Below are 220,867 nucleotides of genomic sequence, written 5' to 3'. Positions count from 1 at the left end.
GCGACGGCGGCGCCCAGGTCACCGGTGTCGGCCACCACCCGGGTGCTGATCCGCTGGCGGAACAGCGGGTCGGCCGCGAGCTGGGCGGCGATCTCCCGGCCACCGAGCCGGGCCCGGCGGTTGGGGGCGAAACGGGCGACCTTGCGCATCGGCACGGGGATCTCGTCGGCCGGCAGCGCCGGCAGCGCGGCCGCGGCCAGCGTCATGATCCGCTGACGCACCGGCTCGGGCAGGGTGGGTTCGGGCGCGAAGTCCGCATCCTGAACGACCGCCTCCGTGTCGGAGCGGTCATCAGGGGCAAGTGGCGCGGACATCTACCCATTCTCACACCGCTGGCTGCGGAAAAGCTTGTCGAAGCAAGTGATCTTTTATAAGGGCCGGGACGGAACATGTCGTACCCCCTCTTTAAAGTCCCCGGCGTGGCACAACCGGCTTACGTCCAGGGCACTCTGGACACGCTCCTCAGCGCCGACGGCTCGGTCGAGCCGGCGGCGCTCTCACTGGCCGACACGACCTTCGTCGTGCTCGACCTGGAAACGACCGGGGGCGCGGCCGACGGCGCCGGCATCACCGAGATCGGCGCGGTCAAGGTGCGCGGCGGCGCCGAGCTCGGCGAGTTCCAGACCCTGGTCAACCCGGGTGAGAAACTGCCGCCGTTCATCACCGTGCTGACCGGCATCACCGAGGCCATGCTGGCGCCGGCCCCGCCGATCGAGTCGGTGCTGCCCAGCCTGCTCGAGTTCCTGCGCGGCGCCGTCCTGGTGGCGCACAACGCGCCGTACGACGTGGGGTTCCTTAAAGCCGCCTGTGCCCGCCACGGCTACCCCTGGCCCAACCCCCGGGTGCTCGACACCGCCGCGATCGCCCGGCGGGCGCTGACCCGCGACGAGGTGCCCAACCGCAAGCTCGGCACGCTGGCCCAGTTCTTCCGCTCGGCGGTCCAGCCCAGTCACCGCGCCCTCGACGACGCCCGGGCCACGGTCGACGTGCTGCACGGCCTGATCGAGCGGATGGGCAGCTTCCGGGTGCAGACGCTCGGCGACGCCATCGACTTCGCCCGCGCGGTCACCCCCACCCAGCGCCGCCAGCGCCACCTGGCCGACGGCCTGCCGCACGTGCCGGGGGTCTACGTGTTCCGGGCGGCCGACGACCGGCCGCTCTATGTGGGCACGTCGAAGGACATCGCGACCCGGGTACGCAGTTACTTCACCGCCAGTGAGAAGCGGGCCCGGATGTCCGAGATGATCGGCGCGGCCACCCGGATCGAGGCGGTGGAGTGCGCCCACTCGCTGGAAGCCGAGGTCAGGGAACTGCGGTTGATCGCGGCGCACGCACCGCCGTACAACCGCAGGTCCAAATATCCCGATCGAGTGGTCTGGCTCAAGTTGACCGATGAGCCCTACCCGCGCCTGTCGGTGGTGCGCTCGCTGGCCGACGACAACGCGGCCTACCTGGGCCCGTTCTCGTCGCGGCGGACGGCCGAGCTGGCCGCGGCCGGGGTCTACGACGCCGTGCCGCTGCGCCAGTGCACCCACAAGCTCTCCCTGCGGACGCCGATCGCCGCCTGCGCCCTGGCCGAACTGGGCAAATGCCCCGCGCCGTGCGAACACAAGATCACCCCTGAGGAGTACGCGGCGAGCGCCGCCCTGCCCTTTCGCACGGCTACCCACGGTGATCCCGAGCCGGTGATCCGGGCCCTGGTCGACCGGATGGAATCGCTCTCCGAGCGACGGCGGTACGAGGAGGCGGCCACCCTCCGATCGCGGCTGATCGCGTTACTGAGAGCGACCGTCCGCATGCAACGACTGGCCGGGGTGACCCGGATCGCCGAAATGGTCGCGGCCCGGCGCAACGACGTCGGCGGCTGGGAGATCGTCGTCGTGCGGCACGGCCGGCTCGCCGCGGCCGCGACCTCCCCGCCGTACGAACATCCTCGCCCGACCCTCGACGCGGCCCGGATGACCGCCGAGACGGTCCTACCCGGACCGGGTCCGGTGCCGGCCGCGTCGGCCGAGGAGACCGAGCGGATCCTGGCGTGGCTCGAGCGGCCCGACACCCGGTTGGTGGAAACTTCCGGCGACTGGGTGTCACCGGTTCGTGGCGCCGCGCGCTTCACTGACCTGCTCAACCGGGCAGAAGCGGCAGCTTCGGGCAAAGACTCGTCCGTTCGCTCATCCGTAACTGACCGTTCGGATGACGCTCGCTCGCTTAGGCTGTAAGGCAAGTGAAATCTCGAGTCTGGTTCGCCGGGCTTCATGACGATTTGGCTTCACTGGTTCGCGGCCGCGCGAGCCACTGCGGTGAGGGGGTGTCCAGGTGGACGTCGACGCCGGCCACGGCGCCGCCCTTGGACGTGCCCTCCCGAAGCCTGCCTCCGAGTTGACGATCGGTCGTCGCCTGCGGTCCTTCCTGAGCTTTCAGGGCAACGACGACGACCCGGTGACCGTCCTCACGCGCACCCACCGTGCGATCCACCCGTCGGCCGACGCCGGCGTGCTGCGCCGCAGCTACGCGATCGCGGAGAACATGCACCGCGGTCAGATGCGCAAGTCCGGCGATCCGTACATCACGCATCCGCTCGCCGTCGCGCAGATCTGCGCCGACCTCGGCATGGACACGACCACGCTGGTCGCCGCGCTGCTGCACGACACGGTCGAGGACACGAGCTACACGCTCGAGGCGCTGCACGGCGACTTCGGCCCCGAGGTGGCCCATCTCGTCGACGGCGTGACCAAGTTCGACAAGGCGTTCTACGGCAAGGCGGCCGAGGCCGAGACGATCCGCAAGATGATCGTGGCGGCCGGCAAGGACGTCCGCGTCCTGGTGATCAAGCTGGCCGACCGGCTGCACAACATGCGCACCCTCGACGCGCGCTCCCCGGCCAGCCGGGCCCGCATCGCGACGGCCACCCTCGACGTGCTGGTACCGCTCTGTGACCGCCTCGGCATCCAGGCTCTCAAGCGCGACCTCGACGACGTGGTGCTCTACCACTTGGAGCCCGACTCGTACGCGCGGATCGACGAGCACGTGCGCAACCGCCCGGGCTGGGACGACTACCTGTCCGAGGTGAAAGCCAAGGCGCAGACGGCGTTGCGCCGCTCCCGAGTGTCGGCCGAGGTCACGCCCCGGCCGAGGCACTACTACTCGATCTGGAAGGACACGGTCGCCGGCGGCCACAAGGTCCCGTTCGACCTGCCCCGCATCGCGGTGGTGGTCGACGGCCCCGAAACGGACTGTTACGCGGCGCTCGGCGCCATCCACGGTCAGTGGCGACCGGTGGCCGGCCGGTTCAAGGACTTCATCGCGTCACCGAAGAACAACCTGTACCGCTCGCTGCACACGACGGTCACCGGCCCGGACGGCCGACTGGTCGAGGTGCTGATCCGCACCGAGACGATGCACGACTATTCGGAGTACGGGGTGGCCACCACCTACCGCTATCCGAAGTACGCGCAGGACGCCGAGGCCTCCGGGGCCGACCAGCTGACCTGGCTCAAACGGGTCCTCGACTGGCAGCAGGACACCACCGACGCCGCCCAGTTCCTCGCCTCGCTGCGATGCGACCTGGCCGAGGCCCAGATCACCGTCTTCGCCCACGGGCACGCGTTCGAGCTGCCCGGTGGCTCCACCCCGGTCGACCTGGCCTACGAGCTCGGCCCGCAAAAGGGCGACCAGTGCCTGGCCGCGACCATCAACGGCCGGCTGGCCCCGTTGAGCTCCCAGCTCCGGGACGGCGACGTGGTCGAGATCTTCTCCGAGACCGACGGCCACGTCGAGGTCGAACCCAACGCTCCCCGCGGCCCCCGCAAGGAATGGCTCGGCTTCGTCAAGTCCAGCCAGGCCCAGTTGCAGATCAACCGCTACTTCGACGAGAAGAACGAGCCCGGCATCAGCATCGCCGACAAGGTCCGGCTGGGCCGCGCGACGATCGGCCTGACCCTGCGCAAACACGACCGGGGCCTGGCCAGCGAGGTGCCGCTGCGCCGCCTGGCCGAGGAACTGGGCTACCCCGACCTCGAGACCATGCTGGTCGCGGTCTGCGAGCGCAACCTCGAGCCGGACGCGGTCGTCGAACAGCTCATCGCCCTCGTCGACCATCCGGATTAAAGCCACAGTAGCCTTGCGCGTGTGAGTTTCCCTCGGGTCGTACGGGCGTACGCGTATCAGGCTTTCTACCGGTTGCCGAGCGCCGCCCGCCGCCGCATCGCCGGGCTGGTCGCCCCGCGGTATCTGGTCGGCGCGGTCGCCGTGATCCGCGACGCCGAGTCGAGCGCCCCCGACCGGATCCTGCTGCTGCGCCAGCCGCCGAACCGGGGCTGGAGCCTCCCGGCCGGCCTGCTCAAGAAGAACGAGCGGCCCGAGGTGGGCGCGGCCCGCGAACTGTTCGAGGAGACCGGCGTCCGGCTCGCCCCGGCCGACCTGACCCCCGGCAACCCGAACGCGATCATCCACCCGGTCGGCGTGGTCGACACGGTCTTCTTCGGCTCGGTTCCCGCGTCCACGACGAAGCTGGCCGTCGACGGCGGCGAAATCCTCGAGGCGGCCTGGTTCCCGGTCGACGACCTCCCCCGCGTGACCGTCAACACGGGCCACCTGCTCGCCCGCTACGGCATCGGCGGCAAGAAGACCGCCGCCCTGGCCGCCAAGAAGGCCAAAGCCGAGGCCGCCGTCACCCAGGAAAGCGACGACGCCGCCGCTCGCCAGGATGGGGACAACGAGGCTGGGGACAAGTGACCGAGGTCTGCGGTGTTGTGCTGGCCGCGGGTGAGGGGCAGCGGCTGCGGCCGTTGACGGAGATTCTGCCCAAGGCGCTGTGCCCGGTCGGGAATGTCGCGCTGCTCGATCGGGCGCTGGGGCGGCTGGCCGCGCTCGGACTGGCCGGGCCCGGGAACGCCGCCGTCAACGCGGCCTACCTCGGTGAGCAGGTCGTCGCGCACGTCGGTGACCGGGCTCACCTGTCGGTCGAGCCGGACGGGCCGGTCGGCACCTCGGGTGGGGTGGGGCGGCTCAAGGGCTGGATCGACGGGCGGGGCGCGCTGGTCGGCAACGCCGACGCGTACCTCTCGGATCCCGGTCGTGAGCCGGGTAAGGACATCGCCGCGCTGCTCGACGGCTGGTCGGGCGAGACCGTGCGAATGCTGACCAAGACCAATCCGCCGGGCGCGACCGGCGGGTTCAGCGGCCGCCGGTTCGCCGGTTTCTCGCTGCTGCCGTGGCGCTACGTGCGGGACCTCTCGACCGAGATGAGCAACCTCGTTCGTACGGTCTGGCGCCCGGCCGAGGCCGAAGGCGCGCTCGAGCTGATCGACTACGAGGGTTCCTACATCGACACCGGGACGCCCGGCGACTACCTCACGGCCAATCTGCACGCCGCGAAGGCCCGCGCCCTCATCGACCCCTCGGCGACGATCACCGGAACCGTCACCGACGCCGTGGTGGGCGCCGGGGCCACCGTCCACGGCGAGATCACCCGCTGCGTGGTGTGGCCCGGGGCCGAAGTCACGGCCGACGAGAAGCTCGTCGACGTCATCCGCGCGCCCGGCCCGGTGACGGTAAGGGTCCCCGCCGCGTAGAAGGCGCCGAGCGGAGGCGTGCGAGCGGGTCAGTCGGCGTCGGGGAGGCCGATGGCGAAGGCGTCCTCGAGGTCGTGCTTGGAGTAGGCGCGGAACGCGATGTGCGACTCCGTGTTCACCACGCCCGGGGTCTTGGAGATCTTGCCGGCGATGACCTCGGCGATGTCGTCGAAGCGGGCCACCCGGACGATGGCGATCAGGTCGACGTTGCCGGCCACCGAGTAGACCTCGCTGACGCCGTCCAGAGCCGCGAGCGCCTCGGCGACCTCGGGAATCGAGTCGGTGGCGCAGTCGATGTGCACGATCGCGGTGTTCACCAGCGGGCTCCTCGCCTCTGAGGGAGTGGACCGATCAATCTTAGATACGGGAAGGGGCCCGCCGAAGCGGGCCCCTTCCTCGTTTTACGTGACAGCGTGCCGGGTCAGCGACCGGAGCCGATCTCCTCGCGGTCCTTGCCGGAGACCGGCGGCATACCGGGCGAGACCGGAGCCTCGGACGGCTTCTCGACCGGGAAGAAGAAGCCCTTGATCGCCGGCGCGAGGGCGCCGACCCGGTTCATCTTCTTCGGGACGACCCAGCCCCCGTACTCCAGCGGCTCCGGGTGTCCGTGGTCGTCCACCGGGCCGAGCGGCTGGTGGACCTCGACGAACTGGCCGTTCGGCAGGCGGCGGATGATGCCCGTCTCCACGCCGTGCGCCAGCACCTCGCGGTCGTGCTGCTGCAGGCCGAGGCAGATGCGGACGGCCAGCCAGTACATCAGCGGCGGCCCGATGATCAGGCCGAGACGTCCGGCCCAGGTCATCGCGTTGAGGCTGATGTGGAACTTGTCGGCGATCACGTCGTTGGCGCCGGAGATCGTGGCGACCAGGAAGAACGTGAACGCCATGACGCCGATGCCGACCCGCTCCGGGTTGTCGCGGGGACGCTCGAGCAGGTTGTGGATCCGCTTGTCACCGGACTTGCGGGCCTCCAGCCACGGCCAGAGCATCGGCAGCGTGAAGATCACGCCGAGGCCGACGCCGGCCGGCCAGAACAGCGGCGGGATGCTGTAGTCGCCGATGTAGATCTGCCAGTTCGGCATGAGACGGACCAGGCCGTCCATGAACATGACGTACCAGTCGGGCTGCGAGGCCGAGGAGACCTCGGACGCCCGGTACGGGCCGAACAGCCAGATCGGGTTGATCTGGAAGAGACCGGCGAGCAGCGCGATCGTGCCGAAGCAGGCCATGAAGAAGCCGCCCTGCTTGAGCGCGTACCGCGGGAACATGCGCTCGCCGACCACGTTGGTGTTGGTCCGCATCGGGCCCGGCCACTGGGTGTGCTTCTGCTTGAACACCAGGGCCAGGTGGATGCTGATCAGCGCCAGCAGACCGCCCGGGATGAGCAGCACGTGGGCGATGTAGAACCGGCCGATGATCAGGTGGCCCGGGAACTCGCCGCCGAAGACGGCGGCCGAGAGCCAGGTGCCGATGATCGGGAAGGACAGCATGATCGCCGACGCGATGCGGAGACCGGTGCCCGACAGGCCGTCGTCCGGCAGCGAGTAGCCGGTGAAGCCGGCGAAGAAGCCGAGGAGGAACAGGATGATGCCGATCACCCAGTTGATCTCGCGCGGCTTCCGGTATGCGCCGGTGAAGAAGATGCGCGCCATGTGCACGACGATCGACGCCATGAACAGCAGCGCCGCCCAGTGGTGCATCTGCCGCATGAACAGACCACCGCGAACCTCGAACGACAGCCGCAGCGACGACTCGTAGGCGGCCGACATCTCGGTGCCGCGCAGAGCCGAGTACGGGCCGTCGTACGCGACCTCCTTCATCGACGGGTCGAAGAAGAGGGTCAGGAAGACGCCGGTCAGCAGCAGGACGATGAACGAGAAGAGCGCGATCTCGCCCAGCAGGAACGACCAGTGGTCAGGGAAGACCTTGTTGAGCAGGGCCCGTAGCGGGGTCGCCGCTTGGAACCGCTCGTCGGTGCCTCGCGCGACGGCCACGGGGGCCTGCGCGAGGTCTACTTTGCGCCGCTTCACGGCCGCTCCCAGAAGTCAGGTCCGACAGTGTCCTTGAAGTCGGACTTTGCCACGAAGTAGCCCTCGTCGTCCACGTCCAGCGGCAACATCGGCAGACGGCGGCTGGCCGGGCCGAAGACGGGCTGGGCGTTGCGGGTGATGAGGAACTGCGACTGGTGGCACGGGCAGAGCAGGCGGTTGGTCTGCTGCTCGTACAGGCTCGCCGGGCAACCGGCGTGCGTGCAGATCTTCGAGTACGCGACGTAGTCGCCGTACATCGAGCCGGCGTTGCGCCGGTCGGCCTCGGCGTTGCGCCGGGTCTCCTCGGCGTCGTCGGCCCGCAGGTGGATCAGCAGGGTCGGCGAGTCGGCGTACTCGTTCGTCGCTCCGCCGGGGATGCCGGGGAAGACCGTCGCCTGGCCACCGGTGCTGATGTCCTCGGGCCGGATCGGGGTGCCGTCCTCGCGGGCCAGCCGGACCGGCTGGCCGTTGTTGTGCACCGGGTTGAAGCCGGTCGAGAACAGCGGCGGCGGGGAACCCTTGTGCGGGTTCTCGATGAGGCCACCGAGCAGCGGGGCCGCGGCCACGATGCCCAGCGGCGCGGCGGCGAGGCCGATCGCACCCTTGAGCAGCGGCCGGCGCTGCACGCCGCCGGCCAGCTCGTCACCCACGAAGAGCGCGGTCTGCCCGGTGATCAGCTGCTCGTCGCTGGGCGACGCGCCGTCGTGCCGCTTCTGGATCGAGACCTCGTGCGGCAGCAGCTTCTTGGCCCAGGCCAGGATCGCGAAGCCGAGGGCGAACAGCGAGATGCCGAGGCTGATGCCGAGGATCGGCGTGTAGAAGTCGCTCATGGTCTCGCCGAGCTCGAACCGCCACGGCCACCAGATGTAGGCGACCAGGAAGACGAGCGCGGCCAGGCCGGACACGATGAACAGCAGCGCGATGTTGCGGACGACCCGCTTCTCGGCCTTGGAGTCGCGGCCCTGGAACTGCGACTCGTACGTGACGATCTCGATCTCGTCGCGCCGCAGGCCCTCTTTGACGATGTCGAAACGCGTCAGTTTCGGGTCGTGGACATCGACCGGCTGGGCCGGCTCGGTGTCGTGGTGCACAGTCGTCATGACTTCCCCGCAATCCACAGCGACGTGAAGACCAGGAGGGTGATGCCGACCAGGAAGACGGCCATGCCCTCCGTCGACGGGCCGTAACGGCCGAGGTTGAACAGGCCACCCGGGTCACGGTCGTCCTGCAGCTGCATCGTGATGTAGGTGATGATCTCGCGCTTCTCGTCCGGCGTGAGCTGGTTGTCGCCGAACACCGGCATGTTCTGCGGGCCGGTCAGCATGGCCGCGTAGATCTGCTCGGGCGTGGCGTCGTGCAGGCTCGGGGCGTACTTGCCGGACGACAGGGCGCCACCGCCACCGCCGAAGCCGTGGCACGAGGTGCAGTTGACCCGGAAGAGCTCGCCACCGCGGGCCAGCGCCTCGGGGTTGGACTTGAGGCTCTCGGTCAGCTCACCCTGGGGGATCTGGGGGCCTCCACCCAGCTCCTGGATGTACTGCGCGAGCTGCTTGGTCTGCGTCTCGTCGAACTGCGGCTTCTTCTGCTCCGCCTGGGCTTCCTGCCGGGTCATCGGCATGCGGCCGGTACCCACCTGGAACTCGACCGAGGCGGCGCCGACGCCGATCAGGCTCGGGCCACGGTCGTCGACACCCTGCGCGTCCTTGCCGTGGCAGCTGATGCAGCTGTTGTCGAACAGCTGCTTGCCCTCGAGCGCGGCGGCCGACAGTTGCCGGTTGTCCTCGGCGAAGGCTCCCGGGGCGAAAGCGGTGTAGATGCCGCCGGCGAGCGCGAGGGCGGCGAGCATACGCACCGCCGCGCCGAACCGCCGGCGCGCCCGGCTCGGCGCCTTGCGCCCCCGGGAGAACACCCTGAGACGCCGCTTGGCGGGGGTGTCTGAAGTCATGGGCTGAGTCCCTCTGGGTTTTGACCTGAAGCTCATGGACGGATGCGGGCTACTGAAGCCAATAGATCATGGCGAACAGCGCGATCCACACGATGTCCACGAAGTGCCAGTAGTACGACACGACGATCGCCGAGGTGGCCTGCGCCGGGGTGAACCTACCCATGGTCGTACGGATCATGTAGACGATGAACGCGATCAGACCGCCGGTCACGTGCAGGCCGTGGAACCCGGTGGTCAGATAGAACATCGAGCCGTAGCCGTCGCCGTTGAGCTTGATGCCCTCGTGGACGAGGTTGCGGTACTCGTTCGCCTGCCCGAGCACGAAGATCAGGCCCATCACGAAGGTGATGGTGAACCAGCGACGGAGCGCGAACACATCGCCCTTCTCCGCCGCGAACACGCCGAGCTGGCAGGTGACCGAGGAGAGAACCAGGATCACCGTGAACGTCGTCGCGTACGGAATCTTGAGCGCTTCCGTGTGTTCTTCCCACATCTCCGGCGCTGCCGCCCGGATCGAGAAGTACATGGCGAACAACGCCGCGAAGAACATGAGTTCGCTGGAGAGCCACACGATCGTGCCGACGCTCACCATGTTCGGTCGCGTCAGCGAGTGGATCCTGCTCTTGTCGATGGCTGAGGCCGCTGTCACGAGGCTCATTATTGCCCCGCGATCAGTCCAAGGTGATGCGGGGGGTCGAATCCGTCATGAGATTCCAGCCCGGGAGAAGTGGCCGCGACCGGATGGGCCTAGCCTCGAATGGTGCACCTAGCCGAAACGCCCACACTCGCCGCGTCCAGCGGGGATACTGTTCTTCCGCCGTTCACGCCGGCCGCGATCTTCACCGAGATCCACATCGGGAGCCTGGTCGCGCTGTTCCTCGTGGTGGCGGCGGCGCTGTACGGATACGGCGTCTACCGGTTACGCCTGCGCGGCGACCACTGGCCCACGGGCCGCACGGTGGCCTTCGTCGCTGGTGGACTGGGTTCCATCGCGTTCGTCACGGTGACCGGCATCGAGAAGTACGACACGGCGCTGCTCTCGGTGCACATGATCCAGCACATGACGCTGTCCATGGTCGGGCCGATCTTCCTGGCCCTGGGCGCGCCGGTGACGCTCGCGCTGCGCGTGCTGCCCGCGAGTCCCCGTAAGACGCTGCTGGCCGTGCTGCACAGCCGGGTCGCCCGGGTCCTGACGTTCCCGCTGGTCGCGTTCGGCATCTTCGTGGCCAACCCGTTCATCCTCTACTTCACCGACCTGTACCGGCAGACGCTGCTGCACCCCTGGCTGCACGAGTTCATCCACATCCACTTCATCGTCACCGGCTGCCTGTTCTTCTGGCCGCTGCTGGGCCTCGACCCGCTGCCCAACCGCTGGCCCTACCCGGGCCGCGCGCTGCTGATGGTGCTGTCGGTGCCGTTCCACACCGTGCTCGGGCTGACGATCATGCAGGCCAGCACGCTGCTGGCCGGCGACTACTACCCGAGCCTGGGCCTGAGCTGGGCCGACCCGAAATCCGACCAGGTCACGGCGGGCGGCATCCTCTGGGCCGGCGGCGAGATCGTCAGCGTCACGATGCTGGGCATCCTGGTGATGCAGTGGATCCGCCAGTCCGAGCGCGAGGCCCGCCGGATCGACCGGGCCCTCGACCGCCAGGAGGCGGAGGAGCTGAAAGCTGCCGCCAAGATCACAAATACGGGGAACGCGGGGCTACCGGGGTCCGCCATCGAGTAACCGGGTCCGTTACGATCTGTCGGCACCTACGACGTGAACCGGGCCGTCCGACCACCCCGCCCGCCACCCGTTACCGGACTGAAGGCTGCCGATCATGAGCGACGAGTACACGGTTTTGCTTTACAGCGACGATCCCGCGGTGCGCGACCGGATCCGGCTCGCCATCGGCGAGCGTCCGGCGGCCGACCTCAAGGTCGAGTTCGCGGACGCCGCCACCTGGGAAGACTGCCGCAACCTGCTCGACAAGTACGAGATCGACCTGATGGTGCTCGACGGCGAGGCCGCGCCCGCCGGCGGCCTGGGCATCGCCCGGCAGACCAAGGACGAGTACGCGACGCCCCCGCCGGTCTGCGTCGTCATCGCCCGCGCGGCCGACCGCTGGCTCGCGGCGTACTCGCAGGTCGACCAGACCCTGGTCGCCCCGCTCGACCCGGTGACCACCGGTCAGACCGTGGCCGCGATGCTCCGGGCCCGCCGTGACGGCGCGATCCCGCTGGGCACGCTCGGCAAGCTCGCCTGAGACATGGGCGCACGCACCTGGCCCAACCTCACCATGGCCCTGCTCCGCGGCGAGGAGCTGGCGACCGCCGACACGGCCTGGGCGATGGGCGAGATCATGGGCGGCAACGTCACGCCGGCCCAGATCGCCGGTTTCGCGATCGCCCTGCGCGCCAAGGGTGAGACGCCGGGTGAGCTGGCCGGCCTTGTCGAGGCCATGCTGGACAACGCCACCCTGGTGCCGCTGCCCGAGGACGTCCGCACCTCGGCGGTCGACGTCGTCGGCACCGGCGGCGACCGGGCCAACACGGTGAACATCTCCACCATGGCGGCGATCATCACGGCCGCCTCGGGTGTGACGGTGGTCAAGCACGGCAACCGCTCCGCGTCGTCCACGACCGGCACGGCCGACCTGCTCGAGCGTTTCGGCATCCCGCTCGACCTGGGCCCGGCCGGCGTGGGCCGCACGGTGTCCGAGGCCGGCATCGGCTTCTGCTTCGCCGCCCGCTACCACCCCGGCATGCGCCACGCGTCGGTGCCGCGGCGTGAGCTGGGCGTGCCCACGTTCTTCAACGTGCTCGGCCCGCTGACCAACCCCGCCCGCCCGACCGCCGGCGCCGTGGGCTGCTTCGACATCCGGATGGCGCCGGTGATGGCCGAGGTCTTCGCCCGGCGCGGCGACTCGGTGATCGTGATGCGCGGCGAGGACGGCCTCGACGAGTTCACCACGGCGGCGCCGACCCGAGTGTGGACGGCGAACGGCGGCAAGGTCGAGGAACTGGTGATCGACGCCGTCGAACTCGGACTTCCCCGCTCGGAGCCGGCCGCGCTGCGCGGTGGCGACTCGGCGTACAACGCCGACGTGGCCCACCGCACCTTCGCCGGCGAGCCCGGCCCGGTCCGCGACGCCGTGGTGGTCAACGTGGCGGCCGCCCTGGCCGCTCAGGGAGGCTTCCCCGGCGACCTCAGGGACACGCTGCGGGCCGGAATAGCGCGAGCCCAGGAGACGATCGACTCCGGGGCCGCCACGGCCCTCCTGGAGCGCTGGGTGGCCGCCGCGCAGGCGGCCAAGGCCGCCGAGTAAAAGGATTCACAGGTAACACGCCGTCGCTAATCCGCCACAATGCCCTATTTCCGTGGCAGCGTCGGCATCGAATTCGGGTAAATCCACCTTCCGGCGAAGAGACGGCGAAGAGAGGAGCCCACCCGTGTCGGAACGCGAGATGCGCTGCGTCATCTGTGACGGCGACATGATGTTCGAGGTGCCGCCCTGCTCGGACGGCCACGACGACTGCCCCGAGATGGTCTGCACGCGCTGCGGCGCGGCCGAGGTCGTCGCACCGATCGTCGTCCACTGGTACGGCGCCACCAGGCCCCGCAAGATAGCTCCAAGGCAACGCCAGGCGGCATGAAGAAAGGCCCCGCGGTCTCCCAAGACCCGGGGCCCCTCTTTTGCCCGCGAACGCCGCCGGTGAGATGGCAGGTGGTTTTTCGACGTCCGCGGGGTTTGCGGACGGCGGAAAACCGCCTGCCATCTCACCGGTTACAAGGCGTTCGCCCGCGGAGCGAAGCGAAGCCAGCCAGTTCAGTGCTCGGCGGGGTGCCTCGTGCCGGTGTAGTACTCGAAGATCATGGCGCTCGACGCGATGATCACGAGGATCAGGCCGACCACCACCAGCCACCACATCCAGAACGCCAGGCCGATGCCGGCGATCGTGGCCGACAGCGCGATGCCGAACGGCCAGTAGCTGCCCGGGCTGAAGAAGCCGATCTCGCCGGCGCCCTCGGCGATCTCGCCGTCCTCCCGGTCCTCCGGGCGCAGGTCGATGCGCCGCGAGACGAACCAGAAGAAGCCGCCGCACATCGAGCAGAGGAGTCCGGAGAGGATCAGCGCGACCGTGCCGATCCACTCGACGTGGCCCTCGTAGCTCTGCGAGTAGAAGCCGTAGACGATCGCCGCGCCGAAGAGGAAGGCCGCGACCCCGACGAAGATCTTGTATTCGGTCTTCACGAGCCGCTCACTTCCCCGCGGTTACGGCGCCGGCGCCGGAGGCGACGGAGTTGGTCTGGTTCCAGCTGTGGTCCTGCCGGCGCGTGTCGAACGGCTTGGTGGTCGTCGCGTACGCCTTGTCGCCGGTGAAGCCGATGGCCGCCATGCCCTCCTGGGTGGTGGCGCCGTTCTTGCGGGCGGCGAGGTACTGGTCGAACTTGTCGGGCGAGACCACTACCAGCTCGAACTGCATGAAGGCGTGGTACGTGCCGCAGAGCTCGGCGCAGCGCCCGACGTAGCGCCCCTCACGGTCGAGGGTCACCTCGAACTGGTTGCGCACGTTGCCCGGGAAGACGTCGCGCTTGAACAGCATCTCGGGCACCCAGAACGAGTGGATGACGTCCTTGCTGGTCTCCTCGAACCGGATCTTCTCACCGGTCGGCAGCACCAGCAGCGGAATGACCTCGGAGGAGCCGACCGTCGAGGCCACCGTCTTGGCGTCCTCGCCGAGCCCGTCGCGGTAGTTGAACTGCCAGTTCCACTTGAACGCGACGACCTCGACCACCTGGTCCGGGTTCTTCGACAGCTTGTCCACGTCGGTCTGCACGATGGCCGTGTAGTAGAACAGCACCGCCACGATCAGCACCGGGGTGACCGTGTACAGAACCTCCATCGGCATGTTGAACCGGGTCTGCACGGGCAGCTCGTCGCCGCGCTTGCGGTACCGGATGATGCACCAGAAGATCAGGCCCCACACGAAGATGCCGACGACGAGAGCCGCGATCACCGAGGCGATCCACAGGTCGTACATCCGGTGTGCCTGCAGGCTGATGCCGTTGCTCGGCCATCCGAAGTGGCTGAACGCGTCGCCGATGCCGTTCACCGAACAGCCCGAGAGCAGCAACAGCAGGGTCGCCCCACCGAGGCCGAGCCCGGCGAACCGGACTGCCGATCGCGGCCGTGCGGCCGAACTCTTTGCGCCCACCTGCTTTTGCCTCCCTTAGCAGCGCCGCCCCGCCCGAAACCGGACACCGAGCGGCAAGGCGTCACCGTCGGTCGCAGATTACTCGACCTGGCCCTAACGTCCGGGCCGGGGGGTCGGATCTTCGACGGTGCACGGTTACCCTCAACAACCGGACGATACCGTTCCCGAGTGGAATACATGGGCGTTCCCGGTGGTCCGGCGGCATACATGGACGTCGCGACCGCCTCTCCCCTGCATCCGGTGGCCCGGGAAGCCCTGCTGGCGGCGCTCGACGACGGCTGGGCCGACCCGGCCCGGCTCTATGCCGCGGGCCGGCGGGCACAACAGCTTTCCGAGGCGGCGACGGGTGCGTTCGCCGAGGCATTGGGGGTACGGCCGGACGAGCTCTCGCTCTGGCCCTCGGGCACCGCGGCCGCGCAGGCGGCGGTGCTGGGCGCCCTGGCGGGACGGGCCCGGCAGGGTGACACATTGGTCCATTCCGCGATCGAGCACTCGGCCGTGCTGCACGCGGCCCGCCGCGGAAAGGCCGTCGAGGTGGGAGTGGACCGTCTGGGCCGGCTCGACCTCGACGCGTGGGACAGCGCGGTGTCCACACCGGGCGTGGCGGTGGCCGCGCTGATCAGCGCGAGTCACGAGGTGGGCACGGAGCAGCCGGTGGCGGCGGCCGCCGGGTACTGCGACGAGGCCGGCGTGCCGTTGTTCGTGGACGCCGCCCAGTCGATCGGGCGCGCGCCGGTGGCGCCGGGGTGGTCCCTGCTGAGCGCGAGCGCGCACAAGTGGGGCGGCCCGCCCGGGGTCGGCGTCCTCATCGTACGCAAGGGTGTGCGCTGGATCTCGCCGTTCCCGCAAGATGATCTTTATCGCCCGGGCGTGTCGGGCGCCCTCGACCTGCCGGCGGTGGTGGCCGCGGCGGCGAGCCTGCGGGCCGTGCTGTCCGAGGCGCAGGCCGAGGCCGTGCGGCTGTCGGCGCTCATCGACCGGATCCGCGAGCGGGTGGCGGCGACAGTGCCCGACGTCGAGGTGGTGGGCGACCCGGTGAACCGGCTGCCGCACCTGGTCACCTTCTCCTGCCTCTACGTCGACGGCGAGGCGCTGCTGCACGCGCTGGACCGGGCCGGGTTCGCGGTCTCGTCCGGCTCGTCGTGCACGGCGTCGACGCTGCGGCCGAGCCACGTGCTGGAGGCGATGGGCGTGCTCAGCCACGGCAACGTGCGGGTCTCGCTGCATCGCGGCACGACCGAGGACGAGGTGGAGCGGTTGTTGGCCGTACTCCCGGGAATCGTCGAAAGCATCCGGAAGGAGGCGGGAATGTGATCGAGCTCGACTGCCGGGGCGAGAAATGTCCCCTGCCGGTGATCCACCTCGCTCAGAGGATCAAAGACCTCGAGATCGGCCAGACCGTACGGGTCCTGGCCGACGACCCGGCCGCGGCCAACGACATCCCGGCCTGGTGCCGGATGAAGGAACAGGAGTACCTGGGCTCCCCTTCGCCGGGCGCCTTCGAAGTCAGACGTCTCAGCTGAGGTATTCGAGGATCGGGCTGACCGGGTCCTTGGCGAAGAAGGTGTCGACGACCAGGCGCGGGCCGAGGTAGGGCTCGTACTCTTTCTGGCGCTCGAGGACCCGTACCCAATCGGGAATTCCCTCGTGATCGCGTGCTTCGTAGCGCTTCTCCACCCGGCGGCGATGCTCGGCGTCGTCGCCGCAGACCACCTCGACCACCCGCAGCGGCACGGCCAGGCGCTCGGCCAGGTCGACCCAGAGCTGGCGGGCCGCCTTCACCGGGTTCACCGCGTCGATGATCACGTGCTGGCCGTTGGCCAGCTGCACCTCGGCCAGCGCGGCCACCACCCCGTAGGCCGCGTAGCCGGGACGGGGCTCGCTCACCTCGTACCGCTGCAGGGTGAAGTCGACGGTGTCGACGGCGAGCACGCACGCCGGCAGCTCAGTGGCCACCCTCGCGGCGAGCGTGCTCTTCCCCACGCCGGGCAGACCGGCAAAGACCGCCAACACCATGGTTTTCCCTTTAGACGGCCGGCAGGAACGGCTTGATCTCGGCGGCGGCGTCCTCGCCGTACGAGTCGGCGAAGCGCTTGACGAAGTCGCCCGGGCGCACGTCGTACTCCTGGGCGCCGTCCGACTCGAGCACCAGCGCGGCCACCAGCGAGCCGACCTGGGCCGCCCGCTCGAGGCCCAGGCCCCACGAGATGGCGGCGAAGAAGCCGCCCCGGAAGCCGTCGCCGACGCCGGTCGGGTCGGCCGGGATGACGTCGCGGGCGACCGGCACGTGGATCCGCTCGATGCCCCGGCCGGTGATCTCGACACCGTCCTTGCCGAGCGTGGTCACCCGGATCTTGACCTGGTCGAGGACCGCTTCCGAGGTCAGGCCGGCCTTGGTCTCCAGCAGCGAGCGCTCGTACTCGTTGGTCAGCAGGTACTCGGCGCCGCTGATCAGGGTCAGCACGTCACTGCCGTCCATGCGGGCGAGCTGCTGCGACGGGTCGGCCGCGAACTTGAAGCCCCGGGCGCGGCACTCCTGGGAGTGGCGCACCATGGCCGCCGGGTCGTTGGCGGCGATGATCACCAGGTCGAGGCCGCCGGCCCGGGCGTCGACCGGGGCCAGCTCGATGTTGCGGGCCTCGGCCATGGCGCCGGCGTAGAACGAGGCGATCTGGTTGAGGTCCTCGTCGGTGGTGCAGACGAAGCGGGCCGTGTGGGCGACGTCGCTGACGTGCACCGAGTCGCAGTCGACGCCGTGCCGCTCGAGCCACGAGCGGTAGTCGGCGAAGTCGGCGCCGACCGCGCCCACCAGGATCGGGTGCAGACCGAGCTTGCCCATCCCGTACGCGATGTTCGGGGCCACGCCGCCGCGCCGGACCACCAGGTCGTCGACGAGGAAGCTGAGCGACACCTTGTGCAGCTGGTCGGCGATGAGCTGGTCGGCGAACCGTCCCGGGAAGTGCATCAGGTGGTCGGTGGCGATCGAGCCGGTCACGGCGATCTTCATGGTGGGCCCTTGGGTCGGAAGAACAGGGGGGCTTACGTACGCAGCCTACCGGCTGGGTAACGCACAGCAGGCCGCCCCGTGAACGGGACGGCCTGCTGTTTACGCCAACGATCAGTGGAACGAGTCACCACAGGCGCAGGAGTTCTGCGCGTTCGGGTTGTCGATCGTGAAGCCCTGGGCGTCGATGCGGTCCGCGAAGTCGATGGTCGCGCCGGCCAGGTACGGCGAGGACATCCGGTCGACGACCACCTCGACGCCACCGAAGTCGGTGACGACGTCGCCGTCGAGCGAGCGCTCGTCGAAGAAGAGCTGGTAGCGCAGGCCGGAGCAGCCACCGGGCTGCACGGCGATACGCAGGCGCAGGTCGTCGCGGCCTTCCTGCTCGATCAGGGCCTTGACCTTCACCGCGGCGACGTCGGTCAGGATGACGCCGGTCGGGGCGGCGGTCGCCTCGGTCGACGGGGTGTGCGCTTCAGCAGTCACTGCGTATCTCCCTGCAGGGTCCTGGAACGATTTGGCCTGGGTTTTCCGCTGCGGGAAAACTCAGTCAGGTGCAGTACTTGCCAACGCTAACCCCATTCCCCGAGATTCCCAATTGGGGTGGCTTAGTTCACCGGCTCCACTGGGAAGCGAGGCGGGCGGAGAGTTCTCGCAGGCCACGGGCGGGCTCGCGCATGGCGGTTTCCTCGCTGCCGAAATGTTCGGTCAGGGAATACGTCTCGGTCACGCCTGCTGCGGCGGCTTCCCGGAAGCCCGTTTCGTTCCGGCCGCAGAGCACGACGCAGGGCAGACCACGGTCCCTGGCTCCCCCGGCGATGCCCGCCACGACCTTCCCGCGCAGCGACTGATGGTCGAAAGATCCTTCTCCGGTGATCACCAGGTCGGCCGCGTCGAGCTCCTTCTCCAGGCCGATGGCGGTCGAGACCAGCCCGATTCCGGACACCACCCGCCCGCCGAGGGCGATCAGCGCGGCCCCGATGCCACCGGCCGCTCCCCCACCGGGAGCCACCTCGAGATCGGTCAGATCAAAGGCCCGTTCCAGTACGCCGGCGAACTGCTCCAGCGCGGCGTCGAGCCGATACACGTCCTCCTCGCTGGCGCCCTTCTGCGGCCCGAAGATCTTGCTGGCCCCGTGCAGGCCGGTCAACGGGTTGTCGACGTCGGTGGCGGCGATCAGGCTCACCTGGCGCAGCATGGGCACCCCGCCGAGCGAGGCGGCCGCGTTCAGATAGGCGCCGCCGTACGGAAGCGCGTACCCGGCCACGTCGACCGGCGGGGCGCCGAGCGCGGCCAGCATCCCGGCCCCGGCGTCGTTGGTGGCCGACCCGCCGAGCCCGATCACGACCTCGGCCGCGCCGGCCTCGACCGCCGCCAGCAGGAGCAGTCCCAGCCCGTACGAGCTGGTGGTGTTGGGGTCCCGCTCCTCGCGGGTCAGAAGGTGGAGGCCGCAGGCTTGGGCGCTCTCGACATAAGCCGTGGAACCGACCAGAAGCACCTCACCGGGCACGGGACGGCCCAGCGGATCGACCGTGTCGACCGGGATCCGGCGGCCGCCGAGCGAGCCGGCCAGAACCTCGATGAAGCCCGGCCCGCCGTCGGCGATCGGCCGGCTGATCAGCTCATCCGCGCCGGACCAGCCCTCGGCCACCGCCTCGGCGACCTCGGGAGCGGAAAGTGTGCCGGCGAACTTGTCAGGACAGATCAATACGCGCACGTGACGAGTGTGGCAGCCATCCGACCACCCCGCCCGCCACCCTTGAGCGGACTGAGGCTGTGCTGGACGGAACAGCGATGACCGTCTTGCGCTGTGCGACGATGACCAACGTGACGTCGACCTGGACCGAACCCTCGAACACCGCCACCGCACTGCTGCTGCTCGGCCGCGGCACCGACCCCGCCTCCGAGCGGGGCGTCGACTGCCCGGGCGACCTGCCCGCACCCAGCGACCCCGACCTGGTCGCCCGCGCCACGGCGGCCAAGGCCGCCCTCGGCGACCGCGTCTTCGTGCTCGGCCACCACTACCAGCGCGACGAGGTCATCCAGTTCGCCGATGTCACCGGCGACTCGTTCAAGCTCGCCCAGCAGGCCGCGGCCCGGCCCGACGCCGAGTTCATCGTCTTCTGCGGCGTGCACTTCATGGCCGAGAGCGCCGACATCCTCACTCGTAAAGAGCAGCGGGTGATCTTGCCGGACCTCGCGGCCGGCTGCTCGATGGCCGACATGGCCGTGCTGGGCCAGGTCGAGACCGCGTGGGAGCGCTTCGAGGACCTGGGCATCACCGGCGACATCGTCCCGGTCACGTACATGAACTCGTCGGCCGACATCAAGGGCTTCGTCGGGCGCAACAAGGGCGCGGTCTGCACGTCCTCGAACGCCAAGCGCGCCCTGGACTGGTCGTTCGAGCAGGGCAGCAAGGTGTTCTTCCTGCCGGATCAGCACCTGGGGCGCAACACCGCCGTACTGGAAATGGGCTTCGATCTTGATGATTGCGTCCTCTACGACCCGCACAAGCCGGGCGGCGGGCTGACCGACGAGCAGCTGCGGAACGCGCGCATGATCCTGTGGCGGGGGCACTGCTCGGTGCACGGGCGCTTCACCCTCGACAGCGTGCGCGAGGTCCGCGAGCGGGTGCCCGGCGTCAACGTGCTGGTCCACCCCGAGTGCCGGCACGACGTGGTGCGGGCGGCGGACTACGTCGGCTCGACCGAGTACATCATCAAGGCCCTCGACGCGGCGCCGGCCGGGTCGGCCTGGGCGGTCGGCACCGAGCTCAACCTCGTACGGCGTCTCGCCCTCGCCCACCCCGACAAGCAGATCATGTTCCTCGACCGGACGGTCTGCTACTGCTCGACGATGAACCGCATCGACCTGCCGCACCTCGTGTGGGCGCTGGAGGAACTCGTCGCCGGCCGGGTGCCGAACGTGATCACCGTCGACGACGAGACGGCGCACAACGCGCGTGTCGCGCTGGACCAGATGCTCGCGTTGCCGTAGTGACGCTGTGTAGCGAACAAGATCCGCAGCGCGTCCGGGATTTTTAACTCTGTCCTATTTAACGTCCGCTGGGCGTTGTGATGACTTCCTAATTTGTCACTCAGCGCTATGCTTCCCCGGTTGCGGAAGCGGGTACCCCCATCCGGCTTCCGCCCCCTCGATCATTTCGGGCGCCCCAACGCCCGCCAGCTGGAGGTTACGTTGACCGACGACGTCCTGGTCGTGCACGGCGGTACGCCGCTGCAGGGTCAGATCCGGGTCCGTGGCGCCAAGAACCTCGTCTCCAAGGCGATGGTCGCCGCCCTGCTGGGCGAGTCACCGAGCCACCTGTACGACGTGCCCGCCATCCGCGACGTCGAAGTCGTCCGCGGGCTGCTCGCCCTGCACGGGGTCAAGGTCAGCGACGGCGCCGACGACGGCGAGATCGTCATGGACCCGACGAACGTCGAAAGCGCCAGCACCGACGAGATCAACGTGCACGCCGGCTCCAGCCGGATCCCGATCCTGCTCTGCGGCCCCCTGCTGCACCGCCTCGGACACGCGTTCATCCCCGACCTCGGCGGCTGCCACATCGGCCCCCGGCCCATCGACTTCCACATCCAGGCGCTGCGCGAATTCGGCGCGGTCGTCGACAAGGCCCCCGAGGGCATGCACCTGAGCGCGCCCAACGGCCTGCACGGGGCCAAGCTGGAACTGCCGTACCCGAGCGTGGGCGCGACCGAGCAGGTGCTGCTCACCGCCGTGCGGGCCGAAGGAGTCACCGAACTCCGCAACGCGGCCATCGAGCCCGAGATCATCGACCTGATCTGCGTCCTGCAGAAAATGGGCGCGATCATCACGGTGCACACCGACCGGGTCATCGAGATCCAGGGCGTGCGCAAGCTCCACGGCTACAAGCACAAGCCGATCCCCGACCGGATCGAGGCGGCCAGCTGGGCCGCGGCCGCCCTGGCGACCAAGGGCGAGATCGAAGTCCTCGGCGCCCGCCAGGCCGACATGATGACGTTCCTGAACGTCTTCCGCTCCATCGGCGGCGAATGCGAGATCACCGACGACCGCGTGGCCCGCCCCGGCGTGACCCCGGTCGAAGGCGGCATCAAGTTCTGGCACCCCGGCCACGAACTCCAGGCGGTGGCCCTCGAAACGGACGTCCACCCCGGCTTCATGACCGACTGGCAGCAGCCCCTGGTGGTGGCCCTGACCCAGGCCCGCGGCATCTCGATCATGCACGAGACGGTGTACGAGCAGCGGCTCGGCTACACCGACGCGCTCAACCAGATGGGCGCCACCATCCAGGTCTACCGCGACTGCCTCGGCGGCACCCCCTGCCGCTTCGGCCGGCGCAACTTCATGCACTCGGCGGTCATCGCCGGCCCGTCCAAGCTCCACGCGGCCGACCTGGTCATCCCCGACCTGCGGGCGGGCTTCGCCCACCTGATCGCGGCGCTGGCGGCCGAGGGAACCTCCCGGGTGTACGGGGTGGACCTGATCAACCGGGGCTACGAGGACTTCGAAGGCAAGCTGGCGGCGCTGGGCGCGCACGTCGAACGGCTGTAACAGGCTCCGGTTTCATCACTATCAGCGGCGCGGTGTGAAACACACCGCGCCGCTTGGCTACTCTCTGAGCGTGCCCTCGCTTTTCCGCCGCAAGCAAGACGACGCCCCCACGACCGAGGTTGTGGAGGAGGTGACGCCTGAAACGACGCGCCCGAAGAGCTACACGCCCAGCAAAAAAGAACTGGGAGTGGCCACCCCGAAAAGGACCAGCACGGGACGCCGCGTGGCGGAGCCGACGCCGACCAACCGCAAAGAGCAGCTCAAGCAGATGCGCGAGCGGCAGCGCGAGGAGCGGGCGGAAGCCACGGCGGGAATGAAGGCGGGCGACGAGCGCTACCTGCTGGCCCGCGACCGGGGGCCGGAGCGCAGCCTGGTCCGCGACATCGTCGACGCGCGGCGGACGGTGGGTACGTGGTTCTTCGGTGGGGCGCTGATCGTGCTGATCGGGTCCACCGTGCAGGTGGCGGCGGTGCAGCTGGCCAGCAACATTCTCTGGCTGCTGTTGGCGCTGGGGGTGATCGTGGACAGCGTTCTGATCTCGCGGAAGGTCAAGCGGCTGGTTAACGAGCGCTTTCCCAAGCACACTCAGCGGATGGGGTCGCTGCAGCTTTACGGGGTGATGCGGGGGCTTACGTTTCGGCGGATGCGGGTTCCTAAGCCGAAGGTTTCTCTCGGTCAGGCTGTTTGAGGCTTTCTTGCGCTGGGACGGCCGAGGGCCGGGTATGGCCGATCCTGGCTGGCTGAGGAGCGCTTTACGCCTGGATCGGCCATACCCGGCCCTCGGTCTTGCATGGGGGCCTGGTTGACGCCAGGAGCTTGGTTGCGCGGTTCTGGGTGGGTGGCTCGGTAAGGGAGCGCCTCGCGGCTTGAGACTGGGTGCTGTTCGCTGCCGCGCTGCGGTTCGGGTGAGGGAATCGGTCACCCGGGCTCGGCTGGGTGGTGGGCTGGGCGGCAATTCCAGGCCGGTTGCGCGGGTTGGTGGGCAATCTTCTGGGCTTGCGTCTGGGTCTGCTCTCCGGGCTGCATCTTCAGCTGACCTCCGGCTGTATCTCCGTCTCCCCTTCCGCTCGCAACTCCGGCTGGGCTCTGTGCTCGCACCTCCGGCTGCCCTCCCGCCCGCACCTCCGGCTGGGCTCTGGGCTCGCACCTCTATCCGCCCTTCCGCCCGCGGCTCCGTCTCCGTCCCTGCCTAGACGTCCATCTGCCCTTCCAGGCTGCGCTTTGGGCTTGCGTTTCCATCTGCCCTTCCCCGCTGGGTGCCGGGTGGGTTTTGGGGTTGCGTCTCCATCTGGTGGAGGGTGGAAGGTGGGTGGCGTGGATGGCGGGGTGCTGTATTCGATTGGGGAACTGGCTCGGCGGACCGGGATGGCGGTGCGCACGATTCGGTTCTATTCGGATGCCGGTGTTCTGCCGCCTCACCACCGCAGTTCTGCTAACCACCGGCGGTACGACCCAGACGCGATCACTCGGCTCGAGATGATTCGCACGTTGCGTGAGTTGGGGCTTGACCTGGTCACCATCCAGCGGGTGCTTGCCTCGGAGATCAGCATGTCGCAGGCGGCGGCTGTCCATGCCGAGGCGATCGACATGCAGATTCAGGTGCTCAGGGCGCGACGGACGGTTCTGCGCCTGGTGGCGAAGCGGGACTCCAGCACCGAGGAGATGGAGCTCATGCACCGCGTCCTTCGACTGTCCGAAGCTGAACGTCACCGGATCATCCACGACTTCATCGACAGCGCGTTCGGTGACGTCAACGCCAATCCTGAGCTGGTCGGCCTTCTGCACTCGGCCATGCCGAACCTGCCCGACGAACCGGACGCCGAGCAGGTGGAGGCGTGGATCGAACTCGCTGAGCTCGTTCAGGACACCGATTTCCGAGCAGGCGTACGGCGGATGGCCGAGCACCAAGCGTCCGAGCGCGCCGGCGGCGATCGGACCGGACTTCACCACGAACTGACCGGGTACGTCCGCGACCGTGTGACGGCGGCGGTGACGGCCGGGATCTCCCCCGCGTCGGAGGCGGCCGGTGTCATCGTCGCTGAGCTCGCGGGCCGCTATGCCGACACGTTCGGAAGAACTGACAGCCCGGAATACCGCGCCGAGCTGCTGAGGCGACTGGAGATCGCGAACGAACCACGCGTCGAGCAGTACTGGCGACTCATCTCCACCATCAACGGGTGGCCGGCCGTGCCTTCGCTCGCACCGGTCTTCGACTGGTTCATCGAGTCACTTCACCTTCACGCCCCGGCGGGATCAGGGAAGGCCGGCCAGGCGTAGTAGAGCCGCGGAAGCGGCGGCGGCGACCACGACGACGACGAAGGGCGCTCGGCGCCAGGCGAGGAGGGCGCCCACGGCTACGCCGGTGGGGCGGGCCAGGCCGGCGAAGTGACTGCCGGCCATGATCGTGGAGGTGGCGGCCAGGGCGGCCAGCAGGGCCGCGGCGGCCATGGGGAGCAGGCGCTGGACGGTGTCGGAGAGGTGCAGCCGTTCGCGGAGCAGGACGCCGCCCAGGCGCATGGTGTAGGTGCCCAGGCCCAGAACGAGGACAGCGGCGATCAGCATCGGACCTCTTTCGCGGAGTGAGAGTGGCCGGCGAGGCGAGCCGAGGCGCCGTCAGGGTCGGATGCAACGTCCGGCGCGGAGACAACGCCCGGCGCGAAGGCTACGTCCGGCTCGACGTCCGGCGCGGAGGCTACGTCCGGCTCGACGTCCGGCGCGGAGGCTACGTCCGGCTCGACGTCCGGCGCGGAGGCTACGTCCGGCGCGGACGCAAGGTCCGGCGGCGAGACAAGGTCCGGCTCAACGTCTGGCGCGGAGACAACGCCCGGCGCGAAGGCTACGTCCGACTTGACGTCCGGCGCGGACGCAAGATCTGACCCGGAGGCTACGTCAGGCGCGGGCGCGGAGGCGGCGTCTGGCGCGGGCGCGGAGGCGGCGTCTGGCGCGGGCGCGGAGGCGGCGTCTGGCGCGGGCGCGGAGGCAGGGTCCGGCGCGGGCGCGGAGGCAGGGTCCGGCGCGGGCGCGGAGGCAGGGTCCGGCGCGGAGGCGGCCTTGCGGGCTGTGGTCTTCGAGGCGGACGCGGCCCTCGAGGGCGGCGCGACGTTGGGTAGCGGAGCGGGCGGAGCAGCTGGGCTGCTGGGGCCGCTGGGGTGGCGGAGCAGGGTGAGTAAGCCCAGCAAGGCGCAGAGGATTGGTAGGCCGACTGGGAGCAGTGGGGTCAAGGCTATGGCTGCTACGGCGCCGGTTAGGGCTACCAGGCGGGTTTGGCGGTCTTTCAAGGACGGCAGGATCAGGGCTATCAAGGCGGCGGGGAAAGCAGCGTCCAAGCCCAACGCGTCGGTGTCGGAGACGGCGCCGCCCAGGAGGACGCCTAGGGCGGTGCCTGTGTTCCATGAAGTGAACAGCGTTGTGCCGATCAGCCAGTACGTGTGGCGGCGGCGGGGTGGGGTCTTCTCGGCCAGGGTGAAGGCGACCACCTCGTCGGTCATCAGGTGGCTGCCGATGACGCGGTCGCGGAGGCGGGGGCCCATGGCCGTGCCCAGGGCCATGCCGAACGGGAGGTGGCGGGCGTTCAGGAGAAGGCCGGCCAGGACGGCGGCTATGGGGTTGCCGGCGGCGAACAAGCCGACCGCCAGGAACTGGGAACCGCCGGCGAAGACGATGGTGGACATGGCGAACGGGAGCCAGGTGGGCAGGCCGTAGGCGATGGTGATGGCGCCGAAGGAGGCGCCTACGGCGATCATCGCCAGGCCGATGGCGGCGGCGTCGCGGAGCAGCGCACGGTCGGCGGGGGCGCGCGAGGGCGTTCGCTGTAACGTACGCATGGTTCAGGATATTGAACGATGTCTGCTGCGTTCGTCAAACCGAACGACTCGATCGATGGAGCGAACATGCACGAATCGGCGCCTCCGCTGGCCACGATTGCCGCGGCTCTGCGGCGGGAGCGGGAGCGGGCGGGGATCTCGCTGGCCGAGCTGGCGCGGCGGGCGGGGCTGGCCAAGTCGACGCTGTCGCAGCTGGAGGCCGGCACCGGGAACCCGAGCATCGAGACGCTGTGGTCGCTCGGGGTGGCGCTGGGGGTGCCGTTCAGCCGGCTGGTCGAGCCGCCGCCGACGCGGGTGCGGGTGATCCGGGCCGGTGAGGGGCCGCGGGTCCAGTCCGACCGGGCCGACGTGGTGGCCACGCTGCTCGCCGCCGGGTCGGCGCACGCGCGGCGGGATCTCTACGTCATGGAGCTGGCGCCGGGTGAGCCGCGCGAGGCGGCCGCGCACATCCCGGACAGCGTCGAGCATCTGGTGGTGGCGGCCGGCCGGATCCTGGCCGGACCGGCCGGCGAGCAGGTGGAGCTGGGACCCGGCGACTACGTGTCATTCCCGGGCGACGTGCCGCACTCCTACGAGGCGCTGGAGCCCGCCTGGGCCGTTCTCGTCATGGAGCATCGCTAGCCACGGGTGGAGATCTGCTGGACGGCCCAGCCGTTGCCGTCGGGGTCGCTGAAGAAGACGAAGCCGACGTTGTCCAGCGGGTCCGCCACGGGGTACGGATTCTGGCCGAGGGTCTGCACCTCGCTGCACTCGACGCCGCGTTCGACCAGTTCCGCGTGCGCCTTGCGGATGTCCGGCACGACCAGTTGGAGGCCCCGCAGCGAGCCCGGCGGCATATCGGGCACCGCGCCCTTGCCGATCACCACCGAGCAGCCGGAGCCGGGCGGGGTGAGCTGGATGATGCGGACGTCGTCGCCGAAGCTGGTGTCGTGGTCGACGTGGAAGCCGAGCCGGTCGGCGTAGAACTGTTTCGCACGGTCGAGGTCGGTGACGGGGACGACGACGACTTCCAGGGTCCAGTTCACGATGTTCCTCCTTCAGAGCAGGGCGTCGAGACGTTCGAATCCTTCACCGAGCCCGCGCTCCATGGGGTAGGAAAGCGCACGCTCGCGGCCGAGCGGAGTGGCGTAGCGGATGACGGTGGTCAGCACGGTTCCGGCGCCCTCGGCGCGGAACTCGTGGCTGATCAGGGTGTCGCCGGGGTACGACTGGTCGTCGAAGCGCTCGGTGTGCAGCAGCCGGTGGGGCGGGTCGACCACGCGGTAGGTGCCACGCTGGGTCATCCGGTCGCCGCCGGGGCCCTCGCTGACGAACCGGTAGGCGCCGCCCACCCGCAGGTCGATCTCGCATTCGACCAGATGCCAGCCCCGGGCGCCGTACCAGCGGGTCAGCAGGGCGGGCCGGGTCCACGCGGCGAAGACCCGGGAGGGCGCCGCCGCGAAAGCCCGGGTGAGGACGATGTCGCGGTCGCCGGGCGCGGCCACGCTCAGGCCGCTCACGGTTCCTCGTCGATCGGAAGGGAGGCCAGCACCTCGTCGAGTCGCCGGAAGGACTCCTCCCAGTACGAGCGGTAGTCCTGCAACCAGTCGACGGCCTCGCGCAGCGGCCGCGCCTCCAGGCGGCAGGGCGCGCGCCGGTTGCCCGGCCCACGCGAGATCAGGCCGGCCCGCTCGAGGACCTTCAGGTGCTTGGTGATCGCCGGCTGGGTCATCGCGAACGGCTCGGCCAGCTCGGTGACGGTGGCCGAGCCGTGGGCGAGGCGGGCCAGCAGGGCCCGCCTCGTGGGGTCGGCCAGCGCGGCGAAGGTGGCGTCCAAATCAGTTTTCATAACCGATTGGTAATCTACGACGCGCCCCACCGGCCGTCAAGCGGGTACGCCACCACGCCAGATGGAGATGGGGCCGACCGTCATCGTGCGAGCGTCGAAGGTCGGTGTCGCGTCGCCCGCGACGGCCACGTTGAGCAGCATGAACTGCGGCTTGGCGAACGGCCACGTACGCCCCGCGGCGGTGACGTCGGAGGCCCACAGGACCATCGTCGGCTTCCGGTCGACATAGAAACGCACGGTGGTGGCGTCGAAATACACGCCGAAGCGGTGGCTGCCCGCGTCCAGCGGCACACCCAGGTCGGTGGTGCCCTCGCTCCAGTCGTACGACCGGCCGGCCAGGTGCACGGCCGACTTGGCCAGGGTCGGCTCGCTGCCGGTGCCCTCGAAGATGTCGAGCTCGCCGCAGGCCGGCCAGCCGACGCTCGGCATGTTCGCGCCGAGCAGCCAGAACGCGGGCCAGACGGCCTCGCCGGTGGGTGCGGTGATCGCGGCTTCGACGTACGAGCCGGGCGCGACCGTCACCTTGCCCTGCGTGGTGAGCCGGGCGCTCGTGTAGCCGCCGTCCTCCGTCCGCAACGCGGTGATCTTCAAGTTTCCCGAGCCGTCGACCTGGGCGTTCGCCGTACTGCTGGTGTAGGTCTGCCGTTCGCCGTTCCCCCAGCCGCCGGCCCCGGTCTGCCGGTTCCAGACCGTGGCGTCGGGCTCGGTGCCTTCGGCGCCGGCGAAACCGATGGTCCGGGTTGGTGCGCTTCGCACGCTTCTTGGGGTGTACGCCGTGACAGGCTGCACAGAAGCACCGGTGATCTGCACCGTGAAGGCGCCCGAGGCCGGCAGCGCGAAATACAGCGAGGTGTCGGCCGCGCCGGAAGCCGTGGCCATGAAGGTACGGGTGATCCGCTGCCACTTGGCGGTCGCCGGGCTCACGTACTCGGAGACCTTCGTGGGCCGGTTCTGCCAGGCCCCGTTGGCCAGCAGCATCCCGTACCGCCGGCCGGCCCCGCCGAGGTCACGCACGTACGCCGTCATCCGATAGGTCCGCCCCACCTCGAATGCCGGGATCTTGAGCGTGCTCAACGCGTACGCCCAAGAACCGGAACCCCCCTCGCTCCGCACCTCGACCCCGGTCGTGGCGGGCCCGCCCTTCAGGGCGGTGACCCGCCGCAGGGTGACCGAGCCGGACTCCGAGGCCACCGACCAGCCCGCAAGATCGGCCTTGGCCGAGCCGTTGAGCAGCCTCTCGGGCGACGGCGCCGCGGCCGCCGGCACCGGAGCGCCCAGCAGGAGAGCCGCGGCGGTGGCGGCGGCGATCAACGACCTCATGGTGTGACGTGATCGGCCGGGCGCCGGAGATCCTTAGCGGGACGCGGTGTAGAGCTTCGCGACGACGTCCTCGATGTCCGGCTCGACCACCGACAGGTCACGCACGGCGGCCGCGCCGGCCAGCCCGGCCACCGCGGCGCCGGCGGCGATCGAGTCGAGCGTGAAGGTCACCCGGTGCCCGTCCGCCTCGGTGCCGGTCAGGGTCGCCCCGGGCAGCACGAAGCCGGGCGGCAGCGGCGTGTCCAGGTCGACGACCAGGCGCCGCCGGGAACCGTACCGGGAATGAAGCTCCTCGATCGTGCCGTCGTGCACGACGTGACCGTGGTCGATGACCACCAGGCGGCGGCACAGCCGCTCGATGTCGGCCAGGTCGTGCGTGGTCAGCACCAGCGTCACGTCACCACCGCGGCCGAGATCGCCCAGGAACGAGCGGACCGCCTGCTTGCTCACCACGTCCAGGCCGATCGTCGGCTCGTCCAGGAACAGCACCTGGGGACCGTGCAGCAGGGCGGCGGTGAGCTCGCCCCGCATGCGCTGGCCGAGCGAGAGCTGCCGCACCGGGGTGTCCATGAACTCGTCGAGGTCGAGCAGCACGCGGCACCTTTTCAGCCGCTCCCGGTGGGCCGCCGGGTCGACCCGGTAGATGTGCCGGAGCAGCCGGAACGACTCGCCCAGGGGCAGGTCCCACCAGAGTTGCGAGCGCTGCCCGAAGACGACACCGATCTCCAGGGCCAACTTCGTTCTCTGGGGTACGGGTTCCAGGCCGCACACGCGCACGTCACCGCTGGTCGGGGCGAGCACGCCGGTGAGCATCTTCAGCGTCGTCGACTTGCCGGCGCCGTTCGGGCCGATGTAGCCGACCATCTCGCCCCGCTCGATGGCCAGGCTCACCCCGTCGACCGCGCTCACGGTGCGCTTCTCGCGTCTCAGGCGGCCGGCCTTCACGCGTACGGTGAAATCTTTCCGCAGGTCTTCCATGTGAATCATGAGCCGGTGCTCCGGTAGTGACGGACGCCGGTACGCCACACCAGCCCGGCGATCGCCGCCGCGGCCAGCGCGACCAGCGGCGCGGTGTATCCCGCCCAGGCCGGCAGGCCCAGCGGATCGGATCGGCCCAGGATCACCAGGGCCGGCTGATAGGCGACGAAGGCGAAGCCCAGGGCGTACGCGAAAACCGCCCGGAACCACCCGCCGTACACGGTGACCGGGTACGACGCGAAGTCGCGGCCACCGTACGTGAAACCGTTGCCGACCTCGCCCGACTCCACCCACCAGAACGCGAAGCTGCCGGCGATCACGAAGAGCGACCCGAAGAAGACGCCGGCCGAGACGGGTGAGACGGCCAGCAACAGCACCCGGGCCGGAGACCAGTCGATGTCGTTCATGGCGACCGCGGCGACCAGCACACTGAGTCCCACGAACAGGCGCATGATCTTGCGGACCGGCAGATCCATGCAGACCAGCTGGGGCAGGACCCCGAGCGGGCGGACCAGGACCGCGTCGAGGGCGCCGCTACGGACGTACCTCTTCAGGTCGTCGATGTTGCCGACCGTCATGTCGGCCAGGACGAAACCGGCGCTCGTGATGCCGGTCATCATCAGCGCCCCGGCCAGGTCGAACCCGCCGATCGTGGTGGCCGCGCCGAACAGGACGAAGATGGTGGCGACGTCGATGACCGTACCGGCCGCGTTGGTGATCAGCTCCATGGCGAAGCTGGCCCGGTAGCTGGCCATCGAGCGGAATTTGGCGCCCAGGAGGGCCGCATACGGGTTACCCACCCTGGATCACCAACTTCCTCTCCGCCTTCTTCTGGACAAGATGGGCAGCCGCCAGCATGACGGCGGCCCACACCGCCTGCAGCGCGACCAAGCTCGCCTGGGTCGCGGGGCCGTCGCGCTCGATCAGCACATCCAGGGGAGTCTGGAGCAGGCCGGGCAGCGGGGTGCACACCCAGAGGGTGACGGTCAGCCAGTCCGGGAGCAGGCGCAGCGGGAAGTAGAGGCCGGCCAGCACGCCGCTGGCCAAGGTCCAGAAGCCGATGGGGCCACGGGCGTCGTGCAGCCAATAGGCGGTGGCGTTGACCAGATAGCGGCACCCGAAACAGCCGACCACCGCGAGTACGACGGAGACCGCGAACAGAGGCACGGTCTGCCAGCGCTCAGGCTCCCGAAGGCCGAAGAAGACCGCCCCCGCGATCACCGGCGGAACGAACCGGGTGAGCAGGGCGTGCAGGCCCCGGCCCAGATCGGCGGCGAGATAGGCGGTCACGGGCGAGAGCGGCCGTAACAAGTCGGCCGCGACATCACCCGTACGGATCCGGTCGGAAAGGTCGGTCCATCCCCAGATGCTCACCACGGCGAGTAACCCTTGGCCCACCCAGACGAACGTGGCGAGCTGCTCGGTGTCATATCCGCCGGGCCGGCCGCCCGGCGCGCCCGCCGCCACGGCCAGGAGCACGTAGCAGCGGAGAAAGCCAAAGACTATGTTGGTGAACGCTCCGGCGGCGGTGGCCTGGCGATAGGTCGCATACCGCCGGAAACCCGACCAGACCAGAGCACCGAACGTAGAGACAGTCAGCACCCTGGCGTCAGTCCCGCTCACGCCGTTAACCTCCTAGTGCCTTTTTCCTTCTCCCACCCAGCGGAGCCGGGTGACCTTATCCGGGTCTCCGAACGGCTGCATCACAATTACGACCAGAAGTGGATTTCGCCGTGACGGAGCGTCGCCAATGAAGGGCTGGGGCTCTTCGGACCCCTCCTCCTCGAACGGCGGCGCCAGCAGCTGGGGCGCCTGGGCCGACGAGCCCGCGTGGGTCTACGAGATCACCTGGGAGTGGGAGCCCGTACCCGGCCAGCGCTACCCCGGCGACCCCGGCCGCCGCAAGGCAGTGCACACCCCGGTCTACGAGGCGTCGGACGGCGCCTCACCCGCTTCATGGTCCAGCCCGGAAGATCAGCCCCCGACGAGGTACGCACACAGGCCCGTGCAGAACGACGATCCGCAGTTCCGCGCTCCCCAGCTCCGTGAGCCGCAGCTCCGGGACCCTCAGTCCCGTGAACCCCAGCCTCGCGAGCCCCAACCTCGCGATCCCCAGCTCCGCGAGCCGCAGTCTCGTGAGCCGCAGTCTCGTGAGCCGCAGTCTCGTGAGCCGCAGTCTCGTGAGCCGCAGTCTCGTGAGACTCAGCCTCGCGAGACTCAGTTCCGCGAACCTCAGCACCGGGAGACCACGCCTTACCAGAGCCCGCAGCCCGGATCGCCGGGCGGCGCCCGGCCGGCGTGGGAGGGCGCCGCCCCTTCCTATTCCGGCGCCCAAGGCTCTCCTTACCCCGGCGCGCCCTACCCCGGCGCGCAGGGTGGCGGCTCGCAGTACTCCGGCTCGTACGGCACACCGCCGCAGGACCCGTCCGGGCGCACCCAGCCCCTGTGGAACCGCCCGGCCCAGAGCCACCCCATGCCCCCGCGCGACCAGACTCCCGACCCTTCCCGCCCGGCGGACGCACGCCCCACCCCCGACCAGCGCCGAGGCACGGCCCCGGTCTACGGCCGCCCCCAGTCCCCCGCCGGCGGCGAGGGCTGGAACATCCCCCACCAGCCGGACCTACCCCACCGCGACCCCCGAACCTCGTCCCCCACCGAGCTTCCGCAGCGCCACACCCAGCGCCCCCAGCCCGACTCTTCCCAGCGCCCCCATCCCGATCCTTCCCAGCGCGACGCCCGCGACTTCCCCTCGCGCGACGCCCGCGACTTCCCCTCGCGCGACGCCCGCGACTTCCCCTCGCGCGACGCCCGCGACTTTCCCTCGCGCGACGCCCGCGATCTGCCCTCGCGCGACACGCACGGCCTCCCCTCGCGCGACGCCCGTGACCTACCTCCGCGCGACGCCCACGACCTGCCGCAGCGCGACGTCCACGACCTGCCCCAGCGCGGCTCCCAGCCCGCCGCTCAGCAGCGCGACCTGCCCCAGCGGGACCAAGCTCACCGCGACGCCCGGGACCTTTCCCAGCGCGGCGCCGCCCAGCCGGCTCCTCAGCAGTACGACGTGCCGTCGCGCGACCTCCCACAGCGCGGCGTCTCCACGCAGCGCGACCTGCCCCCGCGCGATCTCCCTCAGCGCGGCTCCCAGCCCGCCGCCCAACAGCGCGACGTCCCTCAGCGCGACGTCCCTCAGCGCGACGTCCCTCAGCGCGACGTCCCTCAGCGCGACGTCCCTCAGCGCGACGTCCCTCAGCGCGACGCTTTCCGCGCCGCCGTGGTGCCGCAGCCGCCCTACCCGCCCGGCATGCAGCCCCCCGGCGACCCTCGCTCGTCGTCCGATCCGCAAACCCCCCAGCCGTACCAGGCTCCGAACTCCCCCGCGCCGACGCAGGCCTCCGGCCGCGCCACCTCACCCGGCGTGTACGGCGCCGCACGCCCACCGGCCGCCACCCCCAGCGCGCACTACGGCCGCCGCCACACCCCCGAAGAGCAGCAACAGGACACCATGCGCCCGGTTTCCCCGGCCACTTCCGGCGCCTACGGCAACGCCCTCCCGGCCCCCGCCGACGCTTTCCCGCTTCGCCCGGGCCAGCGTCCGGCCCCCGGCCAGCGCGACGGCCGCAACTCGGAGGCACCTTTCGACCTGCGCCCCGCCCCCCAAGAGCGCGGCACCCCCGTCGAGTCCCGTCCGGCCCCACAGCCCACCCGCGTCACCCCGCAGCGCCCCGCCGACCCGGCGCCGCTGTACCCCACGGCCCCAGGCTCAGCCGTCCCTTCCCCCACCCCGGTCCGCCCGGTCTCCGCACCGGCCCCGGCCCACCAGGTCTCGGCCCCGGCCCACCAGGTCTCGGCCCCAGCCCACCAGGTCTCGGCCCCAGCCCACCAGGTCTCGGCCCCGGCCCACCAGGTCTCAGCCCCAGCCCACCAGGTCTCAGCCCCAGCCCACCAGGTGTCGGCCCCGATCCATCCGGTCGCGGCCCAGACCCCCGTGGTCCCGGCCCAGCCCGCCGCTTCCGCCCCTCAGCCACCCTCGATCCCGGCACAACCGGCGCACGCAGGCCCTGGCCGCCCCATGTCCACGCCACCCCAGCCACCGCAGGCGGCCCGGAGCTACTCCGCCCCCGGCACCACCTACCCCGCCGCCGAACCGACCCGCCCGGTCTCCAGTCCCGCCCACCCGGTTCCAGAACTCACGCAGCCCATCCCCCGACCCACACACCAGGGCTCCGGACCCGTGCCGCCCGTATCCGGACCCGCACAGCCCGTCTCCGGACCCGTGCCGCTCACGTCCGGACCCGTGCCGCCCACCTCAGAGCCGGTGCCGCCCGTCTCCGCACCCGTGCCGCCCGTCTCCGGGCCGGTGCCGCCCATCTCCGCACCCGTGCCGCCCTACTCCGGACCGGTGCCGCCCATCTCCGCACCTGCGCATCCGGTCTCCAGGCCCGTTTCCGCCGCGGCAGATCCCGGCGCATCGGCTTGGCCGCCGTCGGCCCCGGCTTATCCGCCCACCGCCCCGGCACCATCGGCATACGCGGGACCGAACGTCCCCGTCTCATCGCCTACCTACGCGGAAGAACCGGCCTGGCCGACAGCGGGTACGACGCCGCCCCCAGTCATTCCCGGCCAATTTGGCCCGACCGACCAGGCTCATCCCGTTCCTGGACCGGTCCACCCGGCCTCTGGACCTGCTCGCCCCACGTCGGGACCCGCACGGCCCGACTCCGGCCCCACGTGGCCCGTATCCGGTCCCACGCAGTCCGCGCCCGACATCACCCGGCCCATGGCTGGACCCGCTTCAGGCCCTGCCCAGCCGGTATCGGGACCGACACACCCCACCTCCGGCCCCGCCCAGCCCACATCCGGACCCACGCACCCCACCTCCGGCCCCGCCCAGCCCACATCCGGACCCACGCACCCCACCTCCGGCCCCGCCCAGCCCACATCCGGACCTACGCATCCGACCTCCGGCGCTGTCCGGCCCTTCTCCGGGATTGCGCAGCCCGGGGAACCGGTGTGGCCGGCTTCGGGCGGCGTGCAGGCCGGTTCGGCCTGGGGCGACCACCCGCACGCTGGGCAGTCGCAGGTTCCCGCTTCTCCCGTACGGCCTCAAGACCCGGCGCATCCGGTCTCCGGGGCGGCGGTTCCCGGTCAGCCGATCCTGGGAGCGCATGGTTCCCCGGTGCAGCCGGTGTCCGCCCCGGGCGACTTCGACGCGAACGCCTCGCGGCACGGGACGGTGCCCGCCGAGTTCCGGCAGGACGAGTACTACGAGCCGGAGCCCGCCTACCAACCGCACGCGGACCTGACGATCGCGCCCGGCCGGGACGCCGCCGAGTTCGACCGTCCGGAGCCCGTCACCGCGCCGCCGTACCTGGTCGCCGACGCCGACAGCGCACCCGCCGACCACTACGACCCGTCGGTCAGCCCGGTCTCGTCACTGCCCACCGATCGCCCCCTGCCGACCGGCCCGGTCGCCGGTCCTCTCACCGTCGACGCATCCGCCACAGCGACGCCCGCCGCCGAGGCACCGGTCACCGAGACGCCGATCGAACGTCCCGCCGGCGAGACGTCCAGCTCCGCGACGCCCACCATCGCCACGCCCGCAGCCGAGGAACCTCGCGGCCTCGGCTGGCTCCTGTCCCAGAGCGGTCTCGGCGCGGTGACCCCTCTCCCTCCGCCGGAGCCGCTGCTGGCAATGCTCGAGCAGCAGCCGGTCGTAGCGGAGCCCGAGCCCGAAGAGATCCGCCCGGTCAGCGCCATCCCCGAGAAGCAGAACTGGTTCGTCCCACCCGCCGACGACGAGCTCGCCGCGGACGAGGACGCCCACGAGGCTGACCCCGAGGAGCCCGAGGCCGACCAGTACGCCGTCGCGCCTCCCACCACAGCAGACTTCCCAGCGGACGAGTCCGTCCCCGCTGACCTGGTCCCGGATCCGGAGGCGCTCCCGCCCACCACCGAGCTGCTGGCCGAGCCCGAGGCCTATTCGCACGCACCCGAGCCCGCGGCGGGGAATCTCGGCACCCACCCGGCCACCGAACCCGAGGCCTACCCGCAAGCGCCCGAGCACACAGCGGAGGATCTCGCCCCGGCCGCGGAGCCCGAGGCCGACCAGCCTGTCGATCACCCGGCCGAGATGCCGCCGGCAGACCAGCCGACCGTCGACCACCGCACCGTAGACGCCGAGACTCCCCAGCTCGCACCGGACGTAGCCGCCACAGACCCGGAGAACCCCCAGCTCGAGACCGACGTTCTCGCCACAGAGCTGGAGGACCCGCAGCTCACCACCGACCTCCCCGCGGCAGAATCAAAAGCCGAATTGCTCAGCGCCGATAGTGCCGACAGTGAGGTCGTTGAAGCGCAGGGGGATCAACCCGCAGATGAGCTTGCCGTCGAGGAACCGCAGGCAGCACCGCCTACGACCGACAGCGAGACCACACCTGCGTGGACGGACGAGCCGTCCGCCATCGACGGTGAAGCCGTAGAGGTAGACACCGCCTCGGCCGCTGAGGCGGTCACCGATGCTGAGGGCTATGGAGCCGCAAAGCCTGAACCGGAGGACTTCCGGCCTTCCGTGACCGAGCCCGAGCGAGTCGAGGACGTCGATGCGGCCTTCGCTGCGTCGGTGGAGCAGGAGGCCGACGAGTCTGCGGACGTAGCGGAGAGCGGCGAAGGCGAGCCTGAAATCGACGAGGTTTCGCCGGGCGTGCCTGACCGCGTCGACGAGGCTGTGGCTGCTGAGCCGGGTGACGCTGACGAGTCCGCCGCCCGTGGCGAGGACTCAGCCGAATCTCTTGAGATCGAGCTGGGACCGGAATGGGCTCCTGCCGATGACGCTGAGGTGGAGCAGGCGGTCGAGGAGCTGCTGGAGGTGGCTGAGGCGCCTTCGGCCGAGTTCGGTGTGGCGGAACCCGAAGAGGACGGGGACGCGGTCGATGTCGAGCTGCTGGAACCGGTGGCCGAGGATGCGGTCGAAGAGCCCGCTGACGAGATCGTTGACGCTGAGCTGGTCGACGACTCGATGCCGGAGCTGGTAGCCGCGGAACCCACGGAACAGACGGAGGAGCCCGCGCCGGAGACAGCGGCCGAGCCTGAGCCGGCAGAAACCGCCGTCGAGCCCACTGAGGTCGAAGAAACCGCAGCCGAGCCCGCTGAGGTGGAAGAAACCGCCGCTGAGCCCGCCGCGACGGAGAGCGCGGTGGCGGCCGCGCCCAGTGTGGTGGCGGTGCCTCGGGTGCCGGCGGTGCCCATTCGGCAGCGTGGGGACACCGTGAGGGCGCTGGATCGGCGGGCCGATCCGGAGCAGGTTCTTTCGGCGTACCCGTGGGTCTTCGATCCGGCGACGCTTCGGGAGCGGATCGAGGAGGCCGACCCCATGGGGGTGGTCATCGACCGGCTCACCGACAAGCTGGAGTATGCCGAGCGTGACACCGTCCGGGCCCGGCTGCTGAGCTTGCGGGCCGTCGCCGAGCGGCTGCTCGACGAGCTTGACCCGGCCCTGGAGGACGCCCAGGCGGGGCTTGAGCATGCCCGGCGGGCCGATGATCCGGTGCTGCTGGCCACCGTGCTGGGGCGGCTTGCTCACGTTCGGCACTGGCGGGGTGAGTACGCCGAGGCGGACCGGCTCTACGCCGAGGCCTCGTCGCCCGAGCTTCCGACGCGGCTTCAGGCCGAGCTGCATGAGCTGGCCGGGCGGTCGGCGTTCGAGCAGGGGCGCTACCTGGAGGCCGTCAACCACTTCGAGACCGCTCTCGACCTGCGTAAGGGCACCGACCCGGATCTGGTCGAGCGGATCGAGCTCGCCCTCGACACGATCACCGGGTTGACGACTGAGGGATGGGGGCCCTATCCCCGTACCGAAGCCGAGATCTTGGGGGGTGAACCGGGCGAGCGTCCGGGGCCGGTCCTCTTCGAGGACGAGAACGGCTGGGGTGCTGTCGACGCGGACGGGCTGGTCGTGGTCGAGCCGAAGTACGACCGGTTCGCCACCGCGCTCGCCACCGGCGGCGTGATCGACGGGTTCACGGTCGACGGGCTGGCCGTCGTGGAGAGCGACGGCAGGCAGGGCGTCATCGACCGTACGGGCCAGGTTGTGCTTCCTCTCGAGCATGCCGAGGTTCGCATTCACCCGGCCGCTTTCCTCGTCGCCGACAAGTTCGGGCTGTGGGGTGCGCTCGGGCGGGACGGCGCGCCGATGGTCGAGCTGACGCACGCCGATCGGGCCGATGTGATCGAGGAGATCGAGCGGCGTCTGCCCGCCACCCGGCCAGTTCTGTGAGAAGGCAATAGTGTCGGGGCATGGAGTTTCGTCATCTGGGCCGTTCCGGCCTGCTCATCAGTGAGATCGCCTACGGCAACTGGATCACCCACGGTTCGCAGGTCGAGGAGGACGCCGCGCGCGAGTGCGTACGGGCCGCCCTCGACGTCGGCATCACCACGTTCGACACCGCCGACGCGTACGCGGGTGGGCGCGCCGAGGAGGTTCTCGGCCGCGCGCTGAAGGGTGAGCGCCGCGCCGGGCTGGAGATTTTCACCAAGGTGTTCTGGCCGACCGGGCCGGGACCGAACGACCGCAGCCTGTCCCGCAAGCACATCATGGAGTCGATCGACGCGTCGCTGGGCCGGCTCCAGACCGACTACGTCGACCTCTACCAGGCGCACCGCTACGACTACTCGACGCCGCTCGAGGAGACCATGCAGGCGTTCGCCGACGTCGTACGGTCCGGTAAGGCCCTCTACATCGGCGTGTCCGAGTGGACCGCGTCGGAGATCCGGGCCGGCTGGGAACTCGCGCAGGACCTGAAGATCCCGCTGGTGTCGAACCAGCCGCAGTACTCGGCGTTGTGGCGGGTCATCGAGGCCGAGGTGGTGCCCACCTCGATCGAGCTGGGCATCGGCCAGGTCGTGTTCTCGCCCATCGCGCAGGGCGTGCTGACCGGCAAGTACAAGGTCGGCCAGCAGCCGCCGGAGGGTTCCCGGGCCACCGACCAGCAGGGCGGCGCCGGCTTCATCCAGCGCTACCTGAATGACGAGGTGCTGGGCGCGGTCGCCAAGTTGCAGCCGCTGGCCGAGCAGGCCGGCCTGTCGCTGGCCCAGCTGGCCGTGGCGTGGGTGCTGCAGAACGCGAACGTCTCGGCCGCCATCATCGGCGCGTCCCGCCCGGAGCAGGTGCGTGACAACGCGGCCGCGGCGGGCGTCAAACTCGACGCCGACCTGATGAAGGCGATCGACGCCGCTCTGGACGAGGTGGTCGAGCGGGACCCGGCGAAGACGCAGAGCCCCGCCCGCCGTCCGTAGCGGTCAGGACCCCGACCAGAAACGCATGAGCTCGAGGCCGACGCGGATCAGGGCTTCCGACAGCCCGATCCGCTCGGCCAGCCAGAACACCACGTCGTAGAACCACTGCCCCACCTTCGTCTGCCAGAGCAGCAGGAAGAGGAGGATGAAGCCGTACGGGGCGAAGAGGTTCCACGCCCGCTGGTAGGCCGGGCTCATCCAGGGCGCGATGATCCCGCCACCGTCGAGCCCGGGGATGGGCAGAAAGTTGAGCACGCTGGCCGTGATCTGCAGGAATGCGAGCGCGGCCAGCGCCGCCCAGAACTCCAGGTGGTCGGCCGAGCCGGTCAGGGCGTACCCGCCCAGCGACGGCACCAGCTCGGGCCCCACGCCGATCAGGAACGGGATCGACACCACCAGCGCCAGGATCACGTTGGTGAACGGGCCCGCGAAGCTGATCAGCGAGTCCTTGACCTTGCTGCGGATGTACCGGTGGTCGACCCACACGGCGCCACCGGGCAGGCCGATGCCGCCGAGGATCACCACGACGACCGGCAGCACGATGGACAGCAGCGGGCTCGTGTATTTCAGCGGGTTGAGCCGCAGGTAGCCGCGTTCGGCCACGGTGTGGTCACCGGAGAAGTATCCGATCAGCGCGTGCGCGTACTCGTGCAGGCAGAGCGAGACCAGCCAGCCCGAGACGATGAACAGGAAGACGTCGACCCGTACGTTGCCGAAACCCGTCCAGGTCATCCAGCCGCTCACCGCGAAGATCGCGACGATGCCGACGAAGACCGGGCTCGGGATGAAGGCGTTGCGCGGCGTCCGCGTGTAGACCGGTTCGTATGTCACGTCACTCCGCCGGCAACAGGCTCATCCGGTAGTCCACCCGGTCGTCCTCGACCAGCACGACACCCGCCACGCCGGACTCGGCCAGCTGCCGCCACTCCTGGCCGATCCACGACTCGGCGTCGGACTGGCTGCTGAACGTCTCCGGCGGACCGGCAACCGGTTGCCCGTCGACGTTCTCGTACCGCCAACTCCACGGCATTCGCCGCCCCCTCACGTCCTCGGTCGGTGCGTCTCCACCCTACGGCGTCACGCTGTGCGCCCCGGCCTTAAGGTACGGGGCATGTCCGATGATCGGTGGCACACCGTCCTGGTACTCGGCGGGATCCGCTCCGGGAAATCCGAGTTCGCGGAATCGCTCGTGGCCGACGCCCCCGCAGTCCGATATGTCGCCACCGCCGTGGGCGGCGAGGACGACCCGGAGTGGCTGGAGCGGATCGAGACGCATCAGCGGCGCCGCCCGCAGGCGTGGTCGACCGAGGAGACCGGCGCCGACCCGGCCCGGCTGACCGAGCTGCTGACCGAGGCCAAGCCGGACGACACGCTGCTGGTCGACGATCTGGGCGGCTGGGTGGCCGCGCTGCTCGACCCGGCCCGCCAGCCCAACGACGACCAGGCCGATGTGGCCGCTCTGGCCGCCGCGGTCCGCGACTGTGAGGCGCGTGTCGTGCTGGTCAGTCCCGAGGTGGGCCTGGCCCTCGTGCCGACGACGCCGGTGGGCCGGGCTTTCGCCGACGCTCTCGGCACGACGAATCAGGCCCTGGCGCAAGCTTGCGACCGGGTTGCGCTGGTCGTCGCGGGCCAGGCCGTCTGGCTGAAGACGGAAGAGGTACGGAATTACACGGCCACCCGGCCGCAGCCGGCGGAGCCGACGGTCCACGGGCCGGTGTCCGCGCCGCCGGCCACGCCGGCCCCTTCCGCGTCGCCGGTCGCGGCGACGCCGGCCGGCTCGCCGCCGGCTACGTCACCGGTCACCCCGCCGGTCGTCGAGCCGCCCACGATCCAGCCCGCCCCCGTCGTGGCCGCCACCGACACGACCCCGCTGGCCCGGGTCCTGGACGAGCCCACGATGAGCCTGCCGGCCGTCGGCGCCCGCCCCGTCTTCGAGCCCGGCATGGACCTGCCCCTGCCCGACACCGAGGCCGGCCCCGAGGCCCGCGACCGCCTCGCCACCGTCGACTTCCCCGGCTCCGGCCTGGGCGCCCTCGCCGGCGCGGTCGAGTTCGCCGCCGCCACCCAGGGCACCGTCACCCCGCGGCCGTGGTCGTCCCCGCGCGTCCTGCTGCTCTCGGCCCGGCACGCGGGCGGGGCCGGCGCCGGCGACGACCTCGTCGACGTCGAGCGCCGCGTGGCCCAGGTCGAGAACGGCGAGGGCGTCCTGAGCCGCCTGGCCGGCGCCGCCGGCGCGGACATCGCCGTCCTGCGCACCGGCGAGTCGACGGCCATGGCGGACGGCCCGGTCCTGACCGCCGACGAGGTCGAGCACCACCTGCAGACCGGCTGGCAGCTGGCCGAGGCGGCCGCCGACGCCGGCAAGGACCTGCTCGTGCTCGCCTCGATCGGTGTCGGCACCGACGCCGTGGCGGCCGCGGTCACCGCCGCCACCACCGGCGCCGAGGCCGTGGCCATCCTGCCCCGGGTGCTGCTGCCCGGCGGCACGTACGACGACGAGTCGTGGATGCGCCGCGCCTCCGCCGTCCGCGACGCCCTGCACCGCATCCGCCGCGAGCCTCGCGGCGCCAAGGACCTGCTCCGCGAGCTGGGCGGCGCCGACATGGCCATCGCGGTGGGCGCCCTGCTCGGCGCCACCGCCCGCAAACTGCCGGTGCTCATCGACGGCCCGCTCGGCGTCGCCGCCAGCCTGATCGCCCGCGACCTGGGCAGCCAGGCCAAACACTGGTGCCTGCTGGCCGACTCGGGTGGCCTCCAGCTGGTCAAGGAGGGCGGCGACTTCCTGGGCCTGACCCCGGTGCTCGACCTGGGCCTCGGCCTCGGCGAGGGCGCCAACGCGCTGGCGACGCTGCCCTTGCTGCGTACGGCAATCGGATTGGCCCAGACCGTCGCCGTGCACCCGGCGATGTTGTCGGAGCTGGGCGACGGCGGCGCCACCGACCTGATCGTCCCCAACGACGACGACGTGGACTTCGCCGAGCCGGAGCCCGACGGCCCCGGCCCCGCCTCGACCACCGAGTGACACTGCTCGACGGCCTCCGGCTGAGCATCACCACCCTGACCGTCCTGCCCGTCCGCGGCGGCCGCGTGGACCGCGCGACCGCCGCCGTGGCCATGGCCGCGGCCCCCTTGGTGGGCGCCCTGCTGGGCCTGATCCTGGCCACCTTGCTGTGGCTGCTCCGCGAGGCACAGGCTCCCGCCCTGGTCGCCGCCGCCGTAACGGTCACCGCCGCGGCCCTGCTCACCCGCGGCATGCACCTGGACGGCCTGGCCGACACCATCGACGCCCTGGGCTCCTACCGCCGAGGCGAGGCAGCCCTAGAAATCATGAAAAAGTCAGACATCGGCCCCTTCGGCGTAGCCGCCATCACGGCCACGATGCTGATCCAGACAGCCGCCGCCAGCACCGTCTCCCCACCAGCACTGATCATCGCCTGGACCGCAGGCCGCCTGGCCATCCCCCTCGCCTGCCGCCGCGGCATCCCCGCCGCCCGCCCCGAGGGCTTGGGCGCCCTGGTAGCCGAGACGGTCCCACCCGCCATCGCCGCCACCGCCGCCATCCTGGTCGCCGCGTCAGCGACCCTCCACAGTCCCCCATGGCAGGGCCCACTAGCCGTAGCCCTGGCCGTAGCCGCAGCGCTCTTCCTGCTGCGCCATTCCGTACGTCGCTTCGGCGGCATCACAGGCGACGTCTTAGGAGCCGCAACCGAAGTGGCAACAACCGTAGCTTTGGTGGCGCTGTCACTCGGCTAACCCACTCGCACCTTCGTCCTGGTCAAGCCCAGGCCGAGGCGGAAAACAACGTGTCAGCACTGCACCGGGCATCAAGGACTGGCTTCAACCGGCCTGGCCCCATCCCACAATCCCGCGCAACCGGCCTGGAATTGCCGCCCAGCCCCCACCCAGCCGGGCCTGCCCGACAGACCCGCCCAGCCAAACCCCAGCGCGGCAGCGAACCTCGACCCGCACCGCCGCGAGGTGACCGCTCAGCCCTCGTACCCGCAAGCAGCGAGTGACCCACGCCTGGCCGGCGCCGAGCCCCCACCCGAGGTTGAGGGCCGGGTGTGGCCGACCCAGACGTAAAGCGCTCCTCAGCCAGTCAGGGTCGGCCACACCCGGCCCTCAACCGTCCCAGCGCAACCACTTCACCGCACAGACGGCTGCACGAACGGCGGCTTGACCACCCGGGCCTCGATCCGCTTCCCCCGGATGTCGATCTGAACCAGATCCCCGTCGGCCACCCCCGCCGCCGTGTCGATCAGGGCCAGAGCGATCCCCACCTTCTTGGTGGGCGAGAACGTCCCGCTGGTCGTCTCACCGATGCGCTGCTCCCCCGCGTACACCTCCATGTGCCCCCGCGGAATGCCACGCCCCGTCAGCTCGAGCCCGCGCAGCGTCCGCCGCGCCCCCTCGGCTTTCTCCGCCGTCAGCGCCGCACGCCCCCAGAACGCCGGCTTGTTCCAGCCGACCGCCCACCCCGAGCGGGCCTGCACCGGCGAGATGTCCAGCGACAGCTCCTGCCCGTGCAGCGGGTAGCCCATCTCCGTGCGCAGCGTGTCCCGCGCTCCCAGCCCGCACGGCCGTACCCCCGCCGCGATCAGCGCGTCCCACACCGCCGCCGCGTCGTCCCAGGGCACCACCAGCTCGTAGCCGTGCTCGCCCGTGTAACCCGTCCGGCAGTCGATCAGGGAGACCCCGCCCAGCGTCGCCGTGGCGAACGACATGTACCCGTGGTCCGTCGGCAGGCCCAGCTTCTGCAGGACCGACGCCGACTGCGGGCCTTGAACGGCCAGGACCGCGTACGCCTGGTGCTCGTCCACGACCTCGATGCCGGCCGGCGCCGCCGCCGCGAGCCGCCGGACCACCTCGGCCGTGTTCGCCGCGTTCGGGATCAGGAAGACCTCGTCGTCGGAGATCAGGTACGCGATGAGGTCGTCCACCACGCCGCCGCCGTCGTCGCAGCAGAGCGTGTACTGCGCCTTGCCCGGCTCGATGCGCCCGAGGTCGTTGGTGAGGCAGGAGTTGACGAAGGCCGCCGCCCCCTCGCCCCGCACCCGGGCCTTGCCCAGGTGGGAGACGTCGAACACGCCGACTCCCTCGCGGACCGCCGCGTGCTCCTTCAGGACGCCGCCACCCGCGTACTCCAAGGGCATCTCCCATCCGCCGAAGGCGGCGAACTTGGCGCCCAGCGCGACGTGGCGCTCGTGCAGCGGGGAGCGGAAAAGGGCATCGGTGACCTCGGCAGACATGAGACTCAACTTACCCGTGACCTTGCATGTGGTTAGAGTCGCGGGGACACCCCACCACCCGAACCAGCCGGTGCGCCCATGAGGAGCCCGGCCCCGAACGTCCGCGGAGAGCCCGAGTGAGCCAGCCCAGCCTCAGCCTGGTCGACACCGACCCGGCCGAATTGGCCGTCGACGCCATCGTCATCGGCCTGCACAGCCAACCCGACGAGGGCGGTGCCCTGCTGCCGGCCGCCGGCGCCGAGAGCATCGCCGCCGCCTTCGACGGCAAGCTGACCTCGACGCTGGCCCTGCTGGGCGCGAGCGGCGCCCCCGGCGAGGTGACCAAGCTCGCCACCCTCGGCACCATCAGCGCGCCGCTGGTCGTCGCGGTGGGTCTCGGTGACGAGCCGTCCGGCTCGGCGCCGAACCTGGAGACGCTGCGCCGGGGCACCGGCGCCGCCGTGCGCGCGCTGGCCGGCAGCGGCACTGTCGCGCTGGCCCTGCCGCTGCCCGACGACGCGGACGCGCCCGGTGTGCTGCGCGCGATCCTCGAGGGTGCGCTGATCGGCTCGTACCGGTTCGCCGGCTACAAGACCAAGCCGCAGCCGAACCGCCGCGAGCCGGTCACCGCTGTCCAGGTGCACGTGCCGGACGCGGCCGACGCCGCCGCCGCGGCCGAGGTGGCGCGGGCCGAGACCGTGGCCCGGGCCGTGCGCCTGACCCGGGACTGGGTGAACACCCCGCCGAACTCGCTGCGCCCGCCGGAGTTCGCGGACGCCGTGGTGGCCGCCGCCGAGGGCACCGGCCTGCAGGTCGAGGTGCTCGGCTTCGACGAGCTCAAGGCCGGCGGGTACGGCGGCATCGTGGCCGTGGGCCAGGGTTCGGAGGCCAAGCCGCGCCTGGTCAAGCTGACCTACGTGCCCGAGGGCGTCGAGAACCCGACGCGGGTGGCGCTGGTCGGCAAGGGCATCACGTTCGACACCGGCGGCATCAGCATCAAGCCGGCCGCCGGCATGTGGGAGATGAAGTCGGACATGGCCGGCGCGGCCGCGGTCGGCGCCACCATGCTGGCGATCGCCGCGCTCAAGCCTCAGGTCGCGGTCAGCGGCTACCTGGCGATCGCCGAGAACATGCCGTCGGGTTCGGCCTACCGGCCGGGCGACGTGCTCACCATGTTCAACGGCAAGCGGGTCGAGATCTTCAACACCGACGCCGAGGGCCGTCTGGTGCTGGCCGACGCGATCGCGCGGGCCTGCGCGGACGGTACGGACTACGTGCTCGAGGCGTCGACGCTCACCGGCGGTCAGGTGATCTCGCTGGGTAAGCGGATCTCCGGCCTGATGGGTTCGGAGGGCGCCATCGACCTGGTGAAGGCGGCCGGCGACGCGGTCGGCGAGCCGGTGTGGCCGATGCCGCTGCCGGAGGAGGTCCGCAAGGGCATGGAGTCGGACATCGCCGACATCTGCCAGACGAACGCGAACCTGGACCGGGCCGGGCACATGCTGCAGGGTGGCGTCTTCCTGCGCGAGTTCGTCGCCGACGGCGTCGAGTGGGCGCACATCGACATCGCCGGCCCGAGCTACCACACCGGTGAGCCCACCGGGTACTGGGCGAAGGGCGGCACGGGCGTGCCGGTCCGTACCTTCCTGGCCGCGATCGACAGCCTGGCCTAGGGCCTAACGGGGGCTTTCGGGGCGGTACGCTCCGGAGCCCCCGGGGTCGCGGCCCAGTTTCTTCTGCCGGGAGATGTAATCGCGCATGCGCTGCGGATAACCGAGCAGCCGGATGTCGTAGATCGGTAGGCTCAGCTGGTGTGCCCAGCGCCGGGCGATCTCGGGCGATTCGATCCGTCGGCGGGTCCACTCGCCGTCGTGTGCCACAAGCAATACGGTGGTCTCGGTCACCGTGGTGCGCGGCTCGATGAAGGCCTCGACTCCACGGCGACTGCGGACGAACTCCGCGAGATACTCAAGATCGGCACGGTCAACCGGCCGGCCGGCCGCCCGACGCGGCTCCCGGCTCCGCCGAAACCAGGCCACACCCGCTCCTCCCGCTCATCGGTGCCGCAAGAGTACGTCGAGTGGGCACGACTGTGGGGAACCTGGCTGCATCGACCGGTTCCACAAGTGACAAGATGGCCTGGACATACTGTGACCGTTTCCATTGTGTGACCCGCATGGCAACGACGCGAACACTGGAGTCAACGTGAGCCAGCCGAACGGCGGAAACTTCGACATCGTCATTCTCGGCGCCGGTAGCGGCGGGTATGCTGCCGCCCTGCGCGCGGCCGAGCTCAACCTTTCCGTCGCGCTGATCGACAAGGCCGAGCTGGGCGGCACGTGCCTGCACCGCGGCTGCATCCCGACCAAGGCGCTGCTGCACGCCGCCGAGATCGCCGACCAGACCCGCGAGAGCGAGCAGTTCGGCGTCAAGGCCGATCTGGTCGGCATCGACATGGCCGGGGTGAACGCGTACAAGGACGGTGTCGTCTCCCGCCTGTACAAGGGCCTGACCGGTCTGCTCAAGCAGGACAAGATCACGATCGTGTCCGGTGCGGGCAAGCTCGTGGGCAAGGACACCGTCGAGGTCAACGGCCAGCGCTACACCGGCCGCAACGTCATCCTGGCCACCGGCTCCTACTCGCGCTCGATCCCGGGTCTCGAGATCGACGGCAAGCGGGTCATCGCCAGCGAGCACGCGCTGAAGCTCGACCGCGTGCCCTCCTCCGCGATCGTGCTGGGCGGCGGCGTCATCGGCGTCGAGTTCGCCAGCGTCTGGAAGTCGTTCGGCGCCGACGTCACCATCATCGAGGCGCTGCCCCGCCTGGTCGCGGCCGAGGACGAGGAAATCTCGAAGGCCGTCGAGCGCGCGTTCCGCAAGCGCAAGATCAACTTCAAGGTCGGCAAGCCGTTCGAGAAGGTCGAGCACACCGAGAACGGCGTGCGCGCGACCATCGCCGGCGGCGAGACCGTCGAGGCCGAGGTGCTGCTGGTCGCGGTCGGGCGCGGCCCGACGACCGCCAACCTCGGCTACGAGCAGCAGGGCATCACGATCGACCGGGGCTTCGTGATCACGAACGACCGCCTGCACACCGGCGTCGGCAACATCTACGCCGTCGGCGACATCGTCCCCGGCCTCCAGCTCGCGCACCGCGGCTTCCAGCAGGGCATCTTCGTCGCCGAGGAGATCGCCGGGCGCAACCCGGCCGCGATCGACGAGGCCGGCATCCCGCGGGTGACCTACTGCGACCCCGAGGTCGCCTCGATGGGCCTCACCGAGGCCAAGGCCAAGGAGAAGTACGGCGCTGACAAGGTCACGTCGTACAACTACAACCTCGGCGGCAACGGCAAGAGCCAGATCCTCAAGACCGCGGGCTTCGTCAAGCTGGTCCGTCTCAACGACGGCCCGGTCCTCGGCGTGCACATGGTCGGCGCCCGCATGGGCGAGCTGGTCGGCGAGGCCCAGCTGATCTACAACTGGGAGGCCTTCCCCGAGGAGGTCGCGCAGCTGGTCCACGCCCACCCCACGCAGAACGAGGCGCTGGGTGAGGCGTTCCTCGCGCTCGCCGGCAAGCCCCTGCACGCACACAGCTGATCGTCGTCAAAGACGTGGTTAAGGAGTACTGAGACATGCCGGTATCGGTCACCATGCCGCGGCTGGGTGAGAGCGTCACCGAGGGCACCGTCACGCGCTGGCTCAAGCAGGAGGGCGAGCGCGTCGAGGCGGACGAGCCGCTCCTCGAGGTCTCGACCGACAAGGTCGACACCGAGATCCCCTCGCCGGCGGCCGGGGTGCTCACCCGGATCGTCGTGGGCGAGGACGAGACGGCCGACGTCGGCAGCGAGCTCGCGGTCATCGCCGGTGACGGCGAGGACGCCGGCTCGGCCCCCGCCCCGGAGCAGAAGCAGCAGGAGCAGGCCCCCGAGCCCGAGCCCGCCGCGCCGACCACCCCGTCGACCGAGAAGCCGGTCGAGCAGGAGCAGCCCGCGCCGCAGACGGCCTCGTCGTCGTCCGGCGGCACGGCGGTCAAGATGCCCGCGCTGGGCGAGAGCGTCACCGAGGGCACCGTCACGCGCTGGCTCAAGCAGGTGGGCGACACGATCGAGGTCGACGAGCCGCTGCTCGAGGTCTCCACCGACAAGGTGGACACCGAGATCCCGTCGCCGGTCGCCGGCACGGTCCTCGAGATCAAGGTCCAGGAGGACGAGACCGCCGACGTCGGCGCCGACCTCGCGATCATCGGCTCGGCTGACGCGAAGCCCTCCGCTCCCGCCCCGGCGCCCGAGGCGCCGAAGCAGGAGCAGGCCCCGGCTCCGCAGCAGCCGGCCGCGCCCAAGATCGAGTCGAAGCCGGCTCCGGACTTCGGTTCCGGTGGCGAGTCGTACGCCGACCCGGCCCCCGAGGCCGAGGTGGCCAAGGACCCGGTCGCGGCCGAGCGTAACGCCGAGCCGCCCGCGCCGTCCTCGTCGCCGTCCCGCGAGACGGTCCAGGCGAACGGCGCCGGCGACGCCGGTTACGTGACCCCGCTGGTGCGCAAGCTGGCCGCCGAGAAGGGCGTCGACCTGTCGACCCTGTCCGGCACCGGCGTCGGCGGCCGCATCCGCAAGCAGGACGTCATCGACGCCGCCGAGAAGGCGGCCGCCGCGAAGGCGGCCCCGGCTCCGGCTCCCGCCCAGGCCGCCGCGCCGCAGAAGGCCGCGCCGGCGAAGCCCGCGCCGAGCCCGCTGCGTGGCCGCACCGAGAAGCTGACCCGCACCCGCGCGACGATCGCCCGTCGCATGGTCGAGTCGCTGCAGATCTCGGCGCAGCTCACCACCGTCGTCGAGGTCGATGTCACCAAGATCGCCCAGCTGCGGAACAAGGCCAAGGCCGACTTCCTGGCCAAGAACGGCGTCAAGCTCAGCTTCCTGCCGTTCTTCGCCCTGGCCGCGGTCGAGGCGCTGCGCCAGCACCCGGTGGTCAACTCCTCGATCGACCTCGAGGCGGGCACGGTCACGTACCACGACACCGAGCACCTCGGCATCGCGGTCGACACCCCCAAGGGCCTGATCGTTCCGGTGATCAAGGACGCCGGCGACCTGAACCTGGCCGGCCTGGCCAAGCGGATCGCCGACGTCGCCGACCGCACCCGGAACAACAAGATCGGCCCGGACGAGATCTCGGGTGGCACGTTCACGCTGACCAACACGGGCAGCCGGGGCGCGCTCTTCGACACCCCGATCATCAACCAGCCGCAGGTGGGCATCCTGGGCACCGGTTCGGTGGTCAAGCGGGCCGTGGTCGTCAGCGACCCCGAGCTCGGCGAGATCATCGTCCCGCGCTCGATGGTCTACCTGGCCCTGAGCTACGACCACCGGATCGTGGACGGCGCCGACGCCGCCCGCTTCCTGGTCACGCTGAAGGAGCGCTTGGAAGGCGGCCACTTCGAGGGTGACCTCGGCCTCGCCTGATTTTTGAAACGCTGACGGCCCGCTCGGTTCACCGAGCGGGCCGTCAGCGTTTTGAACGGGTTCGAGACGGGGCATGATTGAACCCATGCGGATCCTCATGGCCGGTGCGTCCGGTTATCTCGGCACGCCGCTCGCGCAGCGCCTGCGCGACGCCGGGCACGACGTCACCCGACTGGTCCGCCGGCCCGCCGAGAAGCCCGACGAGGCGACCTGGCAGCCATCGCAGGGTCAGCTCGACCCCTCGGTGGTGGCCGGCCACGACGTGGTGATCAACCTGGCCGGCGCGAACATCGGCGACAAGCGCTGGACCGCCCGCTACAAGAGCGTGCTGCGCTCGAGCCGGGTCGACACCACCGGCACCATCGCCCGGGTGATCCGCCTGCTCCCCGAGGCCGATCGGCCCCGCACGCTGCTTCAGGCCTCCGGCGCCGGCTGGTACGGCGACACCGGCGACACCCCGGTCACCGAGGAGGCGCCCGCCGGCACCACCTTCCTGGCCGACCTGTGCCGGGTCTGGGAGGCCGCCGCCCGCCCGGCCGAGGACGCCGGCACCCGCGTCGTGCTGCTGCGCACCGCGCCCGCCCTCGACAAGGAGGGCAGCATCCTCAAGCCGCTGCTGCCGCTGTTCAAGCTGGGCGCCGGCGCGAAGCTCGGCAGCGGCAAGCAGTGGATGCCGTGGATCGGGCTGGCCGACTGGTTCGGCGCGGTCGAGTTCCTGATGGAGCGCGACGACATCGCCGGCCCGGTCAACCTGGTCGGCCCCGAGCTGGTCACCAACGGCGAGTTCACCCGCATCCTGGCCGGCATCCTGCACCGGCCGGCGCTGTTCTTCGTGCCCGGGCCGGCGATGGACCTCGCGGTCGGCGAGCTGGGCGGCGAGGCCCGCCGCAACCAGCGGGTCGTTCCCGCGGTGCTGGAAAGAGCCGGATTCCAATGGACATATCCGACAGTGGCGTCGGCCCTGCAGGCGGCCCTGGGTAAGGAAGCAGCGGCATCACACTGAACTACCAGGAGCCCTTGCTAACCTGCGGCTGATGTCCGTCGCCGCCCCCACCACCCCAGCCGCAGCAGATCGGCCGGCCGCGCCCGGCGCCCGAGCGGCGACCAAGCGCCTCCGCGCCCATCTGCCGGTGGCCCTGGCCGCCCTCGCCCTGGCGCTCTACGTCACCTCCGGCCTCTGGAGCAATCCGTACCGGCACGCCGTCGCCGCCAACCCCGGCGATCAGGCCTTCTTCGAGTGGGTTCTGGCGTACGGCGTCCACCTGCTCCACCACGGCGGTGATCCGTTCTTCACCGACCTGCTGAACGCTCCGGACGGCGTCAACCTGGCCGCCAACACGTCCATCACGGTGTACGCGATCCTGTTCGCGCCGCTGACCATGCTGGCCGGGCCGCAGGTCACCTTCGTCACGATCCTCACGCTCAACCTGGCCGCCTCCGGCTTCGTCTGGTACCTGTTCCTGCTCCGCTGGGTCACCCGCAACCGGGTCGCGGCCGCCGTCGGCGGGCTGTTCGCAGGGTTCGCGCCGGGTTTCATCTCGCACGCCAACGGCCACCTCAACTGGACCTCGGGCTGGATCGCGCCGCTGGTGCTCTGGCAGCTGCTGCGCATGCGCGATCAGCGCCACTGGGTGCGCGGCGGGCTGATCCTGGGCGTGCTGCTCGGGGTCAGCTTCTCGATCGCCGCCGAGGGGCTGTTCTTCACCGCGCTGGCCGGCGGCGTCTTCGTCATCGCGTGGGCGCTGGCCGGACCGAACCGGGCCGAGGCGCGCCGGCTGCTGCCGCGGTTCCTCGGCGCGCTCGGGCTCACCGCCGTGGTGGCCGGGGCGCTGCTCGCGTATCCCCTCTACATGCATTTCGCCGGTCCGCAGACGTTCAAGGGCACCGGGTTCAACCAGCGCCACTTCGCCGAGGACCTGTTCGCGTTCTTCGCGTTCGCCGACCGCAGCGTGGCGGCCGGGCTGGGCCTGCGCAGCGATCTGGCGCCCAATCCGACCGAGGAGACGTCGTTCTTCGGCGTACCCCTCGTGGTCCTGATCATCGGGTCCTTGATCGTGCTGTGGCGACGGGCCGACGAGGCCCGGCGCGCGACGCTGCGAGCCCTGATCGTGGTCGCTGTGGTGTTCTTCGTGATGGCGCTCGGGCCGCGGCTGCGGGTGCTCGACATGGAGACGTCGATCCCGCTGCCGTACGCGCTGCTGCAGAGACTGCCGCTGTTCGACTCGGCGCTGCCGCTGCGGTTCTCGCTGGTTCTGGCCGGGGTGTTCGCCGTGGTGCTGGCGCTGATCACCGAGCGCCTGCTCGACTCGTCGTACCGGAAAGCTTTGATCGCGGCCCTCGCCCTGGCGCTGGTGCCGATCTTCCCGCTGCCGCTGCTGTACCGGGAGCGGGCGGCGGAGCCGAAGTTCATCAGCAACGGGGCCTGGAAGGACTACACGACCGACGGCGGCGTGATCAGCGCCTTGCCGTTCGGGGTCAACGTGGCCGCCGACGGACAGCGCTGGCAGGCGTACACGATGGCCCGCGGCGGCAAGGAGTTCCGGATTCCCGACGGCTACTTCCTGGGGCCGGACGAGCTGGGCGCCGAGGGCAAGGGCCGGATCGGGGCGCTGCCGCGCGCGACGGACTGGCTGTTCCTGCGGGCCGCGCTGTACGGCTACATCGCCGACCTGGACAACTGGGACCGCGCCTCGGCCCGCGCCGACTTCCAGCGCTGGGGCGTCACCGCGGTCTTCCTGCCCGACGGTGAGATCACCGGCTCCGAGGGGCCGCTGTTCCGCCAGGCGGTGGAGGTGACGGCAACCGACCTGCTGGGCGAGCCCGAGCGGGTCGACGACGCCCTGGTGTGGCGCATCCGCCCAGGAGTGGATCCCATTGATAGGTAAGGACGGCAGTACGGTGGAGTCGTGACAACACCTACGCTCACCGTGCTGCGCCGGGGGCTCGTCGACTACCGCGAGGCCTGGGACGAGCAGCGCCGCCTGCACGACGCCGTGGTGGAGGGCAGCCAGCCCGACACCGTCCTGCTGCTGGAGCACCCCAGCGTCCTCACGGCCGGCAAGCGCACCGAGCCCGCCGACCTTCCGATCGACGGCACGCCGGTGGTCGAGGTCGACCGCGGCGGCAAGATCACCTGGCACGGCCCGGGCCAGCTCGTCGGCTACCCGATCCTCAAGCTGGCCGACCCGATCGACGTGGTGGCGTACGTACGCCGTACCGAACAGTTGTTGATCGACGTGTGCGCCGAGTTCGGCGTCGTCGCCGCCCGCTCCGAGATCCCCGGCCGCAGCGGCGCCTGGGTCCTGGCCGACGAGCGCGGGCCCGACCGCAAGATCGCCGCCATCGGCATCCGGGTCGCCCGGGGCGTGACGCAGCACGGCTTCGCCATCAACTGCGACTGCGACCTGACCAACTTCGACCGCTTCACCCCGTGCGGCATCCGCGACGCGGGCGTCACCTCGCTCAGCGCCGAACTCGGCCGCGACGTGCCGGTGGCCGAGGTGCTGCCCGTGGTGGAGAAGCACTTGCGTACCCTGCTCTGATGCCGCTCTACCGCAATCCGCAGGACAAACGGGTCTTCGTACCCAAGAAGGGCGGCGGGGTGGTCCTGAACTTCGGCCACCCCATCGCCTGGACGATCCTCGTCTGCATGACGATCGTCCCCCTCGTGATCGTCGTCGCGGTGACGATCGCGTACTTCGTCTGAGCCCGGGTCAGGGCGTGATCCGGTGCAGGTCCCGCGGGAACGCGGCGACCTCCCGGACGTTCTTGATGCTCATGAGCCGGGCCACGAACCGTTCCAGGCCGATCGCCCAGCCACCGTGCGGCGGCATCCCGTACCGGAAACCGTCCAGGTAGCCCTCGTACGGCCCGGTGTTGCCCTCGAGCGCCCGCACATAGTCCTCGTACCGATGCAGCCGCTGGCCCCCGGTGACGATCTCCAAGCCCTTGAAGAGCAGGTCGAAACCGTTCGAGTACGCCGGGTCGGCCGGGTCCGGGTGTGTGTAGAACGGCCGCTTGCGCATCGGATAACCCGTCACGTACACGAATTCCGAACCGTGCTCCCGCCGCGCCCACTCCCCCAGCGCCCGTTCGTGCGCCGGCGCCAGGTCGGGTTCGTCCTCCGGCGCTCCGGCAATCTTCAGCGCCTCGCGAAAGTGCACAGCCGGGATCTCGGCAGGCACCTCTACGGCCAGGCCCGCACGCGTCGTGACGGCCTCCGCCATCACCGTCAGTGTTCGCGTCAGGGCCGCCATCACGTCCCGGTGGTCCTCGATGAAACCCATCTCGGCGTCGAGCGACGTGTACTGCGACAGGTGCCGCGCGGTGTCGCTCGGCTCGGCCCGGAACACCGGCCCGACCTCGAAGACCCGCTCGAAGACGCCGACCATCAGCTGCTTGTAGAACTGCGGCGACTGGGCCAGGTAGCCCGGCCGTCCGAAGTAGTCGATGGCGAACACGTTGGCGCCGGACTCGGTGGCCGACCCCACGATCTTCGGCGTCTGGATCTCGACGAACCGCTGCTCGCTCAGCGCGGCCCGGAAACCCTCGGTGGCCGCGGCCGCGACCCGCAGCGCGGCCCGGCGGGCCGGATGCCGCAGCGCCAGCGCCGCGTGGTCGAGCTGGGTGGGCAGGCTCGCGGTCAGCTCGGGCCGGTGCAGTTCGAACGGCAGGGGCGCGCTCACGGCACTGAGGACCCGGATCGCCGGCCCGGTGAGCTCCACTTTGCCCGGCGCCTGCTCGTTGGGGGTGACCGTGGCGGTCACCTGGACGACGCTCTCCTCGGTCAGCCCCTCGAGGATCTTCTGGTCGGTGACGACGACCTGGCTGAGGCCTTCGGCGTCACGGACGATCAGGAACGCCACCGACTTGAGCAGGCGGCGGCGGTGGACCCAGCCGGCGATCGTCACGGTCTCGTGCACGTGGGACGCCAACTGGGTGGAGAGGATGCGTTGCATGGCGGGGACCTCCTCTGGTGACTGCAACGCGGCCCCAGACAGGTGTGGGCGAGCGGGATCCTCGCGGTGCCACCACACCTTCGCGCTTGCGGACAAGCGCCTCTTGGTCGTGCAGCGGCTCGGGAGTGTCTTCACGCCCCGGCGAACGGGCCACCTTCACAGCTGCCGGTGGCTCTCTCGGCCGTCGGATCGGGGCGGTACTCGGTTCCGTCTTCGCCGTCGGCCGGACGTTAACAGCAGGCGACCAGCACACGAAACCGCATTTACACGTGTTACGTGACCGCCGTCACACGGGCCGTCCAGTGAGCCTCGTCGCCCCTGTCTAGGCAGCCGTCTCAACAGGCGTAATCTCGGGGCTGTGACTATTGCTCCCGAGGGCCGCCGCATGCTTCGCATCGAAGCGCGCAACGCCGAAACTCCCATCGAGCGGAAGCCGCCGTGGATCAAGGTCAAGGCCAAGATGGGCCCGGAATACACGCAGATGCGCGGCCTGGTGCAGAAAGAAGGCCTGCACACGGTCTGCCAGGAGGCGGGCTGCCCGAACATCTACGAGTGCTGGGAGGATCGCGAGGCGACCTTCCTGATCGGCGGCGACCAGTGCACCCGCCGGTGCGACTTCTGCCAGATCGACACGGGTAAGCCGGCCGAGTTCGACGCCGACGAGCCCCGTCGCGTCGGCGAGTCGGTCGCCACCATGGGCCTGCGCTACGCCACCGTCACCGGCGTCGCCCGCGACGACCTGCCCGACGGCGGCGCCTGGCTCTACGCCGAGACCGTCCGCCAGATCCACAAACTTCAGCCCGGCTGCGGCGTCGAGCTGCTCATCCCCGACTTCAACGCCGACCCGGCCCAGCTGGCCGAGGTCTTCGGCGCCACCCCCGAGGTGCTCGCGCACAACGTCGAGACGGTCCCGCGCATCTTCAAGCGGATCCGCCCCGGTTTCCGGTACGAGCGCTCGCTCGACGTCATCACCCAGGCCCGCGCGGCCGGCCTGGTGACCAAGAGCAACCTGATCCTCGGCATGGGCGAGGACCGCTCGGAGATCTCCCAGGCCCTGCGCGACCTGCACGCGGCCGGCTGTGAGCTGATCACCATCACGCAGTACCTGCGCCCCACCCCGCGCCACCACCCCGTGGAGCGCTGGGTCAAGCCCGAGGAGTTCGTCGAGCTCCGCGAGGAAGCCGAGCAGATCGGCTTCTCGGGCGTGATGAGCGGCCCGCTGGTCCGCTCGTCGTACCGCGCGGGCCGGCTCTACCAGCAGGCCCTCGACGCCCGGAAGTAAGAAGCGTCGGCCGGGGCTTCCCCTTTCTTAGGGAAGCCCCGTGTGTTGTTTCCCGCCGCCCCCAGCTCTGGCTCGTCCGGGCAAATCCCCCTAATCTCATTTTTCGGGGATTTCGCCATGACCGACTGGGGGGCTCGGCCGTGCTGCGTCGCTTCATCTTCTTGCTGGCTGCGTCAACCGTCGCGGTGACGCCCGGTGCCGCGCTCGCCGCCTCACCGATGGCCGACCAGGCGTGCGTATCGACGGCCGTCGCCACGTACCGTCACACCTTCGACGGCCCGTCCGGCTCGGTGACGGTCACGGCCGCGAAGCCGCTCTGCTCGGGCCAAAGCCAGACCTTCGCCCTGGCCTCCTACACGACCGGTTCGGCCACGTCGAACGCCCGCCCCTTCGTGTACTCCACCGACCGCGGCTCGATCACCGCGTCGAAGCGCAGCCTGTCCCTCAAGGTCACCGTGCCCCGCTGCTACACCCAGGTCGAGGCGATCAAAGGCACAGGCTTGACGTACGAGGGTACGAACGTCCCCGCCGCGCTGCTGCCGGACGCCTCCTACCGCGGCGGCACGAAGGAATGCGCTCCCGCCCCCACGGTCACCTTCGACAACGACTGCGACGGCACGCTCACCGGCACCCTGGCCAACAGCGACCGGGCCACCACCGACGCCGTCTTCCTGACGGGCGACCGTCTGCTCCGCCTAGGTCCCGGCGAGTCCCGGAAGCTGACCGCCCGCAGCCTCACCATTCGCACAAACACCTTCGTGACGTACGCCGGTACGTGGCGCCAGCCCACCGACTGCGCCACCGCCGAAACCCCCACAGCCACCCCGACCACACCATCCGCAACCCCCACGCCGACCACCGGCGGGGAGGGCGCCGGCGCCCCGGTCTCCAGCCCCACGTCTTCACTCCCGGCGGCCACGGCGACCACCGAGGACCTTACGGACTCCGGCGCCTGGTATCCGGCCACGCCGACCACCCCCGCCGCCGCGGCGGCCCCCAAATCCGACTCCACCATGAGCACCGGCAGCGTGCTGGCCATCGCCTTCGGCCTGCTGCTCATCACCGGCGGCGGCTTCCTCCTGGTCCGCGTCCTGCGAACGCTGCGCGAGGAACCCTGACGTGGTGACGTGGACTACCGACAGTTGCCATGAGGACGCGCTGTTGGCATGCTGGAGATGATGCCGCATTGGCGGACATCCCGGACGAGTGTGTGTCGTACCCGGCCTGACAAGACGACCACCGAAGAAGGTGTGTCAGCCATGGCCTGGCTCGTTCTCGTCGTCTCCGGCATGCTCGAATCCGTCTGGGCGATCGCCCTGGACCGCAGCGCCGGCTTCACCCGCCCCATCCCCAGCATCGTCTTCGGCGCAGGCCTGCTCCTGAGCATGGCCGGCCTCGGTTACGCCCTGCGCACCATCCCGGTCGGCACCGGCTACGCCGTCTGGGTAGGCATCGGCGCCGTCCTCACGGCCGTGGTCGGGATTGTCGCCCTGGGCGAGAGCGCCAGCCTCCCCCGCGTGCTCTCCCTGTTGCTGGTGATCGCCGGCATCATCGGCCTGAAGGTCTTCCACTAACCCCCACGGCAAAGAGCCCACTCAAGGCCAGCTGGCGCAGCCCTCAAAGCCGGCGTCGGTCCCGGCTCCGGCGTCTCGGTTCCAGGGTCGGCGTCCGCATCGGTCTCGGCGTCGGCGGCTCAGGCGTCGGCATCGGTGTCGGCGCCATCGGCATCGGCATCGGCATCGGTCGGTGTCGGCGGCGGCTCAGGCGTCAGCGGCGGCATCGGCGTCGGCGGCATCGGCGTCGGCGGCATCGGCGTCAGCATCGGCATCGGCATCGGTCGGTGTCGGCGGCTCAGGCGTCAGCGTCGGCGGCTCAAGCGGCGGCGTCGGCGGCTCGGGCGTCAGCATCGGCATCGGCATCGGTCGGTGTCGGCGGCTCAGGCGTCAGCGTCGGCGGCTCGAGCGGCGGCGTCGGCGGGTTGGGCGGATGGTCAATCGGCCAGCAGGCCCAGGCGGTGGGCGACGGCGGCGGCCTCGACGCGGTTGGCCACCTCGAGCTTGGCGATGATGCGGGAGACGTGGACGCTCGCCGTCTTGGGCGAGATGTAGAGGTCGGCGGCGATCCGGCTGTTGCTGTGACCCTCGGCCACCAGACGCAGAACCTCCCGCTCCCGGGCCGTCAGAATTTCGGTCCCGGCGGTCGCCGGCGCGGTGCCGGCACGGATCCCCAGGCGGCGGGCCAACGTCTCGGCCGCCTCGACCAACGGGACGGCCCCCAGCGCGCCGGCAATCGCAGCAGCCTCAGCGATCACCTCCGCCGGCCCGGGAAGGGCAATCCGAGAAGTTGCCCGCCGGGGAGCAACAACGGACGAAGCCCCCGAGCCAAGCGGCACCGCAGACGACGCCCTCGCGCCGAGAGACGTCCCCGAAGAACTCACCACACCCGTCCCCGAAGAACCCACCACACCCGTGCCCGAAGAACTCGCCACATCAACGGGCGCCGCCGAAGGAGCCAAGCCGCCGAAGGGCGCCGCCGAAGAACTCAGCGCATCAAGAGGCGCGGCCGAAGAACCCCCCGAGTCGAGGGTCGGCGCCGGAGAGGGCACCGGATCGAGCGACGTCGCCGAAGAAACCGCCGGGGCGCCGGGCACCGCAAAAGCGGGCGCAGCGGAAGGGGGTGCTGCGGAGGGGGGCAATGCGGAAGGAGGCGATGCGGAAGGAGGCGATGCGGAAGGCGGCACCGCAGAAGGAGGCGCCACGGAAGGCGGCACCGCAGAAGGAGGCGCCACGGAAGGCGGCGCCACGGAAGGCGGCGCCACGGAAGGCGGCGCCACGGAAGGCGGCGCCACGGAAGGCGGCGCCACGGAAGGCGGCGCCACGGAAGGCAGCACCGCAGAAGAGGGCGCCACGGAAGGCAGCACCACCGAAGAGGGCGCCACGGAAGGCGGCGCTGAGACGGGGGCGGCTGCGCGTGGGGAGGGGATGAGGGCTGGTGGGCGGGCGCTCGTGCGGTCGGCGGCCAGGGTTTCGGCCAGGGAGAGCAGGGCCTCGGCCAGCTCGTAGGGGTGGCCGTCGGTGCGCCAGGCGGCCACGGCCGCGCGCCAGGACGGCTCGTCGCCGTGGAGGAGGGCTTCCACCTGGGCGGCGTAGGCGTGTTCGGCGGGGAAGCGGCGGGGCAGCGCCGCCGCCCGGGTGGCTATCTCCTCGGCCAAGGCTCTGTCGGCGGCGGTGTGGGCCGCCCGGGCCGCGGCGGCCAGGATGGGCCAGGTGTAGCGCGGGAGGCTGCCCGTCGCCGTCTCGGGCAGGGAGGCTCGGGCCAGGTCGGCGGCGGCCGCCGGCTCGTGGGTGGACAGGGCCGACAGCAGGCGCAGCTCGTGGACGGCCAGGCGGACCTCGGTGGCCAGGAACGGGCGGGACAGGAAGCTCAGCGCGCGGGTGACCAGGGCCTCGGCGTCGTCGCGGCCGCGGGCCAGGCGGAGGCGGGCGCGCAGGCGCAGCCAGTGCAGGGCCAGGGTGTTCGGCGGGTCCAGGCGGGCCGCCTCGGCCAGGCGGGCGTCGGCCTCGTCCCAGCGGCCCAGGGCGATCAGCGCCTCGGCGTGGTTGGCCAGCAGGAAGGCGCCGACCGTGCGGCTCACGCCCACCCGGCGGGCGTCGGGGAGGCCGGCCGCCGCGGCCGTCGCCGACGCCTCGTAGTCGCCCGTCTCGTACAGCTGGTCGGAGAGGTTGACCAGGCCGCGGGTGAGGCTGGACAGGTCGCCGGCCTCGCGGGCGCGGGCGATCGCGGTGCGGATGACGGGCAGGGCCTCGGCCGGCGGGATGCGACCGGCGCAGGCCAGGCCGTACGCCATCTCGGCCATCACCAGCGCGTCCACGTCGCCCATCTCGGTGGCGTCGGCCTTGGCCACTTCGGCCACCTCGACCGCCCGGTCGGGGTCGATGCCGGCCAGGATGTGGGTGAGGTCGGCCAGCAGGCGGACCCGGTCGGTGCTGTGCGGGGCGCCGCGCAGCAGGCGGAACGCCTCGTCGCACTCGGCGCGGCCGTCGGCCTTGCCGGCCGAGCGCAGCAGTTTGGCCCGGCGGACCAGCAGGCGGCCGGCGCGCAGCGGCTCCGCCTCGGCGTCGAGGTCGCCCAGGGCGGCCCGGGTCAGGCTGAAGGCGCGCATGTGGTCGCCGGACTCGATGGCGGCCAGCGCCGCCTCCTCCAGCAGGTCGAGGTGGTCGAGGCCGAGCTGGGTGGCGGCGTCGGGCACGTCCTCCCACAGTTCGAGCACCCGGTCGAGCAGGCGAACCTGCTCGCCCCAGGCGAAGCGGCGGCCGGCCTCGTCGGCCGCGACCTTGGCCGTGACCAGGGCGCGGGGGTGGTCGCGGGCCGCGTGCCAGTGGTGGGCGATCTCGGCCGCGGCCCGGCCGATGCCGACCAGGTGGGGTTCGGCCTCGACGGCCCGGGCGTAGCGGGCGTGCAGCCGGGCGTGTTCGCCGGGGAGCAGGTCGTCGTGGACGGCCTCGCGCACGAGGGCGTGGCGGAACTCGTAGCCGCCGTCGGCGTGGTCGTCGAGGACCACCACGAGCTGGGCCGCGACCACGGCGCGCAGCGACGACTCGAGGTCGGCCTCGTCCATGCCGGCGACCCGGGAAAGCAGTTCGTGGCCGAATCTGGTGCCGCCCACGGCGGCCATCCGCAGCACCCGCTGGGCCGGCTCGGGCAGCTGGTCGACGCGGGACAGCAGCAGGTCGCGCAGGCTGCCGGGCAGGTCGCCGCAGGCCGGGTCGGCCGTGGCCGCGAACTGCTCGATGAAGAACGGGATGCCCTGGGCGCGCTCGTTGACCGTGTCGACGACGACCGGGTCGGGTTCGGCGCCGAGCAGGTGGGTGAGCATCTCGGCCGTGCCGTCGCGGTCGAGCCGGTCGAGTTCGTGGCGCCGCACGCCGCGGACCCGGTCGAGCTCGGCCAGGAACGGGCGCAGCGGATGGCCGCGGTGCAATTCGTCCGTACGGTAGGTGGCGATCAGCAGCAGCCGGGGCAGCCGGGCCGAGCGGACCAGGAAGCCGATGAGGTCGCGGGTGGACCGGTCGGCCCAGTGCAGGTCTTCCAGGACCAGCACCAGCGGCTGCTCGGCGCTGAGCCGGCCGAGCAGGGCGGCGACGGCCTCGAAGAGGATGCCCCGCTGCTCGGCCGGCGGGCCGAGCTCGGGCAGCAGCTGGGCCAGTTCGCGCTGGTGACCGTCGAGCACGCCGGTGCCCTCGGCGCGCACCAGATCGCGGACGGCGCCGGCGAAGGGCGCGAAGGGCAGGCCCTCCTCACCCAGCTCGAGGCACTGCCCGGTGAGCACCCGGACCGTCTCGCCGGCCAGGCCCCGGCGGAACTCCTCGACCAGGCGGGTCTTGCCCACCCCGGCCTCGCCGCCGACCAGTACTGTCGACGGCTCGGCGGAGCGGGTGCTTTTCAGGGCGTCGCGCAGCGCGGCGAGGTCGGGCTCGCGCCCGACCAGCACCTCGCTGTAAGCCGTCACGAGGTCGAGCATCCCACGGGGGTGCGACATCAGGGAGCCGCCGCCCGCCGCCACCGCCGGCGGGGCCGGGCGGTCCGCACCCGGCGCCGGGCCGAGGCCTGGTCGATCAGTGACGCGACGCGCTGGTGGTGCATGTCGAGCTGGATGTGCGGATCGGCGTACGGGAACATCGGTGCCCTCCAACGAACGAAGCGGTTGACACCGAGAACACTTCGCGCGAAGGCACCCCGCGGGCATGGGGAGGGAGCCTTATTTACACCCGTCGCAGCGGCCGCGGGAGACGTAAGACCGCCCACCCCACGTAAGGCGTACGCACACCACTACACTTCCGGGTTATGGCAAAACCCCAGGAGAAGGTGTCGTTCGGCACGCGCCTGAAGCAGATCGGGCAGGTGTTCTCGTTCACCGCGAAGCAGGACAAGTGGTTCACGCCGCTGCTCATCGCGGCCGTGGCCATCCCGATCGCGCTCACCGTGCTTGTCGTGCTCCTGGGCGCCGGCTGGATCTACATCCCGATCGGTGTTCTGGTCACCCTGCTGGCCGCCGTGATCGTGCTCAACCTGCGGTCGAACGCGGCGATGATGAACGCGGCCGAGGGCCAGCCCGGCGCCGCCGCCTCCCTGGTCGAGAACATGCGCGGCGACTGGCGGGTCCGGCCCGCGGCGTCGTCGACGACGCAGTTCGACATGGTGCACATCGTGATCGGCAAGCCCGGCGTGATCCTGCTGGCCGAGGGCCAGCCGCAGCGCGTGCGCGGCCTGCTCGGCCAGGAGAAGAAGCGCCTGTCCAAGGTCATCGGCAACGCGCCGCTGTACGACTACATCATCGGCAACGGTGAGGGCGAGCTGCCGATCAAGAAGCTGCGGACCACGCTGATGCGTATGCCGCGAAATCTGACCGGCAAGGACGTCAACTCGCTCGACAAGCGCCTCGGCGCTCTGATGGCCCGCCCGCAGATGCCGAAGGGCGCCATCCCGAAGAACATGCGCCCGAGCAAGGGCGCGTTCAGGCAGCAGCGCCCCCGCTGAAGACGCAGGTAGTCAAGGGCCGGTACCGCACACGCGGTGCCGGCCCTTGACATATGTCGATACGCCTCCTAACGTCCCGGCCAACTGTTAAAGAGTTTGCCAATAAAGGGGGCGACGAAGCGTGACCCGTCCGGCCGGCTCGTCGAGGCTGCTGCGCACGATGAACGCGAGCGCGGCACTGGCCCACCTGCTGGACCCCGGCATGCTCACCCGGGCCGACCTGCGCAGGCTGACGGCGCTGTCCACCCCCACGATCTCCGAGGTGCTGCGCCGGCTCACCGAGGCCGGCCTGGTCGTCGTGGCCGGGCACGACAGCGGCCGCCCGGGCCCGTCGGCCGAGATCTACAACGTCAACCCCGAGGCGGCGTACGCGGCCGCGGTCTCCGTGCGCGACGTCGGCCCCGGCGGCGCCCCGTCGGTCGTGGCCGCCCTGTGCGACCTCACCGGCCGGGTGCGCGGGCGCGCCGAGTCCGCCGTCGACTTCGCGGCCGAGGACCCGCTGACCGCCCTGACCGGCGTCCTCGAGAACCTCCGCGACGAGGCCGGCATCCCGGCCGACCGCGTCCGGCACGTGCAGTTCGGCGTGCCCGGCTCCTACGACCCGCGGACCGAGACGATCCGCCACGTCGACGTTCCCGGGCTCGGCCGTACGGGTCTGGTGCCGGAGCTCGCCGCCGCCCTCAAGACCGAGATCGGCGTCGACAACGACGTCAACCTGGCCGCGATCGCCGAACGCCGGCGCGGCGTCGGCCGCGACGCCGAGGGCTTCGCCCTGCTCTGGCTGGGCGAGGACGGCCTGGGCCTGGCCATCGACCTGGCCGAAACGCTGATGCGCGGCGCCCGGGGCGGCGCGGGCGAGATCGGCTACATGCCGCTGTACACGAACGGCGACCGCCGGGACCTGCACGACCTGATCGCCGGCCCCGCCCTGCTCGAACTCGCCGGCGACGAGAACACGAACGGGAACCGGACCCCCGCCGACGTCGTCCGCGACGCCGGCGGCGACCTGCTCACCGAGATCGCCGACCGGATCGCGGTCGGCGTGGCCGCGGTGATCGCCGTGCTCGACCCTCACCTGGTAGTGCTGGCCGGCCCGATCGCTCAGGCCGGCGGCGGCACGCTCCTCTCCGCGGTGCGGGCGGCCCTGCGCCGCGCCGCCCCGCTGGAGAGCGAGATCGCCGTGACCGCCATCGACGACGACGCGGTGCTGCTCGGCGCGCTGGACGCCGGCCTCACCGCGGTCCACAACGCCCTTCTAGCCGACATCCGCAACAGCTGACCCCCTCATGAATCGGAAGGCCACTGTGAACAAACGGATCCCCCATGCCCTTTTTGCCCTGACAACAGCGGTTATCGTGGCGGCCGGCTGCACTCCGGCCCCGAAGGAAAACAAGATCGCCGATCCCGGTACGGAGGTCTCCGGCACCGTCGAGCTCTGGCACTTCTTCACCGAGCGCGAGGCCGACGCGATCGCCCAGGTGGTCAAGGACTTCGCGAACAGCCACCCGAAGATCAAGGTGACGGTCAAACCGGGCCAGGACGACTCCAAGGTCACCCAGGCCATCGGCGCCGGCAACGGACCGGACGTCGGCCTGTCCTACTCCACCGACATCGTCGGCAAGTTCTGCTCCTCCGGCGCCTGGGTCGATCTCAAGCAGTACATCGACCGCGACAAAGTGGACCTGGCGAAGCTGAACGCGACCACCCGCTCGTACACCGAATTCCAGGGCAAGCGCTGCGCCATGCCGTTCCTGGCCGACGCGTACGGCATGTTCTACAACAAGGACCTGTTCGCCAAGGCGGGACTCGACGGGCCCCCGAAGACCCTCGACGAACTCACGGCGTACGCCAAGAAATTGACCGTCAAGAATCCCGACGGGTCACTGAAGACGGTCGGGTTCCTGCCGCTGTACGACTTCTACGAGAACGCGGCCGCGCATCTCGCTCCGGCCGTGGGCGCCAAATGGCTGACCGACGACGGCAAGTCCGCGGTCGGCACCGACCCCGCGTGGAAGACGCTGCTCACCTGGCAGAAGAGCCTGGTTGATTGGTACGGGTACGACAAACTCACGAAGTTCCGGGCCGGCCTGGGCGACGAGTACAGCGCCGACAACGCCTTCCAGAAGGGCCAGGTCGCGATCAACATCGACGCCGAGTACCGCCTCGCCTTCGTCAAGGACCAGGCACCGAATCTGAAGTACGGCGTCGCGCCCATCCCGGCCGCCGATCCCGCCAAATACGGCGGCGGTTACGTCACCGGCAACATTCTCGGCATCAGCAAGAACGCCAAGAACCCCGAGGCCGCGTGGGAGCTCATCAAATATCTGACCACCGACGACCAGGCCGTCATCAAACTGGCCGGGCTGCTGAAGAACATCCCGACCACGACCGCCGCCATCGCCGATCCGGGACTGCAGTCGGACGCCAATTACAAGACGTTCATCGACATCTTCAGCAACCCGAACTCGTCGACCACGCCGCCGTCCGCCTCCGGACCGGCCTATCAGGAGACCTTCGGCCAGTTCCTCAACAGCTACCAGTCGGGCAAGGTCAAGGACCTCGACGCCGGCCTGGCCGACGCCGACAAGCAGATCAACAGCGTCATGACGCTGGGCGGATAGCCGATGTCGGCCAAAGTGCGGAGAAGCCTGACGACCTTCTCCTTCCTGGCGCCGGCGCTGATCGGCATCGCCGTCTTCTTCCTCTATCCCCTGGGTTCGGCGGTCTACTTCTCCTTCACGAAGTTCGACCTGCTGTCGGTGCCGGAATGGGTCGGCCTGGACAACTACCGCCGGATGGCGGACGACCCGTTCCTGCTCCAGTCGATCCGCAACACCCTGTGGATGGTGGTCGTCTTCGTCCCGGTGCGGATCATCGGGGCGATCGGCCTGTCGATGCTGCTGACCCAGCTCAAGCGGGGCGCCGGCTTCTTCCGGACGCTGTTCTACCTGCCCGCCCTGGTGCCGCCGGTGGCCGCCACCATCGCCTTCGTCTACCTGCTCAAGCCGGGCACCGGCCCGGTCAACCATTTCCTGTCCACGATCGGCATCGAGGGCCCGCTCTGGTTCAACTCGCCGGCGTGGGCCAAGCCGTCGCTGGTCCTGCTCGGCCTGTGGGCGATCGGCGACCTCATGGTGATCTTCCTGGCCGCCGTGCTCGGCGTGCCGGCCAGCCTGTACGAGGCGGCGTCGCTGGACGGCGCCAACGCCTGGCAGCGCTTCCGGGCGATCACACTGCCGACGATTCGCCCGGTGGTCCTGTTCGCCGCGGTCACCGGCGTGATCTACACGTTGCAGTACTTCGACCAGGCGGCGGTGGCCGGCTCGATCGCCAGCGGGCAGGCCACGGTCGGCGGCGGGATCTCGAGCAACTTCGGCTTTCCCGAGGGTTCGACGTTCACCTATCCGCTGTGGCTTTACACCGTGGGCTTCCGCTACAGCGCCCTCGGATACGCGAACGCGCTCGCCATCGGCCTTTTCGTGGTGGCGCTGGCCGTCACTCTCATCCTGCTACGCCGGGCCAAGGCCTTCTCCGGGGAGGAATCATGACCGCCGTCCTGGAAAGGCCCGTGCGCGTCGAGCCGGCCGCTTCCGTCAAACGCCAGCGGCGGCTGGCCTGGATCGCCCGGCACAGCATCGCGATCGTGCTCGGCATCATGTTCCTGACCCCGGTCGTCTACCTCGTGCTGCTCTCGCTGATGACCAGCGACCAGGCTCTGACCGCCGACTACTGGCCCAACTCGTGGCACCCGGAGAATTACATCCGGGTCTTCGAGGTGACGCCTCTCCCCCGCTATCTGCTCAACACCGTCATCTACGCGGTGACGTCGACGGTCCTGGTGCTGCTGTCGAGCGTTCCCGCCGCGTACGCGCTGGCGAAACTGAGGTTCCGCGGCAGCAACGCGCTGTTCCTGCTCGTGATCTGCGTGATGATGCTGCCGCCGCAGGTCGTGACGGTGCCGCTCTATCTGATGTGGGCCCGGTACGGCCTCACCGGCTCGCTGTGGCCGCTCATCATCCCGGCGCTGTTCGGCGACGCGTTCTGCATCTTCCTGCTGCGGCAGTTCCTGCTCACGATTCCCACCGAATATCTGGACGCGGCCCGGGTCGACGGCTGCGGTGAATGGCGCACGCTGCTGCGGGTGGTGCTGCCGATGGCCCGCCCGGGCATCGCGGCGGCCGGGCTGTTCCAGTTCTTCTACTGCTGGAACGACTATTACGGCCCGCTGCTCTACACCAGTGAGAACGAGAAGTCGTGGACGTTGTCGCTCGGGCTGGCGTCGTTCCACAGCGTCCATCACGTCGACTGGAATCTGGTCACGGCGGCCACCGTGCTGGCCATGGCCCCGCTCATCGTCATCTTCTTCTTCGCTCAGCGCGCGTTCGTGCAGGGCATTACCTTGACGGGCTTCAAAGGATGAAAATCGCTGTCGTCGGCGGCGGGTCGACGTACACACCGGAATTGGTCGATGGTTTCGCCCGTCTCGGGCCGATGGTCACCGAGCTGGTCCTGATCGATCCGGCGGCCGAGAGGCTGGAGATCGTGGGGGCGTTCGCCGCTCGCATACTCTCGCATCACGGGCACCCGGCGAAGATCTGGTGGACCTCCGATCTGGACGCGGGAGTGACCGACGCCGATGTCGTGCTGATCCAGCTCCGCGTCGGCGGCCAGAACGCGCGCATTCAGGACGAGACGTTCCCGCTCGACTGCGGCTGCGTCGGCCAGGAGACGACCGGCGCCGGCGGGCTGGCCAAGGCGCTGCGGACCGTGCCGATCGTGCTCGACGTGGCCTCGGTGATCCGGCGCCGGGCCCGGCCGGGCGCGTGGATCATCGACTTCACCAACCCGGTCGGCATCGTCACCCGCGCGCTGCTGGACGAGGGCCACCGCGCCGTCGGGCTCTGCAACGTCGCCATCGGCTTCCAGCGGCGATTCGCCGGATTCCTCGGCGTCGAGCCGTCGCAGGTCACCCTCGAACACGTCGGTCTCAACCACCTGACCTGGGAACGCGCGGCCTATGTGGACGGCGTCGATCGTCTGCCCGATCTTCTCGAAGCCCATTTGCCGGAATTGGCGGCTCAGGTCCATCTGCCCGAGCCTCTGCTGACGACCCTGGGCAACGTCCCGTCGTACTACCTCTCCTATTTCTACGAGCACGACCGTCACGTACGGGAATCGCTCGGAGCTCCGACGCGGGGCCAACAGGTCGCCGAGATGGAGGCGACGCTGCTCGAAATGTACCGCGACGTCGGCCTCGTCGAGAAACCGGCGCTGCTCGGCCAGCGCGGCGGCGCGTACTACTCGGAGGCGGCGGTCGGGTTGATCGCTTCACTGCACGGCTATGACGACAACGCGGTCCACTCGGTCAATGTGCGCAACAAGGGCACGCTGCCGTTCCTGCCGGACGACGCGGTCATCGAGGTCTCGGCCCGGGCCGGCGCCGACGGCCCCTCGGTGCTGCCGGTCAACCCCCTGCCGCCCGATCTGAGCGGCCTGGTCACGCACGTTTGGGGGTACGAGGAACTGGCGCTCGACGCGGCACTGCGGGGCGGCCGGGAACGGGTGTACCGGGCGCTGCTCGCCCACCCGCTGGTCGGGCAGCACACGCCGGCCTCCGCCCTGGCCGACCGGCTGATCGCCAGCGGGCGCGACCACCTCGCGTGGGCTCGATGAGCGGGCTCTACCTGGCCATCGACGGCGGCAACTCCAAGACGGACGTGGTGCTCGGCACGGCCTCCGGCGAGGTGCTGGGCCACGTCCGCGGCGGCACGTCCTCGCCGCACAACGTCGGGCTGGACGGGGCGATCGCCGTCCTGGACGATCTCGTCCGCTCGGTGGTGCCGGACGGGACGGCGGTCGACGTGGTCGCGGCGTACATGGCCGGGGCCGACCTGCCGATCGAGGTGAGCCGGCTGCACTCGGCGATCACGGCCAGGGGGTGGGCCCGGCGGGCGCTGGTCGACAACGACTGCTTCGCGCTGCTGCGCTCGGGCACCTCGATGCCGGACGCGGTCACCGTGGTCTGCGGCGCCGGAACCAACTGCGTGGGGCGGGCGGCCGACGGCCGTACGTCCCGGTTCGTCGCCCTGGGCCCGATCTCCGGTGACTGGGGTGGCGGCCACGACCTGGCCGATCAGGCGCTGCGGCTGGCGGCCCGGGGCGAGGACGGGCGAGGGCGACCGACCGCGCTGAGCAGGGCCGTCGCCGCGCACTTCGGGCGGCCCACGGTCGAGGCGGTGTCCATCGCGCTGCACCTGGGCGAGATCTCCCGCGACGAGATCCCGTCACTGAGCGAGCTGCTGTTCGAGGTGGCGGCGGCCGGCGACGTGGTGGCGGCCGGGCTGGTCAGCCGGCAGGCGACCGAGATCCTGGCCCAGCATCGGGTGGCCGCCGGGCGGCTGGACCTGCTGTGGCGACCGCACGCGCTGGTCCTGGGCGGGTCCGTGCTGCGCGCGCGGCACCCGCTGCTGCACGACGAGGTGGTGGCCGGCGCACGACGACAGGCCCCGCACGTGGAGATCTCGGTACCTGACGTGCCACCGATCACCGGGGCGGCGTTGCTGGCGATGGACGCCCTGGGCGCACCGTCCTCGGCCGAACCCCGGCTGCGGGCGGCCCTTGCGGTTGGGGCGCCCCGCTCCGTACGTACCGCAGCCTAAGCGTCTTTTGTCGTTTTTGTGACGACGGACTTGGCGGCGCGGTCGTGCAGGCCGCGGCCGTCACCGTCGTTGATCAAGGCGGGGATGACCAGCGCGAGGAGAACGGCCCGGATCAGGGCCCGGACGATGCCGATGGCGCCGCCGTCGACGACCGAGACGATGCGGACCCGGGCCAGCATCATGCCGAGCGTCTGTCCGAACAGGCCGACGAAGAGGGCGTGCACCACGACGAAGACGCCGAGCTGAGCCCACGGGTTCGTCCGCAGGTCGTCGACGAAGAACGTGGCGACCAGGGTGGCCAGCCCCCAGTCGATCGCCAGGGCGACCAGCCGGCGGCCGAAGCCCGCGAGCTCCACCTGTCTGAGGTCGATCGCGTCCGCCATGGGGGAAAGGGTACGCGGGGCGGTTTCGGTGACCCGGCACACGCCCCGGCCACCACGCGATAGATTCACTCACGGTGTTCGTAACACGGCAGAAACATTTGGGATACGCCGGGGCAACTCCCACCCCATAGCGTCGCTGCCAGCCTAGCCACGCGGCGGAACCACGCCGCCCCGGTCTCGATTTTTCGCGCCAGGAGGACGTGTTGTTCGCCAATCCCGAGGAACTCCTGCGATACCTCAAGGACGAGGACGTCAAATTCGTCGACGTGCGGTTCTGTGACCTGCCCGGCGTGATGCAGCACTTCAACATGCCGGTCGAGTCGTTCGACGACAGCGTGGTGACCGACGGCCTCGCCTTCGACGGATCCTCGATCCGCGGGTTCCAGGCCATCCACGAGTCCGACATGATGCTGCTGCCGGACGTCACCACGGCCTTCATCGACCCGTTCCGCATCCAGAAGACGCTGGCGCTGAACTTCTTCATCCACGACCCGTTCACCCGCGAGGCCTACTCGCGTGACCCGCGCAACGTGGCGAAGAAGGCCGAGACGTACCTGGCCTCCAGCGGCATCGCCGACACCGCGTACTTCGGCGCCGAGGCCGAGTTCTACATCTTCGACTCGATCCGCCACGAGACGAGCGCCCACCAGTCCTTCTACTACATCGACTCGATCGAGGGCGCCTGGAACTCGGGTCGCGTCGAAGAGGGCGGCAACCGGGGCTACAAGACCGCCTACAAGGGTGGTTACTTCCCCGTCGCGCCGGTCGACCACTACTCCGACCTGCGCGACTCCATGGTCCGCCGCCTCATCGACGTCGGCTTCACCGTCGAGCGCTCGCACCACGAGGTCGGCACCGCCGGCCAGGCCGAGATCAACTACAAGTTCTCGACCCTGCTGCACGCCGGCGACCAGATGCAGATGTTCAAGTACATCATCAAGAACACCGCCTGGGAGCACGGCAAGACGGCCACGTTCATGCCGAAGCCCCTGTTCGGCGACAACGGCTCGGGCATGCACACCCACCAGAGCCTGTGGCTGAACGGCGAGCCGCTGTTCTACGACGAGACCGGCTACGCCGGCCTGTCCGACACGGCCCGCTGGTACATCGGCGGCCTGCTGGCGCACGCGCCCAGCCTGCTGGCGTTCACCAACCCGACGGTCAACTCGTACCGTCGCCTGGTCCCCGGCTACGAGGCCCCGGTCAACCTGGTCTACTCGCAGCGCAACCGCTCGGCCTGCACCCGCATCCCGGTGACGGGCAGCAACCCGAAGGCCAAGCGCGTCGAGTTCCGCGTCCCGGACCCGTCGGGCAACCCGTACCTGAGCTTCTCGGCCCAGATGATGGCCGGCCTCGACGGCATCAAGAACAAGATCGAGCCCCCGGCCCCGATCGACAAGGACCTCTACGACCTCCCGCCGGAGGAGTGGGGCACCGTCAAGCAGGTCCCCGGCTCCCTCGACGCGGTCCTGAACAGCCTCGAGAACGACCACGAGTTCCTGACTGCCGGCGGCGTCTTCACCGACGACCTGATCAGCACCTGGATCGACTGGAAGCGCGCCAACGAGATCGACCCGGTCCGCCTCCGCCCGACCCCCCACGAGTTCGAGATGTACTACAACGTCTGATCCACCTGACGCCCGAAACGGCGGTCACCTCGGCTCCCCGCCGACGTGGCCGCCGTTTCGCGTGCGACCTCGAACACCGCCGAGGCGCGCTGCCACTGTCGAGGACTTGGCGAAGCAGTGGCGGCGGCAGCTCGTGAACCCCGACGCCGACCGGCTCGGGGCGGCCCTCGAGAAAATCGTTCTTCGCCTGGAAGGCTGTCTGATCGGCTAGCAGGCCTTCATCACCCTTCGAGCGGCTGACGGTGGACGGCCTTGGCGAGGATCTGGCCGGCGGCCCTGGTCCAGCGGAACGGCTGGCAGCGTTCGTTGTAGCCGTCGATGAACGCGCGGATCGCGCCGATCAGATCCGGCACGCTGGTGAAGCTACCCCGGTGGATGGCCGTGCGTGCGCCGTTCCGCAACGTCGAACCGCGTCGGCAGCAGCGGCGCGGTCCGGTCACGCCCGGCCGGCCCGAGCGGGGCAAGTCGGCCAGCGCGGCGATCCACCGGGCCAAGAACCGGCGCAGCCGCGACAGACATGTCTCAGGCGTCGCCCACCTATCATCCGTACGACACCGAAACGATCGACATCAATGGAATTGGTACCGGCGGCGCCGACCGGCTTAACGTCGTTAAGAGGCCTGAAGGAATAGGACACCAGGACCGCTCCATGTGAGCGTCGAAAAATATCCAAAGTCGCACACAAAGTCCGATCGCGAGGCGTCGGCGATGTGCATTCTTGCCCAGACCTCAACAAGGCTGAGGCGAGGGCGACGTTCTTTGGGAGGAACACCATGGATTCCAGCGATCCGGACGACGGCAAGATAGCGCAGGACCATCAGATCGGGTCGTTGACCCTCGGGGCACCTCCCGGCTCTAGGCAGCCCTCCGCGGAATGTTGTGCAATGTGGACTTTTGCTGATCTCCTCGAGGGATAGGATTGTGTGGGTCACGGTTCTTAATTTGCGGCGGCCGAGCATGTACGACGTTGTGCGCCAGAAGCTGTCGGGCGAAGTTTGTGACAAGACGTCGATCGAGTTCTCTGATGGCGGCGACATCGCGATCACCTTCGAGACCGCCGCTTCTGGTGCGGCGGAGGCCACCAGACTGGCGCTGGAGAGGTTCACGCGGCTCATGCTCTCGGCCGGACTCGTCCTCGAGCCCTACGCGATCCGCACCTACCCCTCCGGCAACGAGGTCGGCCCCTCCTTGGTCGGGACCAGTGAGATAGCCGAGATTCTGGACGTCACGAAGGCCCGCGTGAGTCAACTAATCAGGTCCGACACGTTTCCCGCACCCGTCGCGCGGTTGGCGATGGGGCCGGTGTATCTGGATTCGGCTGTCAGATCCTACGTTCGGAACCTGGGGCGGGCACGTCGTCCAAGCCGGCCGCGTCGGCAGCCGTTGCTGCCGTGATGCCGGAGGCTCGGGCGTAGGCCTCGTTGAAGGCCTTGTCTCCCAGAGCTGCCCGCGCCTCGGCGGTTATCCGGTCGACGTCGGGGACTGCTCTGTCCTTCGAGCCTCGTACGGCGTCGGCGGCGCCCAGGAGGAACGCCGCCTTTTCCGGGTTGCCCTCTCGGAGGACCAAGTCGGCTATTCCTACCAGGACCACCGCTATCACCGGGGAGTCTCGGGAGTGGGCGGCCGCCTCCATCGCCTCCACGTGGCAGGTTCGGGCGGCTGACAGGTCGCCTGAGGCGGCGTCCACCAAGCCCTGGGTGCTCATCGTTATCGCTCGGAACTGGGGTACTGCGGCTGGGTGGCGCATCATGCGTACGGCCGCCTCCATGCTTCGGCGGGCCTCCGGTAGGTCGCCCTCCATGCGGGCGAATGTCGCGCTTCCGTACGCCACCGAGGCGTTCACCTCGGGGAGGTTGATTTCCTCCGCCGCCGCCTTCGCCTTTTTCAGGACCGTGCGGGCTTCCACCGCCTCGCCGGCCAGCCACAGCTGGTGGGCCAGTTTCACCTCCATCTGGGGCCGGTCCTCGCGTACGCCCACCTCGCGGACCAGGGCTATCGCCTCGCGCTGCCAGGTCACCGCCTGGGCGAAGTCGCCCCTGGACGCCGCCATGTCGCCCAGGGAGCTCAGGGTGAAGCCGATGCCCCAGCGTTCGCCGATCGCGCGGAAGCCGGCCAGGGCCTCGCGCATCTCGCGTTCGGCCACCTCGGGGCTCTGGCCGAAGTTGAGGCGCAGCTGGGACACCATCATTTTGGCCACCGCGCGCAGCCACGGGTCGGGGTCGTCGAACAGCGGCTCCGTCATGCGGAAACCGAGCTCCGGGTCGTTGCGGTCGTCGAACATGGCCGAGAGCGGGGCGATCATGCGGAGGGCCGGGTGCCGGGCGCGGCTGTCAGCGCCGGTGTCGCGGGCCGCGCGGAACTCCTGCTCGACCTGTTCGAGCGGCAGCGCGCCCTCCAGGCCGTTGATCGCCGCGTACGTGTGCACCAGCGCCAGGTCGTCGGTGTCCGCCTCGCCGGGCGGCATCGCGGACACGTCGGCCGCCAGCACCGCGCCCTCCGAGCGGTGGCCGCTCAGCCACCAGTACCAGCCCAGGCGGGCGACCAGCGCGGCCGCTGTCACCGTGTCGCCGGCCTCGATCGCCGCCCGTACGGCCGCGTGCAGGTTGTCGTGTTCGGCGGCCAGGCGGCGCAGCCACAGCAGCTGGTCGGCGGCGCGCAGTTGCGGGTCGGCCTCGGCGGTCAGCTCGATCAGCCAGGCGGCCAGGGCGAGCCGCTGGGACTCGGTCTCGCCGGCCAGGGCCAGCTGTTCCCGGCCGTACTCGCGGATCGTCTCCAGCATCCGGTAGCGGCCGTCCGGGCCGAGCACCAGCAGCGACTTGTCGACCAGGCCGCCCAGCACGTCCAGGCCGGTGCCGCAGACCCGTTCGGCCGCCTCCGCGTCGGCGCCGCCGGAGAACAGCGCGAACCGGCGCCACAGTTGTCGCGACGGCTCGTCGATCAGGTCCCAGCTCCAGTCGACCACCGCCCGCAACGTCTGGTGCCGGGGCAGGACGACGCTGCCGCCGGTGAGCAGGCGGAAACGGTCGGCCAGGCGGTCGGCCAGGACCGAGACCGGGAGCGTACGCAGGCGGGCCGCGGCCAGTTCGATGGCGAGCGGCATGCCGTCGAGCGCGCGGCAGATCCGTACCACCGCTTCGACGTTCTCCTCGGTGAGGGCGAAGCCCGCGGCGCGGTCGAGCAGAAGACGTACGGCCGGGAAAGCGGAAGCAATCGACGCGGCCGCACCCACCGGCGGGAGAGCCAGCGGCTCGACCGGGCGGAGCCGTTCACCCGGAATGCCCAGCGGCTCACGGCTCGTGGTGAGCAGGCGGACGCCCGGCGCCGCGCGGAGCAGCGCGTCGGCCACCTGGGCGGCCGCGGTGATCAGGTGTTCGCAGTTGTCCAGGATGATCAGCATGTCGCGGCCGGCGACCGCGCTGATCAGCCGGTCGAGCGTCTCGCCGAGCGGCACCCGGCCCGGCACGTCGAGAACGGGGTGACCGCGCGGCACCAGCGTGTTCAGCACGGCCTGCGGCACCTCGGCCGGGTCGGTGACCGGGGCCAGCTCCACCCGCCACACCTCGCCCGGCACCTTCGAGCCGACCTCGATCGACAGGCGGGTCTTCCCGCTGCCGCCCGGCCCGAGCAGAGTGACCAGGCGATGCGCCCGAATTTCCGTCAGCAGGTACGTGATCTCCTGCTCCCGGCCGACGAAGCTGCTCACCTCGGCCGGCAGGTTGCCCCGCGCCCGGGTGGGCTCCTCGCGCAGCAGATCGAGGTGGAGTGCCGTGAGCTCGGCCGAAGGATCGGCGCCGAGCGTGTCGGCCAGCGCACGCCGGATCGTCTCGTAGACCTCCAGGGCGCGCGCCGGATTGCCGCCGGCCCGCAACGCCCGCATGAGCAGGGCCGCCAGCCGCTCGTCGAGCGGATGAGCGGCGAGAAGACCTTCCAGTTCGGGTACGGTGTCACGGATGCCGATCTCGGCGGCGAGCCGTTCCCGTCGCGCGGTGTCCCGCAACTGCTCCAGCCGTACGGCCTCGGCCCGCGCCACGTCGGGGAAGTCGAGCTCGCCCCGCCACAGCCGCAGCGCGGCCGCCGGATCGACCGGCGCGAGCCGGGTGAACAGGTGAGCGTCGACCCGGTCGGCGTCGATGACCAGCCGGTATCCGCCGGGCGCGGCCTCGACGGTCAGGCCCGCTCTGCGCAGCCGCGACACGAGCGCCTGAAGCGCGTTCCCGGCCGCGGCCGGCGGATCATCGGCCCAGACGCCGTCGATCAGCCGGTCGGCCGGAACCACCCGGCCGGCGTCGAGGGCGAGGAGCAGCAGGAGGGTACGCAGTCGCGCGCCCGCCACCGGCACGCTTCCGCCACCGTCGGCGCGCAGCTCCAACGGCCCGAGAACCGCGATCTCCACCCGTACGATTCTGCCCGCCCTGGCAAATCGGTCCGCCTCAGGTGAGGCTCGACCAGGGGAAGTTGATCCACTTGTCGGTGCGCTTCCACACGTACTCGCAATTGACGATGGTGTGTGGTTTTTCGTAGATGACGGCGGTGCGGACCTCGGCCGCGTGGGCCGAGCAGAAGTCGCGGACCAGTTTGATGGTCTCGCCGGTGTCGGCGACGTCGTCCACGATCAGCACGTTCGCGCCGGTCAGGTCGGTGACGCTCGGCTCCGGGCCCAGCATGACCGGGGTGTCCAGACGCTCGTCGACGCCCGTGTAGAACTCGACGTTGACCACGTGCAGGTTCTTCACGTCGAGCGCGTAGCTGATCGAGCCGGCCGCGAAGAGGCCACCGCGGGCCACGGCCAGGATGAGGCCGGGACGCCAGCCGTCATCGGCGATCTGCTGGGCCAGGACGCGCCCCGCCCGCCCGAAGTCGTCCCAGGTCAGGATCTCCCGCTCGGTCACGCCACTTCCTTTCGATCTTGGTGGTTCAACCTACCCGGCGGTGGCCGGCCACACGTACGGGAGATCGTCGGGAAGGTCCGGGCCGAACAGCGGACGGTAGAAGTCCGGATCCTTGCGCAGCAGCGCCGAGCGGTGGCTGCGGTGCACAGCCTCGTCCCCGAGCCACGGGGGAAGTTCCTTCACCGACGCCAATTCCGATTGGGTACGGATGGGACGGCCCAAGCCGAGGTCGGCCACCAGGGTCGCCGCGCAGGTGTCGGAGCGACCGGAGGCGGTCCAGACGGCGCACATGTCGAGGCCGTACCGGACCAGCCCTTCGGCGTACCCCTGCCACATCTTCACCGCCGGGTGGTGGCGCCAGCCGTACCCCTCGACCGTCAGCCCCCGCAGAACCTGGATGGTCTCCACGCGCTGCTTGCCGAGCCGCTTCTGATCGAGCGCCTCGGCCGACGCGATGAAGTCCGGGTACGGCAGGAATGTCTGCATCCCCCGATTCTTCCCTGGTGGGGTGGCGCTACTCGGCGATCAAGCAAGAGAATCCTCGGGTGATACGCGACCTCTTTCCCCGCCGGTGACCGGCACCCGGCACGTCTCCCTCGACCCGGACGGCCTGGCCGGCCTGTGTGTCCTGGTCGCCGCCCCGACCGGAGTCGTCTACCACCACCAGTACGGCGGCACGGCCTGCCGCCAGGGCCGCCAGGAGGGCTTCCTCGTCCCCTTGGCGGCGTTCAGCGCCCTCGACGAGCTCCGCGAGATCTTCGAGGTCCACCTCGACAGCGTCGGCACGTGGAACTACCGCTGGCCCGACGAGGAACTGGACCACCTGCGCCGCGTCATCGGCGAGGTCTCCTACTGGGCTTCCGACGACGGCCGCAGCGAGGAGCCGAAGCCCCTGACCCTCGACGAGTCCCGCCTCGCCGATGTCGACGAGGCCTGGATCCCGGTCGAGACCCCCGACGGCCCCGGCATCCTCATCTGGCCCAACTCCGACTGACCGGACCGCCGAGCAGGACCGGAAGCCACTCTTGGGCGGCAGGCTCCGCGTCGGCGGCGAGCAGAATCATCCCGAGCAGCGGCGCGAAGGCGAGAAAGAGCGGCCCGAGCCGGATCAAGCTGTCCGAGGTGGACCGGAACTTGGCGGAGCTGTACGCCGTCGGGCTGGCAAAGGTCGCCGGCTGGCAACCGTCCTAGCCCACGAAAGTCTGGAGGAGCAGTAGGCATCCAAGTACGAAGATGGTCGCCGGCACGATGATCCAGAACAGGTGCGACGAGACGGTGACCCGGTTGATCAGGCGGAAGGTCTTGTCGTACTCACCGGCGGCGGCGTCGGCCTCGTGTTTGATACCGCGCAGGCGGGCTGCCTCCGGCTGGTTCCCGAAGAAGCGCCGGTCGATCTCGGCCATGACGAATTCGGCGCGCCGCTTGTTCTTCACGTACCGCTCGGCGTAGGCGAACGAGTAGAAGGTGGCGAACAGGCTGACGACGACCAGGACGAGGCACAGGGCGCGGTCGTTCGCGTCGACCACCTTGTCGAGGGCCACGACCGCGATCAGCGCCGACGCCACCAGCATCGCGTAGTTGGTGGCGCTGGACCGCGTCGTCTCGATCTGCCGGGCGGTGGCCCGCAGCTCGGCGTAGTAGTCCCAGAGCAGATCCTTCTGAACCTTGTCCCGCTCGGACAGTTCCTCCATCGGCACGCCCCGCTCGTCTCGGGCTGACGGATCCCGGCCCCCGCAACGTATCGAGCCGCGCCCGTCATCGGCGTCGGCTCGGCGACATCCGCGCGTGACCCATGGCAGCTGGACAGCGTGTCGACCGCATTTGCTGGGGAAGAGCGCTCGCCCGGTCCTGGACAGCCGGAGCGCGTGGGGCGCCACGGGTGAACTCGGTGCCGGCCGCGCCGGCCTCTGCGTGATCGGGTCGGGCGGGTGCGGGTCAGAGGTGGTCGCCGGCTCGGACCAGGTCGGGGATTTCGGTCAGTTCGATGGGCTCGGCTCGGGCTCGGAACTGGCGGTGGGCTCGCTGGCGGGGCTCCGGTGCCGTGCGGCGGGTGGGGCTGGCCAGGTCGATCAGGCGGCCGGCCAGCAGGACAAGGAGGCCGGGGATCGAGCTGCGGAACAGGTTGGCCGAGCTGGTGGCCCACAGGGAGTTCAGGTACTGCTGGAGGCGGGGGGCGTCGGCCTCGCGGACGCCGGCCCGTCTGATCTCCTCCTGGATGGGGGTGACGGGCTGGCCCCGGTAGACGGCCATGGCCAGGATCAGGTCGGACAGGGAATGGCGGCCGGCGACCCTGATGTGTGTTTCCACGGTTTTCAGGGCCAGGTCGATGCCGGGCGTGCGGGAGATTCTGTTCTCCAGGACGTCGTCGACCAGGGAATCGCGGATTCGCCACAGTTCGTTGCGGTGCCGGCTGTGTACGACGTGCATCCAGAGAATCATCAGGACGGTCGGCATGGTGGCGGTCATGACGAATACGGCGAAGAGGAGCGCCGTTGTCAATGTCATCACTCAACCTTCTGGGTCGGCCCGCTGCTGGAAGATTTTCACTTCGAGTCGGTCGTGTCGTACCCGCAATTCCTGGATTTTCTTCTTTCGTTCCCGGCTCTGTTTTCCGGTGATCGCCCAGCCGGTCGTCAGGCCGAGGCACAACAGGAGCAGCACGATGTTCAGCGCGTCGAACCGGATGTCCTTTCCGGCCAGGTCGTGCGCGATCGGCTGCAGCGCCGTGAGCGGCAGCCACACGCAGACGATCCACAATGCCACCCGCGCGCCCTGGAGCAGGTGATGGGTGAACTGGAAGACGAGCCGCGGCCGGCCCGGCCGGTCCCGCAACTGGGCGAGCTCACGCTCCGTTCGCTCGAGGCGTTCGCGCAATCGTGCGAGTTCCAACTCGTACCCGTCGTTCGGGCCGGACTGGTCTTCGATCGTTGAAGACATGCGCGGGATCTTAGCGTTGACACGCCAATTCTCCGCGAACCACGACGCGTTCGAAAATGCGAAATGAAATCACCTTCCCGTCTATTTCGGCGGCCGGCTTCTGCATCGTTACCGTTCCATTCGCGCGCCACTGTCAGCGATGCGACAGTCCCTTTCGTGTTACCATCTTAAAGCGGTGCAAAACGGGTCAGCGGCAGCGTACCCCTTTCGCGTGACGCCTCTGTGCCGCCACTTTCTTGATGTACGAGTATCTGCGGTCCGTAGTTCGAACGAGGCCGTGCCGGAGTGTGATCGACAGGTGAGGTATTTCGTCCGCGCCGGCTATCTCGGCTCGGCCGCGCTCATGGGTGCCGCCCTGGCGGTTCTGCTGCGGCCATGGCGGCACTGGGGGCCGGTCGACGCCTTCCTGGGGCGGCACTGGCTTCCGCTCCTCCTCATCACGAGCGCCCTGACGCTGTTCGCCGTGACGCTGGTCAGGCAATGGGGCCGCCCAAGGGTGATCGCCCCGCCGGCCACCGAGCCGATCAAGCCGCTGCGGCCCGTGCCGACGTGGGTCGTGCCGGCCGGTGCCCTGCTGGTCAGCGGGGCCACGGCGCTGGCGATCCTGTGGCTGCTGCACATCGCCAACCACGCGCAGGGCAACGCGGCGCAGGTCGCCCAGCTCAAGGTCACCGCTTTCCGTACCGGCCTGACCGTGGGCGCCGGCATGGCCGCGGGGCTGGGACTGCTGCTGGCGTTGCGCCGGCATCAGCTCGCGGAGCGGACCCAGCAGGCCACCGAGTACGACGCGGCGGAACGACGGGTCACCGAGCTGTACGCGAAGGCCGCCGAACATCTGGGCTCGGACAAGGCGCCCGTACGGCTCGCCTGCCTGTTCGCTCTGGAACGGCTCGCGCAGGAGAACCCGAGCCAGCGGCAGACGGTCGTGGAGGTGGTCTGCGCCTACCTGCGGATGCCGTGCGACGGCAGCGAGGCGCCGATGCCGGAGCCGGCGAGCGCGGTGGATCCGCGAGAGGAACGACAGGTCCGCCTGGCGGCTCAGGAGATCCTCACCCGCCACCTGCGGCCGCGGCAGAAGGGCCCGAACCGGACGCTCACCGAGGACCCGAAGTACTGGCCGGGCATCGAGCTCGACCTGAGCGGCGCCGTGCTCCACAACTTCAACCTGGGCGTCGGCAACGTCAAGTCGGCGAAGTTCACCGGCACCCATTTCGCCGGGGTGGCGCATTTCAACTCGACCGAGTTCGCCGATTTCGCCGCGTTCGGCGGCGCGACCTTCGACGGCAACGCGTTTTTCCGGGAGGCGGTGTTCGGCGGCAAGGCCTGGTTTCAGAACGCCGCTTTCCACGGGAAGGTCAGCTTTGAGGACGCGGTCTTCCAGGCCTCGGTCATGTTCCACTCCTGCGTGACCAAGGGCGAGGTCACGTTCACCAACGCCGAGGTGGTGCCGGACGCCTGGGCCGAATACATCCTGCCGGCCGGTTTCCGGCACGACCCGGACGAGGGCCGCATCGTCGCGGTGGCCGAGGCGCCACCGGCCGTCACGAAGCCCCGAGCCCGAAAGACTCGAAGGCCCGTGACGACCGATGGCGACGCTGGGCACGAGACCACTGTACCCGCGACTAGGCCGGGTTCCTAGTCAGAAGATGCGGCCCAGGCGCAGGAAGACGGTTTCGCCGGTGGCGTCGTCGAGGGCGTCGTTGTCGGTGACCGCGTACGCCTGGCCGTTGCCGGCGATCGCCAGCCCCTCGACCTTGTCCTGCACCCAGCCGTGGCCGGCCTTCAGGGCCGGCAGCAGGTCCTTGACCAGCTTCTTCCGCACGGCCGGGACGCCGGTCCAGGTGGCCGGGACGTCGAACTCGTAGACCTTCTTGATCGAGGCCTGGGGGCCGCACGCCGCCCGACTCGGCCACGCCTTCGAAACCGTTCGTGGTGACGACGGCGGCGATGTCGGCCGGCAGCGGGATCTCCTGCTGGACGGCGCCGCGCGCGTCGAAGCGTACGAGCAAGTTGGGTTTGGCCGCGGAACCCTCGACGCCCAGCCAGTAGCCGCCGTTCTTGCGCGCGGCGATGCCCTCGGCGTCGTACCCCATCGGCTTGTTGTTCCTGGTGACCGTGAGCTGGCGGGTGATCTCGGCCGGGCCGCGGGAGACGGAGACGGTGAGGATGCCGGGTCGGGGTGTAGGCCGAGTCGGTCACCGAGACCAGCTTGTCGCGGGTGCCGGGGACCGCCGACAGGGCCGACAGCGTGCCGAACGGGATCTCGTCGCGGGAGACGATCGACGGGAAACCGGCTCGGCCCACGCCGTAGATGGTGAGCGAGCCGCGGATGTTCGCGTCCGGGATCTCCTCTTCGCTGGAGACGATCACCAGACCGCGCGACGGCACCACGACGACGCCCACGGGGCCGTTCGAGGTCGGCAGGAGCTGCCGGAACTTCGGCCGGCGCGGGTTCGACACGTCGTAGACGGCGGTGAAGTTGCCGCGCTCGGCGTTGACGACCAGGTACGGCGTGCCGTTGACGCGCGCGAAGGCCACGTTCTCGGGCTCGATGCCCTTGGCGTCCGAGCGCTTGTCCGGGTAGAGGCCGTGCTCGACGGCGATGTGCTCGAGCGTGTTGCCGGCGTCCCAGACGACCCGGCCGTCGCGGGAGAAGATCGTCCAGCCGCGGCTGCCGCCCTCGTAGTCGCCCTCGTCGGCCGAAGTCGTACGGCGTCTAGGCACGCTCTCTGGCTACAGAAGGATCTTGTCCTCCTGGTGGACGTCAGAAGAACGACGGGTGCCGATGGGTGTCCAGATCAGCAGGGCCAGGCTGAACCAGACATAGAAGTTGCCGCCGATCAGTTCCAGCGGCGGGCGCGGCCGCTTCTCCCACCACCAGGTCAACCGCGAGGTCATGATGACGTACGCGGCCGCGCCGAGCCACAGGGGCCGCCGGTCCCGCCCCGACAGGCCGACGTCGACGCAGCGCACGATGGCCGGGATGAGCCAGACGCAGTGGTGGATCCAGGTGACCGGGCTGATCAGGCACCCGAGGACGCCGGTCAGGGCCAGGCCGCCCATGATGTCGTCCGGCTGGGCTCGCACCCGCCAAGCCCAGAAGACCAGGGTCAGGAGTACGCAGGCGAGCCAGACCTTCGACTCGACCTGGTCGATGTGCAGCCGCGCCAGGAAGCCCCGCTCCGACTGGTTCGACAGGAACGAGAGCACGCCGACCCGGTTGGTGTCCCACAGGGCGGAGGTCCAGAACTCGCGCGACTCGTCCGGGAAGACCGCGGCGGCCACCAGGCTCACCCCGGCCGCGGTGCCGGAGGCGGTGATCGCGGCCCGCCAGCGCCGGGTGACGAGCAGGTAGAGGATGAACACGCCCGGGGTCAGCTTGATCGCGGTGGCCAGGCCGATGCCGACGCCGGCCCACTTGCGCCCCTTGGCCAGGCCGAGCAGCAGGTCACCGGCGACCAGCGTGAGCAGGAGCGTGTTTACCTGCCCGAAGGTGATCGTCTCGCGGACCGGCTCGAAGGCGATGGCCAGGCAGCACGCGACCGCGAAGGCGAACCAGACGGTCCAGCCCTTCCGCTTGATCAGCGGCGAGACGAACCACCAGGTGAGCAGCGCGGTGGTCAGCACGGTGGCGACGATGGCGATGACGACGACCACGCCGAACGGCAGGAACGCCATCGGCGCCATCACCAGCCCGGCGAAGGGCGGATAGGTGAAGCCGTACGGCGTGCCGGGGCGCAGCCAGTCGTAGACCATGCCGCCGTCGCCGCGGAACCAGTACTGGATCGCGCCGTAGTAGACCTTCGAGTCGAAGTACTCGTTACGCGTCTCAGCCAGGTAGACGACGAACAGCGCGATCAGCGCCAAGACCGCGACTATTCCGATTTTTCGCTTCATGTAGTGCTTTCCACGCTAAATAGATTACGAAGGCCGTCATGAGGATGGCGCCTTGGGACTTCACGGCCAGCGCCACGTTGTAGCCGTCGGGGAGACAGAGAGCGGCGGCGACGGCGCACGGGACGACCAGCCGGCGCAGATGGTGGTGCAGGGTGGCGGCCAGGACGGGCAGGGCCCAGACGGCGTACCAGGGGTGGAAGACGGGGGCGAGCAGAACGGTCGCGGCGAGGGCGTAGCCGGTGTGCAGGAGGGGGTCGCGGAGGCGGGCGCGCCACCAGAGGAGCACGAGGACCACGGCCAGCAGGCCGATGCCGATCAGGCGGGTGACCGGTACGGCGTCCGGGCCGAAGAGGCTGACGGTCATGCCGATCGCGGTGGGCGGGGAGGTCCACTGGACGGAGGCGCCGCTGCCGGCCAACCCGGTGATCCAGCCGAAGCCGCGCCCGGAGAACAGGGACGCCGCGGCCAGGGCCACCAGAACGCCGGCCGCAAGCTCGCCCCCGGCCCGCACGTAACCGGCTGTCCTTCCCGCCGAGGCGGCCCGCGACCGCAGCGCCAACCAGAAAGCGAACGGCACCACCACGACCGCCGTCGCCTTCACGCCGATCGCCAGGCCGAGCAGCAGGCCCGCGGCCCACGTCCGGCGGCTGCCCATGGCCACGGCCAGGCCCGCCACCAGGAACCCGACCATCACCGCGTCGTTGTGGGTGCCCGAGATCAGGTGGATCGGGATCAGCGGACAAGCCAGGGTCAGCCAGACCGCACGGCCCAGCGGCACCTCCGAGCGCCTCGCCAGCGCCGGCAGGCACACCGCGATCAGGGCCACGCCGAGCACGGCGATGACCCGCAACGCCGCCAGGGTGCCGGCCAGCGAGCCGCCCACCTTGACCGCCAGGGCCGCCAGCAGCAGGAACACCGGCCCGTAGGGGGCCGGCGACGACAACCACGTCGGCGCCACGGCGGACGCCCACGGGCAACCCAGGTCGGTCACCCCACCCGCGTACGGGTCCAGGCCCGCCGCCTGCTGCCAGCCCTGACAGGCGTACGAGTAAGCGTCGTAACTTCCCAGCGGAAGGAACGGCAGCAGCGGCACCGCCCACAGCGCCGCCGTCGTGTACGCCCACCGGGCCGTCGGCGCCGCGCGGACGCCGGCCACCCACGCGCCGATGATCAGGAGCGTGCCGAGCAGCCAGGCGAGCGGGAGGGCGACACCGTTCTCACCGGCGAAAATCGTGCGCGGCGTCACTGTGGGCTCCCACGGGCTGCTCGCGCCGCCGAGCCAGGCGGCCACCGCCAGCAGCAGACTCCCTGCCAGGCCCACATATCGGACGGCGGTGGAGCGGGGCATGGCGAGCACCCTACCGTGACACGCCGCGACGCCGGGTAGGGTCTGGCGCGTGTGGGCTCGGCACCGGCTGGAGTGGGTCACCGCCGTGGTCGCGGCGGTGCTCGGCGCCGTGTACCTGCTGCTCCCCCCGATGGGCTCCGACCTGGCCGCTCAGGTCGCCCGGGCCGAGTTCTTCGCCGCGCACGGCTACACCCCGATCGACCTGCGGTGGTACGCCGGGGTCGACCAACTGGGCTACAGCCTGGTCTCCCAGCCGGTCATGGCGATTCTGGGGGTACGCCTGACCGGCGCCCTGTCTCTCGTCGGCGCCTCGGTCCTGTTCGCGGTCCTGCTGCGCGCCACGTCGGCGAAGCGGCCGTGGCTGGGTGCCCTGGCCGGCACGGCGTGCATCGCCGGCAACCTGGTGAGCGGCCGGGTCACGTACGGCCTCGGGGTGTTCTTCGGTCTTGCCGCCCTGGTTCTGGTGACCCGCCGCCGGGCCTGGCTCGCCGCCATCCCCGCCCTGCTCGCCGGCGCCACCAGCCCGGTGGCCGGCCTGTTCCTGGGCCTGGCCGGCGTGGCCCTGGCCGTCGCCGGGCCCCTCTCGCGAGGTCTTCTCATCGCCGTGCCGGCCGCGCTTCCCCTGGCGGCGCTGTCCCTGCTGTTCGGGGACGGGGGCTGGATGAACATCAGCCGGACCGACACCGTGCGGGCCGTGGTGGCGAGCCTGGCCGTGGCCGTCTTCGTTCCGCGCCGGCCGGTACGCGTGGCGGCCCTCCTGTCGGCCGCCGGCGTCCTCGCGTCCGCGCTGATCCACACCCCGGTGGGGCTCAACGCGACCCGCCTCGCCGTGATGTTCACGCTGCCGGTGCTGGCCGCGTACGCGACCTGGCCCTCGTGGCGTGGCCGCGAACGGCCCATGCCGCTGTGGGCGGTGGCGATCCTGCTGGTGGCGGCCTGTTGGTGGCAGCCGCCCGTCGTGACCGGCGACCTTCGGGACATCGGCGATCCGGCCGCCGAGCGGAGCTACTTCACTCCCCTGCTCGACCGGCTCGCCCAGGAGAAACTGACCGGCCGGGTCGAGATCCCGCCGACGCGGGACTACTGGGAGGCCGCCCACATGGGCGACGTCCCGCTGGCCCGCGGCTGGCTCCGCCAGGCCGACATCGACCGCAATCCGCTCTTTTTCACGACCATTCCCGGTACGACGGGTACGGGCGCCCCCCTCACCGCCGGCACCTACCGCGCCTGGCTCGACGAGCTGGCCGTGCAGTTCGTGGCCGTCCCCGACGCCGAGCCGACCTGGTCCGGCCGTCCCGAGGCGGAGCTGATCGCCGGCGGCCTGCCCTACCTGAACCCGGTGTGGAGCGGAGAGCATTGGCGGCTGTACGCGGTGACCGGCCCCCGCCCGCTGGTCGGCACCCCCGCGACCCTGGTCACCCAGACCGCGAACACGATCACCTTCGACGCCCCCTTCACCGGCGACGTGGTCCTGCGCGTGCGCTTCTCCCGCTGGCTGACCGCCTCGAACGGCGCCCGGGTGGACCGCGACGGCGACTGGGTACGCGTCCACGTCCGCACCCCCGGCCGCTACACGCTGACCAGCTGACTTAATTCGGATGCTCCGGGTCTTGGCGCCCGATAGCCTGGCCGCCATGTACACAGGCATCGCGTTCATGAGGTTGCGCACCCGCCGCTGACGGCGGCGCCTCCTCGTCTTCCTGTCGCCGCCGTCTCGGTGTCCCGCCGGAGCGGCCGTTCGACGCTGCCCCGGCTCCATTCCGAGCTGCGGAGCTTCCTGTGCCTGTTCGTACCTTCACACCGTCCCCCTCCGGCGATCACCTCGCCGGTGACCACGCGCACCTACGCGCCCTCGCCGGTGACCACGCGCACCTGCGCGCCGAGAACGTCAGCGTCACCCTCGGCGCCCGCCGAGTGCTCACCGAGGTCTCCGTCACCGTCTCGCAACGGTCCCGCCTGGCCATCGTCGGCGAGAACGGCTGCGGCAAGACGACCCTTCTGCGGGTCCTGGCGGGCCTCCTGACACCGGACCAGGGCCGCGTCCACCGCGTAGGCAGCTTCGGCCTGGCCGATCAGGCCCTCCCCGCCGATCCGGGCCTGACCGTGGGCACCCTCACCGGCGAAGCCCTGCGCGACGCCCACACTGCCCTGGCCGCGCTGGACCAGGCCACCCGTGATCTGGCCGACGGCGACCGCGTGGAGGTCCGCTACCCGGCCGGGCCGGACCAGGCCACCCGCGATCTGGCCGACAGCGACAGCCCGGAGGACCGCTACCCCGCCGCGCCCGACCAGGCCAGCCACGCTCTGGCCGACGGCGACAGCGCGGAGGACCGCTACGCCGCCGCGCTGGAGCTGGCCACGCGGCTGGACGCGTGGGATGCCGAGCGGCGGGTCGATGTCGCGCTCGAAGCGCTCGGGGCCTGCGCCGACCGGGAACGGGAGCTGCGCACCCTCTCCGTGGGGCAGCGCTATCGGGTGCGGCTCGCCTGTCTGCTCGGGGCGCGCTACGACCTTCTGCTCCTCGACGAGCCGACCAACCACCTGGACGCCGGTGGGCTCGACTTCCTCACCGCGCGGCTGCGCGAGCACGGAAGCGGGTTCGCGCTGGTCAGCCACGACCGGGCGCTGCTGCGGGACGTGGCCGGGGAGTTCCTCGACCTCGACCCCACCTCCGACGGGCGGCCCCGCGTGTACGCCGGCGGCTACGACGGGTGGCAGGAGGGGCGCCGGCGGGATCGGCGGCGCTGGGAGCAGGACTTCGAGGAGCAGCAGGCCGAGCGTCAACGGCTCACCACCGCGGTCGGCAAGGCCCGCGATCGGCTCAGTACGGGCTGGCGCCCGCCCAAGGGCACCGGCCGGCATCAGCGCCAGACCCGCGCGCCCGGTGTCGTGCAGGCCCTCAACCGGGAGCGGGAAGCCCTCGACGCGCACCGGGTCACGGCTCCCGCGCCGCCGCCGGCCCTGCGGTTCCCCGAGCTTGCGGTCCGGGCCGGCCTGCCCCTGGTGCGGGCTCACGGCGTACACCTGGAAGGCCGGCTGGACCACCCGATCAGCGTGAGTGTCGACGGGGGTGACCGGCTCCTGGTGACCGGGCCGAACGGCGCCGGGAAGTCGACGCTGCTGGCGCTGCTCGCCGGAAAGCTCGAACCCACGGGTGGCACCGTGCGGCGTTTCCACCGGATCGCGTTCGTCGAGCAGGAGGTCTCGGCCCACCAGGCCCCGCGGGAGCATTTCGGCCTGCTCGACGCGGAGGCGCTGCGCACCCCGGCCGACCGGCTGTCACTGGGTCAGCGGCGCCGGCTCGACCTCGCCGCCCACCTGGCCACCCGGCCCGACCTGCTGATCTTCGACGAGCCCACCAACCACCTGTCGGCGGCGCTGGTGGACGAGCTGACCGAGGCGATCCGCACGACGCCGGCGGCGGTGATCGTGGCGACGCACGACCGGCAGCTGCTGTCCGACCTGTCCGACTGGAGGAGGCTGGTTCTATAGCGGCCCGAGCACCCGGTTCCGCGTGTGCTGATAGATCACCGAGCTTCGGAAGCCGACGATCTCGCGGCGCTGGCTGAACTTGTCCATCAGGAAGGAGTGGAGGGCGTCGACGCTCGGCACCGCCACGTGCACGAGGAGATCGTCGCCGCCCGCCACCACGAAAACCGACAAAACCTCGGGCAACCCGGTCACGTACGCCTTGACGCCCTCGATCACGTCGCGGCTCATCGGGCGCACCTGCAGGTGGAGGAAGGCCTGGACGTGCCGGTTGAGCGCGGCCAGATCGACCTCGGCGTGATAGCCGGTCAGCACACCCCGGTCGCGCAGCAGCCGCACGCGCTCCAGGCAGGTCGAGGGCGCGACGCCGACCAGCCGGGCCAGGTCGCGGTTGGTCAGCCGGGCATTGTGCTGCAACTCCCGCACGATCGCCGAATCAATGTCGTCCACCGTCCCCCACTTCCCGGCTCTCGCCGAACTTCGTTCGGCAAGTCTGCGCCGGGCCCGGGCAGGCGTCTAGCTTTCGCAGCAAGGACCGATTTAGTTGTACGGAGGAAGCGATGTTCCCGCACGAGCGAGTGGTGATCCGCCGCGGCGCGGAGTCCGGCCTGCCGATCATCGTCGCCGTCCACTCGACGGCCCTGGGGCAGGCTCTGGGCGGGTGCCGGATGAAGGCGTACCCGCAGTGGCGCGACGGCCTCGAGGACGCCCTGCGCCTGTCCGCCGCGATGTCCGAGAAATGCGCCCTGGCCGGCATGCCCCACGGCGGCGGCAAGACCGTGATCGTCACGCCCGCCCACGACTTCGACCGAACGGCCGCCCTGCACGACGCCGGCACAGTGATCGAGGAACTGGCCGGCCTCTACGCCACGGGCCCCGACGTCGGCACGGGCCCCGCCGACATGGTCACCATCGCCGACCGAACCAGCCACGTCTTCTGCCGCCCCACCACCCACGGCGGCAGCGGCGATTCCTCGCCGGCCACCGCTTTCGGAACCGTGGCCGCTCTCAAAGCCGTCTGCGCCAAGCTGTCCGGCCAAAGCCCCGCCGCCCCGCTGACCAGCAACCCGGCGGCCGCCCCTTCGAGCGGGCGCAACGCGTGGGCCGCCCCTTCGAGCGGGCACGCGGCAAGCGGCCCTTCGAGCGGGCACGCGGCAAGCGGCCCTTCGAGCGGGCACGCGGCAAGCGGCCCTTCGAGTGGGCACCACACGGCGAGCGCCCCTTCGAGCGGGCGGAACGCCGGGGGCCGCGTGCTCAGCGGGCCCAACGCCACCGGCGGCACAATCGATGTCGGGGATGTCGGGGATGTCCGGGATGTCAGGGATGACGGGCTGGCCGGGCGTAGCTTCGCGGTGCTGGGGCTCGGGCATGTCGGGGAGCGCGTCGCCCGGCTGCTCGCCGAGGCGGGCGCCAAGCTGGTGGTCAGCGACATCGACCCGGCCCGGCGCGAGGTGGCCGCCGAGCTCGGCGCGACGTGGGCGACCCCGGAGGAATGCCTGACCGCGGAGGTGGACGTGCTGGTCCCGGCCGCGCTGGGCGGCCTGCTGACCCCCGCGGTGGTTCCCGCCCTGCGTTGCCGAGCCATCGCCGGCCCGGCCAACAACCAGCTGGACGCCCCGGCCACCGCCGGCCTGCTGCACGAGCGGGGCATTCTCTGGGCGCCCGACTACGTCGTCAGCGCCGGCGGCGTCCTGCGCGCCACGGCCGTCGAACTGCACCACGAGACGCCGGCCCAGGTGACCGCCCGCCTGAACGGCATAGCGTCCACCCTGACCGGCATCTTCACCGCCGCCGAGCGCGACGGCGTCACCCCGGCGGCCGCGGCGGCGAACGAAGCCCGGCGCCGGATGAATCCGCGGGGGTGAGTTACCAGGCGAAGCGGCGGCGCTTCTTCTGGGGCTGGCGGCCGAAGCCGGCCAGCAGGTCAGCGCCTTGGCGCATGTAGCGGGTGGTGCGGGTCGGGCCCTTGCGCGCCTCGAGCCGATCGCTCAGCTTGCGGAAGCCGGCGGCGGCGAGGGGGATCGCGACGGCCATGATGACGAAACGGCGAACCAGGCTGAAAATCATGGAAGGTACATACCCCTAGGAACCGGATGGAACACTCTCCGCCACTAATCGGGTGGCCAGTTCCGCGTTGCGGTTCGCGAAGTCGCGCCACTGCGGCGGGGTCCGCGCCACGTGCGGCTCCGCCGCCCGCTGGGAACATCCGCGCTGTTCCCAGCCGCTCAGGCGCCCGGCTCGGATCTGGAAACGTACCAATACCCCGCCGGACCAGCCGTACGCCTCGGCGTCGTCGCCCGGGGTCAGCGTTGTCACCTTCTGCTCGGCCACCACCCAGTCGACCGCCTCGATCTCCTGCTGGATGCGGGCCGCCAGTTCGAAGCCGAGCCGCTCCGAGGCCCGGTCCCGCAGCTCGGCCAGCCGGGCCCGCACCGCGGACACCGCGGCCGGCTCCCGGCGCAGGACCGCCGTGATCAGCGTGACGAAGTGGTCCCGGTCGCCCGCGCCGACGCCGAGGATCGCCGCCATGTCGCGCTGTGAACCGCCGAGCCGGTCGGCCGTGTAGCGCAGCGGCAACACCCGTTCCAGGGCCGAAACGGCCAGCCGGGCCTGCGTACCCCCTAGATAGGGTCCGAAGATCAGGCCACCGGAAGCCACCGGCGGCCAGTGCACCGCCTGGAGGGTGAAGTCCGCGAGCCGGATGCAGAACGGCACCTCCTGGCCACCGCGGGTCCGGTTCCAGCGCGGCTTGGATCGTTCCAGCAGGTTGCGTTCGAGCCAGGCCGCCTCGTGCACGGAGTCGCAGGTCAGCGCCTCGATCCGGGTGATCTGGGGAACCATCCGGGCCAGGTGGCGGCGCTTGCCGAGATCGGTCCAGTACGAACCGACGCGGTAGCGCAGCTCGGTGGCCCGGCCGATGTAGAGCACCCGCCCGCGTACGTCCCGAAAGCGGTACACGCCGGGCGCGACCGGCAGCCGGGGCACGAGCGAGCGGCTCAAGAGTCGAGGACCCGTTCCATCGCGGCCCGGGAGCGGCGGGTCAGGCGCAGGTAGCGGTCGACGAACTCGCCCGGGTCGCCGCCGCCGAGCAGTTGCACCGTGCCGGCCAGCTCGACGCCGTGCCGGGGCAGCTGGTCGGTCGGGCGGCCGCGGACCAGGGTCAGCGCGTTGCGCACCTGGGCGGCCAGCGTCCATCCGGCCGTCATCGCCGCCGCGTCGACCTTGTCGACCAGCTTGGCCTTCACCGCCGCGTCGAGAGCTTCCAGGGTGCGCGTTTTCTGCAAACCGGTGATGGCGTACGCGTGAAGCAGTTGAAGTAGTTGCACAGCCCACTCCACGTCGGACAGGCCGCCGCGCCCGAGCTTGGTGTGTGTATGCGGGTCGGCGTTGCGGGGCAGCCGCTCGACCTCGACCCGGGCCTTGATCCGGCGGATCTCCACCACCTGCTCGCGGGTGAGGCCGCCCTCCGGGTAGCGGATCGGGTCGGCCAGTCTTTCGAACTCGCGGCCCAGCGACTCGTCGCCGCAGACGAAGCGGGCCCGCAGCAGCGCCTGCGCCTCCCACACCTTCGACCAGCGGGCGTAGTACTGCTGGTAGGCGGCCAGGCTCCGGACCAGCGGGCCCTGCCGTCCCTCGGGCCGCAGATCAGCGTCGATGCCCAGCTCGGGGTCGGGCGCGGGCGCGCTCAGCGACCGGCGCAGTTCCTCGGCGATGGCCAGCGCGGCCGAGCCGGTGTCGGCGCCGTCGTAGACGAAGAGCACGTCGGCGTCGGAGGGGTAACTCATCTCGTAGCCGCCGAGCCGGCCCATCCCGATGATCGCGAAGCGCATGCCGTCCGGGGCCGGCTTGGCCCGGCGGGCCACGGCCAGGGCCGCGTTCAGGGTGGCGTCGGTGACGTCGGAGAGGGCGATGCCTATCGCGTCGACGTCCAGCGGCTGGGCCGGGGCCAGCTCCTCGGCCCGGCTCAGGATGTCGGCGCAGGCCAGCCGGAACAGTTCGCGCCGGCGCAGGGCCCGGATGGCGGCGATCGCCTTGACCGGGTTGTCGGCGTGCCGCTCGGCCGCCGCGACGAAGCCGTCGATCAGCGACTCGCGCTTGCGGGGCTGAAGCTCGGCGTCGTCGGCCAGCAGCCGCAGCGCCTCGGGGTCGCGGGTGAGCAGGTCGGTGGCGTAGCGGGACAGGCCGAGCACCCGGGCCAGCCGCAGCGCGACCGGGCCACCGTCGCGCAGCAGCCGCAGATACCACGGGGTGCTGCCGAGCTTGTCGGAGACGGTCCGGTAGTTGAGCAGGCCGCGGTCGGGTTCGGGGGCGTCGGCGAACTCCTGGAGCAGCATCGGCAGCAGGTGCCGCTGGATGGCCGAGGTGCGGGTGACGCCGCCGGTGAGCGCCTGGAGGTGGCGCAGTGCGCCGGCCGGGTCAGCGAAGCCGAGCGTCTTGAGCCGGCGGCCGGCCGACTCGGTGGTCATCCGCAGCGCCTCGGCCGGCACCCGGGCCACCGCCTCGAGCAACGGCTGGTAGAGCAGCTTGATGTGCAGGCGGCGCACCTGGGCGGCGTGGCCGACCCAGTCCGAGCGGAACGCGCCGACCGCGTCGCGGCCGGGCATCGCCGTGTAGCCGAGGGCCGCCGCCAGCCAGCGGAGTCCGTCCGGGTCGTCGGGCACGGTGTGCGTACGCCGCAATTGTTGCAGTTGAAGCCGGTGTTCGACGCCGCGCAGGAAGCGGTAGCCGCGCAGCAGGGTCTCGCCGTCCTCACGGCCGACGTAACCGCCGGCGACCAGCGCGCGCAGGGCCGGCAGGGTGCCGCCGGAGCGCAGCGTCTCATCGACGCGGCCGTGCACCAACTGCAGCAGCTGGACGGCGAACTCGATGTCGCGCAGCCCGCCCGGACCGCGCTTGATCTCGCGGTCGACCTGGTTGGCCGGCACATTCTCGATGATCTTGCGGCGCATGTCGCGGACGTCGGCCACCGCCTCGGGCCGCTCGGCCGCCTGCCACACCAGCGGGGCCAGGTCGTCGATCCATTGCTGGCCGAGCGCCCGGTCGCCGGCCGCGGGCCGCGCCTTGAGCAGGGCCTGGAACTCCCACGTGCGGGCCCAGCGCCGGTAGTACGCCTGGTGGCTGGCGAGCGTGCGGACCAGCGGGCCGCGACTGCCCTCGGGCCGCAGCGCGGCGTCGACCGGCCACGCGACCTGCCCGCAGATCTCGATGAGCCGGGCCGCGACCGCCGTACCGGCGCTCAGGTCCTCGTCGCTGTCGGCGACGAAGATGACGTCCACATCGGAGACGTAGTTGAGCTCGTTGCCGCCGCACTTGCCCATGGCGACCACGGCCAGGCTGGGCTCCTTGGGCAGGCCGGCGACCGCTATCGCGTACGCCGCACCCAGCGTCTCGTCGGCCAGCCGGGACAGCGCCGCCATGGTCGGCTCGAGGCCGCGCCCGCCGGTCAGGTCGGCCGCCGCGATCCGCAGCAGCGACACCCGGTAGGCCCGGCGCAGCTCGGGGATGCTGGGCACGCCGTCGACCTCGAGGCCGCCCTCGGCGTTCGGCGGCAGGCCGGTCTTGCCGGTGACCAGCACCCGCCAGTCGTCCGGGTTGGCCACCAGGTGGTCGCCGAGCGCGGACGACGCGCCCAGCACGGCGATCAGGCGCCGGCGCAGGCCCGCGTCCTGGGCCAGCGCCGCCACAATCTCGTCGGTGGCGGCGTTCGTGGTGATATCCCCGCCGGGACCGGTGACCGGGCCGCCGTTGTCCCGGGCCTCGGCCCGGCCGGCCGCGTCGACCAGCCGGTGCAGCTGGCGCAGGGCCAGGGTCGGATCGGCCGCGCGGGACAGCGCGGTGAGCAGTTCCGCGGCTTCGGCACCGGCCGGCGCCTGGGCCTCGGTGTCCCACAGGCGCAGGCCGCTCGGGCCGACCAGGTCGGCGGCGCGCACCCCGTCGTCGGCGAAGCCGTACCGGGCGAGCCGGCTGGGCCTGGTCACGGCTTACTGCCCCAACAGCGGGAGGGTACGGCCGGTGCCCGGATTCGGTATGTCGGCGTCGGGCAGGGTGCCCAGGGCGAGGGAGGCGAACCGGGCCGCGAACGGCTGCCACACCTCCTCGACGTCGGCCAGCTGCTCGACCGTGGCGAACAGGACCGCCTCGGGGTCGTAGCCCAGCTCGTCGATGGTGGCCCGGTCACCGGCCACCCACTCCTCGATCATCGGAGCGTCGCACTCGATGTGGAACTGCAGGCCCCAGGCCCGGTCGCCGAGGCGGAACGCCTGGTGCGGGTAGCGGCTGGAGGCGGCCAGCAGGACGGCCCGGAGCGGCAGCTCGGTGATCTCGTCGCGGTGCCACTGGATCACGTCGGGCAGCAGCGGCACCCACTTGAACAGCGGGTCGGTGTCGGCGGCGTCGCGCTTGCCGACCAGGCCGGGCCCGATCTCGGGGCCGGAGGTGCTGCGCTCGACCAGGCCGCCGTGAGCCGAGGCGAGCAGCTGGCCGCCCAGGCAGACGCCGAGGGTGGGCACGCGGTGGCGCACGGCCTTGCGCAGCAGCCCCTCCAGGGCCGGGAACCAGGGCGCTCCGGGCGCGCCGGCGGCGTCGGGGTACGCGTCCTGGTCGCCGCCCAGGACGATCAGCGCCAGATATCCGTCGAGCTCGCCGGGGAGCTGGTCACCGGCGTGCGGGCGCAGCACGGTCAGCTCGAGGCCGGCCTCGGTCAGCCACTCCCCCAGCCGCCCCGGGCCGTCGGTCGGATCGTTCTCGATGACAAGTGCGGTGGCCACGCCCACGAGGCTAACGTGTGCACCCACGGCAGCGCCGCAGCGTCTACGAGTCTCGACGCTCGCTGCCTTCTGCCTCTTGGTTCCTGAGCGACGCGGAGTTCCCCGATCCCGCCCTCGCCGTCGTGGATCTGCGCTCGGTGGTGTGCCGTGCCCTGTGCGCCGTCACCTGTGCCGTGTGCTGGGCATGCGATGTGTGCCGGGGAGTCGAACCCCCGCGCCTGCCCCCGGCGCGCCAGGAGTGAGCCGGATTGCCCGCCGGCTCTCGGGTTTGCGCACGCCTCCACGTCGGTTACCTGCTCCGCGTCGATCAGTCGAGCAGATCGACCTCCCAGTTGACCCGTTGAATCAGCGTGTCCACCTCTCGGATCTGCCGGGCGAGGTCATCGGCCTGGCGGCGCAGCTCGGCCACCGGTAGCGCCGGGATCATCTTCAGCTCGGAACGCAGCTGCCGGTATCCGCGCTGGCCCTCACCGGCCGCGGCGTCCGCCGCGGACGTGACCACGCTGTGGCGCAGGCGCAAGACGTCTCGCCGGGCGAGCGCGTCGGTCAGCGTGCCGCCCTCGACCCGCGTCGCGGCATTGGTGCGGTTGATCCGCCTGACCAGCGACTCAAGCTCGGTGAGCACTTCGCCCGCCTCGGCGAGCAGCGCCACCGCGTCCTCAGCGGGGGCCTCGCCCTCCTGGTAGCGGGCGCTGCCGGTGATGCGGGAGCGGAGCTGTTCCGCACGGCGCGACGCATCCGCGCGCAGCGCGAGAGCTTCGGCAAGTTTCATCGGAGCAGTATGGCCATCCGAGATCGGTTCCGCATGGTGTCAGTGCCTCAGGATCCGCAGCTCGTCGCCCCAGCTCTCGATGACAGGCGTGAGGACGGGGACCGTGAGCCGGCTGTCGAAGGCCGCGCAGGACTCTTCGACGCGCTGGAATGCCGCCCGGATCGCTGCGGGGTCGCCGGCCAGGGTGGCTGTCAACAGGGGGAGCAGTTTCTCGCCGGGCCAGCGGGTCAGGGGGTGCCGGCGGAGTTCCCAGGGCAGGTACTTGTTATAGGGGCGTACCCGTCCTTCCAGTGTGAATATGACGTCCAGGAGCCATGGCATCGACTCGGCGGCGTCCAGTCGTCGTTCCAGCGATCGTCCGTCGCGATCGTTCTTGAGCGCGCGGTAGGCGAAGTTGAGCCAGCCGTCGAACCGGTCGTGCTCGACGAGGATCGAGATCACCCCTGCGGCCGACAGAACCTAATCGACGAAGTACTTCTGCAACATGTGCCAGTCCTCGGGGTGGGCGGCGATGCCCTCCGCGTAGGCGTCGGCCAGCGCCTGTGTCATCGCGGCGATCTTCTGCTGGCGGGTGCCGTCGGCCGGTACCGGGATCTCGGGGTGGACTCTGATGCCCATCCGGCCCGGGGCCGGGTACCACAGGTTCACCGGGTGCAGCGCGCAGCCGGTCAGCACCGCGAGCGCCGCCGGGCCGGCGGCCATCCGGGTGGTCTCGCCGAAGAAGTCGACGCGGACGCCGGAGGCGCTGAGGTCGCGGTCCGCGACCAGGCAGACCGTGCCGCCCGACCGCAGCCGCCGGGCCAGGGTCCCGACGACCGAGGGGCCGCCGTCGTGCGGCAGCACCTCCATCCCGAGCTTGCGACGGTAGTCCCAGAACTGTTCGGCCACCGCCTCGGGCTTGAGGTTCTCGGCGACCGTGGTGAACTCGATCCCGTACGCCGCGGTCAGCCAGGCGCCGGCGTGGTCGTAGTTTCCGGTGTGGCCGAGCGCCAGCATCGCGCCGCGTCCCGAGCGGATCACGCCGTCGAGGCGCGCCCGGTCCTCGTCGGCGATGTCGACGCTGTCCAGCACACGGCTCCGGTCCCACCGGTTCAGCCGGAACGCCTCGCAGTAGTAGCGCAGCGCCGATCGCATGCCCGCGCGGGACGTGGCGGCGAGAACTTCCGGCGTCGCGTCCGGGCCCAGGACCCGGCGCAGGTTCGCCTCCAACCGCAGCACCGGTCCGCTCCGCCGCTTCCACAGCTGATCGGCGACGCGCTCGAACAGGCGGTAGGCCGCTCTCTCCGGCATGGCCCCGATCAGGGACCAGGCGGCCCGATAGCCCCAGACGACGGCCCGATCCTGGACGGTCATGCGGGGACGGACGGGGTCCAGCGGGCGACCGGGACCGGACCGGCCTCAAGATCGATGAGCATCGGCCCATTGTGCCGGTTGTCGATGGCCGTCCGGCGTGTGCCCTCGCCGGGCGGCCACCCTCCCCCCGGGTCAGGCTTTTACAGCCGGTCGGCGTCCACCACGGCCTGGGCGAACTCGCGCGGGGCCTCCTGCGGGACGTTGTGACCGACGTTGAAGGTGCGGTGCCGGTACTTGCCGGTGAAGTGCGACCGGTAGGAGCTGCCGTTGCCCTCGGGCGTGAACGGGTCGTACTTGCCGTCGATTGTGATCGTCGGCACGGAGATCGGCGGCGGGGGCACGACCTGCAGCTTCTTCTCGATGTCGGCGTACTCCGGCTCGGCCGGGGCCAGGCTCAGCCGCCACCGGTAGTTGCCGATCACGATGGGCACGTAGTCGGGGTTCTTGAACGCGGCGGCCGTACGGTCGTAGACGGCCTGCGAGAACTTCCAGGTCGGCGAGTTGAACTTCCAGATGAACTGACCGAGTTCCGAGGTGTACGTGGTCAGGCCCTTCACGCCGCGCTCGGTGGCGAAGTAGTACTGGTACCACCAGTCGTTCTCGGCCGCCGGCGGCAGCGGCGACAGGTTCGCCTCGAGGTTGGTGATCAGATATCCGGTCACCGAGACGAGCGCCTTGACCCGCTCCGGCCACAGGGCGGCGATGATGTCGGCGGTGCGCGAACCCCAGTCGTACCCGGCGAAGACGGCCCGCCGGATCTTCAGCTTGTCCAGCAGGGCGAGGATGTCGAGGGCGAACGCGGCCTGGTCGACGTTGCGCGGCGTGGAGGCCGACCGGAACCGGGTGCTGCCGTGCCCGCGGAAGTACGGGACGATGACGCGGTAGCCGCGGGCGGCGAGCAGCGGGGCCACGTCGACGTAGCTGTGGATGTCGTACGGGAAGCCGTGCAGCAGGATGACCGGGGTGCCCTTGGCCGGCCCGAGGTCGACGTAGCCGACGTTCAGGACGCCGGCGTCGATCTGCCGCACCGGCCCGAAGTGCCCGGCCTTGACGCTGGTGCTGGTGACGGGGGCCGCGGCCTCGGCCGCCCCGCCCATGACGAGCGGTGCGACGCCGGCGGCCAGCGCGGCCGAGCCGGCCGCTTGCAGGAACTGACGACGGGGATTGCTGGTGACCATGAGAAGACTCCCTGGCGAGATCGACTGTGGACGCGCACCTCACGGTCACACGCCGCCCACCGGCCCCAACCCAGGGAAACCCCCTGGTGCCGCCCCCGGCACGGGTCCTAGGTGACCCAGCCCACCGGCTACCGGGGGCGGGAACCCAGCAGCGCGCGGGCGAAGCCGGCCTCGAGGCGGGCGGCGGCGCGGACCACCAGGGGCAGGGTCGCGCCGAAGACGACGGCGGTCACGAGATAGAAGACGACCGAGGTGCCGTACGACTCGCCGAGCCCCAGCCAGTACGTCACGTCGTGGTCGTCCGGACCGTTCGGGAGCGCCCAGCCCCACGCCGCCCAGGTCAGGCCGCCGAGCAGGCCGGCCCACCAGGCCACGACGAAGGAGAACGCGATCGTGTTCGGGATGAACCGCACCATGGCGTGGGCCAGGTCGCGCCAGGCCCGCGGGTCGGCCAGGCGGTGCAGTGCCGGCCCCGTACGGTAAACCGGGTCTTCGAGGTCTTGACCCAGAACCGCGCCGGCGCGCCGGCGCTCCGCGGCGGCGAAACCGCGGGCGGCCACGAGGGCGGCGACGAGAATGGGCACTCCGACCCAGACCACCGCGAGGCCGAGGCCGAGCGAGAAGGCCGTCACGGAGACGGTGAGGGCGGCGATCCCGATCGGGAATCCGGTGAGGACATAGCGGGTGTCGGCGCCGATCCGCGCGAACAGGCGGACGGTCATGACCGGGGCTTCGAGCTGCGTCGTCGTCATGGGAATGACGCTAGGCAGCAGGCTGCCCCGAACCGATCCGGTGAGCTGGCCGATCGATGGTAGGGCCAGCCCTACCTGTCCTTCGCGTGAACCGCCACGGGTTGCCCGTGCCCCGGAACGACGGTGTCGAACTCGTGCCGCAAGCCCAGCTTCTCCATGACCCGCCGCGACCGGTCATTGTGGACATGCCGGATGCTGACGACCCGGTCGAGCCCACCGTCCTCGAACCCGAACCGCAGGGCCTCGGCCGCCGCCTCGGTCGCATAACCCCGTCCCCAGTACGGCCGGGCCAGCCGCCACCCGATCTCCACGGCCGGCATGACCTCGGGCAGGAAATCGGGAACGGAAAGACCGGCCCACCCCAGCAGTACGCCGTCGGCCCGCCCCTCGACCGCGAACAGGCCGAATCCGTGCCGCTCCCAGACCTCCCGGATCCGCCGCAGCCGGGCCGCACTCTGCTCCCGGTCGAGCACCGACCCGTCGAGGATGTACCGCATCACCTCGGGATCGGCGTTCATGGCCGCGAGCGCGTCGAGATCGTCATCCCGCCATTCCCGCAGCACCAGCCGTTCCGTTTCCAGCGTGACCATCCACCCACCGTCCGCGATCTCGCGGGACCGCGCAACTAGGATTTCGGCGTGCGGTCGACGAGAGTGATGGTCATGCTGGGGCTCGTGTCCCTGGGAGCCTGCACCGACGATCCGGCCCCGGTCGTCGCGCCCTCGCCGTCGCCGCCGGCCACCACCGTGTCCGTCGCGCCCTCGCCCTCGACGCCGGCCGCTCTTCCGCCGGTGGAGGGCGGCCGCACCATCGCCCGCCGGGAAGACATGACGGGACCGTGGAAGGCCACCGTCGGGGCGAAGAAGGACAGCGGCGCTCTCGATGTCGTCGTCACCTGCGCCGGCGGCGGATTCGTGACCGTCGGCTATGGGCCGGCCACGTTCGAGACCCCTTGCGACGGTACGACGGTGAACAGCACCCGGGACGAGGCCATCGGGCCGGGCACGGTGACCGTCGCCGTCACGCCGGACGGCGACCAGCCGTGGTCTCTCCTCGTGACGCGCGGTGGCTGACGTCCTCGGCTCGGTGCTGGCCCGGGCCACCGCCGACCCCAACGTCCGCGGGGTGATCCTGACCGGGTCGCGGGCCCGGGGCACCGAGACCACCCACTCCGACTACGACGTGACGATCGTCGTGGCCGAGCAGGAGCAGCCGTGGCGGCACGACATCCGCACCCACGTGCTCGACGAGGTGGTCGGGACCGTGGCCGCGCTCACCGACACCTCCGTGCACTGGAACCGGTACTCCTATCGCGGCGCGAAAGTGCTGCTGGACCGGCTCGACGGGGGCATCGCCGAGCTGGTCGAGCGGCAGGCCACGTTCACCGAGGCGGAGGCGGCCGGGCACGCGCGGACAACCTGGACTCGTACATCAATCAGCTCTACCGGTGTGTGAAAAGCCGCCGGGACGGGTTCGCCGAGGCCGCGCTGCTCGACCAGATGGAGAGTCTGCCGTGGATGCTGGAGACCGTGTTCGCTCTGCACGGGCGGCTGCGGCCCTACAACAAATACCTGGCGTGGGAGCTGGCGAACTTTCCGCTGCCCGAGCCGTGGAACACCGCGCTCCGGCCGGACCGGGTCGGCCTGGCCGCGCTGAGCTTGTTCCCCGAGGTCGAGGCTCTGGCCCGGGACCACGGGCTCGATGCGGAGCTCGGCAGCTGGGGTGACGACATCGATCTCATTCGGCGAGCCGGGCGCGGCGACGGGTGAGATAGGCCCGCTCGGCCGGGTTGCCGGTGAGGGCGACGGCCCGGTCGTACGCCGTACGCGCGTCGCCGTCGCGGCCGAGGCGCCGGAGCAGGTCGGCCCGGGCGGCGTGGAAGGCGTGGTAGCCGGCCAGCGGCTCGGTCAGCCGGTCGATCTCGGCCAGGGCGGCGGCCGGGCCGTCCACCTCGGCCACCGCCACCGCGCGGTTGAGCCGGACGATCGGCGACGGGTCGAGCCGGGCCAGGGTGTCGTAGAGGGCGACGATCGTGGCCCAGTCGGTCTCCCCCGGCTCGGCGTGCACCGAGTTGATCGCGGCCAGCAGCTGGTAGCGGCCCGGCCGGTCGCCGCCGGCGGCCACGGCCGCGACGCGTTCCCCGATCAGGGCCGTGGCCTCGGCGATGAGGGCGCGGTCCCACCGGGCGCGGTCCTGCTCGCCCAGGGGCACCAGCTCGCCGTCGCCGGAGACGCGGGCCGGGCGGCGGGCGTCGATCAGCAGCAGCAGGGCCAGCAGGCCGGCCACCTCGCCGTGGTCCGGGATCAGGCCCCGGAGCAGGCGGCCCAGCCGGATCGCCTCGTCGGTGAGGTCGGCGCGCACCGGGTCGTCGCCCGCGCCGGCCAGGTAGCCCTCGTTGAAGATCAGGAAGACGACCGCGAGGACGCCGGCCAGCCGTTCGCTGATGTCGGCGGCCGAGGGCACCCGGTACGGGATCCGGGCCGCCCTGATCTTCGTCTTGGCCCGGGTGAGCCGCTTCGCCATCGTCGCCTCCGGCACCAGGAAGGCGCGGGCGATCTCGGCGGCGGTGAGGCCGCCGAGCAGGCGCAGGGTCAGGGCCACCCGAGCCTGGACGGCCAGGGCGGGATGGCAGCAGGTGAAGATCAGCCGGAGCCGGTCGTCCTCGATGGGGCCGGCCGGCTCGGGCGGGGTGTCGTCGTGCACCATCCGGGCCGCCTCGTGCTTGGCGTCGCGCTGCGACTCGCGACGCAGCCGGTCGATCGCCCGCCGGGTCGCGGTGGTGACGAGCCAACCCCCGGGATTAGGGGGTACGCCGTCGCGCGGCCACCGCTCGGCCGCGGCCGCGAAGGCGTCGGCGGCCGACTCCTCGGCGAGGTCGAGGTCGCCGAAGCGGCGGGCCAGGCCGGCGACCACCCGCGCCCACTGTTCGCGGTGGGCGCGGACGATCGCCTGCTCGGCGGTCACTTCCAGCGGAAGCCGGGGCCCCGGAACCGGTGCACCTCCTGCGGCCAGTCGAGCACGACCGCGAGCCGTCCGGCCCAGTAGCGGGCCGTCTCGTCGTCGGGGACGTCCACGACACAGAAGCCGCCGAGGTGCTCCTTGGTCTCGGTGTACGGGCCGTCGGTGAAGACCGGCTCGCCGTCGACCGCCACGACGCCGCACAGCGCGGTGGACCGGTCCAGGCCCCCGTTGGTGAAGATGAGAACGCCCTGGTCCCGCATCTCATCGACCACGGCCCGCGCTGCCTTGCCCTTGTCGCTCAACTCCTCGGGCGTGTGCTCCCGGACCCACTCGTCGTTGAAGGTGATCAGGTATTCGGTCATGGTCGCTCCTCTGGAGTGCTAGCCGGACACTAGTTCCACGAACGGCTCGGCCTCCAGAGGACAGGGGGCTTTCAGAAGGTGTGTTCGGCCGAAGGGAATTCGCCGCCGCGGACCTCGGCCGCGAACTGGCGTGTGGCCTCGGACAGGATGCCCGACATGTCGGCGTACTTCTTGACGAAGCGGGGGGCCTTGCCCGTCCGCAGGCCGACCATGTCCTGCCAGACCAGCACCTGGGCGTCGGTGTCGGGGCCGGCGCCGATGCCCACGGTCGGGATGTCGAGCTCCTTGGTGATGGTCTTGGCGACCTCGCCCGGGACCATCTCGAGCACGACGGAGAAGGCGCCGGCGTCGGCGACCGCGCGGGCGTCGGCCACCACCAGGGCGGCCGACTCGTCGCGGCCCTGGACCCGGTAGCCGCCCAGCGTGTGCTCGCTCTGCGGGGTGAAGCCGACGTGGCCCATGACGGGGATGCCGGCGCCGGTCAGGGCCTCGATCTGGGCGGCGACGCGGCGGCCGCCCTCGAGCTTGACGGCGTGGGCGCCGCCCTCCTTCATGAACCGGACGGCGGTGCGCAGGGCCTGCGTGGGGCCCTCCTCGTAGCTGCCGAAGGGCAGGTCGGCCACGATGAGCGCGGTCTTGGTGGCGCGGACGACCGCGCGCACCAGCGGCAGCAGCTCGTCGACGGTGACCGGCAGGGTGGTCTCGTAGCCGTAGACGTTGTTGGCGGCCGAGTCACCGACGAGCAGGACGGGTACGCCGTTCTGGTCGAAGATCGCGGCCGTGTACTGGTCGTACGAGGTCAGCATGGGCCAGCGGTCGCCGCGGGCTTTCGCGGCCTGAAGGTCGCGGGTCCGCACGCGGCGGGTGGCCGGGCCCCCGTACAGCGCAGAAATTTCCGACATTTCCGACTCCTTCCCTCGAGGCCGCGCGGTTGCGGTCCCCGGGTGCCCCGAAATCGTCGCACCTCGCGCCGCCGCGAGGTCAGAGGTCAGTGGAGGTTGTCACACCCGTCCAACCACCCCACCGCCGCCCTTGAACTGACTAAAGGCCTTTCCCGGGGCCTTCCCGGAACCTGTTCGTGATCGGGAGGCGACGGTCGCGGCCGAACGCCTTGCCCGAGATCTTCGTGCCCGGGGCGGACTGGCGGCGCTTGTACTCGGCGATGTCGACCAGGCGCAGCACCTTGTCCACCAGGGCCTGGTCGTGGCCGGCGGCGATGAGGTCGTCGCGGCCCAGGTCGTGGTCGACGTAGCCGGCCAGGATCGGGTCGAGCAGGTCGTAGTCGGGCAGCGAGTCGGAGTCCTTCTGGTCCGGCCGCAACTCGGCGCTGGGCGGCTTGGTGATCGAGCTGTCCGGGATGGGCGGCGTGCCGGGCCGGCTGTTGCGCCAGCGGGCCAGCTTCCACACCATCGTCTTGGGCACGTCCTTGAGCGGGTTGAAGCCGCCCACCGAGTCGCCGTAGAGCGTGGAGTACCCGACAGCCAGCTCACTCTTGTTACCCGTGGTGAGCACCAGGTGCCCGTCCTGGTTCGACAGGGCCATCAGGATGACGCCGCGGACGCGAGCCTGAAGGTTCTCCACGGCCAGCCCGGAGAGCGACATGGTGGCCAGGAACGCGTCGACCATCGGCTGGATCGGCTCGGTCCGGTACTCGAGCCCGGTGCGCTTGGCCAGGTCGGCCGCGTCGTCCTTGGAGTGCTCGGAGGAGTAGCCGCTGGGCATGGAGACGCCGGTGACCCGGTCGGCGCCCAGCGCGTCGACGGCGATCGCGGCCACCACGGCCGAGTCGATACCGCCCGAGAGGCCGAGCACCACCGACCGGAAGCCGTTCTTGTTCACGTAGTCGCGCAGGCCGAGCACCAGCGCCGACCAGATCTCCTCCTCGTCGGCGACGCGGTCGGCGATCCCGCCGTCCCGTTTGTCGCCCGGGTGTGGCCGCAGATCGCTCAGAGCGCCCACCCGATTGATCGCCATGTCGTCGTCGATGTGCTGCTCGCCGTGCGGCGCGGGCGTTTCATCGGTTTTGCCGGACACGTTGGGAGTGGGATCGGCCGCCGGCAGGGACAGATCGTGCACCAGCAGCTCTTCGGTGAACTGACGGGCTCGCGCCAACAGCTCCCCACCGGCGGTCACGATCAGCGAGTCGCCGTCGAAGACCAGCTCGTCCTGCCCGCCGACCATGTTCACGTAGGCGACGGTCGCCCCGGCCTCGGCCGCCCGGCGCTTGACCAGCGGCAGCCGTACGTCGTCCTTGTTCAGCTCGTACGGCGACGCGTTGATGTTGACGACCAGCCCCACGCCGGCCTCGCGGGCCGCCGTGAACGGCCCCCCGGCCTGCCAGATGTCCTCGCACACGGTGAGTGCGACGTCGACCCCGCCCAGCCGCACCACGGTCAGCGCCGTGCCCGGCTCGAAGTACCGGTCCTCGTCGAAGACGCCGTAGTTGGGCAGGTGGTGCTTGTAGTACGTGGCCACGACCTCGCCGCCCAGCAGCAGCGCCGAGGCGTCCCGCCGCCCGCGCCCCGGCACCGCGTCCGCGCTGGTGTGCGGCGGCCCGTCCGAGTCGACATATCCGACAACGACCGCGATATCACCCAGGCCGTCCGCGGCCAGGTCGCCGGCCAGCCGCGAGAGCGCCGCCCGGGAAGCGGCGACGAACGAGTTCCGGAAGACCAGGTCCTCGATGGGATACCCGGTCAGCATCATCTCGGGGAAGGCGACGAGCTGGGCACCCTCGTCGGCGGCGGCGCGCGTCCACGACCGTACCGAAGCGGCGTTTCCGGCGATGTCGCCGACCGTGGAGTTGACCTGGGCCAGGGCGATCCGCAGCGTGGGCATGACCTTTATTCTTCCCCAAGACGCGGTGCGCCTATCGCCACCCGGGACATCCTCACAGCCTCGGGTCAGCGTAATGTCGGCGTAACCGGACCAGGGAAGACTGGCCTGCTAGGCCACCACGGACGATGGAGTGAACGTTGGACCGACAGCAGGAGTTCGTGCTTCGCACTCTCGAGGAGCGCGACATCCGTTTTGTCCGGCTCTGGTTCACCGACGTGCTGGGCACCCTGAAAAGCGTGTCCGTCGCCCCGGCCGAGCTCGAGTCCGCCTTCGAGGAGGGCATGGGCATCGACGGCTCGGCCATCGAGGGCTTCGCCCGGGTCTACGAGTCCGACATGGTGGCCATGCCCGACCCGACGACCTTCCAGGTCTTCCCGTTCGAGGGCGGCGCCAGCGGCGAGTCCGCGCGCATGTTCTGCGACATCCTGCTGCCCGACGGCAGCGCCGCCTGGGCCGACCCGCGCCACGTGCTGCGCCGGGGCCTGGCCAAGGCGGCCGAGAAGGGCTTCACCTTCTACACCCACCCCGAGGTCGAGTTCTTCCTGGTGCAGGACGGCCCGCTCGACGGCTCGGTGCCGATCCCGGTCGACTCGGGCGGCTACTTCGACCACACCACCCACGCGATCGCCCGCGACTTCCGCCGCCAGGCCGTGCTCGCGCTGGAGCGGATCGGCATCTCGGTCGAGTTCAGCCACCACGAGGTCGCGCCCGGCCAGCAGGAGATCGACCTGCGGTACGCGGACGCGCTGACCACGGCCGACAACATCATGACGTTCCGGCACGTGGTCAAGGAGGTGGCGCTCTCGCAGGGCGTGCGCGCAACCTTCATGCCGAAGCCGTACACCGACCAGCCCGGCAGCGGCATGCACACCCACCTGTCGCTGATGGAGGGCGAGCGCAACGCCTTCTACGACGCCGACGACCCGATGAAGCTGTCCAAGACGGCCCGCTCGTTCATCGCCGGCCTGCTGGTGCACGCCCGGGAGTACACGGCCGTCACCAACCAGTGGGTGAACTCGTACAAGCGGCTCTTCCCGCTCCAGCTGCCCAACGCGATCACCGAGTCCCCCGCCTTCGTCAGCTGGGGTCACCTCAACCGCTCGGCCCTGGTCCGGGTGCCCGCGTTCGGCAAGCCCAGCTCGGCCCGCGTCGAGGTCCGCTCGATCGACTCGGCCACGAACCCCTACCTGGCCTTCGCCGTCATGCTCGGCGCCGGCCTCAAGGGCATCGAGGAGGGCTACGAGCTGCCGCCGGGCGCCGAGGACGACGTCTGGTCGCTCTCGCCGGCCGAGCGCAAGGCCGCCGGCTACGAGGCGCTGCCGGAAAACCTGTCCGAGGCCATCGACGTGATGGAGAAGTCCGAGCTGATCGCCGAGGTCCTGGGCGAGCACGTGTACGACTTCTTCCTGCGCAACAAGCGGGCCGAGTGGGAGCAGTACCGCCGCGAGGTCACCCCTTACGAGCGGCAGCGTTACCTGGGCGCGCTGTAGTTATGTAGACGCCTTCTTGTACGGTCTCTCCTGACCACATGTGAAGGAGAGGCCGTGCTCGAGGATCTGTTGGAAGGTGCTGGACGCAGCATCGTTTTCGGTATCGTCGGCATCGGCCTGATGGCCCTCGGCTACTTGCTGATCGACGTGCTCACCCCGGGCAAGCTGCGCGACCTCATCTTCGTGGAGCGCAACCCGAACGCGTCGCTGCTGCTGGCGGCCAACCAGCTCGGCATCGCCGCCATCGTCACCACCGCCATCTTCACCAGCTACTCCGACTTCGGCCAGGGCCTGGCCTCCACGGTCCTGTTCGGCATCATCGGCATCGGCATCATGGCCCTGGCCTTCCTGGTCCTCGACTGGATGACCCCCGGCAAGCTGGGCGAGGTCATCTGCACCCCCGAGCGCCACGGCGGCGCCCTGGTCAGCGCCGCCTCGCATTTCGGTGCGGCTCTGATCGTCTGCGCCTGCATTTCTTAGAGGTACGGATCCACGGACCCGCGCCCGCTTCGACGGGCCCGGGTCTGTACGTCCCGGCCTCTCTGCCGCGGCTGCCGGGCTGTCCTGCAACGAAAGCTTCAGGCATTCCGCAGGAGCAGCGCACCGCCGTACACCAAAGCCCCGATCGTGCCCGCCAGGAAGAGCACCGCCCAGATCTCGCTGGGCACCAGGGTCAGCCGCCGCAGAACCCCGGCGTCGTTGCCGTCGATCAGGTAGTTCCGCCGGGTCACGAAGACCAGCATCCGCTGCACCGCCCCGATCAGCAGCAGCCACACCCACACGTGCGCGTAGAGCGTCTGCGTCGCCCCGTCGGCCTTGGTCGCCATCATCCAGACCAGCACGATCAGGCCCGGCACGAGCAGCCACCCGAGCAGCCCGCGCACCGCGATCAGCATGACCACGAGAAAGACCAGGCTGGCCCAGAGCACCCCGTCGGTGTGCCCGTGCAGCAGCATCCAGGCCCCGGCCAGCCCGAACAGCGACGGCCCGAGATAGCCGGCCATGGTCACGAAGATGTCGGCCAGCCACGGCAGCTCCGCCTTGGGCTCGGTGGCGCCCCCGCCACTCCGCTCGAACCGGATCGACTTGATCGACCGGAACAGCAGCACAGCCAGCAGCGCGTGCCCACCCTCATGCGCCACCACCACGAAGAACTTGCTCAGATACCAGAGCGGCACGGCCAGCACCCACGCCAGCAGAGCCGCCGTCCAGGCTATGTTCGACCCCGCCCCCACCCCCGCAAGCTAGCGAGCCGCACCGCCCACCCACCACGGCCCGATCAGCCGACCCGTTCTGCGACCGGCTCCCGCCCCGCCCGCCGCCCGGCCCCGTCGACCAGCCCTTTGCCCAGTCCGGCAGCAGCCGGCGCAGCGCCCGCCGGGCCGCGTCCCGCCGCTCGGCCTTCCGGGAGTACCTGGCCACCAGCCACGCACAGACGATGGCCGTACCCCGGCCCAGCACGGGCAGCGTGACGGCCGCGACAGTGAGAAGAGAAGCCCAGAAGTTCAGGTCCACCAGCGGTTCCTTCGCCACTCGGGCGATCGTGCCGCGGTCCCGGAGCCCTGAACGAGCGCAGGAGGGATTCCTCGGCTCGACCGCAACCTGTCAGTCGAGAACCCCCCGCACAGGGCAAGCCCCGCGCGACGCGCCTCACCAGAAGCGATCAAAGCCGGAGGACTTTCCTCCCGCACCACACACCATACGACCCCGTGGCTACCACTCGCCCAACTTGAACGTCGTCACCCGCACGTGCCGGGACTCCTCCTCGTCGAGCCAGCGCACCGTGTAGGTCTCACCCCCGTACTCGAAGCGGCCGTCGCGCCAGTCGTCGAGCTCATCGGCCACGGCGTCCAGGTCTTCCACGAAGTCGTCGAACCCACCGTGCGAAAACTCGAGGTAGCCGTACACCGTCTCGCCCGGTCCCGACCATCGGCGCCACCAGAGGTGACCGCCGACCTGCCACCAGAAGCTCTCCACCCGCAGGAACAGAAGGCCGACCTGCTCCCCCTCGTCGAACAGCACGCCGGCCCGCTCCCGAAACGGGTCGAGACGCGGATCGGGCGGGGCATCGCCGGGCGGCGGTCGGAACGGCACCTCACCATGATCCACCGGCCCGGAAGTAGGCGGCGCTCCGATCGTCGGCCGGGTAGTAGGACTCGATGGCCACCTCGTCCAGGGTGATGTCGAGCGGGGTGCCGAACGTGGTGATGGTCGAGAACAGGCGCAGTTCCCGGCCGTCGACGCGCAGAACCATGGGGATCACGACGTCGGCGTCGACCCGCGGGCCTGTGATGTCGCCCGCCAGCAACTCCTCGTAGAGCGCGGTCAGCTCCTCGTCGGGCGCGGCCGCGAGCTGCCGTCCGACGCGGGTGCGGAAGACCGCCCGTACGTCACCCAGGTTGACGATCATGGGGGCGAAGCCCCGGGGGTCGAGGGCCAGCCGCACCAGGTTGACCGGCGGGCGCCGCAGCTCGGGCGCCACCGACGCCAGGAACGGGTCGACCGCCCGGTTGGTCTCGACGATGTTCCAGCCGCGGTCGAAGACCAGGGCCGGGTAGGGCTCGTGCGCGCGCAGCACCCGCCGCACGGCGTCGCGGGCCGCCGAGAGCGCCGCGTCGCCGAGTGGGCGCCGCTGGTACCGGGGCGCGAAGCCGCCCGCGAGCAGCAGCCGATTGCGGTCACGCAGCGGCACGTGGAGCTGCTCGGCGAGCCGCAGAATCATGTCGGCGCTGGGCCGCGACTTCCCCGTCTCGACCAGGCTGACGTGCCGCGCCGACACGCCGGCCGCGATCGCCAGGTCGAGCTGGCTGAGCGCCCGGCGCTGCCGCCACCGCCGTAGGAGCTCCCCCACCGTGTCCACGTCCATGCAGCGTACGCATCCTGATCCCGTACGCCATGACATGCCGTTTCATCGACAACCACCGCGGCCGCCGCGACACTGCCCGGCATGAACAAGACCATCGTGCTGGACACACTGGCCGCTTTCGTCGAGACCGGCGACGTCGACGTCGTGGCCCGGGCCCTCGGCGACGACTTCGTCCACCACCGTCCCGGACCGGTCACCTTGAGCAAGCAGGAGTGGCTGGCCGCCGTCCGGGCCGCCCGGGAGCCGCTGAAGGGCATGGAAGTCACCGTCGACCAGGTGCTGGCCGACGGTGACCATGTCGTCGTCCACTCGCTCCGCCGCCTGCCGGGCACCGGGGCCGCGATCGCCGTCGTCGAGATCTGGCGGCTGGCCGGCGGCCTCATCGTCGAGGGCTGGGAGATCATCGAGCCGTTGGACCAGGTGGGCGCCCACCTCGAATGGTGGGCTCAGCCGGCTATGTGACGGAGGACGGCCAGGACGCGGCGGTTGTCGGTGTCGGAGGGTGGCAGGTCGAGCTTCATGAAAATGCCGGCCACATGTTTCTCGACGACGCCGGGGGTGATGGCCAGGGCCGCCGCGATGCCGGCGTTGGAGCGGCCCTCGGCCATCAGGCTGAGCACCGAACGTTCGCGTGGGGTCAGGGTGGCCATGCCGGTCGTGTCGCGGCCGGAGCGCATCAGGTGGCCGACCACCTCCGGGTCGAGGGCGGTCCCGCCGGAGGCCACCCGGGTCAGGGCGTCCACGAAGTCGGCCACGTCGGCCACCCGGTCCTTGAGCAGGTAGCCCACGCCGGTCGGGCGGTCGGCCAGCAGGCGGGTCGCGTAGCGGGTCTCCACGTACTGGGAGAAGAGCAGCACCCCGACGCCGGGATGGTCGCGGCGGATGTCGATGGCCGCGCGCAGGCCCTCGTCCGTGTGCGCCGGCGGCATGCGGATGTCGACGACGGCCACGTCCGGCACCGAGGCGGCGACCGCCGACCGCAGCTTCTCGGCGTCGGCCACCGCCGCGCACACCTCGAAGCCGCGGTCGGTGAGCAGCCGGACCAGGCCCTCCCGCATCATCGCGGCGTCCTCCGCGATCACCACCCGCATGCCGTCGCCTCCTTCTCACACCTGCGTGGGCAGTTCGATCTCGATCCGGGTCGGGCCGCCGGGCGGGCTGTCCACCCGCATCCGGCCGTCGACGACCGCGATGCGGCGGGTCAGGCCGGACAGCCCGGGACCGTCCGGGTCGGCCCCGCCGGCCCCGTCGTCCTCGACGGTCAGCGTCAGGCGGTGGCGGGTCCCGGCCACGCCCAGCGCGACGTGTGCCGCTCGGCTGTGTTTGGCCGCGTTCGCCAGCAGCTCGGCCGCGCAGAAGTAGGCGATGGTCTCGATCGCGGGCGCGGGCCGGACCGGCAGCTCGACCGTCACCGTCACCGGAAGCGCGACCGGAAGGGGGCTGCTCGTCACCAGCGTGGCCAGCGCGTCGCCGAGGCCGTTGTCGAGGACCGGTGGGTGGATGCCGCGCACCAGGTCGCGTAGGTCGGCCAGGGCCTGCTTGGCCTCGCCGTGGGCGAGGGCGACCAGTTCGCGGGCCTGGGCCAGGTCGGGCGGCGGCCCGTCGGCGCCCAGCTTCTCGCTCGCCATGCCCAGGTTCATGGCCAGGGTGGCCAGCCGGATCTGGGCGCCGTCGTGCAGGTCCCGTTCGATCCGGCGCATCATGGCGGCCGCGTCGTCGATCGCGCGGGCCCGGCTGACCCGCAGCTCGGCGAGCCGGCCCGGGCCGAGCAGCCGGCGCATGGCGGCCAGGTCGAGGGCCACCCCGGCCCGCATCAGCCACGGCGCGGCCAGCAGCATGGCCAGGCCGGCCGCCGCGATCAGGAACGTCCCGGCGAACGTCCGCGTGCCGATCGTGCCGAACGGGGTCAGCGCGTACACCGTTCCGAGGGTGGTACCCGGCGGGTGGTTGCGGAACAGCGGCCACCACACCGGATAGCTGAGGTTGACGATGCCGAACACGTAGCAGAAGGCGCCGTAGCCCTCGGGGACGGCCAGGGGCACTTTCAGCACGCCGTAGCCGAGGGCGCGCCAGCCCGGCCCGTCGGAGATCCCCCTCGTCCGGCGGGGCGGCGGGGCGTCCACGTGCTCACCGAGCAGCCGGCGGGCGAGGAGGCGGTGCAGGTTTCCCGTCGTACGGCCGAAAGGGGTTGCCGTGAGAACCAGAAGCGCGACGGTGAGTGGGAACAGGATCAGGAACACCGGCGCGACCACCGGCGCCGGCTGTTCGGCCAGGGTGCCGGTCGCCCACAGGATCAGCACGGCCGTGCCCGGCAGGATCGCCGGCACGGCCAGGATCACGGCCGCGCTGATCACGCCGGCGACGCAGAACATCACTCGGCGCGGGCTCATCGCCCCATTGTGGCCGTTCACGCGTCCCGGTGGCGCAGCAGCACACCGCCGGCGACGATCGCCACCGCCGCGTACCCGCACATCAGCAGCACGCTGACCCAGCCGGAGAACAGCCCGGGTACGGGCGAGGTGACGGCGATCGAGTTGAGCAGCATCAGCAGCGGCACGAAGCGGCCGACCGCGATGCCGTCCTCGCCGAACAACCCGATCACGATCATCGGGACGAACAGCAGCCCGAACAGGGTCCCGATGGCCGCCCCCGAATGCCGCACGATCGCGCCGGCGCCGAGCCCGATCAGCGCCGTGACGCCCAGGTAGACGCCGGTCAGCACGACCGGCCGCAGGACCGACGGGTCGCCGAGGGACGCGGCCGGGATCGCCGTACCCCGAATCGCCAGTTGCCCGCCCAGATAGCCGGCGAAGCTGGCGATCAGTCCCACCCCGAGGGCCGCGCCCCCGGCCACGACGACCTTCGCGGCCAGCACGATCCGGCGCCGTGGCACGGCCGCGAACGTCGAGCGGATCATCCCGGTCCCGTACTCGCCGGTCATCACCAGCACGCCGAGCGCGCCGAGCAGCAGCTGGGCCAGGATCGCCCCGCCCAGGCTGTTGTTGAGGATCTGGGCGGCGGTGGCGACCGGGGTGTGCGACCGGTAGCCCAGCCCCACTCCGGTACCGGCCGCGGCCATCGCGACCACCGCCGCGATCGCCAGCCACCACGTGGACCGGACGCTGCCCAGCTTGATCCGCTCCATCCGGGCCGCCTGCCGCATTCCGTACCCACTCATGGCTTCTCCGCTCCGCGATAGTCGGTGACCTGCGAGGTGAGCCGGAAGAACGCGTCCTCCAGGCTGTCGCCGCCGGCGGCGAGCTCGGCCACCGTCGTCTCGGCCAGCAGCCGTCCCCGCCCGATGACCACCAGCCGTTCCGCGGTCAGGGCCATCTCGGCGATCAGGTGGCTGGACACGAAGACCGTCCGCCCCTCGGCCGCGAGCCCGCGCAGCAGCTCCCGGATCCAGCGGATGCCCTCCGGGTCGAGCCCGTTGACCGGCTCGTCGAGCAGCAGCACACCCGGGTCGCCGAGCAGCGCCACCGCGACGCCGAGCCGCTGCCGCATGCCGAGCGAGTACGTCCCGGCCCGCCGCCCGGCCACACCGGTCAGCCCGACGATCCCCAGAACCTCCTCCACCCGCGCGCCCGGAATGTCGTTGCTGGCGGCGAGCGCGGCCAGGTGCGCCCGCGCGCTGCGCCCGGGGTGGAAGGCGCCCGCGTCCAGCAGCGCCCCCACGGTCTTCAAGGGCCAGGCCAACTGGGTGTACGGAACCCCGCCCACCAAGGCTTCACCCCGATCCGGGGCGTCGAGCCCCAGGATCATCCGCATCGTCGTCGACTTCCCGGACCCGTTCGGCCCGAGAAAGCCGGTCACCGCGCCCGGCCGCACCCGGACACTCAGCCCGTCGACGGCAACCCGCCCGCCGTAGCGTTTGCTCAGTTCACGTAGTTCGATCACCTCTTCGACGCTAGGCATCCCGCCGGTCCCCGATAAGCCGGTAACCACCCGCGCTCACCTGGGGGTTTTCCACCCCCAGGACAATGGCGGGATGACGCAGCCGCTCCCCCACACGACCGGCACCCTGGCCGCCGACCTGCGCGAGCTGGGCTTGGCCACCGGCGACACGGTGCTCGTGCACTCGTCGATGCGGGCGGTGGGCTCGGTCGCCGGGGGCGTCCAGGCCGTCGTACAGGCCCTGCTCGATGTTCTGGGCCCGGACGGGACCCTCGTGGTGCCGACCCACACGCCATCCAACTCCGACCCGGCGGGCTGGGAGAATCCGCCCGTCCCACCCGCGTGGTGGCCGGTGATCCGCGAGCGGAGTCCCGGCTTCGACCCGGAGCGCACGCCCAGCCAGTGGATGGGCGTTCTTCCCGAGGTCGTACGCGCGTGGCCGGGCGCCCGCCGCAGCGCCCATCCCCAGGTGTCGTTCGCCGCGCTGGGCGCGCGGGCCGCCGCGATCACCGGCGACCATCCACTTGAGGACGGCCTCGGCGAGCGTTCACCGCTGGGCGCCGTCTACCGGGCGGACGGCAAGGTCCTGCTGCTCGGCTGCGGCCATGACCGCAACACGTCGTTGCACCTGGCCGAGTGCCGCCAGGCCCGGCCCACGATCACCGACCACGGCGCCGCCGTCCGCGATGCCGCCGGCCACGGCCGCTGGGTCACCTGGCGGGCTCCCGTGGCCGATGTCTCGGACTTCGCCGAGCTGGGCGCCGCGTACGAGGCGACGGCCGCCGTGCACGCCGGTCCGGTCGGCAACGCCGGGTCCCGGCTGATGGCCCAGCGTCCGCTGGTCGACTTCGCCACCGCGTGGCTGGCACGGCACCGGGCTACTTGACCTCGAGCTTTCCGTGGTCGTCCGCCTCGACCGGCCAGGCTTCGGGCGCGATGTCCAGGGCCGCGCGCAGGTACGCCGTACTCACCCGCTGGATCAGAGCCACCCGCTCCGGGCTCTCGTCGGTCGTCTCGGTGACGTTGTAGCCGGTGACGCCGCCCAGCGAGTGCTCGCCACCGAAGACCGTGAGCAGGGCCTTCGGGGACGGGCTCTGGAAGTACGCGTCGGTGAACCAGTCGGGGCCGCGGGTGGTCAGCGCCGACTGGTCGTTGTCGCCGGCGACGATCAGGGCCGGTGTGGTCATCGTGGAGAAGTCCGGATTCATGAAGGCGAAGTGCTCCGCGGCGAACGGCACCAGGCCGCCCTTGCCGGCCGGGGCCAGCAGGACGCCGGCCCGGACCCGGGCGTCCGCCGCGGTGAAGTCGTCGCCGTCGACCCGGGCGCCGAGCAGCATGCCGGCGCTCTGCGCGCCCCACGAGTGGCCGGCGACGGCGATCCGGTCGCGGTCGATGGTGCCGGGGATGACGCTCTCGATCAGGTCGAGCGCGTCCAGGACCCGGGTCAGGTCCTCGATCCGGATCTTCCAGATCGTCGGAGTACGGGGGTCGGCCGGCGGCAGGGCCAGCCGGCGCGAGTCGAGGTGGGTCGGCTGGACGACGACGAAGCCGTTGGCGGCCCAGTGGTCGGCCAGCGGGGCGTAACCGTCGAGGGATTCGCCGAAACCGTGCGAGAAGACCACAACCGGCAGGTCGTCGCCGGTGGCCGGCGCGGTCACCCGTACCTCCAGATCGGTACCGCGGCCCGGGGCCGGAACGACGACAGGTTTGACCGAGACGATGGTGTTCACAGGAGCTCCGTTTCTGACATCATGAACAAGCGGAACCATGTTCCGCTAGAAACGTAGCGGAACCATGTTCCGGTTAGCAAGGGGAGTGACTGTGACGAAGCGCGCCGACGCCCGGCGGAACGAGAAGGCACTGCTCGACGCGGCCGCGGCCGCGTTCGTGGAATCGGGCGTGGACGCACCCGTGCGCGACATCGCCGCCAGGGCCGGGGTGGGCGTGGGGACGATCTACCGCCACTTCCCGGCCCGGAACGACCTGATCGTCGCGGTCTTCCGGCACCAGGTCGAGGAGTGCGCGGCGGCCGGACCCGAGCTGCTGGCCACCAGCGCGTCACCGCACGCGGCGCTCGGCCGGTGGATCGAGATCTTCGCCGACTTCCTGGTCACCAAGCACGGGCTGCCCGAGGCGCTGAACGCGGGCGACCTGCACGCGTACTTCCTGGAACGGCTCGTGCCCGTCTGCGCCGAGATCCTGGGCGCCGCCACCGCGGCCGGCCAGATCGTGCCCGGCGTCAACCCGGTGGGCCTGCTGCGCGGCGTCGGCAACCTCTGCATCGGCGCCGGCCGCGACGACGGCTACGACGCGCGCCAGATGATCGGCTTCCTGGTCGAGGGCCTGCGGAGGGCCTGAGGTCAGGCCGGCTCGAACTGGACCTTGCGGGCGGCGGGGTCGGCCAGGGTCAGGCGCACCCGGGCGCGGGTGCCGACCGGCAGCCCGCCCTTGCAGCGCGCCCGTACGGCCGGGTCGTCGATCGCGATGGTCCCGTCGGCGTCGAGCACACCGGCCGAGAAGACCTCACCCACCCGGCCCTGCAGCAGCACGGCCTCGGCCAGATCGATCGCACCCCGGTCGGCCGCGCCGGCCACCCGGTCGGAGTCGGCCATCACCTTCGGCAGCTTCGGCAGCGCCTCCCGCGCCCAGTCCGGCACCGGCTGACCGGCGGCCAGGGCCAGGCAGACCTCGGTGGCGTAGCGGTCGGCCAGCCGCCGCAGCGGGGCGGTGACATGGGCGTACGGCGCGCCGACCCCGCCGTGCCCGGTCAGAGCCGGCGCCGAACCGTCGAAGGCCGTGTACGCGGCCCCGCGCAGCAGGTCGGCCGCCTGCTCGAGAAAGGCGGCACCCCGCGGGGTGGCCGGATCGGCGGTGGCCACCACCTCACCCACCGGCGCGCCACCCGGCCACAGCACGCCGAGCGACTTGGCCGCGGCCTGCAGCTTGGCGACCGCCTCGGGCTTCGGCGGCGGCATGGTCCGCAGCAGCCCGAGACCACCGCGCAGCATCAGATCGGCCGCGGCCATGCCGGTCAGCAGCGAGATCTGCGCGTTGTGCTCCTCGACCGGCAGCGGCGCCCGCAGCACCAGCCGCCAGCCGTCGCCGTCGCGCTCCAGCTCCTGCTCGGGCAGGGGCAGGTTGACGGCGCCGCGCTCACCGGCCCGCTTGGCCAGCAGCGCCCCCAGCTCGGGCAGCAGCGCGTAGGGCTCGGCGGCGGTGCCCGCGTCCACCTCGCGCTGCACGCTCGCGTAGTCGAGCTTGGCCCGGCTGCGCACCCGGGCCCGCCGAACGTCGACGGCCGTGGTGGCACCGTCGGCGTCGAGGTCGATCGTCCAGACGACGGCAAGCCGCTCCACGTCGGCGAACAGGCTGACGGCCCCCTCGCTCAGCACGGGCGGGTGCAGCGGGATCCGGCCGTCCGGCAGGTAGATCGTCTGCCCGCGTACCCAGGTCTCGGCCTCGAGCGCCCCACCCGGCGCGACGAAGGAGGCGACATCGGCGATCGCGTAGAGCACCCGATAGCCACCGCCGTCGCGGCGGCTCAGATGCATCGCCTGATCGAGATCTCGCGACGAGGCCGGATCAATCGTCACGAAAGCCACATCGGTGAGATCGACCGCCGCCTCGACGGACCGCCCGGCCGCCGCTTCCGCCTCAGCCAGCGCCTCGGCCGGAAACTCCCCCGGCAGCTTCAACTCCCGCCGCAGCCCGGCGAAGTCGATTTCCGGAGCCCACACGCGTCTGATCGGCACGGCTCCATTCCTACCAGCCCACCCACGAGAGGAGGACCGCGCCATCCGGCACGGCCCTCCTCTTCTTCACTTCGGTTTCCGCCCGTCCGCCCGTTCCGGGGCGGCGACCCGCGGTCAGCGGGCCCGCTTGGCCGCCTTCCGGGGCGTCGCCGGACGGGCGTCGAGCATGTCGGCCGCCGGCGTGTTGCCGGCCGCGGCTCGCCGCGCCGCCGCACCCGTGGTCGCCTTGGCCACCCGGGACGCGTTGGTGGACGAGTTCTTCGCGGTAGGACCGGCCTGGCGGGTGTTCGTCGCCTTGGCCGCCCGGGTCCGCCCGGCGGTCGTCTCGTTGGCCGCCGACCGCTTCGCGTTGCCACCCTTGGCCACCACCGGGCTGAGACCGGCCACCTTGGCCACGGCCGACGCGGCCGCCCTCTTGTTCGCCGTAGCCACGGCCGCCGTACCGACCGCCTTCTTCGCGGGCGCCTTGGCCGCCGCCTTCTTGGCCGTAGCCGCGGTCTTGGCCGCCGTAGCCTTCGTGGCCTTGGCCGCGGTCGCCGTCGTGGCCTTGGCCGCCTTCGTCGCCTTGGTAGCCGTCGCCGTACTGGCCGCGGCCGCCTTGGCCGCCGTGGCCGCCTTGGTCGCGCGGGCGTTGGCCGCAGCACCACCGGCCCTGTCTCCGGCCCGCGTCGCCGCTCCCCCAGCCGCACCACCGCTCCGGGCCGCCGCGCCACCGCTCCGGCTCACCGCCGCGCCGCTGCCTCGGGTTGCCGCGCCGCTGCCTCGGGTTGCCGCCGTGCCGGCCTTGCCGCCCGCGCCGGCGGCGGCCTTGCGCGCCGTGGCCGTTCCGGTCCGCGCGCTCTTCGCCGCCGCGGTGTTGGCGGCCGCGGTCTCCTCCACCGAGGTGGAACGCCCGGCGACCTTTCGTGCCGACGCCGCCCGGCGCGAGGCCGCGCTCTGGGCCGCCGCCGTGTTCGCCACGGCCGTGTCGTCGATCGCGCTCGCCCGCCCCGCGACCTTGCGCGCCGACCGCGCGGCCGCGCTCTTGGCCGCCGCGGCGTTGGCCGTAGCCGTCTGCGCCGTCTCCGCCGCCCGCCCGGCCGTCTTCCGAGCCGTGCCGGCACTCCTCGACGCGGCACTCCTGGCCGCACCCGCGTTGGCACTGGCCGTCTTGGCCACCTCGGACGACCGCCCCGCCATCTTCCGCGACGACTCAGCCGCCTTCTTGGCCGCACTCCTGGCCGCCGCCGTGTTGGCCGCCGCGGTCTGAGCCGTAGCCGCCTTCTTGGCCGCCGCCCCGGTAGCCTTCGCCCCGGTCGCCTTGACCCGGCCACCGGCCACCTTGGCCGCGCCAGTCGCCTTGGCCGCGCCGGTTGCCTTGGCCGCGCCGGTTGCCTTGGCCGCGCCGGTTGCCTTGGCCGCGCCAATCGCCTTGCTCGCGCCGGTTGCCCTGGCCGCGCCAGTCGCCTTGCTCGCGCCGGTCGCCTTGCTCGCGCCGGTCGCCTTGGCCGCGCCAGTTGCCTTGGCCGCCGTCGCCTTAGCGGCAGCCGCCTTGGCCCCGGTCGCCTTTGTGGCAGTCGCCTTCGCTCCGGTGGGCCTCGCACCCGCCGCCGTCGCCGTGGCCCTCGCACCCGCCGCCGTCGCCCTCGCACCCGTCCCCGCGCCGGTGGCCTTCGTAGCCGTCGCCTTCGCCGCGGTGGCCCTCGCGCCGGTCGCCTTCGCCGCTGTCGCTCCCGCTGCCTTCGCCCTCGCGCCGGTCGCCTTTGCTCCGGTGGCCTTCGCGGCAGTCGCCTTGGTCGCGGCGGCGCCGGACGTGGTGGCCTTTGCGGCTGCCTTCTCGGCGGCCGCGGTGGTGGCCTTGGCGATCTCCGCCTTCTTCGCCGCGCCCGTTGTCGCCTTGGTGGCGGCCTTCGCCGCCTTGTTCGCGGGGGCGGTGTTCGCCGCGGCCTTGTTCGCCGGAGCCGTGCCGCCGGCGGCCTTACGGGCGCTCGGCCGGGCCGATCCGGCGGGAGCCGCGCCCTTGCCCGTGGTCCGCGCCCGCTTCGGCGTACCCCTCTTGGAGGGCCTGATCCCCGACTCCGTGGCCGTCTCGATGTCAGGCGCCGCCGCGAGGTCGTCTTCCATGTCCGCCGCCGGCGCCGATCCCATGTCGTCGATCGACGCGGTCGTCATGTTCGGCCCGGACGCCATGGCCGCCGCCGTCCGTCGCGGCGTCACCGGCCGCTTACCGCCACGGGCCCCGGCCGCGCGCGCCGGCCGTACGGCCTCACCCGCCGCGGCACCACGCACGGACCCGGTCAGCGCCGCCCGCCCGGACACCCGCGCCGGCGCCTTGCTGGCGACCGGCTTGACCGCACCCGTCTTGGCCGCCGCCGACTTCCCGGCCGTCTTCGCCGTGCCCTTCGCCGTGCCCTTCGCCCCAGCCTGCTTAGGCGCCACCGCCGTGGCCCCGTTCAGAGCCGCGCCCTTCACCGCCCCTGCCTTCGCAGCCCTCGGCGTGGCGGCCTTGGCGCTGTTGACGGCCGCGCTCTTCGCGCTTGCCGCCTTCGTGGCTGTCGCCTTCGCGCCCGTCGCCTTTGCAGCCGTCGCCTTGGTTTCCGTCGCCTTCGTACCGGTCGCCTTCGTACCGGTCGCCTTCGTACCGGCGCCCTTCGACGTGGCCCTCACGGCGGCCGGCTTGGACGCGCCCGGCTTCGGCGCCGTCGGCTTCGGGGCGGCCGGCTTGGCCGCGGCCGTCCTCGAGGTCTTGCCGGCGGACGTCACCTTGGCCGTGGCCACCTTCGGACCGGCGCTCGTAGCGGCGAGCGATCGCGCGGCCACCGGCTTGGCGGCCGCACTCTTCGCCGCGCTGCGCGGCTTCGGCGCCACAGTCCTACCGGCGGCAATCGTCTTCACGGCGGCGCTCTTCGAGGCGCCGGCCTTCGCAGTGGCAGCCTTCGCAGTGGTGGGCTTCGCAGTAGTGGGCTTCGCAGTAGTGGGCTTCGCAGTGGTGGGCTTCGCAGTAGTGGCCTTCGAGCCAGCCGTCTTGGCGGCACTCTTCGCGCCCGCGACCGACTTCACGGCCTTCACCGCGGCCGATTTGCCCGCCGCGGACCGGGCCGACCCGGGCTTCGCCGCGGACGCCGCCTTCCCGCCAGCGGTCCGGGCGGTCGACGCCGCAGCGGTCCGGGCCGTCGACGCCGCGGTCCGGGCCGTTGACGCCGCGGTCCGGGCCGTTGACGCCGCCGCGGTCCGGGCCGTTGACGCCGCCGCCGTGGTCCGGGTGGTCGCCGCCGCGGCGGTCCGAGCCGTCGACGCCGCAGTGGAGCGGGGCGATCTGGTGGTTACGGTGTTTTTGCCCGCTCTTGTGGCGAGATTGGTCGGGGCCTTTTTGGCAGCGGCCATCAGGGTGTTCCTCCTTGCGAATGACTGCGGGCTCGTCTCCGCCTGGAGACTGCGAAGATCCGGCTTGGACTCAGGGACGTCGGAGCCGGCTGTTAGCTGACCTCCCCGGTCCAGCGGGCATCCTCGGCATCCCAATCGGCATTGCGCTTCTCGACCGTCTCGAGAGCCCGCGTCGCTTCGTCAGCCGTGGCGTAGGGGCCGAGCCGGTACTGGGCGGGACAGAGGCCCTCGCCGGTCTCGACTCGACTGTCGCGAAGGCACCAGAAGTAGCCGCCTCCGCCGGGCCCACTGTCGTTCATGCAATCACTCTGCACCTCAAACCGACCATCCGCCACCGATTCGGGCAAAAAGTCCTAGATTTCCACAATGGAGGATGAGGCGTACGCAACAAAAACCGCCCCGGCCGTAACCCGGCCGGGGCGGTGACTGCAAGCGCTGATCAGAGTGAAGCGGCGACCAGCTCGGCGACCTGGACGGCGTTGAGGGCCGCCCCCTTGCGCAGGTTGTCGTTCGAGACGAACAGCGCCAGGCCGTTCTCCACCGTCTCGTCGGCGCGGATACGGCCCACGTACGACGGGTCGCGACCGGCCGCCTCGAGCGGCGTCGGCACCTCGGAGAGCTCGACGCCGGGGGCCGAGGCGAGCAGCTCACGAGCCCGTGCGGGATCCAGAGGCCGCTCGAAGCGCGCGTTGAGCTGCAGCGAGTGACCGGTGAAGACCGGGACGCGTACGCATGTGCCGGAGACCAGCAGGCCCGGCAGATCGAGGATTTTGCGGCTTTCGTTGCGGAGCTTCTGCTCCTCGTCGGTCTCGTTACGGCCGTCGTCGACGATCGAGCCGGCCAGCGGCAGGACGTTGAAGGCGATCGGCTTGGCGAACGAGCGCGGCGCCGGGAACTCCACGGCGGACCCGTCGAAGGTCAGCTCGGTGGCCCGGTCGGCGACCTTCTTGATCTGCTCGTCGAGCTCGGCCACGCCGGCCAGCCCGGCCCCGCCGACGGCCTGGTAGGTGGTGGCGACCAGCGCGACCAGCCCGGCCTCGTCGTGCAGCGGCCGCAGCACCGGCATAGCGGCCATGGTGGTGCAGTTCGGGTTGGCGATGATGCCCTTGGGCCGGTTGCGGACCGCGTCCGGGTTGACCTCGGAGACGACGAGCGGCACGTCGGGGTCCATCCGCCAGGCCGACGAGTTGTCGACGACCACCGCTCCGGCCTCGGCGACGCGTGGCGCGTACTCCTTGGAGGAGCCCTTGCCCGCCGAGAACAGGACGATGTCGAGACCGCGGTAGTCGGCGGTCGCCGCGTCCTCGACGGTCACCTCGCCGTCGCCCCACGGGAGTGTGCGGCCCGCGCTGCGCGCCGACGCGAAAAGACGAAGCTGCTCAACGGGGAAGGCGCGCTCGGCCAGGATGCGCCGCATGACGCCGCCCACCTGTCCCGTCGCGCCCACAATGCCGATCCTCATGGCGACAAAAGTACGGCCTGACGTGCGTACGGAGAAATCACTTACCCGCCCGAGTTCCACATGTCGAGATTTTTGTCCCACATCCAGGGACAGCGGGCATACCGTCGGTGGCATGGCGACGTACACACACGGTCATCACGAATCGGTCTTGCGCTCACACCGCTGGCGCACCGCAGAGAATTCGGCGGCCTACCTGCTGCCGCGTCTTTCCTCCGGTGTCACCGTCCTGGACATCGGTTGCGGTCCCGGCACCATCACGGCGGATTTCGCGGCCCTCGTCACTCCAGCCCGGGTGACCGCGCTGGAGGTCAAGCAGGAGGCGCTCGACCTGGCCCGCGCCGAGATCGCCCGGCGCGGCCTGGCCAACGTCGACTTCGCCGTCGGCGATGTGCACGCGCTCGACTTTCCCGACGCCTCGTTCGACGTGGTGCACGCCCACCAGGTGCTGCAGCACGTCACCGACCCGGTGGCCGCCCTGCGCGAGATGCGCCGGGTGACCAAGCCCGGTGGCGTCGTCGCCGTACGTGACAGCGACTACAAGGCCTTCGCCTGGTATCCGGAACTGCCGGAGCTGGACGAGTGGATGGCGCTCTACCAGCGGGTGGCCCGGGGCAACGGCGGCGAGCCCGACGCCGGCCGCCGCCTGCTGGCCTGGGCCCGGGCGGCCGGGCTGACGGATGTCACGGTCACGTCGAGCACATGGTGCTTCGCCACCCAGGAGGACCGCGACTGGTGGGGTCACATGTGGGCCGACCGCATCCTCAAATCGGACATGGCGTCCACTGCTCTGCGGACCGGCGCCGCCGACGAGGCCGGCCTGAACCGAGTCTCAACGGCGTGGCGGGCCTGGGCCGCCGATCCGGACGGCTGGATGTCCCTGCTCCACGGTGAGCTGATCGCCCGCGTCTGACGTCAGGCCGACTTCGGCTTGTAGGCCCAGTGCCAGGGCTCGCGGGGGACGTTCTCCACGAAGCCGTACTTGTCGGCGTTCTTGCGCATCCAGGCCTGGGCCTTCGCGTCGAGGTCCAGGTCGGTGGCCATGCCCCAGCCGTGTTCGCTGGTGCCGGGCTTGGCGGCCAGGCCGCCCTGTGAGTACAGGCCCTTGCGGCGGGCCAGGTCGACCTGTTCCTCGTACGGGCGGTACGAGTCGGTGATGCCGATGGTCACGCCTTCGCGCTTGGCGTCGGCGATCATCTGGTTCAGGCCCTGCGCGGCCGGCGCCCACAGCTTGTGGCGCGTGCTGCCGACCTGCTCCAGGGCGTTGGCCGGGATCTTGCCGTTGCCGTAGGCGGCCAGTTCGGTCGGGATGCCCTTGCTGTTCAGGCTGTAGGAGCGGGCGGCCGTGTTCGTCGTACCGGCCATCGCCTCCTGCAGTTTGGCCGCGAAGTCGTCGCCGGCGCCGCCGCCCTGGACCGTTGTCGGCTGGGCCTGGGCGGTCTTGCCGGCCTGCTGGGTCTGGAGCGCGATCATCCGGCTCTGGATGTCGGCGATGCGCGAGTTCACTCTCTCGATCCCCACGCACTCCTGTTCGGCACCCGCGCGGAAACCTGAGGGCGAAAACTCAAAGTCGGATCGTGTGCCGCGTGTGATCGACCTTCGCCTGCAGGTAGCGCATATTGGCCGGGTTCGCGTGTACGCCGGTGGGCAGCACCCGCCGTACCGCAATCTCGTGAAGTCGAAGTTGACGGGCTTTGTCGGGATTGTTGGTCAGCAGGTCGATGGTGGGAACGCCGAGGTCGGCCAGCATCTGGGCCGCCGCCGTGTAGTCGCGTTCGTCGTCGCCGTGCCCGAGCGCGCGGTTCGCCTCGTACGTGTCGAGGCCCTGGTCCTGCAGCGCGTACGCGTCGAGCTTGGCGTAGAGGCCGATGCCGCGGCCCTCCTGGCGCAGGTAGAGCAGGTAGCCGCCGGCCGCGCTGAGCCGTTCGGCGGCCTCGCGCAGCTGGGGGCCGCAGTCGCAGCGCTCGGAGCCGAAGACGTCACCGGTGAGGCATTCGGAGTGCAACCGCACCAGCGGGATCTCCGACGGAGCGGTCCCTTCGAAGAAGAGCGCCAGGTGCTCCTTGCCGTCGGCCAGGCCGGTGAAGGTGATCACCTCAGCGGTGGCGGCGAAGCCGTCGGGGAAGCGGAGCGGGACGCGGACCCGGGTGCGTACGGACATGCCGCCTTTGATCGGACACGGCGGCGCCCGGATTAGATGTTGACCGACTCCCGGCGCTCCGAGCCTTCGAGGCGTTCGACCAGTTCGAGTTCGACCTCGGAGGTACGGTTCTTCCGGTTCGGCAGCATGTTGGTGACCAGCACGATCACCGAGCCGATGCCCGCGTAGAGACCGAGAACGATCAGGTGGGAGCGGATCTCCGCGTTCGGGAAGTAGAGGTTGTCGCGGACCGCCTGCACGCCGGCGCCGGTCGGCAGGTTCTCGCCGAGGACCCGGCCGAACGCGGGCAGGAACTCGGGCAGGATGCTGGCGCCGGAGATCACCGTGCCCAGCGTGAAGTACATGGCGCCGATCAGCGCGCCGGGCGGGCCGAGCAGCGCGACCGCGCCCGCGGTGGAGGCGGTGATGGCCAGCGAGATGAGCGAGAAGATGGCCAGCATCTCGCCGCGGTCGGCGGTCGTACCGACCCCGAACCAGCCCATCGACCACAGGACCACCGCGGCCGACGCCACGGCGTAGACGGCCAGGATGCTGACGTGGGCGATGCCACGGCGCCATGACCTTCTCGTACGCGGGATCAGGCGGCCGAGACCCACCGACGCCACCGTGCCGCCGAGGGCCAAGGCCTGGGTGAGGTAGCCCAGCGACACGCCGTTGACGTCGTCGTCGGGCAGCGGCACCACGTCGGTGACCGGCGGCGGCGAGTTGAGCTCCTGCGCCTGCGCGACCGGCATGGTCTTGCCCTTGGTGGCCAGTTCGGCCAGGGCGGCGGCGGTCTGCTGCTGCACGACCGTGGTGAAGGTGGTCTTGAGCAGCGTGGAGGCGGACACCCCGGCCGCGCTGGCCACGTAGAGGTGCGGCTCGTTGCCGGTGATGTCGACGCCGCCGTACACGTCCCGGCGTTTGATCGCGATCTCCAGGTCGTCCGCCGTCGCGTAGTCGGTGACCTTGAAGTAGCCGTTCTCGGTCAGCAGGCTGACCACCGGGGCCCGCTCGTTCGCGGACGCGACCAGCCCGACCGGCACGTGGTGGGGCTGGGCCTTGTGGCCCATGCCGAGGTAGTACGCGGTCAGGCCGAGCTGGACCAGCACGCCGATGAGGCAGACGGCCAGCGCGAACCGCCGGAACTGCAGCACCGACTCGGCTTGGGGTTCTTCCGCCATTTCCTCATGTTTACGGACGAACCGCCTTCGTGGGACCGTTTCGGTCGATCAGGGCGAGCAACGCTCGCGTTGCCGCGCTGGGCTGCCGGAGCCCCGGGATGGCGATGCCGAACGGCCAGACCAGGCCCACGCCCGGTATCCGCTTGATGATCAGGCCGCTTTTGTCGTCCACGGCGAACTGGGGAACGATCGCCACCCCGAGGCCTTCCCGGACGAAGTCGACGGCGCTGCTGATGTCGGTCACCTCGATGGCCACCTGCCGCTGCACTCCGGCCGCCGCGAACACCTGGTCGACCACGATCCGGTTGCCGTAACCGGCCGGGAAGTCGACGAACGGCTGCCCGTCGAGGTCGTGGACGCCCACCTCGCCGGCGGTGGCCAGCCGGTGCTCGAGGGGCAGGACGAGGTCGAGCGGACGGTCGTCGATCTGGGTCAGCCGTACGCCGGCGGGCGGCCGCCCCGGCCAGGAGACGAAGGCGAGGTCGAGGCCGCCGTCGACGAGCATGTCCATGAGCCCGCGGGAACCGCGCGGCGAGACACTGAGCCGCAGGGTGACGCCGGGGTGCCGGCGGTGATATTCGCCGAGCAGGCCGGGCATGTCGATCAGCGGGATGGACGTGAGGGTGCCCACCCGGACCGTTCCGCGCAGGCCACCGCGAACCTCGTCGACCGCGTCGCGGGCGGCCTGCGCCGCCTCCAGGGCGGCTCGCGCGCGCGGCAGGAGCGCCTGGCCGGCGTCGGTCAGCTCGACCCGCTTCGAGGTGCGTTCCAGCAGCTTGACGCCGAGTTCGTGCTCGAGCGCCTTGATCACCGCGGAGACGCCGGACTGGACGACGTGCAGCCGGGCGGCGGCCCGGGTGAAGTTGCGCTCCTCGGCGACGGCCACGAAGTACTCGAAGTGGCGGAGTTCCATCACGAACGCAGATGGTACTCAGCATGGATCATCGTTGGCGCTGATGTTCGGGACGGCGCACTCTCACCTCATGACCGTGATGACCAAGCCTGCCCCCACCGGTGCTCCCACCGGGTCGGCCCGTCACGGCGCCGCCTTCTGGCTGGTCGCCGTCGTCTACCTCGTGGCGCTCGCCTTCTCGACGATTCCGGCGCCGCTCTACCCGCTCTACCAGGCCGCCGACGGCTTCTCCTCGTTCACCGTCACGGTCATCTTCGCCGTGTACGCGGTGGGCGTGATCGTGGCCCTGCTGCTGGCCGGGCACGTCTCCGACTGGGTCGGCCGCCGCCGCGTCCTGCTGCCGGCCCTGGCCCTGGAGATCGTGGCCGGAGTGCTCTTCCTGGCCTGGCCGTCGCTGACCGGCCTGATCGTGGCCCGGTTGCTGACCGGCCTCGGCGTCGGCCTCCTGACCGCCACGGCCACCGCCTACCTGCTCGAACTGCACACCGCGCACCGGCCGCAGGCGAGCGGCACCCGCTTCGAGGTCGTCTCGGCGGCGGCCAATCTCGGCGGCCTCGGGACCGGCACGCTCGTCGCGGGCTTCCTGGCCCAGTTCGTCACGGCGCCGCTGCGTACGCCGTACGTCGTCTTCCTGGTCCTGCTGGTCCTGAGCGTCGTCGCCGTCGCCGCCGTGCCCGAGACGGTGACCGCGCCCTCGGTGAAGCCGAAGTACCGCCCGCAGCGGGTCCGGATGAGCGGGAAGTCGCTGGTGGCGGCGGCCGGAGCGTTCACCGCGTTCGCCGTCTTCGGCCTGTTCACCTCGCTGGCGCCGGGCTTCGTGGCGGCCGGGCTGCACCACCCGAGCCGGCTGCTGGCCGGGTTCACCGCCTTCCTGGTGTTCGGCGCGGGCGCGGCCGCCCAGTCGGCGGCGGGCCTGCTGCCGGCCGCCCGGCGGTTCACGATCGGGCTGGTCGCGCAGGCCGCGGGCCTGGTCGTGCTGGCCGCCGGGATGCTCGCCACCTCGCTGCCGCTGTTCCTGATCGGCGGGGCGATCGCCGGCGCCGGGGCCGGAATCCTCTTCAAGTCGGCGGTCGGCCGGATCGCCGCGGCGGCGCCGGCCGACGAGCGCGGTGCCGCCCTGGCCGGGCTGTTCCTGGTCGGCTACGCCGGGTTGACCGTCCCGGTGCTGGGACTGGGCGTGGCGACCCTGTTCGTCGCCTCGACGACCGCGATGCTGTGGTTCAGCGGCATCCTGCTGGCCGCCCTCGCGGTGATCTTCGCGCGGCGCTGATCCTTTCCCCGGTGACGCTTGGGGCGCAAATGATTGCCGCCCCAAGCGTTACGCTTTACCGGTGTCCGACGACCCTCTGGAGCTGGAACGCCAGGTCTGCTTCGCGCTGGCGGTGGCGTCGCGCAGCGTGATCGGGCTCTACCGGCCGCTGCTCGAGCCGATGAACCTGACCCACCCGCAGTACCTGGTGATGCTCGCCCTGTGGCAGCACGCGCCACTCTCCGTACGGGACATCAGCCGTCTCCTGCAGCTCGACCCGGGCACGCTCTCGCCGCTGCTGAAGCGGCTCGAGGCGGTCGGGTACCTCACCCGCAAGCGTGACCCCACCGACGAGCGCAGCCTCGCCGTCGACCTGACCGAGCGGGGCCGCGAACTGCGCGCCGAGGCGGAGAAAATCCCACCCGCGATCATCGCCCGTTTGGGTATGCCGATCTCGGAACTCGAGTCGTTGCACGCGGCACTCACGCGGGTGATTGCGGCCACTCACTGATCGATTTCGGAATACCGTGGGAGCTTCGTTCGGGTTGAAATTCTCGGAACGAATTAGCAACGCCCATCGAGCGCCGATGGCCGGAATGCGCACCGTTCATCCGGATGGCGCACTGGGCATCGCCAGTGACCATTAGGAGGTTCGCAGCGCCATGGCCCTGCCCCACCAGGTCTTATGTGGATCAAGAACACTGTGTGACGCGTCCTCCGTTGACGTGCAAGTTGCACGACTCTTAGTGTCGAGGGCGTGACGGCGAGTGGAAATCGGGTACGCACGGACCCTCGCCGGCACGGCACAGCGAGATTCAGAGCGGCCGAGGAGCCTTCGATGACTGTCACGATCGGCATCAATGGATTCGGTCGTATCGGCCGCAGCATCACCCGGATAGTCGCGGCATCACCCGATCCGGGAATATCAATTGCGGCGGTAAATGACCTTGCCTCGACCGAGAAAATGGCCTACGGGCTGCGCCGGGACAGCATTCGCGGCGCATTTCCGGGCACCGTCACCGCCCGCGCCGATCATCTCGTCGTCAATGACCATGCGATCCGCGCGTTCCATCACGAACGACCCGAGCGCATTCCGTGGGCCGACGCCGGCGTCGATGTCGTCATCGAGGCCACCGGGCGCTTCCGGGCCGGCACCACGGCCCGCACGCACATCACCCACGGCGGCGCCCGCAAGGTCGTGATCAGCGCCTCGGCCGACGACCCGGACGCGTTCCTGGTCTTCGGGGCCAACCAGGACACGTACGACTCGGACCAGCACGACGTGGTCTCCCCCGGCTCCTGCGGCGTGAACGCGCTGACCATCATGGCCAAGGTCCTGCTCGACCGGTTCGGGTTACGCGGAGTGAACTCGACGGTGGTGCTGGCCACCCAGGGCTGGCAGAAACCGCAGGACTCGGTGATCGGCACGTCGCGTGACGATCCGCGCCTGGGCCGGGCCACCGGCGACAGCATCATCCCGCACAACTTCGTGGTCGGCGACCTCGTCCGGGTGGTGCTGCCGGAGATCGGCGAGATGCGCTACAGCTACTACGTGGTGCCGACGCCGATCGGATCGCTGGCCGAGCTGTCCGGGCAGACCGGGCGCGCGGTCAGCGTCGAGGAGATCAACCGGGCCATGGCCGAGGCGGCGGCGGGACCCCTGAGGGGCATTTTGGCGTACGACCCGGATCCCACCGTCTCCATCGACGTGAAGAACAATCCGGCGTCGTGCCTGTTCGACCCGTCGGGCACCCAGACCACGGCGGACGGCGGCGTGAAGGTACGCGGCTGGTTCGACAACGAGTGGGGCTTCTCCAACCGATTACTCGACCTCGCGCGTCTCGTGGGTGAACGATCACCCGTCGCGACCCGGCGGGTGAGCTGGAGCATCGCTTAGGGTTCAACAGTGATCGACATTCAGGATGTACGGGCGGCGGCCACCCGGATCGGCTCCCGGGTGCGCAGTACACCGGTGCTCCAGGTGGGCCCTTCGCTGTGGTTCAAGCTGGAGCAGACGCAGTACGCCGGATCGTTCAAAACCCGTGGCATGATCAACCAGGTCCTCGCCGCGGGCCCGCTGCCCCCGGCCGGCATCGTGGCCGCGTCCGGCGGCAACGCGGGCCTGGCGGCGGCGTACGCGGCTCGCGAGCTCGGCATCGCGGCCACGGTCTTCGTACCGGTCACGGCCCCGCCGGTGAAGGTCGCGAAGCTCGGCAAACTGGGCGCCCAGGTCACCCAGATCGGCAGCGAATACGCGGAGGCGTACACGGCGGCGGTCGAACACGCGGCGTCCACGGGCGCCCTGTTCTGCCACGCCTACGACGACCCTCACATGGTCGCCGGGAACGGCACGATCGCCCTGGAGCTCCTGGACCAGATCCCGTCCGGCTTCGACACGGTCCTGGTCGCCGTCGGCGGCGGCGGCCTGATCGCCGGCATGATCGCGGCCCTGTCCCCCACGGTCAAGGTCGTGGCGGTGGAGCCGGAGACCTCCTCGGCCCTGCACGCCGCCCTGGCCGCCGGCACCCCGGTCGACGTCCCGGTCTCAGGCGTGGCAGCCGACTCGCTGGGCGCCCGCCGGGCCGGCCAGATCGCCTTCGACCTGGCCCGAACCTTCGACATCCCGTCGGTGCTGGTCGGCAACCAGGCCATCATCGACGCCCGCCGAGCCTTGTGGGACGACTACCGCCTGGCCGTCGAACACGGCACCGCGGCGGCTTACGCGGCCCTGACCTCAGGCGCCTACATACCCGCCCCCAACGAGCGCGTCGTAGTCCTCATCTGCGGCGCCAACACAAACCCGGCCGACCTGGCTTAGCCCGCCGGCCACCTTCCCCCGCCTCAACTCACCTCATCGCGCCCACCTCACCCCGCCGCGCCCTGCCTCATTCCGCCCCACCTCATCCGGTCGCGCCTCATCCGGCTCACCCACCCCGTAACGCCCCGGCCCTCACCTACGCTCCATCCCACCTCGTAACGCCCTGGCAGCCACCTCGCCGCACCCCCTCGTAGCGCCCCGGCCTCCGCCTCGCCCCGCCTCACCTCACCCTCCACACCCCGCCTCGCCACGCCTCACCCATCCACACTCCGCGCCGCGCCGCGCCGCGCCCCGCACCGCCGCGCCCCGCCCCGTCACGCCGTGCCCCGCCACGCCACGCACCTCCACACCCCGCCCCGCCGCGCCGCGCCCCACACCCCGTCACGCCACACCGCGCCCCGCCACGCCGCGCACCTCCACACCCCGCGCCGCGCCCCACACCCCGTCACGCCACACCGCGCCCCGCCACGCCGCGCACCTCCACACCCCGCGCCACGCCCCACACCCCGCGCCACGCCCCACACCCCGCGCCGCCGCGCCGCACCCTGTCACGCCCGCTTTCGCGCACAAATCCGACATTTCCGTTTTGGGGATTTCCTCGACGCTGGCCCGATACTGGGCCGATGACTGTTACGGCGCAGCTCGACCAGACCACCTGGACCGAGGCGGACTACCCCCGGATGGGCTGGCACGACAGCCGGGTCCACGCGTTCAGCCTGACCGGGGAGCCACAGGTCAGGCTGCTTCTCGACCTCGACTACGTGACGGGCGGCGGCCCCGCCGAGGGCTTCCTCGTGGCACCCGCGACCCTCGTCTTCGACGAACCGTGGGGCCTCGCCGGCGGCTTCGGCCCGCTCGCCGAGCCCCTCGACATCGCCGACATCCACCGGCTGCCCTCCCCCGACCAGCATCCCGCCCCGGTCTGGCACATCGAGGGGCACAACTTCGCTTTCGAGGTACGGGCGACCGGCTACCGCCAGTTCCTGCGCTGCCCGCCGCTGCGCGTGCCGGTGCCCGCCCTCACCTGGGACGAGCGCGGCGGAGTCAGCTTCTGAGTAGATTTCTCCCATCATGGATGTCGCGCACATTTTGCTGCTGGTCGCCGCCGGCCTGGCCGCCGGCGCGGTGAACGCCATAGCCGGCGGCGGCTCGCTCATCACGTTCCCGACGCTGATCGCCACCGGCCTGCCCTCGGTCGCCGCGAACGTCACCAACTCCATCTCGGTCTTCCCCGGCTACGTGTCGAGCGTCGCCGGAAGCCGCGCCGACCTGGCCGGCCAGTCCCGCCGCCTGCGCGCCGTGGTGCCCGCCGCCGTCCTCGGCTCGGCGGCCGGCTGCGCGCTGCTCCTGCTGACCCCCGCCCGAGCGTTCGAACTGATCGTGCCTTTCCTGGTCCTGGCGGCCGCCGCCACGCTCGCCTTCCAGCAGCGCCTGCGCGGCCTGGTCGGCCACCCCCGCCACCTCTCCCCACGCCGCGCCGCCCTCACCTTGCAGGCCGTGGTTTTCATCGGCGCCGTCTACGGCGGCTACTTCGGTGCGGCCCTGGGCGTGATGTATGTGGCGGCCCTGGCCCTGATCCTCGACGAGTCCCTGAACCGCATCAACGCCCTCAAGAACGTCCTCTCGGCGGTCGTCGGCCTGATCACCTTGCTGGTCTTCGCCTTCTTCGCCCCCGTCAACTGGGCCGCCGTCCTGGCCTTGGCCCCCGCCACCGTCATCGGCGGCTACCTGGGCGCCCGACTGGCCCGCCGCCTCCCGGCCCGGGTCCTCCGAGCCCTGATCGTCACCTTCGGCACAGCAATAGGCCTGCTCCTGCTGTACCGGGCCCTCACCTGATCCACCACACCCACCACCCCGCTCACCAAGCCGCCCTCGCGAAGCCTCCCGCCGCCGGGCCCGCCCCTCCTCCGTCCCCGCCACACCGGCCCGCGCAGGAACCCCATCCCGCCACGAGCCCCGCCCCGCCAAGCGACGCACCGCTCCACGAAGCGAACCGCCGCCTCCGCGAAACCTGCCCGCGAATCGAAGCTCCGCCCCCGCGCAGCCCGCCCCGCGAATCGAAGCTCCGCCCCCGCGCAGCCCGCCCCGCGAATCGAAGCTCCGCCCCCGCGCAGCCCGCCCTGCGGTGGCCGCCCGTAGGATGAAGGTGCGACGGACGAGTCGGCTGGGCGGTCGCGTCGGTGCCTTCGGGTGCCGCCGAGGAACGTCCGGACTCCGCAGAGCAGGGTGGTTGTTAACGGCAACCCGGGGCGACCCGCGGGACAGTGCCACAGAGAACAGACCGCCGGCCCCACCAGGCCGGTAAGGGTGAAACGGTGAGGTAAGAGCTCACCAGCACCCCGGGCGACCGGGGTGGCTAGGTAAACCCCACCCGGAGCAAGGCCAAGCAAGGCCGGAGCCGCAGGGCCCCGACCGGCGCAGGCGTTCGAGGGCTGCTCGCCCGAGCCTGCGGGTAGGCCGCAAGAGCCTGCCGGCAACGGCAGGCCGAGATGGATGGCCGCCCCCAGCTTCCGCTGGGACAGAATCCGGCGTACAGGCCGACTCGTCCGTCGCCCTTATCGCCGTACGGCGCGGAAGCGGCCCGAAGCTCCGAGACGAACAGTTCGGGGCTTCTGAAGCCGTCGGTGGCAAATCTGGTGACGGTGCCCCTGGCCGTGCGCTCCTGGTCGGCGCCGGCAAACCGGGCGATCGGGACCCATCGCCCCGGCGCCGGCGCGACCAGGGTGATGAAACCATTGCTTCCGCGCAGTGAGACCTCTAACTTCCTCGATTAGGAAACTTTCTTTCCTGGAGGACTCATGCGCGGTTTGAAACGCCGTCTTGTCGCTGTGGCCGCCGTGGCCGCGGTGGGGGCGACGGTTGCGGCTACACCTGCTCAAGCGACCGGTAAGTCATACGTCAAGGTCGGGTACTTCACGCAGTGGGGTATCTATGGCCGCGATTTCCCACTCAGCAAGGTGCAGAACTCCGGCGCGGCCGGGAAGCTCACGCACCTCAACTACGCGTTCGGGCCGGTGACGGCCGATGGGGTCTGTGCGAGCGCCGACCCGTGGGCCGACTGGCAGACCAGCTTCGACGACGCGCACAGTGTGGACGGTGTAGGCGATGTGGCGGGGCAGCCGATCGCCGGCAACCTCAACCAGCTGGCCGAGCTCAAGAAGAAGAACCCCAAGCTGCGGGTGCTGATCTCGCTCGGCGGGTGGACCGGGTCGGCGCACTTCTCGGACGCCGTTCTGACCGATGCGTCGCGGAAGAAGCTCGTCAGCTCCTGCCTCGATCTGTGGATCAAGGGCAACCTGCCGGGGCTGCCGGCGGGCACCGCCGCCGGGATCTTCGACGGTGTCGATCTGGACTGGGAGTGGCCCGGGTCCGAGGGCAATGCCGGCAATGTCGTCCGGCCCGAGGACAAGCGGAACTTCACGCTGCTCACGGCCGAGTTCCGGGCCCAGCTCGACCGGCTCAGCCGGACCACGAAGCACCGGTACGACCTGACCGCCTTCCTGCCGGCGGCGCCGGCCAAGATCGCGGCCGGCTTCGAGGGTGACAAGATCTTCAAATACCTGGATTTCGGTACGGTCCAGGGGTACGACTTCCACGGCTCCTGGGAGACTCGCGCCAACCAGCAGTCCGCCCTTTTCGTCCCGCGCAACGCTCCTGACAACCCGGACTTCTCCGTGGATGTCGCGATCAACGCGTGGATCAAGGCCGGAGCACCCAGGAAGGAACTCGTCCTGGGACTGCCGTACTACAGCCAGGGCTGGACCGGCATCACCCAACCCGGGAACGGCCTGTTCGCCCAGGCCACCGGCCCCGCCCCGGGCATCTTCGCCGCCGGCAGCGAGGACTACAAGACGGTGAAGAACCTGCCCGGCTTCAAGCTCTACCGCGACTGGCGCGGCGGGCACGCCTGGCTGTTCGACGGCACCACGTTCTGGACCTACGACGACCCGGCCCAGATGATCCAGAAGGCCGTCTACATCAGGGCCAAGGGCCTGGGCGGCGCCATGATGTGGTCGCTCGACGGCGACGACGACAAGGCGTCCCTCACCAAGGCCGTCGCCGCCGGACTGAAGTAGTAAACGTACGCCGTTCGGCGCATTTCGTGGACCGCTCGGCGCACGATGATCGCCCGATTTGACCCCTCCTCGTTAGCGTGACGTACAGCACCAGCGCTGACGAGGAGGTACGGGCCATGGCGGAGCCTGAGACCAGAGAGCCCGACGCAAGACGCCGTACGGACCGCAGCCCCTGGAACTGGCTGCTGCTCATCCCGATCGTCGTGCCGGTCCTGACGTTCATCTACAACCGTGACGAACCGCGGCTGTTCGGCTTCCCGGCCTTCTACTGGATCCAGTTCCTGTTCATCCTGCTCGGCGTCGGCACCACGACGATCGTCTACCAGATGACGAAGCGGGGACGCCGGCCATGAGGGACCACATCACCGAGATCGTCGTCTTCACGCTGCTGTTCCTGCTGGTCAGCGGCATGGGTTTCGTGGCCGCCCGCTGGCGCGCCCCCAAAGACATGGCACACCTGGACGAGTGGGGCCTGGGCGGGCGCAACTTCGGCGGCTGGATCACCTGGTTCCTGGTCGGCGGTGACCTCTACACGGCGTACACCTTCGTCGCCGTACCCGCGCTGATCTTCGGCGCCGGCGCGGCCGGGTTCTTCGCCGTCCCGTACACCATCATCATCTATCCGATGTTCTTCCTGATCCTGATCAGGCTCTGGTCGGTGTCGCACCGACACGGCTTCGTGACCCCGGCCGACTTCGTACGCAGCCGGTTCGACTCGCCCACGCTGGCCCTCGTCGTGGCCATCACCGGCATCGTGGCCACCATGCCGTACATCGCCCTGCAACTCGTCGGCATCGAAGCGGTGCTCAAGACGATGGGCGTGACCGGCGACAGCCTGCTCGCCCGGCATGCGCCGATCATCATCGCGTTCGCGATCCTGGCCGCGTACACCTATCAATCGGGTCTTCGCGCCCCCGCGCTGATCGCCTTCGTCAAAGACGCGCTGATCTACATCGTGATCCTGGTGGCGGTCATCTACCTGCCGACCAAGCTGGGCGGCTGGGGCAGCATCTTCGACGCCGCCGAGGCCAAGTTCACGGCCAGCCCGAACGCCAACGACGGCATCACCCTGAACGCCAACAACCAGATCCAGTACGTGACGCTCGCGCTCGGCTCGGCGCTGGCCCTGTTTCTCTATCCGCACAGCATCACCGGGGTGCTGGCCAGCAAGAACCGCACCGTGATCAAGCGGAACATGTCGGCTCTGCCGGCCTACAGCTTCCTGCTCGGCCTGCTCGCGCTTCTGGGGTACGCGGCCATCGCGTCCAACGTGAAGCCGCTGCCCGGCGCCACCCAGGGCACCGTCGACAGCAACACCGTCGTACCGCTGCTGTTCGACATGCAGTTCCCGGCCTGGTTCGCCGGCGTCGCCTTCGCCGCGATCGGCATCGGCGCTCTCGTCCCGGCCGCCATCATGTCGATCGCCGCGGCCAACCTGTTCACCCGCAACATCTACAAGGAATACCTGCGCAAAAACGCCTCACACGCCGACGAAGCCCGCGTCTCCAAGATCACCTCGCTGGTCGTCAAAATCGGCGCGGTCGCCTGCATCGTCTTCCTCGACCCGCAGTTCTCCATCGACCTGCAGCTGATCGGCGGCGTGATCATCCTGCAGACGGCTCCCGCGGTCGCCCTGGGCCTGTTCACCCGGTGGCTGCACCGGGGCGCGCTGATCGCGGGCTGGGTGGCCGGCATGGGCCTGTCGATGTGGATGCTGTGGCAGATCCCGAACCCGGCCACGAAGCGCGCCCACTTCGGCGGGTCGGCGTTCCCGCTGTCCGAGTTCGGCTTCGACACCAAACGCACCATCTACGTCGGCTTCGTGACCGTGCTGGTCAACCTGCTGATCGCGGTCATCGTCACGCTTATCCTGCGGGCGGCCAAGACGCCGGCCGGCGTCGACGGCACGCGGCAGGACGACTACTTCGCCGACGAGGGCGACCCGCGCGTCGACCGCGACCTCACGGCCGTGGAGACACCCTCGTCCACTTGAGATGGTGAGTGGCACGAGAAGTACCGGTTCCATTCGTCGGCGATTGTTTCGCCGAATCGGAAGGGGCACGCACCGGTTCCCGGCGCGCGCCCCTTCCGTTTCGTGAACTAGTCGTCCGTGTACAGGCAGAACGGATGCCCGGCCGGATCGAGCATCACCCGTACCGTCTCCTGCGGTTGATAGGAGGCCTGTTCGGCGCCGACCGAAATGGCGTGCGCGACGGCCTCCTCCAGATTGTCGACCTCGATCTCCAGGTGCATCGACATCTGCGGCTTACCCGCCTCGGCCGGCCACACCGGCCGTACGTAGTGCTTCTCGGTCTGGAATCCGAGGTTGTAACCCGCGTTCTCGGAGGGCGCCACCGCCCCGCCCAGCCCGTTGTCCGCCGGATAGAAATTCCAGCCGAGCAGCCGCGAATAGAAGCGCCCCAACTCCATCCCGTCCGGCGCGTCCAGCGTCACACCCCACCACTGCTTACGGCTCCTGAGCGGCACCAGCGACTCCTATCTACCGTTTTGCGTTCCCCAGATCTTTATTCAATCCAGAAACGAGCATCCTGGCGAGCCGTTCCGCTGTGACAGTCATCAATTCCTCTCGGGGCGTAAACGCAGCCTTCCCCGCCGTCGTTAGGGTCGGTTCATGATCGAGCGGAAGGCGCGGGTCGCGACGTCGGCGATCTTCGCGGCGCACGGGGCCGTCACCGGCACGTTCGCGGCGCGAGTGCCGTGGGTGGCCGACCACGTCGGGGTGGGGCCGGGTGGGCTCGGGCTGGCTCTGCTCATGCCCGGGCTCGGTGCGCTGATCGCGATGCCGCTGTCGGGGCGGCTCGTGCATCGGTTCGACCTGCGTTCCCTCGTACGCGTCCTGATGCTCTGCTGGTGTGCCGCTCTTCTGCTCCCGGCGCTGCCGACCTCGTTGTGGGCGCTCGGCCTCGGCCTGATCGTCTACGGGGCGGCGGCCGGCGTGGCCGACGTCGCCATGAACGCGCACGCCGTGCTCGTGGAGGAACGCTACGGCCGGTCGGTGATGTCCGGCTTCCACGGCTGGTGGAGCCTCGGCGGGCTGGCCGGCTCGGCGGTGGCCGTGCTCGCGACCCGGGCCGGCCTGTCCGCGCCCACGCACTTCCTGCTCACCGTGGCCGCCCTGTTCGCGGTCGTGCTGACCGCGTCGCGGTGGCTCATCCCGCACCGGCCCGCGGCCGGCCTGGAGGAACCGCCGGCGTTCGCGTTGCCCACCGGCCGGGTGTTGACGATCGGCCTGATCGGCCTGTGCGCGGTCTTCGCCGAGGGGGCCAGCCTCGACTGGGCCGCCGTGTACGTCCGCGACCTGCTGCACCATCCCGCCGCCACCGCCGCGGCCACCGTCTCGATCTTCTCGGTCTGCATGGCCGTGGCCCGCTTCGGCGGCGACCGGGTCGTCCGGCGGTTCGGCCCGGTGACCACCGTCCGCTTCTCCGGGGTGTGCGCCACGGCCGGCGCCCTGACGATCGTTCTGGCCGAGCCGGTCGCGCTGGTGATCGCCGGGTTCGGCCTGCTCGGCATCGGCATCGCGGTGGTCGTGCCGCTGGTGTTCGCGGCCGCCGCCCGTACCGAAAGCAGCCCGGGCAAAGGCATCGCCGGGGTGGCCGGCATCGCGTACGGCAGCGGTCTCATCGCCCCCGGCATCATCGGCGGCATCGCCCACGTGTCGTCGCTGACCGTCTCGTTCGGCGTCATCGTGGCGCTGATGATCGTCATGACGCTGGGCGCACAGGTTCTGCGAGTGCGGTCAGCGCAGCCGCGGCTCCAGTAGGGCGGCCACCTCGATCGCCCGGCTCCGCGCCTGGCCGGACGCCTCGACCGTCCACAACTCGGACAGCACGCCCATGACAAATCCCCAGGCCACGACGCGGTCCACCGGCTCAAGCCGGGACAGCTGCTCGATCCGGGCCGGCACCAGCGCGAGCAGCGCCGGGTCGTGCCGCTCCGGATCGGGGTTGTAGAGCATCGCCCCGCAGTCGAAGCCCGGGTCCCCGATCAGCGGCGACGGGTCGATCGCCAGCCACGGCGCCCGCTCGGCCCGCAGCACATTGCCGTGGTGCAGGTCCCCGTGCAGCACGGTCTCGCGCGGCGCGTCCGCACAGAGGTCGTCGAACAGCTCCGCCGCCCGCTCCACCATCCGCCGTGGAATCGGCCCGTCCCGGTCATAGCGCTCGAAAGCCCCACGCAGGGTGCGCAGATGAGGCAGAGAGCAATTGATGGGGGGTACGCGGTGAAGCAGCTCCGCGGCGTCGACAAGAACCGCGGTGGCGGCCGCGTCGTCGTCGAGCTCGGCCACCGGCGTACCGGGAAAGGCTTGCTCGATCAGCAACGCACCGCGAGCCGCGTCCTCGGCCCGAAGCCGCACAGCGCCGCGCCCATCGAAGATCCGCAGGGCCTCGGCCTCGGCGCCGAGATGCCCATCCGGGACGCCGAGCTTGAGGACGCCGCCACCCTTCACCGTGGCGACCCAATGGAAGGTCATGGCCTGCGGCTCATCGATTTCCAGGCCCCATTCGCCGGCCATGTCATCGATCAGCTTCGGGAGGTCGGCGAGCCACTGCTCGCCCTCGGCCCCCCAGTTCTCGACGATGTTGCGCCGAAAATTCACTGCTGGCCCGCGGAAATCTCGCGCGCTTCCTGCGCCGTACGCCGAAGACCCACCCACCCCTGCGTCTCGGACAGCTCGATCTCCTTCACAGCCTGCACGAAAACGAGCCGGTGCCGGAAACGCGCCCACTCCGCCTCCAACTGCACCACCATCCCCGTCCCCTTGCGTCATGCGTGTCAGTATCCAACGTCGATCCGACCCCGAATCTCCCGAGCCAGCGCCGCCTGACTTCCATCGGTCACAGCAAGCGTCCCGTTCTCCGACATGACCGCGTGAAACTGCTGCTCCCGATACGGAACCCCGGGCGGCAGCGGCGCCAGATGCCAATGCAGATGAGCGTTCCCCTGCCGGCTACCCAGGCTCATCGAGTACATCCGCTCGGTCGGCAAGGTCGCCTCCAATGCCCGAGCGACCCGGTGCACAGTCCCTTGAAAGCGCAGAAACTCGTCCACCTCCATGTCGGTCACCCAGCTCTCAAGGTGCCGCCGAGGGCATACGACGGTGTAACCGAGCAGAGTCGGATACCGGGTCAGAAAGGCAACAGTCTCCTCATCCTCATAGACCAGGTGATGCCGGTAGTCGGGATGGCCACCAAGAAACGCACACACGAAGCACGGCCCTTCGGTGGACCGCTTGATGTACGCCTCAAGGTCGTACTCAGGCCTGACACTCATGGCACGTATCTTGCCTCGCCGAGCACTATAGGGCGGTAAGCCGAGACGACCTTCGGCTCTTGCCCGGCCGCGGTGGCAGTCCTAAGGCGCCGGGTACTCCAGCGCGACGCCGTCCATGTAGCTTGATCGTCGCCAACCGATCCAGCGGGGGAAGCGGCGCCATGAAAATCAGGTCCTTGGGGGCCGCGGCACTGTCCATTGTGCTGCTCGCCGGATGCGCGGCCGCGAACGACGACGAGGCCGTTACATCGTCCGCGTCGGCCTCTGACGCTGCCGGCAACGGCGTCGCCGCGTTGCCGCCGGCCGAAATCGTCGGCAAGGCGCTGGCCGCTATCCGGCAGACGACATCGGTCCACGTCAAGGGTCGCCTCGTCGACGACTACCGCAATGTCAGCCTGGATATCACAGTCGCAGGCGCGGACGAGACGGGCGTTCTCAAGACCAGTAAAACGACCGTCGAGCTGATCACGGTCGGTGGGCAGCGCTACCTTCGCCTCGACACGGCGTCCTGGATCGCGATGCTCGGCGCGACGAAGGGTGAGCTGACCGCCCAGCGTGCGAGCGGCCGCTGGATCAAGTTGTCCGCGGCGGACCGGAACTTCGAGGATCTGTACTCCGTCGCCGACGTCGAGGAGCTCCTGCGCTACTACGACGGCTTCAACAAAGGTCCCGTCGGCGCCCTCGACGGCCAGCCGATGATCAGCCTGACCAGCCCCGACGTCGGGGGCGACACCGTCTACATCGCCACTACCGGCGAGCCGTACCCGATAAAGATCACCTCGCCGAAATCCGGCGGCACCGACATCGCGTTCACCGAGTACGGCGCGACAGTCGCTGAGATCAAGGCCCCGCCGAATGCCGTCGACTTGGCGAAAGTGGTCAGCTAGCACAACGATCGCCCCGCGGCTGAGTCAGTCAGTCTTCGTCGGTGAGTTCGGCCAGCAGTTCGGCCGCGTCGCTGTTGCCGGTGTCGGCCAGGCGGCGTAGCTCGTCGGTGTCGCCTCGCTCGCTGGCCAGCTGGACGAGTTCGTCGGTGGCGTCGCGGCTGCCCGCGTCGGCGAGGCGGCGCAGTTCCGCCATGTCACCTCGTTCGCCGGCCAGTTCGACGAGCTGGTCCACCGCGTCCCGGTCTCCGCCGGCGGCCCGCGCGCGTAACTCCGACAGCTCAGAATCCGTCATGGTTGTTCAGCCTAGGCCGGTCGTCGGCGGGCGTCCGGCCGCTGGACGTGAATGAAGGAAACCCTCAGGCGAACCCGCCGTTGCTCATCAGCAGCTGGCCGTTGATCCAACCACCCCGCGGCGAGCACAGGAAGTCGACCAGGTGGGCCGTGTCCTGCGGAGTTCCCAGGCGGCCCATCGGGGTCTCGCGGACGACCATCTCCTGGAGGTCGCCGGACATCCAACCGGTGTCGATCGGGCCCGGATTGATGACGTTCGCGGTGATGCGCAGGTGGGACAGCTCCCGCGCGGCGGCCAGGGTGATCCGGTCGAGGGCGCCCTTGCTCGCGCCGTACGGCAGATTGCCCGCAGTGGCGTCACTGGTCAGGGCGATGATCCGGCCCGTGCCGGGCGCACCTTGGAAGCGCCGCGCGTGTTCCCGGATGAGGAGCCAGGTGGCGCGGGCGTTGACCGCGAAGTGACGGTCGAAGCTTTCCACGGTGGTGTCGAGCAGGCCGGAGTTGACCGACTCGCAGTGGCACATGACCAGGGCCGTCACCGGTCCGAGGCGCTGCTCGGCCTCGTCGTAGATCGCGGCCGGCGCCGCCACCTCGGTCAGGTCGGCCTCGATGGCGGCGCTGCGGCCGGCCAGCCCGTCGGCGATGGCTTTCGTCGCGCCGGCTTCGGGACCCCAGGGCATGCGGTCGTCGTACGCGTGCCAGTACGTGAAGGCGACATCCCACCCCGAGGAGGCGAGCTGCCGGGCGATGCCGGCGCCGATCCCGACCGTACGGCCGACGCCGGTGACCAGAGCAACCGGTCGAGATTCGTTCATACCCGTGATTCCAGCACAGCCAGGTCGCGTTCCGCGAAGCGGCGGTGCTCCCACTCCTCGTTCAGCACGGTGAGCAGGCAATCCCGTACGGGAAAGGTCTTCGCCGGCGGCGGCCAGCCTAGGCCGTCGACGGGTTTGGTGTCGGCGGCCAGCAGCTCGTCGGTCAGGCCGTCGAGGACCCGCCGCACGGTGGCCATCCGGTCGAGCCGGAGGGCGAGCGCCTCGTCGAGGGCGGGCCGGGCCGCCCGATCACGCGGAACACCGGGCGTGTCGTCCATGCCGTCCCACGGCAGCGAAAGCGGATGCCACGGCGAGGGCTCACCCAGGATGGCCCGCGACACCCACGACTCCTCGGCGAAGGCCAGATGCCGCAACGTCTCGATGAACGACCATTCCCCGTCCACGGACTCGTGCAGCATCGCCTCGGGCAGCCGCCGCGCCCGCTCCACCGTCTCAGCCCACCGCGCCTCGACAAGATCCCAGGCCTCCCGAAATCCGGCCGGCTCCGTCGGCCGCATCTTGACCCGCTCGGGGTCACGACGATCCATTTCGGCCTGTACGTACGGAACAACGTCCACCCCGTTGATCCGCAGACTCTCGATCTCCCCGTCGATGTCGACCCGGCCGAGATACACACCTCGCATCACGACGTCATGGAAGTTCACGTCCCGAAAGCGACTGCCGGCCAGATCGGCCCGCTCGAACCGGGAGCCGCGCAGGTCCCCCTCAAATTCCGCCATGCCCGCACGCTAGCCCCGGTTCCGGACGAAACCCTTCCTGAACAACTACCGTGGATCAGCCGTGTCCCACGCGTAGCGAAAAACGCCGGCCTTGAGTCCCCACCGATCGATCAGCGCCGAGAGCGCGGCTTCGCCTTCCACTTCGCGGTGGGCGCCGACGTCGTAGTCCCAGCCCTCGAGCATGTCGGCCGCGTAGTCCCAGTGCGCCACCCGAAATCGCCGCTCACGGTCAGCCCGCGTCCACCCCTCCCGCCGGGCGACCAGGTCCGCCTCAGCGGCCAGGGGGATGACGGTGACGAATGCCCGCCGCCCCGGCCCCGACCCCGGTACGTCCGCGGCAGGCCGCCTTCCGAGCCGCAGCGCGGTCAACTTGTCGATCGGCCAGGCGCTCATCGGTGCAGCGTACGCACCATGAGCGCCAGTCCCGGGCGACGCCGCCACGTCACGCCGGGAGGCGTCAGCGGAGGTGGGCCGTCTCGTTGACCGAGCGGACCGCGATGTTGCCGTCGGGCCAGATGTCCATGGTGGAGACGCCGGCGGCGTCGAGGAACAGGCGGTGGAGGAAGGCGTCCGAGGCGGCCAGGGCGTCGCGCAGGATCAGTTTGATCGGGGTGACGTGGGAGACCAGGACGACCACGCCGCCGGGGTACGAGTCGAGGACGGTCTGGAGGGCTCCCCGTACCCGCTTGGCCACCGCCTGGAAGGACTCGCCTCCGGGTGGGGCCACGCTCGTCTTCTCCAGCCACGCGGCCATCTCGGCCGGCCAGCGCTCGTTGACCTCGGCGAAGGTCAGGCCCTCCCAGTCGCCGAAGTCGCACTCGATCAGGTCGGGGACCACCGTCACGGGGACGCCGCCCACCTCGGCCGCGATGAGTTCGGCCGTACGCACGCAGCGGCTCAGCGGTGAGCTGACGATGGCCGTGACGTCGCGGGAGATGCCGGCCACCCGGCCGCCGGCGGCCATGGCCTGGGCCTCGCCCTCGTCGGAGAGGGGCACGTCGCCCCGGCCGGAGTAGCGACCCTGCTTGGTCAGGGCCGTCTCGCCGTGGCGGACCAGGATGAGCCGGGTCGCGTTGTCCAGCGACGGCGGCGCCCACGAGCGAGGACCCGGCGCGCCGGAAAAGGGAGAAGAATCGGAAATGTCCGGCTCGACGACGGGCGCGGTGGGGGCGACCAGATCCTCGGCCAGGACCTCGCGGACCGGCTTGCCGGCGGCCTCGTCCATGGCCCGGTTGGCCAGGGCGTCGGCCGCCTTGTTGCGCTCGCGCGGGATCCACTCGAAGGTCACCCGGTCGAACTCGGTGACCAGGGCCGCCGCGGCGGCGGCCAGGGGGCGCAGGCCCGCGTTCTTGATCTGCCAGCGGCCGGACATCTGCTCGACCACCAGTTTCGAGTCCATCCGGACGTCGACCTCGGTGGCGTTCAGCTCGCGGGCCGCCTTCAGCCCCTCGATCAGGCCCGTGTACTCGGCCACGTTGTTCGTGGTCACGCCCAGCGCGCCGTACCGCTCGACCAGCACCTCGCCCGTCGGGTGGGCGCGGACCACCGAGCCGTACCCGGCCGGGCCGGGGTTGCCCCGGGAGCCGCCGTCGGCCTCGATCGCGACGCGCAGGCTCACAGGCCGGACTCCTTGGTGCGGACCATGATGCGGCGGCACTCCTCGCAACGGACGACCTCGTCGGGCGCCGCCGCCTTGACCCGGGCCAGGTCGGCGCCGTACAGCTCGATGCGGCAGCCGCCGCAGCGGCCCGACTGGAACAGGGCCGCGCCGAGACCCGAGTCGAGGCGGATCTTGTCGTAGAGGGTGACCAGGTCGGCCGGCAGGTCGGCGGCGAGCGGGGCCCGCGACGACTGCTTGAACTCCTGCTCCTTGGTGATGTCGGCCAGCGTCTCGTCGCGGCGGGCCTCGGCCTCGGAGCGGCGGGCCAGGGCGGCGTCGAGACGTTCGCGGACCGCCGTCAGCGCGGACTCGGCCGACTCCTTCTGCTCCATCAGCTCGAGCTCGGCGTCCTCGAGCTCGGACTGGCGCCGGTTGAGGGTGGCCAGTTCGTGCTGAAGGCCCTCGATCTCCTTGAGGGCGCCCCCGGCGTCGAGCCTCTTCTGGTCGCGGTCCTTGCGGATGCGTACCTGCTCGATGTCTTTCTCGAAGCGGCTGATGTCGCGCTCGAGGTCGTCCACGGCGACCTGGGCGCGGACCCGCTCGTCCTCCAGCGCGGAGAGCTCCCGCGACACCGCGTCGATCTCGGCGAGCTCGGGCAGCGTCTTGCGCCGGTGGGCGAGCTGGGCCAGGGCGGTGTCGACGGCCTGCAGGTCGAGCAGGCGGCGCTGGGCATCCGGGGAGGCCTTCACGGCAGGGGCTCCTTCTTTCGGAAAAGGGTCCAGGGGTCGGTGTCCAGGTCGGACACGACGACGTCGAAGCCGAACTCGCCGCGCAGCCACGCCGCGACGTCGTCGAGCCAGGGACGTTCCGTCGCCCAGTGGGCGACGTCGATCAGCGCCGGGCCTTCCCCGGCGACGTGTTCGCTCGCCGGGTGGTGACGAAGATCAGCGCAAAGGTACGCGTCCACGCCGGCCCGTGCGGCGTCGGCCAGGAAGGTGTCACCCGCGCCACCGCAGACGGCCAGGGTCCGTACGACCAATGAAGGATCTCCGGCCGACCGCACGCCCGCCGCCGTCGCCGGAAGCCGTGACGCGACAAATCCCGTTAGTTCCGACAAATCCATCGGTGGGTCCAGCACGCCGATCCGGCCCAGGCCGCGGCCGTCATCGCCAGGAACCAACGGTCTGAGATCCCGCAAACCGAGAAGTGAAGCCAGCGCGTCCGAAACACCCGGATTGGCCACGTCGGCGTTCGTGTGCGCGACGTAGAGGGCCACGTCCGACCGGATCAGCCGGTGGATGATGCGGCCCTTGTACGTGTCCGGCGCGAGCGTCGACACCGGCTTGAGCAGCAGCGGATGGTGGGCGACGATCAGATCGGCTCCCACCGAGATCGCCTCTTCCACCGTCTCGGGCACGCAGTCGACGACGCAGAGGACCCGCCGGACCGGGTGGGCGAAGTCGCCCAGCACCATGCCGACCCGGTCCCAGGACTCCGCCCACTCGCGGGGATAACGCCGGTCGAGCGCGTCGATGACGTCCCGGACGGTGGGTATGGCGGCAGTGTCGGTCACGGCCGACAACTCTATCGGGCCGGAGGGGCCGAGGGAGCCGGTAGCTCAGCCCACCGCGCCGGGCTCGGCCCGGCTGCTGCTCATCGTCACCGGATTGCTGACCGCCTGGAGCGCCCGCCGCCACGGGAACTGCCCACGGTAACGATCGGTCTGGCCGGGTCCGCCGAGCCGGCACACGTCCTCGCCGTACAGCACGTGCACGCCCCAGTCACGGAGTTTCGCCAGGCTCTCGTGCAGGGCGGGATGAAGGGCCATGACCTTATTGGTGTACGGAACGACGGCCGTCGGCACGCCATAGCCGTAGCCCTCGACGAGCAGGCCGAGAACGAGCGTGTCGGTGATGCCGACGGCCCACTTGTTGACGGTGTTGACCGTGGCGGGCGCGACGATCATCGCGTCCGCCTCAGGCAGCACGTCCGGGTCGCCGGGACTCTTGTAGTAGGTGCGCACGGGGTGGCCGGTCTGTGCCTGGAGCGCTTCCACGTCGACGAACTTGCGGCCGTCGGGCGTGGTGATCACGCAGACCTCCCAGCCTTCCTGCTGGGCCAGGGTGACCAAGATGCCGACGTCGCGCGCCATGGGAGAACCACAGACCAGGACGTACAGCACGCCGGGTGCGGGGTTGCCGATCGTCACCTGCGGACCGCCCTCATACGCCGACTCCCATCTGCTCGGCCAGCTCCGCGATCGGAGCCGGTGGCGTGCCCCGCGTCCGGCGGAGCACGTCGGAAAGGACCTCGTGGGCGAGCGGACGGCAGCGGATCTCCGACGGGGCGAGCCGGTCGCCCTCCAGGAGCATCTCGCTGGCCTTGTCGATGTTGCCGATCTGGGTGTAGCCGCGCGCGATGTCCAGGAAGTGGTGCGCGCGGCGCTCCGGCAACATGGCGTTGAAGCCGACGATGTCCAGCTTTTCATGGGCCTCGACCGCGGTACGGCCGTCGCCCAGCTCGACCGCCGTGGCGCAGCGGTGCAGCTGCACGTTGGTCGGCCCGAAGCTCGTCCAGTAGTGGTTGAAGTCGCCGCCCAGCTCGAGCGACGCCTGCTCGGCGCCGCAGAGCAGGTCGCGCACGGTCGCGCTGTCGCCGATCCGCGCGGCCGCCATCGCGCCGTTGAGCAGCAACATCCCGTACACCGAAAGCCTCTCGCCCTGCCCTTGCGGACGGTCGAAGCTCGGCGCCAGGCGGTTCGCGATGTTGACGTTGACCTCGAGCGCGGGACGGACCCGGCCGAGCGCCAGCAGCGCGCTGCCCACCCGGTACGACGCCAGCCCGGCCAGGAGCTGGTCGCCGGCCCGCTGGGACACCGCGATCGACCGGTCGGCCGCCAGCCAGGAGAGCTCGTGCTCCCCCACCTTGCGCAGCGCCGACGAGGCGATCTGGTAGACCTGCCCGAGCAGGTGGGCCGCGTCCTTGGCCTCCGTGCCGGTGGCGTAGGCGCTGTCCGCCGCCTGGGCGTCGCGCAGCAGCTTGGGCAGCATCCTGGCCAGGACGCCGTACTTCGCGTGCTGATAGGTGAGCCAGGCGTGGCTGACCGCCTTGCGCATCTCGACCAGGGGCGGCGAGTGGGGCACCGCCTGGAAGAACGCGCTCATCTGGTCGTAACGCTCCAGGGCGGCGCGGATCTCCTCCACTTCGACCTGGTCGATGCAGTTCTGGGTCTCCGGGCGCCGTTCCACGTCCTTGCCCAGCAGCAGCTGGACGTCCACCTGCAGAACGTCGGCGATCTCGTAGACGACGGAGAACTTGTCGAGCCGGCGGACGCCTCGTTCCACCTTGTCGACCCAGCTCTTGGACTTGCCCAACCGGTCAGCGAAGACCTGTTGGGACATCTTGCGCCGGCCGCGCCAATAGGCGACGCGGCGGCCGATCGGCAGCTCGTCCACGGTGCCTCCCCCGGCTCACCCGGCGACCCCCGCCGGCGAGCCCTTGTGTCATCTGCAGTGTGGACCCCCCACGTGTGCTCATGTCGCACAGCGTGTGTGATCGCCTGCTCACCGATGCTCGTAGTTTTCGTTGCAACTTGCAAAGGGTGGATCTGCCGGAAACAACGATGCGTGTCGCGCTTGGATACGGCAGACGGAGCTGATATGGCGCCGGCCCACCCAGATCGGGGGTTATCGAGCCATGCAGTGGACCGTCAGTCGGCCGTTCGTACCACCGGCGTTGCTCGATCTCGTCGATCGGGGACGCCTGCGGCGGGCCGCTCTGCGGTACGCCGAGCACGGCTGGGCGGTCACCCCCGGCGCCCGCCTCGTCGGGCACCGGTTCACCTGTGGACGCCCCGGATGCCCGATCATGGCCGGCCATCCCGCGCTGGAGTCGTGGGAGGACAGCGCGAGCGCCGACCCGGCCCAGGTGCGGGCGTGGTGGCGGCATCGGCCGCACAGCGTGCTGCTGGCGACCGGGCGGCTGTTCGACGTGCTGGAAGTGCCGGCGGCGCTCGGACTGCGGGTGCTGGGCACGGCGCGGCTGCACACCGGGGTGCTGGGAGTGGAGCGGGCGGACGCTCGCGGCCCGGTCGCGGTGACGGCGGCCGGGCGGTGGATGTTCCTCGTGCGGGCCGGGGTGCCTCTGCGGGCCGAACTGGAGCATCGGCTGGACGTCGTCCGCCACGGGACCGGGTCGTGGGTGCCGGCCGCGCCGAGCCGGATGAGCGAAGGGCCGGTGCGGTGGGCCGTGCCGCCGGAGCAGGCACAGTGGTGGCTGCCCGACGCCGAGGTCGTGCAGAACCTGCTGGTGGACGCGCTCGGCACGCTCCCCGAGCGGCACGTCACGGTCCCCAGACAACTGTCCACCACCCGTCGCAGCACATGAACACGATGGCTAACCACCCTAGTCCCGTGACGAGGGCGGAGAAAGTCACTCGTGGGGGTGGTTTCGGGATTTGGCACGAACGTGGATCCGGGCGCCCTGCCGATCGAAGATCGTCAGGAACTCGACGGCCTGGCCGTCGGCGCTGCCGAACCAGTGCGGCACCCGGGTGTCGAACTCGGCCGCCTCACCCGGCGGCAGGACGAGGTCGTGCTCGCCGAGGATCAGCCGCAGCCGGCCGCTGAGGATGTAGAGCCATTCGTACCCCTCGTGGGTCTTGGGGTCCGGATCCTGCCGGGCGCCGGCCGGGATGAGGTGCTTGAACGCCTGCGGGCCGCCGGGCTGCCGGGAGAGCGGCACGATCGTCTGGCCGAACGCGCTGATCGGCCGCGCGTAGACCCGGGGATCGCCGGTGGGCGGCGCGCCGACCATCTCGTCGAGGGGCACCCGGTAGGCGCGGGCCAGCGGCAGCAGCAGTTCGAGGGTGGCCTTGCGCTGACCCGACTCGAGGCGCGACAGGGTGCTGACCGAGATGCCGGTGGTCTCGGCGAGCGCGGTCAGCGTGATCCCGGCCTTCCGGCGCAGCTGCCGCAGCCGGGGGCCGACCTCCTTGAGGACGTCGTCGTTTGCCGTCATGGCAAAGATGTTTCCGCATTTCGGCATGGTGGGGCCACCATCGGGCCATGACTTACGACGTGATTGTTATCGGCGGCGGGCCGGCCGGCCTGAGCGGCGCGGTGGCCCTGGGACGGGCGTTGCGCTCGGTACTGGTGATCGACTCGGGCGAGCCGCGGAACGCGCCGGCCGACGGCATCCACAACTTCCTGACCCGCGACGGGATGACCCCGGCCGAGTTCCACGCGGCGGGCCGGGCCGAGGTCCGCAAATACGGCGGCGAGGTGATCGAGGGGTCGGTGACCTCGGTCCGGCCGGGCTTCGAGGTTCGCCTCGCCGACGGCGCGACCTTCCGGGCGAAGCGGCTGCTGATCACCACCGGGCTCGCCGACCGGCTGCCCGGCATTCCGGGCCTGGCCGAGCGCTGGGGCTCGATGGTCTTGCACTGCCCTTACTGCCACGGCTACGAAGTCCGTGGTCAGGCCATCGGCGTGTTCGGCGACGCGGAGAAGGTACGCCTCTGGCAGCAGTGGAGCAAGGACGTCGTCCCGCTGGCTGTGGACGACGTGGCCGCTGTGGAGGACGGTGGCGTCCGGCTCAAGGACGGTAGCTTCGTGGCACGTGACTACCTGGTCGTGACGACCCGGATGGAGGCGCGAGGTGGATTCCTGGAAGAGCTCGGGCTCGAGCCCGTGGAGCACCCCATGGGCATCGGCACCTACGTTCCCGCGATCGACCCCTCGGGGCGCACCGCGGTTCCCGGAGTCTGGGTAGCGGGCAACGTGGCCGACCCGATGGCCCAGGTGATCTCCGCGGCCGCGGCCGGGCTGACCGCGGGCGCGATGATCAATTTCGACCTGCTGCCAGCTCTCGATACGCCGTGATCACGGCGTCCGTGCGGTCGGCGAGCTCCGAGTGGTCCGCCGGGGCGGCCGGGGCGAGACCGGCCAGCGCCAGCTCGGCGTGCCGGGCGGTCTCGCCGATGTGCCGCTCGCGCAGCAGCGACTCCTGGGCCAGGGCGGTCCGGTCGAGGCCGCGCAGGATCCGGTTGACCTGCCGGCCGGCCTCGCGCCACAGCCGCTCGGCCTGGTCGCGCTGCTCGGACAGGGCGGACAGGGCGGGGCTGCCCGCGGGGACGTCCCGATCGGGTACGGCGGCGAGCCCGGCCCGCAGGCGGCGCAGCTCCTGACGGCGTACGAGAAGCGTGGCCAGGTCGTCGAGGGCAGCGGTCAGCGAGTGGTCGGCCGTCTCGTCGACCATGCCCGGCAGGGCCGGCCAGGCCCGGCGGACGCGGCGCGCGACCCGGACGGCCCGCTGGAAGACGGCCCGCTCCTCGGCGGCCAGCAACACCCGGGCCCCCGGGTCGCGGGGCAGCTCGAATTCGGTCTCGGCGGCGGCGCGGGCCTGGCGGCGCCAGACGGTGGCGAGGGTCGCGACCGAGGCGACGGCGGGCAGCCACCACGGCGCGCCGGCCGCGGCGGCCAGCGCGGTCAGGAAGGCCAGCGGGAGGCTCAGGCGGCAGGCGAACGCGGTGCGCTCCTCGCGGGTGGCCCCGCTCGGCGCCACCGGCAGCATCTCCGTCACCGATCCGGCGCGGTGCCGGGCGACCCGGCCCGTGCGGACCTTGAGAGGGTGCGCGCTGACGACGATCTTGGTGGCGTCGATGCCGACGTAGAGCTCGCGGTCCATCGACGCTCCTTCTGCTCGAGTTGTCCGGGCGGGCCCGATCGCCAGGGGGAAACCGGTCGGGGCCCGCCCGCCGGTGGGTTCTCCCCGCCGGCACCCTCAGCAATCGGTGGCGAGGGTGGCGGCATGAGAAAGCGCTCGGGTGCGAGTCGGTTATTCGAACAGGCGGAAGATGAAGCGCTCGTCCCAGGGCTTGCGCTCGTCGGCCACCTCGATCGCCTGAAAGACCGTCAGGTACGCCCGGAAGGCGGCGCCGCCCAGCGCCAGCCGGATGGCGTCGGCGTGGATCCAGGTGAGCTCGAGCGGGCGCGGATCGCCGGCGGTCAGCCGGTCCCGGAGGGCGGCCAGATCACGTCCGTAGAAGGGTCCGTAGCCGAACGCTCCGGCCAGGCGCGTCTGCAGATCCGCCTCGTCGAGCACGAACCTGCCGTCGATGACGACCTTCACGGCCTTGAAACGAATCACGCGGCGTGCCGGAGCGGGACGGCCGGGCATGTCCCCCGATGGGGATCGATGTAGCCTCGCCGGGTGGATGCGGTCGATCTGGTGCTGCGCAAGTTCGACGGGCGACCGCATCGGCAGGTGACCGGGCGGCTGCTCGGCGAGGACGAGTTCGGCACGTGGCTGTCCACCCCCCGCGGCACCGTCGTCACCTACCACTACGGCCGCCGCCCGACCGGCGTGACCAGGGTCGACGCGGTCCGGCTGATCCCGGCCGAGGCCTGGTGGATGGCGATGTTCCTGGCCGCGCCGGACAGGCGCGAGCTCTACTGCGACATCATCACGCCGGCCCGCTGGACCGGCCCCGCCGAGATCACCGTGATCGACCTCGACATCGACCTGGTTCGCTACCGCCGGGGCCGGCGGGTCGAGGTGGAGGACGAGGACGAGTTCGAGCAGCACCGCCACGAGCTGGGCTACCCACCGGAGATCGTGGCGGGCGCGCGGGCCGGTGCGGCCGCCCTGCACGAGGCGCTGGTGCTCGACCGGGAGCCGTTCGCGTCGCACTACCGCAAATGGCTTGGGGCGTCTTCCTAGAGTGGTCGGCATGCAGCGGATCACGACGCACGACGAGCTTCGCGAGATCATCGGAACGCCGATCCCCCGGGTGGCGGCCAAGGTGCGGCGTGCGCTGCACGACCTCGACCGCGACTGGCTCGCGGCGTCACCGTTCTGCCTGGTGGCCACATCGGACTCCGACGGCAACCTGGACGTGTCCCCCAAGGGCGATCCGCCCGGTTTCACCCTCGTGCTCGATCCGGCGACGATCGCCATCCCCGAGCGGTCCGGCAACCGGCGCGCCGACGGATTCCACAACATCGTCGACAACCCGCACGTCGGGCTCATCTACATGATCCCCGGCCGGGGCGACACCTTGAGGATCAACGGGCGGGCTTGCCTCGTACGCGATGACGACCTCTTCGACCGCATGGTGGTGCACCGGCATCGTCCCGAGATGGCGCTGCTCGTGGAGATCGAAGAGGTCTTCTACCACTGCTCGAAGGCGTTCCTGCGCTCCCGTCTGTGGGAGCCGGCCTCGTGGTCGCCGTCGGACGCGCCGTCCCGTCCCGTGATCGCCAAGACGATCGAGCAGCCGCAGGCGTCGATGGCGGCGCTGGAGGAGTACTACGGGCCCGCGTACGCCGCGAAGCTGTACGAATGATGCCGGTCCGCCAGGCGATAGCGCAGGAAAGACGCCGCACGGCCGACCTGCTCGAGTCGCTGACCCCGTCCCAGCTGGCGGTGCGCAGCCTCTGCGGCGACTGGACGGTCCGCGAGGTGGCGGCCCACCTGCTGGCCGCGGTGGAGGCGCCACGCGGGGCGACCGTGTCGGCGATGGTGCGCTCCGGTTTCCGGCTGCACCGGGCCAACGCGCTGCTGGCCCAGTCGCTCGGCCGGCTGCCGGTCGAGGAGATCGCCGAGGGCCTGCGCCGCAACGCCGAGAACGACTTCAAACCGCCCCTGGTCGGCTACCCCGGCCAGCTCACCGACCTGCTGGTGCACGGACAGGACATCCGGCGCCCCCTGGGCCTGCCGCACCGCCTGCCGCTGGACTCGCTGCGGATCGCCCTGGACTTCCTGACCACCGGCCGCCCGGTCGGCTTCACCCGCAGGTCCTGGCTCGCCGGCCTGCTCTTCGCGGCGTCCGACCTGGACTGGACCTTCGGCGCCGGTCACCTGGTGGCCGGTCCGGCCGAGGCCCTGATGATGGCGATGACCGGCCGGCGGACCGTCCTGGGCGAGCTGGACGGCCCCGGCGTACAGGTCCTGGCGTCCCGCCTGGAGTGATCACCCGAAACTGTCAGGGGGTGGGTCTAACTTCGCGGCCATGAATGACACCGCGTTCCGAACCGCACCGATCACCCTCGACCGCCGCCTCGTCCTGGGCGACACCGAGTACCAGGTCACCTCGTTCCCCGCCGAGCACGATCGCCTCGACCTCTGCATCGTCAGCAGCGACACCGACGGCAACGTGGTGAGCGAGCTCAGCGCCGGCATAGCCTCGTCCGACCTGCCCGGCCTGACCGACGTGCTCACCTCCACCCTGGCCGGCCTGCTGGCCATGACCCGGCCCTCACCCTCGGCCCGCGACGCCCCACCGCCCGAGCGCCGCCACCCCAACCAGGGCACCCGCTGGACCCCGGACGACGACGACCGCCTCCTGACCCGCTACCGCGAGGGCGCCCGCCCCCGCGACCTGATGTCCGAGTTCGGCCGCAGCAACGGCGGCATCCGCGCCCGCCTGGAACACCTGGGCGAGCTCTCCCCCGGCGCCCGCTGGCACTCCCCGGCCCCCACCCCAGCCGCCCCAGCCACACCGGCCACCCCAGCCGCCCCAGCCACACCGGCCACCCGAGCCGCCCCAGCCACACCGGCTGCCCCGGTCACCCCAGCCACACCGGCCGTCCAGGCCGCCCCGGTCACCCCGGCCGCCGCGGCGGCCCTGGTCACCCCGGCCGCCCCGGCGACCGCCCGGAGCGCGCCGCCTGCCGTGCCCACCGCCACGGCCGTTTCCGACGCGCCGCTCGGCGGCCCGGCTGAGGGCGAGACCGCCATGTGACGGGTGAAGGCCGGGCGCGCCGTTGCGCCCGGCCCTCCCCTTCGCGGCAGCCACTGTCGAGCCCGGCCGCCGTGCCGAGTGCGGCGGCCGGTCGACGTGCGGCGGCCGGGGTCGTCACGTCGTGGGCGGGGTGGCCTTCAGGCTCTGGCGGGGGCCGGCCAGGCAGGCGTCGATGCGCTCGAGTTGCCCCTTGGTGAACATGAACATGGCGGCGTCGTCGACGTAGTCCATGTAGTTCATGAACATGTCCCCGTTGGGACCGTTGCCGCAGGTGATGCGCGGGAACTTGGGCCGGCCGACGTTCTGGTCGGACTGGTTGGGTGTGTCGGCCACCAGGTCGGTGCCGCCGCAGCCGGTGCCGTCGTCGCCGCCGATGTGGAACAGGTTGAGCCAGTGGCCGATCTCGTGGGTGGCGGTGCGGCCCATCTCGAACGGCGCCCGGGCCGTGCCGGTCTTGCCGAAGCCGGTGTGGGTGATCACGACGCCGTCGGTCTCGGCCGGGCCGCCCGGGAACTGGGCGTACCCGAGCAGGCCGGCGCTGAGCTGGCAGACCCACATGTTGAGGTAGCGGTCGCTCGGCCAGGCGTCCGTGCCACCGGTCGCCGCGAACTTGACCGTGTCGTTGCCGCCGAAGGAGGTGCGCGTCGTCTGCCGGCGGGTCACGCCGTCCGTCGGGTTGCCCTGGGGGTCCACGGTGGCCAGGTGGAACTCGATCTTCAGGTCGGCGACGAGGCCCTGCCAGATCGGTGGTACGTCCTTGACGTCCGGGTTCAGCGCCCGGTAGTCCTCGTTGAGGACGGCGATCTGGCTGTCGATCTGCTCCTTGGAGACGTTCTGCTCCTCGGTGTTGTAGACGACGTGCACCACGACCGGGATGTTCACGACCTCGGTGCGGTCGTCGCGTTTCTCGCCGCTCGCGTAGGCGAAGGCGAGGTTCTCGATGTCGGTCCGGGCCACCCGGTAACTGATGCTCTCGTTCAGCAGCCGTCGGTGGACGTCCTCGGTGGCGCAGCGGCGTCGTTCGGGAGCTTCGATGATCTCGTCGGCGTCCACGGAAACTCATCTCCTGTCGGTCACTTGCGGATCTTCAGCACCTGCCCGTCGTGCGCCGTGATGTGCAGCAGGCGCGACCCCGCGCCGGCACGCACCCGTACCGCGTCCGCCCGCTCCGCCTCCCAGCTCCCCCGGCTCGGCGCCGACCGGTCGGCCGGCCCCGGCCCGTACTCGATGTAGCCGCCACCGGGCCGGAACTCGAGGCTTTCCCGGGGCGCCCGCCGCGGCGGGAACGGAAAATCCGCGGGCCGGTAGACGGCCTCGTCGTCGGTGTCCTCCTCATCGGAGTGATACCAACGCTGAAAAAGATCAGCAGACAGATCTGACATATGACCGCCCGTCGATCGAGGAGATGCCTCCAGGCTTCGGCGCACGATGGCTTGATGCCGTACGAACGCCAGACTCCCAGCCCCGAGCAGCCGCAAGACCCTTACGGTCCGTGATCCGACAAGCCGTCACCCCCGTTTGAGCTGGGCATCCAGCACACGCAACAGATCCCAGATCTCCGACCCACTCACCCCGATGCCGTGCTCATGGCTCTCGGTGTCGGCCGCCGCCGCCCGATGAGCCAGCGAGTCCGCCACAAGCTGACACTCGACCCCCGACAGCTCGACACTGACCACCCGATCATCAGGAAGCGGCCGCAGATCCGCCCCGTACACCCCCGCCCGAACCGCATGCGCAGCACTCCTATCAACCAGAAGGTCCCCTTCCACGCTCTCGTAGTCATCAAGCACTTTCTCCACCAGCAGCCACCGCCGCACCGGCAAAATCACCGAGTACCGCCGGTCCCCCTCAACCCCAAGCTCATGCCGAGCGCGCACAAATCCCCCATCCCCCACCAAAGACCCTTTCCCCCACGCAACCACACCCCGCCACCCCTTCAGGCCCAATCCCGAAACCCCCAGCCCACCTCCCACCGCAACCCAGAACCCCACCCCACCCAACCGTCGAAAGACGACAACCCAAGTCGACGCGACGACCCCACCAAGGGCGACAGCAGAGCCCACCCCAAGGCGATGGAAAGAGGCCCCGCCCACGCCAAGGCAAGTGCCGCCCCGAAGAAGAAAGAAGAACCGAGCCATCCCCGCCGCCCTGAAGGGATGAAAGGCGAGAAGGACGACCCCAAAGCGGAGGCCGTGCCCGCCCGCCCAAGGGGCCGGCCCGACCAGACGAAGGGCAGGACCCCGCCGAAAGCAAAGAAACAGCCCCCGCCGAACAAAGGGCTAGATGTTCTACCAAAAGCAGAGCGGCAGCCCCAGCCGAAGGCGAGGGGATGGGGCCGCGCCGACACCGAAGCAAAGGCCGCCCGAAGGCGAAGCGACGCGCCCCGCCAGCCCGGCCGAGGGAACGGCCAGCCGAAGCGAAGCGACGGCCAAGCCAGGCCGGGCCCAGGAAACGACCAAGCCGAAGGCGAAGCGACGGGCCACGCCCGGCCCGGTCTAGGGAAAGTCAAAGCGAAGGCGAGGAAAACGTAACCAAGGCAAAGGGCCGATCCGGCCGAAGGCAACAAACGGTCAAGCCGGAAGCCCACGTCCGATCCCAGGGCAGGCCGAACGCCGTACCCAAAAACTGAAGGCCGAAGGCCGAAGAACCCCCACCCACCCAGCCGCAGCCGGACGGAACGTGGGGTCTCCGGGGCTCGGCCCCGGAGCAGATATGACGGGTCGGCCCGGTCCGCGCTTTCCGCGGACAGGGGGATGCCCGACTCGTGGGCGCGGTAGGTTTCGAACCTACGACCCCTCGCTTGTAAGGCGAGTGCTCTCCCACTGAGCTACGCGCCCGGTGTTCACCGGAGCCGTCATCGTACCTGGGCCGGTTTCAGCTATCGAGTGCGGCCAGCCAGGCTTTCACGTCGCGGGACTCGCCGGGGCCGATCATCTCGGCGAACTGGATGATGCCGTCCTGGTCGATGACGAAGGTGCCGCGGTTGGCCATGCCTCCGCCGTCGTTGAAGACGTCGTAGGCGCGGGCCACCTCGCCGTGGGGCCAGAAGTCGGCCAGGAGCGGGAAGTCGAAGCCTTCCTGGCCGGCCCAGACCTTGTGGCTGTAGACCGAGTCGACGCTGACGGCCAGGACCTGGACCTGCTCGTTCTGGAAGGCGGGCAGGTTGTCCCGTACGGCGGCCAGTTCGCGCCGGCAGCCGCCGGTGAAGGTGAAGGGGTAGAACACCAGCAGGACCGCTTTGCGACCGCGGAAGTCCCGTAGGCGTACCTCCTGGTTGTTCTGGTCCTTCAGGGTGAAGTCGGGCGCTTCGGCGCCGACGGGAAGTGGCATGGGCACAACCCTAGCTGGACCGGCGTCGCGAGGACGCCGGTCGGGCTGGGGAATCCAGTGAGCTACTTCTTCTTCGCACCCCTGGGTGAGACCAGGCGGGCCCCGGTCCAGTCCTTGCCGGCGTTGACCGTCGACGTCTGCTGCAAGCCTGCCGTGGGGGCGGACTCGCTGATGTCGCTCGGTTCGACGTGGCCGTCACGGCCGGCCTTGGGGGTCAGCAGCCACACCACGCCGTTGTCGGCGAGGGGGCCCAGGGCGTCGGTCAGAAGTTCGAAGAGGTCTCCGTCGCCGTCGCGGTACCACAACAGCACCGCGTCGACGACCTCGTCGGTGTCCTCGTCGACCAAATCGCCGACGCGTTCGGTCAGGGCGTCACGGAGGTCCTCGTCGACATCGTCGTCGTAGCCCATCTCCATGACCACCATGTTCGGCTCGAAGCCGAACCGGTCCGCCAGGCTGCGTACGCCGTCGGCCTGACCAGCGGTCGCGCTCACTGTCTAAGTCCTCCTAGCCAAGAAAGTCGGTGCGTGAACTTGGGGGTAGTCCACACACTTGCGCGCCCGGGCGCAAGTGGCGCACCGAGTGTGAGGCAATTTACCGTGCCAGCAGGGTGTGGGCACCCTGTGTGATGGCATCCTCTCCCACCAGCACCTGTTGTGCGGCCGGACCCAGCGGAATCAGCGAATCCGCCGACGCGATCCGGCGTGCCGAGCCTACGAAACCGCCGTCCACCAGGGCCGCGAGGACTCCCTCGCCGACGCCGCCGGAGCGGCGGGTCTCGTCCACGATCAGCACGCGGCCGGTCGCGGCGGCCTCTCTCACCAGGTCGTTCACCGGCAGTGGGGAAATCCAGCGCAGGTCCACCACTCGGGATCCGTAGCCCTGCTCGGCCAGCCGGGCCGCGACCCGCAGTGACATGCGCAGCCCGTTGCCGTACGTGATGATGGTCAGATCCGCCGCGTCGCCGACCGGGTAGGTGCGGGCGCGGCCGATTGGCACGTGTTCGGACGACCAGGCGTGCGGGCCCACGTAGGGGGCCAGCCACTCGTTGTCGCCCTGCTCGTACAGGTCGCGGGTGTGGTAGAGCGCGATCGGCTCGAGGAAGACGCAGACGCTGCCGTCCGCCCTGGCCGAGGCCAGGCAGGAGCGCAGCATCGGGGCCGCGTCACCGGGCCGGGCCGGCACGGCCAGGACGAGGCCGGGCACGTCACGCAGGACGGCGACCGAGTTGTCGTTGTGGAAGTGGCCGCCGAACGTCTGCTGATAGGCGAGCCCGGGTACCCGTACGACCATGGGGTTTTTGTAGGCGCCGGACGAGAAGAACGACATCGTGGCCGCCTCGCCGCGCAGTTGGTCCTCGGCGTTGTGCAGGTAGGCCAGGTATTGGATCTCGGGGATGGGCAGCATCCCGTCGAGGCCGGCGCCGAGCGCGAGGCCCAGGATCGTCGTCTCGTCGAGCAGGGTGTCGAAGACCCGCTCGGCCCCGAACCGCTCCTGTAGGTGCTTCGTGACGCCGTAGACGCCGCCTTTACGCCCGACGTCCTCCCCGAACACCAACACGCCCGGGTCGGCCGTCAGCGCGTCGGTGAGGGCGGCGTTGACGGTCTGCGCGAGGGTGAGCGGCCCGGCGTTCTCCGGCAGCTTGCCGCCGAAGGCCCGGGAGCGGGCGGCGGCCCCCGGCCCGAGCGCCCGGGACGCCGCCTCGGTGATCGCGTGGGCGGCCCGCAGCGGCCGGCGTGGGGCGAGCGGGGCGACGATCTCGGCCACCGTGGTCAGTTTCGGTTCGCCGAGCACCTCCTCGGCGACCTTGCGGACCTGCCAGCCGACCTCGTCGTAGCGGGTGATGGCCTCGTCGGGCGTCAGCAGGCCGCCGGCGACCAGCATGCGGGCGGTGACGACCAGCGGATCGCGCTCGAGGTCGCGCCTGATGTCCTCGGCGGAGCGGTAGCCCACCTCGGCGTCGGCGCCGGCGTGACCCATCAGGCGCACGGTGGACAGGTGCAGGATCGCCGGCCGCCGTTCGCGGCGCACGTAGCCGGCGGCGTCGGTGGCGGCGTCGTACGTGGCGGCCAGGTCGCAGCCGTCGGCCGCGGTGTAGCGCAGGCCCGGCCGTGATCCGAGCATCGCGGCCACCCAGCCGTCCGGCGACGGCACGCTGATGCCCAGGCCGTTGTCCTCGCAGATCAGGAGCAGGGGCAGGGGTACGGCGGTGTGTTCGAACCAGCCCGCGGAGTTGAGCGCGGCCGTGGCCGCGGCGTGGTTGATCGAGGCGTCGCCGAAGGAGGCGGCGGCGATGGCGTCGCGTGCGGAGCGGCCCAGCGAGAACGCCAGGCCGACGGCCCGCGGCAGGTGCGAGGCGACCGTCGAGGTGGTCGGGATGATGTTCAGCTCGGCGCTGCCGAAGACCTTGTGCCGCCCGCCGGCGATGGGCTCGCGGGCCGAGGCGACCACGCCGCGCAGCACGTCGCGCGCGGCGTCGGCCAGGCTTTTGGCGCGGGCGCTGAAGAACGCGGCGGAGCGGTAGTGCAGCAGGGCCGGGTCGGTCGGCAGCAGCGCGGCCGCGACCGCCGCGTTTCCCTCGTGGCCGGACGATCCGATCGTGTAGAAGCCCTCGTTGAAGCTGCGCAGCCAGCGGGCCGCGAGGTCGAGATGCCGGCTGGCGAGCTGGGCGTCGAACAGTTCGAGCGCGCGGGCGCCGGTGAGGGTGGAGCCGTCGCGGACGGGGTCGCCGGGCGCGCGACGGTCGCCGGGCGGCGCCAGGGCCGACACCGCGTCGCGGAAACGCTCGTCGAGGTTCTGCGGGGTGGTCACACGACCAGCATCGCGCAGGCGCGCGAGCCCTGCCATGCCGGAAACCGTGCCGGGCGAGATCTCCGCAGGTAGAAGTGGAGCGAATTCCACCACGGATTGGACCGGCCGGGTGCTGTACTCGCCGGATGATCGTGCCGCCCGGCGAGGCCTTGGCCTCGTACTTCGTCACTGCGGTGATCGACGCCGGAGCGGTCCAGGAGACCGCGATCTGCCGGTCGCCCGCCGCCACGGCGACGTCGGACGGCTTGCCCGGCGCGGCCGGGGCGATCTCCTCGGAGGCGGGGCTGAAGGCGGAGTCGCCGCTGTCGTTCGCGCCGTTCGCCTGCACCCGGAACCGGTACTTCGTCTTGGCGTCGAGGCCCTTCACCGTGCAGGAGGTGTCGGCGGTCGTGCAGCCGGCCGGGCCCGGCACGGCGATCACGGTGTAGCCGGCGATCTCGACGCCGGAGGTCGGCGCCGTCCAGCTCACCGAAACCTCGGTGTTCGAAGAGCCCGGGGCGACCGTCGGCCGCTCGGGCGTGTCCGGCGGGCCGGCGACGATCGGCAGCGACGACTCGCTGGAGACCGTACGGTCGGCGGTGCCCCGCGCGGTGATCTTGAAGGTGTACGTCGTACCGCTGATCAGATGGTCGACGTAGCAGGTCATCAGTCCGATCTCGTCGGTGTCCTCGACCGCGCCGACGACGCCGGAGCAGTTGGAGGGGCCGAGGACGTTGGGAGTCGGGTCCACCCAGAAGCCCTCGACCGGACCACCCTTGTCGTTCGGCATCCACGTCACCCGGACGGCGTTCGGACCGGCCCACTCCACGGTCGGCGTGCCCGGCTTGCCGGGCGGGGCCGTGGTGATGGGCCCGGCCGCGATGCTGTTCTCGGACACTCCGCCGCCGGGACCGTTCGCCACGACGTAGAGCTGGTAGGTCTTGGTGGGATCCAGTCCGCCGAAGACGCACTCCAGCTTCGTGACGTTGGTGCAGCCGTTCGAGTGGATCTCCGTCTCCGGATCGTCCATCGCATAGGCGTTGACGGTGTACGACGCCACCGGGCCGCCCGGGTCCGGCTCGCTCCAGGTGATTCTGACCTCGGTGGCCGAGACCACTCGGGAATCCGGCTCACCCGGCGGGTTCGGCCGGTTCGGGATGAACGGCGCACTCGTCTTGGCCGACGTGCCGGCGGTGTTGCTCGCCGTGATCGTGAACGTGTACTGGTTCTCCTGGTTCAGGTCAGGGAAATGGCATTCGAGTGGATGATTCGGCTCCGCCACGAGGTCGACGGTGCAGGCCCCAGGCAGCTCTTCGCCCTCCTGGTTCGAGACGATCGACACCACGTACTTCGTCGCGGCCCCGCCGGTCGACGCGGGCCAGGTCACCACCGCGGTGCCCGGCAGGGGCAGCGTCACGTTCACCGAGGCCGGCGCGGCCGGCTTGTCCGGCACGAAGCTGGTGGGTGCGGCCTTCACCGTGGAGCCGGCGACGTTGACGGCGGCGACCTGGAAGGTGTAGCGCTTGGCCAGGTTGAGGCCGCTGTCGATCGGGCATTCCAGCGATTCCGCGTCCTTGGCCACGTTCGCGCAGCCGGTCACCGAGTTGCCGTCGGTGTCGACGGCGGTCACCTCGTAGTGGTCCACAGCGCCGCCGGTGTCCGGGACCGGGGCGGCCCAGGTCACCTTCACGTGACCGGGCTGGTTGGGGACCTGCACCGCCGTGACGTCAACCGGAATGCCGGGCTTGTCCGGCCGGATGGAGGCGCTGGAACTCGACGGCACAGTGCTGACGTCGTTCACGGCGCTCACGACGAACGTGTAGGACGTGCCTTCCCGCAGGTCATCCAGAGTGCAGGAGGTGGCGGTCGACGCCACGGAGGTGCACTTGGTGGAGCCACTGCCATTGTCGGCCGGGGTAGCGGTCACCATGTAGTGGTCGACCCCGCCGCCGGCGCCCTGGGACCAGGAGACGATGACCGTCCCCGGGTCGTTGGCGCCCAGCGCCACGCCGGTGATGGTCGGCGTCCCGGGTGCCGCGGCCAGCACGGCCTGGGTGGTCGCGGACGGCGTCCGGCCGGCCTTGTTGACCGCCTCGACCTTGAACTTGTAGGCGATCGACGAACCGATGTTCGCCGAGCACTTGAGCTGGCCGCCAGTGGCGACGTTCGGACAGACGACCGAGGGCATCTCGTCGGGGTCGATGCTCAAGACGTCGTAGGTGTCGACCGCGCCGCCGGTGTTCTCGAGCGGCGGTGACCAGGTGACGTCGACCGTGCCATCACCGGTCACCTTGACCGCGACCGCGGTCGGCGCGCCCGGCTGGTTGGCCACCAGCGCGGCCGAGGCGGCCGCGTCCGCATAGCCGAGCGGGTTGGAGGCCCGTACGACGAACGTGTACGGCTTCGACGCCGAGAGACCGGGCACGTCACAGGTCAGCTCGGTCGTGGCGCAGGTCAGCGCGGTCGCGACACCGGCGTCGTAGGCCGTCACCACGTACTGCGTGGCCTTGTCGGTGACCGGCGCGGTCCACTCGACCTTGACCGTTCCGGGAGTTCCGGCCTTCAGACTCGGCTTGACATCCCGCGGTGCGGACGGGACGTCGCCCACCACCGGCGCGGCCGTCAGGACGCTGCCACCGACCGGGTTGTCGGCCGAGACCTGGAACGTGTACGACTTGGCGACGTTCAGACCGGTGAACAGGCACTCCCTGAGGTCCGCGCTGACCTTGTCGCACTTGACGACGGGGTTCTCACCGGGTGCGGTGGCGGTCACCGTGTAGCTCGCGACCGCGCCGCCCGTGGCCGGCGGCGTCCAGCTCACCTTCGCCTCGCCCGCGTTGCCGGTCAGGGCCGTCTGCGCGGTGGCGACGGCGCCGGGCTTGGCCGGCTTGACGGCGGCTGTCGGTTCCGACGCCTTGACGCCGAGGTCACCGACCGCGGTCACGGTGAACGTGTAAGCCGAGGCCGGGTCCAGGTTGGTGATCTCGCAGGACGGCTTGTCCAGGTTGAACCCGCAGTCCGTGGACAGCGTCCCGGCCGTGCCGCCCGACGACGCCACCGTGTAGTAGTTGACCGGTCCACCGGCGACCGGCGCGTCCCAGGTGGGCACCACCTTGCCGGCCGTGGTGCCCAGCTGGGTCTTCACGTTGGCCGGCTGGCCCGGCAGCTGCGACATGATCGGGTCGCTCGGGTCGGATGTCTGCGATCCGGTCGCGTTGGTGGCCGTCACCGTGAAGGTGTAGGCCTTGCCGTCCTGCAGCCCGCTGAAGTCGGCCCGGGTCACCGTCGCAAGGACCGTCTGCGGGGTCAGCGCGGCGCCGTCGCTGGTCGCCTTCACCGTGTAGCTGGTGACCGCGGCGCCGCCGGTCGACGGGCTCCACCGCACCGTCACCTTGCCGGGTGCGTCGCCCAGTTCCACGACCGGGACGCCGGGCTTGGCCGGCACACCGGGAATGATCGGGTTGGACGGCGAGCTGGGACCGGAGGTGCCGCCGCCGGTCTCCCCCACGGCCTCGACCGTGAAGGTGTACTCCTGGGTGGCGGTCAGGCTCGTGATCCGGCACAGCGTGTCCGCCGCGCCGGGCTTGCAGGGGGCCGTCACCGCCGCGCCGCCCTTCGGCAGGATCCGCACGGTGTAGCCGGTGATGGCCGCGCCGCCGACCGGCTTGGTCCACGACACCGTGGCCGCCGTGTCGGAGTCTCGCGTGACGGTCGGTGTGTCCACCGGGTTCGGCACGGCGGCGATCTTCGGCGCGGAGGCCGCGCCCACCGCCGAGCTGCCGAGCGGGCCGATGGCCGTCAGTTTGAACGTGTACGACAGCCCATCGCCCAGGCCGGCGTAGTCGCACGTGGTCCCCGACACCAGGCCCGTGCAGGAGCCCGTGAGGTTGTCCGACAGCGACGGCGTCACCCGGTACGACGTGATGGGCACCGACGGCGTCGGAGCGGTCCACGTCAGCGTCACCTTGTGCGGGTCGCCGTTGTAGGTGACCGTCGGCGCGGCCGGAGCCGCCGGTGGGCCGGGCATGACCGCGGCGGCGGCTGTCGCCTTGGTCGAACAGTCGGTCAGATTGGTGGCGTTCGGGCAGGCGACCACACCCACCACGTACGACACGTTCGCTGCAGCGAGCCGATCGTGCAGGTGAGTGTCCCAGCCGGCGCCTCACAGCTCTCACCGCTGGCGGTGGAGGCGATGTAGCGGTTGATCGTTCCGTTCGGCGTCTGCGGGGCGCTCCAGGCGACGGTGATCGCCCGGCGTCCCGCGGTGGCCGTCACGTTGCCCGGCGCGCCGAGCGCGGCCAGGGCCGGCGCCGGATTGGCCAGCACCGACCCCGCGGCGAGCAGCACGGTCGCACCGGCCAGCGCCCATCTGGTTGTTCTCCGCCGCCCTTGCCGCGGCACCTCTTCTCGCACTGCCTACACCCCCGCGTTGGATCCCGGGCGGCACCGCCCGGGCAAGCTTTGAACTCCCCACAAGGTAGCTATTTCAGGGGTAAATAAGGGTGAAACAGGTTTATAGGGCTAATGCATCGGCGGACGACCTGATACGAGGGCTGGCAGACTCCACCCATGCGCACTGAAGTGATCACGGTGAGGACGGGTCACCGGCCCACGGTCCTGGACATCACGGCCGAGGCGGCCGAGTTCGTCGAGTCCGAGGGGGACGGCATCCTCAACGTCTTCGTCCCGCACGCCACGGCCGGGATCGCGATCATCGAGACCGGCGCCGGCTCCGATGAGGATCTGCTGACCGCTATCGACGATCTTCTGCCTGCTCAGGACAAGTGGCGGCACCGGCACGGGTCGCGCGGGCACGGGCGCGACCACGTTCTCCCGGCCTGGATCCCGCCGTACGCGTCATTGCCTGTCATCAATGGCCGGATCGCGCTGGGAACCTGGCAGTCGGTCTGCCTGGTGGACACCAACGGAGACAATCCGGAGCGCCAGGTACGGTTCAGTTTCCTGCCCGCCTGACGTTAAGAGGATGTTACTGACCAGTACCTGTGTCGCGCATCGCGTACCCGCACGGTAGGCGTGACGACGCACACTGCGAAGGGGCAGGATGGAGTTATTACCGCGCGACTCACACAATGGGCCGTTCGGTCCGACACCCGACCAAGAGGAATGCCTGTGGCCACGGAGCGCAAGCGCCCGGTGATCAGCGACGGCCTGCCGAGCCAGCTTCCGGACATCGACCCCGAGGAAACTAACGAGTGGGTCGAGTCCCTCGACGGAGTCATCGACGAGCGGGGCGCCAAGAGAGCCCGTTACGTTATGTTGCGCCTGCTCGAGCGGGCGCGGGAGCGACAGGTGGGCATCCCGCCCCTGACCTCCACCGACTACGTCAACACGATCACGCCCGAGCGCGAGCCGTGGTTCCCCGGTGACGAGTTCGTCGAGCGGCGCATCCGCGCCTACATCCGGTGGAACGCCGCGATGCTGGTGCACCGCGCGCAGCGCCCCGAGATCGGCGTCGGCGGCCACATCTCGACGTACGCGTCGAGCGCCAGCCTCTACGAGGTCGGCATGAACCACTTCTTCCGCGGCAAGGACCACCCGGGCGGCGGCGACCACATCTTCTTCCAGGGCCACGCCTCCCCCGGCATGTACGCCCGGGCCTTCATGGAGGGCCGGCTCTCCGAGAACGACCTGGACGGCTTCCGGCAGGAGCTGTCGCACCCGGGCGGCGGCCTGCCGTCGTACCCGCACCCGCGCCTGATGCCGAACTTCTGGGAGTTCCCGACGGTCAGCATGGGCCTCGGCCCGCTGAACGCGATCTACCAGGCGCGGTACAACCGGTACCTGCACAACCGCGGCATCAAGGACACCAGTCAGCAGCACACCTGGGCGTTCCTGGGCGACGGCGAGATGGACGAGGTCGAGTCGCTCGGCGCGATCGGCCTGGCCGCCCGCGAGGAGCTCGACAACCTCACCTTCGTCATCAACTGCAACCTGCAGCGCCTGGACGGCCCGGTCCGCGGCAACGGCAAGATCATCCAGCAGCTGGAGTCGTTCTTCCGGGGCGCCGGCTGGAACGTCATCAAGGTCGTCTGGGGCCGCGAGTGGGACCCGCTGCTGGCCGCCGACAGCGACGGCGCGCTGGTCAACCTGATGAACGTGACGCCCGACGGTGACTACCAGACCTACAAGGGCGAGTCCGGCGCGTACGTGCGTGAGCACTTCTTCGGCCGTGACCCGCGCACCCGCAAGCTGGTCGAGCACCTGTCGGACGACGAGATCTGGAACCTCAAGCGCGGCGGGCACGACTACCGCAAGCTGTACGCGGCGTACAAGGCGGCCATGGAGCACACCGGCCAGCCGACCGTGATCCTCGCCAAGACGATCAAGGGCTGGACGCTGGGCTCGCACTTCGAGGCCCGCAACGCGACCCACCAGATGAAGAAGCTGACCCTGGACGACCTCAAGGGCTTCCGGGACCGGCTCTACCTCGACATCAGCGACAAGCAGCTCGAGGAGAACCCGTACCTCCCGCCGTACTACCACCCCGGCGAGAAGTCCGACGAAATGCAGTACATGCTGGAGCGCCGGCGCGAGCTCGGCGGTTCGATCCCGAGTCGCCGTACGAAGGGAAAGATCCTCCAGATCCCCGACTCGAAGGCGTTCGGCGACGTCAAGCGGGGCAGCGGCAAGCAGAAGATCGCCACCACCATGGCCTTCGTCCGCCTGCTCAAGGACCTCATGAAGGACAAGGAGTTCGGCGCCCGGTGGGTGCCGATCATCCCGGACGAGGCCCGCACGTTCGGCATGGACTCGCTCTTCCCGACCAAGAAGATCTACAACCCGCACGGCCAGACCTACACGTCGGTCGACCGGGAGCTCTTCCTGTCGTACAAGGAGGCGACGAACGGCCAGATCCTGCACGAGGGGATCAACGAGGCCGGGTCGACCGCGAGCTTCATCGCCGCCGGTACGTCGTACGCGACGCACGACGAGCCGATGATCCCGCTGTACATCTTCTACTCGATGTTCGGCTTCCAGCGGACGGCGGACGAGTTCTGGGCAGCCGCCGACCAGATGACCCGCGGTTTCCTGCTCGGCGCCACCGCCGGGCGGACCACGCTCAACGGTGAGGGCCTGCAGCACGAGGACGGTCACTCGCTGCTGATCGCGGCGACGAACCCGGCCGTCGTGGCCTACGACCCGGCGTTCGCGTTCGAGATCGCGCACATCGTCGAGGACGGCCTGCACCGCATGTACGGCGAGAAGCAGGAGAACGTCTTCTACTACCTCACCGTCTACAACGAGCCGGCCGTCCAGCCGGCCGAGCCGGCCGACCTCGACCGGGAAGGCCTGCTCAAGGGCATCTACCGGTACGCGGCGGCGCCCGAAGGGGCGACCGGCGCCAAGGCACAGCTGCTCGCCTCCGGCACCGGCCTGCCGTGGGCTCTCAAGGCTCAGCAGCTGCTGGCCGAGGACTGGGGCGTGTCGGCCGACGTCTGGTCGGTGACCTCGTGGACCGAGCTGCGCCGCGACGCCATCGAGGCCGAGGAGCACAACCTCCTCAACCCCGGTGACCAGCCGCGCAAGCCGTACATCGAGCAGAAGCTGGAGGGCACCGAGGGCCCGGTCGTCGCGGTCAGCGACTACATGCGGGCGGTGCCCGACCTGATCTCGCGCTGGGTGCCGAACGACTACACGTCGCTGGGCACCGACGGTTTCGGCATGAGCGACACGCGGCACGCGCTGCGCCGCCACTTCCACGTGGACGGCGAGTCGGTCACGGTGGCCACGCTGCGCCAGCTCGCGCTGCGGGGCAAGGTGCCGTCGCACGTTCCGGCCGAGGCGGCCAAGAAGTACGCGATCGACGACGTCAACGCGGCGCCGGTCGGCGAGACCGGCGGCGACAGCTGAGTTTCACCATCTGAGCCGGACCATCCCGTACGGGGTGGTCCGGCTCAGTCGTCTCCGAAGCATGCCGATAGGTACGGAGTGGGACGCGGCATGCAGATCAGTCACAAGCTCCTCGCTCTGGGCCTGGGCGGGGTGATCGGCACCGCCGGTGTCCTCGTGCTGGTGGGCGCCTGGAAGAGCGGCGACTTCGCCGAGAGCACCGAGACTCAGGTGGTCGCCCAGAACGAGGCGAACCTGAAACAGATCACCAGCGACGTCACCACCCTGGTGTCGTCGGTGGGCGACGAGGTGCAGCACAGCGTCGACGTCTCGATGAACGCCGCCAACAAGCTGCTGGCCCTGCGCGGCGGCGTCTCCTTCTCGGACCGGACCGCGACGTGGACCGCCACCAACCAGGTCACGAGCGCCAAGACGACGGTCACCCTGCCCCGGATGACGGTCGGCGGCACGTGGCTCGGGCAGAACAAGAACCTCAAGGTCACCACGCCCTTCGTGGACGACGCGGCGTCGGTCTCGGGCGCCGTGGTCACCGTCTTCCAGCGCATGAACACCGCCGGCGACCTGCTGCGGGTCGGCACGACCGTCAAGGCCGCGACCGGCAACCGGGCGATCGGCACGTACATCCCGGCCACCTCGGACGGCAAGGCGAACGCCGTGGCCGCCGCGATCAAGGCCGGCAAGTCGTACCGGGGCGTGGCCAAGGTGGTCGACACCTGGTACATCACGGCCTACGACCCGATCAAGGACGCCTCCGGCGCGGTGGTCGGCTCGCTGTTCGCCGGCGTTCCGCAGTCGGCGGCCCTGGAGAACCTGACCGCGGCCGTCACGGCCGGCTCGTTCGGCCAGAACGGCTGGGCGACCGTCTTCAGCACCTCGGCGGCCGACGCGGGCCGGGTCGTGGCGTCCAGCATCGACGGGGCCACTGACGGCGTCGACATCGACTCGGCCGACGCGAACGGCGTCAAGTACGTCTCGGAGATCGTGGGCAAGGCGCCGACCCTGGAGAACGGCGCGACCTGGACCACGTCCTACAAGCTGCCGGGGTCGTCGGGGGCCGAGGCCGGGCCGACCACCACGACGGTCGCCTTCTACAAGCCGTACTCGTGGGCCATCGCGATCGGCGGCTACGACGCCGATTCGGCCGGGCCGATCACCGCGGTCCGCGACGGCCGCAAGACCATGCTGGTCGCCTTCGTCATCGCGGCGGTGCTGCTCGCGGTGGTCGGCGGCCTGGTCGCGGCGACCCTGGCCCGGCGCATCGCGGGCCGGCTGGCCGGCCTCACCGGCGGGCTGTCCCGGCTGGCCAAGCGTGACCTGACCGTGGTCGTTCCGGTCGACGGCACGGACGAGATCGCCGTCGCCTCGGCCGAGCTGAACAGCGCCGTGGACGAGCTGAGAACGGTGATGGTCGAGGTCACCGCCGCCTCGCACGAGGTGGCCGGCACGGCCCGGCAGGTGGCCGCGACCGGCGGCGAGCTGGCCGGTTCGGCCGACGAGGCGGCCGCCCGGGCCGGGCACGTGAACGTGGCCGCCGAGAGCGTCTCGCACGTCGTGCAGACGGTCGCGGCCGGCGCCGAGGAGATGGGCGCGTCGATCTCCGAGATCTCGAACAACGCGCAGGACGCGGCCCAGGCCGGCCGGGACGGCGTCGGGCTGACCGCGGCCGCGGCCGGCGTGATCGGCGAGCTGCGCACCTCGACCGCGGCGATCGCCGACGTGGTGCGGCTGATCGCCAGCATCGCCGAGCAGACCAACCTGCTGGCGCTGAACGCGACGATCGAGGCGGCCCGGGCCGGCGAGACCGGCAAGGGTTTCGCGGTGGTCGCGGGCGAGGTCAAGGAGCTGGCCCAGGAGACCGCGCGGGCCACCGAGGACGTGACCTCGCGGGTGCAGGCGATCGAGAGCGACACCAGCCGGGCGGTCGACGCGATCGAGGCCATCACGGCCCGGATCGCCCAGGTCAACGACTATCAGACGGCGATCGCGGCGGCGGTCGAGGAGCAGGCCGCGACCACCGCCGAGATGGCGCGCAACATCTCCGAGGTCGCCTCCGGAAGCCGGGACATCGCCGAGGGCATCGGCGTGGTCAGCGGCGCCGTCGACGGCACCCGGGCCTCGGTGGCCGTCTCCCACCGGGCCGCCGACGAGCTGGACGCGACGGCCCGGAAGCTGACCGGCCTGGTCGACCGGTTCACGGTGTGAGGATCAGGCCGGCACGTACGTGACCACGTCGACGCCGGTCTTGGTCTGCCAGGTGCCGGTGAGCGACAGGGCGATCTTCGTACCGGGCTCCCAGAGTTTGCGGCCCTCGCCCTGCACCACCGGATAAATCATGATCCGGTACTCGTCGATCAGGTTGTGCCGGGTCAGGTAGTTGACCAGGTCGGCGCTGCCGTTGATGAGAAGATTCACCGGCCCGGCCTTGAGCGCCCGCACCGCCTCGGCCACGTCGCCGCGCAGGAACGTCGCGTTCCACTCGGGCTCGGTCAGCGTGGTGGTGGCGACGTGCTTGGGCATCGAGTTCATCCGGACGCCGAAGTCGCCGGTCGCCTCCTCCATCTGGGGCCAGGCGGCCTTGAAGCCCTCGTACGTCTTGCGGCCGAGCAACAGCGCGTCCGCCTCGCCCAGGTTGGCGGCCTGCCAGCCACCGAGTTCGTCGTTGAAGTACGGCCCGCTCCAGGACGGCTCCTCGAAGACGCCGTCGAGGGTCACGTACTCCACCGCCACGATCGTGCCCATCAGAACACCCCAATCTCGTATTGCAACCGGTTGACCACTTTCCGTAGGCTCTCTTCCCAGGGGATCGGTGATCCTCTAACCTCCGAGGAACTTTCACCTTTCGAGGAGGCCGGATGGCCGTCGCGCACGAAGCCACGGCCCTCGCCGAGCCTACGGTTCCGGTCCGCCGATCCTGGATCGGCCTGCTCTTCGCGGCCAACCTCGGCCTCTGGATGGCCTGCTACACCCCCATCCAGGTGCTGCTGCCGGAACAGGTCGCCGAGCTCACCCAGGACAACAAGGAGCTATGGCTCGGCCTGGTCACCGGCATCGGCGCCCTGGTCGCGGTGATCATCGCCCCGCTGGCCGGCGCTCTCTCCGACCGCACCCGGCTCCGGCTGTTCGGCCGCCGCTACGGCCGCCGGCACGTCTGGACCCTCGGCGGCGTCATCGTCACCGTGCTCTCCCTGTCGGTGCTGGCCGAAGCACCCAACCTGCTCACCGTCACCCTGGCCTGGGCCGCCGCGCAGGTCGGCATCAACGTCATGCTGGCCTCACTCACCGCCTCGGTACCCGACCGGGTGCCGGTGATCCAGCGCGGACTGGTCTCGGGCTGGATCGGCATGCCGCAGGCGCTCGGCCTGGTGCTCGGCGCCATCCTGGTCACCGCGGTCGTCACCGACATCGGGCTCGGCTACATCGTGCTGGCGCTCGGGCTGGTCCTGCTCGCCGCCCCGTTCGCCCTGCTCACACAAGACGAGCCGCTGCCCGACGGCCATCGGGTCAAGGCGAGCTGGCGGCTCGACCTGCGGGGCAATCCCGACTTCATGTGGGCCTTCGGCACCCGCTTCCTGGTGCAGCTCGGCAACGCGCTCGGCACGCTCTACCTGCTGTACTTCCTGACCGACGCGGTGAAGCTCGACGATCCGGACACCGGCCTGCTGATCATGATCCTGCTCTACACGGTCGGCATGATCGCGACGGCCATGGTCGGCGGCCACCTCTCCGACAAACTCGGCCGCCGCAAGATCTTCGTGATCTGGTCGGGCGTGCTGATCGCCGTCGCGGCCACGCTGCTGGCCATCTGGCCGACCTGGGGAGTCTCGATGGTCGCGGCCCTGCTGTTCGGCGCCGGCTACGGCGTCTACCTGGCCGTCGACACCGCCCTGATCACCCAGGTGCTGCCGGCCGCCACCGACCGCGCCAAGGACCTGGGCGTCATCAACATCGCCAGCGCCGCGCCGCAGGCCATCGGCCCGGCCATCTCGGCCCCGATCGTGACCCATCTGGGCGGTTACCCGGCGCTGTTCGCGCTGACCGCCCTCGTCACCATTCTGGGTGCCGTGGCGGTGGTGAAAATCCGCTCGGTGCCATAGGTACCCTTGACTCGTGACTGTACGAGTACGCTTCGCCCCCTCTCCGACCGGCATGTTCCACGTCGGTGGCGCGCGCTCCGCGCTGCAGAACTGGATCTACGCCAAGCAGCACGACGGTGTCTTCGTGCTGCGGATCGAGGACACCGACGCCGCCCGCAACCGTCCCGAGTGGACCGAGGGCATCATCTCGGCGCTCGACTGGATCGGCATCGAGCGCGGCACGTACGAAGGCCCGTACTTCCAGTCCTCCTACGCGCAGGACCACACCGCCGCCGCCACCCGCCTCTACGGCGAGGCCAAGGCGTACTACTGCGACTGCAAGCGTGAGGACGTCATCGCCCGCACCGGCAATCAGCACACCGGCTACGACGGCTTCTGCCGCGACCGGGGGCTCGGGCCGGGCGAGGGCCGCGCGCTGCGCTTCCGCACCCCCGACGAGGGCGAGACCGTCGTCGAGGACCTGGTGCGCGGCAAGCCCACCTTCGAGAACAAGCTGATGGAGGACTTCGTCATCGCGCGCAGCGACGGCTCCGCGGTCTTCCTGCTGGCCAACGTCGTCGACGACATGACCATGAACATCACCCACGTGATCCGGGCCGAGGAGCACCTGCCCAACACGCCCAAGCAGCAGCTGCTGTGGGAGGCGCTCGGGCACACCCCGCCGATCTGGGCCCACGTGCCGGTCATCGTCAACGAGAAGCGGCAGAAACTGTCCAAGCGCCGCGACAAGGTGGCCCTGGAAAGCTACCGCGACGAGGGCTACCTGGCCGCCGCCATGAAGAACTACCTGATGCTGCTCGGCTGGGCGCCCTCGGGCGACCGCGAGATCGTGCCGTGGCAGGTGATCGAGGACGAGTACCGCCTCGAGGAGGTCAACCACGCCCCCGCTTTCTTCGACGTCAAGAAGCTGCGGGCCTTCAACGGCGACTACATCCGGGCGCTCGACGTGCAGGAGTTCATCCAGTGCTGCACGCCCTGGCTGAGCGGCACCGACACGATCCCGGCCCCGCCGTGGGAGCCGTCGGCCTTCGACGCCGAGGTCTTCACCGCCGTCGCCCCGCTGGCGCAGACCCGCATCGCCGTGCTGTCCGAGATCGTGGACTACGTCGACTTCTTCTTCCTGGCCGAGCCGGCCATCGACGAGGCGTCGTGGGCCAAGGCGATGAAGGAGGGCGCGGCCGACATCCTCGACGCCACCGCGGCCGCCTTCGAGGCGCTCGAGGAGTGGTCGGCCGAGCCGCTGAAGGCCGCCCTCGAGGAGGTCGGGCTGGCCCGGGAGCTCAAGCTGGGCAAGACCCAGGCGCCGGTACGGGTGGCGGTCACCGGCCGGTCGGTCGGCCTGCCGCTCTTCGAGTCGATCGAGGTTCTGGGCCGCGAGCGGACTCTCGCCCGGCTGCGCGCGGCACGCGCCCGCTTGTAACACATTTTGCTGTATCACAGTTTGATGGCAAAGGGGGCCCGTTCGGATGACCGGGCCCCCTTCGTGTTGCGCGGACTAGGTACTATTTCGCCGCTGATCAACGGTCGTCGTCGTATCTCGGTCATCCCCAGATGGCTTCAAATTCGTCGGACTGGAGATGCGCCCGGGCGCGGTTCCGGGAAGGCTTGGCAACAAGCCATGTCCACCACGGGGCGGGGAGGCCGGACGATGGTTGGTAAGACGATCACCAGGTTGCTGGCTGTGACGGCGGCGCTCGCGGTCGGGCTCGCGCCCGCGGCCGCGCAGGCCGCGCCCAAGCCGGCGGCCAAGCCGAACATCGTGCAGATCGCCGGCAAGGACGTGGACGGCCAGATCGTCGTCGATCAGAAGACCCAGAAGCGGCTCTTCGAGAGCCTGCTCAGCGAGGTCAGCTGGATGGGCTCGGCCACGTCGCAGACGACCGCCCTCCCGGGCGACAAGCTCGGCGTCAAATACACGGTCACCCTGCTCAACAACAAGCAGGCCCTGCAGGTGTACGAACTGTTCCCGCTGGCCGCCGGAGGCCCGCGGGCCCACCGGACCGCCAAGCAGCCGACCGGCGCCAAGGCCGAGGGCTGGTTCTACGGCCGGCTCACCATGCCCGAGGCGCTGCGGGTGGCCGGCGTGCCGCTCAAGTCGAAGCCCGACGTGGTCACCGGCGGCATCGGCGGCGGCATCGGCCAGGGTCTCGAGGTCGACGCGGCCAAGGAGCCGGCCGGCGTGCAGGAGTACGTGGGCGAGGTGCGCCGCCTGTTCCTGCTCAACGGCGCCGTCCTCGCGGCCATCCTGGTCGGCCTGGCGGGCATCGCCTTCCTGATCCGCCGCAAGGTCTAATCGACCGGCGTCCGGAACGACGGGCAGCCCTTCCGGCACGTCTCGGCGCCGAACGCGTCGAACACCCGGTCGTCGGTCGCCACCTGCTCGACCTGCGCGCCGGTGAGCCCGGGCTTGCCGCGGGCGGCGCCCACGTCGCGTTTGCCGGTGGCCATCACGGCGATCGTGCGGCCGTCGGCCGGGCGGCGCGCGATCGTCTGGCGCACCTGCCAGTCCTCGTCGCTGACGTCGTCGTACCGGACGAACTCCAGGTCACCGGCCTTGTCGACCCGGGCGCAGGCCTTCTTGTCGGCCTTTACCGGGAAGCAGTAGCCGTCCGGTTCGTGGTAGACGGCGACGTCGATCGCGCCGCGCGGCTCGTCCCCCTCGACCACGTGATAGCGCCGCCAGCCGTCACCCCTCTCGACCGACTTGATCCCGAGGCCACGACCGACGATCAACGGCTCGACCATTTCCCGTACGCCGTCGGAAGCCTCCGAGACGGCGGGCGCCGGCCGGACGGTCGCCGGAACCGACACGACCGGAGCCACGGCGGACGGCGCGCCCGGCAGCAGGGTGGTGGTGAGTAGGTAGCCGGCGGCCACGATCGCCACCGCGCCCAGCAGGCCCGAGCCCAGCAACAGCTGCGTGCGGCGCCGGCGCAGCCGGTCGGCCCGGCGGAAGACCGCGTCGACCTCGTCGCCGACCGACGGCTCCCCCTCGAGGACGTGCTCCAGCAGCTCGCGCAGCGGCCCGCTCGGCGCGCTCATCCGGCCATCGCCGCCTCCGACTCGGTGAGCAGCCTCTCCAGGGCGGCCAGGCCGGCCCGCTCATAGGCGCCTACCCGCTCGTCGTCCAGGTCGAGCATGGCGCCGGTGGCGTCCACGTCGAAGCCGTCCCAGTAGCGCAGCACCAGCACCGCCCGGCAGCGCGGGGCGAGCTTGTGCAGGGCGTCGAGCAGCAGGATCGACTCGGCGGCGACACCTTCGGCGCCGGCCGAGGCCACGAAGACGTGCTCGCGGCGGCGGTTGCGCTTGCGGCAGGACTCCATGAGGTCGGCGTACGCGTAGACGTCGGCGTCGGCCACGGCGCCGCGCCGGCTGTCTACGACCAGGCGCGCCAGGGTGGCGCGGGTCAGCTCGGCCGCGAGCTGCCAGTCGCCGCACATCAGGAAGGCCGAGCGGCGCAGGTGCGGCAGGCGGGCCGCGACGAACGTGCGCAGGTCTTCCTCACCCTCGTTTCCGGACATATGCCCTTTATAGGCGCGGAATGGGGTGTGGGGGCGCGGAACGCCGATCACGCGACCTGAACGGCGACCTCCACGAGGCGTACGAGATCGTCCAGGTCCTCGTCGAACTCGTCCGGGGCCGCGGCCGGCGGCAGCCCACCGGTGACCTCGCCGGTGGCATAACCCAGCAGAAAGGCGAGGATCATGCGAGCCAGCCGGGGTACGGATCTCTCGGGCACCCCCGCGTCGTGCAGGATCCCGCGCAGCGCGGCGGTCAGCCAGGAGGCCGAGGCGCCCGCCACCGGCCGGTTCAGCAGCAGCGGGAAGGCGCCCGGGTGTTTCTGGGCGAGCGCCCGTACGGACCGGCTCAGCGCCCGCAGGCGCCGTTGCCAGCCGTCGCCCTCGTCGCGGCCCTCGTTCTCCAGCTCGATGGTGAGCAGGTCCACCAGACCGTCGAGCAGCGCGTCCTTGCCACCCACATACGGGTAGAGGGCCATCGAGGTCAGCCCGACCCGCTCGGCCACCGCCCGCATGGACATCGCGGCCAGGCCGCGCTCGTCGACGAGAGCGAGGGCCTGGTTCAGAATCAGCCGTCTCTTGTCGTCCACCAAACAACCGTGTCCGGCATTTCGCCTAAGTCAACCGGGGCGCGCCGCACGCCTCACCCGGTCGGGGTGCGCTTTCCCGCTTCCGCCCCGCCACCTTGCCCGCCGGCCCGGATGACTTGCCCCATTTGCGAGTTTCACTGAATGGCGCGGCGTCGCTTCGCGAGCCTTCGTCCTTCGCGACCGCAGACCTTCACCTTCAATGCGGATTCATGCCCTTATTCCGATTTGTGACGTGGAAGGAGTGCTCCGCGAGCTCAGCACCAGCGGCCCGGGGGGCGGCCTCGGCCGGCGGCGCGGCGACGAGGGCGTACCGCGCCGTGCAGGTGGGCGCCCGCCCAGCCGTGCAGTTCGGTGCGGCAGCCGCCCCGGCTCGGCACCGGCACGATCTCCGCGTCCGCCTCGTCGGCGGTCGCCATCGGCAGCGAGCCCTCCGGCGCGGGCTCACCCTCGCCGAGCGGCCAGTTCTCCCGTTCCGTCATCTCGCCTCCTCACCCTCTCGCGGTCTTTCATCGGCAACCCACCGCCCCCGCTTTACCGGGAGCGGACGCGAATCCGCCGACGCTAGGACGACACCTTGCCAGGTCACCGACCGAAATCGCGGGAGAGGCGCACCGCTACACCGGACAAATAGCCCAAATTGCCACTTTTTCGACTGGGGCCCGCACGTGGCACTCTGTTGGCGTGTCAGAGACCGCGCTACCCCGGGGCTCGGCGAAACCCCCACCGGCCGAGACCCTGCGCCGGATCGAACGGCACGCCGGTGCCCTCGCCACCTCGGCCGTCGCCCGCATGGACGAGACCCTGCCCTGGTTCCGCGCCCTCCCGGCCGACCAGCGCTCCTGGGTCATGCTGGTCGCCCAGGCCGGCGTCCGGTCGCTGGTCGAGTGGCTGCGCTCCGGCGGCGCCACCGAGGACAGCACCCAGGAGATCTCCGACGAGGTCTTCGCGGCCGCGCCGCGCGCGCTGGCCCGCTCGATCACGCTGACCCAGACCGTACAGCTGATCAAGGTGACCATCGACGTGGCCGAGGCCGAGGTCGCCGCGCTCGCCGCCCCCGGCGAGGAGGAGCCGCTGCTCCAGGCCATCCTCAAGTTCTCCCGCGAGATCGCCTTCTCGGCGGCCCGGGTCTACGCCCGCGCCGCCGAGTCCCGCGGCGCCTGGGACGCCCGCCTCCAGGCCCTGCTCGTCGACGCGCTGCTGCGCGGTGACTCCTCCGACGTGCTGGCCAGCCGGGCCGCCGCCCTCGGCTGGGCCGACGCCCCGCCGGTCGCGGTCGTGGTCGGCCGCTCCCCCGGCGGCGACATCACCGCCGTCCTGCACGCGGTCTATCGAGCCGCCCGCCGCAGCCGCATCGAGGTGATCGGCGGCGTGCACGGTGACCGGCTGGTCGTGGTCATGGGCGGCGCCGCCGACCCGGTGGCCACCGCCACGTCACTGGCGGCCAGCTTCGGCGAGGGCCCGATCGTGGTCGGCCCGGCGGTGCCCTCGCTCGACCAGGCCACCGAGTCGGCCCGGGCCGCCCTGGCCGGCTTCCGGGCGGCGCCGGCCTGGCCGGGCGCGCCCAACCCGGTGTCGGCCGACGACCTGCTGCCCGAGCGGACCCTGGCCGGCGACATGGAGGCGCGGCGCAAGCTGCGGCACGACGCGTACGGGGCGCTGTCGCGGGCCGGCGGCGGACTTCTCGACACGCTCGACGCGTTCTTCGCCGCGGGAGGGGTACTCGAGAGCGCGGCCCGCGAGTTGTTCGTGCACCCCAACACGATTCGCTACCGCCTGAAAAGAGTGGCCGAGGTCACCGGGCTGTCGCCCTTGGACGGACGCGACGCGTTCGCCCTGCGGCTGGCGCTGGCCGTCGGCCGCCTCGACCCTGCGACATAGCTCACCGACTTGTAGAGTTCCTACAACAGCCGTCGTAGGGTTTCGTCGCCGTCAGCAACCCCGCAACGGCGACCTATCCGGAAGAGTCGAAGACGTGCTCGCCGTACTTTCCCCCGGCCAGGGTTCACAGAAGCCCGGCTTCCTGACTCCGTGGCTCGACCTCCCCGGCGCCGAGACCAAACTGCGCTGGTGGTCGGTGCTGGCCGGCGTCGACCTGGTGCACCTCGGCACGTCGGCCGGCGCCGACGAGATCAAGGACACCGCCCGTACGCAGCCCCTGCTGGTCGCCGCCGCGCTACTGGCCGGCTCCGAGCTGCCGCTCGACGGCGTCGACCTGGTCGCCGGGCACAGCGTCGGCGAGCTCGGCGCGGCCGCCCTGGCCGGCGTGCTGCCGTCCGAGGCCGCCGTCGCGCTGGCCGGGTTGCGCGGCCGCGAGATGGCGGCCGCCTGCGCTCTCGAGCCGACCGGCATGAGCGCGGTCCTCGGCGGCGACGCGGACGAGGTGCTCGCGGCCATCGAGAAGCACGGCCTGTACCCGGCCAACCGCAACGCGGCCGGCCAGGTCGTCGCGGCCGGCTCGCTCGACGGGCTCGCGGCGCTGGCCGCCGACCCGCCCGAGAAGGCGCGGGTCCGGGCGCTCGAGGTCGCCGGTGCCTTCCACACGCCGTACATGCAACCGGCCGAGACCACCCTGGCCGCCGTCGCCGGCGGCATCAGCGCCGCCCAGCCGGCGCGCACCCTGCTCTCCAACCTCGACGGCACCGCCGTCACCGACGGCGCCGAGATGGTTCAGCGACTCGTCCGCCAGGTCACCGCGCCCGTGCGCTGGGACCTGTGCATGCGGGCCCTGTCCGAGCTCGGCGTCACGGGCGTGATCGAGCTGCCGCCCGCCGGCACCCTGGCCGGCCTGGTCAAGCGCGAGCTCAAGGGCAACGGGGCCCCCGAGATCGTCACCCTCAACACCCCCGACGACCTGCCCGCCGCCCGCGACCTGGTCGCCCGGCACTCAGCTCGCCTCTAAGGAGCATGATCATGACCGCGGGTTCCCGCATCGTCGCGATGGGGCACTACCAGCCCTCGCGCATCGTCACGAATGACGACCTGGCCGCGACGATCGACACCAACGACGAGTGGATCAAGAGCCGGGTCGGCATCGCCGAGCGGCGCATCGCCGACGGCGAGTCCGTGGCCGACATGGCCACCTTCGCCGCCGAGAAGGCGCTGGCCGCCTCCGGCCTGACCGCGGCCGACATCGACCTCGTCACGGTCGCCACCTGCTCGGCGGTCGACCGCTGCCCCAACGTGGCGACCCGGGTCGCGGCCCGCCTCGGCATCAACGCCCCTGCGGCGTACGACCTCAACACCGCCTGCTCCGGCTTCAGCTACGCCCTCGGCACGGTCGACCACGCCATCCGCGCCGGCGCCGCCCGCAACGCCATCGTGATCGGCGCCGAGAAGCTCTCCGACGTCACCGACTGGACCGACCGCACCACCGCCGTGCTCTTCGGCGACGGCGCCGGCGCCGCGGTCGTCACCGGCGTGGCCGACGGCGAGCAGCCGGCCATCGGCCCGGTCCTGTGGGGCTCGGCCCCCGAGAAGGGCGACGCCCTGCTCATCGAGGGCTGGCAGCCGTACATCAAGCAGGAGGGCCAGACCGTCTTCCGCTGGGCCACCACCGAGCTGGCGCCGTTCGCCCTGCAGGTCTGCGAGCGGGCCGGCGTGGCCCCGTCCGAGCTGGCGGCGTTCGTGCCGCACCAGGCGAACACCCGGATCATCGACGGTATCGTCAAGCGGCTCGGTCTCGGCCCCGACGTCGTCGTGGCCAAGGATCTGGTCCACTCCGGCAACACCTCGGCGGCGAGCGTGCCGCTGGCCCTGTCCAAGCTGGTCGAGCGCCGGGAGGTGCCCTCGGGCGCGCCCGTCCTGCTCTTCGGCTTCGGCGGCGGCCTCACCTACGCCGGCCAGGTCGTCCGCTGCCCCTGAGCAGTTGACCGTCCTGTACGGAGCAGTCCCCACCATTGAGAGGAAACACCTGTAATGGCTTCACGCGAAGAGATCACCTCCGGCCTCGCCGAGATCCTCGAGGAGGTCGCCGGGGTGAACCCGGACGACGTCGCCGAGGGTAAGTCCTTCACCGACGACCTGGACGTCGACTCGCTGTCCATGGTCGAGGTCGTGGTGGCCGCCGAGGAGAAGTTCGGCGTCAAGATCCCCGACAACGAGGTCCAGAACCTGAAGACCGTCGGTGACGCGGTGAGCTACATCGAGGCGAACCACTGACATGAGCAATGTCGACGTCGTCGTCACCGGGCTCGGCGCGACCACCCCGTTGGGCGGGGACGTCGCGTCCACCTGGGACGCCATGCTCGCCGGCCGCTCCGGGGTGAGTCGCATCACCGCGGAGTGGGCCGACCAGCTCACTGTCAAGATCGCCGCGCAGCTGAAGGTCGAGCCGTCCGAGGTCATCGACCGGGTCAAGATGCGCCGGCTGGACCGCTCCGAGGCGATCGCCCTGATCGCCGCGAAGCAGGCCTGGGCCGACGCCGGCCTCGAGGGCGCGGAGATCGACAAGGAGCGCCTCGCCGTCAGCCTCGGCAGTGGCATCGGCGGCGCGCTCACCCTCCTCAACCAGGACGACATCCTCGAAGCGTCCGGGCAGCGCAAGGTCAGCCCGCACACGGTTCCGATGCTCATGCCCAACGGCCCGGCCGCCTGGGTCGGCATCGAACTGGGCGCGCAGGCCGGCGTGCACGCGATGGCCAGCGCCTGCGCGACGGGTGCCGAGGCCATGGCGCTCGGCCTGGACATCATCCGCTCCGGCCGGGCCGACATGGTCCTGGCCGGTGGCACCGAGGCGGTCATCCACCCGCTGCCGTACGCCGGCTTCGCCAACATGCGGGCGATGTCGACCCGCAACGACGAGCCGGAGAAGGCGTCCCGCCCGTGGGACAAGGGCCGTGACGGCTTCGTCTTCGGCGAGGGCGCGGGTGCGGTGGTGCTGGAGCGTGCCGAGCACGCGAAGGCGCGCGGCGCGCGTATCTACGCCAAGCTGGCGGGAGCCGGCATCACCTCGGACGGCTTCGACATCGTCCAGCCCGACCCGGAGTGCAAGGGCGGCGCCCGGGCGATGACCAGGGCGATCCGCGACGCCGGCCTGACCGGCGCCGACATCGTCCACGTGAACGCCCACGCCACGTCGACCCCGGTCGGCGACATGGGCGAGATCGTCGGCATCAAGGCCGCGGTCGGCACCCACCCGGTGCTCACCTCGACCAAGTCGATGTCCGGCCACCTGCTGGGCGCGGCCGGCGCCCTGGAGTCGATCGCCGTCATTCTGGCGATCCGCGACAGCGTCGTCCCGCCCACCATCAACCTGGACGACCCGGACGACCGCCTCGACCTCGACGTGGCGGCACACAAGGCCCGCCCCCTCGACATCCCGGCGGCCATGAACAACTCGTTCGGCTTCGGCGGCCACAACGTGGCTCTGGTCTTCACCCGGGCCTGATCGATCGAGAAACTGGGGCCGGCTCGCTGTGCGGGCCGGCCCCCGTTATTCGCGGCCGGCCCGCAACATGTCGATGTAGAGATCCTGGTATCTGTCCAGGAAGGGCTCGACGGCGATGGCGTGCTCCTCGAGCGCTTCGAACACCCGGCCGTACGTCTCCACGTCCTTACGGCTCCGCGAGATGAGGCCGGTGTTGTAGAGGTCGACGATCACCAGGCTTTCATCGAGCAGATTGAAGCCGTGCTGAGGCGGGATCTCGACCGGCGCCTCCTGCGGGATCACCGACACCTTGACGTTCGCGCGTTGTTCCACGACTCCACGAAGATGGCTGATCTGCGCCAGCATCTCCACCGGGGGATAGCCACCCGGCTTGAACACGGGCTCCCACACGATGAACCGAAAGGACTTCGAGCGGTCGGCCAGGACTTCCTGCCGCCTGAGTCTCGCCGCCACGGTGGCCAGAAGCGACTGTTCGGTACGGCCTGACACTTCGATGGACCCCAGCCGCTGAAACGCCTGCAGAACGAGCTTCACATAGCCACTGGTCTGCAACAGGCCCGGCATCAGCGTCATGCGGAAATCGCGGAATCTGGTGGCCGACCGCTCCCAATCCATGATCGTGTTCTGCTGGCCAACGAAGCCGAATTTCGCCGGCCGCCAGTCGGTCATCCGGTCCTGTGATCGCTCGGCGTGGCTCATCAGGATGTGGACAAGGTCCTCGTCCGCACCGAGGGCGCGAGCGATGACGCCCACGTCCTCCGGGTCCACGAATCCCTGACCACGCTCGATCCGTGAGATCTTGGGCTGGCTCATCGCGACCATGGCCGCGAGCTGCGCGCCGGTCAGCCGCTGGGACCGGCGCAGGCGGCCCAGGGTGACGCCTACCGGCTCGTCCTCGTGGTCGGGGGCGCCCGGAACGATGGAAATCTCGGCACCCCCTCCCCGGTCCCGCTCATGCCCGTTTCAGGACAGGTTACGAACCGCCTCGACCAGCAGCTCGCGGGGAATCTCCACCAGTCTCTCGCCGGCGGGAACGTCGATACCCGCTTGCTCCGCGGACACCGAGAATCCCTGCACCACCACGGTGCCCGATTCGCTGGCATACACCGTCGGGCAACTGCCGCTGCTGCATTTGTTGGCTACAGCGCGCAACGGAGCCCGGGATGCGGGCTGAGCCCCATCGTTCTGCGGGAAGGTCATATTCACGGGCGAGATTCCTTATTCAGAACGTGGACGAAATGCCGTGTATTTGGACAATCGGGCGCGCACCAGTCTCGCCAACGATGACCGACCGCGAAAGTTACGGTGCCTCGTGGCAGATTGCAGCCTATCGAGTTGCCACGTGGCTGACTTTTTCCGGAGATTCTTTCACTCTATATGGAGACTGTGGAAAATTCAGCGAGCGTGAATAGATGCTCTGGGTAGTCACTTCGACACCCTTGGGCGGGCGACCATGACCGACAGAAGACGGCTCGAACTGCCGCGCCGGGTCCGGGTTCTCGTGATGGTGGTTGCCGCCACCGTCGTCAGCGGGGCCGCGGGCGTGCTGTCCCACGCGGCGGGCGACAACGTGCCGGCGGCCATCCTGACCGCCGGCGGGGCCTTCGCCGGGTCGCTCGGGCTGCTGCTGGCCGTCGCGCACTACGCGACGGCCGAATAGTCAGGCCGCGCAGGCCGTGGCGGGAAGGCCGGCGACGCTCACCGGGGACCGGCCGGTGGGCTTGGCCCGGCCGGCGATCACCCGGGCGGCCGCCGCGAGAGAGAGGCGGCTGGAGGAGTACGTGGCGATCAACGTCTTCGACGTGGACGAGGCCAGCAGGTGCGGGGTGTCCATCGCGATCGTCACGGCCGCCGTCGCGTCCAGGTCGGCGGGCTTGTCGCCGTACCCCACCAAGCGAATGACCGACCCCCCACTCGGCTGAACCTTGACGCCGGCCGCTTGCAGCTCCTTGATGAGGGTCTGCTTGGCCGTCTCGCGGACGCCGTCCGCCGAGACCGAGACCGGGCCGGTGAGCAGCGGCCCCGCGCAGGAGCCGCGAAGGACGGTGACCGCGGCGGCGGCCAAGGGAGCCACGGCGGCGGCGTGGGCCGGGGAACCGACAGTCGCGACGTCCGGACGAGACCGAGCGGGCCGGCGGAGCTTGAGGGTGAGGATGCGGGTGACCGCCTCGACCAGTCGCTCACGCTTGAGGGAACCGTCCTTCAGCCCGGCCACGATCCCGTCGCGGGCGGCCGCGATGTCCGGCGGCATCAGCAGCATGTCGTTGCCGGCGTTCAGAGCACGGACGGCGGCCTCGCCGGGCGGCCACTTCATGGCGGGCGGCATGTTCATGGCGTCGGTGACGGCCACGCCGGTGAACTTGAGCCGGCCCCGCAGCTCCTCGGTCATGACCTTGTGAGAGAAGGTCGCGGGTACGCCCTTGTCCAGGCCCTGAACGTCCAGGTGGCCGGACATGACGACGCCGGCGCCGGACTCGACACCCGAACGGAACGGGGGCAGGTCCTGCGTCTCCCAGTCCGCGCGGCTCTGCGTGACCACCGGCAGGCTGTCGTGGCTGTCGCCGCTGGTGTGGCCGTGGCCGGGGAAATGCTTCAGGCCGGCGACGACGCCGGCCCCCTGAAGACCGCGAACGGCGGCGGAGACCTGAGCGGCGTTGGCTTCGGCATCCGAGCCGTACGCCCGTGAGCCGATCACCGTATTGTCCGGCGGCCCGAGGGTGTCGGCCACGGGCGCGAAGTCGACGGTGACGCCCATGGCGGCCAGTTCCTCGCCGGCGGCGCGCCAGGCGTTCTCGGTGAGCTTCGGCTGGGCGGCGGCGCCGGCCGCCATGGCCGAGGGAAGCATGGTCACGCCGTTGGTGACGCGGGTGACCACGCCGTACTCCTGGTCGATCCCGATCATCAGCGGGGCGCCGCCGGGGGTCCGCGCGGCGGCCGCCTGAAGGCCGTCGGTGAGCGCGCGCACCTGCTTCGGGTTCTCGACGTTGGTGGTCGGGTTGGTGGTGCCGGTCGGGTCCTGGGCGGTGAAGCTGACCAGGATGAGGCCGCCGAGATGGAACTTGGCGATCATCTCGGCCGGGGTGTCCACGCCGGCCAGGCCCTGGTTGCCGGCCGCCGAGGTCTTGTCGACGCTGGTCGCGGCGCTGCCGTAGGCATACGGCATGAGCACCTGGCCGGCCAGGTCGGCGTCGGACATCCGGGCGAGGGCGTCGGCCACCGGATCACCGGTCGCTGCGGAGGGTGACGGCGGGGCGGACACGCTCGGTAGCGGAGGCGCCGCGGCCGGCGCGGGGTCGTCACTGCACGCCGCCGCGGCGAGAAGCAGGGGTACGACCAGAGCGGCGCGGGCTGTCCTCATCACGCCAGCCATCGAAGCAGCACCCGTCCAACCCCGCCCGCCGGGGGTCCGCCCACCGGGGTCTGCCCACCGGGGTCCGGCCCGGCGAGTCCGCCCACCGGGATCCGGCCGGCGGGTCCGCCCGCCGGGATCCGCCCGCCGGGATCCGCCCGCCGTCGGGCCGGTCCGGCGGGCCTGCCGCGGGCCTCGGGTCAGCCGACGCGGGTCAGGAGCGTGACGGGGGCGCCGTCGCCGGCGTAGCGGTAGGGCTCCAGCTCGGCGTCCCAGGCCGTGCCCAGCGCCTTCTCCAGGGCATGCGAAAGAGCCTCCGGCGCTCGCGCGGAGGCCATGATCGCGCGCAGCCGGTCCTCGCCGATCTGAATGTCCCCGGAAGCGCCCATGACCCCGTGGAAGAGGCCGCGGCCCGGCACGTGCATGAAGCGCTCGCCGTCGACGCCGGGACTCGGTTCCTCGGTAACCTCAAAACGGATCATGGGCCACTGCCTGAGGGCAGCAGCCAGCTCGGCACCTGTGCCGGCCCGCCCGGTCCAGCTGCACTCGGCCCGCCGCATACCGGGATCAACCGGTTGGGCGGTCCAATGCAGGGTGACCGGCGCGGTCAGCACACGCGCGATCGCCCACTCGACGTGCTGGCACACGGCGAGTGGAGTCGAGTGGACGTATACGACGCCACACGTTGGCACGGTGACCTCCCGGAGACCGAGGTGCGTCTTCCCCTACGACCTCGACCGCGGTTGATCGTGTCCCATGATGCCGGTTGGTACGGATGGTGCGCCAGAGAATCGGCAACATCGACATCGGATCGGCCGTAGTGGCACACCCGTTACAACGCCTCAACCTGCTCGGACGGCACGGTCCCGCCGGCATCGTGTAGAGTTGGTACGGCCTTTTTTCTGTTTTCCTCAAGGAGTCCCGCCGTGGCGAGCAACACCTCAAAGACCGCCCGCGCATCAGTCCGCGCCGGACAGGGTTCGGGCGGCGCCCTCAGCGTGCTGGGTGAGTACAAGTACCTCATCCCGCTCGCCAACGGCCGCTTCGCGTACGTGCGCAACCTGACCAATGGCAAGACCGCACACCTCAAGACCGACTCCGAGGCGTTCGTCGAGGAGATCCGTCTCCTCGCCGCCGCGGGCCACGGCGCCAAGATCCGCGCCGAGCTCGAGGCCCTCGAGTCCGCCCACCCGCAGGACGGCTGGGGCGCCACCGAGAAGCGCCTGGCCGAGGCCGGCGTCTTCGAGGGCTGAGCCCTTCCCTGACGCTCGCGACCGGGTCCACACCGGGCCCGGCCCGCTAGCCGCGTTACTCGCGCGCCGGCTCCGGCCGTACCGCGAATTCAGCGCCGATAAAGGCGCCTCCCGGCATGTTCGCCGAGAGGCGCCTTTTCGCGTCTGTCGAAGATCGGCCCAGAGGGATCAGCAGGGCACGATCGTCGCACCAAATGACAAACCGGACGCGGCTCTCCTCCGCAGAAGGCCGGGCGCGTAGACACCGCCCGTGTTGCCTAACGGAGGAAAACAGGCCAGGCGGTTACCGTCCGTCGCCTGCGAGGAGAGCGCGTCTCAGCGGAGAAGGCCTAGCCAGGAGGCCTCACCCGGCGAAGGTCAGTCGCGCCGCGGAAGGTTGCCCGGCCAAGCCGTCGCATCGCGCGCCACGAAGATCGCCCGGCCGAACCGTCGCATCGCGCGCCGCGAAGATCGGCCAAACCGTCGCATCGCGCGCCACGAAGATCGCCCGGCCGAACCGTCGCATCGCGCGCCGCGAAGATCGGCCAAGCCGTCGCATCCGCGCTGCGGAAGGTCGTGCGGCCGTCGGAGCCGCGCAAAGGAGGGACAATCCCGGCGAAACGACAGAGTCGGGTCGAGAAAGACGGGCTCGGCGAGAGCCGACAGAGCCGGGCCGGGGAAGACGGCCTGGCGGGGCGGGGAAGACGGCCTGGCGGGGCGGGGAAGACGGCCTGGCGGGGCGGGGTCAGGGCAGGATCTCGACCAGGCCGGTGTCGAGGTCGTAGACGGCGCCGACCACGTCGGCCTGGCCGGTGGCGATGGCGTCAGCGACCACGTCGATGGACTGCATGCGGCGGACGGTGCGGCTCACGTGGGCGCGCATGGCCTTCTCGGGGGCGTCCGGGTCGTCCACGCCGACGGCGCGTACGGCCGGGGTGATCTCGTCGACCAGGTAGCCGATGTCGCCCGCCGGTTGAGCTCCAGCTCGCAGCGAATCCACCGTGGCGGCCACCGCGCCGCAGCGCTTGTGGCCCAGGACCACGACCAGGGGCACGCCCAGGGCCGACACGGCGAAGCCCACCGAGCCGAGGACCGCGCGGTCGACCACGTGGGCGCCGGAGCGGACCACGCAGATCGACCCGAAGGTCTGGTCGAAGATCGCCTCGAGCGGCACCCGGGAGTCGATGCAGCCGATCACGACGGCGTGTGGCTGCTGGCCACCGGACGCGGCGGCCGCGGCCGCCACCTGATGGCCGTGCTCCGGCCGGCCGGAAACGAAGCGCTTGTTGCCGGCCAGCAACTCGGCCAGGGCTTCAGCAGCGGAAGTGATCGGGGCGCTGGGGGCGGATGCCGGGTCCGTCGTCATACGACGATTCTCACCCCGCGGGGCGAGGTGAACAGCGAGTGCGAGACAACTCACGTTGAGCGCAAGGGCCGAAAGTCCCGAGTGCGGCCCTCAGGAGCCTGGCAATTCGGTCGATCACGAGTGATGATTATTACCCGTGGGTACATACGGGGCGCGGTAGATCCCCGGAGGTGCCCCGATGCCTGAGCTCACCCTCAGCGACGGCGTGAAGATGCACGTCGAGATCCACGGTGAGGCGAACGCCCCGGCCACCGTCGTGCTCGTGCACGGCTGGTGCCTCGACCGGCGTACCTGGCGCCAGCAGGTCACCGCTCTCAAGCAGCTGGGCCGGCGGCGCCCGCGGGTGATCACCTACGACGCGCGGGGACACGGCCGATCCGGCGCGACCGATCTCGGCGGCGCGACTCTGGGCCGGCTCGGCGAGGACCTCGCCGAGGTCATTGAGACGTACGCCCCCACGGGCCCCGTCATTCTCGCCGGGCACTCGATGGGCGGGATGACGATCATGGAGTACGCACACGCGTACCCCCAGGAATTCGCCGACCGCGTGGCCGGCCTTCTTTTCGTCTCGACCACGGCCGAGGGGCACACGCACACCAGGTACGGGCTGCCCTCCAGCCTGGCGGCAGTCATGCGCACCGGCGAGGTGCTGGGCGCCGGCCTGCTCGCCCGGTCCGGCCCGTGGGCGCCGCACCGGCTCCTGCTGCCGGCCCTGCGCCCGGCCGTACGCTGGCTGCTGTTCGGCGACGACCTCGACGACAGCGCCCTCCAGGTGACGATGCGCTGCGTAGGCCGTACGTCGCTGCGCTCGATAGGTGGTTTCCGAGCCTCGATCGGCGCCCAGCAGCGCCTCGACACGCTGGCCGCGCTCGGCGACGTCCCCTCCGCGGTGCTGGTCGGCGAACGCGACCGCCTGACCCCACCCGCCTGCGCCGAGTCGATCGCCGCGGCCCTGCCCGGCACCACCCTGACGGTCCTGCCGGGCGCCGGCCACATGCTCACCCTGGAACGCCCCGACGACGTCTCGGCCGCCCTGACCACCATCGTCCGCCGCGCCACCCGCTCCCGCCGCCCACGCCGAATCGCCCAGCCCGTGAACCAGGCCGCATAGCCACCCCCACAAAGCCAGGGCCGCTCAGCCACCTCGACACCCGATCGCGCGGCTATCCCCATACCATGCGCACGGGCCGCCAAAGCCGGGCCGCATGGGCACCTTGAGTACCGCGACGTGCAGGCATTTCAGAGCCAGGCCGCATGGGCACCTTGAACACCGCGAGCCAGGCCGCATGGGCACCTTGAGTACCGCGACGTGCAGGCACCGCAGAGCCAGGCCGCATGGGCACCTTGAACACCGCGAGCCAGGCCGCATGGGCACCTTGTGCACCGCAGCGTGAAGGTCACCGGCTTCGAGCCCTCGGCCTGGGTCCTGATCGGGATCGCGGCACTCTCAGAGCCAGGTCGCTCGGTCACCGCTTCACCGAGCCGCAGCAAGGCCCGACAGGGCCGACGTAGCGCTTGATAAGGCGGTAAATAACCGAAAAATCGGATGCTTGTCCGAGCCCGATGGCCCGGACAAGAGCGGCCAGAAGTTCTGACAATTCGCCCGCATCGCTCGAGGCCGGGCGGAAGCTGTGACGGTTCAGCAGCCGCCGGGTCCGGAAGCCAGGCCGAGGCAAGCCGAACCTAGGAAGGCCCAACCCAGGAGAGGAAGGCAGTGAACCCGGGAAGGGGCGAACCGGGCAGCCCGGGCAGAAAAGGGCAAGGACGAAGCGGGGTGGGGTGAGAACCGGTAGGGGTCGGAAAACGCGAGTTGGCGGGGAAGCGGGGGTCGGAGCAGACGGGGGATGTGTGGGGGGAGTAAGTTCGATTGCCCCCTGCACGTGGGGGCGCGGACATAGGGAGATCCACGGAGTTGAGCGACGCCACCGTTCTGCAGCAGGAGATCGCGGTCGAGCAGGGGCACGTGGACCGGGTGTACTCCCGGCTCGCTGAGCTGCGCCGGGATGCCTCGCGCGCCGAGAAGGAGGGCTACCAGCTTGCCGGTGTCGGGAACTTCGGCGCCCTGGTTGAGCGGGATGCCATGGTTTTCCACGCCGCGCGGCGGCGGCACGCTCTCGACACCGAGTACGAGGGGCTGGTGTTCGGGCGGCTCGATCTGAAGACCGGGGCCACCCACTACGTCGGCCGCATGGGTATTCGGGACGACAGCTCGCAACCGCTGGTGGTCGACTGGCGGGCGCCGGCCGCCGCCGCCTTCTACCGGGCCACCGCGGCCGAGCCGCTCGGGGTAGTGCGGCGCCGGATGATCCAGTCGAGTGGTGAGCGGGTCACCGGCATCGAGGATGACCTGCTCGACCCCGATGCCGCGCCGGCCGACATGCGGGTTGTCGGTGACGGAGCCCTGCTGGCCAGCCTGTCCAAGGCGACCGGGCGGGGCATGCGCGACATCGTCGCCACGATTCAGCGGGAACAGGACGACGCGATCCGCTCCCCCGCCTCCGGGGTGACGATCGTGACCGGCGGGCCGGGCACCGGCAAGACCGCCGTGGCTCTGCACCGCGCCGCCTACCTGCTCTACTCGGACCGTAACCGGTTCGCCGGGGGTGGCATCCTCGTCGTCGGGCCCTCGGGCGTCTTCGTCGAGTACATCGCCACCGTTCTGCCGTCGCTCGGCGAGGACACCGCCACCCTGCGCTCGCTGGGCACGCTCGTGCCGGGCTACGCCGCCACCCGGGTCGACCCGAGCGACATCGCCGCGGTCAAGGGCTCGCTGCGGATGCGCCGGGTGCTCGAGCGCGCCTCGCACGACGCCGTTCCGGACGGGCCCACCGAGCTGCGCCTGCTCTACCGGGGCACCCTGCTGCGCCTGGGCCGGGAGGAGCTCGACAAGATCCGGCGGTCCGCGCTGCCGCGCGGGGCCCGGCGCAACGAGGTTCGCGGGGTGGGCTTCGACCGGCTTTTCGACGCGCTCTGGGCGCAGGCCCGCCAGCACAAGGTGAGCGGCCTGCCGGAGAAGCGCGAGTTCGAGTCCGAGCTGGCCGACCGGGGCGACTTCCGTGACTTCCTCCGTCAGTGGTGGCCGCGTTTCACGCCGATGCGGGTGCTGCGCTGGCTGGCGGTTCCGCAGCGGCTCAAGGCGTACGCCAATGGGGTCCTGTCCCGTGACGAGATCGCCCGCCTGCAGGGCTCGTTCGACGCGCTGGCCACCGAGGGGCCGACGATCGCCGACGTGGCGCTGCTCGACGAGCTGGACGAGGTCCTGGGCCGGCCCCGGCAGGCCGCCAAGAAGACCAAGAATCCGTTCCACGTACGGGACGGGATCCAGGAGGTCAGCACGTACGCCGACCGGCAGGCCGCGCAGCGGGCCCAGCAGGTGCAGCGCGACGAGGACTACCGCGAGTACGCGCACGTGGTCGTCGACGAGTCGCAGGACGTCTCGCCGATGCAGTGGCGGATGATTGGCCGCCGCGGTTCGTACGCGTCGTGGACGATCGTCGGTGACCCGGCGCAGACGGCCTGGGCCGGCGACCCGGACGAGCTCGACCGGGCCCGCGACCGCGCTCTCGGCTCCCGCAAGCGCAACAGCTTCGCGCTGACCACGAACTACCGGAACTCGTCGGAGATCTTCGCGGTGGCGGCCGAGGTGATCCGCGTGATCATGCCCGATCTGCCGCTGCCGCGGGCCGTGCGCAGCACCGGTGTGGACCCGGTCGACCTGGTCGCCGCCGCGCCGGCGCTGCCCGATCTGGTGCGTGAGGTGACCGAGAAGCAGCTGGCGGACGTCGACGGGACGATCGGCGTGATCACCCCGGTGCCGCGCCGCGACGAGATGGCCGGCTGGGTGGCCGGCCTGCCGGAGCGGGTCCAGGTGGTCACGGCGCTGGAGGCCAAGGGCATGGAGTACGACGCGGTGGTGCTCGTCGAGCCGTCGTCCCTGACCGGGGACGCGGCCGGCATGCGCACCCTGTACGTCGCCCTGTCCCGGGCCACCCAGCGCCTGACCACTGTCGGAACCGTGGCCGGCTGGCTGCCTAAGGGATAGGCACCCCGACCGCGGTGTAGGTCGTCTCCGGCGTCGCCGGCGTCGTGAACCGGGCGTTGGGCAGGTAGAACCGCTTGCCGTGTTCGGCGATCGTGGTCGGCACGTCGAAGTTCGGGCTGCCGGTCCGCGAGACGACGGTGCCGGCGGTGCCCTTCCGGTTCAGCTCGATCTTGGTGATCACGTTGAGCCGGTTCTGCACGACGTACAGCGTGCGGCCGCGCAGCCAGAGGCCGTCGCCGTTCGTGACGTTCTCGGCGCCCAGGTCGATCAGGGTGGCCTTGCCGTCGTACGTGACCCGGAACAGCTTTCCGGTGTTGCTCTGCACCACGATCAGGGCCTTGCCGTCGGGGGTGGGCGCGATGCCGTTGGCGTTGACCCCGGTGGCGTAGGCGATGTCGCCGGTCAGCGGGACCGCCACCGCCTTCGCCGGCAGTTTGCCGTGCCGGCCGAGCGGCAGCTTGAACAGCACGGGGTTGGTGGAGTCGGTGTACCAGGCGGCGCCGCCGGTCAGCGTGACGTCGTTGATGAAGGACGGGACGGTCTGGAGTGTGTACGACTTCAGCACCGCACCGCTCCGCGTGTCGATCACGCGGGCGTCGCCGCCGCTGCCGCCGGCCACGAAGAGCCGGCCGCGGTCGTCGACCTTCAGGCCCAGGGACGGCGTGCCCGGGCCCTGGCTCAGGGTCGCACCGGCGCCGGTCCGCAGGTTGACCCGGTAGATGTCGCCGTCGGCGCGGGAACCGAAGTAGGCGTACGGCTGGTGGCCGATGGCGATGCCCTCGGGCTGGAACCCGTCGGGCAGGGCGAGGACGGAAGGCCCCCGTGCGGGGGAATGAGCGGCAGCGGGCGACGCGGCGCCGACCACGGCGAGCACCGTTGCCATGACAATCGCGAGGGTACGTCTGGACACGGAGATGAGGTCCTTTCCAGGCGGAGCTTTTGACTTGTCCATGACTTCATACCCCAGCGGTCTGGCAAGAGTTCAACTTGCACACATAGCAATGTCCGCATACATTGGCGGAGGCTTACGGGGCCGACGGAAGGTTGATGCATGGGAGCCGGGCACGACCACGGTGGTCAAGCGCTGAGGGCAGGAGCGAAGCACCGCTCCCGCCTGTGGTGGGCTGCCGGCCTGCTGGCCGCGTTCATGATCGTCGAGGCGCTGGCCGCCTGGGCGACCGGCTCGCTGGCGCTGCTCTCCGACGCCGGGCACATGTTCACCGACGTCCTCGGCATCGCCATGGCCCTGGCCGCGATCACCGCGGCCGGCCGCGCCGCCACCGACTCCCAGCGCACCTTCGGCCTCTACCGGCTCGAGGTGCTGGCCGCCCTGGCCAACGCCGTGCTGCTGACCGCCGTCGCCGGCTTCGTCGTGGTGCAGGCCGTGCGCCGCTTCACCGATCCACCGGACGTGCCGGCCGGCTCGATGCTGATCGTCGCGGCCGGCGGCCTGATCATCAACCTGATCGCGTTCGCGCTGCTCCGCGAGGGCGCCCAGGAGAGCATCAACGTCCGCGGGGCCTACCTCGAGGTGATCGGCGACCTGCTGGGCTCGGTCGGCGTCATCCTGGCCGCCGCGATCATCGGGCTGACCGGCTGGTCGTACGCGGACCCGATCGTCGCCGTCATCGTCGCGCTGCTGATCCTGCCGCGCACCTTCGCGCTCGGCCGCTCGGCCGTGCGGATCCTGGTCCAGGCCGCGCCGCAACACCTGGACATCACCCGGGTCCGGGCCCGCCTGGCCGCCGTGCCGGGCGTCTGCGACGTGCACGACCTGCATGTCTGGACGCTCACCTCGGGCATGGACGTGGCCTCGGCCCACCTGAGCCTGGAACCGGCGGCCGAGCTCGGCACCGTGCTCAGCACGGCTCGCGACGCCCTGCACGACGACTTCCACATCGAGCACGCGACGCTTCAGGTCGAACCGGTCGGCGCCGGAGGCCGCTGCTCCCCCGCCGGATGGTGATCGCCAGGTATGGCGATCATCACACCTCAGGGTGCACCCTGATCACATCGGTCACCGCGTCCGCCGACCCGTCGCTTGGGGTCTTCGCTGGTTACTACGCTTGGTGACCATGCGAACACGGGAGGACACCAGCATGACCATGGTCATCCACCAGCCACGGGTGGCGTGGGACGGCGCCCGGGCCTTCGTCCGGGCCGCCGGCAGCCCACAGTCCGAGACGTTCGCCGCCCGGATCCTGCGGCGGCTCGGCAGCGAGACCTACGGCCACTTCGCCGACACCCGCCAGCGGCTGCTCACCGCGCTGGTCGAGACCGGCGGCGACCGGTACGCGGCCGACGTCGAGGCCGGCAAGTGGCGGGTACGCCTGGAAGATCTGCTCCGCACCCGGCCCGATCTGACCGGCGAGATCGTGGACCTCACCAACGAGGCCCTGGAGCTCTGAATCGCCGGAATCGGCACCCATAGCGAGACTTGCGGCTTAAATGTCGTTTATGGGCGACGCTCGGGTCATGGTCTTCGCGCCGGCACCGCAACTGACGGTGACGATCGAACAGCAACACGACGTACCGGAACTGCATGTCCACCCGGGCGGTCAGGGCATCTGGCAAACCCGGATGATCACCTCGCTCGGCGCCGAGGTGACCTTGTGCGCGGCCGTGGGCGGTGAGGTCGGGCGGGTGCTCAAGCCCCTGCTCGACTTCAAGGGCGTCCAGCTGCGCACCATCCCGCGGGAGAGCGGCAGCGGCTGGTACGTCCACGACCGCCGCGACGGCAAGCGCAAGGAGATCGCCGAGCAGCCCGGCGCCCCGTTCACCCGGCACGAGCTCGACGAGCTCTACAACCTCGCCCTGGCCGAGGGCCTGCGCGCCGGCAACGCCATCCTCAGCGGCCCCGCGCACCCCTCGGTCATCCGGGCCGACGTCTACGGCCGTCTCGCCAAGGACCTGCGGGCCAACGGCTGCCGGGTGATCGCCGACCTGTGCGGCAACCACCTCAAGGCGGTGCTGAAGGCCGGCCTGAACGTCGTCAAGATCAGCCACGAGGAGCTGATCAAGGACGGGCTGGCCAAGGACAACTCCGAGAAGCAGCTGACCGACGCCCTGCTCAAGCTGCACGACGACGGCGCCGAGTCGGTGCTGGTGTCGCGGGCCGACGCCGGCGCGCTGGCCATGTTCAACGAGGAGATCTACCGGGTCGGCATCCCGAAGCTGTCGATCGCCGACCATCGCGGCGCCGGCGACTCGATGACCGCGGGCGTCGCCGCCGTCCTGGCCAAGGGCGGCGACATGCACGACGCGGTCCGCACCGGGGCGGCCGCCGGAGCGCTCAACGTCACCCGGCACGGACTCGGCACCGGCCACCTGGACGCGGTCCAGGTGCTCACCGAGCGGGTCAAGCTCACCCCGATCAAGAAGGCGTGATGACGAGAATCCTGGTCACCAACGACGACGGCATCGACGCGCCCGGCCTGCGACATCTGGCCCGGGCGCTGGCGCGGGAGGGCCACGACGTCGTGGTCGCGGCGCCGGTCACCGAGGCGAGCGGCAGCAGCGCCGCGATGACGGCGGTCGAGGAACACGGCAAGATCATTCTGCACAAGCGGGAACTGCCGCACGCCAGACACATTCCGGCGTACGCGGTGGCCGCCTCCCCCGCGTACATCGTGCTCCTGGCCCTGCGGGAGGCGTTCGGCGAACCGCCCGAGATGGTCTTCTCGGGCATCAACCGGGGCGCCAACGCCGGCTCGGCCGTCGTGCACTCCGGGACCGTGGGGGCCACGCTGACCGGCTCGTACGCCGGGCTGCACGGGATGGCGGTCTCGCTCGACGTGCTCTCGCCCCGCGCCTCGTCGGCGCGCAGCGGCGGGGCCGCCCTGGCCGCCCTCGACCACGAGGAGGACGAGAAGCGGCACTGGGAGAGCGCGGCCGAGCTGGCCGTGCGGCTGGCGCCGACGCTGCGGCACACGCCGACCGGCACCGTCTTCAACCTCAACGTGCCGGATCTCCATCTGGACGGCATCCGCGGGCTGCGCCGGACGTCGCTGGCCTCGTTCGGCCAGGTGCAGGTGAGCATCGCCGAGGCGGGTGAGGGATTCGTCCGTACGGCCGTGCAGGCCGCCGATGAGCTACTCGAACCGGACACGGATCTGGCCGCGCTGGCCGAGCATTTCGCCGTGGTCACGCCGATCCGCCCGCCCATGGAGGCGGTGGACGTGCGCATGAACCTCGAGACGATCCAGGTCCACGCGTCGGCGCTGGCCTAGGACACGCCTCAGCTGCTGGCGGTGGCCGGCTGCGCGGTGCTCTCGGCGTACGGCTCCGGGTTGCCGAACAGGCCCAGAAGGCCGGTCACCCAGAGCTGACGGTGAGCGAAACGACTGGGGCGCGTGACCACGAGCTTGACGTCGCTCACGGCGGCGAGCTGGAAGGCGGCCACGAGGGCGCTGATGCCCACGGAGTCGATGAAGGTGACGTTCTGAAGGTTGAGCTCGATGCGGCCGGGCGGCCCGGCGGCGAGCTGCTCGCCAACGGCCTCGCGGATCTCGTACGCGTTTTCGACGTCGATCTCGCCGCTGGGCGAGACCTCCACCACATCGCCGGCAAGCGTCGACGTCATTATCGACAGCGTCACGCCAATTCCCTCCACCCGCCCGGAATCTCCAGGCGTCGTTCCTCCAATGCACAGACCACCGCACGGCGTGTCGACGCCGTCGCCGCCCGCGCTCGGGGATGACGCCGCTCCTGGCCGAGCGAGCACCGCCACCCTCGAAAGGTTCGGTGAGACTGACCGAAAGGTTAGGCCCCAAACCTGTCAGACACCTGAGTGCCTCGTGTGAACCGGGTCAAGACTACCGGGGCGTGGCAAGTCGTTTCCAAAACGTGATGGCGTCCACACGGGACACGTTTCACCAATGGCGCACATGGGCAGGGTTAACGATGTAGCCGGAACGCAGGAGGAGACATGTTCACCAGCAAGAGCAAGGCCGAGCGTACGGCCGCCCAGGCCTGGGACTACCTGTCGTCCGCCATGGCCGCCGCCGGCGACAGCGCCAAGGAGACCGCGGACCTGGCGGGCAAGGCGAGCCGCAAGGCCCGTAAAGCCAGCCGCAAGGCGAGCAAGCAGAGCTACAAGCTCGCCGGCAAGGCCGGCGACAAGGCCGATGTGGCCTGGACCAGGGCCAACGCCGCTTACGCGGCGCTCGCCGGGCGCCGTCCGGGACGGCCGTGGGGCCTGATCGTGGGCGTGGGCCTGCTCGGCGCCGCGATCGGCTGGGCCGCGGCGAGCTCGGCCCGGGCCGCGCTGGAGCGCCAGGCCGAGAACGAGGAGCTTGAGCTGGCCGAGACGGCGGTCGTGGTCACCCCCACGTACGACACGAAGTAATCCCTTGATCCCTGGTCGCCGGACGGAGCCCTTTGCCGCCCGGCGACCAGGCGTGTCCGCCCGACCCGTAAAATACGGACAAATCGGTCAGGACCCTCTGGCCCCACGCGGATCGGCCGGGCTCGCTAAAGTTGAGCGCTGCTCGGCTCTCACGTTTCTCACCGCTGTGGCTCCGCCACCTGATTAGATAAGGTCCCTTGGTGCTCACTGCGGGACACCTCCTGGGCAACCGATACCGGTTGGACGAGCGCATCGCCACGGGCGGCATGGGTGACGTCTGGCGCGGCACCGACGTCGTGCTGGGCCGCACCATCGCTGTCAAGGTGCTGCGCTCCGCGATGCTGTCCGACCCCGAGTTCGCTGCCCGGTTCTACGGCGAGGCCCGGATGATGGCGGCCTTCCGCCACCCCGGCGTCGTGGAGGTCTACGACTACGCCGGCGCCGACGAGGACGGCGGTGAGGACTCGGTCGCCTACCTGGTCATGGCGTACGTGGAGGGCGAACCGCTCTCGACCCGGGTCAAGCAGGGCCCGATGCCGGTGACCGAGGTCATGTCGATCGTGGCCCAGGCGGCCGAGGCGCTGCACGCGGCCCACCTCAACGGCACGGTGCACCGCGACGTCAAGCCGGGCAACCTGATCGTCAAGCCGAACGGCACGGTCGTGCTGGTCGACTTCGGCGTCGCCCGGTCGAACGCCGTGACGAGCGTCACGGCCGTGAACGCGATCGTCGGCACCGCGCTCTACATGGCGCCCGAACAGGTCGCCAAGGGCAACGTCTCCCCCGCCACCGACATCTACGCGCTCGGCGCGGTCGCCTACCACTGCATCTCGGGCCACCCGCCGTTCGACGGTGACAACGCCCTCCAGGTGGCGCTGCGCCACCTCGAGGACGAGCCCGAGCCGCTGCCGGCCGACGTGCCGGACGATGTCGTCCACCTGATCTCCCGGGCGATGGCCAAGCAGCCGGCCGACCGGTTCGAGACGGCCGCCGAGTTCGCCGAGGCGGCGTTCGCGGCCGCCGGCCCACTCGACTGGAAACGGCTCACCGGCACGATGAAGGTCGCCCCGCTGAGCCCGGCCGCGCCCACCCGGGCCGTCCCGCTCCCGCGCGACCTGCCGCCCACGCCCATGCCCGCGGCCGCCACCACCGCGGCCCGGCGCCCGCCCCGCAGCCAGACCGCGCTGCTGGTCGCCGTGGTCACGCTCCTGGTCCTGGCGGGCGGCCTCGGCCTCGCCATCGCGCTCAGCGGCGGCGGCAACGACGACGCCAAGAAGAACGACAACGGGACCAACAACGCGCCGGCCCCGGTCACCTCCCTCGAGCCGACCGCCGAGCCGACGGAGACGACGCCCAGCGCCGAGCAGACGTCCCGGCAGACCAACCGCGGCGGCAGCGGCCAATCGCGCTCGGCCAGCCCGACCCCGTCCCAGGCCGAGACGTCGACGGCGCCGACCACCAAGCCGACCACGACGCCGCCGACCACGCGGCCCACCACCACGCCGCCGGCCACGACGCCGGCGACCACCCCGCCGACGACGCCGGCCACCACCCCGCCGACGACGCCGGTGACCACCCCGCCGACCGAGCAGGACCCCGGCGGGACCGGCGCCGGCACCAACCCTTGACCCTCACACGGTGTCAGGCCTCAGGCTGAGCCGACCATGTTCAGTATCGGAGAGTTCGCCGCCCTGGGCCGGGTGTCGGTGCGCATGCTGCGCCACTACGACGCCATCGGCCTGCTCCGTCCCGCCCACGTCGACCCGCACAGCGGCTACCGCTTCTACACCGCGGCCCAGCTGCGCCTGCTCAACCGGGTGACCGCCCTGAAAGACCTGGGCTTCAGCCTGCAGGAAGTGCAGACGCTGATCGACGAGAAGGTGGACACGGCCGAGCTGCGCGGCATGCTGCGCCTGCGCCGGGCCGAACTGGCCACGCGCATGCGGCAGGACACCGCCCGCCTGGCCCAGGTCGACGCGCGCCTCCGCATGATCGAAAGTGAGGGGCACATGGACACCGGAGACGTCGTCCTCAAGACGATCCCGGCGATGCGGGTGGCGCAGCTGTCCGCCACGGCCGAGGGCTACGACCACCCGACGTCGATCACCGAAAATCTCAGTCCGCTCTACCCACGCCTCATGGAGCTGATGGAAAGGCACGGCGTGGCCATGACGGGCGCGCCGCTCGCCTGGTACGAACCGGCGCCCACCGAGCCCGGCGAGGAGACCATCCGGGTGCACGCGGCCTTCCCGATCGGCGCGGCCGAGGTGGGGCCGGAGGCGGGCTTCGACGTGGTGACGCTGCCACCGATCGAACGGGCGGCGACGGCGCTGCACCACGGCCCGATGTCCGAGGCGTTCCGGACCGGGCAGAAGATCGCCAACTGGATCGACGACAACGGTCACCGCACGATCGAGCCCGGCTTCGCCCGGGAGGTGTACCTCGACTGCCCGCCGGGCGAGTTCGACAAGTGGGTGACCGAGATGCAGGTTCCCGTGAGAATTGCTCCCGAAAACTAACCTCAAGAAGCGAAGGTCGCCGCCGATGGGTCGCGCATGACCTACCCGACGGCACCGCCCTGGGCCCTTCCGCCGTCCCGCCCGGAGCCGGCCCACAGTGAGCCCTGGGCCCCTCCGGGCCGGCTGCTCGTCGCGTACCCGGAGGAAATGGACCCGACCGCCCGGCCCGCACCGCCCTCCTGGCTGCCGGTGATCTTCTGGACCCTGGTCGGCGTCCTGCCCGGGATGGTCTCAGCGGCGCGCCGGGCCCGGGAGGCCCGGCGCGGGCGCAACGAGGGCTACCCCTACTGGATCGTGTTCGGCGCGACCGTCCTGACGACGGCCGCGCTGACCGTCGCGCTCCTTTAGAAAACGGGGACGCCCTCGCGCACCAGCTGCCAGTTCTTGACGAAGAAGTCGGCCGGGTCGATCGAGCCCTTGGCCTGCGCCCAGTCGATCAGCAACTGGCGGATCTCCTGCTGCGCGTTGTAGACCTGCGTCTTCACGATGCCGGGGAAGTTGCCGCCGCCCGAACGCCGGTAGTTGTTCACCGCCACCACGAAACGCGCGGCCGGGTCGACGTCGGCCCCGGCGATCTGGAGCCGGGTGATCCGCGAGCCCACCGGCTTGCTGATGTCGATGTCGTAGTCGACGCCGGAGAACACGTCGTAGTTGTAGTCCGGGATCGACGGGTCACTGATCGCGGCCGGGTCGACCGGCGCGCCCGGGGCCAGCGTGACGAAGAACTTCGCCGAATACTCCAGGTACGCCTTCACCTCGGCGCCGGTCAGCACGACGGCCTCGAGCGTGTTGTCGTAGATGTAGAGCCCGGCGACGTCCTTGATCTTGACCTCGCCCTTCGGGAACACCGCGGTGCGGCTGAACGGCGCGGCGATCGACAACACCGGCAGGCTCGCGTACTCGGTGCCGGCCAGGGCGGCGGTCACCGTGTCGGTCTGCACCTTGTTGATGTAGTCGAGGATCGGGGTGTCCTGGTAGCGCGACGTCGCCGCCGAAAGCTCCTCGGTCGAGGTGGCCACGACCTGGTTGACGTACGCCACGGTCTTGGCGTGTTGTGCCTTGACCGCGGCCAGAACCCGGGGGTCGGCCTCGACCGTGTTGGTGTTCAGCGTGGCCGCCGCCTTGGTCGTGATCCGCCAGCGGCCCTTCTCGCGCACCAGGTCGAAGTCCATCTTCGTGAGGCGCTGACCCCACTTCGACGGCTCCGACATGAGCACCTGCTGCCCGGTCCTCGTGTTGGTCACGAAGCGTTGCGCGATCTCCTGATGCGCGTGTCCGAACAGGATGGCGTCGATGCCGGGCACGTTCTGCGCGATCAGCGCGGCTGGGTTCTCGTTCGGCAGCTCCGGCCCGTAGCTCGACAGGCCGCTGTCGCCGCCGTGCGCCGAGATCAGCACGATGTCGGCGCCGCGGGCCCGCATGACCGGCACCCACTTGGCGGCGGTGCCGACCATGTCGAGGAAGTTCAGCTTGCCCTCGACGTTGCCCTTGTCCCAGATGGCCACGCCCGGGTTGGTCAGCCCGAGGATGCCCACCCGCAGGGTCGGCGCGTGCCGGCCCAGAGAGACCTTCTTGATGATGTACGGCGTGAAAGCCGGCCGTCCGGTCCTGGCGCTGACCGCGTTGGCGGCCAGGGCCGGGAACCCGAGCTGGCGGATCCACAGGTTCAGCAGCGGAAGACCGTAGTTGAACTCGTGGTTGCCGAGCGTGATGGCGTCATAGTGGAGCACGTTCATGGCCCGGGCCATCGGGTGCTTCTCACCGGTAGTGGTGATCGGCTCCTGCTTGGCGTAGTACGTGGCCAGCGGCGTGCCCTGAATGGTGTCGCCGGCGTCGAGGACGAGGGTGGCGCCCTTGGCCTCCTTGCGCAGCTTGTTCACCAGGGCGGCGAGCTTGGCGACACCGACGTCGTTGTGCGCGCTGTCGTCGTACTCGGCGTCCTTGTAGTAGTCCCAGTTGTAGACGTTGCCGTGAGTGTCCGACGTGCCCAGCACGGTGAGGTGGTACGTCTCGGGACCGTTCTTGGGATGCGCCTGCGCCGCGTCGGACACAACAAGCGGTGCCGCCACCGTCGCCGCCGAGGCAGCCAGCACGGTACGCCGTGAGATGGTCATGTCGGGCCTTTCGATGCTCGGACCTTACAGACGCACACTAATCGATCGTTAACCACAGGCATCGCTTCACGTGGATCGGCCCACCGGCGCCTCTCTGCTTGTCACACGTGATTCCATATAGAAGGTGACCAACGGAAGAATCGGCGGCCTGCTCGGCGTGGCCGGCATCTGGGCGGGTCTCGTGCTCGCGCTCGTCGGGCCCGGCAGCTTTTCGACAGCGGGCCGGGCAGTGCTCGACCACGCCGGTTATGCCGTACTCGGTTGCGCGGCCGTCGTTCTGCTCTACAACCTGGCCCCCAAAGGCACTCTGACCGGGCCATTGCTGCTCGGGGCAGTCGGGGTTGTCCTGATCGCGCTGACCGGCGATTGGCGGATCTCCCAGGACGGATGGTCTGTGGCCGGATTGGCGATCGCCCTCGCGGCCACCTCGGTAGTGCTGCGACGGCCGGCAGGGTCTGGTCCACCGGCGCCCACTCGCCGCACCTCGGGCCTGCTACTCAATCGTCACCTCATCTACGACCTCGATGCTGAGGCACCGGAGCGGTTGGATGTCACGGCTCTCCTCTGCCGAGTGGTGATCGACCTGCGTTCGGCCGGCACACCACGGACCGGGCCGCTCGAGGTGGTTGTCAGCTCGGCCGCCGGTCACGTCGATCTGGCATTCCCGAGCCATTGGCCAGTGGTGGCCGGCCGCACCGCGGCCAGCCGGAAGATTCGACTCGATGGCTTCTTGGACACCGCCGAGGACTTCGACGACCCGCGCAGCCATGAGCAGGCCCAGCGTTTGAGCGAGATCGAGGCGGAATGGCAGGCGCGGGCGCGAACCGCGGATCGGGGCATCGCCGTGGTGGTACACGTGGCGGGTATCGGTGGATCGGTGCGCGTGCGAGACCGTTAGCGCGCGGTGCCCGGTCCCTCGCCCGGTGCCGGGTGAGCGTACTTCCACGGACGCTGCCGTATCGCAGGCTCGCCTTCGAGAACGCTCGTGAGCGCCGCGTTCTCGGCAAGCTCCTCCCTCGCATCCCGCGGAAGCCGCCGATGCATGGCGGAGAGCATGTCGAAACGATGAAGGTCGAAGGCCGCCGCCAGAACGACGCCATGACGTTGTGCGGCGATCCGGGCGCCCCGGTAGCTGACACCAGCCACCAGCAGCAAGGCGACGGGAACAGCACTCCAGGCGTCGAAGCGGATCAGGAACGGTGACGAGAGCGCGGCCAGTACGCCGATGACGATCGCCAGGGTGGCACTCGCGTCGAGCACGTTCAGCTGGGTCTCGTTCTCCTGGGCCAGGCGTGGAGAGAGGTAGGGGTACAAGCGCGGAAAGGTGTGCACAGTACTGAGCCCGTAGCGTTCGCCTGCTCCGGTCTCGGCACGCCGCAGAACGTTGCCGAGCAGGGTCGGCATCACGTCCTCGGCCTGGTCCGGGTATTGCTGCGAGATCACCTCCATCGCGGCCTCCTGCCGGCGTCGGTGTCTGACACGTGCTCGCTGCTGCGCGGCTACGACGTCGAAGCGCGGGAGTCTCGGCTCCTCCTCGGGGATGGCCTGCAGCCGGACGAGGTTGAGCCCTCGGCGGCGCTGGTGTCGCTCGACAGCGAACTCATGAGCGATCCGCAGGATCGAACGATCCCGCCAGTACCCCTCAAGCCATTGGACCGCCGAGATCTGGAACGGCCGCAGGACGACAGTGACGAACAGGACCGACGACGCGAAGATCACCAGGGCGGTGACGGGCGACTCGCGAACAGTAGCCACAACCGACTCGACGCCGGGGCGCACCCCGCGAATCGGGCTGCTCCACGGGTAGATCCGCGATGAGAGAATCGCGAAAGCACCGGCGACCAGGACGGTGCTCGGCAGGACGTTCACCAGGTAGGCGCCTGGGCCGAGACCGTTGATGCTCTCTTTGCCGAGCCCGAAGTCGTTCAACGCGGCTTCCAGATGACAGGGACCGTCATGCCCAACCCGTGTTCGCGGCATCGCGGTGCGCGGCTCAGCGATCCCCTCGGGCGTTCGACCGGCCTGCTGCGACAGTACGGGAAGTGCGGACAAGCCAGATACTGCTTCTGACGTGGCTTGGTCGCCCGCCCCCGGGTGAAGCCGTGATCCGGCCAGCAGACACCGACAACCGCCGCGAGGACCACTACTACAGCGGCCGCACGGCGGTGACGCTCGGTACAGCTGTATGCCACGTACCCCCCTGTGCCGGCCGCCGTCAGTATCGATCGCGCCGGCGAGGATTCATAGACCGATGACGTTATTCGACACAACTGTCCGGGCCAGATCACATGACGTCCGGCACCTCGATGCCCAGGAGATCCAGTCCCAGGGTCAAGGTCTGGCCGGTCCGGTCGGAGAGGGTCAGGCGGCTTGCGCGTAGGGCGGCTTCGGACTTCAGGATGGGGCACTTCTCGTAGAAGGTGGTGAAGGCTACGGCCAGGTCGTGCAGGTAGGCGGCCAGCCGGTGCGGTTCCCGTTTCCGGGCCGCGGCGGTGACGGCCGGCTCGAAGGCGAGCAGGGTCAGGGCCAGCCGCCGCTCGGCCGGGTCGGTGAGCCGGACGGGGCCGGGGGCGGTGGTGGCCTTGGCCAGAAGCGACCGGATCCGGGTGACGGCGTACTGCAGGTAGGGGCCGGTGTTGCCGGTGGCGGCCAGCATGCGGTCCCAGTCGAAGACGTAGTCGCTGCGCCGGTCGCCGGCCAGGTCGGCGTATTTGACGGCGCCGACGCCGATGGCGGGGCTGGTGGCGCGGGTGGCCGCCTCGTCGAGCAGGTCGCTCAGTTTGATCGTGTCGCCGGAGCGGGTCTTGAGCATCCGGCCGTCGGGGCCGAGGATCGAGCCGAAGTCGATGTGTTCGGTCTCGGTGCCGGTCAGCCAGCCGGCCGCCCGCGCGACCGCGAAGACCATCCGGAAATGCTGCTTTTGCGGGGTGCCCACGACGTACAGCAATCGGGTCGCCTTGAGCTCTTGCGCCCGGAACCGGAGCGCGGCGAGATCGGTGGCCGCGTAGCCGAACCCGCCGTCGCTCTTGCGCACGATCAGCGGAAGTGGCTCGCCATCGCGTCCGGTCTCGCCGGGCGGGAAGGCACAGAGGGCGCCCTCGCTCTCGACCAGCAGGCCCTTGGCGGTGAGCTCGTCCACGACGTCGGCGAGCATCGGCTGGTAGAAGCTCTCCCCGACGAAATCGCCCGGCGCCAGCCCGATGCCGAGCCGGCCGTAGGAGTCCATGAAGGACGTCGTCGACTGCGCGACGAGACGCTGCCAGAGGGCCCGGGAGGTGGGGTCGCCGCTCTGCAGGGCGACGACCCGCAGCCGGGCCCGGGTCCGGAAGCCGTCGTCGCCGTCGAACCGGACCCGCGCCCGCCGGTAGAACTCGGTGAGGTCGCCCAGCGACGCCTGCCCATGATCGTTTCCCGCCAGGTATTCGATCAGCATGCCGAACTGGGTGCCCCAGTCGCCGAGATGGTTGACCCGGACGACGTCGTGGCCGGTCGCCTCGAGCATCCGGGCCAGCGCGTCCCCGATGATCGTCGACCGCAGGTGCCCGACGTGCAGTTCCTTGGCCACGTTGGGCCCGGAGTAGTCGATCACGATCCGCTCGGGGTTCGGATCCCGCGGAATGTGCGGCGGCTCGCCCGTCAGCACCTCGTCGTCGACCGTGAGGTTGAGGAAGCCCGGCCCCGACAGCTCCGCCTTCGCCAAACCGGACAGGTCAACTTCGTTCAGTACGGCAGTGGCGATGTCCCGTGGCGGTTTCCCGAGGTCCTTGGCCAGACCCAGGGCGGCGCCGGACTGGAAGTCGGCATGCTGCGACGCCCGCACCACCGGATCGACCGGCCGCCCGGCCACGGCTTCGAAGGCCGCGGCGAGCCGCTCGGCCAGGAGAGATTCCAGATTCATGATCAGACCCATCGACGTACGGCGATGACGGGTCGACCGGCCCCAGTAAGGCGCTCCGGCGGGCTCGACCCGCCGGGAGAAATGCAGAGATCAGCGGCGGTCGTCGGAACGCCGGCGTCGCTCACTGAAGGTCTGCATGGCCGCCACCTTAGCCGACGGCCACCGGAGACACGACTGGATAACCTGTCCCGATGTCGCTGCGATCAGCTGTCCTTCGTCCGGGCGACCTGGTGCAGCTCGTCGCGCCCTCCGGATGGATCCGGCCGGAACAGGCCCGGCGGGTGATGGAGACCCTCGCCACCGCCAGCCGGCCAACACCTGGTCGACGCCCTCCAGCCCGCCGCCGACGCCTTCGCCGAAAGCCTCGAGGCCGGCTACGACTGGCCGGCCGCCCTGGAGTCCGCGGTCGAGGCGGCCAAGGTCGGCGCCGCCGCCACCGCCGAGGTCCGCGCCCGGCTCGGCCGCTCCAGCTACCTCGGCGACCGCGTCCTCGGCCACCCCGACCCGGGCGCGGTGGCAGTGTGGCACTGGCTCACCGCCGTCGCCGCGACCCTGCGCCAGTAAACCGCGGCCCCGCGCACGTACACCGGGGTCGCCCCCACCACGACCGACCTGCTCGACCTCTGCTCGCCCAGCGCCCGTAACGCAGCCCACGCCCGTACCGCGGCCCTGCGTCCGCAAAACGCGGCGCCGCGCTCGTAACCGCGGCCCCGCGACCGTCAACCGCGGTACCGCGGCGTGCGCTCGTAAGGCTGTGTGGCGTCTACGCTTCGGGCGTGACTCAGCGACTGTGGCGGCCGGATGAGGCCGGTGTGTTGCGGCTGCCCAGTGGGCGGCTTGTGCGGGGGCGTGGGCTTCGGGACGCCATGCCGTCGGGGCATCCACCGACGTTCGGGGTTTACCTGCTCGGGGACGAGCCGCCCGAATTCGGGTGGGAGAGCCGGTGGATTCGGTGGCCGGATTTTCGGTTGCCGGCTGACCGGGCGTACGCGGAAACGGTCTTGACCGAAGCTCTTGACCGCAGCGACCGCGACCGGGTGGAGATCGCCTGCCGTGGTGGGCGCGGGCGCACCGGAACCGCTCTGGCCTGGATGGCCGTGCTCGACGGGGTGCCCGCGGCCGACGCTGTCGCCTATGTGCGGCAGGGCTATCACCCGCGGGCGGTCGAGACGCCGTGGCAGAAGAGGTTCGTCGCGCAACTGAGGCGCGGGGCAAACCCAGGGCGATGATCAGAAGCGGCCATTACGCTGAAGGCCGCACGCCGACGCCCTGGGGGTTCGATGATCGTCGTGGAGCGCACCTTGGCCGTGACCGCCGCCGCCGGTCCGGTGCTCGGATATCTGACCGACTTCGGCCACACCGCTGCCTGGGATCCGGCCGTGCAGCGCACCACCCGGCAGGACGCCGGGCCGATCCGGCCGGGGGCGACCTGGCTTCAGGTCTGCCGGATCCTCGGGCTCACCACCGAGATGGTCTACACACTGGTCGCGGCCGAGCCCGGCCACCTGCTCTTCCACGGGCGCAACGAGGGCGCCACCTGCACCGATTCGGTCACTGTACGGCCGTTGGCGGCCGGCGCCGAGGTGACCTACCGGGTGGAGCTGGAGATGCACGGCCTGGCCAAGCTGGCCACGCCGCTGATGCGGGTCGAGTTCGAGAAGTTCGGGACGGCCAGCGCCGTGGCGCTGACCGGTGCCCTGAACGCGCTGGCCGGCATGCGGACGGCCGAGGTGCAGTTTCCCCCGGCGCCGTCCACAGTGCTCGGCGAACTACCGACGTAGAGCCACGACTTGCAGGTACGTCGACGGGATCTTGCAGGTGCCGTCGGTGGCGGTGTTCGAGCGGCCGACCAGGGCGACCAGATCGTCGTACAGCGGCTTGCCGCCGTCCGGGCCGAGCGCCTCGAACGCCTTCAGCGTGGGTCCGTAGACCTGCCGGAAGTAGTCGGTGAAAGCCTCCGGCGAGGCGAACCGGAACACGAACGTCTCCACGGTGGCGGTCACCTCGGCCCGGTCGCCGAACAGTTCGCGCACCCGAGCCTCGCTGCCCCACTCGACCGGCCCGCGGATGCCGGGTGGCGGCGGAACCCGCCGGCCGACGGTGCGGAACATCTCGCCGATGAAGCCGTCCGGCGTCCAGTTCGCCATCGCGATCGTCCCGCCCGGCCGGCACACCCGGGTCAGTTCGGCCGCCACTTTCTCCTGGTCGGGGGCGAACATGGCGCCGACCACGGAGAACACGGCGTCGAAACGCCCGTCCGGGTACGGCAGGTTCTCCGCGTCCGCCACCTCGGTGGTGATCGGCAGATGCTCGGCCGCGGCCCGTTCCCGGGCCCGGTCGAGCAGGGCGCCGACATAGTCGGTGGCCAGCACGTCGGCCCCGCACCGCGCGGCGGCGATCGACGCGTTCCCGGTTCCGGCGGCCACGTCGAGCACGCGCGCCCCGGCCGACAGGTCGGCCGCCTGCACGAGCTGTTCCGCCATGGGATGGATGAGGGCCGCCACGGCACCGTAGTCGCCGCTGGCCCAGGTCTTCTGCTGCTTGGCTTTGAGGCCTTCGAGTACGAGTTCTGTCATGCCTTCGACGCTAGGGTTTTCGCTGGTCGGGCACATGGGGAGAGTTCCCTATGTTGAGTTCCCGGGCGACCACCGCGGCCCGGCCCCGGGAACTGACGCCGAGCTTGGCCAGGATCGCGGAGACGTGGTGGTCGACGGTTTTGGCGGAGACGGTCAGGCGGGCGGCGATGTCGGCGTTGCTCAGGCCCTCGGCCAGCAGGACCAGGACCTCGTGCTGGCGAGCGGTCAGGCCCGTGCCGGACGGGCGCCGGGGGCCGCGCGGTACGGGCCGGCCGCGCTCGCGCAGGTCGGCGCGCAGCACGCGGGACCGGGCGGTCGCGCCGAGCCGGTCGAAGATCCGCACGGCTTCGGTCACGGCGGCCTCGTCACCGTGGGCCAGGGCCTCGGCTCGGGCGTACGGGCAATCGCGCTCCTGCCAGAACGCCGCCGCGCCGCGCCAGTCGCCGTCGATGAGCAGGCGGAAGGGGGTGGCCGCGCCGGGGGTTCGTTCCCCGCCGCAGCGCCACAGCCAGAAGGCCAGTTCGCCGACGAACCATTTCTGGCCGAACCGTTCGGCGACGGCCAGCCCCTTCTTGGCCTCGATCGCCGCCCGTTCGACATCACCGGCCAGCCAGTGCGCCTCGGCCAGGGCGATCGCGGCCGGGCACAGGAACTGGGCCTCCCCCGTCGGGTAGCCGTGATCGGCGGCCGCCTGGGCCGCCTCAAGCGCGTCCGGCGAACCGCGCCGCGCCTTCAGCACCGCCTGCACGACCATGGCCGGCACCACCGCGCCGCCGGGCTGGGGCGGACCGTCCAGGGCCTGCTCGGCGTCGCGGGACGCGGCGTCCCAGTCACCGCGGGCCAGGTGCAGCCGGGCCCGGTGACCGAGCAGGTGGCGCACGTAGCCGTCCAGGTCGCGGGCGACCAGGAACGGGATGATCCGCTCCAGCGTCTCCCCGGCAACCGTCAGCTCGTAGCCGTCGACGGCGAAGCTGGCCAGGTTGACCAGCGCCCGCCCGGCGTGGTCGTCGAGGCCCGCCGCCAGCGCCAGCTCGTGCGCGCGCCGCAGCTCGCCGATGCCCTCGACGTCGCCGGCCAGCGTTTTCGCCGAGCCGATGTTGACCAGCGCGTGCACCTCGGTGTCCAGGTCGCCGAGGCGGCGGGCCAGTTCGGTGGCGCGCACGCCCCAGCCGATCGCCCGCTCCACCTCGTGGCGCAGCATGAACAATTGCGAGAGATTGCTGTACGCCGCGGCCAGCTCCCGCCCGGCCGCCTGCGCCTCGAGAACTTCGACCGCCCGGAACCCGGCGTCGCGCGCCTCCCCGGGCCGCCCGAGCCACCAGCTGAGCCGCGAGATCCAGCGCAGGTTCTCCCCGACCCGCACCTCATCGCCGAGAGCGGTCCGCAGCGCCAGCGCTTCCCGCCGCGCCTCAAGCGCCTCCGGCGTGAGCCCACCGTGATAGGCCGCCACGGAGTAGTCCTCCAGCAGCGCCGCCCGCTCCCGAGCCGTCTCCGGCCCGAGAGTCGGTGCGGGCGACGGCAGCAGGGGCAGGGCCTGCAGGTAGTGGGCGGCCGCCTGGCGGTAGGCGCCGAGTGACGCCGCTCGGCGGGCCGCGATCGGGGCCCAGTGCAGCACCGCGGCCGTGTCGCCGGCGTGGTGGGCGTGGTGGACCATGCGGGCCGGTTCGACGCCGGCGCGGCCCGCGTGGCCGGCCAGGATCTCGGCGTGCAGGGCGGACCGGCGTACCGGGGACAGCGACTCCTCGACCGCCCGCCGCAAGAGTTCGTGGCGGAAGGCGACACCGTTGCCGCGGGCCGTGAGGACGCCGCGGTCGAGGCATTCCTCCACCGCGTCGAGCCGGTCGACCACGACGCCGGACTGCGACGGCACCACCGACACCAGATGGGCCACCTCGCGCGCCTCCGGCGACAGGGCGGCGACCCGGGACAGGACCAGGTCCCGTACGGTCGCCGGCACGTCCCGGGCGGGCGCGGCCAGCACCTCGGTCACCAGCAACGGGTTGCCGCCCGTCACGTCGTACACCTCCGAGGCCGGCCGTCCCGCCCGCCGGGCCAGTTCCCCCACCGCGGCCGGGGTCAGCGGCGGCAGGGTGACCCGCCGGACCAGGCCCGGCGGAAGCCCGGCCAGCACGGCCCGCAACCGGTGGTCGGTGCCGATCTCCTCTTCCCGGTATGTGATGAGCAGCAGCGCCCGGCACAGCGCGAGCCGCCGGCCGAGGAACACGACCATGTCGAGTGTCGCCTCGTCGGCCCAGTGCAGGTCTTCCAGGACGACGACGGGCCGGGCGGCCTGCGGCGGCCGGTCGAGCGCTTCCAGCAGCAGGTCGAACACCTCGGCCCGGGCGCCCGCGGCGATCCGCTCGCGCAGGGTGCCGCCGAGGCGGCGGGCGATGTCGTGCAGGGGGCCGAGCGCGCGCGGGGTGAGCAGCGGGTCGCACGCACCCCACAGGGTCTGCGCGCGCGGGCCGGCCGCCTCGGCGAACGCGGCGGCCAGGGTGGATTTGCCGGCCCCGGCCTCGCCGCTGACCACGGCGACGCGCCCACCGGCGGCGGACTCCGCGAGCAGGCGGTCCAGCGCGGCGAGCTCGCTCGAGCGCTCGAGCAGGTCCGTCACGGTCTCAGGCTAGGCCCGGCCCGGGGCCGCGGCCTAGCGCTTATATGACAGGTGAGGCGTGCCGGTCGACGGTGTTCAGGCCGAAGACGTCCTCGACCAGGTCGAGCGCCTTGATCCAGGGGAAGTCGGCGGTGTTGCCGGGCACCCAGCCGTCGACCGGGCCGAACAGCACGCGGACGCCCTCGGCGCGCAGTTCGTCGAGGGAGCGGCGGAAGGGGCGGCGGGCGGCCAGCGCCTCGTTGACCGCGGGCACCACCACTGTCGGCACGCCGCGGCCGATCACGTCGGCCACCGAGCTCAGCGCGTACGTGTCGGCGATGCCCAGGGCCAGTTTGTTGATGGTGTTGAAGGTCGCGGGAGCGACGATCAGCGCGTCGGCCGGCGGCGAGATCCGGGTGCCGTCCGGCGCGAACTTGTACGTGGTGCGCACGGGTTTGCCGCTGACCCGGGCGACCTGGGCCGAGTCGATGAACTCGAGCGCGTTCTGTGTCGCCGTGACGTCGACGGACCAGCCGCGCTCCATCGCCGTCTTGATCAGGCCGAGCACACCGGCGGCCGCCGATCCGCCGCAAACCACCACCCGTAAGTCACCCATACCTTACGATTCTGTCGGATGATCGCGATCTTCGGGCTTTTTATCGGCTATCGAAGTATCGCCGTTCGAAGGATCCGATTTCGAGCCGTACGAGCGGTACGCCAGCCAGAGCGCGAAGATCGCGGCCACCGCGGCGGCCACACTGGACAGTTGGTCGGCCAGGCTCGTGCCGAGCGCCGCCACGAAGACGACAGCGGTGAGCACCACCAGCAGCACCAGCAACGCCGTACGCCACCAGCCCGGAACCTTGAAACCGGGCACCTTCTCGCGCACCAGGTGGACGCCCGTCTCGATCAGGACGATGGCCGCGGTCACCACGATGCAGATCTGCCACGCCTCGATGCCGCTCATCGCAGCGTCCCCTGAATGTCGGTGATGAACTGCTGGGTGAGCTGTTCACCGTCGTACAGGAACCGATGGATGTGCCCGGCGAAGGTCTCGGCGAACGCCGCGTAGTTGTGGTGCATCGGGCGCGGCCGGGACGACTCGACCCCGTTCCGGATGACCTTCAGGTGCGGCATCGTCTCGGTCACGACCGGGTCGATGTACGCGTCGAGGCCGGTGGGCGCGAAGCCGTACTTGGCCAGCAGCAGCTGGGCGTGCGCGTCGGTGAGGAAGTGGATCGCCTCGACGGCCTCGTCGCGGTGGTCGCTGTCGGCCGAGACGGCCAGGCTCTGCCCGCCGATGATGCCGATCGGCAGGCGCCCGAGGCGGATCTCGCCGGTGCTGGGCTTGGTCCGCTCGGCCCGGTCGATCGCCGGGAAGTAGACCGGCCAGTTACGCATGTAGCGCAGGCCGTTGCGCTGGAAGGTGCGGTTGGTGTCGTCCTCGCCGGCTTCCACGCCGACCCGGCGGCCCCGGATCGCCGCGGCCAGCGGGCCGAGCGCCGACCGCCACTGCCCGAGGCTGAAGGAGAGCTGTCCGGTCTCGTCGAGGATCGCCTCGTCCTGCGCCAGCGCCTGCTCGAGCACGTTCACCACGAAGGCCTCGTCGGTCTGCGAGCCGACCGTGTCGAGCTGGCCGACGAAATCGCGCGAGCTGCCCGCCATGATCTGGGCCAGGGACGGGTCGGGCCCGGCCTCGGCCTTGTCGGCGACGCGCCGGTAGAGCACGCCGACGTCGGTGTTGAACGGCACGGCCCAGAAGTCGCCGGTGTCCTCGCGCGCGCTGAGCCGCTGCACCGGGGCCAGCAGCGAGATGTCGTTGCGCGGGGTGATCGGCACGATCCGCTGTTCGCGAGCGAACTTGGGGATGTGGATGACGTCGAGGTTGAAGATGTCGGCGTTGCTGGAGATGAATTTCTCGTACTGGTCCCGGGTCGAGCTGTTGATCTCGACCGGATCGATTTTGATGTACGGGTTGAGGTCGTTCCACATCTGCACCAGCAGCCGCCGGCCGCCGGTGCTGTCGACGCCGGTGACCAGCGTCAGCTTGACCTCCTCACGGCGGGTCAGCAGGTAGCTGGCCGAGGCCGACACCATGCCGGCGGTGAGCACCCCGGCCAGAAACGACCGTCGCGAGTAGATCTCTGTCATGCGCGCCTCCGTTCGCGCTTACCGACGGTACTCGATGGATGTCAATGCCGTGATCCGGGTCACTCCCTGTGGCTCAGCTGTAACACCAGCCTCGTCTGCCGACCAGCACCCGCGGGCCCGGCTTCCCGCCTAGGCTGGGGGCATGCACGCGGTCGTCGACGTGGGCAGCCAACTGGACCCGGACATCAGCTGGCCGGAAGGCGCAGCCCTGTCCATGTTCGCCGGCGAGCCCGTCCAGCTGATGCTCTTCCTGAGCCACCCGCACGAGTTGGAGGTGCAGGCGGTCTCGACACCGCCGACCCAGTTCGCGTGGGTCGACGGCGAACAGGCAGGCCTGCTGCTCTACCGGCTGGGTCCCCTGCTGACCTGGTCGTTCACGGCGTACAGCCCGCATCTGTTCGACCCGGGCGACGGCCTGCCCGGCGTCGACGCCGACCCGCTCGTGCAGATCGTCCTGGTCGACTGCGACACCAACATCGTCAAGGCGCTGCACACGGTGCGCTGGCCGGACGACTTCGCGGCCGCCGTCCGCTCCTCGGTCGTGAAGATGCGCGAGACCCCGTTCCACCAGATCGCGTACGACCACGCCCTGGCCGCCCTGCACCGCAAGTACCCCACGCCGGAGGACCTGATCGTCGACCGCGCCGAGGCGAGCTGCACCGCCACCCCGGTAACCGCCGACGAGTAGCCGAACGGCCCCTGGCCGGCGACCTGGTCGTGGCCGACGACATTCACGGCGCTACCGGACTCGACGGACCCGACCTGGAGGGGCCCACCGCCGAGGCCGAGCCGGTGCACGCGGTCGAACTGACCCGGCGGCTGATCGCCGGGTCGGCCGAGCCGGTCACCCTGATCGCCACCGGGCCGCTCACCGACATCGTGCTGCGCTCGGGCGTCCCGGCCACAATGATCGGCCTCAACGTCACCCATCAGGCGCTGGCCACCGACGAGATCATCGCCGAGTTCCGCGGCCTCGGCACCCGGGTCGGCACGGCCTGCGCGGAGCTGATGACGTTCTTCGCGAGCACCTACCGCGACGTCTTCGGCTTCGCCCATCCGCCGGTGCACGACCCGATCGCCGTCGCGGCCGTCGCCGACCCGGCGATCCTGCGCACGGTCGCCGTGCCCGTCGCCGTCGAGCTGACCGGGACGTACACCCGCGGGGCGACAGTGGTCGACCTTCATCACCGCAGCGGCCGTACGCCCCAAGCCGTCGTCGCCGTGGGTCTTGACGTTCCCGCCTTCTGGCGGATGCTGATGGCGGCCGTGGCGCGCGCTCAGCCCTGCTGAAGAACGCGGACGGCGTTGCCGGACGGATCACGCAGGCCCATGTCGGTGCCGTAGAAGTGCTGGGCCGGCTCCTGGGTGAAGTCGGTGAAGCCACTGGCCTTCAGGGATTCGTACAACCCGTGAATGTCGTCGGTGTTGAGGACCAGCCCGTTGAGCGCACCCTTGGCGATCAGCTCACGGAGTTGCCGGGCCGTCGCCTCGTCGTGCAGCGGCGCGCCCGGCTGCTCCAGCGAGATCTCGGTGCCGGCGTCGCCCGGCACGCGGACGGTCAGCCAGCGGTAGTCGCCCTGCTGGACGTCGTTGCCCTTCTCGAGCCCGAGCAGGCCGACGTAGAACTCCAGCGCCTCGTCCTTGTCGAGGACGAACAGGGTGGTGACGTTCAGCTTCGTAATCATGTCCCCACGTTAGAGAAACCGGCCCCGCCGCGGCTTCTCCAAACGTGCTCACTTCGCCGTCGTCCGGAAGCGGCGCTGGTAGGCGGCCGGACTGATGGACATCTTCCGGGCGAAGACCCGCCGCAGGCTTTCGTAGCTGGGAAAGCCGGCCCGGGCCGCCGCCCGTGTCGCCGTGAGGCCCTGGTCGAGCAGCGCCCGGGCCAGGTCGAACCTGATGTTCTCCACGTACCGGGCCGGTGTCGTCGACAGCTCGTCTCGGAAGAGCCGGGTGAGCTGCCGGGTACTGACGTTGAGGTGTTTGGCCAGCGCGTCGAGCGAATGGTCGCCGCGCGGGTCGGCGGTGACCCGATCGGTGATCGTGCGCAGGGCCGGCGAGCGCGGCGCCGGCCCTTGCAGCGGCGCCGAGAACTGCGACTGGCCGCCGGCCCGCTGCATGTAGACGACCAGGGCGCGGGCCACCCCACGGGCCACGGCGGGCCCGTGGTCCTCCTCGAGGAGGGCAAGAGCCAGGTCGATGCCGGCGGTCACCCCGGCCGACGTGTAGGTGGCGCCGTCGCGGACGTAGATCGCGTCGGGCTCGACCCGGCAGCCCGGGCAGCGGGCGGCGAGCTCGTGCGTCACCTTCCAGTGGGTGGTCGCGCGTTTGCCGTCGAGGAGCCCGGCCGCGGCCAGAATGAACGCCCCGGTGCAGATCGAGGCCACCCTCTTCGCGTCGTGCCCGCGGGCCGCCTCGGCCAGGGCGGCCGGTACCGGAGTCCGCGGATACAAATCAGAACCGGACACCAGGAACGTATCGGCTGACCCCGGTACGCCGTCGACCGCCACCCGGAACCCCAGGTTCGACATCACGTCGGCGCCGTCCGGCGACACCAGCGTGATCCGGTAGTCGGCGCCGAACCGGTTCGCCTCCTTGAACACCTCGGCCGGACCGGCGACGTCCAATAACGTCACGCCGTCGTAGACCAGGATCGCGACCCGATGCACGTCTTCATTTAAGTGGTTCCCGGCCGGACGAGGGCGGCGCCACCCCGGGCCCGGCGAGCAGCATGGGTGTCATGCCAGAAGTCATCGCGGGACTGGTAGTCCCCCCGACGGCGACGGTCGCCGAGGCGACCGAACTGATCGGGAAGACGACCAGCCCACTCATCTACCACCACTCGCGCCGGGTCTTCCTCTTCGGCCTGATCCACTCCGCCCGGCTCGGCCTCGATCCGGACCCGGAGCTGCTCTACCTGTCGGCCCTGTTCCACGACGCCGGCCTGCTCTCCGGCAGCGACCAGCGTTTCGAGCTGGACGGCGCCGACCAGGCCCGCGCCTTCCTGCTGGAGCGCGGCTTCCCGGCGCCGGCGGCCGAGACGGTGTGGACGGCGATCGCCCTGCACACCACCCCCGGCATCCCCGTCCGGATGGGGCCGGAGATTGCCGCGACCGCGCTGGGCGTCCTCACCGATGTGATCGGTTTCGGATACGACGGCCTAGACCCTTCCCAGGTGTACGGCATTCTGGACGCCCACCCACGCGGCGACTTCAAGAACGGGTTTCTTCAGGCGTACGTGGAAGGGCTCCGCGATCGCCCCGAGACCGCCAACGGCACTGTCAACGCCGACGTCCTCGAACACTTCATCCCCGGTTTCCGGCGCACGACGACCGTCGAGCGCGTCCTCGACTCACCTTGGGAGAGCTGACATGCGAGCAATCACCGTGCGGGACCGCGAGTCGGGCTTCGCCCTGAGCGAGATGCCGTACCCGCACGCCGCCGAGAACGACGTCATCGTCCGCGTCCACGCCGCCGGCTTCACCCCCGGCGAACTCGACTGGCCGGCGACCTGGACCGACCGGGCCGGCCGCGACCGGACACCGAGCATCCCCGGCCACGACGTGTCCGGCGTGGTGGCCGAGCTCGGCCCCGGAACGACCGGCCTGACCGTGGGCCAGCGCGTGTTCGGGCCGACCGACTGGGCCCGCAACGGAACCCTGGCCGAGTACGTGGCGGTCGAGGCCCGCAACCTGGCCCCGCTTCCCGCCGACATCGACCACACGGTGGCGGCGGCGCTGCCCATCTCGGGCCTGACCGCCTGGCAGGGCCTGTTCGACCACGGCCGCCTCCGATGCGGCCAGACCGTCCTCATCCACGGCGCCGCCGGCAGCGTCGGCTCGCTCGCCGTCCAACTGGCCCGCGAGGCGGGCGCCCACGTGATCGCCACCGGCCGCCCGGCCCACCGCGAGGTCGCTCTCGGCCTGGGCGCCCACACCTTCCTGGAAACCGCCGACCTGGAGGAGGCGGGCCCGGTGGACGTGGTCTTCGACGTCCTCGGCGGCGACATTCTCGCCAGATCGGCCACGGTGGTACGCCCGGGCGGCACCCTGGTCACCATCGCCCAGCCGTACCCGGGCGCCGTCTTCTTCATCGTCGAACCGGACCGCCTCCGCCTCATCGACCTGGCCGAACGGGTCCGTACCGGCCGGCTCCGACCCCGTACCAGCAAGAACATCTACCACGTGCCCCGGGACCTGACCCCATCCGAGTGAATCCCGAGCCACTCAGTGGCTCGACCCACTCGCCGCTGTGTCGCCGCCCGGCTATCGGTTGGTGAATCTTGATAATGTATTTCGATGCTTGACCCGATCAGTGCCGGGATCATCTCCAGTTATCTCGCGAACGTCTTCTCCGATTCCGTCCTGGAGGTTTACCGGGAATGGCGTGATCGCACGCAGGAGCCGGCACCTTCCTTGAGCGCCGAGGCGCTCGACGAATCGCTGAACCGTGCGCTTCTGTCCCGCTTTCTCGACTCCGAAGCGCCCGCCACTGACCGGGACGCCCTCATTCGCTTCTTCACCAGCAGAGACCTCGGTAACCTGACTACCGACGCGGTGGCGTTCCACATCGTCCGGGAGGGGCAGGCGATCCTCTCGACCCTCAACGAGGAATGCCGTCAACTATTGATCTCGTACGGCGTCACCCGCGCGTCGTCCACGGTGGCTTCGACAAAGATCGTCCGCTTGATCGACGAAGTGGCGATCGAGTGTGTCGAGGCGATCAAACCCGATCCGGCCGGTAAACAAAAGGATCAGAACAACGAGGCCCAACATCAACGTGAGGCCGCCCTTCGGCGAATCCGGGAACGACAGACGACCCGTATCGCCGAACAGCTCGCGACGCTGAACACGCTTAACGACGAAGAGCACGTGGATCTGCAGACGATCGAGCGGAAGGTCTCGCAGATCCGGGAGGCGGTGGACCAGGTTCACGGCCACCTGACCCCGCCCGGTGTCCTCGAAGTGACGCGAGTACCGATCGACGACCTCTACGTGGTGCCTCGCATCACCCTCGACCGGCCTACCCAGGAGCCGACGAAACCGTACGGCCTGGACAGAAGAGAGTCCGACCTCCCCGCGTCGACGGACATCGCGGAGTTACTCGAAAGCGCCGCGCGCCTAGTAGTCGTGGGAAACCCCGGGGCGGGGAAGACGACGCTCTCCCACTACATCGCACAGCGCGTCTCGAACGACCTCCTGCCTGGTGCGACAGAGAGACGATCGAAGGACAATCCAGTCCTGTCCTTCCCCATCGTCCTGCGAGAACTGCGCGAGCCGATCTTCTCGCCCACCGGAGTGGACATCATCGGCGCGGCCAAGATGGTTTTGGCCAACAGGTACCAAGTGTCGCTCTCGCGCGCCGAGGTCGGCTTTCTTTGTTCCAGCGGGCGCGTTCTCCTCATCCTGGACGGCCTGGACGAGATCACTCACCGTCAGGACCGTGAGGCCGTGTCGCGCTCGGTCGACGCGTTCGCCCGCCTGCATCCGCGATGCCGCATTCTGGTCACCAGCCGTGTCGTCGGATACCGGCAGGCACCGCTGAGCTCGGAACTGTTTCAGGTGGCCACGATCGGCCCCTTCTCCGCCGAGCAGGTCGGCTCGTACGCGCGCAAATGGTTCGATCTTCATCTGCACAAGGACCTGACGTCGTCCGAGCGCCGCACGCTCACGGCCAGCTTCCTCGCCGAAAGCAGCAACATCGAGGACCTGCGCGAGAACCCCCTGCTACTGGCTCTCATCTGCAATCTCTACCGCCATCAGCGATTCATCCCCAGGAACCGGCCCGAGATCTATGTGAGCTGCTCGCGGCTCCTGTTCGACACCTGGGATCGACGGCGGCGGCTGCGGCCCGTGTTCGAGTTCGACGCGCACGTCGACGGGATGGTCCAGCACATCGCCGCGTGGGTGTTCTCCAGAGCCGGGGCGCAGGGCGGCGTGCAGGAGGAAACGCTGATCAGCGTGGCCACCGAGTACCTGAGCGGGTGGCAGTACAGGAACCAGCGAGAGGCGCGGACCGCAGCCGGCCTGTTTCTGGAATTCTGCCGCGATCGTGCCTGGATTCTGACGGAGATCGGGCAGTCGCCGCGAGGCGATCGCCTCTACGGTTTCACGCATCGAACCTTCCTCGAGTATTTCGCCGCGGAGCACTACAAGGAGACTCTGACCGCTGATCAGCTGATCGAGCTGATGGTCGACAAGTCGAAAACGTCCTACTGGAACATCGTGTGCCAGCTGATCGTTCAGTTGTCCTCGAAGAAGGAACGCGGCCTCGAGAATCGGCTGATCGACGCGATCGTCGACCACTTGGACGAACTGGAACCACAGGAACGCGACATCGCCTTCACCGTCTGCGCGGGAAGCCTGGAGTCCATCCCGCTGCGCCCCGAGACAGTGGAACGGGTGGCCAGGGCGTCGATCAAGTACTACCGGGAGTCGCTCCTGGCCGCACCCAACGCCGTCGGGCACAGCTCCGGCCCGCCGAAAGGACGCGAGGTCTATTGGCTGGAAAGTTCCCGGGTGTCGGCCGAGAACCTCCGGGCGGCCTCCGAGGCGGTAGCGGGCGAACTCGAAAATCTGCTCGAGGGCAACCGGAAACGATCGAAAACGCTGCCGTCGCGGTATCCCGTCGTGGTGAAAACCCTCGCCCACCTTTTCGACTTCGAGTTCGGGCAGAGCGTCCGCCAGACCGGCTTTCGAGCACGATTCTCCGACCAGTTCTCCAGGGCGGCCGCGGAGATCCTGCGGATTTCCACCGAGCCCTGGGTGGAATCGGTGGCGCTTTCCAGCGGACTGATGATCGATACGGACCCCGGCGAGTCCTTGCTCGTCCGTACCCTCAGGTCCCAGGCCGGCCCACGGCGGATCGAGCCGATGATGCTCCCCTGGGGCTGCCGGAGCGCACCCAGCTTGGCCGAGATCGTTGTGTGGTGGGGAATCAACGCCACCGCCGACGACCAACCGTTCATCGACGAGGTGCTGCTCCCGCGGGCGCTCGCGGCGAGGGCCGCGCTGCGCGAGCCGCCGGCCGAGTTCACTCCGCACTCGACGTGGCTGGCCGGCGCGCTCGGCGGAACAGGACCCATCACGACCGATACTGTCGGTCTGTCCCCGATGTTCCGCGACTGCGCCACCCACCTAGCGCTGATGCTGGTCAGGAGCTACGTGAGCGCCGACCCGGAGACCGCACACAACCGTGTGGCGGAGATGGGCGTCAAGCAGTGGGGAAACCTGAGGCTGGTGTCCACGGCCATCGAGTGCCGATACGACCTGGGCGGCCCTGGCCTTTCCGACGCCGACCGCGACGCCCTCTGCGATCTGGGCTTCCGCGGCTGGCTCGACGGCTCAACTGAGCCGGCCCCGCACAGGACCACACGCTGAACCGCCGCCGGTCCGAGCCCAGCGACCGAATGCGCCTGTCGTCTGCGCGATAGGTCCGTCGACCGGAGGCCGCCGATCCGTCACGCTGGCCAGAGCCCTGACTCGGCGAAGGAGGCGCCCATGTCCGCCCACGACAACGAACTGCTGACCGCTGCCGAGGCCGCCGACCTCGACGCCGTGAAGGCCGCGCTGGGGGCCGGCGCGGACGTCGACGCGCGGGACGCCGCGGTCGTACCGCCCTGATGTTGGCCTCGATGCGCGGCGCCGTCCCATCATGGAGGTGCTGCTGGGAGCGGGCGCCCCCGCCGACCGGCAAGGCGCCTTGGGCGATACCGCGTTGATCCTCGCCGCGAGCAGCCGGGGCGGAGAGTCGATCGACCTGCTGCTCGGCCACGGAGCGGACCCGAACCTGGGAGACCGCAACCGGAAACGCCCGCTGATGTGGATGGTCGACACCCAGCTCCACCGGGGATTCGACACCTCCGCGAACATCGCACCGCTGGTCCGGGCCGGCGCCCGCGTCGACGCCGACCGTGCAGCGCTCATGTGGGCCGTACGGGGCGTCGGCACGTCGTTCGACGCCCGCCGCCCTGGTGGAGAACGGCGCCGACGTGGGCGCCACTGACTCCAACGGCGAGACCGACATGTTCAACCTGGTCCGCTACATCGACGACGCCCTGGACCGGGGCGCTCAATGCGCCCAGGTGCTGCTGCACGCCGGCGCGAACCCCAACGCCCACAACAACAAGGAGCAGACACCACTGGCCCCGGTCGACCCCAGGAACCACCTGGTGCTCAAGCTCCTCCGCACGCTGGGCTTCGCCCTCTAGGCCGTGTCCTGCCGATCAGTTGATCAGTTCTGGTTGATGTGTCGGGTGTTGGGCGTGGTGAGCTGACGGACAAGGCGTGGGCGGTGATCGAG

229 protein-coding genes, 1 tRNA gene, 1 other RNA gene, 6 pseudogenes and 1 riboswitch (1 of these 238 cut by a window edge) are annotated in these 220,867 nt (G+C 70.6%); of the genes and pseudogenes, 112 read left to right on the top strand and 125 right to left on the bottom strand.

The genetic code is table 11. From position 1 onward, the window contains the following. Positions 1 to 314, bottom strand: the beginning of a protein-coding gene (locus ACGFJ7_RS27315; protein ID WP_392644471.1) for an NYN domain-containing protein. The gene continues 1,057 nt to the left of window position 1, outside the view; only the first 314 of its 1,371 coding nucleotides appear in the window; the start codon lies at positions 312 to 314; its stop codon lies off the left edge, out of view. Positions 315 to 419: 105 nt separating this feature from the next. Here ACGFJ7_RS27315 and ACGFJ7_RS27310 point away from each other — a divergent pair, with 105 nt between their 5' ends. From ACGFJ7_RS27310 to ACGFJ7_RS27295, 4 genes are all read left to right on the top strand, one after another. Continuing rightward, a complete protein-coding gene (locus ACGFJ7_RS27310) occupies positions 420 to 2,219 on the top strand; it encodes a DEDD exonuclease domain-containing protein (RefSeq protein WP_392644469.1) in 1,800 nt (599 codons plus the stop codon). A gap of 97 nt (positions 2,220 to 2,316) precedes the next feature. Next, positions 2,317 to 4,107, top strand: a complete 1,791-nt coding sequence (locus tag ACGFJ7_RS27305) for an HD domain-containing protein (protein ID WP_360252721.1) — start codon at positions 2,317 to 2,319, stop codon at positions 4,105 to 4,107. A 21-nt stretch (positions 4,108 to 4,128) separates the two neighbouring features. After that, on the top strand, positions 4,129 to 4,734 hold the full coding sequence (locus ACGFJ7_RS27300; RefSeq protein WP_392644467.1) for an NUDIX hydrolase: 606 nt from the start codon (positions 4,129 to 4,131) through the stop codon (positions 4,732 to 4,734). After that, entirely contained in the window at positions 4,731 to 5,573 is an 843-nt protein-coding gene (locus ACGFJ7_RS27295) for a sugar phosphate nucleotidyltransferase (RefSeq protein WP_392644465.1), read from the top strand. Before ACGFJ7_RS27300 ends, ACGFJ7_RS27295 begins: the two co-directional genes overlap by 4 nt. A 29-nt stretch (positions 5,574 to 5,602) precedes the next feature. Here the strand turns inward: ACGFJ7_RS27295 and ACGFJ7_RS27290 are convergent, their stop codons facing one another. The 5 genes from ACGFJ7_RS27290 to ACGFJ7_RS27270 form a co-directional block, all read right to left on the bottom strand. Further along, positions 5,603 to 5,890 (bottom strand): Lrp/AsnC ligand binding domain-containing protein, encoded by a 288-nt coding sequence (locus ACGFJ7_RS27290; RefSeq protein ID WP_360252714.1) that lies wholly within the window; start codon positions 5,888 to 5,890, stop codon positions 5,603 to 5,605. A gap of 104 nt (positions 5,891 to 5,994) precedes the next feature. After that, positions 5,995 to 7,602, bottom strand: a complete 1,608-nt coding sequence (locus tag ACGFJ7_RS27285; RefSeq protein ID WP_360252712.1) for a ubiquinol-cytochrome c reductase cytochrome b subunit — start codon at positions 7,600 to 7,602, stop codon at positions 5,995 to 5,997. Then, on the bottom strand, positions 7,599 to 8,702 hold the full coding sequence (locus tag ACGFJ7_RS27280; protein ID WP_360252709.1) for a Rieske 2Fe-2S domain-containing protein: 1,104 nt from the start codon (positions 8,700 to 8,702) through the stop codon (positions 7,599 to 7,601). The genes ACGFJ7_RS27285 and ACGFJ7_RS27280 overlap by 4 nt, the downstream gene beginning before the upstream one ends. After that, on the bottom strand, positions 8,699 to 9,547 hold the full coding sequence (locus tag ACGFJ7_RS27275) for a cytochrome c (protein ID WP_360252707.1): 849 nt from the start codon (positions 9,545 to 9,547) through the stop codon (positions 8,699 to 8,701). The genes ACGFJ7_RS27280 and ACGFJ7_RS27275 overlap by 4 nt, the downstream gene beginning before the upstream one ends. 49 nt (positions 9,548 to 9,596) lie before the next feature. Further along, positions 9,597 to 10,196 carry a heme-copper oxidase subunit III gene (locus ACGFJ7_RS27270; RefSeq protein ID WP_360252705.1) on the bottom strand — a complete coding sequence of 200 codons (600 nt, stop codon included), beginning with the start codon at positions 10,194 to 10,196 and terminating at the stop codon, positions 9,597 to 9,599. Positions 10,197 to 10,304: 108 nt separating this feature from the next. Between ACGFJ7_RS27270 and ACGFJ7_RS27265 the strand changes: the two genes are divergently transcribed. The 4 genes from ACGFJ7_RS27265 (at position 10,305) to ACGFJ7_RS27250 (ending at position 13,189) form a co-directional block, all read left to right on the top strand. Beyond that, positions 10,305 to 11,279, top strand: coding sequence for a cytochrome c oxidase assembly protein (locus tag ACGFJ7_RS27265; protein WP_360252703.1), 975 nt, complete (start codon positions 10,305 to 10,307; stop codon positions 11,277 to 11,279). Positions 11,280 to 11,373: 94 nt separating this feature from the next. Then, the gene (locus ACGFJ7_RS27260) at positions 11,374 to 11,799 is read left to right on the top strand and encodes a hypothetical protein (protein WP_097319984.1); all 426 of its coding nucleotides are present in this window, start codon (positions 11,374 to 11,376) and stop codon (positions 11,797 to 11,799) included. A 3-nt stretch (positions 11,800 to 11,802) separates the two neighbouring features. Then, positions 11,803 to 12,861, top strand: coding sequence for an anthranilate phosphoribosyltransferase (gene trpD, locus ACGFJ7_RS27255; protein WP_360252701.1), 1,059 nt, complete (start codon positions 11,803 to 11,805; stop codon positions 12,859 to 12,861). Between the two features lie 124 nt (positions 12,862 to 12,985). Further along, a complete protein-coding gene (locus ACGFJ7_RS27250; protein WP_360252698.1) occupies positions 12,986 to 13,189 on the top strand; it encodes a hypothetical protein in 204 nt (67 codons plus the stop codon). Positions 13,190 to 13,362: 173 nt separating this feature from the next. On the opposite strand, the gene ACGFJ7_RS27245 is transcribed toward ACGFJ7_RS27250, so the two are convergent. Together ACGFJ7_RS27245 and coxB are read right to left on the bottom strand one after the other, a co-directional pair. Beyond that, positions 13,363 to 13,788: a cytochrome c oxidase subunit 4 gene (locus ACGFJ7_RS27245; RefSeq protein WP_360252695.1), complete on the bottom strand. Its 426-nt coding sequence runs from the start codon at positions 13,786 to 13,788 to the stop codon at positions 13,363 to 13,365. A gap of 7 nt (positions 13,789 to 13,795) precedes the next feature. Beyond that, a complete protein-coding gene (gene coxB, locus ACGFJ7_RS27240) occupies positions 13,796 to 14,752 on the bottom strand; it encodes a cytochrome c oxidase subunit II (RefSeq protein WP_360252692.1) in 957 nt (318 codons plus the stop codon). Between the two features lie 177 nt (positions 14,753 to 14,929). On the opposite strand from coxB, the gene ACGFJ7_RS27235 reads away from it, so the two are divergent. Beyond that, positions 14,930 to 16,066: a cysteine desulfurase family protein gene (locus ACGFJ7_RS27235; protein ID WP_392644563.1), complete on the top strand. Its 1,137-nt coding sequence runs from the start codon at positions 14,930 to 14,932 to the stop codon at positions 16,064 to 16,066. Next, positions 16,063 to 16,275, top strand: coding sequence for a sulfurtransferase TusA family protein (locus tag ACGFJ7_RS27230; RefSeq protein ID WP_392644460.1), 213 nt, complete (start codon positions 16,063 to 16,065; stop codon positions 16,273 to 16,275). Before ACGFJ7_RS27235 ends, ACGFJ7_RS27230 begins: the two co-directional genes overlap by 4 nt. Here ACGFJ7_RS27230 and ACGFJ7_RS27225 read toward each other — a convergent pair. The 4 genes from ACGFJ7_RS27225 to ACGFJ7_RS27210 form a co-directional block, all read right to left on the bottom strand. Beyond that, positions 16,268 to 16,768, bottom strand: a complete 501-nt coding sequence (locus tag ACGFJ7_RS27225) for an ATP-binding protein (protein WP_360252686.1) — start codon at positions 16,766 to 16,768, stop codon at positions 16,268 to 16,270. The genes ACGFJ7_RS27230 and ACGFJ7_RS27225 overlap by 8 nt on opposite strands. A gap of 10 nt (positions 16,769 to 16,778) precedes the next feature. After that, positions 16,779 to 17,759, bottom strand: coding sequence for a carbohydrate kinase family protein (locus ACGFJ7_RS27220; protein WP_360252683.1), 981 nt, complete (start codon positions 17,757 to 17,759; stop codon positions 16,779 to 16,781). A gap of 111 nt (positions 17,760 to 17,870) precedes the next feature. Further along, entirely contained in the window at positions 17,871 to 18,242 is a 372-nt protein-coding gene (gene erpA / locus ACGFJ7_RS27215; protein ID WP_360252680.1) for an iron-sulfur cluster insertion protein ErpA, read from the bottom strand. A gap of 127 nt (positions 18,243 to 18,369) precedes the next feature. Continuing rightward, positions 18,370 to 19,473, bottom strand: coding sequence for a glycerate kinase (locus ACGFJ7_RS27210; protein WP_392644457.1), 1,104 nt, complete (start codon positions 19,471 to 19,473; stop codon positions 18,370 to 18,372). Between the two features lie 101 nt (positions 19,474 to 19,574). Between ACGFJ7_RS27210 and nadA the strand changes: the two genes are divergently transcribed. The 4 genes from nadA to ACGFJ7_RS27190 all read left to right on the top strand — a co-directional run bounded on the left by nadA (position 19,575) and on the right by ACGFJ7_RS27190 (position 24,587). Continuing rightward, positions 19,575 to 20,753, top strand: a complete 1,179-nt coding sequence (gene nadA / locus ACGFJ7_RS27205; protein WP_392644561.1) for a quinolinate synthase NadA — start codon at positions 19,575 to 19,577, stop codon at positions 20,751 to 20,753. Between the two features lie 201 nt (positions 20,754 to 20,954). Beyond that, complete coding sequence (gene murA / locus ACGFJ7_RS27200; protein WP_392644455.1) at positions 20,955 to 22,310, top strand: UDP-N-acetylglucosamine 1-carboxyvinyltransferase; 1,356 nt, start codon at positions 20,955 to 20,957, stop codon at positions 22,308 to 22,310. Between the two features lie 70 nt (positions 22,311 to 22,380). Further along, positions 22,381 to 22,998, top strand: coding sequence for a DUF3043 domain-containing protein (locus tag ACGFJ7_RS27195; RefSeq protein ID WP_360252671.1), 618 nt, complete (start codon positions 22,381 to 22,383; stop codon positions 22,996 to 22,998). A 626-nt stretch (positions 22,999 to 23,624) separates the two neighbouring features. Then, positions 23,625 to 24,587 carry a MerR family transcriptional regulator gene (locus ACGFJ7_RS27190; RefSeq protein ID WP_392644453.1) on the top strand — a complete coding sequence of 321 codons (963 nt, stop codon included), beginning with the start codon at positions 23,625 to 23,627 and terminating at the stop codon, positions 24,585 to 24,587. Here ACGFJ7_RS27190 and ACGFJ7_RS27185 read toward each other — a convergent pair. Next, positions 24,564 to 24,872 (bottom strand): AzlD domain-containing protein, encoded by a 309-nt coding sequence (locus ACGFJ7_RS27185; protein WP_360252665.1) that lies wholly within the window; start codon positions 24,870 to 24,872, stop codon positions 24,564 to 24,566. The two genes, ACGFJ7_RS27190 and ACGFJ7_RS27185, sit on opposite strands and share 24 nt — an antisense overlap. Next, entirely contained in the window at positions 24,866 to 26,134 is a 1,269-nt protein-coding gene (locus ACGFJ7_RS27180) for an AzlC family ABC transporter permease (RefSeq protein WP_392644451.1), read from the bottom strand. Before ACGFJ7_RS27180 ends, ACGFJ7_RS27185 begins: the two co-directional genes overlap by 7 nt. 66 nt (positions 26,135 to 26,200) lie before the next feature. Here ACGFJ7_RS27180 and ACGFJ7_RS27175 point away from each other — a divergent pair, with 66 nt between their 5' ends. Further along, the gene (locus ACGFJ7_RS27175) at positions 26,201 to 26,755 is read left to right on the top strand and encodes an XRE family transcriptional regulator (protein ID WP_360252659.1); all 555 of its coding nucleotides are present in this window, start codon (positions 26,201 to 26,203) and stop codon (positions 26,753 to 26,755) included. On the opposite strand, the gene ACGFJ7_RS27170 is transcribed toward ACGFJ7_RS27175, so the two are convergent. The 8 genes from ACGFJ7_RS27170 to ACGFJ7_RS27135 form a co-directional block, all read right to left on the bottom strand. Then, positions 26,752 to 27,159 (bottom strand): VOC family protein, encoded by a 408-nt coding sequence (locus ACGFJ7_RS27170; RefSeq protein WP_392644449.1) that lies wholly within the window; start codon positions 27,157 to 27,159, stop codon positions 26,752 to 26,754. The genes ACGFJ7_RS27175 and ACGFJ7_RS27170 overlap by 4 nt on opposite strands. A gap of 12 nt (positions 27,160 to 27,171) precedes the next feature. Beyond that, complete coding sequence (locus ACGFJ7_RS27165; protein ID WP_392644447.1) at positions 27,172 to 27,633, bottom strand: SRPBCC domain-containing protein; 462 nt, start codon at positions 27,631 to 27,633, stop codon at positions 27,172 to 27,174. Continuing rightward, on the bottom strand, positions 27,630 to 27,962 hold the full coding sequence (locus ACGFJ7_RS27160; RefSeq protein ID WP_360252650.1) for a metalloregulator ArsR/SmtB family transcription factor: 333 nt from the start codon (positions 27,960 to 27,962) through the stop codon (positions 27,630 to 27,632). The genes ACGFJ7_RS27165 and ACGFJ7_RS27160 overlap by 4 nt, the downstream gene beginning before the upstream one ends. Positions 27,963 to 27,998: 36 nt before the next feature. Further along, a complete protein-coding gene (locus ACGFJ7_RS27155) occupies positions 27,999 to 29,282 on the bottom strand; it encodes a glycoside hydrolase family 16 protein (protein WP_392644445.1) in 1,284 nt (427 codons plus the stop codon). Positions 29,283 to 29,315: 33 nt separating this feature from the next. Next, positions 29,316 to 30,269, bottom strand: coding sequence for an ATP-binding cassette domain-containing protein (locus ACGFJ7_RS27150; protein ID WP_360252644.1), 954 nt, complete (start codon positions 30,267 to 30,269; stop codon positions 29,316 to 29,318). Then, positions 30,266 to 31,060 (bottom strand): ABC-2 family transporter protein, encoded by a 795-nt coding sequence (locus ACGFJ7_RS27145; protein WP_360252641.1) that lies wholly within the window; start codon positions 31,058 to 31,060, stop codon positions 30,266 to 30,268. Before ACGFJ7_RS27145 ends, ACGFJ7_RS27150 begins: the two co-directional genes overlap by 4 nt. Continuing rightward, the gene (locus ACGFJ7_RS27140) at positions 31,053 to 31,883 is read right to left on the bottom strand and encodes an ABC-2 family transporter protein (protein ID WP_360252638.1); all 831 of its coding nucleotides are present in this window, start codon (positions 31,881 to 31,883) and stop codon (positions 31,053 to 31,055) included. Before ACGFJ7_RS27140 ends, ACGFJ7_RS27145 begins: the two co-directional genes overlap by 8 nt. A 1,264-nt stretch (positions 31,884 to 33,147) precedes the next feature. Next, positions 33,148 to 33,603, bottom strand: coding sequence for a hypothetical protein (locus tag ACGFJ7_RS27135; protein ID WP_392644443.1), 456 nt, complete (start codon positions 33,601 to 33,603; stop codon positions 33,148 to 33,150). 2,349 nt (positions 33,604 to 35,952) lie between these two features. Here ACGFJ7_RS27135 and ACGFJ7_RS27130 point away from each other — a divergent pair. Together ACGFJ7_RS27130 and ACGFJ7_RS27125 are read left to right on the top strand one after the other, a co-directional pair. Beyond that, the gene (locus ACGFJ7_RS27130; RefSeq protein ID WP_392644441.1) at positions 35,953 to 38,532 is read left to right on the top strand and encodes a hypothetical protein; all 2,580 of its coding nucleotides are present in this window, start codon (positions 35,953 to 35,955) and stop codon (positions 38,530 to 38,532) included. Between the two features lie 20 nt (positions 38,533 to 38,552). Next, positions 38,553 to 39,551: an aldo/keto reductase family protein gene (locus ACGFJ7_RS27125; protein WP_360252629.1), complete on the top strand. Its 999-nt coding sequence runs from the start codon at positions 38,553 to 38,555 to the stop codon at positions 39,549 to 39,551. A gap of 3 nt (positions 39,552 to 39,554) precedes the next feature. On the opposite strand, the gene ACGFJ7_RS27120 is transcribed toward ACGFJ7_RS27125, so the two are convergent. After that, the gene (locus ACGFJ7_RS27120; protein WP_360252626.1) at positions 39,555 to 40,382 is read right to left on the bottom strand and encodes a site-2 protease family protein; all 828 of its coding nucleotides are present in this window, start codon (positions 40,380 to 40,382) and stop codon (positions 39,555 to 39,557) included. Between the two features lies 1 nt (position 40,383). Further along, complete coding sequence (locus ACGFJ7_RS27115) at positions 40,384 to 40,581, bottom strand: hypothetical protein (protein ID WP_097320010.1); 198 nt, start codon at positions 40,579 to 40,581, stop codon at positions 40,384 to 40,386. A gap of 81 nt (positions 40,582 to 40,662) precedes the next feature. Between ACGFJ7_RS27115 and cobU the strand changes: the two genes are divergently transcribed. Together cobU and cobS are read left to right on the top strand one after the other, a co-directional pair. Continuing rightward, positions 40,663 to 42,573: a bifunctional adenosylcobinamide kinase/adenosylcobinamide-phosphate guanylyltransferase gene (gene cobU, locus ACGFJ7_RS27110; RefSeq protein WP_360252621.1), complete on the top strand. Its 1,911-nt coding sequence runs from the start codon at positions 40,663 to 40,665 to the stop codon at positions 42,571 to 42,573. Continuing rightward, a complete protein-coding gene (cobS, locus tag ACGFJ7_RS27105) occupies positions 42,570 to 43,304 on the top strand; it encodes an adenosylcobinamide-GDP ribazoletransferase (protein WP_360252618.1) in 735 nt (244 codons plus the stop codon). Before cobU ends, cobS begins: the two co-directional genes overlap by 4 nt. A 392-nt stretch (positions 43,305 to 43,696) precedes the next feature. Here the strand turns inward: cobS and gcvT are convergent, their stop codons facing one another. Then, positions 43,697 to 44,800 (bottom strand): glycine cleavage system aminomethyltransferase GcvT, encoded by a 1,104-nt coding sequence (gcvT, locus tag ACGFJ7_RS27100; RefSeq protein WP_360252615.1) that lies wholly within the window; start codon positions 44,798 to 44,800, stop codon positions 43,697 to 43,699. A gap of 116 nt (positions 44,801 to 44,916) precedes the next feature. Between gcvT and ACGFJ7_RS27095 the strand changes: the two genes are divergently transcribed. Beyond that, positions 44,917 to 46,452 (top strand): leucyl aminopeptidase, encoded by a 1,536-nt coding sequence (locus ACGFJ7_RS27095; protein WP_360252612.1) that lies wholly within the window; start codon positions 44,917 to 44,919, stop codon positions 46,450 to 46,452. A gap of 3 nt (positions 46,453 to 46,455) precedes the next feature. On the opposite strand, the gene ACGFJ7_RS27090 is transcribed toward ACGFJ7_RS27095, so the two are convergent. After that, a complete protein-coding gene (locus ACGFJ7_RS27090; RefSeq protein ID WP_360252609.1) occupies positions 46,456 to 46,818 on the bottom strand; it encodes a hypothetical protein in 363 nt (120 codons plus the stop codon). 166 nt (positions 46,819 to 46,984) lie between these two features. Here ACGFJ7_RS27090 and lpdA point away from each other — a divergent pair, with 166 nt between their 5' ends. The 6 genes from lpdA (at position 46,985) to ACGFJ7_RS27060 (ending at position 53,935) form a co-directional block, all read left to right on the top strand. Next, complete coding sequence (gene lpdA / locus ACGFJ7_RS27085) at positions 46,985 to 48,373, top strand: dihydrolipoyl dehydrogenase (protein ID WP_360252606.1); 1,389 nt, start codon at positions 46,985 to 46,987, stop codon at positions 48,371 to 48,373. A gap of 35 nt (positions 48,374 to 48,408) precedes the next feature. Continuing rightward, complete coding sequence (gene sucB, locus ACGFJ7_RS27080; RefSeq protein ID WP_360252603.1) at positions 48,409 to 50,229, top strand: 2-oxoglutarate dehydrogenase, E2 component, dihydrolipoamide succinyltransferase; 1,821 nt, start codon at positions 48,409 to 48,411, stop codon at positions 50,227 to 50,229. 85 nt (positions 50,230 to 50,314) lie between these two features. Then, positions 50,315 to 51,232 (top strand): TIGR01777 family oxidoreductase, encoded by a 918-nt coding sequence (locus tag ACGFJ7_RS27075; protein ID WP_360252600.1) that lies wholly within the window; start codon positions 50,315 to 50,317, stop codon positions 51,230 to 51,232. A gap of 31 nt (positions 51,233 to 51,263) precedes the next feature. Then, positions 51,264 to 53,114: a DUF2079 domain-containing protein gene (locus ACGFJ7_RS27070; protein WP_392644436.1), complete on the top strand. Its 1,851-nt coding sequence runs from the start codon at positions 51,264 to 51,266 to the stop codon at positions 53,112 to 53,114. Positions 53,115 to 53,135: 21 nt separating this feature from the next. After that, positions 53,136 to 53,771, top strand: a complete 636-nt coding sequence (gene lipB / locus ACGFJ7_RS27065) for a lipoyl(octanoyl) transferase LipB (protein ID WP_360252594.1) — start codon at positions 53,136 to 53,138, stop codon at positions 53,769 to 53,771. Then, positions 53,771 to 53,935, top strand: a complete 165-nt coding sequence (locus tag ACGFJ7_RS27060; RefSeq protein WP_360252591.1) for a peptide ABC transporter substrate-binding protein — start codon at positions 53,771 to 53,773, stop codon at positions 53,933 to 53,935. The genes lipB and ACGFJ7_RS27060 overlap by 1 nt, the downstream gene beginning before the upstream one ends. 7 nt (positions 53,936 to 53,942) lie before the next feature. Here ACGFJ7_RS27060 and aspS read toward each other — a convergent pair whose 3' ends face one another. Further along, positions 53,943 to 55,187: an aspartate--tRNA(Asn) ligase gene (aspS, locus tag ACGFJ7_RS27055; RefSeq protein WP_392644434.1), complete on the bottom strand. Its 1,245-nt coding sequence runs from the start codon at positions 55,185 to 55,187 to the stop codon at positions 53,943 to 53,945. A gap of 385 nt (positions 55,188 to 55,572) precedes the next feature. On the opposite strand from aspS, the gene lipA reads away from it, so the two are divergent. The 3 genes from lipA (at position 55,573) to ACGFJ7_RS27040 (ending at position 58,043) form a co-directional block, all read left to right on the top strand. Continuing rightward, the gene (lipA, locus tag ACGFJ7_RS27050) at positions 55,573 to 56,469 is read left to right on the top strand and encodes a lipoyl synthase (RefSeq protein ID WP_360253150.1); all 897 of its coding nucleotides are present in this window, start codon (positions 55,573 to 55,575) and stop codon (positions 56,467 to 56,469) included. A gap of 161 nt (positions 56,470 to 56,630) precedes the next feature. Beyond that, on the top strand, positions 56,631 to 57,587 hold the full coding sequence (locus ACGFJ7_RS27045; protein ID WP_392644432.1) for a hypothetical protein: 957 nt from the start codon (positions 56,631 to 56,633) through the stop codon (positions 57,585 to 57,587). A gap of 58 nt (positions 57,588 to 57,645) precedes the next feature. Beyond that, a riboswitch (guanidine-III (ykkC-III) riboswitch) is annotated at positions 57,646 to 57,711 on the top strand. A 17-nt stretch (positions 57,712 to 57,728) separates the two neighbouring features. Beyond that, positions 57,729 to 58,043 (top strand): DMT family transporter, encoded by a 315-nt coding sequence (locus ACGFJ7_RS27040; protein ID WP_392644430.1) that lies wholly within the window; start codon positions 57,729 to 57,731, stop codon positions 58,041 to 58,043. 186 nt (positions 58,044 to 58,229) lie between these two features. Here the strand turns inward: ACGFJ7_RS27040 and ACGFJ7_RS27035 are convergent, their stop codons facing one another. The 5 genes and pseudogenes from ACGFJ7_RS27035 to ACGFJ7_RS27015 form a co-directional block, all read right to left on the bottom strand. After that, positions 58,230 to 58,382: a hypothetical protein gene (locus ACGFJ7_RS27035; protein WP_392644429.1), complete on the bottom strand. Its 153-nt coding sequence runs from the start codon at positions 58,380 to 58,382 to the stop codon at positions 58,230 to 58,232. 77 nt (positions 58,383 to 58,459) lie between these two features. Next, positions 58,460 to 58,780 carry a LuxR C-terminal-related transcriptional regulator gene (locus ACGFJ7_RS27030; protein ID WP_392644559.1) on the bottom strand — a complete coding sequence of 107 codons (321 nt, stop codon included), beginning with the start codon at positions 58,778 to 58,780 and terminating at the stop codon, positions 58,460 to 58,462. 238 nt (positions 58,781 to 59,018) lie between these two features. Continuing rightward, positions 59,019 to 60,497, bottom strand: coding sequence for a pentapeptide repeat-containing protein (locus ACGFJ7_RS27025; protein ID WP_392644558.1), 1,479 nt, complete (start codon positions 60,495 to 60,497; stop codon positions 59,019 to 59,021). A 986-nt stretch (positions 60,498 to 61,483) separates the two neighbouring features. Further along, positions 61,484 to 61,990: pseudogene (locus ACGFJ7_RS27020) on the bottom strand (ATP-binding protein); the annotation flags it as partial. Positions 61,991 to 62,007: 17 nt separating this feature from the next. After that, positions 62,008 to 62,148, bottom strand: a complete 141-nt coding sequence (locus tag ACGFJ7_RS27015; RefSeq protein WP_360252573.1) for a hypothetical protein — start codon at positions 62,146 to 62,148, stop codon at positions 62,008 to 62,010. A gap of 165 nt (positions 62,149 to 62,313) precedes the next feature. On the opposite strand from ACGFJ7_RS27015, the gene ACGFJ7_RS27010 reads away from it, so the two are divergent. The 7 genes from ACGFJ7_RS27010 (at position 62,314) to ACGFJ7_RS26980 (ending at position 69,665) form a co-directional block, all read left to right on the top strand. After that, positions 62,314 to 63,006: a DUF4191 domain-containing protein gene (locus ACGFJ7_RS27010; protein ID WP_360252570.1), complete on the top strand. Its 693-nt coding sequence runs from the start codon at positions 62,314 to 62,316 to the stop codon at positions 63,004 to 63,006. Between the two features lie 121 nt (positions 63,007 to 63,127). Further along, positions 63,128 to 64,285 carry an ROK family transcriptional regulator gene (locus ACGFJ7_RS27005; RefSeq protein ID WP_392644427.1) on the top strand — a complete coding sequence of 386 codons (1,158 nt, stop codon included), beginning with the start codon at positions 63,128 to 63,130 and terminating at the stop codon, positions 64,283 to 64,285. A gap of 25 nt (positions 64,286 to 64,310) precedes the next feature. Next, the gene (locus ACGFJ7_RS27000) at positions 64,311 to 65,627 is read left to right on the top strand and encodes an ABC transporter substrate-binding protein (RefSeq protein ID WP_392644425.1); all 1,317 of its coding nucleotides are present in this window, start codon (positions 64,311 to 64,313) and stop codon (positions 65,625 to 65,627) included. 3 nt (positions 65,628 to 65,630) lie between these two features. Next, positions 65,631 to 66,554 (top strand): sugar ABC transporter permease, encoded by a 924-nt coding sequence (locus ACGFJ7_RS26995; RefSeq protein ID WP_360252561.1) that lies wholly within the window; start codon positions 65,631 to 65,633, stop codon positions 66,552 to 66,554. Further along, positions 66,551 to 67,426: a carbohydrate ABC transporter permease gene (locus tag ACGFJ7_RS26990; protein ID WP_360252558.1), complete on the top strand. Its 876-nt coding sequence runs from the start codon at positions 66,551 to 66,553 to the stop codon at positions 67,424 to 67,426. The genes ACGFJ7_RS26995 and ACGFJ7_RS26990 overlap by 4 nt, the downstream gene beginning before the upstream one ends. Beyond that, on the top strand, positions 67,423 to 68,679 hold the full coding sequence (locus tag ACGFJ7_RS26985) for a 6-phospho-beta-glucosidase (RefSeq protein ID WP_360252555.1): 1,257 nt from the start codon (positions 67,423 to 67,425) through the stop codon (positions 68,677 to 68,679). The genes ACGFJ7_RS26990 and ACGFJ7_RS26985 overlap by 4 nt, the downstream gene beginning before the upstream one ends. Beyond that, positions 68,676 to 69,665 carry a BadF/BadG/BcrA/BcrD ATPase family protein gene (locus tag ACGFJ7_RS26980; protein WP_360252552.1) on the top strand — a complete coding sequence of 330 codons (990 nt, stop codon included), beginning with the start codon at positions 68,676 to 68,678 and terminating at the stop codon, positions 69,663 to 69,665. The genes ACGFJ7_RS26985 and ACGFJ7_RS26980 overlap by 4 nt, the downstream gene beginning before the upstream one ends. Here ACGFJ7_RS26980 and ACGFJ7_RS26975 read toward each other — a convergent pair. Beyond that, positions 69,662 to 70,048 carry an RDD family protein gene (locus tag ACGFJ7_RS26975; protein ID WP_360252549.1) on the bottom strand — a complete coding sequence of 129 codons (387 nt, stop codon included), beginning with the start codon at positions 70,046 to 70,048 and terminating at the stop codon, positions 69,662 to 69,664. The genes ACGFJ7_RS26980 and ACGFJ7_RS26975 overlap by 4 nt on opposite strands. 203 nt (positions 70,049 to 70,251) lie before the next feature. On the opposite strand from ACGFJ7_RS26975, the gene glnA reads away from it, so the two are divergent. Then, complete coding sequence (gene glnA / locus ACGFJ7_RS26970; protein ID WP_360252546.1) at positions 70,252 to 71,676, top strand: type I glutamate--ammonia ligase; 1,425 nt, start codon at positions 70,252 to 70,254, stop codon at positions 71,674 to 71,676. Positions 71,677 to 71,897: 221 nt separating this feature from the next. Here glnA and ACGFJ7_RS26965 read toward each other — a convergent pair whose 3' ends face one another. Continuing rightward, the gene (locus tag ACGFJ7_RS26965; RefSeq protein ID WP_392644422.1) at positions 71,898 to 72,029 is read right to left on the bottom strand and encodes a hypothetical protein; all 132 of its coding nucleotides are present in this window, start codon (positions 72,027 to 72,029) and stop codon (positions 71,898 to 71,900) included. A gap of 604 nt (positions 72,030 to 72,633) precedes the next feature. On the opposite strand from ACGFJ7_RS26965, the gene ACGFJ7_RS26960 reads away from it, so the two are divergent. Further along, on the top strand, positions 72,634 to 73,071 hold the full coding sequence (locus tag ACGFJ7_RS26960; RefSeq protein ID WP_392644420.1) for a hypothetical protein: 438 nt from the start codon (positions 72,634 to 72,636) through the stop codon (positions 73,069 to 73,071). Here ACGFJ7_RS26960 and ACGFJ7_RS26955 read toward each other — a convergent pair. Genes ACGFJ7_RS26955 through ACGFJ7_RS26945 form a run of 3 tightly spaced genes read right to left on the bottom strand, consistent with a single transcriptional unit; the run spans position 72,998 to position 77,051 of the window. Beyond that, positions 72,998 to 76,069, bottom strand: coding sequence for a BTAD domain-containing putative transcriptional regulator (locus tag ACGFJ7_RS26955; RefSeq protein ID WP_392644418.1), 3,072 nt, complete (start codon positions 76,067 to 76,069; stop codon positions 72,998 to 73,000). The two genes, ACGFJ7_RS26960 and ACGFJ7_RS26955, sit on opposite strands and share 74 nt — an antisense overlap. Before the next feature lie 37 nt (positions 76,070 to 76,106). After that, complete coding sequence (locus ACGFJ7_RS26950; RefSeq protein WP_360252537.1) at positions 76,107 to 76,565, bottom strand: phosphoribosyltransferase; 459 nt, start codon at positions 76,563 to 76,565, stop codon at positions 76,107 to 76,109. Positions 76,566 to 76,595: 30 nt separating this feature from the next. Then, positions 76,596 to 77,051: an MSMEG_6728 family protein gene (locus ACGFJ7_RS26945; protein ID WP_392644416.1), complete on the bottom strand. Its 456-nt coding sequence runs from the start codon at positions 77,049 to 77,051 to the stop codon at positions 76,596 to 76,598. An 85-nt stretch (positions 77,052 to 77,136) separates the two neighbouring features. Between ACGFJ7_RS26945 and ACGFJ7_RS26940 the strand changes: the two genes are divergently transcribed. After that, positions 77,137 to 77,559, top strand: coding sequence for a DUF6210 family protein (locus ACGFJ7_RS26940; RefSeq protein ID WP_360252531.1), 423 nt, complete (start codon positions 77,137 to 77,139; stop codon positions 77,557 to 77,559). Positions 77,560 to 77,752: 193 nt separating this feature from the next. Here the strand turns inward: ACGFJ7_RS26940 and ACGFJ7_RS26935 are convergent, their stop codons facing one another. From ACGFJ7_RS26935 to ACGFJ7_RS26925, 3 genes are all read right to left on the bottom strand, one after another. Then, on the bottom strand, positions 77,753 to 78,262 hold the full coding sequence (locus ACGFJ7_RS26935; RefSeq protein WP_392644414.1) for a hypothetical protein: 510 nt from the start codon (positions 78,260 to 78,262) through the stop codon (positions 77,753 to 77,755). Between the two features lie 238 nt (positions 78,263 to 78,500). After that, the gene (locus ACGFJ7_RS26930) at positions 78,501 to 79,070 is read right to left on the bottom strand and encodes a hypothetical protein (RefSeq protein ID WP_360252525.1); all 570 of its coding nucleotides are present in this window, start codon (positions 79,068 to 79,070) and stop codon (positions 78,501 to 78,503) included. Between the two features lie 3 nt (positions 79,071 to 79,073). Then, positions 79,074 to 79,502, bottom strand: coding sequence for a hypothetical protein (locus tag ACGFJ7_RS26925; RefSeq protein WP_360252522.1), 429 nt, complete (start codon positions 79,500 to 79,502; stop codon positions 79,074 to 79,076). 298 nt (positions 79,503 to 79,800) lie between these two features. Between ACGFJ7_RS26925 and ACGFJ7_RS26920 the strand changes: the two genes are divergently transcribed. Next, a complete protein-coding gene (locus ACGFJ7_RS26920) occupies positions 79,801 to 81,141 on the top strand; it encodes a pentapeptide repeat-containing protein (protein WP_360252519.1) in 1,341 nt (446 codons plus the stop codon). On the opposite strand, the gene ACGFJ7_RS26915 is transcribed toward ACGFJ7_RS26920, so the two are convergent. The 4 genes and pseudogenes from ACGFJ7_RS26915 to mptB all read right to left on the bottom strand — a co-directional run bounded on the left by ACGFJ7_RS26915 (position 81,142) and on the right by mptB (position 84,747). Beyond that, entirely contained in the window at positions 81,142 to 81,378 is a 237-nt protein-coding gene (locus tag ACGFJ7_RS26915; protein ID WP_360253148.1) for an esterase-like activity of phytase family protein, read from the bottom strand. 82 nt (positions 81,379 to 81,460) lie between these two features. Next, positions 81,461 to 81,634, bottom strand: a pseudogene (locus tag ACGFJ7_RS26910) (esterase-like activity of phytase family protein); the annotation flags it as partial. Positions 81,635 to 82,235: 601 nt separating this feature from the next. After that, complete coding sequence (locus ACGFJ7_RS26905) at positions 82,236 to 83,399, bottom strand: glycosyltransferase 87 family protein (RefSeq protein WP_392644411.1); 1,164 nt, start codon at positions 83,397 to 83,399, stop codon at positions 82,236 to 82,238. Continuing rightward, positions 83,332 to 84,747 (bottom strand): polyprenol phosphomannose-dependent alpha 1,6 mannosyltransferase MptB, encoded by a 1,416-nt coding sequence (gene mptB / locus ACGFJ7_RS26900; protein WP_392644410.1) that lies wholly within the window; start codon positions 84,745 to 84,747, stop codon positions 83,332 to 83,334. The genes ACGFJ7_RS26905 and mptB overlap by 68 nt, the downstream gene beginning before the upstream one ends. A gap of 49 nt (positions 84,748 to 84,796) precedes the next feature. Here mptB and ACGFJ7_RS26895 point away from each other — a divergent pair, with 49 nt between their 5' ends. After that, a complete protein-coding gene (locus ACGFJ7_RS26895; protein WP_392644408.1) occupies positions 84,797 to 86,335 on the top strand; it encodes a hypothetical protein in 1,539 nt (512 codons plus the stop codon). 191 nt (positions 86,336 to 86,526) lie between these two features. Next, positions 86,527 to 88,239, top strand: a complete 1,713-nt coding sequence (locus ACGFJ7_RS26890; RefSeq protein WP_392644406.1) for an ABC-F family ATP-binding cassette domain-containing protein — start codon at positions 86,527 to 86,529, stop codon at positions 88,237 to 88,239. Here ACGFJ7_RS26890 and ACGFJ7_RS26885 read toward each other — a convergent pair. Next, positions 88,234 to 88,686, bottom strand: a complete 453-nt coding sequence (locus tag ACGFJ7_RS26885; protein WP_360252503.1) for an Lrp/AsnC family transcriptional regulator — start codon at positions 88,684 to 88,686, stop codon at positions 88,234 to 88,236. The two genes, ACGFJ7_RS26890 and ACGFJ7_RS26885, sit on opposite strands and share 6 nt — an antisense overlap. A 110-nt stretch (positions 88,687 to 88,796) precedes the next feature. On the opposite strand from ACGFJ7_RS26885, the gene ACGFJ7_RS26880 reads away from it, so the two are divergent. Then, positions 88,797 to 90,101, top strand: coding sequence for a Glu/Leu/Phe/Val dehydrogenase dimerization domain-containing protein (locus tag ACGFJ7_RS26880; protein WP_392644404.1), 1,305 nt, complete (start codon positions 88,797 to 88,799; stop codon positions 90,099 to 90,101). Between the two features lies 1 nt (position 90,102). Here ACGFJ7_RS26880 and ACGFJ7_RS26875 read toward each other — a convergent pair whose 3' ends face one another. From ACGFJ7_RS26875 to ACGFJ7_RS26830, 10 genes are all read right to left on the bottom strand, one after another. Further along, positions 90,103 to 90,303, bottom strand: coding sequence for a hypothetical protein (locus ACGFJ7_RS26875; protein WP_360252497.1), 201 nt, complete (start codon positions 90,301 to 90,303; stop codon positions 90,103 to 90,105). A gap of 15 nt (positions 90,304 to 90,318) precedes the next feature. Further along, entirely contained in the window at positions 90,319 to 91,236 is a 918-nt protein-coding gene (locus ACGFJ7_RS26870; RefSeq protein ID WP_392644402.1) for a GIY-YIG nuclease family protein, read from the bottom strand. Then, a complete protein-coding gene (locus ACGFJ7_RS26865; RefSeq protein WP_392644400.1) occupies positions 91,233 to 94,214 on the bottom strand; it encodes a bifunctional [glutamine synthetase] adenylyltransferase/[glutamine synthetase]-adenylyl-L-tyrosine phosphorylase in 2,982 nt (993 codons plus the stop codon). The genes ACGFJ7_RS26870 and ACGFJ7_RS26865 overlap by 4 nt, the downstream gene beginning before the upstream one ends. A 3-nt stretch (positions 94,215 to 94,217) precedes the next feature. Next, entirely contained in the window at positions 94,218 to 95,003 is a 786-nt protein-coding gene (locus tag ACGFJ7_RS26860; RefSeq protein ID WP_360252487.1) for a type 1 glutamine amidotransferase, read from the bottom strand. A gap of 307 nt (positions 95,004 to 95,310) precedes the next feature. Next, the gene (locus ACGFJ7_RS26855) at positions 95,311 to 95,775 is read right to left on the bottom strand and encodes a DIP1984 family protein (RefSeq protein WP_392644398.1); all 465 of its coding nucleotides are present in this window, start codon (positions 95,773 to 95,775) and stop codon (positions 95,311 to 95,313) included. Between the two features lie 39 nt (positions 95,776 to 95,814). Continuing rightward, on the bottom strand, positions 95,815 to 96,216 hold the full coding sequence (locus ACGFJ7_RS26850) for a hypothetical protein (RefSeq protein WP_392644396.1): 402 nt from the start codon (positions 96,214 to 96,216) through the stop codon (positions 95,815 to 95,817). Between the two features lie 18 nt (positions 96,217 to 96,234). Next, complete coding sequence (locus ACGFJ7_RS26845; RefSeq protein ID WP_392644395.1) at positions 96,235 to 97,128, bottom strand: phosphatidylinositol mannoside acyltransferase; 894 nt, start codon at positions 97,126 to 97,128, stop codon at positions 96,235 to 96,237. Between the two features lie 140 nt (positions 97,129 to 97,268). Next, positions 97,269 to 98,306: an alpha/beta fold hydrolase gene (locus tag ACGFJ7_RS26840; RefSeq protein WP_392644393.1), complete on the bottom strand. Its 1,038-nt coding sequence runs from the start codon at positions 98,304 to 98,306 to the stop codon at positions 97,269 to 97,271. Positions 98,307 to 98,434: 128 nt separating this feature from the next. Continuing rightward, complete coding sequence (locus ACGFJ7_RS26835; protein WP_392644391.1) at positions 98,435 to 99,058, bottom strand: sensor domain-containing protein; 624 nt, start codon at positions 99,056 to 99,058, stop codon at positions 98,435 to 98,437. A gap of 71 nt (positions 99,059 to 99,129) precedes the next feature. Beyond that, positions 99,130 to 99,648, bottom strand: a complete 519-nt coding sequence (locus ACGFJ7_RS26830) for a GNAT family N-acetyltransferase (RefSeq protein ID WP_360252472.1) — start codon at positions 99,646 to 99,648, stop codon at positions 99,130 to 99,132. Positions 99,649 to 99,696: 48 nt separating this feature from the next. Here ACGFJ7_RS26830 and ACGFJ7_RS26825 point away from each other — a divergent pair, with 48 nt between their 5' ends. The 3 genes from ACGFJ7_RS26825 to ACGFJ7_RS26815 are packed head-to-tail and all read left to right on the top strand — an operon-like array spanning position 99,697 to position 100,827. Beyond that, positions 99,697 to 100,131 carry a hypothetical protein gene (locus tag ACGFJ7_RS26825; RefSeq protein ID WP_360252469.1) on the top strand — a complete coding sequence of 145 codons (435 nt, stop codon included), beginning with the start codon at positions 99,697 to 99,699 and terminating at the stop codon, positions 100,129 to 100,131. Continuing rightward, positions 100,124 to 100,513 carry a nucleotidyltransferase domain-containing protein gene (locus ACGFJ7_RS26820; protein WP_360252466.1) on the top strand — a complete coding sequence of 130 codons (390 nt, stop codon included), beginning with the start codon at positions 100,124 to 100,126 and terminating at the stop codon, positions 100,511 to 100,513. The genes ACGFJ7_RS26825 and ACGFJ7_RS26820 overlap by 8 nt, the downstream gene beginning before the upstream one ends. Next, positions 100,510 to 100,827: a hypothetical protein gene (locus ACGFJ7_RS26815; RefSeq protein ID WP_360252463.1), complete on the top strand. Its 318-nt coding sequence runs from the start codon at positions 100,510 to 100,512 to the stop codon at positions 100,825 to 100,827. The genes ACGFJ7_RS26820 and ACGFJ7_RS26815 overlap by 4 nt, the downstream gene beginning before the upstream one ends. On the opposite strand, the gene ACGFJ7_RS26810 is transcribed toward ACGFJ7_RS26815, so the two are convergent. The 4 genes from ACGFJ7_RS26810 to ACGFJ7_RS26795 all read right to left on the bottom strand — a co-directional run bounded on the left by ACGFJ7_RS26810 (position 100,796) and on the right by ACGFJ7_RS26795 (position 105,219). Then, positions 100,796 to 102,022 carry an RNA polymerase sigma factor gene (locus ACGFJ7_RS26810; protein ID WP_392644389.1) on the bottom strand — a complete coding sequence of 409 codons (1,227 nt, stop codon included), beginning with the start codon at positions 102,020 to 102,022 and terminating at the stop codon, positions 100,796 to 100,798. The two genes, ACGFJ7_RS26815 and ACGFJ7_RS26810, sit on opposite strands and share 32 nt — an antisense overlap. Then, a complete protein-coding gene (locus ACGFJ7_RS26805) occupies positions 102,019 to 102,381 on the bottom strand; it encodes a YciI family protein (protein ID WP_360252458.1) in 363 nt (120 codons plus the stop codon). Before ACGFJ7_RS26805 ends, ACGFJ7_RS26810 begins: the two co-directional genes overlap by 4 nt. Positions 102,382 to 102,452: 71 nt before the next feature. Then, on the bottom strand, positions 102,453 to 103,283 hold the full coding sequence (gene panB / locus ACGFJ7_RS26800) for a 3-methyl-2-oxobutanoate hydroxymethyltransferase (RefSeq protein WP_360252455.1): 831 nt from the start codon (positions 103,281 to 103,283) through the stop codon (positions 102,453 to 102,455). A 139-nt stretch (positions 103,284 to 103,422) separates the two neighbouring features. Beyond that, positions 103,423 to 105,219 carry an NAD+ synthase gene (locus ACGFJ7_RS26795; protein ID WP_360252452.1) on the bottom strand — a complete coding sequence of 599 codons (1,797 nt, stop codon included), beginning with the start codon at positions 105,217 to 105,219 and terminating at the stop codon, positions 103,423 to 103,425. A 137-nt stretch (positions 105,220 to 105,356) separates the two neighbouring features. On the opposite strand from ACGFJ7_RS26795, the gene ACGFJ7_RS26790 reads away from it, so the two are divergent. Together ACGFJ7_RS26790 and ACGFJ7_RS26785 are read left to right on the top strand one after the other, a co-directional pair. Next, a complete protein-coding gene (locus tag ACGFJ7_RS26790) occupies positions 105,357 to 106,709 on the top strand; it encodes a glutamine synthetase family protein (RefSeq protein WP_097320058.1) in 1,353 nt (450 codons plus the stop codon). A gap of 54 nt (positions 106,710 to 106,763) precedes the next feature. Then, positions 106,764 to 107,189 carry a DUF350 domain-containing protein gene (locus tag ACGFJ7_RS26785; RefSeq protein ID WP_392644387.1) on the top strand — a complete coding sequence of 142 codons (426 nt, stop codon included), beginning with the start codon at positions 106,764 to 106,766 and terminating at the stop codon, positions 107,187 to 107,189. 98 nt (positions 107,190 to 107,287) lie between these two features. Here ACGFJ7_RS26785 and ACGFJ7_RS26780 read toward each other — a convergent pair whose 3' ends face one another. The 3 genes from ACGFJ7_RS26780 to ACGFJ7_RS26770 all read right to left on the bottom strand — a co-directional run bounded on the left by ACGFJ7_RS26780 (position 107,288) and on the right by ACGFJ7_RS26770 (position 109,575). Beyond that, positions 107,288 to 107,944, bottom strand: a complete 657-nt coding sequence (locus ACGFJ7_RS26780) for a M50 family metallopeptidase (RefSeq protein WP_360252446.1) — start codon at positions 107,942 to 107,944, stop codon at positions 107,288 to 107,290. 478 nt (positions 107,945 to 108,422) lie between these two features. Further along, complete coding sequence (locus ACGFJ7_RS26775) at positions 108,423 to 108,803, bottom strand: hypothetical protein (RefSeq protein WP_360252443.1); 381 nt, start codon at positions 108,801 to 108,803, stop codon at positions 108,423 to 108,425. 1 nt (position 108,804) lies between these two features. Next, the gene (locus ACGFJ7_RS26770; RefSeq protein ID WP_392644384.1) at positions 108,805 to 109,575 is read right to left on the bottom strand and encodes a helix-turn-helix domain-containing protein; all 771 of its coding nucleotides are present in this window, start codon (positions 109,573 to 109,575) and stop codon (positions 108,805 to 108,807) included. Positions 109,576 to 109,656: 81 nt separating this feature from the next. On the opposite strand from ACGFJ7_RS26770, the gene ACGFJ7_RS26765 reads away from it, so the two are divergent. Then, positions 109,657 to 110,037 carry a nuclear transport factor 2 family protein gene (locus ACGFJ7_RS26765; protein WP_360252437.1) on the top strand — a complete coding sequence of 127 codons (381 nt, stop codon included), beginning with the start codon at positions 109,657 to 109,659 and terminating at the stop codon, positions 110,035 to 110,037. On the opposite strand, the gene ACGFJ7_RS26760 is transcribed toward ACGFJ7_RS26765, so the two are convergent. The 4 genes from ACGFJ7_RS26760 to ACGFJ7_RS26745 are packed head-to-tail and all read right to left on the bottom strand — an operon-like array spanning position 110,022 to position 113,475. After that, positions 110,022 to 110,666, bottom strand: coding sequence for a response regulator (locus ACGFJ7_RS26760; RefSeq protein ID WP_392644382.1), 645 nt, complete (start codon positions 110,664 to 110,666; stop codon positions 110,022 to 110,024). The two genes, ACGFJ7_RS26765 and ACGFJ7_RS26760, sit on opposite strands and share 16 nt — an antisense overlap. A 15-nt stretch (positions 110,667 to 110,681) precedes the next feature. After that, positions 110,682 to 111,965: a sensor histidine kinase gene (locus tag ACGFJ7_RS26755; RefSeq protein WP_392644380.1), complete on the bottom strand. Its 1,284-nt coding sequence runs from the start codon at positions 111,963 to 111,965 to the stop codon at positions 110,682 to 110,684. 17 nt (positions 111,966 to 111,982) lie between these two features. Next, a complete protein-coding gene (locus tag ACGFJ7_RS26750) occupies positions 111,983 to 112,753 on the bottom strand; it encodes an ABC transporter permease (protein ID WP_360252428.1) in 771 nt (256 codons plus the stop codon). Then, positions 112,750 to 113,475: an ATP-binding cassette domain-containing protein gene (locus tag ACGFJ7_RS26745; protein ID WP_360252425.1), complete on the bottom strand. Its 726-nt coding sequence runs from the start codon at positions 113,473 to 113,475 to the stop codon at positions 112,750 to 112,752. The genes ACGFJ7_RS26750 and ACGFJ7_RS26745 overlap by 4 nt, the downstream gene beginning before the upstream one ends. 91 nt (positions 113,476 to 113,566) lie before the next feature. On the opposite strand from ACGFJ7_RS26745, the gene ACGFJ7_RS26740 reads away from it, so the two are divergent. Then, the gene (locus ACGFJ7_RS26740) at positions 113,567 to 114,358 is read left to right on the top strand and encodes an aminoglycoside N(3)-acetyltransferase (protein WP_392644377.1); all 792 of its coding nucleotides are present in this window, start codon (positions 113,567 to 113,569) and stop codon (positions 114,356 to 114,358) included. Here the strand turns inward: ACGFJ7_RS26740 and ACGFJ7_RS26735 are convergent. Then, positions 114,351 to 115,241, bottom strand: a complete 891-nt coding sequence (locus ACGFJ7_RS26735) for an alpha/beta fold hydrolase (RefSeq protein WP_360252419.1) — start codon at positions 115,239 to 115,241, stop codon at positions 114,351 to 114,353. The genes ACGFJ7_RS26740 and ACGFJ7_RS26735 overlap by 8 nt on opposite strands. Before the next feature lie 25 nt (positions 115,242 to 115,266). Here ACGFJ7_RS26735 and ACGFJ7_RS26730 point away from each other — a divergent pair, with 25 nt between their 5' ends. After that, complete coding sequence (locus ACGFJ7_RS26730; protein WP_392644375.1) at positions 115,267 to 115,830, top strand: TetR/AcrR family transcriptional regulator; 564 nt, start codon at positions 115,267 to 115,269, stop codon at positions 115,828 to 115,830. A gap of 2 nt (positions 115,831 to 115,832) precedes the next feature. Here ACGFJ7_RS26730 and ACGFJ7_RS26725 read toward each other — a convergent pair whose 3' ends face one another. Both ACGFJ7_RS26725 and ACGFJ7_RS26720 read right to left on the bottom strand, forming a co-directional pair. After that, complete coding sequence (locus ACGFJ7_RS26725; RefSeq protein WP_392644373.1) at positions 115,833 to 117,224, bottom strand: RNB domain-containing ribonuclease; 1,392 nt, start codon at positions 117,222 to 117,224, stop codon at positions 115,833 to 115,835. 114 nt (positions 117,225 to 117,338) lie between these two features. Next, entirely contained in the window at positions 117,339 to 117,950 is a 612-nt protein-coding gene (locus tag ACGFJ7_RS26720; protein ID WP_392644371.1) for a hypothetical protein, read from the bottom strand. Between the two features lie 49 nt (positions 117,951 to 117,999). Here ACGFJ7_RS26720 and ACGFJ7_RS26715 point away from each other — a divergent pair, with 49 nt between their 5' ends. Together ACGFJ7_RS26715 and ACGFJ7_RS26710 are read left to right on the top strand one after the other, a co-directional pair. After that, a complete protein-coding gene (locus ACGFJ7_RS26715) occupies positions 118,000 to 118,473 on the top strand; it encodes a hypothetical protein (protein WP_360252407.1) in 474 nt (157 codons plus the stop codon). 90 nt (positions 118,474 to 118,563) lie between these two features. Then, entirely contained in the window at positions 118,564 to 120,687 is a 2,124-nt protein-coding gene (locus ACGFJ7_RS26710) for a hypothetical protein (RefSeq protein ID WP_392644369.1), read from the top strand. On the opposite strand, the gene ACGFJ7_RS26705 is transcribed toward ACGFJ7_RS26710, so the two are convergent. Then, on the bottom strand, positions 120,680 to 120,886 hold the full coding sequence (locus ACGFJ7_RS26705; RefSeq protein ID WP_392644367.1) for a hypothetical protein: 207 nt from the start codon (positions 120,884 to 120,886) through the stop codon (positions 120,680 to 120,682). The two genes, ACGFJ7_RS26710 and ACGFJ7_RS26705, sit on opposite strands and share 8 nt — an antisense overlap. 140 nt (positions 120,887 to 121,026) lie before the next feature. Further along, positions 121,027 to 122,049, bottom strand: a complete 1,023-nt coding sequence (locus ACGFJ7_RS26700) for an aspartate-semialdehyde dehydrogenase (RefSeq protein WP_360252399.1) — start codon at positions 122,047 to 122,049, stop codon at positions 121,027 to 121,029. A gap of 112 nt (positions 122,050 to 122,161) precedes the next feature. Here ACGFJ7_RS26700 and ACGFJ7_RS26695 point away from each other — a divergent pair, with 112 nt between their 5' ends. After that, on the top strand, positions 122,162 to 122,959 hold the full coding sequence (locus ACGFJ7_RS26695) for a class I SAM-dependent methyltransferase (RefSeq protein WP_392644365.1): 798 nt from the start codon (positions 122,162 to 122,164) through the stop codon (positions 122,957 to 122,959). Positions 122,960 to 122,961: 2 nt separating this feature from the next. Here ACGFJ7_RS26695 and ACGFJ7_RS26690 read toward each other — a convergent pair whose 3' ends face one another. From ACGFJ7_RS26690 to ACGFJ7_RS26675, 4 genes are read right to left on the bottom strand one after another with little or no spacing between them, the layout of a single operon-like run. After that, positions 122,962 to 123,552 (bottom strand): M15 family metallopeptidase, encoded by a 591-nt coding sequence (locus ACGFJ7_RS26690; RefSeq protein WP_360252393.1) that lies wholly within the window; start codon positions 123,550 to 123,552, stop codon positions 122,962 to 122,964. A 58-nt stretch (positions 123,553 to 123,610) separates the two neighbouring features. Then, a complete protein-coding gene (gene ribA / locus ACGFJ7_RS26685) occupies positions 123,611 to 124,207 on the bottom strand; it encodes a GTP cyclohydrolase II (RefSeq protein WP_360252390.1) in 597 nt (198 codons plus the stop codon). Between the two features lie 32 nt (positions 124,208 to 124,239). Further along, positions 124,240 to 125,370 carry an ABC transporter permease gene (locus ACGFJ7_RS26680; protein ID WP_392644362.1) on the bottom strand — a complete coding sequence of 377 codons (1,131 nt, stop codon included), beginning with the start codon at positions 125,368 to 125,370 and terminating at the stop codon, positions 124,240 to 124,242. A 10-nt stretch (positions 125,371 to 125,380) separates the two neighbouring features. Next, positions 125,381 to 126,283: a LysR family transcriptional regulator gene (locus tag ACGFJ7_RS26675; protein WP_360253144.1), complete on the bottom strand. Its 903-nt coding sequence runs from the start codon at positions 126,281 to 126,283 to the stop codon at positions 125,381 to 125,383. Positions 126,284 to 126,353: 70 nt separating this feature from the next. Between ACGFJ7_RS26675 and ACGFJ7_RS26670 the strand changes: the two genes are divergently transcribed. The 10 genes from ACGFJ7_RS26670 (at position 126,354) to mctP (ending at position 136,419) form a co-directional block, all read left to right on the top strand. Further along, on the top strand, positions 126,354 to 127,553 hold the full coding sequence (locus tag ACGFJ7_RS26670) for an MFS transporter (RefSeq protein ID WP_392644360.1): 1,200 nt from the start codon (positions 126,354 to 126,356) through the stop codon (positions 127,551 to 127,553). Positions 127,554 to 127,614: 61 nt separating this feature from the next. Further along, positions 127,615 to 128,043 carry a MarR family winged helix-turn-helix transcriptional regulator gene (locus tag ACGFJ7_RS26665; RefSeq protein WP_392644358.1) on the top strand — a complete coding sequence of 143 codons (429 nt, stop codon included), beginning with the start codon at positions 127,615 to 127,617 and terminating at the stop codon, positions 128,041 to 128,043. 327 nt (positions 128,044 to 128,370) lie between these two features. Beyond that, complete coding sequence (locus ACGFJ7_RS26660) at positions 128,371 to 129,429, top strand: type I glyceraldehyde-3-phosphate dehydrogenase (RefSeq protein ID WP_360252378.1); 1,059 nt, start codon at positions 128,371 to 128,373, stop codon at positions 129,427 to 129,429. A gap of 9 nt (positions 129,430 to 129,438) precedes the next feature. Further along, a complete protein-coding gene (locus ACGFJ7_RS26655) occupies positions 129,439 to 130,350 on the top strand; it encodes a threonine/serine dehydratase (protein WP_392644356.1) in 912 nt (303 codons plus the stop codon). A gap of 623 nt (positions 130,351 to 130,973) precedes the next feature. After that, positions 130,974 to 131,405 carry a hypothetical protein gene (locus ACGFJ7_RS26650; RefSeq protein WP_392644354.1) on the top strand — a complete coding sequence of 144 codons (432 nt, stop codon included), beginning with the start codon at positions 130,974 to 130,976 and terminating at the stop codon, positions 131,403 to 131,405. Positions 131,406 to 131,421: 16 nt separating this feature from the next. Next, positions 131,422 to 132,186, top strand: a complete 765-nt coding sequence (locus tag ACGFJ7_RS26645; RefSeq protein WP_360252369.1) for a sulfite exporter TauE/SafE family protein — start codon at positions 131,422 to 131,424, stop codon at positions 132,184 to 132,186. A gap of 320 nt (positions 132,187 to 132,506) precedes the next feature. Further along, positions 132,507 to 132,899, top strand: an RNA gene (gene rnpB / locus ACGFJ7_RS26640) — RNase P RNA component class A. Positions 132,900 to 133,148: 249 nt separating this feature from the next. Next, positions 133,149 to 134,426, top strand: coding sequence for a glycoside hydrolase family 18 protein (locus tag ACGFJ7_RS26635; protein ID WP_360252367.1), 1,278 nt, complete (start codon positions 133,149 to 133,151; stop codon positions 134,424 to 134,426). Positions 134,427 to 134,542: 116 nt separating this feature from the next. Next, a complete protein-coding gene (locus ACGFJ7_RS26630; RefSeq protein ID WP_392644555.1) occupies positions 134,543 to 134,779 on the top strand; it encodes a DUF3311 domain-containing protein in 237 nt (78 codons plus the stop codon). Beyond that, positions 134,776 to 136,419, top strand: a complete 1,644-nt coding sequence (gene mctP / locus ACGFJ7_RS26625; RefSeq protein ID WP_392644351.1) for a monocarboxylate uptake permease MctP — start codon at positions 134,776 to 134,778, stop codon at positions 136,417 to 136,419. Before ACGFJ7_RS26630 ends, mctP begins: the two co-directional genes overlap by 4 nt. A gap of 107 nt (positions 136,420 to 136,526) precedes the next feature. Here the strand turns inward: mctP and ACGFJ7_RS26620 are convergent, their stop codons facing one another. Beyond that, positions 136,527 to 136,913 (bottom strand): VOC family protein, encoded by a 387-nt coding sequence (locus ACGFJ7_RS26620; protein ID WP_360252358.1) that lies wholly within the window; start codon positions 136,911 to 136,913, stop codon positions 136,527 to 136,529. A 145-nt stretch (positions 136,914 to 137,058) separates the two neighbouring features. On the opposite strand from ACGFJ7_RS26620, the gene ACGFJ7_RS26615 reads away from it, so the two are divergent. Next, positions 137,059 to 138,210, top strand: a complete 1,152-nt coding sequence (locus ACGFJ7_RS26615; RefSeq protein ID WP_360252355.1) for an MFS transporter — start codon at positions 137,059 to 137,061, stop codon at positions 138,208 to 138,210. Here ACGFJ7_RS26615 and ACGFJ7_RS26610 read toward each other — a convergent pair. The 3 genes from ACGFJ7_RS26610 to ACGFJ7_RS26600 are packed head-to-tail and all read right to left on the bottom strand — an operon-like array spanning position 138,187 to position 139,721. After that, positions 138,187 to 139,047, bottom strand: coding sequence for an aminoglycoside phosphotransferase family protein (locus ACGFJ7_RS26610; RefSeq protein WP_392644349.1), 861 nt, complete (start codon positions 139,045 to 139,047; stop codon positions 138,187 to 138,189). The genes ACGFJ7_RS26615 and ACGFJ7_RS26610 overlap by 24 nt on opposite strands. Further along, positions 139,044 to 139,199 (bottom strand): hypothetical protein, encoded by a 156-nt coding sequence (locus ACGFJ7_RS26605; protein WP_392644347.1) that lies wholly within the window; start codon positions 139,197 to 139,199, stop codon positions 139,044 to 139,046. Before ACGFJ7_RS26605 ends, ACGFJ7_RS26610 begins: the two co-directional genes overlap by 4 nt. Positions 139,200 to 139,223: 24 nt before the next feature. Continuing rightward, a complete protein-coding gene (locus ACGFJ7_RS26600) occupies positions 139,224 to 139,721 on the bottom strand; it encodes an HIT family protein (protein ID WP_392644345.1) in 498 nt (165 codons plus the stop codon). A 122-nt stretch (positions 139,722 to 139,843) separates the two neighbouring features. Here ACGFJ7_RS26600 and ACGFJ7_RS26595 point away from each other — a divergent pair, with 122 nt between their 5' ends. Next, entirely contained in the window at positions 139,844 to 140,608 is a 765-nt protein-coding gene (locus ACGFJ7_RS26595) for a hypothetical protein (RefSeq protein WP_392644343.1), read from the top strand. A 28-nt stretch (positions 140,609 to 140,636) separates the two neighbouring features. On the opposite strand, the gene ACGFJ7_RS26590 is transcribed toward ACGFJ7_RS26595, so the two are convergent. The 9 genes from ACGFJ7_RS26590 to ACGFJ7_RS26550 all read right to left on the bottom strand — a co-directional run bounded on the left by ACGFJ7_RS26590 (position 140,637) and on the right by ACGFJ7_RS26550 (position 147,509). Further along, positions 140,637 to 140,900 (bottom strand): hypothetical protein, encoded by a 264-nt coding sequence (locus ACGFJ7_RS26590; RefSeq protein ID WP_360252344.1) that lies wholly within the window; start codon positions 140,898 to 140,900, stop codon positions 140,637 to 140,639. Between the two features lie 64 nt (positions 140,901 to 140,964). Beyond that, entirely contained in the window at positions 140,965 to 141,714 is a 750-nt protein-coding gene (locus tag ACGFJ7_RS26585; protein WP_360252341.1) for an SDR family oxidoreductase, read from the bottom strand. Continuing rightward, complete coding sequence (locus tag ACGFJ7_RS26580; protein ID WP_360252338.1) at positions 141,711 to 142,454, bottom strand: DinB family protein; 744 nt, start codon at positions 142,452 to 142,454, stop codon at positions 141,711 to 141,713. Before ACGFJ7_RS26580 ends, ACGFJ7_RS26585 begins: the two co-directional genes overlap by 4 nt. Before the next feature lie 45 nt (positions 142,455 to 142,499). Next, complete coding sequence (locus ACGFJ7_RS26575) at positions 142,500 to 142,847, bottom strand: hypothetical protein (protein WP_392644340.1); 348 nt, start codon at positions 142,845 to 142,847, stop codon at positions 142,500 to 142,502. Between the two features lie 64 nt (positions 142,848 to 142,911). Further along, positions 142,912 to 144,072: a bifunctional RNase H/acid phosphatase gene (locus ACGFJ7_RS26570; RefSeq protein WP_360252332.1), complete on the bottom strand. Its 1,161-nt coding sequence runs from the start codon at positions 144,070 to 144,072 to the stop codon at positions 142,912 to 142,914. Continuing rightward, on the bottom strand, positions 144,069 to 144,803 hold the full coding sequence (locus ACGFJ7_RS26565; RefSeq protein ID WP_392644338.1) for a zinc ribbon domain-containing protein: 735 nt from the start codon (positions 144,801 to 144,803) through the stop codon (positions 144,069 to 144,071). Before ACGFJ7_RS26565 ends, ACGFJ7_RS26570 begins: the two co-directional genes overlap by 4 nt. Further along, positions 144,800 to 145,627, bottom strand: coding sequence for a Nif3-like dinuclear metal center hexameric protein (locus ACGFJ7_RS26560; protein WP_360252327.1), 828 nt, complete (start codon positions 145,625 to 145,627; stop codon positions 144,800 to 144,802). Before ACGFJ7_RS26560 ends, ACGFJ7_RS26565 begins: the two co-directional genes overlap by 4 nt. Before the next feature lie 45 nt (positions 145,628 to 145,672). Beyond that, positions 145,673 to 146,263, bottom strand: coding sequence for a flavoprotein (locus tag ACGFJ7_RS26555; RefSeq protein ID WP_360252324.1), 591 nt, complete (start codon positions 146,261 to 146,263; stop codon positions 145,673 to 145,675). A 13-nt stretch (positions 146,264 to 146,276) separates the two neighbouring features. Further along, positions 146,277 to 147,509, bottom strand: a complete 1,233-nt coding sequence (locus ACGFJ7_RS26550; protein ID WP_360252321.1) for a helix-turn-helix domain-containing protein — start codon at positions 147,507 to 147,509, stop codon at positions 146,277 to 146,279. A 241-nt stretch (positions 147,510 to 147,750) separates the two neighbouring features. Between ACGFJ7_RS26550 and ACGFJ7_RS26545 the strand changes: the two genes are divergently transcribed. Beyond that, positions 147,751 to 148,440 carry a bifunctional DNA primase/polymerase gene (locus ACGFJ7_RS26545; RefSeq protein ID WP_392644335.1) on the top strand — a complete coding sequence of 230 codons (690 nt, stop codon included), beginning with the start codon at positions 147,751 to 147,753 and terminating at the stop codon, positions 148,438 to 148,440. Between the two features lie 45 nt (positions 148,441 to 148,485). Here ACGFJ7_RS26545 and ACGFJ7_RS26540 read toward each other — a convergent pair whose 3' ends face one another. After that, positions 148,486 to 149,073: an XRE family transcriptional regulator gene (locus ACGFJ7_RS26540; RefSeq protein WP_360252318.1), complete on the bottom strand. Its 588-nt coding sequence runs from the start codon at positions 149,071 to 149,073 to the stop codon at positions 148,486 to 148,488. A gap of 47 nt (positions 149,074 to 149,120) precedes the next feature. On the opposite strand from ACGFJ7_RS26540, the gene ACGFJ7_RS26535 reads away from it, so the two are divergent. Then, a complete protein-coding gene (locus ACGFJ7_RS26535; protein WP_392644333.1) occupies positions 149,121 to 149,936 on the top strand; it encodes an NAD(P)/FAD-dependent oxidoreductase in 816 nt (271 codons plus the stop codon). Here ACGFJ7_RS26535 and ACGFJ7_RS26530 read toward each other — a convergent pair. Together ACGFJ7_RS26530 and ACGFJ7_RS26525 are read right to left on the bottom strand one after the other, a co-directional pair. Further along, complete coding sequence (locus ACGFJ7_RS26530; protein ID WP_392644331.1) at positions 149,899 to 150,741, bottom strand: hypothetical protein; 843 nt, start codon at positions 150,739 to 150,741, stop codon at positions 149,899 to 149,901. The two genes, ACGFJ7_RS26535 and ACGFJ7_RS26530, sit on opposite strands and share 38 nt — an antisense overlap. A gap of 150 nt (positions 150,742 to 150,891) precedes the next feature. Next, a complete protein-coding gene (locus tag ACGFJ7_RS26525) occupies positions 150,892 to 151,203 on the bottom strand; it encodes a barstar family protein (RefSeq protein ID WP_360252312.1) in 312 nt (103 codons plus the stop codon). Between the two features lie 63 nt (positions 151,204 to 151,266). On the opposite strand from ACGFJ7_RS26525, the gene ACGFJ7_RS26520 reads away from it, so the two are divergent. The 4 genes from ACGFJ7_RS26520 to ACGFJ7_RS26505 are packed head-to-tail and all read left to right on the top strand — an operon-like array spanning position 151,267 to position 153,799. Next, positions 151,267 to 151,776 carry a DUF402 domain-containing protein gene (locus tag ACGFJ7_RS26520; RefSeq protein WP_360252310.1) on the top strand — a complete coding sequence of 170 codons (510 nt, stop codon included), beginning with the start codon at positions 151,267 to 151,269 and terminating at the stop codon, positions 151,774 to 151,776. Positions 151,777 to 151,786: 10 nt separating this feature from the next. Further along, complete coding sequence (locus ACGFJ7_RS26515; protein ID WP_392644329.1) at positions 151,787 to 152,401, top strand: pyridoxamine 5'-phosphate oxidase family protein; 615 nt, start codon at positions 151,787 to 151,789, stop codon at positions 152,399 to 152,401. Then, positions 152,398 to 153,027, top strand: coding sequence for a maleylpyruvate isomerase family mycothiol-dependent enzyme (locus tag ACGFJ7_RS26510; RefSeq protein WP_392644327.1), 630 nt, complete (start codon positions 152,398 to 152,400; stop codon positions 153,025 to 153,027). Before ACGFJ7_RS26515 ends, ACGFJ7_RS26510 begins: the two co-directional genes overlap by 4 nt. 40 nt (positions 153,028 to 153,067) lie before the next feature. Then, positions 153,068 to 153,799 (top strand): hypothetical protein, encoded by a 732-nt coding sequence (locus ACGFJ7_RS26505; RefSeq protein ID WP_392644325.1) that lies wholly within the window; start codon positions 153,068 to 153,070, stop codon positions 153,797 to 153,799. Between the two features lie 114 nt (positions 153,800 to 153,913). On the opposite strand, the gene ACGFJ7_RS26500 is transcribed toward ACGFJ7_RS26505, so the two are convergent. The 8 genes and pseudogenes from ACGFJ7_RS26500 to ACGFJ7_RS26465 all read right to left on the bottom strand — a co-directional run. Further along, positions 153,914 to 154,852, bottom strand: coding sequence for a zinc metalloprotease (locus ACGFJ7_RS26500; RefSeq protein WP_360252302.1), 939 nt, complete (start codon positions 154,850 to 154,852; stop codon positions 153,914 to 153,916). 20 nt (positions 154,853 to 154,872) lie between these two features. Beyond that, complete coding sequence (locus tag ACGFJ7_RS26495) at positions 154,873 to 155,181, bottom strand: hypothetical protein (RefSeq protein WP_392644323.1); 309 nt, start codon at positions 155,179 to 155,181, stop codon at positions 154,873 to 154,875. 126 nt (positions 155,182 to 155,307) lie between these two features. After that, positions 155,308 to 155,628, bottom strand: a complete 321-nt coding sequence (locus tag ACGFJ7_RS26490) for a hypothetical protein (RefSeq protein ID WP_360252297.1) — start codon at positions 155,626 to 155,628, stop codon at positions 155,308 to 155,310. Positions 155,629 to 156,564: 936 nt separating this feature from the next. Next, a tRNA-Val gene (locus tag ACGFJ7_RS26485) sits at positions 156,565 to 156,636 on the bottom strand. 37 nt (positions 156,637 to 156,673) lie between these two features. Beyond that, positions 156,674 to 157,129, bottom strand: a complete 456-nt coding sequence (locus ACGFJ7_RS26480) for a peroxiredoxin (protein WP_360252294.1) — start codon at positions 157,127 to 157,129, stop codon at positions 156,674 to 156,676. A gap of 62 nt (positions 157,130 to 157,191) precedes the next feature. After that, complete coding sequence (locus tag ACGFJ7_RS26475) at positions 157,192 to 157,623, bottom strand: DUF3052 domain-containing protein (RefSeq protein ID WP_360252291.1); 432 nt, start codon at positions 157,621 to 157,623, stop codon at positions 157,192 to 157,194. A gap of 100 nt (positions 157,624 to 157,723) precedes the next feature. After that, on the bottom strand, positions 157,724 to 159,976 hold the full coding sequence (locus tag ACGFJ7_RS26470; RefSeq protein ID WP_360252288.1) for a thiamine pyrophosphate-dependent enzyme: 2,253 nt from the start codon (positions 159,974 to 159,976) through the stop codon (positions 157,724 to 157,726). 307 nt (positions 159,977 to 160,283) lie between these two features. Further along, positions 160,284 to 160,400 (bottom strand): annotated as a pseudogene (locus tag ACGFJ7_RS26465) (hypothetical protein); the annotation flags it as partial. 19 nt (positions 160,401 to 160,419) lie between these two features. Here ACGFJ7_RS26465 and ACGFJ7_RS26460 point away from each other — a divergent pair. Together ACGFJ7_RS26460 and ACGFJ7_RS26455 are read left to right on the top strand one after the other, a co-directional pair. Beyond that, positions 160,420 to 160,578 carry a hypothetical protein gene (locus ACGFJ7_RS26460; protein WP_392644320.1) on the top strand — a complete coding sequence of 53 codons (159 nt, stop codon included), beginning with the start codon at positions 160,420 to 160,422 and terminating at the stop codon, positions 160,576 to 160,578. Between the two features lie 24 nt (positions 160,579 to 160,602). Further along, complete coding sequence (locus ACGFJ7_RS26455; protein ID WP_392644318.1) at positions 160,603 to 160,848, top strand: hypothetical protein; 246 nt, start codon at positions 160,603 to 160,605, stop codon at positions 160,846 to 160,848. 29 nt (positions 160,849 to 160,877) lie between these two features. Here the strand turns inward: ACGFJ7_RS26455 and ACGFJ7_RS26450 are convergent. Beyond that, positions 160,878 to 161,576 (bottom strand): annotated as a pseudogene (locus tag ACGFJ7_RS26450) (fibronectin type III domain-containing protein); the annotation flags it as partial. 165 nt (positions 161,577 to 161,741) lie between these two features. Then, positions 161,742 to 161,855: pseudogene (locus tag ACGFJ7_RS26445) on the bottom strand (hypothetical protein); the annotation flags it as partial. 37 nt (positions 161,856 to 161,892) lie between these two features. On the opposite strand from ACGFJ7_RS26445, the gene ACGFJ7_RS26440 reads away from it, so the two are divergent. Beyond that, positions 161,893 to 162,030, top strand: coding sequence for a hypothetical protein (locus ACGFJ7_RS26440; protein WP_392644316.1), 138 nt, complete (start codon positions 161,893 to 161,895; stop codon positions 162,028 to 162,030). A gap of 108 nt (positions 162,031 to 162,138) precedes the next feature. After that, positions 162,139 to 162,282, top strand: coding sequence for a hypothetical protein (locus tag ACGFJ7_RS26435; protein ID WP_392644314.1), 144 nt, complete (start codon positions 162,139 to 162,141; stop codon positions 162,280 to 162,282). A 278-nt stretch (positions 162,283 to 162,560) separates the two neighbouring features. Here ACGFJ7_RS26435 and ACGFJ7_RS26430 read toward each other — a convergent pair. Next, positions 162,561 to 163,598, bottom strand: a pseudogene (locus ACGFJ7_RS26430) (fibronectin type III domain-containing protein); the annotation flags it as partial. Between ACGFJ7_RS26430 and ACGFJ7_RS26425 the strand changes: the two are divergent. After that, entirely contained in the window at positions 163,561 to 163,761 is a 201-nt protein-coding gene (locus ACGFJ7_RS26425; RefSeq protein ID WP_392644312.1) for a hypothetical protein, read from the top strand. The pseudogene ACGFJ7_RS26430 and the gene ACGFJ7_RS26425 overlap by 38 nt on opposite strands. A gap of 223 nt (positions 163,762 to 163,984) precedes the next feature. Here the strand turns inward: ACGFJ7_RS26425 and ACGFJ7_RS26420 are convergent, their stop codons facing one another. Then, a complete protein-coding gene (locus ACGFJ7_RS26420; RefSeq protein WP_360252282.1) occupies positions 163,985 to 164,332 on the bottom strand; it encodes a hypothetical protein in 348 nt (115 codons plus the stop codon). A gap of 156 nt (positions 164,333 to 164,488) precedes the next feature. Here ACGFJ7_RS26420 and ACGFJ7_RS26415 point away from each other — a divergent pair, with 156 nt between their 5' ends. The 3 genes from ACGFJ7_RS26415 (at position 164,489) to ACGFJ7_RS26405 (ending at position 169,993) form a co-directional block, all read left to right on the top strand. Then, complete coding sequence (locus tag ACGFJ7_RS26415) at positions 164,489 to 164,893, top strand: YjbQ family protein (RefSeq protein WP_360252279.1); 405 nt, start codon at positions 164,489 to 164,491, stop codon at positions 164,891 to 164,893. Between the two features lie 156 nt (positions 164,894 to 165,049). Then, a complete protein-coding gene (gene aceE, locus ACGFJ7_RS26410; RefSeq protein WP_360252276.1) occupies positions 165,050 to 167,791 on the top strand; it encodes a pyruvate dehydrogenase (acetyl-transferring), homodimeric type in 2,742 nt (913 codons plus the stop codon). A gap of 90 nt (positions 167,792 to 167,881) precedes the next feature. Continuing rightward, complete coding sequence (locus ACGFJ7_RS26405) at positions 167,882 to 169,993, top strand: methyl-accepting chemotaxis protein (RefSeq protein ID WP_360252273.1); 2,112 nt, start codon at positions 167,882 to 167,884, stop codon at positions 169,991 to 169,993. 3 nt (positions 169,994 to 169,996) lie between these two features. Here the strand turns inward: ACGFJ7_RS26405 and ACGFJ7_RS26400 are convergent, their stop codons facing one another. Further along, on the bottom strand, positions 169,997 to 170,530 hold the full coding sequence (locus tag ACGFJ7_RS26400) for a dihydrofolate reductase family protein (RefSeq protein ID WP_360252270.1): 534 nt from the start codon (positions 170,528 to 170,530) through the stop codon (positions 169,997 to 169,999). 113 nt (positions 170,531 to 170,643) lie between these two features. Here ACGFJ7_RS26400 and ACGFJ7_RS26395 point away from each other — a divergent pair, with 113 nt between their 5' ends. The 3 genes from ACGFJ7_RS26395 (at position 170,644) to ACGFJ7_RS26385 (ending at position 174,178) form a co-directional block, all read left to right on the top strand. Then, the gene (locus ACGFJ7_RS26395; RefSeq protein ID WP_360252267.1) at positions 170,644 to 171,885 is read left to right on the top strand and encodes an MFS transporter; all 1,242 of its coding nucleotides are present in this window, start codon (positions 170,644 to 170,646) and stop codon (positions 171,883 to 171,885) included. 13 nt (positions 171,886 to 171,898) lie between these two features. Beyond that, entirely contained in the window at positions 171,899 to 173,305 is a 1,407-nt protein-coding gene (gene gltX / locus ACGFJ7_RS26390; protein WP_360252264.1) for a glutamate--tRNA ligase, read from the top strand. 228 nt (positions 173,306 to 173,533) lie between these two features. After that, positions 173,534 to 174,178 carry a hypothetical protein gene (locus ACGFJ7_RS26385; protein WP_360252261.1) on the top strand — a complete coding sequence of 215 codons (645 nt, stop codon included), beginning with the start codon at positions 173,534 to 173,536 and terminating at the stop codon, positions 174,176 to 174,178. Here the strand turns inward: ACGFJ7_RS26385 and ACGFJ7_RS26380 are convergent. The 4 genes from ACGFJ7_RS26380 to ACGFJ7_RS26365 all read right to left on the bottom strand — a co-directional run bounded on the left by ACGFJ7_RS26380 (position 174,175) and on the right by ACGFJ7_RS26365 (position 176,472). Beyond that, positions 174,175 to 174,927 (bottom strand): hypothetical protein, encoded by a 753-nt coding sequence (locus tag ACGFJ7_RS26380; RefSeq protein WP_360252258.1) that lies wholly within the window; start codon positions 174,925 to 174,927, stop codon positions 174,175 to 174,177. The two genes, ACGFJ7_RS26385 and ACGFJ7_RS26380, sit on opposite strands and share 4 nt — an antisense overlap. After that, positions 174,924 to 175,406 (bottom strand): sigma factor-like helix-turn-helix DNA-binding protein, encoded by a 483-nt coding sequence (locus tag ACGFJ7_RS26375; protein ID WP_360252255.1) that lies wholly within the window; start codon positions 175,404 to 175,406, stop codon positions 174,924 to 174,926. Before ACGFJ7_RS26375 ends, ACGFJ7_RS26380 begins: the two co-directional genes overlap by 4 nt. A 47-nt stretch (positions 175,407 to 175,453) precedes the next feature. Next, positions 175,454 to 175,993, bottom strand: a complete 540-nt coding sequence (locus tag ACGFJ7_RS26370) for a TetR/AcrR family transcriptional regulator (RefSeq protein WP_360252252.1) — start codon at positions 175,991 to 175,993, stop codon at positions 175,454 to 175,456. A 254-nt stretch (positions 175,994 to 176,247) separates the two neighbouring features. Beyond that, positions 176,248 to 176,472, bottom strand: a complete 225-nt coding sequence (locus ACGFJ7_RS26365) for a hypothetical protein (RefSeq protein ID WP_360252249.1) — start codon at positions 176,470 to 176,472, stop codon at positions 176,248 to 176,250. A 310-nt stretch (positions 176,473 to 176,782) separates the two neighbouring features. Between ACGFJ7_RS26365 and ACGFJ7_RS26360 the strand changes: the two genes are divergently transcribed. From ACGFJ7_RS26360 to fabF, 5 genes are all read left to right on the top strand, one after another. Beyond that, a complete protein-coding gene (locus ACGFJ7_RS26360) occupies positions 176,783 to 177,871 on the top strand; it encodes a helix-turn-helix domain-containing protein (RefSeq protein ID WP_360253142.1) in 1,089 nt (362 codons plus the stop codon). A gap of 94 nt (positions 177,872 to 177,965) precedes the next feature. Beyond that, the gene (locus ACGFJ7_RS26355) at positions 177,966 to 178,892 is read left to right on the top strand and encodes an ACP S-malonyltransferase (RefSeq protein WP_360252246.1); all 927 of its coding nucleotides are present in this window, start codon (positions 177,966 to 177,968) and stop codon (positions 178,890 to 178,892) included. Between the two features lie 11 nt (positions 178,893 to 178,903). Further along, a complete protein-coding gene (locus ACGFJ7_RS26350; protein WP_360252243.1) occupies positions 178,904 to 179,854 on the top strand; it encodes a beta-ketoacyl-ACP synthase III in 951 nt (316 codons plus the stop codon). A gap of 54 nt (positions 179,855 to 179,908) precedes the next feature. After that, complete coding sequence (locus tag ACGFJ7_RS26345) at positions 179,909 to 180,151, top strand: acyl carrier protein (protein ID WP_097320124.1); 243 nt, start codon at positions 179,909 to 179,911, stop codon at positions 180,149 to 180,151. A gap of 1 nt (position 180,152) precedes the next feature. Beyond that, positions 180,153 to 181,379: a beta-ketoacyl-ACP synthase II gene (gene fabF, locus ACGFJ7_RS26340; protein WP_360252239.1), complete on the top strand. Its 1,227-nt coding sequence runs from the start codon at positions 180,153 to 180,155 to the stop codon at positions 181,377 to 181,379. A 45-nt stretch (positions 181,380 to 181,424) separates the two neighbouring features. Here the strand turns inward: fabF and ACGFJ7_RS26335 are convergent, their stop codons facing one another. Together ACGFJ7_RS26335 and ACGFJ7_RS26330 are read right to left on the bottom strand one after the other, a co-directional pair. Further along, entirely contained in the window at positions 181,425 to 182,252 is an 828-nt protein-coding gene (locus ACGFJ7_RS26335; RefSeq protein ID WP_392644553.1) for a helix-turn-helix domain-containing protein, read from the bottom strand. Between the two features lie 90 nt (positions 182,253 to 182,342). Continuing rightward, on the bottom strand, positions 182,343 to 182,585 hold the full coding sequence (locus ACGFJ7_RS26330) for a hypothetical protein (RefSeq protein WP_392644307.1): 243 nt from the start codon (positions 182,583 to 182,585) through the stop codon (positions 182,343 to 182,345). Between the two features lie 247 nt (positions 182,586 to 182,832). Between ACGFJ7_RS26330 and ACGFJ7_RS26325 the strand changes: the two genes are divergently transcribed. Beyond that, entirely contained in the window at positions 182,833 to 183,039 is a 207-nt protein-coding gene (locus tag ACGFJ7_RS26325; RefSeq protein WP_360252236.1) for a hypothetical protein, read from the top strand. On the opposite strand, the gene ACGFJ7_RS26320 is transcribed toward ACGFJ7_RS26325, so the two are convergent. Together ACGFJ7_RS26320 and ACGFJ7_RS26315 are read right to left on the bottom strand one after the other, a co-directional pair. Beyond that, positions 183,040 to 184,749 (bottom strand): glycoside hydrolase family 3 N-terminal domain-containing protein, encoded by a 1,710-nt coding sequence (locus ACGFJ7_RS26320; protein WP_392644305.1) that lies wholly within the window; start codon positions 184,747 to 184,749, stop codon positions 183,040 to 183,042. It abuts the gene before it with no gap. A gap of 179 nt (positions 184,750 to 184,928) precedes the next feature. Beyond that, the gene (locus ACGFJ7_RS26315; RefSeq protein WP_360252233.1) at positions 184,929 to 185,420 is read right to left on the bottom strand and encodes a DUF3145 domain-containing protein; all 492 of its coding nucleotides are present in this window, start codon (positions 185,418 to 185,420) and stop codon (positions 184,929 to 184,931) included. 234 nt (positions 185,421 to 185,654) lie between these two features. Between ACGFJ7_RS26315 and ACGFJ7_RS26310 the strand changes: the two genes are divergently transcribed. Next, on the top strand, positions 185,655 to 185,981 hold the full coding sequence (locus ACGFJ7_RS26310) for a hypothetical protein (RefSeq protein WP_360252230.1): 327 nt from the start codon (positions 185,655 to 185,657) through the stop codon (positions 185,979 to 185,981). Positions 185,982 to 186,705: 724 nt separating this feature from the next. Here the strand turns inward: ACGFJ7_RS26310 and ACGFJ7_RS26305 are convergent. Continuing rightward, entirely contained in the window at positions 186,706 to 187,326 is a 621-nt protein-coding gene (locus ACGFJ7_RS26305; RefSeq protein ID WP_360252227.1) for a carbonic anhydrase, read from the bottom strand. A 178-nt stretch (positions 187,327 to 187,504) separates the two neighbouring features. Between ACGFJ7_RS26305 and ACGFJ7_RS26300 the strand changes: the two genes are divergently transcribed. Further along, on the top strand, positions 187,505 to 188,437 hold the full coding sequence (locus ACGFJ7_RS26300) for an alpha/beta hydrolase (RefSeq protein WP_360252224.1): 933 nt from the start codon (positions 187,505 to 187,507) through the stop codon (positions 188,435 to 188,437). 801 nt (positions 188,438 to 189,238) lie between these two features. Then, positions 189,239 to 191,368: a HelD family protein gene (locus ACGFJ7_RS26295; RefSeq protein ID WP_392644304.1), complete on the top strand. Its 2,130-nt coding sequence runs from the start codon at positions 189,239 to 189,241 to the stop codon at positions 191,366 to 191,368. Here the strand turns inward: ACGFJ7_RS26295 and ACGFJ7_RS26290 are convergent. Next, positions 191,358 to 192,251, bottom strand: a complete 894-nt coding sequence (locus tag ACGFJ7_RS26290; RefSeq protein ID WP_392644303.1) for an SMP-30/gluconolactonase/LRE family protein — start codon at positions 192,249 to 192,251, stop codon at positions 191,358 to 191,360. The two genes, ACGFJ7_RS26295 and ACGFJ7_RS26290, sit on opposite strands and share 11 nt — an antisense overlap. Before the next feature lie 168 nt (positions 192,252 to 192,419). Between ACGFJ7_RS26290 and ACGFJ7_RS26285 the strand changes: the two genes are divergently transcribed. The 4 genes from ACGFJ7_RS26285 to surE all read left to right on the top strand — a co-directional run bounded on the left by ACGFJ7_RS26285 (position 192,420) and on the right by surE (position 195,597). Continuing rightward, positions 192,420 to 193,334: a cation diffusion facilitator family transporter gene (locus ACGFJ7_RS26285; protein ID WP_360252215.1), complete on the top strand. Its 915-nt coding sequence runs from the start codon at positions 192,420 to 192,422 to the stop codon at positions 193,332 to 193,334. A gap of 109 nt (positions 193,335 to 193,443) precedes the next feature. After that, positions 193,444 to 193,776, top strand: a complete 333-nt coding sequence (locus ACGFJ7_RS26280; RefSeq protein ID WP_360252212.1) for a hypothetical protein — start codon at positions 193,444 to 193,446, stop codon at positions 193,774 to 193,776. A 49-nt stretch (positions 193,777 to 193,825) separates the two neighbouring features. Further along, positions 193,826 to 194,755, top strand: coding sequence for a 1-phosphofructokinase family hexose kinase (locus tag ACGFJ7_RS26275; protein WP_245922961.1), 930 nt, complete (start codon positions 193,826 to 193,828; stop codon positions 194,753 to 194,755). Continuing rightward, on the top strand, positions 194,755 to 195,597 hold the full coding sequence (gene surE, locus ACGFJ7_RS26270; RefSeq protein WP_360252209.1) for a 5'/3'-nucleotidase SurE: 843 nt from the start codon (positions 194,755 to 194,757) through the stop codon (positions 195,595 to 195,597). The genes ACGFJ7_RS26275 and surE overlap by 1 nt, the downstream gene beginning before the upstream one ends. Positions 195,598 to 195,605: 8 nt before the next feature. Here the strand turns inward: surE and ACGFJ7_RS26265 are convergent, their stop codons facing one another. Further along, positions 195,606 to 195,965, bottom strand: coding sequence for an STAS domain-containing protein (locus ACGFJ7_RS26265; protein WP_360252206.1), 360 nt, complete (start codon positions 195,963 to 195,965; stop codon positions 195,606 to 195,608). Positions 195,966 to 196,295: 330 nt separating this feature from the next. On the opposite strand from ACGFJ7_RS26265, the gene ACGFJ7_RS26260 reads away from it, so the two are divergent. The 4 genes from ACGFJ7_RS26260 (at position 196,296) to ACGFJ7_RS26245 (ending at position 199,582) form a co-directional block, all read left to right on the top strand. Further along, positions 196,296 to 196,715: a hypothetical protein gene (locus tag ACGFJ7_RS26260; protein ID WP_360252203.1), complete on the top strand. Its 420-nt coding sequence runs from the start codon at positions 196,296 to 196,298 to the stop codon at positions 196,713 to 196,715. 200 nt (positions 196,716 to 196,915) lie between these two features. Beyond that, positions 196,916 to 198,343, top strand: coding sequence for a serine/threonine-protein kinase (locus tag ACGFJ7_RS26255; protein ID WP_392644301.1), 1,428 nt, complete (start codon positions 196,916 to 196,918; stop codon positions 198,341 to 198,343). 36 nt (positions 198,344 to 198,379) lie between these two features. After that, positions 198,380 to 199,234 (top strand): MerR family transcriptional regulator, encoded by an 855-nt coding sequence (locus ACGFJ7_RS26250; RefSeq protein ID WP_360252197.1) that lies wholly within the window; start codon positions 198,380 to 198,382, stop codon positions 199,232 to 199,234. A gap of 36 nt (positions 199,235 to 199,270) precedes the next feature. Next, positions 199,271 to 199,582: a hypothetical protein gene (locus tag ACGFJ7_RS26245; RefSeq protein ID WP_360252194.1), complete on the top strand. Its 312-nt coding sequence runs from the start codon at positions 199,271 to 199,273 to the stop codon at positions 199,580 to 199,582. On the opposite strand, the gene ACGFJ7_RS26240 is transcribed toward ACGFJ7_RS26245, so the two are convergent. After that, positions 199,579 to 201,348: a 5'-nucleotidase C-terminal domain-containing protein gene (locus ACGFJ7_RS26240; protein WP_360252191.1), complete on the bottom strand. Its 1,770-nt coding sequence runs from the start codon at positions 201,346 to 201,348 to the stop codon at positions 199,579 to 199,581. The genes ACGFJ7_RS26245 and ACGFJ7_RS26240 overlap by 4 nt on opposite strands. Positions 201,349 to 201,472: 124 nt before the next feature. On the opposite strand from ACGFJ7_RS26240, the gene ACGFJ7_RS26235 reads away from it, so the two are divergent. Beyond that, a complete protein-coding gene (locus ACGFJ7_RS26235; RefSeq protein ID WP_360252188.1) occupies positions 201,473 to 202,246 on the top strand; it encodes a hypothetical protein in 774 nt (257 codons plus the stop codon). Here the strand turns inward: ACGFJ7_RS26235 and ACGFJ7_RS26230 are convergent. Beyond that, positions 202,243 to 203,400 (bottom strand): hypothetical protein, encoded by a 1,158-nt coding sequence (locus ACGFJ7_RS26230; RefSeq protein WP_392644298.1) that lies wholly within the window; start codon positions 203,398 to 203,400, stop codon positions 202,243 to 202,245. The genes ACGFJ7_RS26235 and ACGFJ7_RS26230 overlap by 4 nt on opposite strands. A 232-nt stretch (positions 203,401 to 203,632) precedes the next feature. Continuing rightward, positions 203,633 to 205,246 (bottom strand): arginine--tRNA ligase, encoded by a 1,614-nt coding sequence (gene argS, locus ACGFJ7_RS26225; RefSeq protein ID WP_392644297.1) that lies wholly within the window; start codon positions 205,244 to 205,246, stop codon positions 203,633 to 203,635. Positions 205,247 to 205,564: 318 nt separating this feature from the next. On the opposite strand from argS, the gene ACGFJ7_RS26220 reads away from it, so the two are divergent. The 3 genes from ACGFJ7_RS26220 (at position 205,565) to ACGFJ7_RS26210 (ending at position 207,027) form a co-directional block, all read left to right on the top strand. Continuing rightward, positions 205,565 to 205,810: a DAK2 domain-containing protein gene (locus ACGFJ7_RS26220; RefSeq protein WP_392644551.1), complete on the top strand. Its 246-nt coding sequence runs from the start codon at positions 205,565 to 205,567 to the stop codon at positions 205,808 to 205,810. 212 nt (positions 205,811 to 206,022) lie between these two features. Then, the gene (locus tag ACGFJ7_RS26215) at positions 206,023 to 206,475 is read left to right on the top strand and encodes a protein phosphatase (protein ID WP_360252176.1); all 453 of its coding nucleotides are present in this window, start codon (positions 206,023 to 206,025) and stop codon (positions 206,473 to 206,475) included. 60 nt (positions 206,476 to 206,535) lie between these two features. Continuing rightward, positions 206,536 to 207,027 carry an SRPBCC family protein gene (locus tag ACGFJ7_RS26210; RefSeq protein WP_360252173.1) on the top strand — a complete coding sequence of 164 codons (492 nt, stop codon included), beginning with the start codon at positions 206,536 to 206,538 and terminating at the stop codon, positions 207,025 to 207,027. Here the strand turns inward: ACGFJ7_RS26210 and ACGFJ7_RS26205 are convergent. The 5 genes from ACGFJ7_RS26205 to ACGFJ7_RS26185 are packed head-to-tail and all read right to left on the bottom strand — an operon-like array spanning position 207,016 to position 212,566. Further along, positions 207,016 to 207,822: a class I SAM-dependent methyltransferase gene (locus ACGFJ7_RS26205; protein ID WP_360252170.1), complete on the bottom strand. Its 807-nt coding sequence runs from the start codon at positions 207,820 to 207,822 to the stop codon at positions 207,016 to 207,018. The genes ACGFJ7_RS26210 and ACGFJ7_RS26205 overlap by 12 nt on opposite strands. A gap of 10 nt (positions 207,823 to 207,832) precedes the next feature. Beyond that, complete coding sequence (locus ACGFJ7_RS26200; RefSeq protein ID WP_392644295.1) at positions 207,833 to 210,436, bottom strand: ATP-binding protein; 2,604 nt, start codon at positions 210,434 to 210,436, stop codon at positions 207,833 to 207,835. Between the two features lie 40 nt (positions 210,437 to 210,476). After that, on the bottom strand, positions 210,477 to 211,031 hold the full coding sequence (locus tag ACGFJ7_RS26195) for a flavoprotein (RefSeq protein ID WP_360252164.1): 555 nt from the start codon (positions 211,029 to 211,031) through the stop codon (positions 210,477 to 210,479). 3 nt (positions 211,032 to 211,034) lie between these two features. Further along, on the bottom strand, positions 211,035 to 211,382 hold the full coding sequence (locus ACGFJ7_RS26190; RefSeq protein WP_360252161.1) for a hypothetical protein: 348 nt from the start codon (positions 211,380 to 211,382) through the stop codon (positions 211,035 to 211,037). After that, positions 211,379 to 212,566, bottom strand: a complete 1,188-nt coding sequence (locus ACGFJ7_RS26185) for an ABC transporter-binding protein (protein WP_360252158.1) — start codon at positions 212,564 to 212,566, stop codon at positions 211,379 to 211,381. The genes ACGFJ7_RS26190 and ACGFJ7_RS26185 overlap by 4 nt, the downstream gene beginning before the upstream one ends. A 142-nt stretch (positions 212,567 to 212,708) precedes the next feature. On the opposite strand from ACGFJ7_RS26185, the gene ACGFJ7_RS26180 reads away from it, so the two are divergent. Together ACGFJ7_RS26180 and ACGFJ7_RS26175 are read left to right on the top strand one after the other, a co-directional pair. After that, positions 212,709 to 213,254: a hypothetical protein gene (locus ACGFJ7_RS26180; RefSeq protein ID WP_360252155.1), complete on the top strand. Its 546-nt coding sequence runs from the start codon at positions 212,709 to 212,711 to the stop codon at positions 213,252 to 213,254. Further along, entirely contained in the window at positions 213,221 to 213,856 is a 636-nt protein-coding gene (locus tag ACGFJ7_RS26175; RefSeq protein ID WP_392644549.1) for a nucleoside hydrolase, read from the top strand. Before ACGFJ7_RS26180 ends, ACGFJ7_RS26175 begins: the two co-directional genes overlap by 34 nt. Here ACGFJ7_RS26175 and ACGFJ7_RS26170 read toward each other — a convergent pair. Next, a complete protein-coding gene (locus tag ACGFJ7_RS26170) occupies positions 213,844 to 214,251 on the bottom strand; it encodes a VOC family protein (protein ID WP_360252149.1) in 408 nt (135 codons plus the stop codon). The genes ACGFJ7_RS26175 and ACGFJ7_RS26170 overlap by 13 nt on opposite strands. A 48-nt stretch (positions 214,252 to 214,299) precedes the next feature. Then, a complete protein-coding gene (locus ACGFJ7_RS26165; RefSeq protein ID WP_392644293.1) occupies positions 214,300 to 215,235 on the bottom strand; it encodes a GlxA family transcriptional regulator in 936 nt (311 codons plus the stop codon). 71 nt (positions 215,236 to 215,306) lie between these two features. On the opposite strand from ACGFJ7_RS26165, the gene ACGFJ7_RS26160 reads away from it, so the two are divergent. The 6 genes from ACGFJ7_RS26160 (at position 215,307) to ACGFJ7_RS26135 (ending at position 220,775) form a co-directional block, all read left to right on the top strand. Then, positions 215,307 to 215,936 carry an HD domain-containing protein gene (locus ACGFJ7_RS26160; protein ID WP_360252143.1) on the top strand — a complete coding sequence of 210 codons (630 nt, stop codon included), beginning with the start codon at positions 215,307 to 215,309 and terminating at the stop codon, positions 215,934 to 215,936. Between the two features lies 1 nt (position 215,937). Further along, positions 215,938 to 216,780: an NADP-dependent oxidoreductase gene (locus ACGFJ7_RS26155; protein ID WP_392644291.1), complete on the top strand. Its 843-nt coding sequence runs from the start codon at positions 215,938 to 215,940 to the stop codon at positions 216,778 to 216,780. Positions 216,781 to 216,864: 84 nt separating this feature from the next. Then, the gene (locus ACGFJ7_RS26150; protein WP_392644289.1) at positions 216,865 to 219,945 is read left to right on the top strand and encodes an NACHT domain-containing protein; all 3,081 of its coding nucleotides are present in this window, start codon (positions 216,865 to 216,867) and stop codon (positions 219,943 to 219,945) included. 120 nt (positions 219,946 to 220,065) lie between these two features. Continuing rightward, positions 220,066 to 220,188, top strand: a complete 123-nt coding sequence (locus ACGFJ7_RS26145; protein ID WP_392644287.1) for a hypothetical protein — start codon at positions 220,066 to 220,068, stop codon at positions 220,186 to 220,188. 31 nt (positions 220,189 to 220,219) lie between these two features. Beyond that, on the top strand, positions 220,220 to 220,570 hold the full coding sequence (locus ACGFJ7_RS26140) for a hypothetical protein (RefSeq protein WP_392644285.1): 351 nt from the start codon (positions 220,220 to 220,222) through the stop codon (positions 220,568 to 220,570). Continuing rightward, entirely contained in the window at positions 220,557 to 220,775 is a 219-nt protein-coding gene (locus tag ACGFJ7_RS26135; protein WP_392644283.1) for a hypothetical protein, read from the top strand. Before ACGFJ7_RS26140 ends, ACGFJ7_RS26135 begins: the two co-directional genes overlap by 14 nt. The last annotated feature ends 92 nt before the right edge of the window (positions 220,776 to 220,867 follow it).

This window comes from Actinoplanes sp. NPDC048988, assembly GCF_043197815.1.
Classification (GTDB): domain Bacteria; phylum Actinomycetota; class Actinomycetes; order Mycobacteriales; family Micromonosporaceae; genus Actinoplanes.
Note: the sequence above shows the minus strand (reverse complement) of the source record. Positions and strands in the feature narration are given on the sequence as shown.

Excerpts from the sequence above, each read along its gene's own strand:
- ACGFJ7_RS26795 (WP_360252452.1), bottom strand. The coding sequence starts at position 105,219 with ATGCCCACGCTGCGGATCGCCCTGGCCCAGGTCAACTCCACGGTCGGC.
- ACGFJ7_RS26580 (WP_360252338.1), bottom strand. The coding sequence starts at position 142,454 with ATGGCGGAATTTGAGGGGGACCTGCGCGGCTCCCGGTTCGAGCGGGCC.
- ACGFJ7_RS26630 (WP_392644555.1), top strand. The coding sequence starts at position 134,543 with ATGGCGGAGCCTGAGACCAGAGAGCCCGACGCAAGACGCCGTACGGAC.
- ACGFJ7_RS26960 (WP_392644420.1), top strand. The coding sequence starts at position 72,634 with ATGTACGACGTTGTGCGCCAGAAGCTGTCGGGCGAAGTTTGTGACAAG.
- ACGFJ7_RS27175 (WP_360252659.1), top strand. The coding sequence starts at position 26,201 with ATGCACGAATCGGCGCCTCCGCTGGCCACGATTGCCGCGGCTCTGCGG.
- ACGFJ7_RS26385 (WP_360252261.1), top strand. The coding sequence starts at position 173,534 with ATGGTTGGTAAGACGATCACCAGGTTGCTGGCTGTGACGGCGGCGCTC.
- ACGFJ7_RS26990 (WP_360252558.1), top strand. The coding sequence starts at position 66,551 with ATGACCGCCGTCCTGGAAAGGCCCGTGCGCGTCGAGCCGGCCGCTTCC.
- ACGFJ7_RS26645 (WP_360252369.1), top strand. The coding sequence starts at position 131,422 with ATGGATGTCGCGCACATTTTGCTGCTGGTCGCCGCCGGCCTGGCCGCC.
- cobU (WP_360252621.1), top strand. The coding sequence starts at position 40,663 with ATGTCCGATGATCGGTGGCACACCGTCCTGGTACTCGGCGGGATCCGC.
- ACGFJ7_RS26280 (WP_360252212.1), top strand. The coding sequence starts at position 193,444 with ATGCGAACACGGGAGGACACCAGCATGACCATGGTCATCCACCAGCCA.
- ACGFJ7_RS26740 (WP_392644377.1), top strand. The coding sequence starts at position 113,567 with ATGACGCAGCCGCTCCCCCACACGACCGGCACCCTGGCCGCCGACCTG.
- ACGFJ7_RS26840 (WP_392644393.1), bottom strand. The coding sequence starts at position 98,306 with ATGGTCACCAGCAATCCCCGTCGTCAGTTCCTGCAAGCGGCCGGCTCG.
- ACGFJ7_RS26375 (WP_360252255.1), bottom strand. The coding sequence starts at position 175,406 with ATGTCCGGAAACGAGGGTGAGGAAGACCTGCGCACGTTCGTCGCGGCC.
- ACGFJ7_RS26395 (WP_360252267.1), top strand. The coding sequence starts at position 170,644 with ATGGCCGTCGCGCACGAAGCCACGGCCCTCGCCGAGCCTACGGTTCCG.
- ACGFJ7_RS26290 (WP_392644303.1), bottom strand. The coding sequence starts at position 192,251 with ATGGCAACGGTGCTCGCCGTGGTCGGCGCCGCGTCGCCCGCTGCCGCT.
- ACGFJ7_RS26750 (WP_360252428.1), bottom strand. The coding sequence starts at position 112,753 with ATGAGTGGGTACGGAATGCGGCAGGCGGCCCGGATGGAGCGGATCAAG.
- ACGFJ7_RS26300 (WP_360252224.1), top strand. The coding sequence starts at position 187,505 with ATGCCTGAGCTCACCCTCAGCGACGGCGTGAAGATGCACGTCGAGATC.
- ACGFJ7_RS26875 (WP_360252497.1), bottom strand. The coding sequence starts at position 90,303 with ATGATTTTCAGCCTGGTTCGCCGTTTCGTCATCATGGCCGTCGCGATC.
- ACGFJ7_RS26180 (WP_360252155.1), top strand. The coding sequence starts at position 212,709 with ATGCACGCGGTCGTCGACGTGGGCAGCCAACTGGACCCGGACATCAGC.
- ACGFJ7_RS26365 (WP_360252249.1), bottom strand. The coding sequence starts at position 176,472 with ATGACGGAACGGGAGAACTGGCCGCTCGGCGAGGGTGAGCCCGCGCCG.
- ACGFJ7_RS26805 (WP_360252458.1), bottom strand. The coding sequence starts at position 102,381 with ATGACCGAATACCTGATCACCTTCAACGACGAGTGGGTCCGGGAGCAC.
- fabF (WP_360252239.1), top strand. The coding sequence starts at position 180,153 with ATGAGCAATGTCGACGTCGTCGTCACCGGGCTCGGCGCGACCACCCCG.
- gcvT (WP_360252615.1), bottom strand. The coding sequence starts at position 44,800 with ATGTCTGCCGAGGTCACCGATGCCCTTTTCCGCTCCCCGCTGCACGAG.
- ACGFJ7_RS26380 (WP_360252258.1), bottom strand. The coding sequence starts at position 174,927 with ATGAGCGCGCCGAGCGGGCCGCTGCGCGAGCTGCTGGAGCACGTCCTC.
- ACGFJ7_RS26770 (WP_392644384.1), bottom strand. The coding sequence starts at position 109,575 with ATGGACGTGGACACGGTGGGGGAGCTCCTACGGCGGTGGCGGCAGCGC.
- ACGFJ7_RS26695 (WP_392644365.1), top strand. The coding sequence starts at position 122,162 with ATGGCGACGTACACACACGGTCATCACGAATCGGTCTTGCGCTCACAC.
- trpD (WP_360252701.1), top strand. The coding sequence starts at position 11,803 with ATGGGCGCACGCACCTGGCCCAACCTCACCATGGCCCTGCTCCGCGGC.
- ACGFJ7_RS26155 (WP_392644291.1), top strand. The coding sequence starts at position 215,938 with ATGCGAGCAATCACCGTGCGGGACCGCGAGTCGGGCTTCGCCCTGAGC.
- ACGFJ7_RS26275 (WP_245922961.1), top strand. The coding sequence starts at position 193,826 with ATGGGCGACGCTCGGGTCATGGTCTTCGCGCCGGCACCGCAACTGACG.
- ACGFJ7_RS27185 (WP_360252665.1), bottom strand. The coding sequence starts at position 24,872 with ATGCTGATCGCCGCTGTCCTCGTTCTGGGCCTGGGCACCTACACCATG.
- ACGFJ7_RS26735 (WP_360252419.1), bottom strand. The coding sequence starts at position 115,241 with ATGGTTCCGCTTGTTCATGATGTCAGAAACGGAGCTCCTGTGAACACC.
- ACGFJ7_RS26605 (WP_392644347.1), bottom strand. The coding sequence starts at position 139,199 with ATGGTGGTGCAGTTGGAGGCGGAGTGGGCGCGTTTCCGGCACCGGCTC.
- ACGFJ7_RS27275 (WP_360252707.1), bottom strand. The coding sequence starts at position 9,547 with ATGACTTCAGACACCCCCGCCAAGCGGCGTCTCAGGGTGTTCTCCCGG.
- ACGFJ7_RS27010 (WP_360252570.1), top strand. The coding sequence starts at position 62,314 with ATGGCAAAACCCCAGGAGAAGGTGTCGTTCGGCACGCGCCTGAAGCAG.
- ACGFJ7_RS26245 (WP_360252194.1), top strand. The coding sequence starts at position 199,271 with ATGACCTACCCGACGGCACCGCCCTGGGCCCTTCCGCCGTCCCGCCCG.
- argS (WP_392644297.1), bottom strand. The coding sequence starts at position 205,246 with ATGAATCTGGAATCTCTCCTGGCCGAGCGGCTCGCCGCGGCCTTCGAA.
- sucB (WP_360252603.1), top strand. The coding sequence starts at position 48,409 with ATGCCGGTATCGGTCACCATGCCGCGGCTGGGTGAGAGCGTCACCGAG.
- ACGFJ7_RS26675 (WP_360253144.1), bottom strand. The coding sequence starts at position 126,283 with ATGGAACTCCGCCACTTCGAGTACTTCGTGGCCGTCGCCGAGGAGCGC.
- ACGFJ7_RS26325 (WP_360252236.1), top strand. The coding sequence starts at position 182,833 with ATGACCGACAGAAGACGGCTCGAACTGCCGCGCCGGGTCCGGGTTCTC.
- ACGFJ7_RS26150 (WP_392644289.1), top strand. The coding sequence starts at position 216,865 with ATGCTTGACCCGATCAGTGCCGGGATCATCTCCAGTTATCTCGCGAAC.
- ACGFJ7_RS26415 (WP_360252279.1), top strand. The coding sequence starts at position 164,489 with ATGCGCACTGAAGTGATCACGGTGAGGACGGGTCACCGGCCCACGGTC.
- ACGFJ7_RS26320 (WP_392644305.1), bottom strand. The coding sequence starts at position 184,749 with ATGGCTGGCGTGATGAGGACAGCCCGCGCCGCTCTGGTCGTACCCCTG.
- ACGFJ7_RS26495 (WP_392644323.1), bottom strand. The coding sequence starts at position 155,181 with ATGTCAGATCTGTCTGCTGATCTTTTTCAGCGTTGGTATCACTCCGAT.
- ACGFJ7_RS26470 (WP_360252288.1), bottom strand. The coding sequence starts at position 159,976 with ATGGCAGGGCTCGCGCGCCTGCGCGATGCTGGTCGTGTGACCACCCCG.
- ACGFJ7_RS26980 (WP_360252552.1), top strand. The coding sequence starts at position 68,676 with ATGAGCGGGCTCTACCTGGCCATCGACGGCGGCAACTCCAAGACGGAC.
- ACGFJ7_RS26345 (WP_097320124.1), top strand. The coding sequence starts at position 179,909 with ATGGCTTCACGCGAAGAGATCACCTCCGGCCTCGCCGAGATCCTCGAG.
- ACGFJ7_RS26195 (WP_360252164.1), bottom strand. The coding sequence starts at position 211,031 with ATGGGTGACTTACGGGTGGTGGTTTGCGGCGGATCGGCGGCCGCCGGT.
- ACGFJ7_RS26140 (WP_392644285.1), top strand. The coding sequence starts at position 220,220 with ATGGAGGTGCTGCTGGGAGCGGGCGCCCCCGCCGACCGGCAAGGCGCC.
- ACGFJ7_RS26170 (WP_360252149.1), bottom strand. The coding sequence starts at position 214,251 with ATGATTACGAAGCTGAACGTCACCACCCTGTTCGTCCTCGACAAGGAC.
- ACGFJ7_RS26400 (WP_360252270.1), bottom strand. The coding sequence starts at position 170,530 with ATGGGCACGATCGTGGCGGTGGAGTACGTGACCCTCGACGGCGTCTTC.
- ACGFJ7_RS26760 (WP_392644382.1), bottom strand. The coding sequence starts at position 110,666 with ATGCGGGTGGTGATCGCGGAGGACGCCGCGATGATGCGGGAGGGCCTG.
- ACGFJ7_RS26510 (WP_392644327.1), top strand. The coding sequence starts at position 152,398 with ATGATGCCGGTCCGCCAGGCGATAGCGCAGGAAAGACGCCGCACGGCC.
- ACGFJ7_RS27220 (WP_360252683.1), bottom strand. The coding sequence starts at position 17,759 with ATGAAGATCGCCGTGACCGGCTCGATCGCCACCGACCACCTGATGCAC.
- ACGFJ7_RS27235 (WP_392644563.1), top strand. The coding sequence starts at position 14,930 with ATGGGCGTTCCCGGTGGTCCGGCGGCATACATGGACGTCGCGACCGCC.
- ACGFJ7_RS26590 (WP_360252344.1), bottom strand. The coding sequence starts at position 140,900 with ATGACGGATTCTGAGCTGTCGGAGTTACGCGCGCGGGCCGCCGGCGGA.
- ACGFJ7_RS26755 (WP_392644380.1), bottom strand. The coding sequence starts at position 111,965 with ATGAGCCCGCGCCGAGTGATGTTCTGCGTCGCCGGCGTGATCAGCGCG.
- ACGFJ7_RS26835 (WP_392644391.1), bottom strand. The coding sequence starts at position 99,058 with ATGACGACGACGCAGCTCGAAGCCCCGGTCATGACCGTCCGCCTGTTC.
- ACGFJ7_RS27280 (WP_360252709.1), bottom strand. The coding sequence starts at position 8,702 with ATGACGACTGTGCACCACGACACCGAGCCGGCCCAGCCGGTCGATGTC.
- ACGFJ7_RS26855 (WP_392644398.1), bottom strand. The coding sequence starts at position 95,775 with ATGAAACTTGCCGAAGCTCTCGCGCTGCGCGCGGATGCGTCGCGCCGT.
- ACGFJ7_RS26700 (WP_360252399.1), bottom strand. The coding sequence starts at position 122,049 with ATGAGGATCGGCATTGTGGGCGCGACGGGACAGGTGGGCGGCGTCATG.
- ACGFJ7_RS27180 (WP_392644451.1), bottom strand. The coding sequence starts at position 26,134 with ATGCGTACGTTACAGCGAACGCCCTCGCGCGCCCCCGCCGACCGTGCG.
- ACGFJ7_RS27015 (WP_360252573.1), bottom strand. The coding sequence starts at position 62,148 with ATGTTCCCGTACGCCGATCCGCACATCCAGCTCGACATGCACCACCAG.
- ACGFJ7_RS26350 (WP_360252243.1), top strand. The coding sequence starts at position 178,904 with ATGACCGCGGGTTCCCGCATCGTCGCGATGGGGCACTACCAGCCCTCG.
- ACGFJ7_RS26975 (WP_360252549.1), bottom strand. The coding sequence starts at position 70,048 with ATGGCGGACGCGATCGACCTCAGACAGGTGGAGCTCGCGGGCTTCGGC.
- ACGFJ7_RS26405 (WP_360252273.1), top strand. The coding sequence starts at position 167,882 with ATGCAGATCAGTCACAAGCTCCTCGCTCTGGGCCTGGGCGGGGTGATC.
- ACGFJ7_RS26185 (WP_360252158.1), bottom strand. The coding sequence starts at position 212,566 with ATGACAGAGATCTACTCGCGACGGTCGTTTCTGGCCGGGGTGCTCACC.
- ACGFJ7_RS26615 (WP_360252355.1), top strand. The coding sequence starts at position 137,059 with ATGATCGAGCGGAAGGCGCGGGTCGCGACGTCGGCGATCTTCGCGGCG.
- ACGFJ7_RS26830 (WP_360252472.1), bottom strand. The coding sequence starts at position 99,648 with ATGGTCACGCTGGAAACGGAACGGCTGGTGCTGCGGGAATGGCGGGAT.
- ACGFJ7_RS26650 (WP_392644354.1), top strand. The coding sequence starts at position 130,974 with ATGACTGTTACGGCGCAGCTCGACCAGACCACCTGGACCGAGGCGGAC.
- ACGFJ7_RS26635 (WP_360252367.1), top strand. The coding sequence starts at position 133,149 with ATGCGCGGTTTGAAACGCCGTCTTGTCGCTGTGGCCGCCGTGGCCGCG.
- ACGFJ7_RS26845 (WP_392644395.1), bottom strand. The coding sequence starts at position 97,128 with ATGACCGTCCAGGATCGGGCCGTCGTCTGGGGCTATCGGGCCGCCTGG.
- ACGFJ7_RS27040 (WP_392644430.1), top strand. The coding sequence starts at position 57,729 with ATGGCCTGGCTCGTTCTCGTCGTCTCCGGCATGCTCGAATCCGTCTGG.
- ACGFJ7_RS26985 (WP_360252555.1), top strand. The coding sequence starts at position 67,423 with ATGAAAATCGCTGTCGTCGGCGGCGGGTCGACGTACACACCGGAATTG.
- ACGFJ7_RS26905 (WP_392644411.1), bottom strand. The coding sequence starts at position 83,399 with ATGAAGCGAAAAATCGGAATAGTCGCGGTCTTGGCGCTGATCGCGCTG.
- ACGFJ7_RS26540 (WP_360252318.1), bottom strand. The coding sequence starts at position 149,073 with ATGACGGCAAACGACGACGTCCTCAAGGAGGTCGGCCCCCGGCTGCGG.
- ACGFJ7_RS26480 (WP_360252294.1), bottom strand. The coding sequence starts at position 157,129 with ATGCCACTTCCCGTCGGCGCCGAAGCGCCCGACTTCACCCTGAAGGAC.
- ACGFJ7_RS26925 (WP_360252522.1), bottom strand. The coding sequence starts at position 79,502 with ATGTCTTCAACGATCGAAGACCAGTCCGGCCCGAACGACGGGTACGAG.
- ACGFJ7_RS26360 (WP_360253142.1), top strand. The coding sequence starts at position 176,783 with ATGGACGAGACCCTGCCCTGGTTCCGCGCCCTCCCGGCCGACCAGCGC.
- ACGFJ7_RS26670 (WP_392644360.1), top strand. The coding sequence starts at position 126,354 with ATGACCGTGATGACCAAGCCTGCCCCCACCGGTGCTCCCACCGGGTCG.
- nadA (WP_392644561.1), top strand. The coding sequence starts at position 19,575 with ATGACCAACGTGACGTCGACCTGGACCGAACCCTCGAACACCGCCACC.
- ACGFJ7_RS26440 (WP_392644316.1), top strand. The coding sequence starts at position 161,893 with ATGACCGTCCCCGGGTCGTTGGCGCCCAGCGCCACGCCGGTGATGGTC.
- ACGFJ7_RS27225 (WP_360252686.1), bottom strand. The coding sequence starts at position 16,768 with ATGGTGTTGGCGGTCTTTGCCGGTCTGCCCGGCGTGGGGAAGAGCACG.
- ACGFJ7_RS26145 (WP_392644287.1), top strand. The coding sequence starts at position 220,066 with ATGTCCGCCCACGACAACGAACTGCTGACCGCTGCCGAGGCCGCCGAC.
- mctP (WP_392644351.1), top strand. The coding sequence starts at position 134,776 with ATGAGGGACCACATCACCGAGATCGTCGTCTTCACGCTGCTGTTCCTG.
- ACGFJ7_RS26995 (WP_360252561.1), top strand. The coding sequence starts at position 65,631 with ATGTCGGCCAAAGTGCGGAGAAGCCTGACGACCTTCTCCTTCCTGGCG.
- panB (WP_360252455.1), bottom strand. The coding sequence starts at position 103,283 with ATGTCGGAAATTTCTGCGCTGTACGGGGGCCCGGCCACCCGCCGCGTG.
- ACGFJ7_RS26680 (WP_392644362.1), bottom strand. The coding sequence starts at position 125,370 with ATGGCGGAAGAACCCCAAGCCGAGTCGGTGCTGCAGTTCCGGCGGTTC.
- ACGFJ7_RS26535 (WP_392644333.1), top strand. The coding sequence starts at position 149,121 with ATGACTTACGACGTGATTGTTATCGGCGGCGGGCCGGCCGGCCTGAGC.
- ACGFJ7_RS26945 (WP_392644416.1), bottom strand. The coding sequence starts at position 77,051 with ATGCAGACATTCCTGCCGTACCCGGACTTCATCGCGTCGGCCGAGGCG.
- ACGFJ7_RS27035 (WP_392644429.1), bottom strand. The coding sequence starts at position 58,382 with ATGCCGATGCTGACGCCCGAGCCGCCGACGCCGCCGCTTGAGCCGCCG.
- ACGFJ7_RS26190 (WP_360252161.1), bottom strand. The coding sequence starts at position 211,382 with ATGAGCGGCATCGAGGCGTGGCAGATCTGCATCGTGGTGACCGCGGCC.
- ACGFJ7_RS26705 (WP_392644367.1), bottom strand. The coding sequence starts at position 120,886 with ATGAACGACAGTGGGCCCGGCGGAGGCGGCTACTTCTGGTGCCTTCGC.
- ACGFJ7_RS26505 (WP_392644325.1), top strand. The coding sequence starts at position 153,068 with ATGAATGACACCGCGTTCCGAACCGCACCGATCACCCTCGACCGCCGC.
- ACGFJ7_RS27130 (WP_392644441.1), top strand. The coding sequence starts at position 35,953 with ATGCTCGAGCAGCAGCCGGTCGTAGCGGAGCCCGAGCCCGAAGAGATC.
- ACGFJ7_RS26240 (WP_360252191.1), bottom strand. The coding sequence starts at position 201,348 with ATGACCATCTCACGGCGTACCGTGCTGGCTGCCTCGGCGGCGACGGTG.
- ACGFJ7_RS26250 (WP_360252197.1), top strand. The coding sequence starts at position 198,380 with ATGTTCAGTATCGGAGAGTTCGCCGCCCTGGGCCGGGTGTCGGTGCGC.
- ACGFJ7_RS27150 (WP_360252644.1), bottom strand. The coding sequence starts at position 30,269 with ATGATTCACATGGAAGACCTGCGGAAAGATTTCACCGTACGCGTGAAG.
- ACGFJ7_RS27160 (WP_360252650.1), bottom strand. The coding sequence starts at position 27,962 with ATGAAAACTGATTTGGACGCCACCTTCGCCGCGCTGGCCGACCCCACG.
- ACGFJ7_RS26205 (WP_360252170.1), bottom strand. The coding sequence starts at position 207,822 with ATGACAGAACTCGTACTCGAAGGCCTCAAAGCCAAGCAGCAGAAGACC.
- ACGFJ7_RS26515 (WP_392644329.1), top strand. The coding sequence starts at position 151,787 with ATGCAGCGGATCACGACGCACGACGAGCTTCGCGAGATCATCGGAACG.
- ACGFJ7_RS26660 (WP_360252378.1), top strand. The coding sequence starts at position 128,371 with ATGACTGTCACGATCGGCATCAATGGATTCGGTCGTATCGGCCGCAGC.
- lipA (WP_360253150.1), top strand. The coding sequence starts at position 55,573 with ATGCTTCGCATCGAAGCGCGCAACGCCGAAACTCCCATCGAGCGGAAG.
- surE (WP_360252209.1), top strand. The coding sequence starts at position 194,755 with ATGACGAGAATCCTGGTCACCAACGACGACGGCATCGACGCGCCCGGC.
- ACGFJ7_RS26160 (WP_360252143.1), top strand. The coding sequence starts at position 215,307 with ATGCCAGAAGTCATCGCGGGACTGGTAGTCCCCCCGACGGCGACGGTC.
- aspS (WP_392644434.1), bottom strand. The coding sequence starts at position 55,187 with ATGCAACGCATCCTCTCCACCCAGTTGGCGTCCCACGTGCACGAGACC.
- ACGFJ7_RS27265 (WP_360252703.1), top strand. The coding sequence starts at position 10,305 with ATGGTGCACCTAGCCGAAACGCCCACACTCGCCGCGTCCAGCGGGGAT.
- ACGFJ7_RS26545 (WP_392644335.1), top strand. The coding sequence starts at position 147,751 with ATGCAGTGGACCGTCAGTCGGCCGTTCGTACCACCGGCGTTGCTCGAT.
- ACGFJ7_RS26305 (WP_360252227.1), bottom strand. The coding sequence starts at position 187,326 with ATGACGACGGACCCGGCATCCGCCCCCAGCGCCCCGATCACTTCCGCT.
- ACGFJ7_RS26260 (WP_360252203.1), top strand. The coding sequence starts at position 196,296 with ATGTTCACCAGCAAGAGCAAGGCCGAGCGTACGGCCGCCCAGGCCTGG.
- mptB (WP_392644410.1), bottom strand. The coding sequence starts at position 84,747 with ATGCCCCGCTCCACCGCCGTCCGATATGTGGGCCTGGCAGGGAGTCTG.
- ACGFJ7_RS27115 (WP_097320010.1), bottom strand. The coding sequence starts at position 40,581 with ATGCCGTGGAGTTGGCGGTACGAGAACGTCGACGGGCAACCGGTTGCC.
- ACGFJ7_RS26930 (WP_360252525.1), bottom strand. The coding sequence starts at position 79,070 with ATGACATTGACAACGGCGCTCCTCTTCGCCGTATTCGTCATGACCGCC.
- ACGFJ7_RS26530 (WP_392644331.1), bottom strand. The coding sequence starts at position 150,741 with ATGGACCGCGAGCTCTACGTCGGCATCGACGCCACCAAGATCGTCGTC.
- ACGFJ7_RS27125 (WP_360252629.1), top strand. The coding sequence starts at position 38,553 with ATGGAGTTTCGTCATCTGGGCCGTTCCGGCCTGCTCATCAGTGAGATC.
- ACGFJ7_RS26585 (WP_360252341.1), bottom strand. The coding sequence starts at position 141,714 with ATGAACGAATCTCGACCGGTTGCTCTGGTCACCGGCGTCGGCCGTACG.
- ACGFJ7_RS27075 (WP_360252600.1), top strand. The coding sequence starts at position 50,315 with ATGCGGATCCTCATGGCCGGTGCGTCCGGTTATCTCGGCACGCCGCTC.
- ACGFJ7_RS26730 (WP_392644375.1), top strand. The coding sequence starts at position 115,267 with ATGTTCCGGTTAGCAAGGGGAGTGACTGTGACGAAGCGCGCCGACGCC.
- ACGFJ7_RS26575 (WP_392644340.1), bottom strand. The coding sequence starts at position 142,847 with ATGAGCGCCTGGCCGATCGACAAGTTGACCGCGCTGCGGCTCGGAAGG.
- ACGFJ7_RS26285 (WP_360252215.1), top strand. The coding sequence starts at position 192,420 with ATGGGAGCCGGGCACGACCACGGTGGTCAAGCGCTGAGGGCAGGAGCG.
- ACGFJ7_RS27070 (WP_392644436.1), top strand. The coding sequence starts at position 51,264 with ATGTCCGTCGCCGCCCCCACCACCCCAGCCGCAGCAGATCGGCCGGCC.
- ACGFJ7_RS26600 (WP_392644345.1), bottom strand. The coding sequence starts at position 139,721 with ATGAGTGTCAGGCCTGAGTACGACCTTGAGGCGTACATCAAGCGGTCC.
- ACGFJ7_RS27060 (WP_360252591.1), top strand. The coding sequence starts at position 53,771 with ATGCCGCTCTACCGCAATCCGCAGGACAAACGGGTCTTCGTACCCAAG.
- ACGFJ7_RS26765 (WP_360252437.1), top strand. The coding sequence starts at position 109,657 with ATGAACAAGACCATCGTGCTGGACACACTGGCCGCTTTCGTCGAGACC.
- ACGFJ7_RS26880 (WP_392644404.1), top strand. The coding sequence starts at position 88,797 with ATGTTCCCGCACGAGCGAGTGGTGATCCGCCGCGGCGCGGAGTCCGGC.
- ribA (WP_360252390.1), bottom strand. The coding sequence starts at position 124,207 with ATGTCCGTACGCACCCGGGTCCGCGTCCCGCTCCGCTTCCCCGACGGC.
- ACGFJ7_RS27260 (WP_097319984.1), top strand. The coding sequence starts at position 11,374 with ATGAGCGACGAGTACACGGTTTTGCTTTACAGCGACGATCCCGCGGTG.
- ACGFJ7_RS27155 (WP_392644445.1), bottom strand. The coding sequence starts at position 29,282 with ATGAGGTCGTTGATCGCCGCCGCCACCGCCGCGGCTCTCCTGCTGGGC.